The organism is Halorussus salilacus (genome assembly GCF_024138125.1).
In the GTDB taxonomy this organism is placed as follows: Archaea; Halobacteriota; Halobacteria; order Halobacteriales; family Haladaptataceae; genus Halorussus; species Halorussus salilacus.
On record NZ_CP099993.1, the window covers coordinates 1,607,165 to 1,828,903 of the forward strand.

The 221,739-nt window shown below is 66.4% G+C and carries 214 protein-coding genes, 3 tRNA genes, 3 rRNA genes and 2 pseudogenes (2 of these 222 only partly in view); 99 read left to right on the forward strand and 123 right to left on the reverse strand.

All coding sequences use genetic code 11. From position 1 onward, the window contains the following. Nucleotides 1-673, reverse strand: the 5' portion of a protein-coding gene (pdhA, locus tag NGM10_RS08320) for a pyruvate dehydrogenase (acetyl-transferring) E1 component subunit alpha (RefSeq protein WP_253477108.1). The gene continues 437 nt to the left of window position 1, outside the view; 673 of the gene's 1,110 nt are visible here — the first part of the coding sequence; it begins with the start codon at nt 671-673; its stop codon lies off the left edge, out of view. A 329-nt stretch (nt 674-1,002) separates the two neighbouring features. Beyond that, a complete protein-coding gene (lipA, locus tag NGM10_RS08325; RefSeq protein ID WP_253477111.1) occupies nt 1,003-1,941 on the reverse strand; it encodes a lipoyl synthase in 939 nt (312 codons plus the stop codon). Between the two features lie 195 nt (nt 1,942-2,136). On the opposite strand from lipA, the gene NGM10_RS08330 reads away from it, so the two are divergent. Further along, on the forward strand, nt 2,137-2,454 hold the full coding sequence (locus tag NGM10_RS08330; protein ID WP_253477114.1) for a DUF378 domain-containing protein: 318 nt from the start codon (nt 2,137-2,139) through the stop codon (nt 2,452-2,454). 14 nt (nt 2,455-2,468) lie between these two features. Here the strand turns inward: NGM10_RS08330 and NGM10_RS08335 are convergent, their stop codons facing one another. After that, nucleotides 2,469-3,095: a ribulose-1-phosphate aldolase gene (locus tag NGM10_RS08335; protein ID WP_253477117.1), complete on the reverse strand. Its 627-nt coding sequence runs from the start codon at nt 3,093-3,095 to the stop codon at nt 2,469-2,471. A 175-nt stretch (nt 3,096-3,270) separates the two neighbouring features. On the opposite strand from NGM10_RS08335, the gene NGM10_RS08340 reads away from it, so the two are divergent. Continuing rightward, nucleotides 3,271-4,668, forward strand: coding sequence for an MATE family efflux transporter (locus tag NGM10_RS08340; protein WP_253477122.1), 1,398 nt, complete (start codon nt 3,271-3,273; stop codon nt 4,666-4,668). Nucleotides 4,669-4,714: 46 nt separating this feature from the next. Here the strand turns inward: NGM10_RS08340 and NGM10_RS08345 are convergent, their stop codons facing one another. From NGM10_RS08345 to NGM10_RS08355, 3 genes are all read right to left on the reverse strand, one after another. Next, on the reverse strand, nt 4,715-7,069 hold the full coding sequence (locus tag NGM10_RS08345; protein WP_253477126.1) for a DEAD/DEAH box helicase: 2,355 nt from the start codon (nt 7,067-7,069) through the stop codon (nt 4,715-4,717). A gap of 195 nt (nt 7,070-7,264) precedes the next feature. After that, entirely contained in the window at nt 7,265-7,999 is a 735-nt protein-coding gene (fer, locus tag NGM10_RS08350; protein ID WP_253477130.1) for a ferredoxin Fer, read from the reverse strand. Nucleotides 8,000-8,003: 4 nt separating this feature from the next. Beyond that, the gene (locus tag NGM10_RS08355; RefSeq protein WP_253477133.1) at nt 8,004-8,654 is read right to left on the reverse strand and encodes an HAD family hydrolase; all 651 of its coding nucleotides are present in this window, start codon (nt 8,652-8,654) and stop codon (nt 8,004-8,006) included. A gap of 109 nt (nt 8,655-8,763) precedes the next feature. Between NGM10_RS08355 and NGM10_RS08360 the strand changes: the two genes are divergently transcribed. The 4 genes from NGM10_RS08360 to NGM10_RS08375 all read left to right on the forward strand — a co-directional run bounded on the left by NGM10_RS08360 (nt 8,764) and on the right by NGM10_RS08375 (nt 12,912). Further along, nucleotides 8,764-9,606 (forward strand): topoisomerase DNA-binding C4 zinc finger domain-containing protein, encoded by an 843-nt coding sequence (locus NGM10_RS08360; RefSeq protein WP_253477136.1) that lies wholly within the window; start codon nt 8,764-8,766, stop codon nt 9,604-9,606. 23 nt (nt 9,607-9,629) lie between these two features. Beyond that, nucleotides 9,630-10,754 carry a tRNA-intron lyase gene (endA, locus tag NGM10_RS08365; RefSeq protein ID WP_253477140.1) on the forward strand — a complete coding sequence of 375 codons (1,125 nt, stop codon included), beginning with the start codon at nt 9,630-9,632 and terminating at the stop codon, nt 10,752-10,754. A gap of 197 nt (nt 10,755-10,951) precedes the next feature. Then, nucleotides 10,952-12,637 carry a tryptophan--tRNA ligase gene (locus NGM10_RS08370; RefSeq protein ID WP_253477143.1) on the forward strand — a complete coding sequence of 562 codons (1,686 nt, stop codon included), beginning with the start codon at nt 10,952-10,954 and terminating at the stop codon, nt 12,635-12,637. 74 nt (nt 12,638-12,711) lie between these two features. Then, the gene (locus tag NGM10_RS08375; RefSeq protein WP_253477146.1) at nt 12,712-12,912 is read left to right on the forward strand and encodes a DUF8123 family protein; all 201 of its coding nucleotides are present in this window, start codon (nt 12,712-12,714) and stop codon (nt 12,910-12,912) included. Nucleotides 12,913-12,918: 6 nt separating this feature from the next. Here the strand turns inward: NGM10_RS08375 and NGM10_RS08380 are convergent, their stop codons facing one another. After that, nucleotides 12,919-13,734 (reverse strand): DUF8231 family protein, encoded by an 816-nt coding sequence (locus NGM10_RS08380; protein ID WP_253477150.1) that lies wholly within the window; start codon nt 13,732-13,734, stop codon nt 12,919-12,921. A 135-nt stretch (nt 13,735-13,869) separates the two neighbouring features. Between NGM10_RS08380 and NGM10_RS08385 the strand changes: the two genes are divergently transcribed. Further along, nucleotides 13,870-14,583, forward strand: coding sequence for a 5-formyltetrahydrofolate cyclo-ligase (locus tag NGM10_RS08385; RefSeq protein ID WP_253477153.1), 714 nt, complete (start codon nt 13,870-13,872; stop codon nt 14,581-14,583). A 228-nt stretch (nt 14,584-14,811) separates the two neighbouring features. On the opposite strand, the gene NGM10_RS08390 is transcribed toward NGM10_RS08385, so the two are convergent. The 6 genes from NGM10_RS08390 to NGM10_RS08415 all read right to left on the reverse strand — a co-directional run bounded on the left by NGM10_RS08390 (nt 14,812) and on the right by NGM10_RS08415 (nt 21,309). Continuing rightward, nucleotides 14,812-14,887 (reverse strand) — tRNA-Cys (locus tag NGM10_RS08390). A gap of 131 nt (nt 14,888-15,018) precedes the next feature. Continuing rightward, nucleotides 15,019-15,141, reverse strand: a 5S ribosomal RNA gene (gene rrf / locus NGM10_RS08395). Nucleotides 15,142-15,262: 121 nt separating this feature from the next. Next, nucleotides 15,263-18,178, reverse strand: a 23S ribosomal RNA gene (locus NGM10_RS08400). Between the two features lie 216 nt (nt 18,179-18,394). Further along, nucleotides 18,395-18,466 (reverse strand) — tRNA-Ala (locus tag NGM10_RS08405). A 147-nt stretch (nt 18,467-18,613) separates the two neighbouring features. After that, a 16S ribosomal RNA gene (locus tag NGM10_RS08410) occupies nt 18,614-20,085 on the reverse strand. Together the 16S, 23S and 5S rRNA genes with 2 tRNA genes alongside form the textbook arrangement of a ribosomal RNA operon. 915 nt (nt 20,086-21,000) lie before the next feature. Further along, nucleotides 21,001-21,309 carry a non-histone chromosomal MC1 family protein gene (locus NGM10_RS08415; RefSeq protein WP_253483799.1) on the reverse strand — a complete coding sequence of 103 codons (309 nt, stop codon included), beginning with the start codon at nt 21,307-21,309 and terminating at the stop codon, nt 21,001-21,003. A 253-nt stretch (nt 21,310-21,562) separates the two neighbouring features. On the opposite strand from NGM10_RS08415, the gene NGM10_RS08420 reads away from it, so the two are divergent. Then, nucleotides 21,563-21,760 carry a hypothetical protein gene (locus NGM10_RS08420; protein ID WP_115798291.1) on the forward strand — a complete coding sequence of 66 codons (198 nt, stop codon included), beginning with the start codon at nt 21,563-21,565 and terminating at the stop codon, nt 21,758-21,760. Nucleotides 21,761-21,805: 45 nt separating this feature from the next. Beyond that, nucleotides 21,806-22,867: a quinone-dependent dihydroorotate dehydrogenase gene (locus tag NGM10_RS08425; protein WP_253477157.1), complete on the forward strand. Its 1,062-nt coding sequence runs from the start codon at nt 21,806-21,808 to the stop codon at nt 22,865-22,867. 242 nt (nt 22,868-23,109) lie between these two features. On the opposite strand, the gene pheT is transcribed toward NGM10_RS08425, so the two are convergent. From pheT to NGM10_RS08455, 6 genes are all read right to left on the reverse strand, one after another. Beyond that, nucleotides 23,110-24,852, reverse strand: a complete 1,743-nt coding sequence (gene pheT / locus NGM10_RS08430; RefSeq protein ID WP_253477160.1) for a phenylalanine--tRNA ligase subunit beta — start codon at nt 24,850-24,852, stop codon at nt 23,110-23,112. Further along, the gene (pheS, locus tag NGM10_RS08435) at nt 24,852-26,360 is read right to left on the reverse strand and encodes a phenylalanine--tRNA ligase subunit alpha (protein ID WP_253477163.1); all 1,509 of its coding nucleotides are present in this window, start codon (nt 26,358-26,360) and stop codon (nt 24,852-24,854) included. The genes pheT and pheS overlap by 1 nt, the downstream gene beginning before the upstream one ends. Nucleotides 26,361-26,748: 388 nt before the next feature. Beyond that, a complete protein-coding gene (locus NGM10_RS08440; RefSeq protein WP_253477166.1) occupies nt 26,749-27,291 on the reverse strand; it encodes a hypothetical protein in 543 nt (180 codons plus the stop codon). Beyond that, nucleotides 27,284-27,925 carry a SatD family protein gene (locus NGM10_RS08445; protein WP_253477169.1) on the reverse strand — a complete coding sequence of 214 codons (642 nt, stop codon included), beginning with the start codon at nt 27,923-27,925 and terminating at the stop codon, nt 27,284-27,286. Before NGM10_RS08445 ends, NGM10_RS08440 begins: the two co-directional genes overlap by 8 nt. 179 nt (nt 27,926-28,104) lie before the next feature. Continuing rightward, nucleotides 28,105-29,286: an aspartate kinase gene (locus tag NGM10_RS08450; RefSeq protein ID WP_253477172.1), complete on the reverse strand. Its 1,182-nt coding sequence runs from the start codon at nt 29,284-29,286 to the stop codon at nt 28,105-28,107. A gap of 174 nt (nt 29,287-29,460) precedes the next feature. Then, the gene (locus tag NGM10_RS08455; RefSeq protein ID WP_253477175.1) at nt 29,461-30,726 is read right to left on the reverse strand and encodes an RAD55 family ATPase; all 1,266 of its coding nucleotides are present in this window, start codon (nt 30,724-30,726) and stop codon (nt 29,461-29,463) included. 136 nt (nt 30,727-30,862) lie between these two features. Here NGM10_RS08455 and NGM10_RS08460 point away from each other — a divergent pair, with 136 nt between their 5' ends. Further along, nucleotides 30,863-31,345, forward strand: a complete 483-nt coding sequence (locus tag NGM10_RS08460; protein ID WP_253477178.1) for a hypothetical protein — start codon at nt 30,863-30,865, stop codon at nt 31,343-31,345. 104 nt (nt 31,346-31,449) lie between these two features. Here the strand turns inward: NGM10_RS08460 and NGM10_RS08465 are convergent. Then, a pseudogene (locus NGM10_RS08465) lies at nt 31,450-33,023 on the reverse strand (DNA-directed DNA polymerase II small subunit). A gap of 210 nt (nt 33,024-33,233) precedes the next feature. Between NGM10_RS08465 and NGM10_RS08470 the strand changes: the two are divergent. After that, nucleotides 33,234-34,058: a S24/S26 family peptidase gene (locus NGM10_RS08470; protein ID WP_368408618.1), complete on the forward strand. Its 825-nt coding sequence runs from the start codon at nt 33,234-33,236 to the stop codon at nt 34,056-34,058. Between the two features lie 75 nt (nt 34,059-34,133). Here NGM10_RS08470 and NGM10_RS08475 read toward each other — a convergent pair whose 3' ends face one another. After that, nucleotides 34,134-35,624, reverse strand: a complete 1,491-nt coding sequence (locus NGM10_RS08475) for a Cdc6/Cdc18 family protein (RefSeq protein WP_253477181.1) — start codon at nt 35,622-35,624, stop codon at nt 34,134-34,136. Nucleotides 35,625-37,206: 1,582 nt separating this feature from the next. Between NGM10_RS08475 and NGM10_RS08480 the strand changes: the two genes are divergently transcribed. The 6 genes from NGM10_RS08480 to NGM10_RS08500 all read left to right on the forward strand — a co-directional run bounded on the left by NGM10_RS08480 (nt 37,207) and on the right by NGM10_RS08500 (nt 41,675). Beyond that, on the forward strand, nt 37,207-37,848 hold the full coding sequence (locus tag NGM10_RS08480; protein WP_253477184.1) for an Era-like GTP-binding protein: 642 nt from the start codon (nt 37,207-37,209) through the stop codon (nt 37,846-37,848). A 4-nt stretch (nt 37,849-37,852) separates the two neighbouring features. After that, nucleotides 37,853-38,257, forward strand: coding sequence for a DUF2073 domain-containing protein (locus NGM10_RS08485; protein ID WP_253477187.1), 405 nt, complete (start codon nt 37,853-37,855; stop codon nt 38,255-38,257). Further along, nucleotides 38,257-39,150 (forward strand): OapC/ArvC family zinc-ribbon domain-containing protein, encoded by an 894-nt coding sequence (locus NGM10_RS08490; RefSeq protein ID WP_253477190.1) that lies wholly within the window; start codon nt 38,257-38,259, stop codon nt 39,148-39,150. Before NGM10_RS08485 ends, NGM10_RS08490 begins: the two co-directional genes overlap by 1 nt. A gap of 112 nt (nt 39,151-39,262) precedes the next feature. Beyond that, nucleotides 39,263-40,741, forward strand: a complete 1,479-nt coding sequence (locus NGM10_RS08495) for an MATE family efflux transporter (protein ID WP_253477194.1) — start codon at nt 39,263-39,265, stop codon at nt 40,739-40,741. A gap of 71 nt (nt 40,742-40,812) precedes the next feature. Continuing rightward, nucleotides 40,813-40,905, forward strand: a complete 93-nt coding sequence (locus NGM10_RS18355; protein WP_438267135.1) for a hypothetical protein — start codon at nt 40,813-40,815, stop codon at nt 40,903-40,905. Continuing rightward, the gene (locus NGM10_RS08500; protein WP_253477198.1) at nt 40,905-41,675 is read left to right on the forward strand and encodes a DUF7089 family protein; all 771 of its coding nucleotides are present in this window, start codon (nt 40,905-40,907) and stop codon (nt 41,673-41,675) included. The genes NGM10_RS18355 and NGM10_RS08500 overlap by 1 nt, the downstream gene beginning before the upstream one ends. A gap of 455 nt (nt 41,676-42,130) precedes the next feature. Here the strand turns inward: NGM10_RS08500 and NGM10_RS08505 are convergent, their stop codons facing one another. Together NGM10_RS08505 and NGM10_RS08510 are read right to left on the reverse strand one after the other, a co-directional pair. Further along, a complete protein-coding gene (locus NGM10_RS08505) occupies nt 42,131-42,376 on the reverse strand; it encodes a ferredoxin (protein ID WP_253477201.1) in 246 nt (81 codons plus the stop codon). 42 nt (nt 42,377-42,418) lie between these two features. Continuing rightward, nucleotides 42,419-43,171: a nucleoside phosphorylase gene (locus tag NGM10_RS08510; RefSeq protein ID WP_253477204.1), complete on the reverse strand. Its 753-nt coding sequence runs from the start codon at nt 43,169-43,171 to the stop codon at nt 42,419-42,421. Between the two features lie 419 nt (nt 43,172-43,590). Between NGM10_RS08510 and NGM10_RS08515 the strand changes: the two genes are divergently transcribed. From NGM10_RS08515 to NGM10_RS08535, 5 genes are all read left to right on the forward strand, one after another. Beyond that, nucleotides 43,591-45,822, forward strand: a complete 2,232-nt coding sequence (locus NGM10_RS08515; RefSeq protein WP_253483805.1) for an ATP-dependent DNA helicase — start codon at nt 43,591-43,593, stop codon at nt 45,820-45,822. Between the two features lie 22 nt (nt 45,823-45,844). Then, nucleotides 45,845-46,399: a KEOPS complex subunit Cgi121 gene (gene cgi121 / locus NGM10_RS08520; RefSeq protein WP_253477207.1), complete on the forward strand. Its 555-nt coding sequence runs from the start codon at nt 45,845-45,847 to the stop codon at nt 46,397-46,399. A gap of 557 nt (nt 46,400-46,956) precedes the next feature. Beyond that, entirely contained in the window at nt 46,957-47,337 is a 381-nt protein-coding gene (locus NGM10_RS08525) for a DUF5789 family protein (protein WP_253477210.1), read from the forward strand. A 279-nt stretch (nt 47,338-47,616) separates the two neighbouring features. Next, nucleotides 47,617-48,921 carry a sulfatase-like hydrolase/transferase gene (locus NGM10_RS08530; protein WP_253477213.1) on the forward strand — a complete coding sequence of 435 codons (1,305 nt, stop codon included), beginning with the start codon at nt 47,617-47,619 and terminating at the stop codon, nt 48,919-48,921. 80 nt (nt 48,922-49,001) lie between these two features. Beyond that, nucleotides 49,002-49,502 carry an MOSC domain-containing protein gene (locus NGM10_RS08535; protein ID WP_253477216.1) on the forward strand — a complete coding sequence of 167 codons (501 nt, stop codon included), beginning with the start codon at nt 49,002-49,004 and terminating at the stop codon, nt 49,500-49,502. Between the two features lie 378 nt (nt 49,503-49,880). Here the strand turns inward: NGM10_RS08535 and NGM10_RS08540 are convergent, their stop codons facing one another. Both NGM10_RS08540 and NGM10_RS08545 read right to left on the reverse strand, forming a co-directional pair. Next, nucleotides 49,881-50,264 carry a hypothetical protein gene (locus NGM10_RS08540; RefSeq protein ID WP_253477219.1) on the reverse strand — a complete coding sequence of 128 codons (384 nt, stop codon included), beginning with the start codon at nt 50,262-50,264 and terminating at the stop codon, nt 49,881-49,883. Between the two features lie 503 nt (nt 50,265-50,767). Continuing rightward, nucleotides 50,768-50,840: transfer RNA gene (locus tag NGM10_RS08545), tRNA-Gln, on the reverse strand. A 141-nt stretch (nt 50,841-50,981) separates the two neighbouring features. Between NGM10_RS08545 and NGM10_RS08550 the strand changes: the two genes are divergently transcribed. Then, on the forward strand, nt 50,982-51,578 hold the full coding sequence (locus tag NGM10_RS08550; protein WP_253477222.1) for an IMP cyclohydrolase: 597 nt from the start codon (nt 50,982-50,984) through the stop codon (nt 51,576-51,578). A 25-nt stretch (nt 51,579-51,603) separates the two neighbouring features. Continuing rightward, on the forward strand, nt 51,604-52,263 hold the full coding sequence (locus tag NGM10_RS08555) for a metallophosphoesterase family protein (protein WP_253477225.1): 660 nt from the start codon (nt 51,604-51,606) through the stop codon (nt 52,261-52,263). A 35-nt stretch (nt 52,264-52,298) separates the two neighbouring features. Here the strand turns inward: NGM10_RS08555 and mdh are convergent, their stop codons facing one another. Continuing rightward, nucleotides 52,299-53,213, reverse strand: a complete 915-nt coding sequence (gene mdh / locus NGM10_RS08560) for a malate dehydrogenase (RefSeq protein ID WP_253477229.1) — start codon at nt 53,211-53,213, stop codon at nt 52,299-52,301. Nucleotides 53,214-53,379: 166 nt separating this feature from the next. On the opposite strand from mdh, the gene NGM10_RS08565 reads away from it, so the two are divergent. Beyond that, nucleotides 53,380-54,054 carry an Sjogren's syndrome/scleroderma autoantigen 1 family protein gene (locus NGM10_RS08565; protein WP_253477231.1) on the forward strand — a complete coding sequence of 225 codons (675 nt, stop codon included), beginning with the start codon at nt 53,380-53,382 and terminating at the stop codon, nt 54,052-54,054. Nucleotides 54,055-54,091: 37 nt separating this feature from the next. Here NGM10_RS08565 and NGM10_RS08570 read toward each other — a convergent pair whose 3' ends face one another. From NGM10_RS08570 to NGM10_RS08625, 12 genes are all read right to left on the reverse strand, one after another. Then, the gene (locus NGM10_RS08570) at nt 54,092-54,349 is read right to left on the reverse strand and encodes a hypothetical protein (protein WP_253477233.1); all 258 of its coding nucleotides are present in this window, start codon (nt 54,347-54,349) and stop codon (nt 54,092-54,094) included. A 199-nt stretch (nt 54,350-54,548) separates the two neighbouring features. Next, nucleotides 54,549-57,029: a DEAD/DEAH box helicase gene (locus NGM10_RS08575; protein WP_253477235.1), complete on the reverse strand. Its 2,481-nt coding sequence runs from the start codon at nt 57,027-57,029 to the stop codon at nt 54,549-54,551. An 89-nt stretch (nt 57,030-57,118) separates the two neighbouring features. Further along, a complete protein-coding gene (locus NGM10_RS08580) occupies nt 57,119-57,697 on the reverse strand; it encodes a diacylglycerol/polyprenol kinase family protein (protein WP_253483808.1) in 579 nt (192 codons plus the stop codon). A gap of 2 nt (nt 57,698-57,699) precedes the next feature. Then, nucleotides 57,700-59,457: a glycine--tRNA ligase gene (glyS, locus tag NGM10_RS08585; protein ID WP_253477237.1), complete on the reverse strand. Its 1,758-nt coding sequence runs from the start codon at nt 59,455-59,457 to the stop codon at nt 57,700-57,702. Continuing rightward, complete coding sequence (locus NGM10_RS08590; protein WP_253477239.1) at nt 59,454-60,302, reverse strand: CBS domain-containing protein; 849 nt, start codon at nt 60,300-60,302, stop codon at nt 59,454-59,456. The genes glyS and NGM10_RS08590 overlap by 4 nt, the downstream gene beginning before the upstream one ends. A gap of 909 nt (nt 60,303-61,211) precedes the next feature. After that, nucleotides 61,212-61,793, reverse strand: coding sequence for a DUF7529 family protein (locus NGM10_RS08595; protein WP_253477242.1), 582 nt, complete (start codon nt 61,791-61,793; stop codon nt 61,212-61,214). 46 nt (nt 61,794-61,839) lie between these two features. Beyond that, entirely contained in the window at nt 61,840-62,286 is a 447-nt protein-coding gene (locus NGM10_RS08600) for a DUF7555 family protein (protein WP_253477243.1), read from the reverse strand. Beyond that, nucleotides 62,286-63,617 (reverse strand): ABC transporter ATP-binding protein, encoded by a 1,332-nt coding sequence (locus NGM10_RS08605; protein WP_253477245.1) that lies wholly within the window; start codon nt 63,615-63,617, stop codon nt 62,286-62,288. Before NGM10_RS08605 ends, NGM10_RS08600 begins: the two co-directional genes overlap by 1 nt. Further along, nucleotides 63,614-64,696: an ABC transporter ATP-binding protein gene (locus NGM10_RS08610; RefSeq protein ID WP_253477249.1), complete on the reverse strand. Its 1,083-nt coding sequence runs from the start codon at nt 64,694-64,696 to the stop codon at nt 63,614-63,616. Before NGM10_RS08610 ends, NGM10_RS08605 begins: the two co-directional genes overlap by 4 nt. Beyond that, on the reverse strand, nt 64,696-66,090 hold the full coding sequence (locus NGM10_RS08615) for an ABC transporter permease (RefSeq protein ID WP_253477251.1): 1,395 nt from the start codon (nt 66,088-66,090) through the stop codon (nt 64,696-64,698). Before NGM10_RS08615 ends, NGM10_RS08610 begins: the two co-directional genes overlap by 1 nt. Nucleotide 66,091: 1 nt before the next feature. Beyond that, nucleotides 66,092-67,123: an ABC transporter permease gene (locus tag NGM10_RS08620; protein ID WP_253477254.1), complete on the reverse strand. Its 1,032-nt coding sequence runs from the start codon at nt 67,121-67,123 to the stop codon at nt 66,092-66,094. 198 nt (nt 67,124-67,321) lie between these two features. Then, nucleotides 67,322-69,172 (reverse strand): ABC transporter substrate-binding protein, encoded by a 1,851-nt coding sequence (locus NGM10_RS08625; RefSeq protein WP_253477257.1) that lies wholly within the window; start codon nt 69,170-69,172, stop codon nt 67,322-67,324. A gap of 284 nt (nt 69,173-69,456) precedes the next feature. On the opposite strand from NGM10_RS08625, the gene NGM10_RS08630 reads away from it, so the two are divergent. From NGM10_RS08630 to NGM10_RS08665, 8 genes are all read left to right on the forward strand, one after another. Further along, nucleotides 69,457-69,603: a DUF2080 family transposase-associated protein gene (locus tag NGM10_RS08630; RefSeq protein ID WP_007543159.1), complete on the forward strand. Its 147-nt coding sequence runs from the start codon at nt 69,457-69,459 to the stop codon at nt 69,601-69,603. 1 nt (nt 69,604) lies between these two features. Then, nucleotides 69,605-70,834 (forward strand): RNA-guided endonuclease InsQ/TnpB family protein, encoded by a 1,230-nt coding sequence (locus NGM10_RS08635; RefSeq protein ID WP_253477260.1) that lies wholly within the window; start codon nt 69,605-69,607, stop codon nt 70,832-70,834. Nucleotides 70,835-71,018: 184 nt separating this feature from the next. Next, nucleotides 71,019-71,189 carry a DUF7556 family protein gene (locus NGM10_RS08640; RefSeq protein ID WP_253477263.1) on the forward strand — a complete coding sequence of 57 codons (171 nt, stop codon included), beginning with the start codon at nt 71,019-71,021 and terminating at the stop codon, nt 71,187-71,189. A gap of 118 nt (nt 71,190-71,307) precedes the next feature. Beyond that, complete coding sequence (locus NGM10_RS08645; RefSeq protein WP_253477266.1) at nt 71,308-71,727, forward strand: PPC domain-containing DNA-binding protein; 420 nt, start codon at nt 71,308-71,310, stop codon at nt 71,725-71,727. Further along, nucleotides 71,728-76,746: a DNA polymerase II large subunit gene (locus NGM10_RS08650; RefSeq protein WP_253477269.1), complete on the forward strand. Its 5,019-nt coding sequence runs from the start codon at nt 71,728-71,730 to the stop codon at nt 76,744-76,746. It abuts the gene before it with no gap. A gap of 114 nt (nt 76,747-76,860) precedes the next feature. After that, nucleotides 76,861-77,199 (forward strand): DUF7130 family rubredoxin-like protein, encoded by a 339-nt coding sequence (locus NGM10_RS08655; protein WP_368408619.1) that lies wholly within the window; start codon nt 76,861-76,863, stop codon nt 77,197-77,199. Between the two features lie 316 nt (nt 77,200-77,515). Then, a complete protein-coding gene (locus NGM10_RS08660) occupies nt 77,516-78,451 on the forward strand; it encodes a ketopantoate reductase family protein (protein ID WP_253477272.1) in 936 nt (311 codons plus the stop codon). 70 nt (nt 78,452-78,521) lie between these two features. Then, a complete protein-coding gene (locus tag NGM10_RS08665; RefSeq protein ID WP_253477275.1) occupies nt 78,522-79,547 on the forward strand; it encodes a flippase-like domain-containing protein in 1,026 nt (341 codons plus the stop codon). Nucleotides 79,548-79,590: 43 nt separating this feature from the next. On the opposite strand, the gene NGM10_RS08670 is transcribed toward NGM10_RS08665, so the two are convergent. The 8 genes from NGM10_RS08670 to NGM10_RS08705 form a co-directional block, all read right to left on the reverse strand. Beyond that, nucleotides 79,591-81,078, reverse strand: coding sequence for a sulfatase (locus NGM10_RS08670; protein ID WP_253477278.1), 1,488 nt, complete (start codon nt 81,076-81,078; stop codon nt 79,591-79,593). Between the two features lie 94 nt (nt 81,079-81,172). After that, nucleotides 81,173-81,532: a NifU family protein gene (locus tag NGM10_RS08675; RefSeq protein WP_253477281.1), complete on the reverse strand. Its 360-nt coding sequence runs from the start codon at nt 81,530-81,532 to the stop codon at nt 81,173-81,175. A 306-nt stretch (nt 81,533-81,838) separates the two neighbouring features. Beyond that, nucleotides 81,839-82,159 (reverse strand): DUF5783 family protein, encoded by a 321-nt coding sequence (locus tag NGM10_RS08680; RefSeq protein ID WP_253477284.1) that lies wholly within the window; start codon nt 82,157-82,159, stop codon nt 81,839-81,841. A 46-nt stretch (nt 82,160-82,205) separates the two neighbouring features. Then, entirely contained in the window at nt 82,206-83,516 is a 1,311-nt protein-coding gene (gene aspS, locus NGM10_RS08685; RefSeq protein ID WP_253477287.1) for an aspartate--tRNA(Asn) ligase, read from the reverse strand. Between the two features lie 262 nt (nt 83,517-83,778). Continuing rightward, nucleotides 83,779-85,197, reverse strand: coding sequence for a RecJ family nuclease (gene recJ, locus NGM10_RS08690; RefSeq protein ID WP_253477288.1), 1,419 nt, complete (start codon nt 85,195-85,197; stop codon nt 83,779-83,781). Nucleotides 85,198-85,485: 288 nt separating this feature from the next. Then, complete coding sequence (locus tag NGM10_RS08695) at nt 85,486-86,229, reverse strand: uroporphyrinogen-III synthase (protein ID WP_253477290.1); 744 nt, start codon at nt 86,227-86,229, stop codon at nt 85,486-85,488. After that, on the reverse strand, nt 86,226-87,362 hold the full coding sequence (hemC, locus tag NGM10_RS08700; RefSeq protein ID WP_253477292.1) for a hydroxymethylbilane synthase: 1,137 nt from the start codon (nt 87,360-87,362) through the stop codon (nt 86,226-86,228). Before hemC ends, NGM10_RS08695 begins: the two co-directional genes overlap by 4 nt. A 55-nt stretch (nt 87,363-87,417) precedes the next feature. Then, complete coding sequence (locus NGM10_RS08705) at nt 87,418-87,753, reverse strand: DUF7718 family protein (RefSeq protein WP_253477294.1); 336 nt, start codon at nt 87,751-87,753, stop codon at nt 87,418-87,420. 216 nt (nt 87,754-87,969) lie between these two features. Between NGM10_RS08705 and NGM10_RS08710 the strand changes: the two genes are divergently transcribed. Next, nucleotides 87,970-88,257 carry an HVO_A0114 family putative DNA-binding protein gene (locus NGM10_RS08710; RefSeq protein ID WP_253477296.1) on the forward strand — a complete coding sequence of 96 codons (288 nt, stop codon included), beginning with the start codon at nt 87,970-87,972 and terminating at the stop codon, nt 88,255-88,257. Nucleotides 88,258-88,338: 81 nt separating this feature from the next. Then, nucleotides 88,339-89,511, forward strand: a complete 1,173-nt coding sequence (locus tag NGM10_RS08715; RefSeq protein WP_253477298.1) for an MFS transporter — start codon at nt 88,339-88,341, stop codon at nt 89,509-89,511. Here the strand turns inward: NGM10_RS08715 and NGM10_RS08720 are convergent, their stop codons facing one another. From NGM10_RS08720 to hemB, 5 genes are all read right to left on the reverse strand, one after another. Continuing rightward, nucleotides 89,512-89,976: a hypothetical protein gene (locus tag NGM10_RS08720; protein WP_253477300.1), complete on the reverse strand. Its 465-nt coding sequence runs from the start codon at nt 89,974-89,976 to the stop codon at nt 89,512-89,514. It lies immediately after the preceding gene. 83 nt (nt 89,977-90,059) lie between these two features. Further along, nucleotides 90,060-91,400: a glutamate-1-semialdehyde 2,1-aminomutase gene (gene hemL, locus NGM10_RS08725; protein ID WP_253477303.1), complete on the reverse strand. Its 1,341-nt coding sequence runs from the start codon at nt 91,398-91,400 to the stop codon at nt 90,060-90,062. Nucleotides 91,401-91,482: 82 nt separating this feature from the next. Beyond that, complete coding sequence (locus NGM10_RS08730) at nt 91,483-91,896, reverse strand: DUF5518 domain-containing protein (RefSeq protein WP_253477306.1); 414 nt, start codon at nt 91,894-91,896, stop codon at nt 91,483-91,485. A gap of 502 nt (nt 91,897-92,398) precedes the next feature. Continuing rightward, nucleotides 92,399-94,048 carry an ammonium transporter gene (locus NGM10_RS08735; RefSeq protein WP_253477309.1) on the reverse strand — a complete coding sequence of 550 codons (1,650 nt, stop codon included), beginning with the start codon at nt 94,046-94,048 and terminating at the stop codon, nt 92,399-92,401. Between the two features lie 338 nt (nt 94,049-94,386). Then, nucleotides 94,387-95,367, reverse strand: coding sequence for a porphobilinogen synthase (hemB, locus tag NGM10_RS08740; RefSeq protein ID WP_253477312.1), 981 nt, complete (start codon nt 95,365-95,367; stop codon nt 94,387-94,389). Between the two features lie 311 nt (nt 95,368-95,678). On the opposite strand from hemB, the gene NGM10_RS08745 reads away from it, so the two are divergent. The 3 genes from NGM10_RS08745 to NGM10_RS08755 all read left to right on the forward strand — a co-directional run bounded on the left by NGM10_RS08745 (nt 95,679) and on the right by NGM10_RS08755 (nt 97,158). After that, nucleotides 95,679-96,215 (forward strand): DedA family protein, encoded by a 537-nt coding sequence (locus NGM10_RS08745; protein ID WP_253483814.1) that lies wholly within the window; start codon nt 95,679-95,681, stop codon nt 96,213-96,215. Nucleotides 96,216-96,421: 206 nt separating this feature from the next. Next, on the forward strand, nt 96,422-96,724 hold the full coding sequence (locus NGM10_RS08750) for a hypothetical protein (RefSeq protein ID WP_253477315.1): 303 nt from the start codon (nt 96,422-96,424) through the stop codon (nt 96,722-96,724). Further along, entirely contained in the window at nt 96,721-97,158 is a 438-nt protein-coding gene (locus NGM10_RS08755; RefSeq protein ID WP_253477350.1) for a type II toxin-antitoxin system VapC family toxin, read from the forward strand. Before NGM10_RS08750 ends, NGM10_RS08755 begins: the two co-directional genes overlap by 4 nt. Here NGM10_RS08755 and NGM10_RS08760 read toward each other — a convergent pair. The 4 genes from NGM10_RS08760 to NGM10_RS08775 all read right to left on the reverse strand — a co-directional run bounded on the left by NGM10_RS08760 (nt 97,155) and on the right by NGM10_RS08775 (nt 101,362). Further along, the gene (locus NGM10_RS08760; protein ID WP_253477353.1) at nt 97,155-99,281 is read right to left on the reverse strand and encodes a (Fe-S)-binding protein; all 2,127 of its coding nucleotides are present in this window, start codon (nt 99,279-99,281) and stop codon (nt 97,155-97,157) included. The two genes, NGM10_RS08755 and NGM10_RS08760, sit on opposite strands and share 4 nt — an antisense overlap. 83 nt (nt 99,282-99,364) lie before the next feature. Continuing rightward, a complete protein-coding gene (locus NGM10_RS08765) occupies nt 99,365-100,072 on the reverse strand; it encodes an energy-coupling factor transporter transmembrane component T family protein (RefSeq protein ID WP_253477356.1) in 708 nt (235 codons plus the stop codon). Next, on the reverse strand, nt 100,069-100,776 hold the full coding sequence (locus NGM10_RS08770) for an energy-coupling factor ABC transporter ATP-binding protein (RefSeq protein ID WP_253477359.1): 708 nt from the start codon (nt 100,774-100,776) through the stop codon (nt 100,069-100,071). The genes NGM10_RS08765 and NGM10_RS08770 overlap by 4 nt, the downstream gene beginning before the upstream one ends. 4 nt (nt 100,777-100,780) lie before the next feature. Further along, on the reverse strand, nt 100,781-101,362 hold the full coding sequence (locus NGM10_RS08775) for a biotin transporter BioY (RefSeq protein WP_253477362.1): 582 nt from the start codon (nt 101,360-101,362) through the stop codon (nt 100,781-100,783). Nucleotides 101,363-101,506: 144 nt separating this feature from the next. Here NGM10_RS08775 and NGM10_RS08780 point away from each other — a divergent pair, with 144 nt between their 5' ends. Together NGM10_RS08780 and NGM10_RS08785 are read left to right on the forward strand one after the other, a co-directional pair. Further along, complete coding sequence (locus NGM10_RS08780) at nt 101,507-102,109, forward strand: helix-turn-helix domain-containing protein (RefSeq protein WP_253477365.1); 603 nt, start codon at nt 101,507-101,509, stop codon at nt 102,107-102,109. 424 nt (nt 102,110-102,533) lie between these two features. Then, the gene (locus NGM10_RS08785; RefSeq protein ID WP_253477367.1) at nt 102,534-103,199 is read left to right on the forward strand and encodes a CRISPR-associated protein Cas4; all 666 of its coding nucleotides are present in this window, start codon (nt 102,534-102,536) and stop codon (nt 103,197-103,199) included. Here the strand turns inward: NGM10_RS08785 and NGM10_RS08790 are convergent. The 3 genes from NGM10_RS08790 to NGM10_RS08800 form a co-directional block, all read right to left on the reverse strand. Then, on the reverse strand, nt 103,185-103,808 hold the full coding sequence (locus NGM10_RS08790; RefSeq protein WP_253477370.1) for an L-threonylcarbamoyladenylate synthase: 624 nt from the start codon (nt 103,806-103,808) through the stop codon (nt 103,185-103,187). The genes NGM10_RS08785 and NGM10_RS08790 overlap by 15 nt on opposite strands. Nucleotides 103,809-103,882: 74 nt before the next feature. Next, entirely contained in the window at nt 103,883-104,395 is a 513-nt protein-coding gene (locus NGM10_RS08795; protein ID WP_253477373.1) for a redoxin domain-containing protein, read from the reverse strand. Further along, complete coding sequence (locus tag NGM10_RS08800) at nt 104,395-104,712, reverse strand: glutathione S-transferase N-terminal domain-containing protein (RefSeq protein WP_253477376.1); 318 nt, start codon at nt 104,710-104,712, stop codon at nt 104,395-104,397. Before NGM10_RS08800 ends, NGM10_RS08795 begins: the two co-directional genes overlap by 1 nt. A 114-nt stretch (nt 104,713-104,826) precedes the next feature. Here NGM10_RS08800 and NGM10_RS08805 point away from each other — a divergent pair, with 114 nt between their 5' ends. Next, nucleotides 104,827-106,236 (forward strand): hemolysin family protein, encoded by a 1,410-nt coding sequence (locus NGM10_RS08805; protein ID WP_253477380.1) that lies wholly within the window; start codon nt 104,827-104,829, stop codon nt 106,234-106,236. A gap of 161 nt (nt 106,237-106,397) precedes the next feature. Here NGM10_RS08805 and NGM10_RS08810 read toward each other — a convergent pair whose 3' ends face one another. From NGM10_RS08810 to NGM10_RS08825, 4 genes are all read right to left on the reverse strand, one after another. Next, complete coding sequence (locus NGM10_RS08810; RefSeq protein WP_253477383.1) at nt 106,398-106,925, reverse strand: hypothetical protein; 528 nt, start codon at nt 106,923-106,925, stop codon at nt 106,398-106,400. Nucleotides 106,926-106,988: 63 nt separating this feature from the next. After that, nucleotides 106,989-108,176, reverse strand: coding sequence for an inorganic phosphate transporter (locus tag NGM10_RS08815; protein WP_253477386.1), 1,188 nt, complete (start codon nt 108,174-108,176; stop codon nt 106,989-106,991). A gap of 64 nt (nt 108,177-108,240) precedes the next feature. After that, entirely contained in the window at nt 108,241-108,927 is a 687-nt protein-coding gene (locus tag NGM10_RS08820; protein ID WP_253477390.1) for a DUF5828 family protein, read from the reverse strand. A gap of 46 nt (nt 108,928-108,973) precedes the next feature. Further along, nucleotides 108,974-109,195, reverse strand: a complete 222-nt coding sequence (locus tag NGM10_RS08825; protein ID WP_253477393.1) for a DUF8007 family protein — start codon at nt 109,193-109,195, stop codon at nt 108,974-108,976. Nucleotides 109,196-109,402: 207 nt separating this feature from the next. Here NGM10_RS08825 and NGM10_RS08830 point away from each other — a divergent pair, with 207 nt between their 5' ends. After that, entirely contained in the window at nt 109,403-109,684 is a 282-nt protein-coding gene (locus NGM10_RS08830; protein ID WP_253477396.1) for a hypothetical protein, read from the forward strand. Further along, nucleotides 109,681-110,313, forward strand: a complete 633-nt coding sequence (locus tag NGM10_RS08835) for a DUF8052 family protein (RefSeq protein ID WP_253477399.1) — start codon at nt 109,681-109,683, stop codon at nt 110,311-110,313. Before NGM10_RS08830 ends, NGM10_RS08835 begins: the two co-directional genes overlap by 4 nt. Before the next feature lie 30 nt (nt 110,314-110,343). Here the strand turns inward: NGM10_RS08835 and NGM10_RS08840 are convergent, their stop codons facing one another. From NGM10_RS08840 to NGM10_RS08860, 5 genes are all read right to left on the reverse strand, one after another. Then, nucleotides 110,344-112,086: a carbon starvation CstA family protein gene (locus tag NGM10_RS08840; RefSeq protein WP_253477403.1), complete on the reverse strand. Its 1,743-nt coding sequence runs from the start codon at nt 112,084-112,086 to the stop codon at nt 110,344-110,346. Nucleotides 112,087-112,293: 207 nt separating this feature from the next. Then, a complete protein-coding gene (locus tag NGM10_RS08845) occupies nt 112,294-113,259 on the reverse strand; it encodes an ArsA family ATPase (protein WP_253477406.1) in 966 nt (321 codons plus the stop codon). A 20-nt stretch (nt 113,260-113,279) separates the two neighbouring features. Next, nucleotides 113,280-113,576, reverse strand: coding sequence for a DUF7990 family protein (locus NGM10_RS08850; protein WP_253477409.1), 297 nt, complete (start codon nt 113,574-113,576; stop codon nt 113,280-113,282). 62 nt (nt 113,577-113,638) lie between these two features. Further along, on the reverse strand, nt 113,639-114,046 hold the full coding sequence (locus tag NGM10_RS08855; RefSeq protein ID WP_253477412.1) for an SRPBCC family protein: 408 nt from the start codon (nt 114,044-114,046) through the stop codon (nt 113,639-113,641). Between the two features lie 128 nt (nt 114,047-114,174). Beyond that, entirely contained in the window at nt 114,175-114,516 is a 342-nt protein-coding gene (locus NGM10_RS08860) for a hypothetical protein (RefSeq protein WP_253477415.1), read from the reverse strand. An 84-nt stretch (nt 114,517-114,600) separates the two neighbouring features. Here NGM10_RS08860 and NGM10_RS08865 point away from each other — a divergent pair, with 84 nt between their 5' ends. The 5 genes from NGM10_RS08865 to upp all read left to right on the forward strand — a co-directional run bounded on the left by NGM10_RS08865 (nt 114,601) and on the right by upp (nt 119,021). Further along, nucleotides 114,601-114,780 carry a DUF8107 family protein gene (locus tag NGM10_RS08865; protein WP_253477418.1) on the forward strand — a complete coding sequence of 60 codons (180 nt, stop codon included), beginning with the start codon at nt 114,601-114,603 and terminating at the stop codon, nt 114,778-114,780. A gap of 178 nt (nt 114,781-114,958) precedes the next feature. After that, nucleotides 114,959-116,431 carry a CARDB domain-containing protein gene (locus NGM10_RS08870; protein ID WP_253477421.1) on the forward strand — a complete coding sequence of 491 codons (1,473 nt, stop codon included), beginning with the start codon at nt 114,959-114,961 and terminating at the stop codon, nt 116,429-116,431. Further along, nucleotides 116,418-117,080, forward strand: coding sequence for an ABC transporter ATP-binding protein (locus NGM10_RS08875; protein ID WP_253477424.1), 663 nt, complete (start codon nt 116,418-116,420; stop codon nt 117,078-117,080). Before NGM10_RS08870 ends, NGM10_RS08875 begins: the two co-directional genes overlap by 14 nt. Then, on the forward strand, nt 117,077-118,219 hold the full coding sequence (locus NGM10_RS08880) for an ABC transporter permease (protein ID WP_253477427.1): 1,143 nt from the start codon (nt 117,077-117,079) through the stop codon (nt 118,217-118,219). The genes NGM10_RS08875 and NGM10_RS08880 overlap by 4 nt, the downstream gene beginning before the upstream one ends. A gap of 124 nt (nt 118,220-118,343) precedes the next feature. Then, nucleotides 118,344-119,021 (forward strand): uracil phosphoribosyltransferase, encoded by a 678-nt coding sequence (gene upp, locus NGM10_RS08885; RefSeq protein WP_253477430.1) that lies wholly within the window; start codon nt 118,344-118,346, stop codon nt 119,019-119,021. A 20-nt stretch (nt 119,022-119,041) separates the two neighbouring features. On the opposite strand, the gene NGM10_RS08890 is transcribed toward upp, so the two are convergent. Next, nucleotides 119,042-119,905, reverse strand: coding sequence for a universal stress protein (locus NGM10_RS08890; protein ID WP_253477433.1), 864 nt, complete (start codon nt 119,903-119,905; stop codon nt 119,042-119,044). A 353-nt stretch (nt 119,906-120,258) separates the two neighbouring features. Between NGM10_RS08890 and NGM10_RS08895 the strand changes: the two genes are divergently transcribed. Continuing rightward, nucleotides 120,259-120,480 (forward strand): DUF7569 family protein, encoded by a 222-nt coding sequence (locus NGM10_RS08895; RefSeq protein WP_253477436.1) that lies wholly within the window; start codon nt 120,259-120,261, stop codon nt 120,478-120,480. Nucleotides 120,481-120,702: 222 nt separating this feature from the next. On the opposite strand, the gene NGM10_RS08900 is transcribed toward NGM10_RS08895, so the two are convergent. Next, nucleotides 120,703-122,727 carry a S9 family peptidase gene (locus NGM10_RS08900; RefSeq protein ID WP_253477439.1) on the reverse strand — a complete coding sequence of 675 codons (2,025 nt, stop codon included), beginning with the start codon at nt 122,725-122,727 and terminating at the stop codon, nt 120,703-120,705. 290 nt (nt 122,728-123,017) lie between these two features. On the opposite strand from NGM10_RS08900, the gene NGM10_RS08905 reads away from it, so the two are divergent. From NGM10_RS08905 to NGM10_RS08915, 3 genes are all read left to right on the forward strand, one after another. Next, on the forward strand, nt 123,018-124,079 hold the full coding sequence (locus NGM10_RS08905) for a TAXI family TRAP transporter solute-binding subunit (protein WP_253477442.1): 1,062 nt from the start codon (nt 123,018-123,020) through the stop codon (nt 124,077-124,079). Nucleotides 124,080-124,278: 199 nt separating this feature from the next. Further along, entirely contained in the window at nt 124,279-124,680 is a 402-nt protein-coding gene (locus tag NGM10_RS08910) for a DUF1850 domain-containing protein (RefSeq protein ID WP_368408661.1), read from the forward strand. 1 nt (nt 124,681) lies between these two features. Further along, nucleotides 124,682-127,387, forward strand: a complete 2,706-nt coding sequence (locus NGM10_RS08915) for a TRAP transporter permease (protein WP_253477448.1) — start codon at nt 124,682-124,684, stop codon at nt 127,385-127,387. Nucleotides 127,388-127,448: 61 nt separating this feature from the next. On the opposite strand, the gene NGM10_RS08920 is transcribed toward NGM10_RS08915, so the two are convergent. The 4 genes from NGM10_RS08920 to NGM10_RS08935 form a co-directional block, all read right to left on the reverse strand. Beyond that, entirely contained in the window at nt 127,449-128,489 is a 1,041-nt protein-coding gene (locus NGM10_RS08920) for an A24 family peptidase (protein WP_368408620.1), read from the reverse strand. A 165-nt stretch (nt 128,490-128,654) separates the two neighbouring features. Continuing rightward, nucleotides 128,655-129,044, reverse strand: a complete 390-nt coding sequence (fer, locus tag NGM10_RS08925; protein WP_253477451.1) for a ferredoxin Fer — start codon at nt 129,042-129,044, stop codon at nt 128,655-128,657. A 62-nt stretch (nt 129,045-129,106) separates the two neighbouring features. Then, a complete protein-coding gene (locus tag NGM10_RS08930; protein ID WP_253477454.1) occupies nt 129,107-130,339 on the reverse strand; it encodes an inorganic phosphate transporter in 1,233 nt (410 codons plus the stop codon). Between the two features lie 66 nt (nt 130,340-130,405). Beyond that, on the reverse strand, nt 130,406-131,539 hold the full coding sequence (locus NGM10_RS08935) for an inorganic phosphate transporter (RefSeq protein ID WP_253477457.1): 1,134 nt from the start codon (nt 131,537-131,539) through the stop codon (nt 130,406-130,408). Nucleotides 131,540-131,735: 196 nt separating this feature from the next. On the opposite strand from NGM10_RS08935, the gene serA reads away from it, so the two are divergent. After that, nucleotides 131,736-133,322 (forward strand): phosphoglycerate dehydrogenase, encoded by a 1,587-nt coding sequence (gene serA / locus NGM10_RS08940; protein ID WP_253477460.1) that lies wholly within the window; start codon nt 131,736-131,738, stop codon nt 133,320-133,322. 10 nt (nt 133,323-133,332) lie between these two features. Here the strand turns inward: serA and NGM10_RS08945 are convergent, their stop codons facing one another. Next, nucleotides 133,333-133,926: a hypothetical protein gene (locus NGM10_RS08945; RefSeq protein ID WP_253477462.1), complete on the reverse strand. Its 594-nt coding sequence runs from the start codon at nt 133,924-133,926 to the stop codon at nt 133,333-133,335. A gap of 81 nt (nt 133,927-134,007) precedes the next feature. After that, on the reverse strand, nt 134,008-134,145 hold the full coding sequence (locus tag NGM10_RS08950) for a hypothetical protein (protein WP_253477464.1): 138 nt from the start codon (nt 134,143-134,145) through the stop codon (nt 134,008-134,010). A 109-nt stretch (nt 134,146-134,254) separates the two neighbouring features. Here NGM10_RS08950 and NGM10_RS08955 point away from each other — a divergent pair, with 109 nt between their 5' ends. Together NGM10_RS08955 and NGM10_RS08960 are read left to right on the forward strand one after the other, a co-directional pair. Further along, entirely contained in the window at nt 134,255-135,121 is an 867-nt protein-coding gene (locus tag NGM10_RS08955) for a M48 family metallopeptidase (protein WP_253477466.1), read from the forward strand. Then, on the forward strand, nt 135,121-135,351 hold the full coding sequence (locus tag NGM10_RS08960; RefSeq protein ID WP_253477468.1) for a DUF6199 family natural product biosynthesis protein: 231 nt from the start codon (nt 135,121-135,123) through the stop codon (nt 135,349-135,351). Before NGM10_RS08955 ends, NGM10_RS08960 begins: the two co-directional genes overlap by 1 nt. Nucleotides 135,352-135,420: 69 nt before the next feature. Here NGM10_RS08960 and thrC read toward each other — a convergent pair whose 3' ends face one another. The 3 genes from thrC to lipP1 all read right to left on the reverse strand — a co-directional run bounded on the left by thrC (nt 135,421) and on the right by lipP1 (nt 138,109). Beyond that, the gene (thrC, locus tag NGM10_RS08965) at nt 135,421-136,701 is read right to left on the reverse strand and encodes a threonine synthase (RefSeq protein ID WP_253477470.1); all 1,281 of its coding nucleotides are present in this window, start codon (nt 136,699-136,701) and stop codon (nt 135,421-135,423) included. Between the two features lie 179 nt (nt 136,702-136,880). Further along, the gene (locus NGM10_RS08970; RefSeq protein ID WP_253477472.1) at nt 136,881-137,027 is read right to left on the reverse strand and encodes a hypothetical protein; all 147 of its coding nucleotides are present in this window, start codon (nt 137,025-137,027) and stop codon (nt 136,881-136,883) included. A 125-nt stretch (nt 137,028-137,152) separates the two neighbouring features. Beyond that, nucleotides 137,153-138,109: a LipP1 family hormone-sensitive lipase gene (gene lipP1 / locus NGM10_RS08975; protein ID WP_253477476.1), complete on the reverse strand. Its 957-nt coding sequence runs from the start codon at nt 138,107-138,109 to the stop codon at nt 137,153-137,155. Nucleotides 138,110-138,776: 667 nt separating this feature from the next. Here lipP1 and NGM10_RS08980 point away from each other — a divergent pair. Then, on the forward strand, nt 138,777-139,235 hold the full coding sequence (locus NGM10_RS08980; protein ID WP_253477480.1) for a hypothetical protein: 459 nt from the start codon (nt 138,777-138,779) through the stop codon (nt 139,233-139,235). 37 nt (nt 139,236-139,272) lie between these two features. Here NGM10_RS08980 and NGM10_RS08985 read toward each other — a convergent pair whose 3' ends face one another. The 11 genes from NGM10_RS08985 to NGM10_RS09035 form a co-directional block, all read right to left on the reverse strand. Continuing rightward, nucleotides 139,273-139,716 carry a PIN domain-containing protein gene (locus tag NGM10_RS08985; RefSeq protein ID WP_253477483.1) on the reverse strand — a complete coding sequence of 148 codons (444 nt, stop codon included), beginning with the start codon at nt 139,714-139,716 and terminating at the stop codon, nt 139,273-139,275. Further along, a complete protein-coding gene (locus NGM10_RS08990) occupies nt 139,713-140,012 on the reverse strand; it encodes an AbrB/MazE/SpoVT family DNA-binding domain-containing protein (RefSeq protein WP_253477487.1) in 300 nt (99 codons plus the stop codon). Before NGM10_RS08990 ends, NGM10_RS08985 begins: the two co-directional genes overlap by 4 nt. 59 nt (nt 140,013-140,071) lie before the next feature. Further along, nucleotides 140,072-141,094 (reverse strand): ornithine carbamoyltransferase, encoded by a 1,023-nt coding sequence (gene argF, locus NGM10_RS08995; RefSeq protein ID WP_253477490.1) that lies wholly within the window; start codon nt 141,092-141,094, stop codon nt 140,072-140,074. Further along, nucleotides 141,091-142,146 (reverse strand): [LysW]-lysine hydrolase, encoded by a 1,056-nt coding sequence (locus NGM10_RS09000; protein WP_253477493.1) that lies wholly within the window; start codon nt 142,144-142,146, stop codon nt 141,091-141,093. The genes argF and NGM10_RS09000 overlap by 4 nt, the downstream gene beginning before the upstream one ends. Beyond that, on the reverse strand, nt 142,143-143,282 hold the full coding sequence (locus NGM10_RS09005) for an aspartate aminotransferase family protein (protein ID WP_253477496.1): 1,140 nt from the start codon (nt 143,280-143,282) through the stop codon (nt 142,143-142,145). The genes NGM10_RS09000 and NGM10_RS09005 overlap by 4 nt, the downstream gene beginning before the upstream one ends. A 28-nt stretch (nt 143,283-143,310) precedes the next feature. Further along, nucleotides 143,311-144,300, reverse strand: a complete 990-nt coding sequence (locus NGM10_RS09010; protein ID WP_253477501.1) for an acetylglutamate/acetylaminoadipate kinase — start codon at nt 144,298-144,300, stop codon at nt 143,311-143,313. Further along, entirely contained in the window at nt 144,297-145,421 is a 1,125-nt protein-coding gene (gene argC / locus NGM10_RS09015) for an N-acetyl-gamma-glutamyl-phosphate reductase (protein WP_253477504.1), read from the reverse strand. Before argC ends, NGM10_RS09010 begins: the two co-directional genes overlap by 4 nt. After that, nucleotides 145,421-146,287 (reverse strand): lysine biosynthesis protein LysX, encoded by an 867-nt coding sequence (gene lysX / locus NGM10_RS09020; protein WP_253477508.1) that lies wholly within the window; start codon nt 146,285-146,287, stop codon nt 145,421-145,423. The genes argC and lysX overlap by 1 nt, the downstream gene beginning before the upstream one ends. 1 nt (nt 146,288) lies before the next feature. After that, complete coding sequence (gene lysW, locus NGM10_RS09025) at nt 146,289-146,453, reverse strand: lysine biosynthesis protein LysW (protein ID WP_253477511.1); 165 nt, start codon at nt 146,451-146,453, stop codon at nt 146,289-146,291. A 202-nt stretch (nt 146,454-146,655) separates the two neighbouring features. Further along, nucleotides 146,656-148,164, reverse strand: coding sequence for an argininosuccinate lyase (gene argH / locus NGM10_RS09030; RefSeq protein WP_253477513.1), 1,509 nt, complete (start codon nt 148,162-148,164; stop codon nt 146,656-146,658). A 1-nt stretch (nt 148,165) separates the two neighbouring features. Continuing rightward, nucleotides 148,166-149,419, reverse strand: coding sequence for an argininosuccinate synthase (locus tag NGM10_RS09035; RefSeq protein ID WP_253477515.1), 1,254 nt, complete (start codon nt 149,417-149,419; stop codon nt 148,166-148,168). A gap of 500 nt (nt 149,420-149,919) precedes the next feature. Here NGM10_RS09035 and NGM10_RS09040 point away from each other — a divergent pair, with 500 nt between their 5' ends. After that, nucleotides 149,920-150,426 (forward strand): 2'-5' RNA ligase family protein, encoded by a 507-nt coding sequence (locus tag NGM10_RS09040; RefSeq protein WP_253477517.1) that lies wholly within the window; start codon nt 149,920-149,922, stop codon nt 150,424-150,426. 108 nt (nt 150,427-150,534) lie between these two features. On the opposite strand, the gene NGM10_RS09045 is transcribed toward NGM10_RS09040, so the two are convergent. Then, complete coding sequence (locus NGM10_RS09045) at nt 150,535-151,821, reverse strand: tRNA(Ile)(2)-agmatinylcytidine synthase (protein ID WP_253477519.1); 1,287 nt, start codon at nt 151,819-151,821, stop codon at nt 150,535-150,537. 148 nt (nt 151,822-151,969) lie between these two features. On the opposite strand from NGM10_RS09045, the gene NGM10_RS09050 reads away from it, so the two are divergent. Next, nucleotides 151,970-152,929 carry a transcriptional regulator gene (locus NGM10_RS09050; RefSeq protein ID WP_253477521.1) on the forward strand — a complete coding sequence of 320 codons (960 nt, stop codon included), beginning with the start codon at nt 151,970-151,972 and terminating at the stop codon, nt 152,927-152,929. Nucleotides 152,930-153,049: 120 nt separating this feature from the next. On the opposite strand, the gene NGM10_RS09055 is transcribed toward NGM10_RS09050, so the two are convergent. From NGM10_RS09055 to pyrE, 7 genes and pseudogenes are all read right to left on the reverse strand, one after another. After that, on the reverse strand, nt 153,050-153,307 hold the full coding sequence (locus NGM10_RS09055; RefSeq protein WP_253477524.1) for a glutathione S-transferase N-terminal domain-containing protein: 258 nt from the start codon (nt 153,305-153,307) through the stop codon (nt 153,050-153,052). Nucleotides 153,308-153,628: 321 nt separating this feature from the next. After that, nucleotides 153,629-155,065, reverse strand: a complete 1,437-nt coding sequence (locus NGM10_RS09060; RefSeq protein ID WP_253477527.1) for an aryl-sulfate sulfotransferase — start codon at nt 155,063-155,065, stop codon at nt 153,629-153,631. 60 nt (nt 155,066-155,125) lie between these two features. Continuing rightward, entirely contained in the window at nt 155,126-155,530 is a 405-nt protein-coding gene (locus tag NGM10_RS09065; protein WP_253477530.1) for an HVO_A0114 family putative DNA-binding protein, read from the reverse strand. 5 nt (nt 155,531-155,535) lie between these two features. Further along, nucleotides 155,536-155,879: pseudogene (locus tag NGM10_RS09070) on the reverse strand (toxin-antitoxin system TumE family protein). Nucleotides 155,880-155,944: 65 nt separating this feature from the next. After that, on the reverse strand, nt 155,945-157,336 hold the full coding sequence (locus NGM10_RS09075) for an NCS2 family permease (protein WP_438267168.1): 1,392 nt from the start codon (nt 157,334-157,336) through the stop codon (nt 155,945-155,947). Nucleotides 157,337-157,593: 257 nt separating this feature from the next. Next, nucleotides 157,594-158,310 carry a phosphoribosyltransferase family protein gene (locus tag NGM10_RS09080; protein ID WP_253477536.1) on the reverse strand — a complete coding sequence of 239 codons (717 nt, stop codon included), beginning with the start codon at nt 158,308-158,310 and terminating at the stop codon, nt 157,594-157,596. A gap of 83 nt (nt 158,311-158,393) precedes the next feature. Continuing rightward, on the reverse strand, nt 158,394-158,915 hold the full coding sequence (gene pyrE / locus NGM10_RS09085; RefSeq protein ID WP_253477539.1) for an orotate phosphoribosyltransferase: 522 nt from the start codon (nt 158,913-158,915) through the stop codon (nt 158,394-158,396). Nucleotides 158,916-159,152: 237 nt separating this feature from the next. On the opposite strand from pyrE, the gene NGM10_RS09090 reads away from it, so the two are divergent. Both NGM10_RS09090 and NGM10_RS09095 read left to right on the forward strand, forming a co-directional pair. Then, on the forward strand, nt 159,153-159,914 hold the full coding sequence (locus tag NGM10_RS09090) for a hypothetical protein (RefSeq protein WP_253477542.1): 762 nt from the start codon (nt 159,153-159,155) through the stop codon (nt 159,912-159,914). Continuing rightward, a complete protein-coding gene (locus NGM10_RS09095; RefSeq protein WP_253477545.1) occupies nt 159,914-161,092 on the forward strand; it encodes an inorganic phosphate transporter in 1,179 nt (392 codons plus the stop codon). The genes NGM10_RS09090 and NGM10_RS09095 overlap by 1 nt, the downstream gene beginning before the upstream one ends. A 76-nt stretch (nt 161,093-161,168) precedes the next feature. Here NGM10_RS09095 and NGM10_RS09100 read toward each other — a convergent pair whose 3' ends face one another. Then, nucleotides 161,169-161,714 (reverse strand): CDP-2,3-bis-(O-geranylgeranyl)-sn-glycerol synthase, encoded by a 546-nt coding sequence (locus tag NGM10_RS09100; protein ID WP_253477548.1) that lies wholly within the window; start codon nt 161,712-161,714, stop codon nt 161,169-161,171. 122 nt (nt 161,715-161,836) lie between these two features. On the opposite strand from NGM10_RS09100, the gene NGM10_RS09105 reads away from it, so the two are divergent. Together NGM10_RS09105 and NGM10_RS09110 are read left to right on the forward strand one after the other, a co-directional pair. Next, complete coding sequence (locus NGM10_RS09105; RefSeq protein WP_253477553.1) at nt 161,837-162,673, forward strand: proline dehydrogenase family protein; 837 nt, start codon at nt 161,837-161,839, stop codon at nt 162,671-162,673. Nucleotides 162,674-162,745: 72 nt separating this feature from the next. After that, on the forward strand, nt 162,746-163,366 hold the full coding sequence (locus NGM10_RS09110) for a DUF502 domain-containing protein (protein ID WP_253477556.1): 621 nt from the start codon (nt 162,746-162,748) through the stop codon (nt 163,364-163,366). Nucleotides 163,367-163,387: 21 nt separating this feature from the next. Here the strand turns inward: NGM10_RS09110 and NGM10_RS09115 are convergent, their stop codons facing one another. The 4 genes from NGM10_RS09115 to NGM10_RS09130 form a co-directional block, all read right to left on the reverse strand. Beyond that, nucleotides 163,388-164,323, reverse strand: a complete 936-nt coding sequence (locus tag NGM10_RS09115) for a branched-chain amino acid transaminase (RefSeq protein ID WP_253477559.1) — start codon at nt 164,321-164,323, stop codon at nt 163,388-163,390. A 163-nt stretch (nt 164,324-164,486) separates the two neighbouring features. After that, nucleotides 164,487-165,188 (reverse strand): 3,4-dihydroxy-2-butanone-4-phosphate synthase, encoded by a 702-nt coding sequence (gene ribB / locus NGM10_RS09120; protein ID WP_253477563.1) that lies wholly within the window; start codon nt 165,186-165,188, stop codon nt 164,487-164,489. Beyond that, nucleotides 165,185-165,892, reverse strand: a complete 708-nt coding sequence (locus NGM10_RS09125; RefSeq protein ID WP_253477566.1) for a DUF120 domain-containing protein — start codon at nt 165,890-165,892, stop codon at nt 165,185-165,187. The genes ribB and NGM10_RS09125 overlap by 4 nt, the downstream gene beginning before the upstream one ends. A 142-nt stretch (nt 165,893-166,034) precedes the next feature. Further along, the gene (locus NGM10_RS09130; protein WP_497007310.1) at nt 166,035-166,820 is read right to left on the reverse strand and encodes a DUF8170 family protein; all 786 of its coding nucleotides are present in this window, start codon (nt 166,818-166,820) and stop codon (nt 166,035-166,037) included. 115 nt (nt 166,821-166,935) lie between these two features. Between NGM10_RS09130 and NGM10_RS09135 the strand changes: the two genes are divergently transcribed. Continuing rightward, nucleotides 166,936-167,382 carry an ArsR family transcriptional regulator gene (locus tag NGM10_RS09135; protein WP_253477572.1) on the forward strand — a complete coding sequence of 149 codons (447 nt, stop codon included), beginning with the start codon at nt 166,936-166,938 and terminating at the stop codon, nt 167,380-167,382. Nucleotides 167,383-167,397: 15 nt separating this feature from the next. Here the strand turns inward: NGM10_RS09135 and twy1 are convergent, their stop codons facing one another. Next, complete coding sequence (gene twy1 / locus NGM10_RS09140; protein ID WP_253477575.1) at nt 167,398-168,375, reverse strand: 4-demethylwyosine synthase TYW1; 978 nt, start codon at nt 168,373-168,375, stop codon at nt 167,398-167,400. Between the two features lie 120 nt (nt 168,376-168,495). On the opposite strand from twy1, the gene NGM10_RS09145 reads away from it, so the two are divergent. Genes NGM10_RS09145 through NGM10_RS09165 form a run of 5 tightly spaced genes read left to right on the forward strand, consistent with a single transcriptional unit; the run spans nt 168,496 to nt 171,894 of the window. Next, nucleotides 168,496-170,247: an aldehyde ferredoxin oxidoreductase family protein gene (locus NGM10_RS09145; protein ID WP_368408621.1), complete on the forward strand. Its 1,752-nt coding sequence runs from the start codon at nt 168,496-168,498 to the stop codon at nt 170,245-170,247. Continuing rightward, nucleotides 170,244-171,077 (forward strand): DUF7124 domain-containing protein, encoded by an 834-nt coding sequence (locus tag NGM10_RS09150; protein WP_253477581.1) that lies wholly within the window; start codon nt 170,244-170,246, stop codon nt 171,075-171,077. Before NGM10_RS09145 ends, NGM10_RS09150 begins: the two co-directional genes overlap by 4 nt. A gap of 48 nt (nt 171,078-171,125) precedes the next feature. After that, complete coding sequence (locus tag NGM10_RS09155) at nt 171,126-171,404, forward strand: hypothetical protein (RefSeq protein ID WP_253477584.1); 279 nt, start codon at nt 171,126-171,128, stop codon at nt 171,402-171,404. Continuing rightward, on the forward strand, nt 171,401-171,544 hold the full coding sequence (locus tag NGM10_RS09160; RefSeq protein ID WP_253477587.1) for a hypothetical protein: 144 nt from the start codon (nt 171,401-171,403) through the stop codon (nt 171,542-171,544). The genes NGM10_RS09155 and NGM10_RS09160 overlap by 4 nt, the downstream gene beginning before the upstream one ends. Further along, entirely contained in the window at nt 171,541-171,894 is a 354-nt protein-coding gene (locus NGM10_RS09165; RefSeq protein WP_253477590.1) for a hypothetical protein, read from the forward strand. The genes NGM10_RS09160 and NGM10_RS09165 overlap by 4 nt, the downstream gene beginning before the upstream one ends. Nucleotides 171,895-171,897: 3 nt before the next feature. Here NGM10_RS09165 and NGM10_RS09170 read toward each other — a convergent pair whose 3' ends face one another. After that, the gene (locus NGM10_RS09170; protein WP_253477595.1) at nt 171,898-173,127 is read right to left on the reverse strand and encodes a DUF7405 family protein; all 1,230 of its coding nucleotides are present in this window, start codon (nt 173,125-173,127) and stop codon (nt 171,898-171,900) included. Nucleotides 173,128-173,270: 143 nt separating this feature from the next. On the opposite strand from NGM10_RS09170, the gene NGM10_RS09175 reads away from it, so the two are divergent. The 4 genes from NGM10_RS09175 to NGM10_RS09190 all read left to right on the forward strand — a co-directional run bounded on the left by NGM10_RS09175 (nt 173,271) and on the right by NGM10_RS09190 (nt 174,161). Beyond that, nucleotides 173,271-173,444, forward strand: coding sequence for a hypothetical protein (locus NGM10_RS09175; protein WP_253477599.1), 174 nt, complete (start codon nt 173,271-173,273; stop codon nt 173,442-173,444). Then, nucleotides 173,437-173,697, forward strand: coding sequence for a hypothetical protein (locus NGM10_RS09180; protein ID WP_253477603.1), 261 nt, complete (start codon nt 173,437-173,439; stop codon nt 173,695-173,697). Before NGM10_RS09175 ends, NGM10_RS09180 begins: the two co-directional genes overlap by 8 nt. Then, nucleotides 173,690-173,929 (forward strand): hypothetical protein, encoded by a 240-nt coding sequence (locus tag NGM10_RS09185; protein ID WP_253477607.1) that lies wholly within the window; start codon nt 173,690-173,692, stop codon nt 173,927-173,929. The genes NGM10_RS09180 and NGM10_RS09185 overlap by 8 nt, the downstream gene beginning before the upstream one ends. A 94-nt stretch (nt 173,930-174,023) precedes the next feature. Next, nucleotides 174,024-174,161 carry a hypothetical protein gene (locus NGM10_RS09190; protein ID WP_253477609.1) on the forward strand — a complete coding sequence of 46 codons (138 nt, stop codon included), beginning with the start codon at nt 174,024-174,026 and terminating at the stop codon, nt 174,159-174,161. A 145-nt stretch (nt 174,162-174,306) separates the two neighbouring features. Here NGM10_RS09190 and NGM10_RS09195 read toward each other — a convergent pair whose 3' ends face one another. The 6 genes from NGM10_RS09195 to NGM10_RS09220 form a co-directional block, all read right to left on the reverse strand. After that, the gene (locus tag NGM10_RS09195) at nt 174,307-174,939 is read right to left on the reverse strand and encodes a TorD/DmsD family molecular chaperone (protein WP_253477612.1); all 633 of its coding nucleotides are present in this window, start codon (nt 174,937-174,939) and stop codon (nt 174,307-174,309) included. Further along, complete coding sequence (locus NGM10_RS09200; RefSeq protein ID WP_253477615.1) at nt 174,936-177,062, reverse strand: hydrogenase iron-sulfur subunit; 2,127 nt, start codon at nt 177,060-177,062, stop codon at nt 174,936-174,938. The genes NGM10_RS09195 and NGM10_RS09200 overlap by 4 nt, the downstream gene beginning before the upstream one ends. Before the next feature lie 119 nt (nt 177,063-177,181). Continuing rightward, complete coding sequence (locus tag NGM10_RS09205; protein WP_253477620.1) at nt 177,182-177,871, reverse strand: TOBE domain-containing protein; 690 nt, start codon at nt 177,869-177,871, stop codon at nt 177,182-177,184. Nucleotides 177,872-177,942: 71 nt separating this feature from the next. Beyond that, on the reverse strand, nt 177,943-178,707 hold the full coding sequence (locus tag NGM10_RS09210) for an amino acid ABC transporter ATP-binding protein (RefSeq protein ID WP_253477624.1): 765 nt from the start codon (nt 178,705-178,707) through the stop codon (nt 177,943-177,945). Next, the gene (locus tag NGM10_RS09215; RefSeq protein ID WP_253477627.1) at nt 178,707-179,420 is read right to left on the reverse strand and encodes an ABC transporter permease; all 714 of its coding nucleotides are present in this window, start codon (nt 179,418-179,420) and stop codon (nt 178,707-178,709) included. The genes NGM10_RS09210 and NGM10_RS09215 overlap by 1 nt, the downstream gene beginning before the upstream one ends. A 2-nt stretch (nt 179,421-179,422) precedes the next feature. After that, entirely contained in the window at nt 179,423-180,379 is a 957-nt protein-coding gene (locus tag NGM10_RS09220; RefSeq protein ID WP_253477630.1) for an ABC transporter substrate-binding protein, read from the reverse strand. 344 nt (nt 180,380-180,723) lie between these two features. Here NGM10_RS09220 and NGM10_RS09225 point away from each other — a divergent pair, with 344 nt between their 5' ends. The 4 genes from NGM10_RS09225 to NGM10_RS09240 are packed head-to-tail and all read left to right on the forward strand — an operon-like array spanning nt 180,724 to nt 186,190. Further along, entirely contained in the window at nt 180,724-184,110 is a 3,387-nt protein-coding gene (locus NGM10_RS09225; RefSeq protein WP_253477633.1) for a formate dehydrogenase subunit alpha, read from the forward strand. 11 nt (nt 184,111-184,121) lie between these two features. Then, the gene (locus NGM10_RS09230; protein WP_253477637.1) at nt 184,122-184,784 is read left to right on the forward strand and encodes a 4Fe-4S dicluster domain-containing protein; all 663 of its coding nucleotides are present in this window, start codon (nt 184,122-184,124) and stop codon (nt 184,782-184,784) included. Beyond that, a complete protein-coding gene (locus NGM10_RS09235) occupies nt 184,785-185,186 on the forward strand; it encodes a hypothetical protein (protein ID WP_253477640.1) in 402 nt (133 codons plus the stop codon). Then, entirely contained in the window at nt 185,183-186,190 is a 1,008-nt protein-coding gene (locus NGM10_RS09240; RefSeq protein ID WP_253477643.1) for a cytochrome b/b6 domain-containing protein, read from the forward strand. The genes NGM10_RS09235 and NGM10_RS09240 overlap by 4 nt, the downstream gene beginning before the upstream one ends. An 81-nt stretch (nt 186,191-186,271) precedes the next feature. Here NGM10_RS09240 and NGM10_RS09245 read toward each other — a convergent pair whose 3' ends face one another. Beyond that, nucleotides 186,272-186,670: a hypothetical protein gene (locus NGM10_RS09245; RefSeq protein ID WP_253477646.1), complete on the reverse strand. Its 399-nt coding sequence runs from the start codon at nt 186,668-186,670 to the stop codon at nt 186,272-186,274. 123 nt (nt 186,671-186,793) lie between these two features. Between NGM10_RS09245 and NGM10_RS09250 the strand changes: the two genes are divergently transcribed. Further along, the gene (locus NGM10_RS09250; protein ID WP_253477649.1) at nt 186,794-187,399 is read left to right on the forward strand and encodes a molybdenum cofactor guanylyltransferase; all 606 of its coding nucleotides are present in this window, start codon (nt 186,794-186,796) and stop codon (nt 187,397-187,399) included. Nucleotides 187,400-187,444: 45 nt separating this feature from the next. Next, nucleotides 187,445-187,651: a hypothetical protein gene (locus tag NGM10_RS09255; protein ID WP_253477652.1), complete on the forward strand. Its 207-nt coding sequence runs from the start codon at nt 187,445-187,447 to the stop codon at nt 187,649-187,651. A gap of 28 nt (nt 187,652-187,679) precedes the next feature. Here the strand turns inward: NGM10_RS09255 and yqeC are convergent, their stop codons facing one another. After that, nucleotides 187,680-188,405: a selenium cofactor biosynthesis protein YqeC gene (yqeC, locus tag NGM10_RS09260; RefSeq protein ID WP_253477655.1), complete on the reverse strand. Its 726-nt coding sequence runs from the start codon at nt 188,403-188,405 to the stop codon at nt 187,680-187,682. 108 nt (nt 188,406-188,513) lie between these two features. Between yqeC and solA the strand changes: the two genes are divergently transcribed. The 5 genes from solA (at nt 188,514) to argS (ending at nt 196,560) form a co-directional block, all read left to right on the forward strand. Next, nucleotides 188,514-189,644, forward strand: a complete 1,131-nt coding sequence (gene solA, locus NGM10_RS09265) for an N-methyl-L-tryptophan oxidase (protein WP_253477658.1) — start codon at nt 188,514-188,516, stop codon at nt 189,642-189,644. Between the two features lie 182 nt (nt 189,645-189,826). Then, nucleotides 189,827-191,830 (forward strand): outer membrane protein assembly factor BamB family protein, encoded by a 2,004-nt coding sequence (locus tag NGM10_RS09270; RefSeq protein ID WP_253477661.1) that lies wholly within the window; start codon nt 189,827-189,829, stop codon nt 191,828-191,830. A 53-nt stretch (nt 191,831-191,883) separates the two neighbouring features. Then, nucleotides 191,884-192,648 carry a hypothetical protein gene (locus tag NGM10_RS09275; protein WP_253477664.1) on the forward strand — a complete coding sequence of 255 codons (765 nt, stop codon included), beginning with the start codon at nt 191,884-191,886 and terminating at the stop codon, nt 192,646-192,648. A gap of 132 nt (nt 192,649-192,780) precedes the next feature. Continuing rightward, a complete protein-coding gene (locus NGM10_RS09280) occupies nt 192,781-194,703 on the forward strand; it encodes an outer membrane protein assembly factor BamB family protein (protein WP_253477667.1) in 1,923 nt (640 codons plus the stop codon). Between the two features lie 81 nt (nt 194,704-194,784). Next, nucleotides 194,785-196,560, forward strand: coding sequence for an arginine--tRNA ligase (argS, locus tag NGM10_RS09285; protein ID WP_253477671.1), 1,776 nt, complete (start codon nt 194,785-194,787; stop codon nt 196,558-196,560). Between the two features lies 1 nt (nt 196,561). Here the strand turns inward: argS and NGM10_RS18190 are convergent, their stop codons facing one another. Beyond that, nucleotides 196,562-196,696 (reverse strand): hypothetical protein, encoded by a 135-nt coding sequence (locus NGM10_RS18190; protein ID WP_256504135.1) that lies wholly within the window; start codon nt 196,694-196,696, stop codon nt 196,562-196,564. A gap of 41 nt (nt 196,697-196,737) precedes the next feature. Next, nucleotides 196,738-198,387: a cell division ATPase MinD gene (gene minD, locus NGM10_RS09290; RefSeq protein WP_253477674.1), complete on the reverse strand. Its 1,650-nt coding sequence runs from the start codon at nt 198,385-198,387 to the stop codon at nt 196,738-196,740. Between the two features lie 276 nt (nt 198,388-198,663). Between minD and prf1 the strand changes: the two genes are divergently transcribed. Continuing rightward, entirely contained in the window at nt 198,664-199,902 is a 1,239-nt protein-coding gene (gene prf1 / locus NGM10_RS09295; RefSeq protein ID WP_253477677.1) for a peptide chain release factor aRF-1, read from the forward strand. A 4-nt stretch (nt 199,903-199,906) separates the two neighbouring features. Here prf1 and NGM10_RS18195 read toward each other — a convergent pair whose 3' ends face one another. Together NGM10_RS18195 and NGM10_RS09300 are read right to left on the reverse strand one after the other, a co-directional pair. Then, a complete protein-coding gene (locus tag NGM10_RS18195) occupies nt 199,907-200,029 on the reverse strand; it encodes a hypothetical protein (protein WP_256504137.1) in 123 nt (40 codons plus the stop codon). A 114-nt stretch (nt 200,030-200,143) separates the two neighbouring features. Continuing rightward, on the reverse strand, nt 200,144-201,136 hold the full coding sequence (locus NGM10_RS09300) for a radical SAM protein (protein ID WP_253477680.1): 993 nt from the start codon (nt 201,134-201,136) through the stop codon (nt 200,144-200,146). Between the two features lie 140 nt (nt 201,137-201,276). Here NGM10_RS09300 and NGM10_RS09305 point away from each other — a divergent pair, with 140 nt between their 5' ends. Beyond that, nucleotides 201,277-202,368 (forward strand): DUF373 family protein, encoded by a 1,092-nt coding sequence (locus NGM10_RS09305; RefSeq protein WP_253477683.1) that lies wholly within the window; start codon nt 201,277-201,279, stop codon nt 202,366-202,368. A 2-nt stretch (nt 202,369-202,370) separates the two neighbouring features. On the opposite strand, the gene NGM10_RS09310 is transcribed toward NGM10_RS09305, so the two are convergent. From NGM10_RS09310 to NGM10_RS09325, 4 genes are all read right to left on the reverse strand, one after another. Continuing rightward, the gene (locus NGM10_RS09310; RefSeq protein WP_253477686.1) at nt 202,371-203,213 is read right to left on the reverse strand and encodes a polyprenyl synthetase family protein; all 843 of its coding nucleotides are present in this window, start codon (nt 203,211-203,213) and stop codon (nt 202,371-202,373) included. Nucleotides 203,214-203,322: 109 nt separating this feature from the next. Continuing rightward, the gene (locus NGM10_RS09315; protein WP_253477689.1) at nt 203,323-204,273 is read right to left on the reverse strand and encodes an electron transfer flavoprotein subunit alpha/FixB family protein; all 951 of its coding nucleotides are present in this window, start codon (nt 204,271-204,273) and stop codon (nt 203,323-203,325) included. After that, the gene (locus tag NGM10_RS09320; protein WP_253477692.1) at nt 204,270-205,061 is read right to left on the reverse strand and encodes an electron transfer flavoprotein subunit beta/FixA family protein; all 792 of its coding nucleotides are present in this window, start codon (nt 205,059-205,061) and stop codon (nt 204,270-204,272) included. Before NGM10_RS09320 ends, NGM10_RS09315 begins: the two co-directional genes overlap by 4 nt. Nucleotides 205,062-205,130: 69 nt before the next feature. Then, the gene (locus NGM10_RS09325) at nt 205,131-206,297 is read right to left on the reverse strand and encodes a helix-turn-helix transcriptional regulator (protein ID WP_253477695.1); all 1,167 of its coding nucleotides are present in this window, start codon (nt 206,295-206,297) and stop codon (nt 205,131-205,133) included. A 156-nt stretch (nt 206,298-206,453) separates the two neighbouring features. Here NGM10_RS09325 and NGM10_RS09330 point away from each other — a divergent pair, with 156 nt between their 5' ends. Both NGM10_RS09330 and NGM10_RS09335 read left to right on the forward strand, forming a co-directional pair. Then, a complete protein-coding gene (locus NGM10_RS09330) occupies nt 206,454-207,707 on the forward strand; it encodes a DUF7094 domain-containing protein (protein WP_253477698.1) in 1,254 nt (417 codons plus the stop codon). 27 nt (nt 207,708-207,734) lie between these two features. Then, nucleotides 207,735-208,196 (forward strand): type IV pilin domain-containing protein, encoded by a 462-nt coding sequence (locus NGM10_RS09335; RefSeq protein ID WP_253477700.1) that lies wholly within the window; start codon nt 207,735-207,737, stop codon nt 208,194-208,196. 90 nt (nt 208,197-208,286) lie between these two features. Here NGM10_RS09335 and NGM10_RS09340 read toward each other — a convergent pair whose 3' ends face one another. Continuing rightward, complete coding sequence (locus NGM10_RS09340) at nt 208,287-208,913, reverse strand: methyltransferase domain-containing protein (RefSeq protein WP_253477703.1); 627 nt, start codon at nt 208,911-208,913, stop codon at nt 208,287-208,289. Nucleotides 208,914-209,089: 176 nt separating this feature from the next. Here NGM10_RS09340 and ahaH point away from each other — a divergent pair, with 176 nt between their 5' ends. From ahaH to NGM10_RS09385, 9 genes are all read left to right on the forward strand, one after another. After that, the gene (gene ahaH, locus NGM10_RS09345; protein WP_253477707.1) at nt 209,090-209,422 is read left to right on the forward strand and encodes an ATP synthase archaeal subunit H; all 333 of its coding nucleotides are present in this window, start codon (nt 209,090-209,092) and stop codon (nt 209,420-209,422) included. After that, the gene (locus NGM10_RS09350; protein ID WP_253477710.1) at nt 209,409-211,583 is read left to right on the forward strand and encodes a V-type ATP synthase subunit I; all 2,175 of its coding nucleotides are present in this window, start codon (nt 209,409-209,411) and stop codon (nt 211,581-211,583) included. The genes ahaH and NGM10_RS09350 overlap by 14 nt, the downstream gene beginning before the upstream one ends. A 231-nt stretch (nt 211,584-211,814) precedes the next feature. Continuing rightward, a complete protein-coding gene (locus NGM10_RS09355) occupies nt 211,815-212,075 on the forward strand; it encodes an ATP synthase subunit C-like protein (RefSeq protein ID WP_253477715.1) in 261 nt (86 codons plus the stop codon). A 24-nt stretch (nt 212,076-212,099) separates the two neighbouring features. Next, nucleotides 212,100-212,681: a V-type ATP synthase subunit E gene (locus tag NGM10_RS09360; RefSeq protein ID WP_253477718.1), complete on the forward strand. Its 582-nt coding sequence runs from the start codon at nt 212,100-212,102 to the stop codon at nt 212,679-212,681. Next, a complete protein-coding gene (locus NGM10_RS09365; protein WP_253477721.1) occupies nt 212,678-213,739 on the forward strand; it encodes a V-type ATP synthase subunit C in 1,062 nt (353 codons plus the stop codon). Before NGM10_RS09360 ends, NGM10_RS09365 begins: the two co-directional genes overlap by 4 nt. After that, entirely contained in the window at nt 213,736-214,077 is a 342-nt protein-coding gene (locus NGM10_RS09370) for a V-type ATP synthase subunit F (RefSeq protein ID WP_253477723.1), read from the forward strand. Before NGM10_RS09365 ends, NGM10_RS09370 begins: the two co-directional genes overlap by 4 nt. Continuing rightward, nucleotides 214,074-215,834, forward strand: a complete 1,761-nt coding sequence (locus tag NGM10_RS09375) for an ATP synthase subunit A (protein WP_253477726.1) — start codon at nt 214,074-214,076, stop codon at nt 215,832-215,834. The genes NGM10_RS09370 and NGM10_RS09375 overlap by 4 nt, the downstream gene beginning before the upstream one ends. Nucleotides 215,835-215,836: 2 nt before the next feature. Beyond that, on the forward strand, nt 215,837-217,261 hold the full coding sequence (locus NGM10_RS09380; RefSeq protein WP_253477729.1) for an ATP synthase subunit B: 1,425 nt from the start codon (nt 215,837-215,839) through the stop codon (nt 217,259-217,261). A gap of 240 nt (nt 217,262-217,501) precedes the next feature. Next, the gene (locus tag NGM10_RS09385) at nt 217,502-217,729 is read left to right on the forward strand and encodes a hypothetical protein (protein WP_253477732.1); all 228 of its coding nucleotides are present in this window, start codon (nt 217,502-217,504) and stop codon (nt 217,727-217,729) included. Between the two features lie 40 nt (nt 217,730-217,769). On the opposite strand, the gene NGM10_RS09390 is transcribed toward NGM10_RS09385, so the two are convergent. Together NGM10_RS09390 and NGM10_RS09395 are read right to left on the reverse strand one after the other, a co-directional pair. Then, nucleotides 217,770-218,393 carry a Yip1 family protein gene (locus NGM10_RS09390; protein ID WP_253477735.1) on the reverse strand — a complete coding sequence of 208 codons (624 nt, stop codon included), beginning with the start codon at nt 218,391-218,393 and terminating at the stop codon, nt 217,770-217,772. Between the two features lie 177 nt (nt 218,394-218,570). Continuing rightward, the gene (locus tag NGM10_RS09395; RefSeq protein ID WP_253483901.1) at nt 218,571-218,867 is read right to left on the reverse strand and encodes a hypothetical protein; all 297 of its coding nucleotides are present in this window, start codon (nt 218,865-218,867) and stop codon (nt 218,571-218,573) included. Between the two features lie 518 nt (nt 218,868-219,385). Between NGM10_RS09395 and NGM10_RS09400 the strand changes: the two genes are divergently transcribed. The 3 genes from NGM10_RS09400 to NGM10_RS09410 all read left to right on the forward strand — a co-directional run. After that, nucleotides 219,386-219,949, forward strand: a complete 564-nt coding sequence (locus NGM10_RS09400) for a stage II sporulation protein M (RefSeq protein WP_253477739.1) — start codon at nt 219,386-219,388, stop codon at nt 219,947-219,949. A gap of 65 nt (nt 219,950-220,014) precedes the next feature. Continuing rightward, complete coding sequence (locus NGM10_RS09405) at nt 220,015-220,806, forward strand: helix-turn-helix transcriptional regulator (protein ID WP_253477743.1); 792 nt, start codon at nt 220,015-220,017, stop codon at nt 220,804-220,806. Between the two features lie 238 nt (nt 220,807-221,044). Then, on the forward strand, nt 221,045-221,739 hold the 5' portion of the coding sequence (locus tag NGM10_RS09410) for a V-type ATP synthase subunit D (protein ID WP_253477746.1). Its footprint extends 4 nt past the window's final position; the window shows 695 of its 699 coding nt (coding positions 1-695); its start codon is at nt 221,045-221,047; its stop codon lies off the right edge, out of view.

Genomic DNA, 221,739 nt, shown 5'->3' on the forward strand with positions numbered 1-221,739 from the left:
TCCCGTCGACCTGCACGCCCTCGAAGCCGTAGGCGTGGGCCTTCTGGGCGATGGTCTCGGAGGCCGTCTGGCGTTCGCGCGGCACCGAGATGGCCCACTGATTGTTGTTGCAGAAGAACACCGCGGGCGTGTCGAAGACGCCCGCGAAGTTCAGCCCCTCGTGGAAGTCGCCTTCCGACGTGGCTCCGTCGCCGAAGTAACAGAGGAACGCGTTCTCCTCGTCCTTCAGCTTCGAGGCCCACGACGCGCCGGTCGCGTGGGGAATCTGGGTCGCGATGGGCACCGCGACCGTGAAGATGTTGGAGTCGTCGGGGATGGCGTTGCCCTGCTCGTGGCCCATCCAGTAGAGAAGGGTGCGCTTGAGCGACAGCCCGCGGACCAGCGCCGCGCCGTGCTCGCGGTAGCTCGGGAACAGCCAGTCGTCGTCGGCCAGCGCGTGGGCGCTCCCGATCTGGGCACCTTCCTGTCCCGAGAGGGGCGGGTAGGTCCCCATCCGGCCCTGTCGCTGGAGGCTGACCGCCCGCTCGTCGAAGTGGCGGGCCAGCCGCATCTCGCGGTACATGTCCACCATCTCCTCGTCGGAGAGGTCGGGCACGTCCGCGCCCTCTACTACGTTACCGTCCTCGTCCAGCACCTGTACGCGGTCCTGGGGGTCTCGATGTATGACGCTCACGGTCGAACCCATCCTGACATATTCGATAGGTCATCCGCACGCATTATAGGGTTTTCGTAACCAACTTTCCATAGGTATGGTTCTGTTGGCACTTCGCGGCCGGAATACAAACTTTCGACGGACGGAATAGCGGTTTTCCAATCTTTCTCGGATAATAATAGACGTTCGTCCGGTAGAACCCCGCGGAACGCGGGGAAGGGTGGACGAACGGCAAGAATTGCACGAACTTCGACGGAATCGGTCGACTCGACCGGCGGCGTCGCCGCCGGTCGAGTCGGTGGCTAAGACGGAACCCTGCGGGCCTCCCGGTTCGCGGCGTTGCCGCTCGCTCAGACCGAGGCTCTCCGAGCCTCGCGGCGCGCCTGTTCGACCGACTTCCCGTCCCGAATCACGGCATCCACGAACAGTTCGCCCGCTTTGTACGACGACCGGACCATCGGGCCGCTCGCGCAGTAGAGGAAGTCGAGTTCCTCCTCGGCGACCCGCCGCCACGTCTCGAACTTCGCGGGGTGGACGTAGCTCTCCACGTCGAGGTGGGTCCGAGACGGCTGGAGGTACTGCCCGAGGGTCACGATGTCCACGTCGGCCTCACGGAGGTCGCTGAGGGTCTGGTACACCTCGTGGTCGTACTCGCCCACGCCGAGCATGATGGAGGTCTTGGTGTAGATGTCCGACTCGCGTTCGACCTGTTCGAGGACGCGGATGCTCTGCTCGTAGCCCGCGCGAGGGTCCCGGACCGGCCGCTGGAGGCGCTCGACCGTCTCGACGTTGTGGGCGATGACGTCGGGGGCGGCGTCGATTATCTTCCGGATGAGGTCCTCCTCGCCCCGGAAGTCCGGAATCAGGACCTCGACGAGGATGGAGGGGTCGCGCTCTTTGATCTCCCGAATCGTCTGGGCGAAGTGGGCCGCGCCCTGCCCTTCGAGGTCGTCGCGGTCGACCGACGTGAGGACCACGTAGTCGAGACCGATCTCGGCCACCGCGCTCGCCACGTTCGCGGGTTCGTCGGGGTCGAGTGGCTGGCCGCCGCCGGTGTCCACGTCGCAGAACCCGCAGTTCCGAGTACACTGGTCGCCCATCAGCATGAACGTCGCGGTACCGCCCGAATCGGAGTTGCGCCCGCTCCAGCACTCGCCGAGGTTGGGGCAGTTGGCCTCCTCGCAGACGGTGTGGAGGTCGTGGTCCCGAAGCGTCTGCTTGATGCCCGTGAACTCCTGCCCGGCGGGCGGTCGCATCTTCAGCCAGTCGGGTTTCCGGCGGCGGCTCATTGTGGGTGGCTTGGGCGGCGGTCGCCAAAAGGGTGGGGTATTTCGGGTAGCGGTGGGCGTTCGTTGGGTTTCGCGACTCGCCCGGCGAGACCGTTCCGTCCCGAACGGTCCGAAATCCGTCAAAATCCGAGTACGTCGCGCTTCCTCCGCTCCAAGTGGCGAATAACAAAGCACGTCCGATGCCTACCCCCGAGCATGAACACCAACTTCCTCGACTGGCTCGCCATCCTGCTCGCCGCCGTCGGCGCGATAACGTGGGGCGTCCTCGGCCTGACCGGACTCTCCGGGAACGCGGTCAACGTCGTCGAGATGGCGCTCGCTCCCATCTTCCGGGCCGGACCCGCCCAGACGGTCGAGTACCTCGTCTACGTCCTCGTGGGGCTGGCGGGCATCTACCTGCTCTACACCGCCTCGAAGATGGGCCGGGCGAGTCGCCGGGCGACCAAGGCGAAGCGCCGGGCGGCGGCGGCCTCGGGGCGAAACGACCGCGAGACCGACAACGCCGAGTCCTGAGCCCTCGCGCGGTCCTACTGTCCGTACCCCTCGAACTTCTCTGCGACCGCGGTCATCTCCTCGTCGCTCAGTTCGACCGGGTCGCCGAACGCCTTGGCCTGACAGTAGATTCTGGCGGTGTACTCGACGTTGACCGCGGTTTCGAGCGCCGAATCGAGGTCCTCGCCGGTGGTCAGCAGGCCGTGGTTGGCGAGCAGGCAGGCGCTCGCGTCGGCCCCCTCCATCGCGGCGACCGCGTTCTCGGCGAGCGCCTCGGTTCCGTAGGTGGCGTAGTCGGCGACCGGCACCGAGGTTCCCGCCAGCGCGAGCATGTAGTGGACCGGCGGAATCGGTTCGTGGAGTATCGCCAGCGTCGAGGCCCACGGCGAGTGGGTGTGGACGATGGCACCGGGTTCGAACTCCCGATAGATGGCGGTGTGCATCGGCGTCTCGCTCGACGGCGCTGTCTCGCCCGCGACCTGTTCGCCGTCGAGCGACAGCACGGGGACGCCCTCGGCGTCGATTCGGTCGTAGGCGACCCCCGTCGGCGTGACGGCGAAGCGGTCGTCTCGGCGGACGCTCAGGTTCCCGGTCCGGCCGGGGGTGAGCGACGCGAGGTCGGGCGCGTGCATCGCGACGGCGCGTCGTTCTGCTCCGAGCATGTGCGTCTCGACTAGAGGGGGATAAGTATATATTCGGTCCGACCGAGGAACGTGATAAGTACCCTGACATTCGGTGCCATAAGTGAAGGAAGCACACAACATGAGTGAACTATTAACGTATCGAAAACCCTATAAGTACGGACAGGATTTTATCACTACTATCGAAGGATAAACGATGTTCGACCTGTCCCGCGACGAAATCACCGACGGTTCGCTCGTTCGCGCCCTCCTTGTTCTGGCGGCACCGCTCGTGGTGCAGAACCTCGTGCAGGTCGTCCAGAACGTCGTCGACACGTTCTGGGTCGGACGCCTCGGGGAGAACGCGGTCGCCGCGGTCGGCGCGAACTTCCCCATCGTCGCGCTCGCCGCGAGTATCGCCATCGTCATGCTCACCGGAACGCAGGTGCTCGTCTCACAGCGAGTCGGGGCCGAAGACATGTCCGGAGGACGGCGCGCGGCGTTCCACGGCGTCACCCTCGCGCTGGTCGCCGGAGCTGTCGTCGGGGCGGTCATCGTCACGGGCGCGGATACCATCGCGGAACTCATTCTGAACGACCCCGAGGTCGTCCCCCTCGCGGCCACCTACCTGTCGGCCTACATGCTCGCGCTCCCGTTCATGTCGATGAGCGACGCGCTCGAAGGCGGGTTCATCGGCTGGGGCGACTCGCGGGCCGCGATGTACGTCAACGTCACCGCGGTCTTCGTCAACATCGGTCTCGACCCCTTCCTCATCCTCGGAGTCGGGCCGTTCCCGGAGCTGGGGGTGCAGGGCGCTGGTCTCGCCACCGCCATCGGCTACACCGCGGGGTGTGCGCTCGCGGTGGCGATGTACCTGCGGGGCAGGGACGGCTACACCCTCACCCGAGAGGCCGCCGCGTTCGACCCCGCGGAGTACCGCGAGATTCTCGACATCGGCCTCCCGCGGGGCGGCCAGCAGGTCGCGAGCCAGTCGGTCCGCGTGCTCATCATCGGCATCGTCTCGGCGGTCGGCGGACCGGCGGGCGTCGCGGCCTACACTCTCGGCGCGCAGATCGCCTCCGTCGCGTTCATCCCCGCGCAGGGGCTCTCGGGCGCGGCCCAGAGCATCGTCGGCCAGAACCTCGGCGCGGGCAAGCCCGAGCGCGCGCGCCGGACGACGTGGCTCGGCGCGGGCATCGCGGCGGTCGGGCTCAGCCTCATGGGCACCGTCCAGTGGTTCTTCCCGGGGCTACTCGTCGAGATTATCGTGCCCGATATGAGTCCGGAAGGCTTCGCGCTGAGCGTCGATTACCTCCGAATCCTCGTTCTGGGCTACTGGGGTATCGGCGCGATGTACATGTTCAACGCGGGCTTTAACGGCGCGCGCCGGACCAAGACCAGCATGATGGCCGGACTCCTCAAGTACTGGGCGGTCCGGCTCCCCATCGCGGCGGTCGGCGCGTACTGGCTCGACTTCGGCGTTCACGCCGTCTTCTGGGCGGTCACGATATCGAACGTCGTCGCCGCGACCGGTGCCGGACTCTACTACTACTACACCACGAGCAACGGGATGTTGAAGCGGGCGGCGGAGGTCGCCTCAAGTCCCGCCGACTGACGGGCCGGAACTCGGACGCTCGCGGCAGTGCCGCGAGCGTCCGAGTCTATTTGACCCGGACGGTCCGCGAGTCGGCCACGGGGAGCAGGGGGAGCTCCGGGAACGTGACCTCGACGGTGTACTCCATCTCGTCGTCGGTGCCGCCGAACACCCCGACCGGGACCGTCGTCTCGCCGTCGAGGTACGTCGAGCGCGCGGTCATCTCGACGCCGTTGACCGTCACGCGGAGGCCGACCTGCGCGCCACCGCCCGAGTTGCCGACCGTCACCTCGCGCATGTCGTTGTCGCCCTGCGGAATCGAGTCGGGGAACGCCCCCCACTCGACCGCGATTCGGGGGAGGTCGCGCGTGCTTTCGAGGACGCGCTCGGCGACCCCCTCTGAGAGTCCCGAACCGGCGAGGCCGTCGATGCCCGCCTCGCGCACGTCGGCGGGCGTGGCGAGTCCCTCCTTGGCGAGCTTGCTCGCGCGGCCCGACCCCACGCCGTCGATGGCGGTCAGGCCGACCGCGTCGCCGCTGACGCCGTGGTCGATACGCGCCTCGACCCGGCGCGCGAGGTTGGCGGCCGCCGGTCGGTCGAAGCGGTCGAGGAACGCCCGGAGCGCCGCCAGCAGGCGGAGCGCGTTCCGGGTGATGACCCACGCGTCGCTCCGGAGTTCGCCCGGCGTGGTTCCGGTCATGCTCGACCGGAGGATGGCCAGCACCTTGCGCGCGCCGGGGTCCATCTCGGCGGTCTGCTGGCCCACGAGGACCGAACTCACCGCCTCGCGCTCGGACTGGCGAGCGCTCACGCTGTCGAACTCCGCGGCGCTCGCCACGGTCCGGAGCACGTCGGCGGCCTCGATGTCCTCGCGCTGGGCGAGGTCGTGGAACTCCTCGGCGGTGTCGAGCCGGAGGTAGAACTTCGAGGCGAGCCGACCCAGCGGCGTGGCCGACACGCCGAGGTCGTCGCCGATGTCGACGAAGCCGCGGGTGTCGAGGCGGTCGAGCGCCGACCGCACCCGGTCGCGCAGGTCGTCCCGAACGTCGTCGAGGCCGTACTCGTCGGGCTTGGCGCGGGCGCGAACGTAGTAGAACGTGGTTTCGAGCCAGTCCATCACGTCGCCGAGGTCCCGGATGGTCCCCATCGCGATCTCGGCGTTGAGGTGGGCGTCGAGGTCTTCGGCGAGTCGGGACTCGATCTCCTTTCCCTCCCGGAGGAGGCGGCGGTACTTGTCGGCCTCCGAGCGGTCGGCGACGACCCAGCCGTAGCCCACGTCGTCGTACTCGGGTCGGCCCGCGCGCCCGAGCATCTGGAGGACGTCGAGGGGACTCATGTCGACCTCGCCTTCGAGGGGGTCGTGGAGCTTCGTGTCACGCAGGACGACGCACCGCGCGGGGAGGTTGACCCCCCACGCGAGCGTGGAGGTCGAGAACAGGAGCTGTATCTTGTCCTGCTTGAACCACTCCTCGACCCGGTCCTTGTCGTTCTTCGAGAGGCCCGCGTGGTGGAAGGCCACGCCGTCGAGCACCGACTTCCGGAGGGTCTCGTTGTCGAGTTCCTTGGTCTCGGTGTGGAAGTCGTAGTCGCCGCGCGCGCCGACCGGGATGTCGCGCTCGGCGATTTCGTCGCGGGATTTCTTGGCGGCCTGCACGGTGTCCTGTCGCGAGGAGACGAACACGAGCGCCTGCCCGCCGTCGCGGATGTGGGGTTCGGCGAGGTCGAGCGCCCGGTAGAGCCGCCGGTACTTGTCGGCGAAGGAGTTGTCGCCGTGGGTGTAGGTCTCGACCCCCGAGTGGAGGTCGACCGGCCGGTAGTCGTCGCCGAACTCGAAGGTGGTCTCGGGCGGGGCGTCGAGCCACGCCGCCACGTCGCCGACGTTGGGCATCGTCGCCGAGAGCGCGACCACGCGCGGGTCGGTGAGTCGTCGGAGCCGCGAGATGGTGACTTCGAGGACGCTACCGCGCTTCTCGGAGTCGAGCAGGTGGACCTCGTCGATGACACAGCAGTCCACGTCCCGGATGAAGGCGTAGCGGCGCGAGTCGTGCTTGCGGGTGGCCGAGTCGGTCTTCTCGGGGGTCATCACGAGGATGTCGGCGCGCTCGGCGCGCCGGGGGTTCAAATCGCGCTCGCCCGTGACGACGTACACCGAGTAGCCCAGTTCCTCGAAGCGCTCCCACTCGCTCTCCTTCTCGTTGGTGAGCGCGCGCATCGGCGCGACGAACAGCGCGGTGCCGCCCGCCTGCAGGGTGCGACAGATGGCGAGTTCCGCGAGCGCGGTCTTGCCGCTGGCGGTCGGCGCGCTCGCCACCACGTTCTCCTCGGTGTCGAGGAGGGCGGGCAGGACCTCCCGCTGCATCGAGTTGAACTCCTCGAACGGGAACGCCTCGGCGAATTCGGGGACGACCTCCGCGACTTGCATCGTTGGGTTCACGGGGTTGGTGGGAGAAAGGCGTTTCTCTATCGGAACGACGCTTCCGGGAGTCCGGACGGGCGCGACTCCGAGACCCACCGCGAGGTGAACAGGACTCCGAGACCCACCGCGAGGGCGGGCAGGACCCGCGGTGCGGGTCCCGCCCGCCCAATCGGTCGCCCCTCTGTCGGCCCCTCCCCGCGGTCAGTCCTGAGCGTGTTCGAAGGGACCGGGCGGCAACCGGAGTTCGTCGAGGTCGGGCAGGTACTTGACGTTGTAGACGACCTGCATCGTCTCGGCGGTCGGCGTCCCGATGCACGAGAGCCGGATTCCGCGGTCGAGGAGGTCCGGCGGGAGGATGTGGTTCGAGGGCATCGAGAGGTCGCCGTCCAGCACCGCGACCGCGCAGTTCGCGCAGGCCCCGCCCCGGCAGGAGTACGGCCAGGTGAAGCCGCCGTCCTCGGCGGCTTCGAGGAGCGGGTCGTCGGCGTCGACCGTGATGCGGCCGTAGTCCGGCGGTTCGAGGTCGGCGTCGGCCGCCTTCTCGAACAGGTCCTCGTCGTCGAGGCTCCACCCCCGGTCGTCGAGGACCTCGTAGTTCAGGAACTCGACGCGGGACTCGGTCGGCTCCTGTTCGACCCGTGCGTCCGAGCGCTCGCGTCGCTCGCCCACCTCGTCCCGGCGTCGGGTCTCGGCCCGCTCGCGGGCACGTCGTTCCGCTTCGGTCTCGGTCTGAACGCTCTCCTCGGGGTCGTCCTCGCGGGGCGGCGGAACGTCGCCCGACGAGAGTCGGTCGTAGGCCTCCCGGACCGCCTGGAACTCCTCGGCGGTGCCGCCGTGGTCCGGATGGGCCTCCTTCACCCGGCGCTTGTACGCGCGCTTTATGTCCTCGTCGTCGGCGTCGCGGTCGATTCCGAGGACCTCGAACGGCGATTCCATCGGGTCAGGCGTCGCCCAGTAGCGTCTCGCGCAGTCGTCCGGGCGACTCGGCGACCGCGTCGGCGGCCGAGAGGTCGAGGTCGGCGTCCGACCGGTTCGGGAAGCCGACGACCGCCATCCCCGCGGCCGTCGCCGACTCGACTCCGTTCTCGGAGTCCTCGACCGCGACGCACTCGGCGGGGTCGACGCCCACCCGCTCGGCGGCGTACTCGTAGACGCCGGGGTCGGGCTTGCTCGCGCCGTCTCGCTCCTCGGCGCTGACGACCTCGTCGAACGACTCCCGGAGGTCGAACCGGTCGAGCACTCGGTCTATCCAGCCGTGGGGCGACGACGAGACCAGCGCGAGAGCGCGGCCCTCCTCGCGGAGGTCGGCTGTGAGGTCGCGAAAGCCGTCCATCAGTTCGACTCGCTCGCCGTATATCTCGCGGGCGGCCTCCTCGTAGCGCTCGACGAACTCCGCCTTGCTCGCGGTGGTCTCGTATCGGTCGTCGAGGTAGTCGTATATCTCCCGGAAGTTCATCCCGGTGGTCTCCTCGACGGCGGGCGACCCGGCGACGACGGCGGGGAGGATTTCGTCCTCCTCGAGTTCGACCCAGTAGCGTTCCGAATCGACGATGACACCGTCCATGTCGAACAGCACTGCTTGCGGTTGCACGGGTCGAACGTGGGGCGCGACCGAAATAGGCCTTCGGTGAGCGGGCTTCGATGGAGGAGCAGTTGGCTGGTCCGAGGGTTCAAGTACGAGAACGGGACCAACCCGGCCCGTGACCGAATCCGTCAACGTCTACGCCGGAGAGTGCACGATAACCCACCACACCGAGACCGACTCGCGGAGCCAGCGCGGCCGGGTCGTGGTCGTCCACAAGCCCGACGGGACCGTCCTCGTTCACGACGCGGCGGGGTATCAGCCGGTCGAGTGGCTCACCCGCGCCGACGCGGTCCACCGCGAGCAGGGCCCCGACGGGGCGTTCGCGCTCGTCGCCGTCGACGGCGACGAGCGCCTCCGGGTCGAGAGCCACGGCAGGGGGGCACGAGCGAGCCACGACGCCACCGCCGCGGGCACGCCTGCGGGGACGTGCCCCCGTTGCGACGGCGTCCTCGTGCGCGCCCGGAGCGCGGTGACCTGCCTCGACTGCGCGAGCGAGTACGGCATCCCCCGAGACGCCGCCCTTCTGGATTCGACCTGCGACTGCGGCCTGCCCCGGATGGCGGTCGAGCGCGGCGCGCGCTTCGAACTCTGCGTCGACCGGACCTGCGAGGACCTCGACGCCGCGGTCGGCGAGCGGTTCGACCGCGAGTGGTCGTGTCCCGACTGCGGCGGCGACCTCCGGGTCCTGCGCGAGCGAACCCTGTTTCTGGGCTGTGAGAGCTACCCCGACTGCGAGGAGACGTTCGCGCTCCCCGACCGGGAAGTGGTCGGCGACTGCGAATGTGGCCTCCCGACGGTCGAGGCCGAGGGCGAGCAACCGCGGTGTCTCGACGCCGACTGCACCGAATCGGCGTCCGGCGACCCGCGGTCGCCGGACGCCGATTCGGGGGGAGGTCCCGACGCCGATTCGGGGGGAGGTCCCGACGCCGGGTCTGCCGGGACACCGGAGGTCCTTTGACGCCGGGAACCGGAACCACGACCATGGACGGACGCCTGAGAGACGGCGAGGTCGTGGTCGGCGGCGACGCCCGCCAGCGCTACTACGATTCGAGCGGGTACGGCCGCCCGCTCGACGGCAACCGGATCGCACTCTCGCGGGTCGAGGCCGCCTACCTGCTGTTCCGCGGCGACCTCGACGGAGTCGTGCGAAGCGCGACGGAGAGTCGGACGGAGGTCGACGACGAGCGGATGGACTTCCGGGCGTTCCTCGCGACCGCGGGCGACGAGATCGCGACGCGGTTTCTGGTCTACACCGACCTCCGCGACCGGGGGTTCTACCTCTCGCCCGCTCGCGAGGGCTGGGTGAGCGCACCCCGGTCGGACTCGGACTTCGTGGTCTACCCGCGGGGAAAGGGTCCGTGGGACGGCGAGGTGCGCTACCGGATACGAGTGGTCGGCGAGCGCGAGGCGGTCCCGGCCGAGGACCTCGGCGACGTGGTGCTGGCGGTCGTCGACGAGGAGAGCGAGATCACCTACCTCGAAACCGACCGCGCCGACCTCCGGGGCACGTCGGGCACCGACCTCCCGCAGGGCGTGTCGGCCGACCTGCTGGCCGACCGCGTGCTGGTCTGGGACGCCCCCGAGACGCTCCACCACCGGGGGTTCTACGGCCAGCCCCTCGACGGCCGCGACGCGAACCGCGAGACGCCGGGCGCGCTCCAGCTGTCGCTTGTCGAGGCGGCCTACCTCGCGGGCGAGGGCGTCCTCGAACTGGAATTCGGCGACGGGACCGGCGAGAGCGGCCGGAGTATCGAGGCCGAAACCGGAGGCGACGCCGAAGCCGTCGGCCAGCGCGGCCGCGCGGTCGAGGGCGAGCGGTTCGACCGTCGCCTGCGGGTCTACCGGGCGCTACGCGAGCGCGGGGTCGTCCCCAAGACCGGCTTCAAGTTCGGGGCGGATTTCCGGACCTACGCCGACGTGGAATCGGTCGACGACCTCGGCCACTCCGAGTGCCTCGTCCGGGTGCTCCCGGCCGACCACGCGTTCGCCCCGCGGGACCTCGCGCTCGACGTGCGCCTCGCCCACGGGGTGCGAAAGCGGATGGTGTTCGCGCTGGTCGACGGCGACGCCATCTCGTGGCTGTCGGTCGGGCGGTTGACACCCTGAGAGGCCAGCGCCCGCGATTCCGCGCGAATCCGTCGCCCTCCACGGATTCTCGGCCCTCCACGAGTTCCCCCTGCGAGTCGGGACCGGTCGCCGACAGCGTCGGCGACCGGTCCCGACGCCGTCACCGAAGCGAACCCTTTTTGCGCCGACGAGTACCTACAACGGAATAGATTGGCTCGTAGCCAGTCGGTGCCGACATGACCGATGACGAACTCGCCCACGAGACCGAGGTATCGTCCGACGACCACAGCCGCGCGTCGGGCGAGAACTGGCGCGAGCACGACGGTTCGTCGTCGTCGGTCCCGACCGACGGCGTCTCCGAGTCAGGCGACTCGGAGGCTCGTCGGGCACTGCCCGACGGCGGCACGGACGCGGAGGGAGCCGACGGGACGACCCTCGACCCGTGGGGGTCGGCGACCGTCTCTGACTACCGTAAACTGTTCGAGGAGTTCGGGATCGAGGAGTTCGACGAGGTGCTTCCCGAAGTGTCCGACCCCCACTACCTGATGCGCCGGGGAGTCATCTTCGGCCACCGCGACTACCGCAGAGTGGCCGAGGCGATGGCGAACGGCGAGCCGTTCGCCGCGCTCTCGGGGTTCATGCCGACCGGCGACCCTCACATCGGGCACAAGCTGGTGTTCGACGAGATAATCTGGCACCAGCAACAGGGCGGGGACGCCTACGCGCTCATCGCCGACCTCGAAGCCCACAGCGCCCGCGGGATGACGTGGGACGAGATAGACGAGCACGCTCGCGACTACCTCCTGAGCCTGCTGGCGCTCGGGTTCGACCCCGAAGAGGGGACCCTCTACCGCCAGTCGGGCGACCGCGACGTGCAGGATCTCGCGTTCGAACTCGGGTCGCACGCCAACTTCTCCGAACTGGAGAACATCTACGGCTTCTCGGGCGAGACCAACGTCTCGCACATGCAGAGCGTCGTGACACAGATGGCCGACATCCTCTACCCCCAACTGGCGGAACCGAAGCCCACGGTCATCCCGGTCGGTCCCGACCAGGACCCCCACGTCCGGCTCGCGCGCGACCTCGCGGCCCGGACCCGGTTTTTCGGCGTGACGAAGGCGTACGCCAGCTTCGAGGCCGACGCCGAGGAGCGCGAGCTCCTCGCGGCGGCCCACGCCGCGCTCTCGGACGAAGCCGAGGAAGCAGGGAGCGACGTGGTCCGATGCGAGGACGCGGCCGACTGGCTCGAAGACGAGATGGCGGCCGACGACGCGCGCGCGAGTGCAGTCGAGAAGCTCCGGGAAGCGGGCAAGGAGCCCCTCCGTCCCCGGGTCCGGTTCCTCGACCGGAACGCGACCGACGAGGCGTTCGAGGCGCTCATCGACGCGGTCGAGGGCGACAAGCGCGTGTTCGACGAACACGTCGATTCGTTCGACCTCACCCGGGAGGCGGCCGAGGAGCTCGCCCGGGAGGTCGAACTCGACCACGGCGGCTACGGCTTCGTCGCACCCTCCTCGATATACCACCGGTTCATGACCGGGCTGACGGGCGGGAAGATGTCCTCGTCGGTCCCCGCGAGCCACATCAGCCTGCTCGACGACCCCGAGGACGGCTACGACAAGGTGAAGGCCGCGACCACCGGCGGCCGCGAGACCGCCGAGAAGCAACGCGAACTCGGCGGTCGGGCCGACGAGTGTCCCGTCTACGAGCTCTACGCCTACCTGCTGGCGGGCGACGACGACGAGTTCGCCAAGCAGGTCTACGACGAATGCGTCGGCGGCGACCGACTCTGTGGCGACTGCAAGGAGCAGGCCGCCCAACTCATGAAGGGGTTCCTCGCCGACCATCAGGAGAAGCGCGAGGAGGTCGAAGACCTGCTGGAGCGGGCCGACATCGACCTCGACAGCGACCGCAAGCGGTAGCTCCGTCCCGGCTTCTCTCGGTGTCCCGACCCGTCCCGTAAAGAGTTAACCGAGTGGGGCGAAATCACTCCGACATGGCAACCACAGCTACGGACACGCTGGAACCGCTCGGAATCGGCCTCGGCGCGCTCCTCGTTCTCGTCGGAATCGCGACGCTGGTGGGCACGCCGTGGGCGCACAAGTCAGGCGGCCTGTTGCTCGCGGCCGGACAAGTACTCGGGGCAATATCGGCGGTCGCTATCGGTGCCGGACTGGCGTGGATCGCAAGAAAGTGAGGACGGCTACTTGGGCGGCAGGAACGCGAGCGCGATGAGCAACATGACTGTGATGATGCTCAGGATGACGATTCCCCACAGGCCCGCGATGCGCTCGTTGAACTGGTTCTGGGCCTCGATCTGATTCTGGTACTCCTGTGTCTCGGTCGAGAGGAGGAGTTCGGTTCCGCCGTCACCCGCTCGCATATGCGCCACGTACGTCTGGGTGTCGTCCTCGGGACCGAGCGATATCTCGTCACCCGGAGTCATCAGGACCTCCTCCGGCTGGGGTGCGGTCCAAGTGAGTTCGGCGGCTTCGGTCGTGACGTTGTTCACCGTCGTCTCGTTGCCCTCGTACTCGAACGTGTCGCCCTCGGAGAACTCGCGGGTCTCGGGGTCGGGGTACTCGCGGTCCATGTACTCGTCGACCGGCACGAGCGTCCTGTTCTCGCCCTCGCCCTCGACGACGTACTCGGTCTCGTTGACGGTGGTCGTCGAGACGTTGTCGTCGAGTTCGATCTCCTCGCGGAGGGTCACGTCGTCGGGGTCGGACTCGTTCGGGATGAGCACCCGGTAGGTGGTGTTCTCGAGCTCGGTGGTCGAGTTGTTCTCCCACATGGTCGAGTGGCGCGCAGACTCGTTCGTCCACGTCAGCACGCCCTCGGCCTCCGCCAGGGAGTCGACCGTGTACTGGCGGTCGTTGACTGTCAGGTCGTCTCCTTCGGTGTACGTCTCGCCCTCGAGGTCGATCTCGGGCTGTTCGGCCGCGCCGATGAGCGCGTACGACCCAGCAGCGATCACGAGGAAGAGGGCGACGTACACCGTCGCCGAGCGTCGTTGCATATCAGAAGCCGACGGACGCGCGCCGTTTAACGATTACTCTTTGCCCGAGACTCCGCCGGGGAGTTCGATTCCGACCGATGCGAGGCCGACCCGTAGCGCACAACCCTCTTTGGACCCGGTTCCCTATCCCGACGCATGGACAAAGCAGACCTCCGCGAGCGCGTCTGGGACCGACTCGAAGACGAGGGGCTCGCCCGGTTCCCGTTTCCGCCCCACGGCCGAATCCCGAACTTCGCGGGGGCCGAGGACGCCGCCGACCGCCTCGCGGAGACCGACGCGTGGAACGCCGCCGACGCGGTCAAGGCCAACCCCGACGCGCCCCAGTTGCCCGTCCGCCGACGCGCGATTCGAGAGGGCAAGACGGTCTACATGGCCGTGCCGCGTCTGCGCGACGAGGAGCCCTTCTACGAACTCGACCCGGAAGAGATTCCGCCCGAGGAGTACGACCGCGCGCCGACCGTCTCGCACGTCGAGTCGTACGCCCGCCAGGTGGGACCCGAGGAAGTCCCGGCCGTCGACCTCGTCGTCTCCGGGAGCGTCGCTGTCACCGAATCGGGCGCGCGGGTCGGCAAGGGCGAAGGGTACAGCGATCTCGAATACGCGGTCCTCCGAGAGCTGGCGCTGGTCGGTGACGAGACGACCGTCGCGACCACGGTCCACGACGTGCAAGTGGCCGCCGAGGACATCGTCGTCGAAGCTCACGACGTTCCGATGGACCTCGTCGCGACGCCGACTCGGACGATTCGCACGGAAACGGAGTACGAGCGTCCCGAGGGGGTGGACTGGGAGGCGTTGTCCGAAGAGCGAATCGACGAGATGCCGGTGTTACAGAACAAGCGTCTCGACTGAAAGGCAACGAGCGGCCTGCTTCTGCGCAAGCAAAGCAAGCGCAGGGTCGTCGGCGCTCGCGTTCCGACGGTGCGCCCACGAGGAGTAATACCGCAAACGAGGGAGCGAGAGCGAGCGGCGAAGCCGCGAGCGCGCGACCGAGTGAGCGGCTCTTCTTACGAGGAGAGGTGGCCGTAGCGCTCGAACGAAGTGAGAGCGCGAGGACATCCGACGAAGTAAAACGGTGCAAGCCAAGGGCCGGATTTGAACCGGCGGTAGGCGGCTCTGCAGGCCGCTGCGTTCGGCCGGACTCTGCCACCTTGGCGCACGTCGTCCTATTCGCTCGGTGAGTTTAAATATAGCGGTCCTCGGCGGAGACCGCCGGAAGGACCGCAATAAATACGGAAACCCCACGGCCAGCGCGTACGCTGGCCGTGGGGTGAATGAAGTATGAATGGGAGGCGGCGAACCGGCTTTCCCAGAGGGTCGCCCACTCCAGTACTCACTGGAACGCAGGCGGGCTTAACTTCCGTGTTCGGGATGGGTACGGGTGTCAACCCCGCCGCTATGGCCGCCTTAACGCCGACTCGCGGAATCGAACCGCGAACAGTGTCCAACGTCGGTAGTTCGATGTACTGACGACCGTGTGTCCGTGCAATCCAGTTAGCGCCTGGACTCGATTTCTCGAGTACAGTGCATGAGTGTGTGGCGTCGATCGGTTAGTACTCGCGGACTGAACGCCTCGTTGCCTCGGCGCGTACATCCCGAGCCTATCGAACTCGTCTTCTACGAGTGATCTCGGCGGTATCTCTTTTCCAGGTGGGTTTCGAGCTTAGATGCGTTCAGCTCTTACCCCGTGTCACGTGGCTGCCCGGCACGCGCCCTCTCGGACGACCGGTACACCAGTGGTGACCAATCGTAGTTCCTCTCGTACTATACGATCGTTCCCGTCAGATACCATGACACCCCCAATAGATAGCAGCCGACCTGTCTCACGACGGTCTAAACCCAGCTCACGACCTCCTTTAATAGGCGAACAACCTCACCCTTGCCCGCTTCTGCACGGGCAGGATGGAGGGAACCGACATCGAGGTAGCAAGCCACCCGGTCGATATGTGCTCTTGCGGGTGACGACTCTGTTATCCCTAAGGTAGCTTTTCTGTCATCTATCGCCCGCATCAAGCAGGCTGATAGGTTCGCTAGACCACGCTTTCGCGTCAGCGTCCCTTGTTGTGCAGGACACTGTCAGACTCTCTTTTGCTCTTGCGCTCTGTTCCGGGTTCCCGACCCGGATGAGAGAATCTTGGGGCACGCTCGATATCTTTTCGAGCGTGTACCGCCCCAGTCAAACTGCCCGGCTACCGGTGTCCTCCTCCCGGAGTGAGAGTCACAGTCACTGACGGGTAGTATTTCAATGTTGCCTCGGTGGCCCGCTGGCGCGGGTACCTGTGTAGTGGCTCCTACCTATGCTGCACATCAGCGACCGTGTCTCAGCGACAGCCTGCAGTAAAGCTCTATAGGGTCTTCGCTTCCCCTTGGGGGTCTCCAGACTCCGCACTGGAACGTACAGTTCACCGGGCCCAACGTTGGGACAGTGACGCTCTCGTTGATCCATTCATGCAAGCCGCTACTGAAGCGGCAAGGTACTACGCTACCTTAAGAGGGTCATAGTTACCCCCGCCGTTAACGGGTCCTTCGCCCGGTTGTACCCGGTGTTCAGATACCCGCACTGGGCAGGATTCAGTGACCGTACGAGTCCTTACGGATTTGCGGTCACCTATGTTGTTACTAGACAGTCGGAGCGTCCGAGTCACTGCGACCTGCCTCGATCTGAGGCAGGCATCCCTTATCGCGAACTTACGGGACTAACTTGCCGAATTCCCTAACGTCGGTTGCTCCCGACAGACCTTGGCTTTCGCTGCCAGAGCACCTGTGTCGGATCTTGGTACGAGCTCACTACTCCCTTTTCACGGGCCCCAGGTTGGACTGACTTGCGCTGTCCCGCCGTTCGTCCGCTTCGTGCCGTTACGGCTTCCACGGATTTTGACGGTTCGACCGGGCGAGTGCCCGGCTCAGCCTACCCCGAGGCGTCGGTTTCACTGTAGTGAGGTACTGGAATATTAACCAGTTTCCCGTTTGTCTCGCTCGAATTACGACGAGACTTAGGATCGACTAACCCTCAGCTGTTCAACATTGCTGAGGAACCCTTGCTCGTAAGGCCGTCGGGGTCTAACCCGACTAACGCTGCTACTATGGCCAGGATTTTCGTCACCATTCGGTCCACGCGAACTCTCGTTCGAGCTTCCACCCAAATGGAGTGCCAGTCTACTGGATCGCCCTGTGACGGGCGCCGCCAGGTCTCGGTGGCGGACTTGAGCCCCGATCATTTTGGGCGCCCCGAACCTCGGCCGGTAAGCTGTTACGCTTTTCTTAGAGGGTAGCTGCTTCTAAGCTCACCTCCCGGCTGTTTAGGGCTCGGGACCACCTTCGATCGCACTTAGTCCGCACTTGGGGACCTTAACCCAGCTCTGGGTTGTCTCCCTCACGGTGCACAGGCTTACCCCGCACACCGGATTCCCTGCGTCAGCGGCGTCCGTAAGTTTGGAGTTTGACAGCGGGGTCGACTCCTCTCGGAGTCGACGCCCGCAATCGGTCGCTCTACCTCACGGACTACCTTAGCAGAGGTCATGCTTCGACATGTTTCGACTGGAACCAGCTGTTGCCGGATTCGATGGGCCTTTCACCCCTATACGCAGGTCACGAGAGGGTATTGTAGGACACCAACTCTAGCAGGCCTCCACGTGGCTTTCGCCACGCTTCGCCTTGCCCGCGCATAGATCATCCGGTTTCGGGTCGTATCGGTTCGACTCCCCGCGCTTGAACACGGCGGCCCTCGCCTGACGGCTGCGGCCATGTCGGTTTCCCTGTGCCTTCCCCGATGCTCGGGTTAGACTCGCCGAACTGATACACTCCCTGGCTCGTTTTTCAAAACGTACGATGGAACACCGGCTTCCCGTGAGTCCTACTGGAGGCTTGCGCCTCGGTCGTTTGTCACGGGACCTTTTGTGCCCCATCGCTCTATCGCCACCTGATTTCAGGCCCTGTTGCACCTCCCTTTGTGGGGTGCTTTTCAGCGTTCGCTCACGCTACTTGTTCGCTATCGGTCTCGAGACGTGTTTAGTCTTCGCCATCAATGCTGGCGGTATTCACGAGGAAGTTCCAATCCCCGCTACTCTGGAACTGACGCACAGCGTACTTCACTCTCTTACGGGGCTTTCACCCTGTATCGCGCTCCGTTCCAGAAGACTTCAGAGAGTGGTTCGACTGCTGAGGGTCAGTCCGAACACCACATTGCCCGTGTGGGCTTCGGTTTGGACTGTGTCGCGTTCACTCGCGGTTACTGACGACATCCCGTTCGGTTTCTTTTCCTGTCGGTACTGAGATGTTTCAATTCCCGACGTTCCCCATTGCGCGAAGCAATTGCGGTGGGGATTCCCATTCGGAGATCCTGAGTTCTTTGCCTCCGTGCGGCTCCCTCAGGCTTATCGCAGCTTGGCACGTCCGTCGTCGGCGCTCGAGCCGAGCCATCCACCAGGCGGCACAGTAGCCACGTTGTTGTGGATAATGTCACTGTGACCCGATGAAATCGAGTCCAGTGGACGCCTGGATTGCACGTACACACGGTCGTCATCGCCACGTCCCGGTGGTCGTCGGGAGCGTGCATCGAACCCTTCCTACTCGCGCTTTCACGGAGTAGTGCATCGGTCGTTTCGGACTTGAACGTTCCGTTGCACCCCACTTAAGGGGAGCGGTTTCGTTCCGGTCCGATACATGGACCCACTGGGATTCGAACCCAGGGCATCCTCCTTGCAAAGGAGGCACTCTACCACTGAGCTATGGGCCCACCTCCCCGGACGGGGAGGGTGTATCGTCAGCCCTGGCAGTTCGAAGGTGCCCGACCACCGAATCGGTCGAGGTCGTCGAGGACCCTCCGTGTCCGTCGCGAAGACGGACGGGTGTGGGCCACCCGGTGTGGGTGGTCCCGTGCGTTAGGAGGTGATCCAGCCGCAGATTCCCCTACGGCTACCTTGTTACGACTTAAGCCCCCTTGCGAAGCCCAGATTCGACCGGGGTTTCCCGGCCTCATCCGGACCTCACTCGGGTGCTTTGACGGGCGGTGTGTGCAAGGAGCAGGGACGTATTCACCGCGCTCTTCTGAAGCGCGATTACTACCGAATCCAGCTTCATGAGGGCGAATTTCAGCCCTCAATCCGAACTACGACCGGGTTTAGGAGATTAGCGCCTCCTCTCGGAGTGGCTTCCCACTGTCCCGGCCATTGTAGCCCGCGTGTAGCCCAGCTCATTCGGGGCATACTGACCTACCGTTGCCCGTTCCTTCCTCCGCTTTGGCAGCGGCAGTCTCCCTAATGTACCCAGCTACCACAAGGGTACTGCTGGCAATTAGGGATGCGGGTCTCGCTCGTTGCCTGACTTAACAGGACGCCTCACGGTACGAGCTGACGGCGGCCATGCACCTCCTCTCAGTAGGTCTGGTAAGCTCATCACACTGACCTTCACTCCTACTGTCGGAGCTGGTGAGATGTCCGGCGTTGAGTCCAATTAAACCGCAGGCTCCTCCGGTTGTAGTGCTCCCCCGCCAATTCCTTTAAGTTTCATCCTTGCGGACGTACTTCCCAGGCGGCTCGCTTCTCGGCTTCCCTACGGCACAGCGCTGGCTCGTAGCCAGCGCCACACCTAGCGAGCATCGTTTACAGCTAGGACTACCCGGGTATCTAATCCGGTTCGTGACCCTAGCTTTCGTCCCTCACCGTCGGGTCCGTCTTCCTGAGGCGCTTTCGCCACCGGCGGTCCGTCCAGGATTACGGGATTTCACTCCTACCCCGGACGTACCCCTCAGGTCTTCCGGCCCCAAGCCAGCTGGTTTCCGCCGGACGCCCACGCGTTGAGCGCGTGGATTTCCCGACGGACCTGTCTGGCCGGCTACGGACGCTTTAGGCCCAATAATAGCGGCCATCACTCGGACTGCCGGTATTACCGCGGCGGCTGGCACCGGTCTTGCCCAGTCCTTATTCCTGTACCACCTTACGGTACAGAAAAGCGAGGACTATATGCCCTCGCACTCGGAGTCCCCTTATCGCACTGTCGTGCAGTGTAAAGGTTTCGCGCCTGCTGCGCCCCGTAGGGCCCGGAATCTTGTCTCAGATTCCGTCTCCGGGCTCTTGCTCTCACAACCCGTACCGATTATCGGCACGGTGGGCCGTTACCCCACCGTCTACCTAATCGGCCGCAGCCACATCCTCTGGCGCCGTAGCGTTTCGGGCTCTCCTCACTCCAGAGTGAGAGCCGTATTCAAGATTAGCCTCAGTTTCCCGAGGTTATCTTGATCCAGAGGGCAGTTTGGCCACGTGTTACTGAGCTTTCCGCCACGAGTGTGAACTCGTGCGACTAGCATGGCTAAATCGGACTCCGATAGCAATGGCCTCCGGCAGGATCAACCGGAATGGTTGCCGAGTTCCGAAGAACTCGGTGGGTCTCTGGCGGAAGCAACTGAATGCTATATGGTCCGTCAGTTCGACGACCCCGATCCGAATCGTTGGACGGGTGTCACCGAACTGCCAGGGCTAACATCAGATTCCATCGTGTACGGCGTACCGCAGGGGTGGAATCCTCATTTCCTTCGGACCTGAGCGTATGCTTCGACAGGGTTTAAACCCATCGAAGCCCGTCGGCCCGAGATCGCGGAACGAGTTGAACGCTCCGCAAATCACGTCGAGTCTTTCTCCGCATCACGGTTCAAGACGCCCCGATTATTTAAGCGCGTCGGACCGCGTTTGTCCTTCGGCGGGAAGACCCCCGAAGGAACGTTCACATCCAATCCGAGTACCCTGTTACACTTAAGGGCACCGGATTGTGTCCGAGGCGTTCGCCCCGAATCGGGGGACGCCGTCGACATTCCATCCGAGTGCCCCAATACACTTAAGCACATTGGATTGGGCTTATCTCGGGAATCGGCCGAGACGCCTTAAGAAGGCGTCGATTCTCGCCGTCTCCCGGAGGCCCGAACCGCGGGACCTCGTTCGCATTCTGCAGAAAGCCCGGGTTACACTTAAGGTCGTCGGACCGAACCGAGTTCGAGGTGTCATGGCGTGTCAGACTCCGCTGTAAGCGCGGAGTTGGCCGAGGCTCCCGAGTGGTCGAGAGGACGAAGTCGTGTCACGCGGGAGGAGAACGAACCGTTCATCCTGCGCATCGTGCGCGACGTCGCGGCGTGTGTAGCCCGCGCGAATGCACGTACAAACAGAGCGGATAATAATCCTGCTATCCTGCTACAACGGTTTTCGCATGGGTTTCGCGGGCGCACGCGCGAGACTACTGACCGATGTGCGAAAAACGAAGGAAGGTCGAGTACCGACCGGCTTACTCATCGAGGTGTTCGATACCCTGCTTCGAGACGTTAGCCTCGGTGATCTCGTCGGGCATCCAGTCGGGCTTGTCGTCGGGAGCGGTCTCGTTCCACGCCCAGCCCTCGTAGATGTGTACCTTGTCGGTGCCCTTCTCGCGGAGTCGGATCTCGGTTCTGTCGGCCGATTCCTCGGAAGAGGCGGGGTCGAGCCGTCGCGCCGCCTTGAGTGCGGCCTGCCGGGGAGTGTTCCCAGAGAAGACGCTCGATTCGTCGCCCTGACCCTCGCGCAGTGCAAAGTTTCGCTTACCGTCTTCACGTACCATGATTTTCTCCTCCATGCCAACCCAGCACAGGACCCGTTATAAATATATCGCCGATATGAGTCGTTTTCATCGAAACTATTATATGTGGAGTTCCCGCTGTCGGGTGGTTTCTCGGAGATTCGCGCAGACTGCGCGGTTCCAACCGCGAAGCGTAAGTTATCCGAGTTCGTACGGGTCTCAAACGCGGTTCGCAGTGGGCCGGTAGAAAACACTTAAGTATAATCTAGGGCGAAGCTACGCATAGGATACCGCGATGGTACGGAAAAAGAAGCTCAGCCCGAGTGGCGCGAAAGGCGAGGACGGGGAGTATCACAACGTCCATATCAATCTGCACGAGGACGAGCTGGCCGTCGCGGGCATGGACATCGGTGACGAGGTGTTCGTTCGGGTCCGCGAGGACAAGATCATCATCCAGAAGGCCGACAAGGACGAGGTCGAACACGAGTTCTAACCCGAACGTGAGGACTTTTACCGGCTCCGTCGGGGTGAACGTACGATGACCGCCTACGAGCTACTGAAGCCGTTTCTCTTCTCGCTCCCGCCCGAGACGGCTCACAACGCGGTACACACGGGACTTCGAGCCGTCCAGAACACCCCGATAGCCGACGTGCTCGCGGCTCTGTACCGCGTCGAGGACGACCGTCTCCGAGTCGAGGCGTTCGACCAGTCGTTTCCCAACCCGGTCGGCGTCGCCGCGGGGTTCGACAAGAACGCGCAGGTGCCGTCGGCGCTCGCCAGCCTCGGCTTCGGCGCGGTCGAGGTCGGCGGCGTCACCGCCGACCCCCAGTCGGGCAACCCCCGCCCGCGGATGTTCCGCCTGCGCGAGGACCGCGCCATCGTCAACCGCATGGGCCTGAACAACCACGGGGCCGACGCAGTCGGTGACCGGCTCACAGGCGTGGCCCCGAGCGTCCCCGTCCCCGTGGGCGTCAACCTCGCGAAGACCGAGCACGTCGACACCGAGGACGCTCCCGAGGACTACCGCTACACCTACGAGCGGGTCGCCGAGGGCGGCGACTTCTTCGTGGTCAACGTCTCGTGTCCCAACTCCGAGGGGTTCCGCGACCTCCAGAACCGCGACTCGATGGAAGCCATCCTGACCGAACTCCTCGACGCGGGCGCGAGTCCCCTGCTCGTCAAGCTCTCGCCCGACCTCCCGGACCCCGCGGTCGAGGACGCGCTCGACCTCGTGAACGAACTCGGCCTCGACGGCGTCATCGCCACGAACACCACGACCGACCGGCCCGACACCCTTCGAAGTCACAACCGCGCGGAGGACGGCGGCCTCTCTGGCGAGCCCATCGAGTCGCGCGCGACCGAGACGGTCCGGTTCGTCGCCGAGCGGACCGACGTGCCGGTCGTCGGCGTCGGCGGCGTGTTCACGGCCGAGGACGCGTATCGGAAGATTCGCGCGGGCGCGCACGCGGTCCAACTGTACACGGGGCTGGTCTACCGCGGCCCCTCCATCGCCCGCGACATCAACGAGGGACTGCTCGAACTGCTCGACCGCGACGGCTTCGACTCGGTCGAGGACGCGGTCGGCGCGGATTTGGACTGAGAGAAGCGGATTTTCGGCCATCTCGCCTTCCGAGCGGCGCGCGCGAGCAACGCGCGCGAGGGACGAGTAGCGCAGTGAAACGAGCAACGCAGGAGGCTGGGGAGGCCCGAGGTGCGGTCCTTCTCGGTGACGGGAGTAGCTAGCGTCTCCGTGGTGACATCCGAAGCGGAGGTTCGGACACCGAAAAGAGAAGAACTCCGCAAGGAGAACTTAGAGCCCGAAAGGCCAGAATCTCGAAACCGTCACTCCAGCGCGTCGAGGCGGAACTCGAAGGCCGCCACCGGCAGTTCGAGGTCGTGTTCCACGAGCACTTCGGGATGGACCTCTCCGACGACGCCGACCGCCTCGCCGTCCAGCACGACAGCGGCCGCACGGCCGTCGATGAACGACGGGTGGTCGGTCGCGGGCGTCTCCAACTCCACGTCGAAGTTGCGCGCGATGGCTTGCAGGCGGGCCTTCGCGTCCTCGTAGGAGGCGTCGTGGCGCGCGAGCACCCCGGCGACCGACCGGTGTTCGGCGACGCCGGTGTTCTCGCGCTCGTCCACGCGGGCGGCGAGACCGATTTCGGCGAGGTCCTGGGGGTACGCCCGGTGGGTGTTGTTCTCCAGCACCATCATGAGCGAGGGGAGCGCCCACGTCCGGAGCATGGTGTAGTCCTCGCTGTAGGGTTCGAGGATGGTGGCGGGCTCGTCGGCTCCGACCGCGTCGGGGGTCGCGCCGTCCTCGTCCGGCCGCGCGATTCCCATCCGGTCGAAGTTCTCCTCCTCGCTGATCATGTGGAAGTTGAGCAGGTCCTCGAAGCCCAGACCCACCAGCACCTCGCGCGCGGCGTCTTCGAGCTTCGAGCGGTCGTGGCGACCGCCGACCGTCCCCACGTCGGGGTAGCGCGGTTCGAGATCGTTGAAGCCGTAGGCCCGGCCCACGTCGTCGACCACGTCGAGGGGGTGGAGCACGTCCACGCGGTAGGGCGGCACCTCAACCTCGTAGGCTATCTCGTCGTCGCCGACCTCCTCGGTCTCGGCGTCGAGGCCCGACCGCTCCAGCAGGTCGACCACGCGCTCGGCGCTCAGGTCGACCCCGAGCATGCTCTCGATTCGCTCGTGGGTCACTGTCTTCTGTTTCACCTCGAAGTCGGGGCGGACCAACGTTCGGTCCAGATACTCGACCTCGACCTCCTCGACCGTCGCGCCGCGGGCGTCGAGCGCGTAGCAGATGATGTTGCACATGTGGTCGATGGTCCACTGGTCGGTGCCCGTGAGTTCGACGAACAGGTCCCGCGAGTCGGTCGAGACCTCGGTCCGGCGGCCGTTGATGACCGGCGGGAACGAGAACAGTCCGATGTCGTCGTAGATGGCGGGGTAGCGGTCGTACTCGGCGACGAGGTCGGCGTAGGTCTCGCCCGTGGGATGGGCGCGCAGGACCTCGTCGGGCGTCATCTCGGCGTCCGAATCGAGGGGAACGAACCGGTCGCCCTCGGGGTCGATTCCCCGGTAGGTGATGGAGTTACCGGGTTCGGCGCGCTCCTCGGTGACGGCTTCCCCCTTCAGCATCGTCAAATCGTGGATGCCGATGGCTCCCTTCGCGCGCTTGCGCCCCATCGTGGCGTGGAGCTTCTCCTGCAGTTGGATGAGCGAGTCGAGGGCCTCCTCGTCCAGATTCACGCCCCGAATCACCGCACCCGTGACGTAGGGGCGCTCGTCGGGCACCGACTCGTCGACCTCGATGGTCCAGTCGGCGTCGTTGGTGGCGGGGACGTACACGCCCCTGTCGTCGCCGTAGTGGTAGCGAAGCGACCGCGCCACCCCCTCGACCGAGAGGCGGTCGAGGCGGTCGGGCGCGAACTCCAACTGGAGGTCGCCCTCCTCGGTCCGGCCCTCGAACTCCAGTCCGAGACCGAACATGTCGTCTATCAGTTCGTCGTCCGATTTCTCGTCGTGGCCGGTCAGTTCCCGGAGTTCGTCGGGGTTCACGTCTACGACTGGCATCAGTGTAGCACCTCCGTCTCGCGGAGCAGGTCGAGGTCACACAGCGTCCCGTGAACGTCTCGGATGTCCTCGAAGCCGTACATCAGCATCAGCAGGCGTTCCAGCGCAAGCCCCCACGCCATCACGTCGCAGTCGATGCCCAGCGGTTCGAGGACCTCCTCGCGGAACATCCCCGAGTTACCGATCTCGACCATCTCGCCGGTGGTCGGGTGGGTCCCGAACAGCTCGAAGCTCGGCTCGGTGTAGGGGTTGTAGTGGGGCTTGAACTCGATGTCGGTGATGCCGAACTGGGCGTAGAACTCCTCGAAGGTGCCCATCAGGTCGCGGACCGAGAGGTCCTCGGCCATCACCCAGCCCTCGATCTGGAAGAACTCCAGCAGGTGGGTCGGGTCGAGGGTGTCGTTGCGGTAGACCTTCTCGACGCTGAAGAAGCGCTGGGGCGGTTCGAGGTCGCCCTCGGCGTACCCCGAGAGGTACCGCATCGACAGCGAGGTGGTGTGGCCCCGGAGCGCGATTGCTCGCGCGAAGTCCTCGGACCACGGCGAGTGATACCCCTCGCCGTCCTCGCCGACGCCGTTCATGTGGGCGTCGTGGACGCGCTCGACGAGGTCCTCGGGGAGGTCGCCGATTTCGGTCGGGTTCGAGAGGGCGAACCGGTCCCAGTGGGTCCTCGCGGGGTGGTCCTGTGGCATGAACAGGCAGTCGTTTATCCAGAAGTCGGCGTCGGCGTGCGGACCCTCCATCTCCTCGAAGCCCATGCCGACGAGGGTGTCTTTCACGCGGTCGGCGGTCTGACGGAGGATGTGGGTCTTGCCGCCGTCGACGCGCTCGGCGTCGGCCTCGACGTTGTACTCGGCGAACTCCACGTCGCGCCACTCGCCGGAGGTCAGCATCTCGGGGGTGAGTTGGCCCACCGTCTCGGCGACCTCGACGCCCTCCATCAGCGCGGTCACGCCCTCGTCGGTGAGGGTGACCGCCCGCGCCGTGGACTCGGCGCGCTCGACCAGCCCTCTGCTCTCCAGTCGGTCGAGGACCTCCTCGTCGGCGACCGAGTCGCCCGCGTCGAGGTCGGCCAGCGCCGCGGCCTCCGCGTCACTGTCGGGGTCGGCGTCGGGGTCGGCGGTTATCTCGCCGCTCTCGATGGTCCCGTAGCCCTTCCGGGCGTAGTTCGAGAGCGCGATGTCGACCTGCGGGCCTTCGAGTCCGGACCGACCGATGACCTGCCCCATCTGGGCGGGGTCCTCGTCGGCCCCTGCGTCCACGGCGGCCTCGTAGAGCCGGACCTCGGGGAGACCCTCCTCGACGTACTCGCGGGCTTCGTCGGTGAGCGCCACCGTCTCCTCGACCGATTCCTCGACCGACACCAGCCCTTCGTCTTCGAGTTCGAACACCGCGCCCGTGACCGTCTCGGGCTTGCTGTCGGTCTCGTCGGCCAGTCGCTCTATCGTCCGTGCGTCGTTCGCGCTCGCGGCTTCCAACACCGCGGCCTGTGATTCTGGTAGTTTCATCGTGCGCGTATGCTCTTGGTGGCTACATCCCTGTGCGGCGGTTTATCGCTTCTGAAAGCGCGGTCGCGGGCCGCAATTGCGGCCCGCGACCGCGCCCGAGCGGTTTCGTCCCGGTCGGGGTCGCCCCCGGTCGGAAGTTCACCGACTCGCTCAGGCCGCGAAGAAGAAGCCGAACCCCGTGCTGTCGTGGCGTGGCTGACGCGCGCTACCGCCGGTCCGGGGTTCGGATGGCATGTTCGGGACTTGTGCGCAATCGTTCAAAAACGTTGCGGGGTATGGGTGAGTTTCACGTTACCGACTGAAACCGAACAGAGAAGCGACGAATTTGGGGGAGAATCGATCTTACTCGAAGTAGACCGAAGTCGTGTTACCGTCTCACGGATGGCAGTTAGAGAAGCTCAAGGAGTTGTACGGTTCCGATACCGACAACGATTGAGTAGGTGAAGTTGACCAGCGTCCCGGCAAGATAGTACGTGGTGTTTTGAGTCGCGGTATCCTCTCGTCTCACCCACGACTTAGCGGCAAAAATGATACTCAATGCAGTATACTCACCAGCAATAACGAGCGATAGAATCAGGATATTTTCGAGGCGGCCGATCAGCCAGCCGGTGTCCTCTTCGATATCGGAGTCACTTTCGAGAGCCTGTCCAGTAAATATCCGCCATACTTCCTCACGGGAATTGGATGCTTTCTCGTTCTCCGTCCGTGTTTCACCGCCCTCAGCGCGCCCTATCGCTATTCCCGTGAATCGCGTTAGGCAGTACGTCACGACGGCAGTACTCGTTCCGAGCAGTAGGCCATAGACGCCCACGAACAGAGCCGTCCTCGTTCCGAGAAAGACAAATAGAATGAGCGCAACGATTCCGAGGATAGTTGCCAGAATATCGGTAGCGATTCGACGACGTGAGAGGTGCCGCACTTCTTCAGTCATAGATAGCTGTTAACGCTTTTCTGAGTGTACCTCTGATTCTCAGTCGTCGCGTATAATTCGAACGATGTAACGCGTTGGAAACGGCCTGCTGTTGAAGTCCCAGTTCCTCACCTGCCTTAGATTGCGTACCGTGACGTTCGTACGCGAGAATCACCTCTACTTGCCGGTCCGTGAGGTTCTCCCGTTCAAGTAATAAAAGATTGAGAGCGCTTGATACTAATCCATCACATTCGGTGCCCGTATCGACACCCACGTATAATTCGTTTTCCTCTACTTCGTCTAAAAGCGCACTAGCGAGATGGAACGCGGGGCCATCCATCTGGGCGACCGTTTCGCAGTCGGCCCCAATATCAATATCCCCGCCCGCGATAGCAAAGCGGGCAGACGATGGGTGTATTCGGTCAAGTATAGCCGATAAGATATCTGGAAGAGGGGATAGTTCCGTGAGAACACACCCGAACTCATCGATGCCTTTCATCTGTGTAAATGGGGTCGATATACTCTCTCTCTCAGAATCGTTCACGAAATCGAATGCATCGATGAGAGTTGACTCGAATTCTCGTCTGTTTTCGATTTTTCGGGAGTCGATGACGTCGGCCAGAACGACGTACTTCGTATTCTCGGATTCACGCATCGGTTCTCTTCCCCAACTAGGTAACAATCGAATATAGTTGTATTGGAATATTACAATTCTATAGACTTGTTCTAGCGGTCGGCAGAGCTTCGACTACCAGCGATTCAGGACTCGCTGTCTCTACGTATTACAGCCGAGTTTCGGCGAACGTACAGCGACTGGCGCGGCCAAAAGTGGTCTCAACCCAGATTTTCTTGCAGTATCTCCAGCGTCTCCTCGCGGTCGTCCCAGTCCACGAACACCGCGACGCTGGTCGCGCTGGTGATGAGGTCGTGGATGTTGATGTGGGCCTCCGAGATGGGGTTCACGAGCCCCTCGATGACCCCCGGCTGGTTCGGGAACTCGCCGCCGGTCACCCGGACGACCGCGACGTCGTCGTCGACGGTGACGCTCGACAGCGACTCCTCCTCGATGACCTCTCGATGGAGGATGTTCTCGGCGCGCTCCGCGACGTCCTCGTCGACGTAGAAGGTGATGGAGTCCATCCCACTCGCCGCGGCATCGATGTTGATGTCGCTGTCAGCCAGCGCCATCGAGAGGTCGGCGAGGATGCCCGGTCGGTTCCGGATTGCCCGGCCCGCGACCGTGAGGCAGGCCAGCGGCTCCTCGCGCATGTCGATGAGGTTCTCGAACTCGCCGATGATGTCGGTGCCGCCCGCGAGCAGGTCGCCGTGCTGGTAGTGGACCACCCGGACGTCGAGGCCCTCGTCCTTGTACGAGAGCGCGCTGGGCGCGACGACCTCCGCGCCGCGGAACGAGAGGTTCCGAAGCTCGTCGACCGATATCTCGCCGACGTTGCGCGCGCCCTCCACGACGTGGGGGTCGCCGGTCATGACGCCCTCGACGTCGGTGACGATGACGACCTCGTCGGCGTCCACGTAGTTGCCGAGCATCACCGCGGTGGTGTCCGACCCGCCCCGGCCGAGGGTGGTGACGTTGCCCTCGGCGTCCTCGGCGAGGAAGCCGGTCACGATGGGGACCACCTCGTCGAGTTCCGCGGCGAGTTCGGCCGTAGCGGCTCTGGTCCGCTCGGCGTCGACCTCGCCGTGTTCGTCGGTGAAGATGGGCCAGCGGTCGCTCCCGGGTTCGACGAACACCGCGTCGACGCCCCGAGCGGCGAGCGCGGCCTTGAGCATCCGGACGCTGGTCCGCTCGCCCATGCTGACGATCTCGGCGCGGTCTGGGTCGGCCGCGTCGAACTGGATCTCGTCCAGTAGCTCGTCGGTGGTGTTGCCCATCGCGCTGGCGACGACCGCGATCTCGTGGCCCTCCGCGACCGCGTCGGCCACCGAGTCGGCCGCGCGGTTGATTCGGTCGCCGCTTCCGAGGCTCGTGCCGCCGAACTTCGCGACTACGCGCATGCTACCACCTGCGAGCTACCGGTCCCCCACATGCGACTAGTGAACATAGAGGTGGGTAACTCTGGAGCGCAGATAACTGCTTTCATGTTCAGAAAGTTTGCCAGGGGAAACGGGAGTCGCCGGGGGAAACGGGAGTTGGCGGGAGAAACGAGAGCCGACACGGTCCGGTCGGGCTCACCCCTCGTCGGGGCGCGTCTCGGCCTGCTGGCGGGGCGGGCCGGAGTCGGGACCCGTGTCGCCGTCGCCCCCGTTCGGTCCGGGGCGGTCACGAGGTCGCTCGTGGGACTGCCCGCGAGGTCGCTCGCGACCGCCGCCCTCGTAGGTGTCGCGCATCTCCTGTATCGGGTCGAACGTGACCAGTCCCTTCCCCGCGGTGAACTCGTAGGCGACCCACTCGGGAATCGAGAGGACACCGTTCATCTTCCGGATGCGGAGTCGCTTGATGAGCGTGTCGTCGACGATACCGCCGTTCATCTGCATGTCCACGATGCCGTCGACCGCGTAGCCGAGGTCGTGGGGGAACGTCTGGTCCTCGTGGGCGAGGGTCGCGCCCGCGAACACCGGGACGAACCGGCCCTTGCACACGTCGGCGCGGACGTCCTTCACGCAGTCGTAGGCCCGAATCGGCTGGACCAGCGACCCGAACTCGGTCAGCGAGTCGACCGCGACGAACCCGCGGTCGCTCATTCCGAGCGCTTCGAGACAGCTGTCGAGCTTGTTCTGGAGTTCGCTCACGTCGCCGGGGTCCCGAACGGTCTCGGTCACCCCGCGGGTGATGCGGTGGATGTGGCGGTTCCACTCGTTCATCCGCTCGAACATGCGGTCGCGGTCGCTCACCCGGTAGGTGAAGCAGTCGAGGACGTGGAGCTGACCCGATTCGAGGTACGGCAGGACGTTCCAGTCGAGCGAGAGGAACCCCTCGACCACCGAAATCGGCGGCTGGGTGAAGGTGATGACCACCGCGGGTTCGCCGCGTTCGAGGGTCCGCCAGACGAGTTCGGTCAGCAGGGCGTCGTCGCGCGCGCCCTCGTCGTTCGACACCAGGACGAACGAGTTCCGGGGAAACCCCTGCGGGAGGAACCGGTCGAGCCCGGAGACCCCGGTCCGAATCCGGCGGAAGCCGTGGTACTCGGTGAACACCCGGTCGTTCTCGGCCATCGCGTCCCGGCACGCCCCAGAGCAGAACTCGTAGGTCCGGTCGCCGTGGTCCAGCGTCTCCCTGCCCTTCGAGAGCGGGAGGCGACAGAAGTCACAGAGACCGGGGTCGGTCGCGTCCGAGTCGGACGCGTCCGAGTCGGTCGAGTCGCGGGTCTTCGCGTCCGAGTCGCCCGCGGGCGACTCGGACGCGCCGGAATCACTCGGGGGTGACTCGACGGCCTCGGAGTCGTCGGAACCGGGGTCGTCCGGGTGGGGGGCGTCTGAACCATCCGTGCCATTCATACCCACGACATGGGGACGAGAGGTGAAAAGCACCCGTGCGTTCGGGGACCGCCGCCGGGAATCGACGCACTCGCGAGGGCGTCGCCGACCCGACGCCCCCGCGAGCTTTAACTAATCGGTCCTCGAAATGTGAACAATGCGCGTGCGAGATGCGGTCGAAGACGACGGGGAAGCGCTCGGCGACCTCGCCGACGCTCCCGCGGAGGTGATGCGCAACGTGGTCCACGACCGGACGGTCCGCGTGGCCGAGCGCGAACCGGACGACGGGCCCGGAGACGAAACCGAAGCCGAGGCCGACGCCGGGACCGGGACCGGAGCCGACGGGGAGGGAATCGGAGCCGACCGGCCGGAGGTCGTCGGATTCGTCGGGTTCGACGCGATGCCCGGGACGGTCCGAGTGACCTACCTGCGCGGGTCGCGTGCCGCGCGCGAGCGCCTCCTCGAAGAGCCAGTTCGGTTCGCCCGCAAGGAGGGGATGGCTGTCGAGGTGCTGGTCCCCGAGAGCGAGACGGAGACGACCCGAGTGGTCGAAGAGGCCGGATTCGAACCGACGGGGGACGGGCCGCGGTTCGACGGCGGCCGGACGCTGAAGTACCGCCTCGACCCGCCTGCGGGGTGAACCGAGGTTCGGCCGCCCCCGTCGCGTTCCGCCCCGATACCCCTCCGTTTCGGGTGGAATCGCGGTATCGAGGCCCACGGCTGGACCGCCGGAGTAGCGACCCCCTAACTGAACCGCCGGACGGTCATGTCGAGCGTGTCGAGGTCGAGGATGGGCGCGAACCCGGCGTCGGGGTCGATGTTGACCGACTTCTGGAAGTCGGTCTGGGCCTGCCAGCACCCCGAGTTGACCGCGAGGACGTTGTGGTACTTGCCCCACCCGAGCTTGTGGACGTGACCGGTGTGGAACACGTCCGGGACCGACTCCATCACGAGATAATCGCGCTCCTCGGGAGCGAGCCGGGTCTTGCCGCCGAACTGGGGCGCGACGTGGCGCTTCTTCAGGAGCTGGTACATCGCCTTGTGGGGTTGCTCGTAGCTGGCCTTCTCGTCGGGGAGTTCGGCGATGACCTCGTCGAGCGAGACGCCGTGGTACATCAGGATGTCGACCCCCTCGACGGTCACCGTCGAGGGGTTGCCCGTGATCTCGGCGTCGTGGGCCGACATGATGTCCCGAAGTTCCTCGTCGAAGCCGGGTTGGGGTTCGGCGAGTCGCACCGCGTCGTGGTTGCCCGGAATCATCACGATATCGAGGTCGCCGGGCACCTCCTTGAGGTACTCCGAGAACCGCTCGTACTGGTCGTAGAGGTCGACGATGTCGAGTTCCTCGTCCTGATTCGGGTAGACGCCGACGCCCTCGACCATGTCGCCCGCGATGAGCAGGTACTCGACCGCCTCGGCCTCAGGGGTGTGGAGCCAGTCGGCGAACCGCGACCACGCGTCGGCCATGAACTCCTGACTGCCGACGTGAACGTCGCTGACGAGCGCGGCCTGTACGTGGCGGTCGGCGGTCGAGGGCTGGTAGGTCCGGGGCACGTCCGGGAAGTACAGCGAATCGACGAACAGGATGCCGTCGCCGTCGCCGTTGTCGTCCGAGAGCGTGCCCTCGACCGCGATGACCTCGTCGAACAGGAGTTCGTCGACCGCGTCGGCGAACTCCCGGTCTTTCATCACGAGACACGGGAAGGTCCCGCTGGTGTCCTCCAACTCGATGAGCCAGTGGCCGCTCGCGGTCGAGCGGATGTCGCTTATCATCCCGACGATTGCGGTCTCGCCCCCGCCGGGCATCTTCTGGACCGCGGAGGCGGGTCGGGCGTTGACCCGCCCGCGCAACTGCTTCGAGAGGCGCTGGAACCGGTCGCGGAACACGTCGACGAAGTCGTCGTACTCGCCGGTCCCCGTGCTCTCGCCGGTCACGTCGCCAGCAATCGCGAGCGACCGCGCCTCGAAGTCGGGGTCCCGAACCGACTCGTCGGGGCGCGTCACGTCCCGCGGGGCGTCGGTTTCCACCCCCTTCGTTTCTCCTGCACTCCCATCTTCAGTCTCCGATTTCCCCCCATTTTTTGCTCCAGTAGAAACGGAGCTATCGGAGCCGTTCCCGTCCCGCCCCGCCGCGTCGAGGACGCCCCGGACGTGGTCGGCCGAGAGCTTCAGCGCGTCCTCGGGCGCGCGCTCGACCGCGGCGTCGAGCGCGCCCGCGGGGTCGTCGGCCCCGCGAGCAGGGTCACCGCCTCCGGGTCGGCGTTGAAGCCGCGGCTGGTGAGTTCGCGGGCGATGCGGACCCGGGTCTCCATCGGCACGTTCTCCACATTTCGGGGCCGAATCAAAAGCGTGCCGGACCGGCGCGGGCGGGCGGGCGGTGGCGCGCCGACGGCGCGCCACCGCGAGTGCGAAGCGGCGTGAACGTGAAGCGACGCGAGACGAACCGCGAAAACGAACGCACGCGCGGGACCCGGAGATTCGCACGAGACCCGGAAAATTGACATCCACCGAACGGTAACGTGAGTGCGATGAGTTCTCCCCGAGACGACCCCTCGTCGGGCGACGCGGACGAGGACGACGGCGAGCGGGCCGACGACGGCCCCCGCGAACCGTCGGACCGGCGGTCCGACGGTTCGCCTCAGCGTTCCACCGATACGTCGCCCCGTTCGGAGGGTTCACCGCCTCGCTCCGACGGGGGCGAGCGGGCCGACGAACCCACCGGCCCGCTCGCGCCGATTCGTCGGTTCCGCCGGAGCGACAACGGGGCGGTCGTGTTCGTCCGCGAGATGTTGAGTAGCGCGGCCATCGTCCTCGCCATCGGTCTCCTGCTGTTCGCCATCAGCGGCGTCTGGCCGCCGATGGTCGCCATCGAGAGCGGGAGCATGGAGCCCCACATGCAGAAGGGCGACCTCGTGTTCATCATGGACGACGGCCGTCTCGTCCCCGACGCCGCGCAGGGCGACACCGGCGTCGTGACCCACGAGGCCGGAGCCGAGGCGGGCTACGAGCAGTTCGACGAGCCCGGTGACGTGATAATCTACCAGCCGGACGGGCGGAGCTACGAGACGCCCATCATCCATCGCGCGATGTTCTGGGTCGACGAGGGGGAGAACTGGTACGACAGGGCCGACGAGGACCACGTCCCGCAGGGGACCGACAGTTGCGAGGAGCTGTCGAACTGCCCGGCACCCAACTCGGGATTCATCACGAAGGGCGACGCCAACCCCTACTATGACCAGTCGCGCGCGATGGGAATCAGCGCCCCCGTCGAACCGGAGTGGGTTCGCGGCACCGCCGAGGTCCGGGTGCCGTACCTCGGGTGGATTCGACTCTACTTCTCGGGCGCGGCGTAGCGACTCCGCTCCCCCTGCATTTCGCGTGGAGGCGGTCGCAGAACGCGGTCAGTTGTCGGGTGTCAGGGAACGCAGTCAGTTGTCGAACCGGGCCTGAACGAACGGCTGGACGTTCTCGATGTCGCCGAGCCGCGAATCGGACATCAGGACCGCCTCGGTCTCGTCGATGGGGACCGACAGGGAGATTTCTTTGGTCCGGCCGTACCGGCCCTTCGAGACGACCACCGCGTTGACGATGCCGAGCATGTCGAGTTCGCTGATGAGGTCGGTCACCCGCCGCTGGGTCAGCACGTCGGCGTCTATCTCCTCGCAGAGGCGCTTGTAGATGTTGTACACCTCGCCCGTGTTGATGTTGTGGACGCCGTTCTTCTCCAGCGAGATGATGGAAAAGAGGACGAGCTTCGACTGGGTGGGGAGGGTGCGGACCACCTCGACCACCCGGTCGAGTTCGATCTTCTCCTGGGCCTTCCGGACGTGCTTCTCGTTGACGCCCTCGGCCTGGTCGCGCTCGGCGAGTTCGCCCGCAGTCCGGAGCAGGTCGAGCGCGCGCCGGGCGTCGCCGTGTTCCTGGGCGGCGAACGCCGCGCAAAGCGGGATGACGTCGTCGCTGAGCGCGTCGGCCTTGAACGCCACGTCGGCGCGGTGCTGGAGGATGTCCCGGAGCTGGTTGGCGTCGTAGGGCGGGAAGACTATCTCCTCCTCTCCGAGCGAGGACTTCACGCGCGGGTCGAGGAAGTCGGTGAACTTCAGGTCGTTGCTGATGCCGATGATGGACACGCGGGAGTTGTCGAGTTCGGAGTTCATCCGCGAGAGGTTGTACAGGGTGTCGTCGCCCGACTTCTCGACCAGCTTGTCGATCTCGTCGAGCATGATGACGACCACCCGCTCCTCGTAGTCGACCGCGTCGAAGAACGTGCTGTAGACGCGGTCGGTCGGCCACCCGGTCATGGGGACCGACTCCATCTCCTCGCGGTCGGATTCGAGCGTCTCGATTCGCTCGTCGACCCCCTCGGGCGCGTCGAACTCGGTGTCGGCGAGCCGAGTCGGGTCGGCCGCCGCTTCCTCTTGGAGGGTCGCGAGTTCGTCGACGCGGTCGTCGACGAACTCGCGGTTGCTCTCGATGAACTTGTTCGCGAGCTGGGCGAGCACGCGGTACTGGGTGTCGGTCACCTCGCAGTTGATGTACTCGACGTTGCAGGGCACGTCGTACTTCTGGGAGGTCGATTCCAGTTCCTTGCTCACGAACTTCGCGCTGGCGGTCTTGCCCGTCCCGGTCTTGCCGTATATCAGGATGTTCGACGGCGTCTCCCCCCGCAGGGCCGCGACCAGAATCGTCGCCATGTTGTTGATCTGGTCCTTCCGGTGGGGAAGCTCGTGGGGGGTGTACGACGGCCGGAGGACCTCCTTGTTCTCGAATATCGGTTCACCCGACAGCAGGTCGTCGAACAGCCCCTGGTCGTCCTCCTCGTCGTCGAGGATGACGTCGTCCAAATCGACGTTGTCGAAGCTACGGTCGGGGCTGACCTCGACTGCGTCGTCGGCCGGTTGCGTGTTTTCGTCAGACATGCGTTCGTGTCGACCCCTCCGTTTCAGGTGGAAGACGCGCGGCGCGATAGTAGATTCCGACGAAACCGACCGACAGAGCCGGGAAGTCGGAGGCGAGAAGTCGCGAGCGCGTCCAGTTGATGCAGGAGAACCAAAGGTCCAGCAGGGTATTAAACTCTTTCTTCTTTCCTGCAAAGCGAGTGAAAGGGCGTGAAACGGCCGAGAAACGGTCGGAAAGCCGTGATTTCCGCGGCGTTGGGAACGCGAGAGATGGTTCGAGGGGAGTTTGGGGGGTGGTTCGGAGATAGTTTAGGGGGTGGTTCGAGGGGGGTTCTGGGGGTTCTGGGTGGGTTCTGGGGGTTCTGGGGGTTCTGGGTGGGTTCTGGGGGGTTCTGGGTGGGTTCTGGGGGTTCTGGGTGGGTTCTGGGGGGTTCTGGGGGTTCTGGGATGGTTCGGAGTTGTCGAAAGCAATTCGAAGAGCTACGAATCGGTCTCGACTGATATCCAGACGTATCCGGCTTCTGGGTGTCGGATATCCGATGGACGAGGGTGTGATTTCGATTGCGGTGGCGTCGCATCGGCGAACCGCAACGTTTCGAGTGGACTGATCCGGATGGATGGCGCAGACGAGGGACGGTCGGATGAGAACCGGTCGGTCGACCGGGAGCAGGCCGGTCGATGGGATTCTATCAACGACCAAATCGCGATTTGCGAGCGACGGAGTCTCGTCCGGGTAACGGGTCGAGGGGACTGCTTCGCCTCGACCCGTTTCACGAAGCCGTGGTCACGAAGCCGTGGTCACGGAGCCGTGGTCACGAGGTCATGGTCACGAGGTCACATTCCGAATTCGTGCTTTCCGAAGTCGTGGTTGTGTTTCACTCGCAAGGGTGCCCCCCACCCCTTTGTTTCGGGTGGAATGGGAGAGAGGTGGGTCGGGGGAGGTGTCTCTAGTTACACCAAACCTTTATAATAATAGCGCAGAAACAATATCCGCAAACTATTCTTCATACTTAGTTTGGATGGTGTTACCGTTGGAATTAGAACCGTGTCCTCCACCACCCCCCGCCTCCCGACCCGTTCCACCCGAAACAAAGGGGTGGGGGTGTCCCGTTTCCCTTCGTTTCCGATGCCCAGAGAACCCTCCTCCGAATCCTTCCCGAACGTTCGCTAGCTTCTCCGTGGTCCGATTCGAACGGTAACATCATCGTCTCTTCACTTCCGACGAACCCATCCCTTCTCGCACGTTCATCCCTCGACCCCTCCATTTCAACTGGAGCGTGCCAACGTCGCTCGTGGTGTTCCACCACATGCTCCACTGTTCTCCGTCGTCGATTCGAGTCGACTCAAGTCGACTCGAATCGACTCGGATCGACTCGGACTGACTCGCGTTCGCCGACCGACCGTCTCACCGACCGACCGTCTCACCGACCGACCGTCTCACTGACCACTCCAAAAGCGCCACCAACGTTCTTTCCGAACTCCCGGAATCGTCATTTTTCCCGAGAGGTGTCTGACGTAGGTTTAAGTGGGTAGGGTAATGTTGTACGCGCAACAGCCCCCGTGTCGGTAGTCTTAACCGAGCGCAGGGGTCTGGGAGGAAAGGATGGGACTGTTCACGGATCTCAAAGACAGCATATCCCGCGTCACTGATAACTTGTTCTCCGCGCAGGAGCCGAAGCGAATCGGTATCTACGGCCCGCCGAACGCCGGAAAGACGACTCTCGCCAACCGAATCGCCCGCGACTGGACCGGCGACGCGGTCGGCCCCGAGAGTCACATTCCACACGAAACGCGCCGGGCCCGGCGCAAGGAGAACGTCGAAATCGAACGCAACGGCAAGACGGTAACCATCGACATCGTGGACACGCCCGGCGTGACGACGAAGGTCGATTACGAGGAGTTCCTCGACCACGATATGGAGAAAGACGACGCCGTCCGGCGCTCGCGCGAGGCGACCGAGGGCGTCGCGGAGGCGATGCACTGGCTCCGCGAAGACGTGGACGGGGTCATCTACGTGCTCGACAGTAGCACCGACCCGTTCACGCAGGTAAACACCATGCTCATCGGCATCATCGAGAGTCAGGACCTCCCGGTCCTGATTCTCGCCAACAAGACCGACCTCGAGGATTCGAGCGTCCAGCGCATCCGCAACGCCTACCCCCAGCACGAGACGATTCCGCTCTCGGCGCTGGAGGGCGACAACATGGACGAAGTGTACGAGAAGATAGCGGAGTACTTCGGGTGATCTCATGCCGGAAGTGAAAGGGGACGGACCCAACGACGGGGGCGGCGGTGGCGGCGTCCAGATAGACCTCATCGGGGCCGACCGGATGGCCGAGATGGCCTCGATGGAGAAGATCCGGATGATACTCGACGGCGTCCGCGACGGCAACATCGTCATCCTCGAAAAGGGACTGTCGCCCGACGAGGAGAGCAAGCTCATCGAGGTCACGATGACCGAGATCAGTCCCGACGAGTTCAACGGCATCGAGATCGAGACCTACCCGCGCTCGGAGACCGCAGACCAGAGCTTCCTCGACCGGCTGATGGGCAAGGAGTCGACCGCGAAGCTCACCGTCATCGGCCCTGCGAACCAGATAGAGACCCTCCACAAGGACGAGAACCTCATCAGCGCGCTCGTCTCTCGGAAATAATGCCCCACCAGTGCACCGACTGCGGCCGGACGTTCGCCGACGGCTCGAAGGAGATGCTCTCGGGCTGTCCCGACTGCGGCGGGAACAAGTTCCAGTTCCTGCCCGCGAGCGCGGCCGCGACCGACTCCGGGGCCGGTCCCGAAACCGGGGCCGGACCCGAAACCGGGGGGTCGGCGGGAGGCACCGCCCCGAAGAAGGCACCCGAAGAGCCGACTCCCTCGCCGAGTTCGGGGCCGCGCTCGGAGTCGAGCGCCGGTCGCGGCCCGCGGTCGCGGCCCGCGACCGGCGACGCGTCTGCTGGACCCGAAACCGAGGGCGGCGACGCCAGCGCGGTCGACCGCGCGGCCGCGACCGTCCGGGACTGGGTGCGCTCTGGCACGAGCGACGACGACTCCGGCGAACCGCCGACCGATAGCAGCGAGTCGCGCGCCGACCACTCCGAATCACGTCCGTCAACCGACGGCTCGACTCGAAACGACGCGCCCGGGAGCCGACCCGTCGCGCCGGAGGACACCGCGCAGGCCAACGCCCGGAGCGACGTGGTCAGCGAGGCCGAACTCCCGGACAGATCGCACGAGGCCGAACTCCCGGACAGATCGCAGGTGGACTCGCCCGCATCCGGGACTCGGGCCGACTCCACGGGACAGACGACCCCCGCCGACCCACCGGCCGACGGCGAGGTCGTCGACACCCCGAGCGGGGAGTCACCGGGGCTGAAAGAGCTCCGCGAGGAACTCAACAGCCAGTTCGAGAGCATCCGCATCGTCGAACCCGGCCAGTACGAACTCAATCTGATGGAGCTGTACGAGCGCGAGGAGTACATCATCGCGCTCAAGGAGGACGGCAAGTACGTCATCGAGGTTCCGGACGGGTGGGAGACGCCCGACCGGTAGGGTGGGGACGCCCGACCGGGAGAACTCCGACGAGCGCTCACCCCCGGGGACCGGCAAACCGCACGGCGTTGCCAAGATTGTTTACGTTCCGCCTCTCAACCCCACGTAATCGATGTTCGACGACGCGAAGCGCCGGGCGCGAAGCGTCGCGTTCCTCTTTCCGGCCGCGCTGGCGCGCCTCGGCCTGCTCGACCGCGAGAAGGGCGAGGAGGCGTTCGACCTCGCGGTCCCCGTGATGGTCACCGGCGGGATGCGGACCCTGCTCCGGGTCGCCGACTTCTTCATGGTGGGGCGCGCGCTCGGCGACGAGGCGGTCGCGGCGCTCGAACTCGGATTCCAGTACTTCTTCATCCCCTTCGGCCTCTCGCTCGGACTCACCAGCGGCACCATCAGCGTGGTCTCGCGGTTCGAGGGCGCGGGCGAGCGCGCCAGCGCCAACTTCGCGGTCAAGCAGTCGCTGTGGCTCGCGCTCGCGATGGCGATTCCCATCACCGCGGCGACGTGGGTCTACGCCGAACCCATGATCGCGTTCCTGACCGACGACCCCCGGACCATCGAACTCGGCGCGGTCTACCTCCGGATTATCATGCTCTCGGTCTCGTTCCGGTTCTGGAGCATGATTGCCGCCCGCGCGCTCGCGGGCGTGGGCGACACCCGGACGCCGATGTACATCCGGCTACTCACGCTCCCGACGAACATCGGCCTGAACGCGGTCCTCATCTTCGGGTTCGGCCCGTTCCCCGAACTCGGGGTCGCCGGGGCCGCGTGGGGGACCGCGGTCGCCAACACCCTCGCGGCGGTGCTGTTCACCGGGGCCCTCCTCTCGGGAAGGTACGCGATCCGACTCCCGCTGGGCGGCAAGCAGTGGGACTGGTCCATCGCCGCCGAAATCGTCCGCGTGGGGCTCCCGCTCGCGGGCACCCGCCTCGCGCGGACCTTCGGCCGGTTCCCGTTCCTGCTGGTGCTGACGACGCTCGGCACTCCGGTGGTCGCGGCATACGCCATCGGCCGCCGGGTGATGTTGCTCGCGTTGATGCCCGCGTGGGGATACTCGACGGCCTCCAGCACGCTGGTCGGCCAGTCCATCGGTGCCGGGAACGACGAGGCGGCCGACGAGTACGGCTGGCAGACCCTCCGAATCGCGCTCGCCACCCAACTGTGCATCGCGGCCGTGCTGGTCGCGGCGGCCCGACCCCTCGCCGTCTCCTTCGGCACCGAGCACGTCGGCCTGACCGTCGAGTTCATCCGGGTGTTCGGTATCGGGGTCGCGGCGTTCAGCGTCTCGCGCACGATGCGGGGCGGCCTCCGGGGCGCGGGCGACACGCGCTGGCCCTTCTACGGCACCGTCGCGGGGAGCTACCTGTTCAAGCTCCCGGTCGCGTTCCTCGCGGTCGCGCCCGGCGCGGTGCTGTTCTCGGTCGGGGGCTGGAACTTCGCGCCCGGTCTCGGTCTCGGCCTGCTGGCGGTCTACGTCGCCATCGTCGGCGACATGTACATCCGGGCGGTGGTCAACGTCTTCCGGTTCTGGACCGGCGAGTGGAAGCGGGTCGCCCGCGAGTCGGGCGTCGGCGCCGGGACCGGTGCCGACTGAGCGCCAGACTGGAGGGTCAGACCGAGCGCCAAACTGGAGGGTTTTAAGCGCTCGCGCCCGAACGACCGGACATGAGCACGGCAACCAAGATCGTGGTCGGAACGCTGGGAATCACGACGGTCCTCGCGGTCGCTGTACTGGTCAACCTCTGGCTGCTCGCGTGATGTTCGAGGAACGGTCGCTCTCCGGGGAGGTGGCGGGGGTTCGCGAGCGCCACGCACCCGACGCGCTCGTCCTCGACTGCGCGAGCGACTTCGAGACGCTCCCCCCGGCGCAGGCCGAGGACCTCGGCCTGCTCGCCGACTCGCTCGCACCCCTGTCGTACCCCGAGGAGTGGCTCCCCGAGGACGCCCCGGAACTCCTCCGGCGCTTGGCCTCGACCGACTTCACGGTCGGGATGCCCGGCGACGGGAGCGTGGCGTGGACCCGCCAGACCGTCCCGCCGACGGTGTTCGTGAAGGCCCGCGTGCAGGGGTCGCCCGAGGACTTCGTGGACTTCCTCCTCGCGGAGGCGCTCGTCGAGGTCGGCACGGACGAACCCGAGCACTTCTTGGGGTTCTTCGGCGAGCGCTACCGGGACCTCGATTCGGCGCTCCCGTTCGACTCGGGGAGCGTCTACCAGATAGCCGCCGCGCTGTACGACGCCTACCTCGGCCTCCACACCCGCGAGGTCTTCGCCGACTGGGCCGACGACCGCCCCCGCCTGTTCGAGGCGTGGCGGGACGCGGGCGAGCGCATCGAACCCCGACTGGAGGGGCTTCCCTCGGCGATGGCCCGCGACGAGACCGACTTCGCCGACGCCGCGGAGTTCGCGTGTAGCGCGGTCAAGCACGGTCTCGAACTCCCCGCGCCGTTCGCGGCGCTCGACACCGAAGCCTATCGCGACCACGGACCGGCCTACGCGGTCACATGGGCGGAGAAGACGTTCGCGTGAGGCCGTGACTCACACAACAGTTTTGACCCTGAGTAGTGAATCCGTACTCGGTGGGTCCTATGAGCAAGTACTGGGAGCTTCGCGGAGAGGACCGCGGTTGGGAGGAACAGCTCTACCCCGACGCCACCGACGAGGACGGCGTCGAGGCGTGGTCGACCGAGTGACTGCGAATCGACCGAGTGACTGCGAATCGACCGAGTGACCGCGAATCGACCGAGTGACTGCGCGAGCGGTCGGACATCGGATTCTACTGTCGTCGTGACCCGACAGCGACGCGTCTCCGATGGTCTCGGCTCGGCTCGATTCGGCTCGACTCGTGCGCTCCGGTCGGACACGACTCGCGCGTTCCGGTCGAAACGATTCGTTCGCTCCGGTCGAAACGACGGGATTCGACCCGAGCGAACCCCTCCGTTTCGACTGGATGGGACGCCCCTTCGGGCCGGTAGTCTTGTTACTCAGGGAATCAACTGCTCGCCGTCGTCGTCGTAGACCGCGATGGCGTCCACCGGGCAGACCCGCGCGGCCATCTTCGCGTCGAACTCGGCGTCCTCGGGAATCTCGCGGACGAACACGTCCTCGTCTTCCTCCTCGGAATCCCGGAGGTCGGCCTTGCCGTCGTCGCGGTTCTCCTCGAAGGCGTCCCACTCGGCGGTACACTGGAACATCCCGGTGCAGGTGTCGCGGTCGAACTCGATTCGCATGCCTCGACGTTTGCGGGGTACCCTCAAAGCGATGGCGGAGTCTCAGGAGACGTACTCGGAGAGCGCCTCGGCGGTCGGGCCGAGGAACTCCGTCAGTTGTTCCTCGCGCTCGACGCCGGACTCCCACTCGTCGGGGGTCAGGTGATCGCCGATTTCGTGGACCACGGCCGCGTCGGCACCACGGTACTCCGCTACTGCGAGCATCGCGGCGGCCTCCATCCCGAGCGAGAGGACTCCTTCATCGGCGTAGTGCTCGATCTCCGGGACGGTTTCGCGGTAGTAGGCGCTAGTCGTCCACGTCGGACCACGGTGGGTCTCGACGCCCGCGGCCGAGAGCGACTCGTCGAGCGCATCGACCAGTTCGGGCGTCGCCCGCACCTCCTCGTCCGGCGAGAGGTAGTGATACGAGACGCCCTCGTCCCGAATCGCCCGCGTCGGAAGGATGGCGTGGTTAGGCGGGATGGATTTCTGGAGGCAACCACAGCCGCCGAGAATGCAGACGACTTCGGCCCCGGCCGCGATGACGTTCTCCGTAACGGTCGCGGTCATGGGCGACCCGTAGCCAAAGTTTCCGACGAACCCGACGTCGTCGTTCAGCAGGTGGACCTCCTGACTTCTGACGACGTTTATCGACTCGTCTGCTCGGTCCACGACTTCCTCGTGAAGCACGTCTTGGAAGCCGATTATGACGGCTGGCGGAACGTCTGGGAGACCCTCGCCCTGCTCTTCGACCGCCTCCGCGGGCGAGAACAGGGCGTCGGCGTCGTACTTATCGCCGAAATTAGGGATGGGCATGCTCGGACGTGGTCGGTCGCTGGGAAATGTTTTCTGGTGGTGTGACTCCGATTCACGCAGTTCGCTTAGTCCCACCATTCCGCCTGACTTGGAGTCGAGAAGTCGCTAGCTACTCCGTCACCTATGAGACCGCACCGCGACCGCAGGCCACACGCCTCCCCAACCGACTGCGTTTCTCGGGCCTGCCGTGGGCAGGCCCTGCGATACTCATCCCTCGCGCGTGTCGGCGTGGGCCAAACAGCGCCCCACGCCAGCACGCGCCGAGTGGTCGGTCCACTATCGAAACTCCCCGCATCCACCTCACGCCCCGACCCGACAGTTTAAACCACAGGACGCGCCAAAGGCGGGGTAATGAGTACGTTCGTCTCCCTACCGGTCGCCTCTCCGCGAACCTTCCTCCGGGGGCGGTCGGCGTGACCGTGGACATCTCCGACATCCCCGACCTCCCAGAGGGAGTCCCCGAGCACTTCCGCGAGCAGGGAATCGAGGAGCTGTATCCTCCCCAGGGCGAGGCGGTCGAGGCCGGAATCGCCGACGGCGAGAGCGTGGTCGCGAGCGTCCCGACCGCGAGCGGCAAGACCCTCATCGCCGAGTTGGCGATGCTCACCAGCGTCGCCCGCGGCGGGAAGGCCCTCTACATCGTTCCCCTGCGCGCGCTCGCGAGCGAGAAACGGGCCGAGTTCGAGGAGTTCGAGGAGTACGGCGTCTCCGTGGGCGTCTCGACGGGCAACTACGACAGCGACGGCGACTGGCTCGCGAGCAAGGACATCATCGTCGCCACCAGCGAGAAGGTCGACTCGCTGGTCCGCAACGGCGCCCAGTGGGTCGACGACCTGACCTGCGTGGTCGCAGACGAGGTCCACCTCGTCGACGACTCGTCTCGCGGGCCCACGCTGGAGGTCACCCTCGCGAAGCTCCGGAAGCTCAACGAGGACCTCCAGACCGTCGCGCTCTCGGCGACGGTCGGCAACGCCGACGAGATAGCCGAGTGGCTCGACGCCACCCTCGTCGACTCGACGTGGCGACCCATCGACCTCCGGAAGGGCGTTCTCTACGGGCAGGCGCTCCACTTCGACGACGGCTCGAAGACCCAGATATCGCGGGGCAACGAGAAGGCGACCGCGGCGCTCGTGGAGGACACCCTGACCGACGAGGGGTCGAGCCTCGTCTTCGTCAACTCCCGGCGGAACGCCGAGGCCGCCGCCCGGCGGCTCTCGGACGTGACCCGCGATTACCTCACCGACGAGGAGCGCGGGAAACTCCGCGAGGTCGCCGACGAGATTCGAGACGAGAGCGACACCCAGACCAGCGACGACCTCGCCGACGCGGTCGAGAAGGGGGCGGCGTTCCACCACGCGGGCCTCGCGAGCAAGCACCGCGCGCTGGTCGAAGACGCGTTTCGCGACCGACTCGTCAAGGTCATCTCCGCGACCCCGACCCTCGCGGCGGGGGTCAACACGCCCTCACGGCGGGTCATCGTCCGCGACTGGCGACGCTACGACGGCGACGTCGGGGGCATGCAACCGCTCGACGTGCTGGAGGTCCATCAGATGTTCGGCAGGGCGGGCCGACCCGGCCTCGACCCCTACGGCGAGGCGGTTCTCATCGCAAACGGCCACGACGAACTCGACGAGCTGTTCGAGCGCTACGTCTGGGCCGACCCCGAACCGGTGCGCTCGAAGCTCGCGGCCGAGCCCGCGCTCCGGACCCACATCCTCGCGACCGTCGCCTCCGGGTTCGCCGACACCGAGGACGAACTCGTCTCGTTCCTCGAACGCACCCTCTACGCGACCCAGACCGACGAGACCGGGCGGCTCGAAGCCGTGACCGACAACGTCCTCGAATACCTCGAACGAAACGAGTTCCTCGAACGCGAGGACGGTGGGCTCCGAGCGACCGGACTCGGCCACCGCGTCTCACAGCTCTACGTCGACCCCATGAGCGCCGCCGAGATAATCCACGGCCTCCGGGACGCCGACCGCAGGCCGACCGCGCTCGGCCTCTACCACCTCGTCGCGCGCACGCCGGACATGTACGAGCTCTACCTCCGGTCGGGCGACCGCGAGGAGTACACCGAGCTCGCATACGAGCGCGAGACCGAGTTCCTCGGGTCGATGCCCTCGGAGTTCGAGGACCACGCGTTCGAGGACTGGCTGTCGGCGCTCAAGACCGCCCGCCTGCTCGAAGACTGGGCCTCCGAGTTGGACGAGGACGAGATTACGGAACGCTACGGCGTCGGGCCGGGCGACATCCGCGGCAAGGTCGAGACCGCCGAGTGGCTCCTCAACGCGGCCGAGCGACTCGCGGGCGAACTCGACCTCGAATGGGGGCCTGCGATCCGGGAGGCCAGAAAGCGCGTCGAGTACGGCGTCGCCGAGGAACTGCTCGACCTCGCGGGCGTCCGGAACGTCGGCCGCAAGCGCGCCCGGCGGCTCTACGAGGCCGGAGTCGAGTCCCGGGCCGACCTCCGGGAGGCCGACAAGTCGGTCGTCCTCGGGGCCCTCCGGGGCCGTCGGAAGACCGCCGAGACCATCCTCGAAAACGTCGGCCGGAAGGACCCCGACCTGACCGGGGTCGAGGGCGAGGCGAGCGCCGAGACCGCGAGCACCGACGACGGGAGCGGCCAGCAGAGCCTGGGTGACTTCGAATGACGGCGGGAGGCGGTGACCGAGAATGAGGCTGGTCGAGGGCCGCGCCGACATCGACGACCTCGACGCCTTCCTCGCCGACCTCGGCGAGGTCGGCGAGGAGTTCGACTGCGCGGTCCAGGCGTTCGACGCAGACCTCGTGGTCGGCGTCGACCATCTCCGGACCGCGGTCGAGCGCGCCGACCGCGCGCTCGACCGCGGCGAGAACGTCGCCCGCGACCCCGCGGTCGAGATACTGCTGTACGCGGCTGGCCGCCGTCAGATTAACCGCGCCCTCGAAATGGGCGTTGACGAGGGCGAACACGACGTGGTCGTGGTCGCCCACGGCCAAGCGGAGGCGAGCGACGAGGCGGGCGCGGCCGACGCCGTCCGGGGGCTACTCGCGCCCGTGGAGACCGCGCCCGCGTCCTCGGACGCGGGCGCGGTCTCCACGGACCGAGGCCCCGTCTCGGCCGACCGCATCGACCGCGAGGCGGTCCGGGAGTTCTTCGACGTGAGCGAGGCCGAACTCGACGCGACCGACGCGAGCCTCGCGGATCTGGTCCGCGAGCGCGTCGCCCTGCTCGACGTGGAGAAGTGACTCTGAGGAAGGGTAGATGCTGGTTCGCGACGCAACACGAAAGTAGGGTAGCCGACGTTTCTTCGCGCCCGCCGCGACTTGCCCGGGGAGTCAGGGAGCAGGTCTACCCTACTGTGACTCCGTGCGGGTCAACCGTCGATACGCGATGTACAGCCCGATCAGAGCCGTCGCCAGTTCGGCGGCGACTTTCGTCAACTGAAGGGCCGTCATCGCTTCGACTGCGACCACGACGGGGTAAGACGCGGTCATCGCTTCGTCACCGCACTACCACGGTGACATCGAACAGGAACCGAAGGAGAAAGAAAAGTGTTTCTCTTCGACTATTTAGGTAATATCGACTCACTTCATCTGAGTATCGAATCGGATTCGGAAAACCGGCGATGAGTCTCTGTAGCTCGTTTCCGGGAAAAGGGCATCATGTGCGTACGATGACGCAACGATGCCACGTCTTACCCGGTTGGGAGTAGTATCCGGCCGCTAATATGCTTTCCCCTCGTCGCGGCGACGACCCCGGCGTAGCCAGCAGGGTTACGGAACTCAAGGCCCTATCGGAATCCATGGCCGACTACGACCCCGACGCCGAGAGCGAGCAACGCCACGCCCGCGAGCGCCAGCGCGAGCGGACCGAGTCGGTCGAGAGCATGCTCGGGGAGGCCGGGCGGATGCTCGGCGAGCACAAGTACCCCGCCACGAGCGAGGAGCTGGCGACCGAGTACGGCGACCAGCAACTCGACCTGGCGAACGAGACCGAGTCGCTCGGGAGCGTCTTCGACCGACTCGTCGACGAGCGCTTCGAGTCGGCCGACGAGGCCCGCGAGGCGGTCTACAACGAGCTCACCGGCGAGGCCGCAGGTCCCGAGGAGTACAACGACCAGCGCGACCTCGGAGCGTTGGACGAGGAAACCACGGACGACGGGTCGTACGTGAGCGAAAACTGATGGGTCCGAGCGCTACGGAAGTCTCCAGTCGAAACGAAGGGGTTAAATCGGAGGACGGAACCGGATTCTCCGAAGGGGTTTAAATCCCGGTACGTCCACCTCGACTGCGCTCTTCGGCGTTCGAAATCCGACTACTTGATAGTTCCGATTCGCGCCCGAAGTCGCCCGCGCGGAAACGACCCCATACCGCTCGACCCCGCGAGGACGCTCGTCGTTACCGACTCACCGGGCGCGTAAACCGGCGCATAACAAAACTCGGGGGCGCGGAAATCACCGGCGATGACGAGCATCGCCATCGTCGTGCTGGACACCCTCCGGGCCGACGCGTTCGAGGAGGCGTTCGACTGGCTCGACGGCCGCCGGTTCGCGAACGCCTACTCGACCTCCCACTGGACCGTGCCCGCCCACGCGTCGCTGTTCACAGGCCGGTACGCCAGCGAGGTCGGCGTCCACGGCAAGTCGCCGACCCTCGACTGGGAGGGGACGGTGCTGCCCGAGGCCCTCCGCGACGCGGGCTACCGGACCCGCCTGTTCACCGGCAATCCCCAGATATACCGGTACGACGGTTGGGACCGCGGCTTCGACCAGCGCGTCAATCAGGCGAGCCTCGGCCTCGTCGGCGACGTATTCGACTGGGGGACCTTCGGACACGAGTCCGAGCGGTCGGGCCTCGCGCTCTACCTCGAAGGCCTCCTCCGGTGTCTCGTCGGGGACTGCGCGACGCTCCCGTCGCTCCGAGAGGGCTACCGCCTGTTCACCAACTCCTCGGCCTACGGCGGGGCCGAGGGCCTCCGCGAGCGGGTCCGGGCTACCGAGTTCGGCGACGACGAGTTCCTGTTCGCCAACGTCATGGACGCCCACACTCCGTACTACCCGCCCGACGGCGGCGACCCGGTGGTCGTGGTGGCCGCCGACGCGCTCGCGGGCTCGGTCGAAGACCCCGACCGAATCCGGCGGGCGTACCGGACCGGAGTCGAGTACCTCTCGAAGGTCTATCGCGACATCTACCGCGAACTCCGCGAGGACTTCGACTACGTGGTCACGCTCTCGGACCACGGCGAACTCCTCGGCGAACGCGGCATGTGGAACCACTCCATCGGTCTGGACCCGGAACTGGTCCGAGTCCCGCTCGTCGTCAGCGGCGACGACGTGGACGACGGGACCTGCGAGGCAGTCGTGAGCCTGCTCGACGTCCACCGGACGGTCGCCGACCTCGCGGGACTCCCGGACGCCGTGGCCGATTCGCGGGGCCAGAATCTCCTCGACGACCCCGAGGCCGTCCCGCGACTCACCGAGTACCACGGATTGGTCCCGTTCCACGACGACCAGTTCGAGCGCAAGGGAGTCGCCGACCTCGCCGAGCGCTACGACCGGCCCCTAGACGGCTTCGTCGCTCCGAACGGCTTCTACGGCTACGAGACCCACACCGAGGGATTCCGGTCGGTCGGCGACCCGCCGACCGACGACCCCGAGGCGCAGTTGCGCGAGTTGGTGGGCGAAATCGACCGCCGGGAGGTGGACCGCGAGGAGATGTCGGTCCCCGAGGACGTGCAGGACCGACTGGAGGACCTGGGGTACGCCTGAGATCGGCGACAGTTCCCGTGTCGGCTCGGAATACCGACCGTACCGAGAATTTATGCCCTTCCGACGGCGTGGTTGTAGCCATGAGCGACGCCGACGAAGCATCCGCGCCGGGGAACCGTATCGGTGCGGTCGAGCGAATCCACGTCGCGCCGGGCATGGGCGGCGACCCCGAATCTCGGGAGTCGGTCGAGGCGGTGGCCGACCGCGGTCTCGAAGGGGACCGCTACTTCGAGGGCGAGGGCATCTACAACGAGCGCGACGACCTCGACCCCAGCGACGTCACGCTCATCGAGGCCGAGGCGCTGGACGCCGCCGCGCGGGACTACGACGTCGACCTCGCTCCCGGCGCGCACCGACGAAACCTCACGACGCGAGGCGTCGCGCTCAACCACCTCGTCGGCGAGCGCTTCCGGGTCGGCGAGGCGGTCCTCGAAGGCACCGGCCTCTGTGAGCCCTGTTCCTACATGGAGCGGGTCGCCGACCAGCCCGACGCGATGACGGCGCTCGAACACCGGGGCGGACTCGACGCCCGAATCGTCGAGTCCGGGCGTATCGCCGTCGGCGACGACGTGGTCTGGTGAGCAGGGAGAGGAGATCGAAAGAGCGTCGTCGTGACTCTCGGTTCGGATTACGGAGAAACGTCGAGTAGTCCCATCAGAAATGATTAGCTTGAGATTTGAATCCTTATCTCTGCTAAGCTAGTGAAAACCAATCTTCTACGTCTTCATAGAACGACTGCAGTTTGTCTGTGTGGAATTGGCCAATGAAGCACAACGGATACTTTTGCTCGTTATCGTTCGTGTGCTGGAGGAATCGCTGTGGGTCAGTGAGTCCACTTTCCCGGATAAACGCGCTGTTATCAAACTCGATATGATACCCTGCAAATTCTCCTAATTCACCTACCTTCTCGAAGGTCAGACAAGAGAACCCTCCGTGTTGAAAATCAGTTCTTAGTCCTCTTAGAAACTCAGTTTCCGACCGTAGTACGATTCTCCGGTTCCACCACTAGCCGGAGTAAATGAACCACTAGTGAGTTCTATTCCGTCTTCAGTATGTTGGTTGAAGAGAACCTTTACGGTCTCGTTGAATGAATAGAGCGAAGAGAGATAGTTGTGAAGTAAGCGGAGAACTTCAAAACCAGCATCCTGCTTCGAATCTTCGGGGCAGATATATAGGGGATTAGTCTTGAGTTCGCCGTCAATGTACTGGTCGACCTGGTAATAATTTTGGTCGAGTACCCGCTTTGCGGCTTTGAGACGAGTAGTAGCTGGCTGAGATAGGGAGCTACTTGGCGTTAATGCACTTCCGTAGAGTGCCTGTAGTTCATACTCATATCCGCCCATACTGAGAAGCTAGTAGTCGCGACTGAACCGAAAGTAGTGCCTATTCATCGTTGAAACGGACCGCACACAACGCGTCCTCAGCGGTATCAACATCACCCTCGGCCGCGAAAGCAACATCCTCGGCTGTCGGGATGTCGTTGGATTGCTTCATACGTCAAAAGTTTATCTACCTTTCACCATAAACTTTCGTGTTGGCTTTCTCGACACGTTCCAGTACTTTCTATGGCAGGACGACCACCGCTTCCAAATGTAAATTCCTGCCCTCTAATTTTATTTCTATTACATAAATTGTGGATTATCGAGCTAACCGGACGAGAGAGCCGACATCGCTGAGAGTTCCGGCTCCCGCCGAATTGGAGAACAGTAGCGTTCCAGTTCGGGGTGACAGCTGTGACGAGAAGGCATCGTCTCGCCTCTCCGTCTACAACAAGACTACATATATTCTTGGTTGGATAGGTAGTAGAGTGACGACATTTGAGAGAAGATTCGAACCGTTTGGGTCATAGTCCCACCAGGATTCGAACCTGGGTCGAAGCCCCCAGAAGGCTTCAGGATTGGCCACTACCCCATGGGACTGCGCACCCTACCGTACTTTCCGGGTGCATGTAAGCGTTGCGCGTTCGCCCGACTTTGCGAGTCGTTCGCACTCGAACCGCCGGGTCAGACGACCGTGCATAAAACAACACCTACTTTAGCACGAACTACGCACATTCGTGTATGTACATCGGACGGTTCCTCATCGTCGCCCCTGACGTGGCGGCCTACCGCGTCTCCTCGCGGTCGTTCCCGAACCGGCAGGTAATCGAGCGCGACGGCGCGCTCACGGTCGCGCCGACCGACGATGCACCCGAGACCGACAACCCCTACATCTCGTACAACTGCGTCCGGCGCGCCGCGAGCGGCGCGCCGGACGCGGCAGTCGTCGGGAACGGCTCGCACGTCGACCCCATCACCGAGAAGCTCGAACTCGGCTACCCCGCCCGTGACGCCCTCGCAGAGAGCCTGCTCGCGCTGGACTACGAGAAGGACGACTACGACACGCCCCGCATCGCGGGCGTGCTCGAAGGCGGCCCGGACGAAACGGCCTCTATCGGCATCGTCCGGAAGGACGCCCTGCTGGTCCGCGAGGTCGCGGAACCGACCCTCGTGGCGACCTACGAGAAGGACGCGCCCGAGGCCGTCGCGTTCGACGCCGAGACGGCCGCCGAGGCCGCCCGCGAGGCGTACGACCTCGACTTCGAACACGCGGTCTGTGCGGCGGGCGTCGCCCGGACCGACGAGGGCTTCTCGTTCGCGGTCGAGAACGGGAACTAAGTCGCGGGCGTCCGAACGTCCGGCCATGAAGGTCGGGGTCCTGTCTGACATCCACTCGAACGAGGTCGCGCTGGAAGCGGTGCTCGCCGACGCGGACGACGCGGAGGCGTTCGTCTGCGCGGGCGACGTGGTCGGATACAATCCGTGGCCCGCCGAGTGCGTCGCGGTAGTTCGCGAACGCGGGATTCCGACGGTGATGGGCAACCACGACCGGGCGGTCGCCACCGGGACGGCGTTCCGGTTCAATTCGATGGCGAAGGCCGGGGTCGAACACGCCCGGCAGCGACTGTCCGAGGACCAGCGCGGGTGGCTCGCCGCCCTCCCCGACGAGCGCCGCGAGTTCGACGGCCGGGTGAAGGTCGTCCACGGCCACCCGAACGACCCCGATCACTACACCCACCCCGAGGAGTTCTCGGCCGACCTCCTCGGCGACGAGGACGTGCTGATACTGGGCCACACTCACGTCCAGCACCACGAGGTGTACGACGAGGGAATCGTGATGAACCCCGGGAGCGTCGGCCAACCCCGCGACGGCGACCCGCGCGCGGCCTACGCAGTCCTCGACTTGGACGACCTCACGGTCGAGCAACGGCGGGTCGAGTACGACGTGGAGGAAGTCCAAGAGGCCGTCGAGGAGGTGGGGCTTCCGAGTCGGATCGCCAGCAGGCTCTCGGACGGCCGGTAGTCGCGAAAAATCGGAGTCGGACGCCGCGGCGGCGACTACGCTATCTTCTCGTACTGCTCGGAGAGCTTGTCTGCGGCCTCGCCGAGCTGTTCGCGCTCGAACTCGGTGAGGTCCCACTCGACGACCTCCTCGACGCCGTCGCTCCCGAGCTTCAGGGGGACGCCCAGCGCCACGTCGTCGTGGCCGTACTCGCCGTCGAGCTTGATGGAACCCGGGATGACCTCGCCGGTGTCGCGGACCACGGCCTCGACCATGTGGCCGACGCCGGTCGCGGGACCCCACTCGGTCGCGCCCTTCTTCTCGATGACGTTCATCGCGCTCTCCTGCAATTCGCCCAGAATCTCCTCCTTCTCGTCGTCGTCGAACTCGGGGTCGTTGCCGTTGACGCGGACCTTCGAGAAGACCGGTACCTGCGCGTCGCCGTGTTCGCCGAGGATGGTCGCCTCGACGTTCCGGACCGGTTCGTCGAAGCGCTGGCCGAGGACGTAGCGGAACCGCGCGGAGTCGAGTCGGCCGCCGAAACCGATGACTTGCTCGCGCGAGCGCTCGCCGACCTCGTAGAGGTGGCGGTTCAGCAAGTCGACCGGGTTCGAGGTCGTGACGGTCACGAAGTCGTCGTTGTACTCCGCGAGCGACGAGCCGATGTCCTCCATGATCGGCGCGTTGTCGCCCGCGAGGTCGATGCGGGTCTGGCCGGGCTGGCGGGGGATTCCGGCGGTGATGACCACCACGTCCGAGCCCTCGGTCGCCGAGTAATCGCCCTGCCGGACCGTGGTGTTCGCGTCGTAGGCCGCCCCGTGGTTCACGTCGGCGGCCTGCCCGACGGTGTCTTCCTCCTTGTCCGGGATGTCGACGAGCACCAGTTCGTCGGCCACGTCCCGAAGCGCGATGTTGTACGCCGCCGCGGCCCCGACGGTTCCGGCCGCGCCGACCACGCTGATCTTGGTCATGCCACGTAGAACCCCGCCCGCAAATCGGTTAAGCGCTTCGAAACGTCCGAAAAATGACGGATGAGCGATGTTCGACGGCGGTTCACCGCCTCGCGGTCACGTCACCCACTCGCCTCGGCTCGCGACGAACACGACATTTTTCGGCCGTCGGCCCCAAACGGGGCGTATGAGCAGTGACGACTCGGGATTCGACAAGGAGGCCGAGCGAGAGAAGCTCCGCGAGAAGTACGAGAAGGACAAGAAGGACCGCGAGAGCACCCAGCGGATGAGCGAACTCCTCCTCCAAGGTGCGACCATGACCGGCAAGCACTGCGGCGACTGCGGCGACCCCATCTTCCGATACGACGGCCAGGAGTTCTGCCCGACCTGCCAGCGCGAGGTCGAGCGTGACGCGGCCGCCGAATCTGACGACGACATCGACGCCGACGCGACCACGGCGGCCGACTCCGGGGCCGAGGTCGAATCCGGCGCGGTCGACTCCGACGCCGACGGACCCCGCGTGGAGATAAACGACGTTCGGGTCGCCGACCGACACGCCGACAGGTCGGACCTGCGCGACCCACCGTCTCGGACCGGCCGCCGGACCGACGACTCGCGTGGTTCGGGCGGCTCGCCCGGCGCTGACCGCCCCGGTGGGGCCCACGACGACCCGACTCGCGCCCGCGGGCGCGAGTCGGGCGAGGCCGACCTCGCGACCGCCCGCGCGTCGCTGGTCCGGACGCTGACCGACCTCGCCCGCCGCGCCGAGGAGACCGACGACGTGGCCCGAACCCGCGACCTGCTCGCGGCGAGTCGGGAGGCCGCCGAGGCGCTCGCTGCGCTCGACCGAGCGAACCGCTGAGCGGTTCGCTCGGTCCCGGAGAGGGGTGGAATCTCGGCTATCGCTCGGTCGTTTCGCCCGGTGGCGAGCGCGCCCGCGACGAGAACGCGTCGGGGGTGACCGGTGCCGCCTGCATTCGCGCGAACAGGAGTTCGATGTCCCGCGTCTGGTCGGTGTCGCCGGTGTCGTGCTGTGGTTCGCCGTACATCGACTGCTCGTCGAACCTCGCTCCGCGTTCGTGGCAGGGCTCGCCGTACAGCCGTTTCTCGTCGGCGGTACCCGAAGCGTCGTCCGTGGAGGGGTATTCGAGCGTCATTTACTCGGTACCTGAACGACGATGCCACCGCCCTTAACTCGTGAGCGCCGTTCGGCACCGTTTTGCCCGAAAACGGGAGATTAAACGGTAGCTAACGCGTAGTAAGGTATCATTTCTCATGCCGATGGTGGTCGGGAAACCCAGTGGTAACGACCGAATTGGCCGACGGTTCAGAACGGTTCATCCGCCGCGAGCGCGGTTACTCGTCGTAATCGCTCCCGACGACCTCGCGGATGCGCTCGGCGGTGATCTCGCCGACGCCCTCGGCCTCCATCAGGTCGTCCTTCCGAGCGGTCATCACGGCCTCGACCGTCTTGAACTCCGTCAGCAGGGAACGGGCGGTCACCGGTCCGATGTCGGCGATGGAGGCGACCACGTACTCCTGTTGCTCGGCCAGCGTCTTGCTCTGCTTCTCGCCGTGGACCGACACCTCGCGGTCGTCGACCTCCTGCTCGCGGGTGGCGACCACCTCCAGCAGGTCGGCGGTGTCGTCCTCGTCGCGGGTCCGGAGGACGCTCGCGCCGAAGTCGACCGCCAGCGACGACAGCGCCCCGCGGATGGCGTTGGGGTGGACGTTGCGCTCCTCGTAGAGGCCCTCGCCCTCCAGAATCAGGATGGGCCGGGCGTAGTGGCGGGTCGCGTCACCCAACTGCTCGAACAGCGAGCGGTCGCCGCCGGTCAGGGTGTCGAGGAAGTCGCTGACCGACTTTCGCTCGACGACGACCCGGTCGCTGAGGACGTAGTCGCCGACAGCCAGCGTTTCGAGGCGGGTCTCGATTCCCTCGCGGGTCGAGAGGTCCCGGGCGATGGTCGAGTCGAGTTCCCGCTGGTCGGCAACGATCTCGACCGTCCCCTCGTCGGGGCGGGCGGTGGCGACGACGCCGTCGTCGCCACCGCCCGTTTCGGTCGCGTCGGCCGTTCGAGTGGCGTCGGCCGTTTCGCTCCCCGCGCTTGCCCCGTCGTCCGAGTCGCTCGCGGCGAACGACTCCAGACCGGGTTCCACGTCGGAATCGGGACCACTCTCTGAGTCGCCACCGGCGGGTCCGGCGGGACCGTCGGTCCCGCCGGACCCACCCGACCCACCGGGACCGCCGTCGAAGTCGGCCAGTCGTCGCTGGGAGTCGTCGAGTTCCTCCTCGACCTCGTCGGCGACCCCCTTCAGCTTCCGGAGTTCGTCCTCCATCTCGTCCTCGCGGCGCTTGGATATCCAGAAGTACGCCTCGTCGCGGGTGTCCTCCGCGAGCAGGACCGCGACCTTCCCCTCGGCCTGTCGGCCTGTCCGGCCCTTGCGCTGGATCGACCGGATGGCCGTGGGGACGGGTTCGTAGAACAGCACGAGGTCGACCTCGGGCACGTCGAGTCCCTCCTCGGCGACCGAGGTCGAGACCAGCACCTCGAACTCCCCGCCCCGGAACCGGTCGAGGGTCTCCTGTTGCTGTTTCTGGGTCATCCCGTCGCTTCCCTCCTTGTCCCCCTGACCGACGAACCGCTGGGTGTCGAAGTGCTGGCCGAGGAACTCGGTCAGCGCCTCGGCGGTGTCCCGGGACTCGGTGAACACGATGACGCGCTCGCCGCCCTCGATGCCGAGCGTTTCGGCGATGCGGATGCGCGCCCGGGAGTACTTCGGGTGGAGGCCGTCGTACTCCTCGGCCCGGCGCATCGCCTCCTTGACCTTGGGTTCGCTCACGAACCGCTGGCTCGCCTTCGACGCGCCCGAACTCCGGGCGGCGTTGCGCTGGCGCTCGAAGTACCGCCGCAGCGCCTCGACGCTCTGGGTCTCGACGTAGGTCACCGCGGTCCGGAGCTTCCGAATCTCCGCGAGCGCCGACATCCCCTTGAAGCCCTCCGACTGGTCGTTGTCGATGAGCTGTTGGAGCTGGGCGCGCATCTTCTTGATGTCGGTCTCCGAGAGGTCGGCGCTGGTCTTGCGCGTGACCCCGAGTTGCTTGAGCTTCCCGAGTCGGTCCTCGACGACCTCGTTGAGGGCGTCGCGAATCTCCAGAATCTCGTCGGGCAGTTCGACCCGCTCCCACTCCACCTCGGTGTCGTGGGTGAACTCCGACACGTCGCTGTCGTCCTCGGTCATCACCTCGACGTTCTGGATGCCGAGGTTCTCGCACACGTCCAGAATCTCCTCCTCGTCGCCGCCCGGCGAGGCGCTCATCCCGGTCACGAGTGGGTCGGCGGCGTCCTGATGGTACCGTTCGGCGATGTAGTTGTAGGCGTAGTCGCCGGTCGCGCGGTGGCACTCGTCGAAGGTGAGGTGAGTCACGTCGCGGAGGTCGACCCGGCTTCCCACGAGGTCGTTCTCGACGACCTGCGGGGTCGCGATGACGACCTGCGCGCGCTTCCACAGTTCTGCGCGGTCGTCGGGACTCACCTCCCCGGTGAACATCGCGATGTCGTCGTCGGGAACGTCGAGGGCCTCCCGATAGAAGTCGGTGTGTTGCTGGACGAGGGGCTTCGTCGGCGCGAGGAACAGGCTCTTGCCTCCTGCGTCGGCGAGTCGCTCGGCGGTCACCAGCAGGCTCACGGTCGTCTTCCCCAACCCCGTGGGGAGACAGACGAGGGTGTGGGCGTCCTTGGCCGACCCTGCCAACTGTAGCTGGTACATCCGCCGCTCGATGAACTCCGGAACCAGGAGTTCGTGGTCCACGTACTGCTCGCCGGTCGTCGCCATTCGGGAATGTGTTCGTCGTCAAGTGGTTAAAGGGTTCGCCTATCGGGGTGAAAGTGAAATCCGGCGGCGTACCGACGCCGTTCCGGCGCTCAGAACGTCACCTCGGGGGCGTACTGCAACCCGAAGTACATCACGACCGCCGCGCCCACCGGAATCGTGAGATTGTCGTCGATGACGTAGCCCGCGATGACCGGCTTCGCGCCGTCGGCCAGCGTCGCCGCGAGCGCGCCGAGCGCGGCGGTCACCAGCGGGAGCCCCGAGAGGCTGGCGATGAGCAGACACACCCCGAATGTGAGCGCGAGGGTGTGGGCGGCCTTCACGCCCAACTCGCCGGACCCGACGTAGCCGCTGATGGGGTCGGCGATGGTCAGCATCAGCATCGCGGGAATCGCCACCCGCGGCTCGAACAGGAGGGCGGCCGCGGTCATCCCGAACATGTAGAGCGCGTAGCCCGCGATGTTGTCCTGCTCGTACTCGCGGGTGAGCTCGTCGAAGATGCGCCAGTCGAGACCGACGAGGAGCCGGACCCCTTCCAGCGCGAGCGCGGCGACCGAACTCACCACGAGCAGGAGCTGTAACTGCTCGTAGCTCGCCAGGTCGAGCAGGTACAGCGCAGGGTAGCCGGTGCCGCTGGCGTGGACGAGTCGGCGCTTGATCTCGCTGCCCACGGTCACTGCTCGGGCGCGGCGGCCTCGAGGTCCGCGAAGGTGGTCTCGCCGGTCCGGAGGTCGCCGAGCAGGTCGGGCAAGTCCTCGACGGGAACCCTGACCTGCTCGGTCGAATCGCGCTCGCGGAGCGTGACGGTGTCGTCATCGAGGCTGTCGTAGTCCACCGTGACGCAGAACGGCGTGCCGACCTCGTCCTGCCTGCGGTAGCGCCGACCGATGTTGCCCGAGTCGTCGTAGCTCACGTCGAGGCCCTCCGCGCGGAGGTCGGCGGTGATCTCGCGGGCGAGTTCGCCCATGCCGTCCTTGTCCATCAGCGGGAAGACGCCGACGAAGGTGGGTGCGACCTCGGGTTCGAGGGCGAGACGCGTCCGCGTCTCGCCCTCGACCTCGTCGACCTCGTAGGAGTGGACCAGCACCGTGTAGACCGCCCGGTCGATACCGATGGAGGGTTCGACCACATGAGGCATGAGGTGTTCGCCGGTCTCCTTGACCTCCTCGACCGAGAAGCCGGTCTTCTCGGTCGGAATCGTGTACTCTTCACCGCCGACTTCGACGGTGACTTCCTCGCCCTCGAACGCCGAGCGCTCGCGCTCGGCGAGCGTTTCGAGCGTGTCGGCGATGTCTCCGGCCTTCCCGCCGAACTCGGGGCCGAGGTAGCTCATGTCGGGGTCGACCGTGGCGCGCTCGACCACCTTCGGTTCGTCGTACTGCTTGAAGACGGTGAAGTCGTCGTCGGAGTATTCGTCGTGCTTGCTGAGGTCGTAGTCGCTGCGGTAGGCGAACCCCGCGAGCTCGTACCAGTCGCCGTCGATCTCGCCCTCGGCGTCCCAGCAGTCGGCGGCGTAGTGGGCCAGTTCGCCAGCGAGGTGCTGGCGGAACCGGAACCGGTCCATGTCGACGCCGATGGACTCGTACCACTGCTTGCCGACGCCGAGGTAGTACGCGACCCACTCGTGGACGAGGCCCTCCGCGACCGCCTCGCCGACGGTCGTCTCGACGTACTCGCCGCTCTCGCCGTCCTCGCCGCCCTGTTCGTCGGCGGGGTACAGCGTGAGTTCCACGTCCTCGACCCGCTCCAGCGGGGGTTCGTCTTCGGTCGGGTCGATGAAGTGTTCGACCTCGGCCTGCGTGAACTCCCGGGTCCGGATGAGCGAGTTCCGCGGCGAAATCTCGTTCCGGTAGGCCTTGCCGATCTGGGTGATGCCGAACGGGAGCTGGTTCCGGGCGTATTCGGCGAGCTGGGGGAACTCCACGAAGATGCCCTGTGCGGTCTCGGGCCGGAGGTAGCCCGGCGAGGAGCTACCCGGGCCGATGTTGGTCTCGAACATCAGATTGAAGTCCTCGACCGGCTCGCCCGCCAGTTCGGCGTCGCAGGTGGGACACCGGAGGTCGTGCTCCCGGATGAGCTCCTCGACCTCCTCGATTGGGTAGCTCTCGGCCTCCTCGATGTCGGTCGCGTCCTCGATGAGGTGGTCGGCGCGGTGGCTCTCGCCGCACTCGGGGCACTCCACGAGCATGTCGTCGAAGGTGTCGAGGTGGCCCGACGCCTCGAAGACGGCCTCGGGCATCACGGTCGGGGCGTCGATCTCGCGGTGGCCCTCCCGGACGCCGAACCGCTCGCGCCACGCGTCCTCGACGTTCTGCTTGAGGGTCGCGCCTTCCGGACCGTAGGTGTAGAAGCCCGAGACGCCGCCGTACGCCCGCGCCGACTGGAAGAAGTAGCCCCGCCGCTTGGCGAGTTCCACGAGGTCCCGGCTCATCGGAGCGCCTCCAGCAGATTGATGTCCCGGACGATGCCGGTGAGCTGGTCGCCGCTGACCAGCGGAATCTGCTCGATGTCGTGGCGCAGCATCATCCGGGCGGCCTCCTTCGCGGTCTTGGTCCGCGAGACGGTCACAACGTCCTCGGTCATGAACTCGCCGACCGGCGCGGCCGGAATCTCGACGTTCCGGGTGGGGAGGTAGCGCTTCCCGACCGCCTTGATCGACTCCCACTTCCAGTCGGAGTCCTCGTCGGCGATGGAGTCGCCGGTGTCGTCCTCGCCCTCGACCACCCTGGCGACCTCGATGATGTCGACCTCGGTGAGGACGCCGTCCATCTCTCCCTCCTCGCCGAGGACGACCGCGTAGGGGAGGTTCGCGTAGTAGAGTTCGCGCTCGGCGACCGTCAGCGGCACCTCGACGTAGGTGGTGTTCACGTCGCGGGACGCCAGCTCCCCGAGTTCGGTGTCCCCATCGGCGTCGCCGTCGGCGATTGCCCGGACCACGTCGGTCACGGTGACGATGCCTTCGAGTTCGCCGTCCACCACAGGAACCCGCCGAGTCCCCTCCTCGACCATCAGGTCGGCGACCTCCTCGATGGTCGCGTCCTGAGTCGTGGTCGGGACCTCGCGCATCAGAATCGCGAGCTGGTCCTCGTCGGGGTTCTCGATGAGGTCGTCTCGGGAGATGAGCCCGCGGAACTGTTCGCCCTCGTCGGTCTCCTTGACCACGGGGACCGAGGAGAACGACCGTTCCTGCAGGTATTCGAGCACGTCGTCGCGGGTGCCCGGAAGTCCCACGGTGACGACCTCCGAGCGTGGCGTCATGGCTTCGCCGACGTTCATGTTCGGCGCGTACGTGTTGGGCCTTCTTGTAGTCTACGAAGCGAACACTCGTAGTGACGGGAAATTTGGACCGGGAGTACGCGGTGGTCGTCGGTCATTGAAATCGGTTTAGAGCGAACCAAACCACGACGCGCTCGGTGGGACACCAATCCCGGCGCGCGCTGGCGCGGCCCGTCAGTGGCCGCGCCGAACCGCGCGAGGGCCGAGTAGCACAGCGAAGCGAGCAACGCAGGCGGTTGGGGAGGACGAGGTGCGGTCGCGGTGCTGTGCGGTTTCTCATTGGTGGAAGCAACAGCTAGCTTCGTATTATTTTCCGATAGGTGCGCGCGTCGTTGTGAAGTCGAATCTCAGTGAGTTACTCGTCGTCTCTATATTGGTCTAGTAGCAATTCAGGCTCAAAATTCGAACTCAATAGAAGAATAAGAATAGGCACAACATCGGCATCAATGTTTACGACGAAGTCTACACTCATTCACTGGTCACCCATTTTTTTGAGTTGTATCGACCGTCTTCGTTTTCTCTCGCACTCATAGCTTACATTAAGACTGAAAAACGCATTATATCTGGGTGGAAAATAAGGGTGGAACAATAAAGCAGATGTACTTCGAACCACTTAAACTCCGTTTCTCCGGGTCAGAGAGGCTCAAAGCGCAAAGTACTGTTAGACCACTACGGTCCACACGACTAACGCATGAACACAACGTGAAATCCCGCCAAATCCGGCGAGATTCTCAAAAGGCCCTACACCCCGGTTTTAGAACTTCACAAGCCAGAAATCACGTTACGATACTGGAAGTAGTATTTATATCCATCCGCCAAATACCGGCGGAACACTCGACTTGGAAAAGTACCTAAAGTGAGGGAAGACCTGCCCGAAACGTCCCTGAAACAATAGCTTTCGCGCAGTGACTACTCCGAGTCGTCCCCGTCCGAATCGACCTCGAACTCCACGCCGTAGCCCGTGTACTTCTCCGGATTCGGGAAGAACTTCTCCACGTCCTCGTGGCGGAACGACCCCAAATGCGTCTTGTCGAGCTTCTGGACGTGGGTGTACATCTCGTCTTCCTTAATCGCGTTCTTCACGAGCCCGGCCGCGTGGCGCACCTCGAAGTTACCCGCGATGAGGATCGCCTGCTCGCTCTCGGGGTCGAGCAGCTGGGTCACGATGAAGACCCGGCCCTGCATCTCGTTGCGGAACACCCGGTACTTCGGGAACTCCCCGCGCTCGAACGCGCGCTCGAACTCCTCGGCCTCGTTGCCCGGGACGACGTAGACCAGACCGAACCGGTCGCTGTCGCCCACGTCCGGGTTCGTCGGCGCGGTGTGTCCTGCGCCGATGGTGACGACGTCCCAGCCCTCGTCGGCGAGGTCGTCGGCCATCGCCTTCATGTCGTCGAGCGTTCGTTGCCACGCGTTCTTGTGAACGCTGGCGCTGGCCGATATCTGCTCGGCGTAGTCCGGTTCGTCGTCCCCGGCCCCAGTTTCTGGCATGTGTACGGCTGTCTATCTACTCGCGGTAAAACTTGTCGTTCGGCGGTCAGACGCCTACGCCGAACACCGTCTCCATCACGAACGACCACGCCAGCACCGCGATACTCGCGATGAACAGCTTCGCGGCCACCGACAGCCGCTCGTCGGGCGGGAGCGAGTACCGCGACACCGGCGGAATCCGCTGGACGACCGACTGGAATCGGGTCTCGCCTCGTCCGCCGACGACCGTCCCCGACTGCTCGTTGCGGGTCACCTTTATCTCGCCGTCCTCGGTGCTTTCGGTTCCCCACGGCGGGTCGGGCCGCATCTGGAACGTCCCGTAGCCGAACAGCAGGAGGCCGACCACGAACATCACGAACTTCGCGGTCACAAGCCCGCCGCCGACCGCGAAGCCGACCGCCGCGCCGCCGACGAACACGACCGCCGCGACCGCGATGGCGTACGTCACGGCGTCGAGGGCCTGCCGGGCGCGGTGCGAGGCGGTCGAGGACATCACCGTTCGGTGTAGGGCGTGAACTCGTCGGGCTCCTCGTACTCCGAGCGGTGCCGGTGACAGTAGCTCGTCCGGCCCGTGTCGCTCACCGCGTGGAGTTCGGGTTTCTCGGCGTCACAGATGCTGTCGAACTCGTCGGCGAGGTACTCGCGCGCGCGCTTCTCGTCGTTGTTCTCGACGTACGTCGCCGCGGTGTCGATGTGTTCGCGGATCTCGGTCGGCACGTCGATGTCGGTGAACAGCTCCTCGCGGATTTCGCCGATGTCCGAGAACCGGGTCTCCATTCCGAGCTTCTCCTTGGCGATCTCCGTGAGCGTCTTCTCGGCGCGATTGCGCTCGCGCAGCACTTCCCGGAACACCTCGATAGCGATCCAGACGTCGGCGTCGAGGTCCTGGTACTTCTCGGGCCGAATTTTCATCGGACACCGGGTCGTGAACGGACACCCCTTCGGCGGGTCGCGCGGGCTCGGCGGCGTCCCGCGCAGGGTGATGCGCTCTTTCTTGGCGGTCGGGTCGGGCTCCGGAATCGCCGACAGCAACGAGTGGGTGTAGGGGTTCTTGGGGTTCTGGAACAGCTCTTCGGTCTCGCCCAGTTCCATGACGTTGCCCAGATACATCACCGCGACACGGTCGCAGATGTGCCGGACCACCGAGAGGTCGTGGGCGATGAACAGGTAGGTCAGCCCGAACTCGTCCTGCAGGTCTTCGAGCAGGTTCAGGATCTGGGCCTGCACGCTCACGTCCAGCGCCGACACCGGCTCGTCGAGCACCACGAACTCGGGTTCGAGCGCCAGCGCTCGGGCGATGCCGATGCGCTGGCGCTGGCCGCCCGAGAACTGGTGGGGGTACCGGTAGTAGTGTTCGGGCCGGAGGCCGACCACGTCGAGCAGTTCCCGGACCCGGTCGCGACGCTCCTGGGGCGTGTTCCAGTCGTGAACGTCCAGCGGTTCCCGGACGATTTCGCCGACGGTCATCCGGTCGTTGAGGCTGGAGTCGGGGTCTTGGAACACCATCTGGCTGTTGCGCCGCCAGTCCTTGAGGTCCCGGCCCGACAGCTCGGTCACGTCGGTGCCGTCGAACAGCACCTCGCCCGACGTGGCGTCCTCGAGCTGGATGAGCGTCCGGCCGAGCGTGGTCTTCCCACAGCCCGACTCGCCGACCAGCCCGAGGGTCTCGCCGCGCTTGATCTCGAAGTTGACGCCGTCGACCGCCTTCACCGGGTTCGAGTCGATGATGCCGCCCTCGTCGTAGTAGGTCTTGAGGTCGTTGACGTCGACGAGGGTCTCGCCGGTCGAGACGCTGACGGACTCCTGTTGTACTTGCTCGCTCATCGTTCGCTCACCTCGTCCGTGTCACCGCGTCGCTCGTGTAACTCGACCGCTTCCTCCCCGGAGACGTCTTCGGGGTACAGCAGGCAAGCGGCGGTGTGGTCCTCGGCCTCGGCGTTGACGTCGAGGAGTTCGGGATGGACCCGGGTGCAGTCGTCGAACGCCTTCGGACACCGGGGTTCGAACCGGCAGTAGGTCGCGGGTTCGTTGGGGGTCGGCACGTCGCCCTCGATGGTTTCGAGCCGCTCGGCCCCGGGCTGGTTGCCCGGAATCGAGTTCAGTAGCCCCTCGGTGTAGGGGTGACGGGGGTTCTCGAACAGCTCCTCGACCGGCGCGCTCTCGATGATTTCGCCCGCGTACATCACGTTCACGCGGTCGGAGACCTCCGCGATGACGCCCATGTCGTGGGTGATGAACATGATGGCCAGATCGCGCTCCTCTTGGAGTTCGTCGAGGAGTTCGAGGATCTGGGCTTGGATGGTCACGTCGAGCGCGGTGGTCGGCTCGTCGCAGATGAGCAGTTCGGGGTCACACGCCAGCGCCATCGCGATGACGGCCCGCTGGCGCATCCCGCCCGAGAACTCGTGGGGGTACTCCTTGACCCGCCGCGAGGCGTCCGGGATGCCGACCGCTTCGAGGAGGTCGATGGCCTCCTCGGTGGCCTCCGCGCCCTGCAGGTCCTGATGGAGCCGCAGGGCCTCCTTGATCTGGTTGCCGACCGAGTAGACCGGATTGAGGCTCGTCAGCGGGTCCTGGAACACCATCGCGATGTCCCCGCCCCGAATCTGGCGGTACTGCTTCTCGGTCTTCTCGGTGAGTTCCTCGCCGTCGAACCGGATGGAACTGCCCTCCAGCACGCGGCCGGGCGTGTCGACCAGCCCCATGATGGAGCGGGCGGTGACGCTCTTTCCCGACCCCGACTCGCCGACGATACCGACCGTCTCGCCCCGCCGGATGTCGAAGCTGATGCCGTCGACCGCCCGGATGGTCTCCTTGTCGGTGAAGAACGCGGTCTGGAGGTCCTCGACCGAGAGCAGAGCCTCGCTCTCGGGTCGGGTCTCGGTCGCTTCGCTCTGGGACATCAGGCACCACCTCCGGTACCCGCGGCGGCCTCAGTGCCGCTGTCGCTGGCCCCTTCGCTCTGCGGGTCGATGGCGTCGCGGATGCCGTCGCCCAGCGCGTTGAACGCGGTCACGACCAGCACGATCATCACGCCGGGGATGAACGAGATGTGCCACGACGCGGTGGTGACGTACGACTGGCCCATGTCGATGGCGCGGCCCCACTCGGGCGTCGGCGGGCTGATGCCGAGTCCGAGGAACGACAGGCCCGCGACGCCGACGATGATGCCGCCCAGACTCATCGACGCGTACACCAGCAGGTAGCCGACGATGTACGGTGCCATGTGCTTCTGCATGGTCACCCGCGGCTTCTGACCGAAGCTCTTGGCGGCGTCGATCCACTCCTGTTCGGCCACCTGGAACGCCGGACCACGCACCGCGCGCCACAGGATTGGCCACCCGGTCCCCGCGAAGATGAGGGCCAACAGGAAGCCGCCGTTGTATATCTTCGATATCCACGACCCCCCGAGCACCACGGATAGGAGCATCACGAACAGCAACCGCGGGAGCGACATTATCGAGTCGCCCGTGATGACGACCGCGAGGTCGACCAGCCCCTTGTAGTAGGCGGTCAACAGCGCGAACGACGCGGCGATGAAGCCGCTGAGGCCGATGGACACCAGACCGATGAACAGCGATACCCGCGCTCCGGCCGCCATGAAGGTAAATAAGTCCTTCCCGCTCGGTATGGTGCCGAACGGATGGAACCGGCCGAAATCGTCGTACTCCATGGGTCCGACGTTCCGGTCGGAGGTCCCCTGCGAGCGGGCTCCGAGGTTCGCCTGACCGACGGTCACGTTCTCCAGCTCGCCGTCCTCGTAGTACTCGACGTGGTAGGAGTACGGGTCCGAGATGGTCCGCTCGACCGTCGTGGGACCGAGCGCCGGTGCGAACACCGCCATCACCACGAACATGAAGACGATTATCGCGCCGAACTGGCCCCAGCGGTGGCCCCGAAGCCGGTCGATCATGTCGTCGCGCGGCGTCCAGTCGGCGTACCGGTAGTGCTTCCGGAAGACGAAGTATCCCCGCCAGCACCACCAGACGACGATGAACGCGTACAGGTAGACGAGGAAGACCCGGACGCCCCACGCCTGACCGGCCGAGAGGCCCATGAACGTCTCCTCCCACACTCCGGAGGGAGTCTGGTAGCCGTTGTTCGGAATGACGTCGCGTGAGAGCAACGTCGGGATGTCGACCGGCGAACCGAACAGCCCCGTCACGAAGTTGACGACGGCACCGGCCTCCAGCGCGAACAGCGCCAGCGCACCGGCCAACCACCGAGTCGCGGGTCCGGGATTCTCCTGGATGCGTTCGATGATCGTTGCGTCCTCATCGTCGTTGACTCGGCTCATATCAGGCACCTCCGTCGTAACCGACTCGCGGGTCGATTATCGTGTACAGCAGGTCTTGGATGATGTTGATGATCACGACCAGCAGGATGAAGATGAACATCAGCGACCCGACCAGTGGCATGTCGCCGTTCTTGATGCCCTGGAAGAACAGGAAGCCGAGCCCGCTGATGTCGAACACCGTCTCGACGAGGACCGACCCGCCGATCAGGAGGAACGCCTCCCCGGTGATGATGGGCACCAGCGGGATGAGGGCGTTCCGGAAGATGTGCTTCCACACCAGCGAGCGCGGCGGCACGCCCTTCGCCTTCGCCGTCTCGACGTAGTTGGAGTTGACGGTCTCCAGCACGGCCGTGCGGCCGATACGCATCTCGTTGCCCATCGACGCCGACCCCAGCACGATGGCCGCGGGCGCGATCTTCTTGAGCGCCGGAACGAACGCGTCGGGACTCGTCAGTAGCGTCCAGAGGTTGTCGGGCAACGGCGGTGGTCCCGTCACGTTGGTCGCGACGAGCCAGTTCTCCCAGTCGAACCCGAACAGAATCTTCTCGGACTGCGAGAGGACGCTCATCAGGATGACCGCCAGCCAGAAGTTCGGCATCGCGCGCCAGACGATACCACCGAACGACGCGACGTAGTCGCTGAACGTGTTCGGGTTCAGTCCGGCGTAGAAGCCGAGCGGAATCCCGATGAAGATGGCGATGAGCACCGACCAGAAGCCCAGCCAGATGGTTCTGGGGGCGTATCCGAGCACGAGTTCGTACACGCTCGTGTTCGGCTGGACGACCCACGACTGACCGAGGTCGAAGGTGAACAGCCGAACCATGTAGTCGATGTACTGTTGCCACAGCGGTTGGTTCAGCCCGAGTCGGTTCTCGATGGCCTCGTACGCCTGCGGGTCACCCTGTGGTCCGAGAATCGCCGACACCGGGTCGAGCGGCCCGGCACGGATGACCAGGAAGGTGATCGAGGCCCCGAACACGAGTATCGGGATGGACAGTAGGACTCGCTTCGCGAAGTACCGCCACCTGCTCACGGCGAACCACCGCCGCGGTCGCGGCTACGCGCGTCGGATTGTACGTGTTTCCCAAACTGGACCGCGCACATGCGTGATGAATTTGGGGGACCTCTCATTATGTCTTGCGCTTTGTCGCGTGAACACTCGTCTCACTCTACCGAGCACCGTCGCTTCCCAACCCGTCGAACGCACCGATAAAAGGAACTCAGTCGGTCGTCAGTTGTCGCGCTCGCCGAGCTCGACGTTGTTGTACATCTGGCGGCTGTATCCGCCACCGCCGAACTTGGGCACGTCGACCCAGTCGTAGCTGAACCGCTCGTCGAGCTGGTGGTAGGTCGGGAGCATCGCGACGTCCTCCCAGTTGGCCTCCTCCATCTGGACGTAGGCCTCGGCGCGTGCCTGCTCGTCCTCGTCGGTCGGCGCGAGGTTGTCCTGAACCGTCGCCCACGCCTCCTCGGCGGAGCTGGCCGCGTCGGTGTCGGCCCAGTTGACGTAGGAGATGGGAGCGTCCTTCGACGTGTCGGTCTGTGGCGGGTTGAGCAGCTGCAGGAAGTTGTCGGGTGCGGGCCAGTCCATCACCCAGCCGAGCGAGTAGGCTTCGAGGTTGCCGCTGCGACCGCGCTCCAGCAGGGTCGAGAACGGCGCGCTCTCGACTTCCATGTCGATGTACGCGCTCGTGAGCTGGTCACGCAGGAGGACGGCGACGTCCTCCCAAGTGTCCGAGGACTCGTAGACCGTCATGGTGAACTCGTAGCGCTCGCTGTCGCTGTAGCCAGCCTCCTCCATGACCTGGCGGGCCTTGTCGAGTTGGGTCTCGTTGTAGCCGTAGGGGTAGTTCTCCTCGGCGTGAGCGTCGTACTCGGGCGCACCGCCGGGGTAGGCGTTCGGCGGCGTCAGGTGGAACGCGGGCGTCCCGCGGTTCTTGAAGATTTCCTCGACGACCTGTTGCTGATTCATCGCGTACGCGGCGGCCTGCCGCGCGGGCTTCTCGACCGAGTCGGTGTTGAAGCCGACGTAGAAGGAGTTGATGGTCGAGACGGCCTCGTAGTTCAGCGTGGCGTCGCTGTCGGTCGGACCGTACGTCCCGGTCTCGCGGCCGAGGTCGTCGGTCTCCTCGACGCTGACCTTGTCGGGGTCGTACTGGGACGTCTGAAATTCACTGAACAGGTCGGCGTTCTGGTTGACGACAGAGTAGGTGTACTTCGCGTTGCCGTCCGAGGAGATGTTCCAGTGGACGCCGTCGATGCTGGCGGCGTCGCCGTGGTAGTCGTCGTACGCGGTGACGATGCACTCGGTGTCGGACTCCCATGTGTCGAACTCGAAGGGACCGGCACCGACCGGGCTCTCGGTGGCGAACTCGCTGTGTTCCATCTCACCGTCGTAGCCGTCGATGTCGCCGAGGATGCCCTCGGGAATCGCGGCGAACGACGTGTACGCCAGCATCGGGAGCGTGGCGTGGAACGGTCCGTCGAGTTCCATCTCGAGGGTGTAGTCGTCGGTCGCCTCGACCGCTATCGACTCGGGCTCGTAGTTGCCGTCGCCGTCGGTCTCGTGGACGACGCCGATGGAGTCGAGGATGAAGTACGCACGGCTGGAGTTCTCGGAGGCCGCGAGGCGCTCCCAGGAGTAGACGAAGTCATCTGCGGTGACCTCGTCGCCGTTGTGGTAGGTCACACCTTCCTTCAGCGTGAAGGTGTAGGTCGTGTAGTCGTCGGAGACCTCGTAGTCGTCGGCGATCTGGGTCTCGGGCTCGACCTCGCCGTTCGGGTAGTTCATCAGCCCGTCGAAGAGCTGCTGGATGACCTCACCGGAGGCGGTGTCGGTCGCCTCGATGGGGTCGAGCGTGGTCATCGTCGAGTTCATCCGGCGGAGGTAGTTGTCACCGACTTCGGACTCCTCGGTCTCCGTCTCGGTCTCCTCGGTCTCGGTCTCCCCGGCCTCGGTCTCTTCGGTCTCGTTCCCGCCATCGCCCTCGTCGCCGGTACAGCCAGCGAGGGCAACGGCCGATGCCGCACCGCCGGTCGCCTGCAGGAAGCGACGGCGGCTCAGGTTGTCAGTATCTGTCATCCAACCGCTCATTGTAAACCGGACCGGATAAACTTACCGCTTATTACCCGGGGAAAGCCCGCCATAACGCCGTAATACATATATTCCTAGACGAATTTACTCTCTTGCTCTTTAACTGGAATTAGGCGCTAAGTCCCCTTCCTCAAGGAGCAACGCAGGGAGCGAAGCGACCGAGTAGCGCAGTAGGGAGGGGATACAGCGCCGCACGATTCTCAAACACGTTCACCGCCCAGCCCACAGGCCCACCGCTACCTTTATGTCTATCCAAAGTATATACATAGGTGATGGATAGGTTTGAAATCGAAGGCGAAGAAGTCCTCGACGGGACGGCAAAACCGTCGGGGAATAGTGCGCACGTCATCGTTCCCAAACGCTGGCGCGGAGCCGACGTGAAAGTCGTCCGCGTCTCCGAACCCGATTCAGACGAGTAAGATGCAGTACAACTACAAGTATCGACTCAACCCGACAGAAGCCCTCACCGAGACGCTTCTACACCACGTCGATACTTGTAGGCAACTGTACAATCACGTCCTCTACAAACTCAACGAGGCAGACGACATTCCTGCTCGCTACGAGGTTCAGGGGCGACTTCCCGACCTCAAATCGTGGTGGGACGACCTCGGAAATGTTCACTCGAAAGTTCTCCAGATGGTAGTCAAGCGCGTCTACGACAACCTCTCCACGCTCAAAGCGCAGAAGGAGAACGGGCGTGCTGTGGGGATGCTCAACTGGAAGCCCCCTCGGGAGTATCGGTCTCTCACCTACAACCAGTCCGGCTTCAAACTCAAGAATACGAGTGGTCGGCCTGTCTTGTGGTTAAGCAAAATCGGTGAGATTCCGATTCACCTCCACCGAGACATTCCCGAGAACGCGACCATCAAACAGGTCACGGTCAAGCAAGAACCCACGGGCGAGTGGTATGCCACGTTCGGTATCGACGTGGACGAAGCAACGCCGGAGAAACCTGAGAAACCAGAACAAGTCGTTGGTATCGACGTGGGGATTCTCAAGTACGCCCACGATACTGACGGGTACGCCATTGAGAGTCCCGACTTCAGCGAGGAACGTGAGCGACTCGAACGCGCACAACGCGACCTCTCGCGGAAGGAACATGGCTCTGCGAACTGGGAAAAACAACGGCAGGTCGTGGCCGAACGACACGCCGACCTGAAGCGCAAGCGGCGAGACTTCTTGCACAAACTCTCGAACTACTACGCGACCGAGTACGACTTGGTGGCCGTTGAGGATTTGGACGCGAAGGGACTGGTCGAACTCCCGGGCAACTCTCGTAATCGAGCGGGAGCGGCGTGGGGGACGTTCCTGCGGATGCTCGAATACAAGTGCGAGCGCGAAGGAACGCACTTCGTCGCGGTTGACCCGAAAGATACGACGAAGGAGTGTGCGTCCTGCGGTGTCAAGACGGACAAACCGCTGTGGGTTCGTGAACACTCGTGTCCTTCGTGTGGGTTCGAGGCGGATAGGGACGCGAATGCGGCGTGGAATATTCTTTCTCGCGGTCTGGAAAAGGTAGGAGTGGTTCACTCCGAATCAACGCCTGTGGAGACTGCGCTCCCTGTGGATACGTCCGTATCTGCAAAGCGCGTCGTGGAAACAGGAAGCCCCACCCTCAAGGAGCGAACCGCGTCAGCGGTGAGCGAGTAGGGTGGGGTAGTTCACTTCTCTCTCATATTTGACCGACGATACGGGTCCGAGACCACGGTCCGAATTATAACAGAAAAGTTATAACAATGCGGCATGGTATTTCGTACCGCTCTACGAATGCCCCCATTCCGCCAGCGGCCTGTCGTTCCGGAGCGTTTATAAGCCGTGATACCAATTCACACATATGGCCCACAACACGGCCACTACGTCGGACCCCGTCGCAGAGCGCGAGGTCATGGCCTCGCTGGACGATGATGGTCGCACGGAGCGACTCATCATCGCTGACACGACGGCCGACGGAGCGTGGCTCTCGGTCCCCGTATCCGGTAGCGCTTCCCTCCGCGAGTGGCAGTAACGGTTCGCTTTCGCCCGTCCGTCCTTTTCGCGCCGACCGCATCCCCGTATCGGCGCCTGCCATCTCGATAACGACCCAATACTGAACCTTTTTGCCGGTGGTGTCCGTTCCCGTGAGTATGAACTACCGGGAGGTCTCAGGGGACCGCGAGTTCGTCGCGCGACTCGGACACGGCGAGGACTGGCGCGCCGAGATCGAGGACTTGGCCGACGAGGAGGGCGTCGACGCCGGGTGGTTCGTCGCCATGGGCGCGGTTCAGAACGCCACCGTCTGGTTCTACGACCAGACCGAGATGGAGTACCGCGAGGTCGAGTTCGACGAACCGCTCGAAGTCGCCGCCTGCGTCGGCAACGTCTCGTGGCTGGACGGCGACCGGTTCGCCCACACTCACGCGGTCCTGTCCCGGCGGAGCGGCCAGACCCTCGCGGGTCACCTCGATTCGGCGACGGTGTTCGCCGGGGAACTGTACATGCGGACCTTCGAGGACGAGCTCACCCGCGAACACGACGAACCCACCGACCTCGACCTCTGGCTATAGATGCGGCCGGAAGACGAGCGCTACTTCGAGCGCCTCGAATCCGACCTCGACGACGCCTTCGAGGTCGCCCGCGCGGCCCGCGCAGACAGCGGCGACCCCAAGCCCGAGGTCGAGATTCCGGTCGCGAAGGACATGGCAGACCGGGTCGAGAACATCCTCGGCATCGACGGGGTCGCCGAGCGCGTCCGCGAGTTGGAGGGCGAGATGTCTCGGGAGGAGGCCGCCCTCGTACTCGCAGAGGACTTCGCGGAGGGCCGGGTCGGCGACTACGAGACCCGCGAGGGGAAGGTCGAGGGCGCGGTCCGGACCGCGGTCGCCCTGCTCACCGAGGGCGTGGTCGCCGCGCCCATCGAGGGCATCGACCGGGTCGAACTCCTCGAAAACGACGACGGCACCGAGTTCGTCAACGTCTACTACGCGGGTCCCATCCGGTCGGCGGGCGGGACCGCACAGGCCCTCTCGGTGCTGGTCGCCGACTACACACGCGCGCTCATCGGCGTCGAGGAGTACGAGGCCCGTGACGAGGAGATCGAGCGCTACGCCGAGGAGATAAACCTCTACGACAAGGAGACCGGCCTCCAGTACTCGCCCAAGGACAAGGAGTCGAAGTTCATCGCCGAGCACATGCCCATCATGCTCGACGGCGAGGCCACGGGCGACGAGGAGGTCTCGGGCTTTCGCGACCTCGAACGCGTGGACACCAACAACGCCCGCGGGGGCATGTGCCTCGTCCTCGCGGAGGGAATCGCGCTCAAGGCCCCGAAGATACAGCGCTACACCCGCAACCTCGACGAGGTCGACTGGCCGTGGTTGCAGGACCTCATCGACGGCACCATCGGCAAGGACGCTGGCGACGACGCGGAGGACGACGAGGGCGACGAAGACGCCAAGGGGGGCACGGAGGACGGCGACGAGGCCGACGAGGGCGACCCAGAGGAGACCGGCCCGCCCCGAGCCGAACCCGCCACGAAGTTCCTCCGGGACCTCATCGCTGGCAGACCCGTCTTCGGCCACCCGAGCGAGGCCGGGGGCTTCCGCCTGCGCTACGGCCGGGCGCGCAACCACGGGTTCGCGACCGCGGGCGTCCACCCCGCGACGATGCACCTCGTGGACGACTTCCTCGCCACGGGAACCCAGATTAAGACCGAGCGCCCCGGCAAGGCCGCGGGCGTCGTGCCCGTCGACTCCATCGAGGGACCGACGGTCAAACTCGCGAACGGCGACGTGCGGCGAATCGACGACCCCGCGGAGGCGCTCGAAATCCGCAACGGCGTCGAGGCGATACTCGACCTCGGGGAGTACCTGGTCAACTACGGCGAGTTCGTCGAGAACAACCACCCCTTGGTACCCGCCTCCTACACCTTCGAGTGGTGGATACAGGACTTCGAGGCCGCCGGGGCCGACGTGCGCGCGCTCCGGGACTCCCCGCGCGTGGACCTCGAAGACCCGGGCGTCGAGGAGACAATCGAGTGGGCGACCGAGTACGACTGCCCGCTCCACCCGAAGTACACCTACCTCTGGCACGACATCCCGGTCGAGGGGTTCGAGGCGCTCGCCGACGCGGTCGCGGCGGGCGAAACCGAGGACGGCGACCTCCTCGTCGAGAACGCCGACGCGGTTCGCGACCCCCTGGAAAAACTGCTCGTCCGCCACTCGCAGAGTGACGACCGCATCCGGATTCCCGAGTGGCGACCCCTCGCGCTGTCGCTCGGCCTGACCGAGGACCGCGAGAAGACGTGGGACGACCTCTTGGAGTCGGCTCGCGAGTGGGGCGAGGACGAACCCGGCGACAACGCCGTGAAGGCGGTCAACGAGGTCGCGCCCTTCGAGGTACGCGAGCGCGCGCCGACCCGAATCGGCAACCGGATGGGCCGACCCGAGAAGTCCGAGTCCCGCGACCTCTCGCCCGCGGTCCACACCCTCTTTCCCATCGGCGAGGCGGGCGGGAGCCAGCGCGACGTGGTCGCCGCGGCCTCCCACGCCGACGACATGGAAAGCACCCCCGGAGAGGTCGAGATGCAGGTCGGCCGCCGGGAGTGCGAGGAGTGTGGCGAACACACCTACAAGACCGATTGCCCCGAGTGCGGGGGGGACACGTTCCCGCACTTCAAATGTCCGAGTTGCGACTCGGTGGTCGAACTCGACGAGTCGGGACGTGCGGTCTGTGACCGCTGTGAGGTCGAGGCGAGTTCGGTCGAGTGGCGCACCATCGACGTGAACGACGAACTCCGGTCGGCGCTCGAATCGGTCGGCGAGCGCGAGAACGCCTTCGACACGCTCAAAGGCGTCAAGGGGCTGTCGTCGTCGTACAAGACGCCCGAGCCCATCGAGAAGGGTATCCTCCGGGCGAAACACGACGTCTCCTCGTTCAAGGACGGCACGGTCCGGTACGACATGACCGACCTCCCGGTGACCGCGGTCCGACCCTCCGAACTCGACGTGACCGCCGACCACTTCCGGTCGCTGGGCTACGAGACCGACATCCACGGCGACGAACTCCGCCACGACGACCAGCTGGTCGAGCTCAAAGTCCAGGACATCGTGCTCTCGGACGGCGCGGCCGAGCACATGCTCCAGACCGCCGACTTCGTCGACGACCTGCTCGAACAGTACTACGGGCTGGAGCCCTTCTACGAGATGGACGACCGCGACGAACTCGTCGGCGAACTCGTCTTCGGGATGGCTCCCCACACCTCCGCCGCCGTGGTGGGCCGAGTCGTGGGGTTCACGAGCGCGGCCGTGGGATACGCACATCCGTACTTTCACGCGGCGAAACGCCGGAACTGCTTCCACCCCGAGACAAAGGTGTGGTACGAGGACGAGTCCGGCGACTGGCACTACGACGAGATTCGGACGGTAGTCGAAGAGCGATTGGAGGACCCGCGGGAGGACGACTTCGGCGCGCTGGTCGAGGAGCTGGATGGGAACGTGTGGGTCCCCTCGGTAGACGAAGACGGCGAAATCGTTCAGAAACCGCTCGAAGCGGTCTCGAAACATCCCGCCCCGGACCACCTCGTCGAAATCGAGACGCGGAGTGGACGGGAGATTGCGGTGACTCCGGACCATTCGATGCGTCGGTGGACTCCTGATGGAATCGAGGAAGTCGAAGCTAATGCACTATCTGCTGGTGACGAAATACCGTCTCCGAAAGAGATTGGATTCGAAGGGGAACACGCCTCTATCGATCTTCTCCGAGAGTTCCTGCATCTCGACTCGATTCCGAACGACGAATTGATGGTACGGGGTCTTGGTGGAGAGCGAATTAAGGAACTCCTCGATTCTGCAACCGAGGATAGTGGATACCTCAAGCCAGTCGCAAAAAAACTAGGCAAAAGCGATTCATCCGTCTACAATTGGGTGAACCGAGATAGCATTCCGGCATCTGTCCTCATCGCTCTCTTCGGCATTGAGGAAACCATCGAAAAGCTTCCTCAGGACGTCCAACTCGGTGTGAGACGTGATACTGCGTCGGTAAGCCGAACGTTCACTATTACAGAGGATATTGCGAAGGTTCTCGGATACTACACTGCTGAGGGATTCACTCGATTCGAAGATGGGAACTTCTACCAGACGACCATCTGCACGCCGGATGACGAACCTCGGAACCACATCATCGAGACTCTCGAAGATGAACTCTCGGTAACGCCTTACGAGGAGAACGAGTGGAAGATCACGACTTCGAGTCGTCTAGTCGCTCTACTCTTCACTCAAATCCTTAACGCTGGGAGCGTTGCCGACGACAAGCGGGCACCGGACTACATCCTGAACTCACCGAAGCCCGTCGTTCGGGAGTTCCTCCGGGCCTACTTCAGTGGAGATGGAAGTGTAGCAAGCGACCGTGTCGAACTCCGGGCGCATACGGTTAGCGATGAATTGAAAAACGATCTCGTTGGATTGCTGAAGCGGTTCGGTATCGCCAGCAAGGTCTACACGGAAACTCGCTGTCCTTCGACAGGGGCAATCGCCGAGTTCTACGGCGACGAACCAGTTCCGGAATTCGAGTCGTGGGTTCTCAAGGTGACATCCGAGAACGCCGAACAGTTCGCTTCCGAAATCGGATTCGACCTCGAAAGGAAGTCCGAGACGTTCGAAGATGCTCTCGATTCTATCCCCGTGCGGTCCCAGCGCATTTTCGGTGATGGTGGTGAACTCTGGCTCGACGAAGTGGAATCCGTCGAGATTGTAGAGAGTGATATCGAGAGCACGTATTCGCTGACGGTTGAAGACACTCACACGCTCGTTGCGAATGATCTCTTCGTCGGCCAGTGCGACGGAGACGAGGACTGTGTTATGCTTCTCATGGACGGTCTTTTAAACTTCAGCAAAGAATTCTTACCCGACAAACGCGGCGGGCGGATGGACGCGCCTCTGGTCATGTCCTCGCGCATCGACCCCTCCGAGATCGACGACGAGGCCCACAACATGGACATCGTGCGGGAGTACCCCCGGGAGTTCTACGAGGCGACCCGCGAGATGGCCGACCCCGGCGCGGTCGAGGACGTGATGACCATCGCCGAGGAGAACCTCGGCACAGACCGGGAGTACACCGACTTCCACCACAGCCACGACACCTCGAACATCGCGCTCGGGCCGGACCTCTCGGCGTACAAGACGCTGGGGTCGATGATGGACAAGATGGACGCCCAGCTCGAACTCGCCCGGAAGCTCTACGCGGTCGACGAGACCGACGTGGCCGAGCGCGTCATCGAGTACCACTTCCTGCCCGACCTCATCGGCAACCTCCGGGCGTTCTCCCGACAGGAGACCCGGTGTCTCGACTGCGGCGAGAAGTACCGCCGGATGCCCCTGACCCGGGAGTGTCGGGAGTGCGGCGGCGACGTGAACCTCACCGTCCATCAGGGGTCGGTCAACAAGTACATGGAGACCGCCATTCAGGTGGCCGAGACCTACGACTGCCGGGAGTACACCAAACAGCGACTGGAGCTTCTGGACCGGAAACTGGAGAGCATCTTCGAGAACGACAAGAACAAACAGGGCAGTATTGCCGACTTCATGTAGCCCCAATCACGACTCACTCTCCTCGGAGATTCACTCTCCTCGAAACGACCGCTGGCCGAACGTGATTTCGAATCGGGAAGGAAGCTTATCACGGATGCCGTCGTATCCCTCGACATGAGTGGGAAAGGCGAGACACCCGCCGAAGAGGGGGACGAGGAGGCCGAGGAAGCCATCATGCAACTCGACCTCGGCCAGACAGTCTACGACGTGGACGACAACGAACTCGGGGAGATACGGGGATTCGAGTCGGGCGGCTTCTTCGTGACGACCCGCGAGGGCGTCGAGAGCCTGAGCATCGAACACGCCCGCTCGGGCCACGACTTCGGGGAAGCCGAGTTGATGTGGCGATGCACCGACTGCGGGGAGATGGGCGAGATCGGCGACGGGCTTCCCGACGAGTGCCCCAACTGCGGCGAGCCCAAGGAAGCGCTGATGTACTGGACCGAGGACTAGACGCTTTTCCTTTGGTTCGGAATCGGAGTGGTGGGACGTGTTTTTGGTTCTCCGTTATTTGAAGAGCAGTTAGCGCGAAGCTAGCTAGCTACCTCCGGTACCTATGAGAACCGCACCGCGACCGCAGGCCACACCCTCCCCAACCGACTGCGCTTCTCGCTCCTTGCAGTCGCTCCGATGCTCATCCCTCGCGCGCTGATGGCGCGGCGCAAAACAGCCGCGCCGCGCCAGCGCGCGCCGAGGTGGTGTGGGTCACCTCGCGCTCTCCCGACCAGAGACGGCCCGACTTTTCTACCCCCGGTCCCAATGGGTCGACATGAACGTCGTCGTGTTCGGCGCGGGAAGCCTCGGGAGCCTCGTGGGCGGCCTGCTCGCGCGCGAACACGCGGTCACGCTCGTCGGGCGCGACCCCCACGTCGCCGCAGTCGGTGAGTCGGGCCTGCGCGTCGGCGGGCGATTCGACTTCGCGGTCGCGCCCGAGGCCACCACCGACGGCGAGGGTCTCGCGGCCGACCTCGTCGTCGTGACGGTCAAGGCCTTCGACACCGAGTCGGCCGCCGAGACTCTCGCCACGGGCGAGTTCCGGGCGGCCCTCTCGCTCCAGAACGGGATGGGAAACGAGGAGGCACTCGCGCAATTCCTCGACTGTCCCGTCCTCGCGGGCACCGCCTCCTACGGCGCGGTCCTGCGCGACCCCGGATTCGTCGAGTGCACCGGCGAGGGCGAGGTCGTCCTCGGCCCGCGCGAGGGGGCCACCGCCCCGATTGCCGACGAGGTCGGCCGGGCGTTCCGCGCGGCGGGTATCGAGACCGCCGTCGCCGACGACATGCCCCGCCGCCTCTGGGAGAAACTCGCGGTCAACGCGGGCATCAACGCCACCACCGCGCTCGCCCGCGTCGAGAACGCCGCGGTGCTCGACGGCCCCGCCCGCGAGGTCGCGACCGCGGCCGCCCGCGAGACCGCCCGCGTCGCCCGCGCGGAGGGCGTCGACCTCCCGGAGGACGAGGCGGTCGCCGCGCTCGAACGGGTCGCCGACGACACCGCCGACAACGCCTCGTCGATGCTTCAGGACGTGCTGGCGGGTCGTCGCACCGAGGTCGGAGCCATCACTGGACACGTCTGTGCGCGCGCACGGGAGCGAGGCGTCTCGGTCCCGGTCAACCGAACGCTGACGGACCTCCTCCGAGCGTGGGAGTCGGGACGAAACGAGGACCGCTCCGGTTCCCGCGGCTCCGACGGACCGGAACCGTGACTCCCCCGGTCTCTCGACCGGGTTTCGAGGACTTCGACATACTGATTAGTGAAGGAAGCAACCATCAGCCATGAACGCTGCGCAGTTGCGAACGACCGCTCTCGGATTCCTCGGGACGTTCGCAATTCTCGGCGTGCTCCTGTACTTCGTCGGCGTCGAGGAGGTCGTCCGGGAGCTCCGGAAGGCCGACCCGCAGGTCGTCGCCCTCGTCGTGGTCGCGACGCTCGGCTGGCTCGCCGCGTGGGGGTTCGGTCTCCGCACCGTCCTCCACGTCCTCGGCTCCGACATCTCGCTCGCGAAGTCGTTTTTCGTCCTCAACGGCGCGATGTTCTCGAACAACGTCACCCCGTTCGGACAGGCCGGTGGCGAACCCGTCACGGCGCTTCTCATCTCGAAGGTGGCCGACACCGAGTACGAGCGCGGGCTGGCGGCCATCGCGAGCGTCGACTCGCTCAACTTCGTCCCCTCCATCGTCCTCTCGCTGTCGGGCGCGGCGTTCTACGCCACCCAGACCCCGTTCACCCGCCAGCTCCGGGTCGCGACCACGGCCATCCTCGTCCTCTCGGTCGCGGTTCCGATTCTGGGTTTCTTCGGGTGGCGGAATCGCGCTGTCGTCCGTCGAACGGTCGCGCGACTGCTCGCGCCCGTCCTTCGACGACTCTCGAAGTTCGTCCCCGCCGATATCGGGCTCAGCCGGGCCAAGATCGACGCGCGAATCCGTGAGTTCTTCACCTCGATAGAGCGCGTCGCGGCCGACCGAAAGGCGCTGGGACTCACGCTCGCGGCGTCGACCGCGGGCTGGGTCCTGCAGATGGTCGCCCTCTGGCTAGCGTTCGTCGCCATCGGGTCGTCGGTACCGTTCTCCGTCCTGCTGTTCGTCGTCCCGGTCGGCGCTATCGCCGGGGTGACGCCGCTTCCCGGCGGCGCGGGCGGCATCGAGGCGGTCCTCGTCGGCCTGCTGTCGAGCCTCCCCGCTGCGGGCGTCAGTTGGGGAACGGCGTTTACCGCCGTGGTCCTCTTCCGGGCCGCCATCTACTGGGTCCCGGTCGTCATCGGCGGGAGCGTCGTCAGCATCGTCGGCATCGATTCGGTGTGAAAACAGTCGGTAGTCCGAACGCCGTCCGTCGAAACGGACTCCGTCAGTCGATGTAGCCGAGGTCCTGCAACCGATCTTTCGCGTCGTCGCTCATGTCGCCGAGGACGTTCTCGTCCTCGACTTCCTTCCACTCGCCGCCGACCTGCTCCTCGAACGACGAGAGGGTGGCTTCGAGTTCGACCTCTTCGTCGCTCCCCTCGCCCCGGGCGTCGTCGCGCTCTCCCGGGTCCGAATCGAGATGGTAGAATTCGTCGGAGATGCGCTCGTTGCGGATGTACTTGGCGTCGGGTCGGCGCACGGCGCGCATCCGCGAGTAGAACCGCGAGTCCCGCTCCAACTCGATGCCCGCGTCGCTGGCCTTCTGTTCGAGCTGTTTCAGCTCCACGACCGGCCGGAAGTACTCCACGAAGGCGAACTCCCCCTCTGCAAAGTCCCGGTAATCCGCCGAGAGCAGCGACCGCGTTCGGTCGAGCGGAACCGTCGAACGCTCCGCGCCGACGCCCGCGTGGTCGAGGACGGTGTGGTAGAGGTCGAGGAGTTCGACCTGTTGGTCCTCCCGGACGCCCTGTTCCATCTCGGGATGTTTGACCATCAGCGGGACGTTGACCAGCGGGTCGTAGATGCAGAACTCGTGGCCGTAGAGGCCGTGTTCGCCGTGGAGTTCGCCGTGGTCGGCGCAGACCACGACCATCGTGTCCTCCCACTCATCGTTGTCCTGGAGCCAGCCGAACAGCCGCTGGAGCTGGGCGTCGATGTGGCGAATCTCGGCGTCGTACAGCCCCTCGATTGCCTCCCACTCGTCGTCGTCGATGTCGCGCGCGCCGCAGTTGTACTCCTTGGAGTTCTGACAGACTTCCGTCGAGTCGACGCCGGGCGCGAACTCCTCCTTGTACTCCTCGGGCGGGTGGTACGGCAGGTGGGCGTCCATCAGATTGATGAACGCGAAGTACTCGTCGTCGGCGTCGTCGATGAACTCGATGGTGCGGTCGATGACCTGCGGGGTCTTCGAGTCGGCCCCCTCGCCCGAGGCGGTGTACTCGTGTATCTTGTTGCCGACGCTCACGAGGTAGTCGGCGACCTTCCGGAGCGAGTCGCTGTCGTTCATCGCCTTCCACGCCCTCGCGAGCGGGCCCGACAGGAAGTCGCCGGGCATCACCTCGAAGAAGTTGTCTTGGTCGTCGAAGCCGTCGGTGAGGTGGGTGTACGGCGTGATCCACGCGTTCGAGGAGTAGCAGGCAGTGTCGTAGCCCGCCGCGGAGAGCGTCTCGGCGAGCGTGGTCGCGCCTTCGAGATAGGGGTTCTCTTGGCTCGCGCCGTGCTCGCTCGGGTACATCCCGGTGAACAGCGAGGCGTGGACGGGCAGGGTCCACGGCGCGGGGGCGACCGCCTGCTCGAAGACTGCCGCCTCCTCGGCGAACCGTTCGAGTCCGGGCGTCGTCGGGCGGTCGTAGCCATAGACTGAGAGGTGGCTCTTTCGAACCGTGTCCATGACGACGAACACGACGTTCCCGGGAGTGTCGTCGGTAGTCATACCCGTTCATCCAACTCCCGGGGGGATAAATATCCTGATGTTAGCCGGGTCACCGCGGAGAAATTCCGGGATTTCGCGGCCGGAAAAACCGAGATTAGAAGGGGGCCTGCGGGCCTTCGTCGTCGTCGCCGTCGTCGTCGGTCGTCTCGCCCGGGAACGACGGGCTCATGCCGCCGCCGTGACCGCCGCCGTCCATGCCGGTGTCGGCGTGGACCTGCTCGATCTCGGGGATCTCCTTGACCATCCGGCTCTTGATGGCCTGAATCGTCATCGGCGAGATGCCACAGCCGCTACACGCGCCGCCGAGCTGGATGTGGACTTCGCCGGTCTCGCGGTCGATGTTCTGGATGGCCGCGCTCCCGCCGTGCATCTGAATCTGAGGGAAGTTCCGCCGCAGGAAGTTACTGACCCGCTCTTCGAGGTCGTCCCCGTCGTCCTGAGTCTCGGTGCTCATACGCCCGGGTAGGGTTCGTGCGGTCTTAGGCCTTTGGTTCAACATATTCGGTAACTCGGTCGCTTTGCTTCTTCGCGCACTTCGTGCGCTCGGGGGAGACGGCCTCGCCCGGTGTGAGACGTCGGGCGTCACATCGCTCGCCACGCGCCGGGAATTCGATATAGCGATATTTGATTTACCTCGCGTTCCGGATTGGTCCCCCATTTCCCGCGCTGGCACCTCGAACCCCTCAGCGACGGCTCTACAATACGAATAGAGCGTTCGTGACGCAGAAAACGCCCGAAACGGGCCGCCGGTTCCTTCGACCTACTCCTCGAACCCGAACACCCGACGCAACTCGGTCTCTATCTCCGCGACGTAGATGTCGAGCATCTCTTCGACCTTCTCGTCCTCGACGAGGATGCCCTGCACGCGGTCGACGGGGTCCTCGGGCAGTTCGACCCGAAATTCCCCCTCGCCCTCGTAGAAGGGTTCGCTCTCGTTGAGCACCTGCTGGTCGATTGCGTGGATGAGTTCGGAGTCGTACCGCTCGTTCAGGCGGTTGAACGCGTTCTTGTACGCCTTCTGGAGCTCGTTGAAGTAGTGGACGTACTTGTCCTCGAACTTCTCGGGGTCGAAGTCGGCCATACCCCCGACTACGGGGAGGACGCCAAAAAACGGACTGATTACGGTCTCAGGGCGTCACGCGGTCGGGGTCGCGCGGGAACAGGATGGCCTCCTTGATGTTGTCGAGGTCGGCCACCTTCTGAACGAGGCGGTCGATACCGAGGCCGTATCCGCCGTGGGGCGGGATGCCGAACCGGAACGCCTCCAGATAGAAGTGGAAGTTCTCGGGGTCTGCGCCCTGCTCGTCCATGTACGCCTCCATGGTCTCGATGTCGTGCTCGCGCTGGCCGCCCGAGGAGAGCTCTTGGCCCCGGTAGATGAGGTCGAACTTCCGGGAGGCGATGTCGTCGCCCTCGACGTCCTGCTTGTAGTAGAACTTCTCGTCCGGGTAGCCGACCACGAAGAACGCGGGGTGGCCCTGCTCCTCGAAGTACTCGCCCAGCAGTTTCTCGCCCTTCGTGTCGAGGTCGTCGTCGTCCTCGGGGACGTGATCGAACTCGGTCAGGAGGAGGTCACGGGCCTCCTCGAACGTGATGCGGGGGAACGGCTCGGTCGGGACGGTGAGGTCCACGTCGAGCGTCTCCAGTTCGTCGGCGGCCTCCTCGGCGGCGCGCTCCAGCGCGTACCGAAGCGACTCCTCTTGAACGTCCATCACGTCGTGGTGGTCCTCGATGTACGCGAGCTCCACGTCGAACATCGCGATCTCGGAGACGTGGCGGGACGTGGCGAACTCCTCGGCCCGGAACGCGGTGCCGGTCTCGTAGATCTTGTCGAACCCGGCGGCCATCAGCATCTGCTTGTAGAGCTGGGGGCTCTGGGACAGGAAGACCTCGTCGCCGTAGTAGACGACCGGGAACAGCTCCGCGCCGCCCTCCGCGCCCTCTTGGGAGATGAGCGGCGTGTCGACGTCGACGTACCCCTCGCGGTCGAACCACTCCTCCATCGCCGACATCAGCTTCGAGCGAAGGGAGAACACCGCGTAAACCTCGGGCTTCCGGAGGTCGATGGCCCGGTTGTCGAGGCGGGTCGAGAGGTCCGATTCGATGTCCTTGGCGACCTCCATCGGGAGCGGCGAGTCGGCCTCGCTGATGACCTCCAGCGACTCGGGGACCATCTCCACCCCGCCGGGAGCCTGGTCGCTGGCCTTCACGCGGCCGGTGATCCGGACCACGTCCTCCTTGCCGAGGTCCTGTGCCGCCTCGAAGAGGTCCTCGTCGTTCTCCTCCTTGAAGACCGTCTGCATCTGTCCCTCGCGGTCCCGTACGATGACGAAGGTCAGCCCGCCGAGGTCACGGATATCGTGGACGTGCCCCGCGACGGAGACCGTCTCGCCGTCCTGTTCTGCGGTGATGTCACCAGAATACGTTCTCTCTATCATTGTCGAGTGGTGGGTTACAGTACGTACACGGTCTCTCGCGCACGTATTTATTATCACCGACACGGGTCGGGTCCGGCCGGTCTCCGACCGCTCTTCGGTGGGTCCGTGGGCAGTCGACCACGCACGCCATAAATCACATACCGCAATACGAAATGTCTGCCCATCGGCCAGCGACTCGCCCGACCCGACCGGGACGACCCGCTCGGCGGCGCTCCGGCTGTTCGCCCCGCTCGGCGTCGAGAAATCGACTTCGATTCGCTCGCTATCCGAGCTGTTCGCCGACCAATTTGTCGGCGCGCGCCACGAACTCCTCTTCTGTCCCCTTCGGGACGGTCGCGCCCGCGGCCACGTCGTGGCCGCCGCCGTCGCCGCCGACCGCCTGAGACGCCTCGCGCATCACCGCAGAGAGGTCGAGTCCCCGGCGGGTCAGCGAGGGCGTCCCGCGCGCCGACACCTTCACCTCCTCGTCGTTCTTCTCGGCGAAGGCGACGATGGGCGTCCCGCGCTCGACGCCGTCGGCTCCGACCGCCATCCCGGCGATGATGCCGACGATGGTCTCCCGGATGCGGCCTCCGGCGTGGAACCACTGGAGGTTCTCCTCGCGGGTGACGCCCTCTGATTTGACCCACTGGAGGCCCTCCGAGAGGTTCCGGCGGTGTTCGGAGAGCAGGGTCCGGGCGCGTTCGAGCGCGTCGCCGCGGTCGCCCAGACAGACCGCCAGCCCCACGTCGGCGCGCTCGTAGCGGGCGGTCGCGTTCAGGAGGGTCGAGAACTCGCTCACGTCCCGGAGTTCGGTCCCCTCGGGCTCGTCGACGAGGGTGTAGGTCGTGCCCACCAGCCCGTCGATGCGGTCGGCGCTGACCCCCTTCGAGACCGCCCGCTGGACGAGTCCGCTCGCGACGGTCTGGCGCTCGTCGTCGGTCAGGTCGACCCAGCGCCGCCAGTCGCCGCCCTCCTTGAGGTCGATGCCGAGCCCGTCGAGGAACCGAATCGCGCCGTTCTGGTCGTTCGAGACGCCCGGGATGTACACGTCGCTGGCGTACTCCAGCAGTTTGGGGAGGGGTCGGGTCTGCTTGCCGTAGAGCGTCAGGTCGGTGCCAGTTTCGAGGACGCCCGCGGCCCGCCCCTCCTCGACGATGGCGGTGTTCGCGCCCACGAGTTCGCCGTCGGTGGTCTGCATGTCGCCGACCGCGCCGACCACCGCGAGGGCGGCGAGGTCGCGGTTGTCCCCGTCCTCGGGTTCGAGCGCCCGCGCGAGGACGTAGCTCGCACCCGCGCCCGACAGCTCCGAGGAGCCGTCGATGTCGAACAGGAGGGGGTTGAGGTGGAACTCGGTGGTCGCGTCGGCTGGCTGGTGGTGGTCGGCGACGACCGGCGTGAAGTCCCCATCGGCCTCGTGGTCGCCGATGATGTCCAACTGGCCGCTCCCGAAGTCGGTGAACAGCACGGTGTCGTAGTCGGTCGCCGCGATTGCGGCGACCTCCTCGGCGTCCAACTGCTTGCTGAAGACGGTCTCGAACGGGATGCCCGCGCGTTCGAGCGCCGACGACGCGACTGCGGCGCTCGTCAGCCCGTCGGCGTCGATGTGGGACGCGAGCAACACCTCGTCGGCCTCGCGGAGGCGGTCGGCGCACGACGCGGCGCGCTCGGCGAGAGCGGGGACTGGACCGGCGGTAGCCATTCGAGAGAGGGTAAGTCGGTATCGCTTAAAAAGGTCCGCTATCGGTCGAAATCGGGTCGGCCCTCGAATCGCCCGTTGGACTTTCGTCTGCGGTCGGCGCGCGCTGGCGCGGGTCGTGGTTTGACCCGCGCCAAGTCGCGCGAGGGAGGAACGAGTGAGCGAAGCGAACGAGTGAGTCGGGTGGGGAGGGTGTGGTTGCGGTCTCATCGGTGACGTGCGAGCGGGACGCTCCGAAACGACCGTGCAGAACGAAGAACGACCGAATCTCACGCTCGCTATTTTCACCACTCACCCGTGATACGTCGGCGCGGCGGCCTCCACGACCGCGCACGCCAGTTTCTCGAAGTCGGCGACCTCCGGAACCACGTCCACGTCGATGCCCTCCGATTCGGCGGTCTCGCGTGTCGGCGGGCCGATGGCCCCGACCACCGCCTCGTTCAGTCCCGCAATCGCTTCCTCCCGCACCCCGCGTTCGTCGGCCGCCTCAAGGAAGTGCGCCACGGTCAGCGACGACGTAAAGAGGGCGGCGTCGAGGTCGCCGTCGGCCGCGAGCGCGGCCGACTCGCCGGACCCCTCGGGCCTGACCAGCCGGTACAGAATCGTCTCGCGTACGTCCGCGCCCGCGTCGGCGAGCCCCTCGGTGAGGACCGGGCTCCCGTGGTCGCTCCGGGCGACCTCGACGCGTCTCCCCTCGACCTCCGATTCGAGGGCCGCGACGAGTCCCGCGGAGGTGTACTCCTCGGGCACGAGGTCGACCTCGTAGCCGTGCTCGCGCAGGGCGTCGGCGGTGCTCGACCCGATTGCGCAGACGGTCGCGTCGCCGGGGTCCCAGCCCGATTCGGCGGCCAACTCCACGCCCGTCTTGCTCGTCAGCACGACGTACTCGCCCGACTCGGGCGCGTTCCCGGTCGGCCGGACTTCGAGCATCGGGTCGGCGACGGGGTCGGCCCCGAGCGAGTCGAGCAGTTGCTCGGCCTCGGCGAGGCGCTCGTCGTCCGGGCGGAAGACCGCGACCCGAACGTCTCGGCTCATTCGCGCTTGCCCTCCTCCTCGGGCTCGTCGCGCCGGGCGGCCTCGACGAGCTCGGCCGCGCCCCGCTCGCGGAGTTCGGCGGCCAGTTCCTTGGCGGCCGCGACGTGGTTCTCGACCGGCAGGTCGCGGGTCGCCGCTATCTTCTCGGTGCCGTCCTGAGAGAACACCTGCACGTCGACGTGGACGTTCTCGCCCTGAATCAGGGCGTGGACGCCGATGGGCGCGACGCATCCGCCGCCGAGTTCCGCGAGGACGGTCCGCTCGACCGTGGTCTCGACCCGCGTCCGGGGGTGGTCGAGGACGGTGTTGAGGTCTCCGGCGAGGTCGTCGTCGAGGGAGGTCACCGCCAGCGCGCCCTGCCCCGGCGCGGGGACGAACTCCCCGGGCGGGAGTTCGACGTATTCGAGGTGGTGGGCCAGACCGCTGCGTTCGAGTCCGGCCTGCGCGAGGACGATGGCGTCGTACTCGGTCTCGACCTCCCGCTCCATCGCGCGTCGTTCGATTTCGGCGAGGTCGTCGAACCACTCCTCGACGGTCCGGTCGAACTCGCCCTCGTACTCCTTCTTGTGGCCCTTCCGAGCTATCTGTTCGTTCGCTTTCTTCTCCTTCTCGGCCTCGGTGCGCGCCTCGTGCTCGCGCTGGAGCGCGGGCGCGAGGAGTTTCTCGGCGCGCGTGTCGACGTTCCCCCGGAGCGGCTCGACCGTCAGGTCGGGCCGCGAGTTCAGCAACTGGGCCTTCCGGCGGAGGCTCGACGTTCCCACGGTCGCGCCCTCCGGCAGGTCCTCCAGCGCCTTCCCGTCGGGCGTCACCAGCACGTCGTTGGCGCTGGCGCGCTCGGGAATCGCGGCGACGATGAGTTCGTCGGGGTGTTCGGTCGGCATGTCCTTCATCGAGTGGATCGCGCCGTCCAGCTCGCCCGACAGCACCTTCTCGTCGAGGCTCCGGACGAACGCACCGGTCTTGCCGAGCCGATGGATGAGTTCGTCGCGAATCTCGTCGCCGGTCGTCTCGACCTCGACCAGTTCGACCTCGAACCGCCGGTCCTCCAGCGCGGCCTTCACCTCTCCGGCCTGCCGGAGCGCGAGGTCCGACCCCCGCGTGGCGAGCCGGACCTTCGTCCCTCGTGTGGTCATACTCGGGAGTCGGCGTCCGAGGTTGAAACACTTGTCCGTTTTTGCGGGATACGTCTCATTCGGCTCCGTGGTTCTCCTCGTGTAGGCGGGCGTAGCGCCGCCAGTTCTCCGCGAGGCGTTCCTCGGCTTCGAAAACGGACGAGACGTCGACGTCGAAATCCTTCTGATTCGCACCCGCCGAACGATAGTATCTGTCGAAGTGGACCGATCCCGATTCGTGTTCGCTGTCGTCTATCTTCGCAACTTCGACCGATTCCCCATTGCTCTTCTCGTAGAACAAGACGACTGCAAATGACCGGACGACGTCTAAATTTGGGGTAGCGCGAACGCCGAGATAGTACGTTCGCCCGTGATACGTCCCGATGTCGTAGATGTACGTGAAGTCGGACACTGTTGTCACCGAGTTGGGTTTCGCCCGTACCGCGCCGGTCGAGCGGTGGCAGTGGATGACTCGTTATCGCATTTGAACCCTCGCTGACCGAACGTTTATACCGTTGTGGGAAGTACTCAACCATAAGGAAGAAGTCACATGTCTGAATCCATCGACAGAAAACGCGACGAATCCGTTCCAGCGTCCGATTCCGAACGTGTCGAACGTCGAGCGCAGATGGCCCGTGCGCTTGCCCGAGGCGGGATGGACGGCGTTCACGTCCTCAGTCACGAGAGCGCGGAGCGAATCCTCACCGAGAAGCGCCGCGAACTAATCGACGTACTACGCCGCGAGGAGGTCGAATCGGTCCGTGACCTCGCCCGCCGCGTCGAACGCGACAAGGGGCAGGTCAGCCGAGACCTCGGAATCCTTGCGGAACACGGCGTGGTCGATTTCGAGGAGACGGGACGAGCGAAGCGCCCGTATCTCGGGAGCGACCATCTGGTCGTCGAACCGATACACTGACTCCCACCGCCGACCGAATCCTCCCGCACGCCGATTGCCGGACCCGAAAGCCACTTCGCCCGACCCCGTCAATCCCCACGAGTGAAGTGGCGATACCGCAACACAGTCCTCGCGCTCGCCACCCTCGCCTTCTTCGCCACGATGGCCGCCCGGCTCGCCATCAGCCCGGTCGTCCCCGACATCACCGAGTCGTTCGACGTCACGACCGGGACCGTCGGCGTCGCGCTCTCGGGGATGTGGGCGGCCTACGCGCTCGCGCAGTTCCCCAGCGGCGTGCTGGGCGACCGGTACGGTGAGCGGCGGGTCATCCTGACCGCGGTGGGGCTGACGGCGGTCGCCAGCCTCCTGCTCGCGCTCTCGCCGAGCTACGCGACGTTCGCGGTCTTCGCGGTGGCGCTCGGGGCCGGGGCGGGCCTCCACTACAGCGTGGCGACCACGTTCATCTCGAAGCACTTCGAGAACATCGGCCGGGCCATCGGCGTCCACGTCGCGGGCGGCCCGCTCGCCGGACTGCTGGTGCCGGTCGCCGTGGCCGCGGTCGCCGCCCGGTACGGCTGGCGGCCCGCCCTCTCGCTCGGGGCGGTCGTCGCGGTGCCGACGTTCGTCGCGTTCGCGGCCCGGGTCGAACCGACCGAGCCCGTCCGGCCCGACCAGCGCATGCGCGACCGGTTCGCGCTCGGACCGGTCGGAGAACTCCTCTCCCGGCCCGAGATCGCCTACACCACGGTGCTGGCGGTCGCGGGGGCGTTCACCTGGCAGGCGACCGCCTCGTTCCTCCCGACGTTGCTCTCGGAGGGCCGGGGGCTCGACACCACGACCGCGAGCGCGCTGTTCTCGCTGTACTTCGTGGTCCACGGCGCGACCCAGCCAGTGATGGGGTGGCTCTCGGACCGGTTCGACAGGGACGCCGCGGCGTCCCTGTCGATGGGCCTCGGCATCGCTGGCTACGGGACGCTCGCGTGGGGCTCGACCCTCCCGGCGTTCGCCGCGGGCGTCGTCCTCGCGGGGGTGGCGATGAGCTGGGGCGCGCCCCTCCAGTCCAGATTCATCGACAAGCTCTCGGCCGAGGAGCGTGGCGCTGGCTTCGGGCTGGTCCGGACCGTCTACATGCTGTTGGGCGCGACCGGGAGCGTCGTCGTCGGCGTGGTGGCCGACGCCGCCGGGTGGACTCCGGCGTTCGGACTGCTGGCCGCGATCATGGCCGTCGGGTTCGCGGTGCTGGTCGCCAACCGCGCGCTGGGGCTGGGCCTCTGATTACCGCCACGGGAGTCCGGGCACCCCGACGTACTTCCGGCGCTTGCGGAGGTAGTGGACCGCGAACGGGACGCTGGCGACGAACCCCGCGATGATGGGGACGACCGGGCTGAACGAGAGGACGACGGTGACGACGCCGACGACGGCGAAGACGACCGCCCCGATGAGCGCGAGGAGCGCCTGTCGCATCGGTTCGGGTGCCCACTTTCCGCTGGTCCGGTTGACGTAGTTGGCGTCGCGGTAGACCGCAATCGGGAAGTAGACCGTCAGGAAGGCGAACGGAATCCCGAGCGCGACCATCGAGAGTTCGACCACGCGGTCTGCGAACGAGAAGGCGTTGAACTGGGCGGCGAGCGCGAGCCACGCGAGCGCGGCCACCCAGAGGACGAACGCCGCCGGGATGGCTGCCACCCAGTACCAGTGGTGTGAGCCCTTCCTGACGCGCCTGTAACCGGAACTGCTCATGGGGGTGCCTTCGGAGCGCGGGACTAAACGCGTGTCGCAAGAGAGCGAGGAGGCCGACTCCGTCGGCCTCCTCGCTCTCGAACCTACAGCGCCTCCTTGTACGCCTCCAGCGTCTCCTCTACGTCCTCCTCGGTGTGGGCGTAGCTGAGGAACTGCGACTCGTACTGGTTCGCGGTCAGGAACACGCCCTGTTCGCGCATCGCGGGCCAGAAGAGTCGCTCCCAGCGTTCGGTCTCGGCGGCGTCCACGTCGGACTTGTTCTTCGGACAGTAGTCGTAGCGCGGGCACTCGGGGTCCTGGCGACACCCCGCCTCGCACTGGCCCGACAGGTCGCGCGGGCCGTCGCGGGTGAACACGACCTTGAACATGCTGTCGTAGCCGGTGACGGTGTACTCGGGCGCGTGGTCTTCGAGGATGTCGGTCAGCCCCGAGCGGAGTTTCTCGCCGAGGTCGTTGACGTGGTCGTACACGTCGTTCTCGGCGGCGAACCGGAGCATCTCCAGCCCCGCGGTCAGCGAGAGGGGGTGGCCCGAGTAGGTCCCGGCCTGGAACACGTCGCCCACGGGCGTGAACCCCTCCATGATTTCGGCGGGACCGCCGACCGCGCCGACCGGGAAACCCCCGCCGATGACCTTCGCGAAGGTGGTCAGGTCGGGCGTGACGCCGAACTTGCCCTGCGCGCACTGGAGGCCGCCGACTCGGAAGCCGGTCATCACCTCGTCGAAGACGAGGAGCGCGCCGTGGTCGTCGGTCAGCTCGCGGAGGGTTTCGAGATAGCCCTCGACCGGTCCGACCGAGGCGCAGTTGCCCAGAATCGGCTCGACGAGCACGCCCGCGATTTCGTCACCGCGCTCCTCGAACACCTCTCGGACCGCGGCCTCGTCGTTGAACGGGACGGTGATGGTCTCCTCGGCGAACGCCGGGGGGATGCCGTCGGAACTCGGCGACCCCACGCCGCCCGATTTCCCCTCCACGAGCGTCGATTCCTGTGCGCCGTGGTAGCCGCCCTGCATCACGACCAGCTTGTCGCGGCCGGTGTACCCGCGGGCGAGTCGGACCGCGGAGGTGGTCGCCTCGGTCCCGCTGTTGACGAACCGGACCATCTCGACGCTCTGGACGTGGCGCGCGATGAACTCCGCGAGTTCGACCTCGACCTCGGCGGGCGCGCCGTACATCGGGCCGTCCGAGAGCTGGGACTGGATTCGGGACTCGACCTCTTGGGGCAGGTCGTGGCCCAGCAGGAGCGGGCCGTACCCCATCACGTAGTCGACGTACTTGTTGCCGTCGGCGTCGACGACGTGCGCGCCGTCGCCGCGCTCGACGAAGAACGGGTAGGGGCGGGTCGCCCGCACGGGGGAGTTGACGCCGCCGGGGAGGACCGAGAGCGCCCGGTCGTACAGTTCGCGGGAGTTCGCGTCGTGCATATCCTGGACTTTCGGTTCCTGCGTGAAGTGGATTTCTGTCCGCGCGACTGGGTCCCCTCCACGAGAGGACTCGAAGCGCCGCTCACAGCTCCCGCCGGAGGTACGCCCCGAGCGCCCCGCCGAGCGCGCCAGCGCCGACGAGGTAGCTCGCGACGAAGAAGAAGACGACCAGCGCGATGACGACCGAGAACCCGAACAGCGGGTCGGCCCCGATGAGGAAGAACCCGAAGACGAGCCACACCAACAGCACCGCCGGAACGGCCGCGATGGCACCCGAGATGGCACCGATCTTCGCGCCCTCGGCGAAGTCCCCGCGCTGGAGGTAGCCCGCGGCCGCGCCGCCGAAGATGGCGGCGAACGGGAGCAGGGGCGCGGTTATCACGGTCACGACCGCGCCGATGAGGGCGTTCAGTAGGGTGTTCGGGTCGTCGTCGCGCCTCTCGTCGGCGCGGGGCGGGCGTCCCTCGGTACGGGTGGTCGTCGTCTCTCTGTCCATACTACGTCTTTTCGTCGTAGCGACATATATCTGGCTCGCTCAGAATCGAAGTAACCGAGGGTGACGTTGACTCGGAAGTCTCCATCCGATTGCGACGACCCCGACCAACAGAGAATGGCATCTCGAAAGCCCCTTCGCGCTCGCCATTGGAGGGAAAACGTCCGCCGAGGTCTCGTTCGCACCGTCGGAACACGCTCCGACGAGCCTGTCCTCGCTTCGCTCGCACAGACTTCGCTCGCGAGACGGTCGCGCAGACGACCACGGCCTCCGGCCGCGAGCGCGAAGGCCCTCTCAGTCCGACCAACCGCACCGCGGCCGCAGGCCTCGAACCTCCCCAACCTCTTGCGCTTCTCGGCCTCCGGCCTGCGATGCTCGTCCCTCGCGCGATGATGGCGCGGGCCAAACTGCGGCCCGCGCCAGCACGCGCCGGGTGGTTGATCTGGGAGTCGTTTCGCGGCCATCTCCTCGATTCATCACGACGACCCGAAAAAGTCCGGTTCGCTCAGACCGCCTCTGGCCCCCGAACCCCGGTCCGGACCTGACAGGCGTCCTCGACCGGAATCACGAATATCTTCCCGTCTCCCGGTTCGCCGGTGTCGGCGGCCTCGCGGACGGCCTCGACGACCTCGTCGGCCGGAACGTCGGCGACCGCGCACTCGACTTTCACCTTCTGGTGGAGGTCGACGGTGTACTCCTCGCCGCGCCACTGGCCGGTCTTGGCGGGCTGGCTCCCCCGCCCCGAGACGTTCGTGACCGTGAGGCTCGGCGCGCCGATCTGCGCGAGCGCGGTCTTGACCTTCGGGAGGCGGTCGGGCCGCACGACGGCGGTCACGAGCTTGATCTCCCCGCCGTTGGGGAGTTCGCCGCCGTCCGTCCGAATCGCGGTCCCCTCGCCCACCTCGGGGCCGAACTCGGGGTAGGTGTCGACGCCGTGTTCGGCGCTGTCGAGACCGTCGCGCTCGTGGTCGGCGCTGACGCGGGCCTGTCCGACCGCCTTGAACGCGCCGAACACCGCGCCGGTCGCCGCGACGGTCCAGAGGGTGATGACGCCGACGCCGAGGACCTGAACCGCGAACTGGCTCGCGGAGAAGCCCCCGACCGCGAAGAACGGCATCACGACCGCGCCGAGTATCCCCGCCGAGCCGTGGACCGGGAACACCGCGCACACGTCGTCTATCTTGAGGCGCTTCTCGACGAACTCGAAGACGAGGGGCAACTGCGCGCCAGCGAGCAGGCCCGAAATTATGCCGCCGTACCAGACGACGGCGTCGGCGCTGGCGGTCACGCCGACCAGTCCGGCGAGCAGGCCGTTGGCGACGTAGAGGGTGTCGACCTTCCGGGTCTTGTACAGCGAGACCGCGCCCGCGCCGATGGCCCCCGCGGCCATCCCGAGCGTGGTGTTGAGCGCGACCCGGCCGACGTACGCGAAGTCGCCGAGCGCGATGGAACCCTCCTCGACGACGAACACCGTCGCGGCGGTACCGACGTTGAAACCGTACCAGCCGAACGCGAGCACGAGCGTCCCCAGCACCGCGAACGTCAGCGAGTGGCCGGGGATGACGTTGGCCGAGCCGTCGTCGTCGTACCGGTCCAGCCGCGGGCCGATGACGTACGCGGCGGTGAGCCCGGCGACGCCGCCCATCCCGTGGACGATCATGCCGCCAGCGAAGTCGGCGAAGCCGAGTTCGAAGAGGAAGCCCTCTCCCCACGTAAAACCGGTCACGACCGGGTAGACGACCGCCGCGAGCAGGAACGTGTACGAGACGTACGCCCGGAGCTTCGCGCGGCCCGCCACCGCGCCCGAGACGATGGTCGCGGCGGTCATCGCGAACACCGCGCCGAACAGCCAGTCGACCCACGCGTTCGGGTCCGAGCCGTCGAGCGTCCCGAACAGCGCGTACTCGCCGCCCCCGCTGGTGAGTGCGCCGACCGCCGACGAGACTCCCGCGCCGACGAAGAAGAACGCGATCACGCCCACGCTCCACGTCAGCAGGTTCTTCGTGAGCTGATTGGCGACGTTCTTCGACCGGACCTGCCCGGCCTCCAGCATCGCGAACCCCGCGTGCATGAAGAAGATGAGGAAGGTCACCAACAGCACCCACATCGTGTTGACGCCCTCCGCGAGCACCGCGAGTTCCTCGGGCGACTGCATCACGACCGCTCGACCTCCCCTCCGTCCGCGGTCGCGGGAATCTCGACCAGATCGTCTGGACGACTGTTCAGGAAAATCTCGGATTCTTCTGAGTTCGTATTGCGTTTCACGATATACCGTGACGGCAAAGCACTACATAAGGGTAATCGTTGAAATATTCGAAAATTCTGCGTCGGGCGTGGACGCTCGGTCGGTTTACAATCGAATACTACGGATATAAGGTTGTATTCCGTCCAGAAATCGGACGCTCGGCGGGCCGGTTTCCGGACGTTCGTCGACCCTGCTCGCGGTCGCGGTGCGACCGCGAGCAGGTGGCCGTGCGCGCGAGAATCGACCGATTAGAGACGCTCTGCCACGTCCTCCGCGAAGTACGTCAGAATCAGGTCCGCGCCCGCTCGCTTTATCGACACCAGCGACTCCAGCGCGACCGACTCCAAGTCCAGCCACCCCTTCTCGGCGGCGGCGTGGAGCATCGCGTACTCCCCGGAGACGTTGTAGGCCGCGACCGGGTGGTCGAACTCCTCGCGGATGTCGGACACCACGTCCAGATAGGGGAGCGCGGGCTTGACCATCAGCACGTCGGCGCCCTGTTCCACGTCGAGGGCGACTTCCCGTAGGGCCTCGCGTCGGTTCGCGGGGTCCATCTGGTAGTGCCGCCGGTCGCCGAACGCGGGCGCGCCGTCGGCGGCGTCGCGGAAGGGGCCGTAGAACGCCGACTCGTACTTTGCGGCGTAGCTCATGATGGGAACGTCCGAAAAGCCCTCGTCGTCCAGCGCCTCCCGGATCGCGCCCACCGTCCCGTCCATCATCCCGGAGGGCGCGACCATGTCGGCCCCGGCCTCGGCGTGGGAGACCGCTATCTTCCCGAGCAGGTCGAGCGTCTCGTCGTTCTCCACGGTCAGTCGGGCGGCCGACTGGGCGTGGTCCTCCAAGATTCCGCAGTGGCCGTGGCTGGTGTACTCGCAGAGGCACACGTCCGTGATCACGTAGGCGTCTGTCTCGCGCTTGACCCGCCGGGTCGCCTCCTGCACCACCCCGTCGTCGGCCCACGCGCGGGTGCCTCGCTCGTCCTTCGACTCGGGAATCCCGAAGAGCACGACCGACTCGACGCCGGTTTCGAGGACCTCCTCGACGCGGGCGACCGATTCGTCGACCGGCACGCGCTCGTGGCCGGGCATCGACTCGATTTCGACGCGCTCGTCTGCCGTCGCGTCCACGAAGACGGGGGCGATGAGGTCCTCGGGGCACACGTCGGTCTCGCTCACCATCCCGCGGATGCCGTCCCGCCGGAGTCGGCGGGGCCGGTCGGTGATGTCCATGTCCGACACTTGCGGGCGGGGTCCCAAAACCGCGTCGCTCGTCTCCGCGGCGGGTCACGGCCTGCTCCATCGCGGGCCGCGAGTCGCTCCGTCCCGGGTCACAACGCATTTAATCCGCCCCGCTGATGTGGTACTCGATGGAGGCCCTTTCGCTCGTTTCGCTCCCCGAGGTGCCGCTCGCTTCCGGACTCGTCCTGTTGCTCGCTGGCGTCCTGCTGTCGAACGCGGCCGGGACCAGAGCCCGCCAGTTCGTCTCCGAGAACGGCGTGCTGTTGCTCACGGTCGGCATCGTGGCGCTCGCGGTCGTCGGTATCGGCCTGTTCTTCATCGGCAACGAGCGACTCGCGCGCCAGTGGCTCGACCAGTACGGCCTGCTCGCGCTGTTCTGCATCCTCGTGCTGGAGGGGGCGATGCTCCTCTACTTCGCACCGAGCGAGAGCCTCGTCCCGCTCGGGGTGACCCTGCTCGCGGAGGGTCCCGGCGACCTCGACAACATCGCGGGAGTCATCCTCGTCGCGGTGGTCGGCGCGACCATCGGCCAGTACGCCCTCTTCCTGCTCGCCAAGCGCGGCGGCCGGGAGTACCTCCTCGGCAAGCGGTGGTTCCGAATCGACGAGGACCAGCTCGACCGCTTCGACGGGTGGTTCCAGAAGTGGGGCCGAATCGTCGTCCCGGTGAGCAACGCCCTCCTCTTCACTCGGGGCATGCTGACCGTCCCGGCCGGGTTCGCGGAGATGCGCGACTGGGAGTTCGTCGTTCTCTCGGCGCTGGGCACGCTGATATTCCAGTCGTGGCTCGCGGCAGCCGCGCTGTACGCGGTCGAACTCGGCTTCCTCGGATTCCTCTGAACCGAGGACCTCTCCGAACCCCGAGGCGTCAGACCTAACACGTTGGGGACCGTAGGCCCATCTGCGCTCGCGTGCCCACTTCATCGCGTGCCATGCCATGAACTTCACGCGAGCGCACTTCCGCGCGCCGGGACGCGCGGTCGTTTTTGCATACTCGACTCGCCGTACCAAGGTTCAAATACGAAAACGGCCAACGGTTTGATATCATGAGTTCCTCGGTAGAGCTATCCGACCGGGCGAAACGCCGATTGGAGCAGTTGCAGGCCAAAATCGAGGTCGCGACCGACCGCGAGGTGAGCCAACGCGAGGTCCTCGACCGAATCGTCAGCAGAGGGTACGAGTCGAAGAGGGCGGTCGTCGCTTCGTTCCGGGACGAGGCCGGGACGCGCTCGGACGACGACTGGGAGGGCCTCTCGGAGGACGAGATAGACGCGTTCCTCTCGGAAACGTTCGCCTCCGGGGCGGAAACCGACGAAGACGATATCGACAAAATACTCTACGGAGAATGAGTCTGTTCATCGATACGGGCGTCTTCTACGCCCAGTCCGACCGCGATGCACACCGACACCCGACCGCGAACGAAGCTCTCGAATCCGTTCTGTCGAGCGAATACGGCCGATTGTACACGAGCGATTACGTCTTCGCCGAGACGGTGACGCTCACGAGAAAGCGTACCGGACGTTTCGAGTACGCCAATCGAATCGGTGACCGCATTCTCGGAAAGGGGGACTTCCCCCACGTTATCGAAACGATAACCACCTCCGAGGAACTGTTTCAGCGCTCCATAGAGACGTTCGAACGCTACGACGACCACGACCTGAGCTTCACCGACGCCTCGACCGTCGCGCTCGTTCGGAGTCTCGACATCGACGCCGTTCTCGCGTTCGACGACGACTTCGACGGGCTCGTCTCGCGTCTCGACCCGAGAGAAGTCGCGTCCTAGTCGGCCGCGACCTCGGCGCGCTCGGTCGCACCGATGGCCTCGACCAGCAGTTCCGAGACGTCGACGATTTCGATGTCGTCCTCGTAGTCGCCGGTCTTGCGGCCGTCCTCGTACATCGTCATGCACATCGGGCACGCGACGACGAACTTCTCGACGGCCCCGCCAGCCTCGGTGTCTTCGAGGGCCTCGCGGAGGCGCTCCTCGCTGGGCTTGGGGTCCTCCTCGAAGTCCATCCAGAGGCCGCCCCCGCCGCCGCCACAGCAGAAGCTGTCCTCGCGGTTGCGGGGCATCTCGGCGAGGTCGCAGCCGGTCCCGGCCACGATTTCGCGCGGGGCCTCGAACTCGCCGTTGTACCGCCCGAGGTGACACGGGTCGTGGTAGGTGACGGTGTAGTCGAGTTCGGTGCCCGAGAGGCCGAGCGCGCCGTCGCGGAACAGGTCCTCGACGACCTGCGTGTAGTGGAACACGTCCTCGGCGGTCCACGCGCACTCCTCGAACTCGGGGTACTCGTTCTGGAAGGTGTTGTAGCTGTGGGGGTCGGTGCAGACGATCTTGTCGTACTCGCAGTCCTGTATCGCGGCGGCGTTGTCCTCGACGAGCATCTCGTAGAGGCCCTCCTCGCCGACCCGGCGCACGTCGTTGCCCGCGGTCTGTTCGTCGTCGTAGAGGATTCCGTAGCTGACGCCCGCCTCCTCGAAGATGGTCGCCAGCGACCGCGCTATCTTGCGGTTTCGCTCGTCGTAGCTCGGGTAGTCGCCGACGTACCAGAGGTACTCGACGGGTTCGTCGCGGGCGTCGGGCACCTCGAAGTCGAGGTCGTCGACCCAGTCGGGGCGCTTGCGGTCGGGTTCGCCGAACGTGTTGCCGTTCTGGAACACGTTCATCATCGCGTCCTGGACGTTGGCGTCCATCTGGCCCGACTCGGTGAGCCGTCGGTTCATCTGGGTGAACTGCTCGACGTGCTCGATTTCGACGGGGCAGGCGTCCATGCACGCCATGCAGGACATGCACGACTCCATCGTCTCCGCGGCGATGACCGAGTCGCCCCCGTCGGCGACGATGGGCTTCTCCTCGGTCCGGCCCGCGTCCAAGTCCTCGCGGTACTGCTTGAGGTCGAGAATCACGTCGCGGGGGTCGAGCGGCCGGTCGGAGGCCTTCGCGGGGCAGACCGACGAACACCGGCCGCACTTGGTGCAGGCGTCGTGGTCGAGCAGTTCCTTCCACGAGAAGTCCTCGATGGAGCCGTGGCCGATCTCCTCGGGCCCGGCGTCGTCGGGGACGCCCGGCAGGCGCTTGCCCGCCATCTCGTCGCGTGTGACGACGTTGGCGAACGACGAGATCATGTGGAACGGCTTGGCGTACGGCACCGCGGCGACGAACGCCAGCGCGAGCAGGGCGTGGGACCACCACACCGCGGGGTACGCGGCGGTCGCCATCTCGGGGGTGACGCCCGCGACCTGCAACACGTCGTAGACGAACCACCCGACGAAGCTCACGGTCTCGAACGAGACGTCGCGGGTCGCGCTCGTGCCCAGAATGCGGACGCCCTCGGTGAGGTAGCCCCCGACCCCGAGCAGGAACAGCGTCCAGACGAACAGGTCGTCCTCGGTGGAGGTGTGCTTGCCCCAGAGCCGAGCGTTCCGGACCCAGTAGCGCCGGTAGATTGCCATCCCGACGCCGACCACGAACAGCAGGCCCATCGCGTCCATCACCAGCGAGTACGAGAGGTAGAAGTCGCCGACGAAAAAGGAATCCCGACCGAGTCCCTTCGTCCAGATGTCCATGTCGATGGCGAGGATGGTGGTGCCGATGAACAGGGTCAGAAAGCCCCAGAGGATGAACGCGTGCATCACGCCAGCGTAGAGGTCCCGGTCGAACTGCTTCTCGTTGGTGAACACGATCTTCGCCGCGGAGAGGACCCGGCCCGGCAGGTCGTCGAGTCGGTCGAACCACGACTCGGTCCCCCGCGAGTAGGTCGCGAACCGGTCGTAGACGCCGTACAGGAAGATGGCTATCGCCACCGCCGAGAGGTAGTAGAAGAGGGCTTCCCCGAGGTGCCCGATCTGCCAGAACGTCGGACGGGTCACCTCGTCACCCGCCTGCGCCAGCGCGAATGTTGCCATATCTTACAGGCGGGACACGACGCGCATAAGTTTTACCGACTCGCACGGCTCCATCCGCCGAAAACGCACAAAGAGTTTATCGTTCAAACGAGCGCCCACGCCACCAGTCCCGCGCTCGCCGCCATCACCGGCGCGTCGGCGCGAGAGAACGACAGGCGGGGAAGCGTGGGGTTCCACGCGAAACACCGCGCCCGGAGCGCGAGCGCGAACCGGTCGGCCCGGGCGAGCGCCCGGGCCAGACCCGCGACGCCGACCAGTCGCATCCGCGCGACGAGCGACCGCTGGTCGCCGAGTCGCGCGGCCGAGGCGTCCCGAATCCGGCCGAGGTCGGCCCGCAGGACCGGCAGGAACCGGAAGACGAACCCCACGCCGGTCCCGAGCAGTCGGCCGGTCTTCCCCGGCACGAGGCGCTGAATCGCGGCCCGCGAGTCCCGTACCGGGGTCGTTCGGAGGTAGGCCGCGCTCACGAGCAGGACGAGGACGACCCGATAGCTCGCGAGCGCGACCTCGACGCCCTCCTCGGGTCGAATCCACGGCGGGCCGAGGGTCGCGGCCGCCACCACCGGCCCCGCGAGGAGGAAGGGGAACACGTACCGGTAGGCCGCGAGCGCGTTCCCGAGCGACACGCCCGACGCCCGGAGCGCGACGGCGACGACCCCGGTCAGCGCGAGCAGTCCCCGGGGGTCGGTGTGGGCGAACGCCGCGACCGCGAACCCGGCCTGAAACGCCAGCTTGCTCCGGGGGTCGAGTCGATGGGCGAACGACTCGCCCGGTCGGTACGAGAACGTCACGGCGCGCGCACTCCGAGGTCGCCGAGTCGCTCGCGGGCGCTCGCTGGCGGGGCGTCGACCGCGACTCGCCCGTCCCGGAGCGCGACCACGCGGTCGGCGAGGTCCCACACGTCTCGGAGGTCGTGGGTGACGACCACGACGCCCGTCCCCGCCTCGCGTAGCGCGCGGAGTCGCCCGACCACCGACTCGCGCGCCGGGGCGTCGAGCCCGGTGAAGGGTTCGTCCAGCACGAGGTGGTCGGGCTCCATCGCGAGCGCCCCGGCGATGGCGACGCGCTCGCGCTCGCCGCCCGAGAGCTCGTCGATGCGGTCGTCGCCCCGCCCCGTCATGTCGACGGCCGCCAGCGACTCCTCGACCCGGCGGTCGATCTCGTCGCGGGCGAGACCGAGGTTCTCCGGGCCGAAGGCCACGTCGGCCCCGACCGTCGCGGAGACGAAGGCGTCGCGGGGCTGTTGGAACACCATTCCCACGCGCGTCCGGGCGGCCACGAGGTCCTCCGCGACGGGGGTGCCGTCGACCAGCACCTCGCCCGAATCGGGTTCGAGCAGGCCGTTGAAGTGTCGGACCAGCGTCGACTTGCCGCTCCCGTTGGGTCCGGCCACCACGACGAACTCCCCGTCCGGAATCGAGAGGCTCACGCCGTCGACCGCGGCCGGACCCGCCTCGTCGCCGTACCGGTGGACCAGATTCCGGGTCTCTATCATCCGGTCACTCCGCGGCTATCTGGTCGCTCCGGACGACCCCGACCGCGGCCGCGATCTTGAACGCCTCGGCGGGGATGAACGCCAGCGCGCCCGCGACGAACGCCTCCTGCAGACTGAGTCCGAGGACGAGCGCCATCCCGACCACGCCGAAGGCGTAGATGACGGCCGTGCCCGCGACCATCGCGCCGACCAGTCGCGCGAGGTGTCGCTCCGCCGGGTCGCGGAGGGTGAGACCGCCGTGGGCTATCGCGCCGACCACGAACGCCGCGACGGGGTACGACCAGAGGTAGCCCGCGCTCTCGCCGACCAGCGACCCAAGCCCGCTCGCACCGCCCGCGAACACGGGCGCGCCGACCGCGCCCGTCGCGAGGTACAGCACCATCGAGACGCCGCCCCAGACGGGCCCGAGCAGGAGTCCCGCCAGAAAGACTCCGAGTACCTGCAGACTGATGGGCGCGGGCGAGGCGGGATTCGGGAACGTTACGTACGCGAACGCGCCCGTGAGCGCCGCGAGCAGGGCCGCCCGCGCCACGTTCTCGACCGCTTCGTCGCCGACCAACTCGACCGATGCAGTGTCGGTGCTCATGGTTCCCCGTGGCTCGTCAACCGGAATGAAAACTTCGGTTGACGACGCTCGCGCTCGGTCCCCGCCGACCGCCCCCGGACCCGGTTTCGGACCGCCGCCGACAGGTTTTTAACCCGCGGTCACGTCGCGCCAAAATCATAGGACATGGACGAGAAGACCGAAGAACTCCGGGACATCTTCATGGATGTCACCGACGAATCCACCGTCACCGAACGACAGGAGGAGACCCACGGTTCGCTGAGTTCGGAGACGGAGGTCGAGGAGCGTCTCGAAGCCGTCGTCGCCGAGATGCGCGAGCGCTACGACTTCGCGACGACCCTCTCCGACGAGGAACTCGTCACCGTGGTCCGGGGCTACTACGCGGGCGACTCCGACGCCGAGATCGCCCGCGAACTCGGCGACGCCTCCCTCGGGAAGACGGTCTCGCGCGCCCGCATCGACCTCCACCTCATCCGGGAGAGCGACACCGACGCGCCGTTCGACCTCGACGCCCTGCGGGACCTGCTCGACGACGGGGCGTCGACGACCGACGCCGCAGACGCCCTCGACGTGAGCGAATCGACCGTCCGGCGCTACCGGCGAATCATCGAGACCCGACAGGAGAAACAGACCGCGAACGACCGCTTCACCGACGAGTTCGAGAACGTCCTCCGGGACCGCGAACTCTCCGACCGGATGACCGATGACATCCAGAAGGACGGCCTCGACGACGCCACCGAGGGGATGGAAACGAACGTTTCCTTCTAAACGACCTTTTTTCTTCGTCGGGTGCGCGCAGAGCAGACCGCGGAGCGGTCTGCTCTGCTGGCGCACCCTCTCTGCTCGCGGCTTCGCCGCTCGCACGGGCCGAGGGACCGTGTCCCTCGCGGCTCGAAAAAATCTGGACCAAAAAAGGCCTGCGTGTGACCTCGAACTCGGCGGCGTCACCGACGCCGCCGAGTTCGGGCCACACGCAGGAACGGTGACTCGTGCGCGCGCCTGCGGCGCGCTGCGTCGTGGATGTCGGGGCCGGTGCGCTACTTCGTAGAATGGTCGCACTGGCGCGAACTGAATGGTCGGTTGGCCGTCCTGCGATATCCCGTAGTGCGCTCGGGCGCTCGCTGTCGAATCCCCTGCTGAAATCGCTTCGCCGTGCGAGGGTTCAAATACGAGGACGGGCCCAACTCCCGGCGTGTCGAAGATTCCGTTCAGCGAGCTCTCGACCGCGGCCTACTGCCCCCGGAAGCTCTACTACCAGCGCCGCGGCGAGGTCGAGGTCCCCGACGAGGTCGCGGCCCGGCGCGACCTCGCGTTCGCGTACGACGACCTGCTCGGGGCCGCCGATTCGGACCTGCGCGCGGCTCCGATTTCGGTCCCGCCGGGGGAGTTCCGCGCGAACCTCGACCGCGCGCGGTCGAGGTTCGCCGACGAGTGGGACGCGATTCGGGACCCGACCGACCGCGACCGACTCGTCGAGGGCCGGGAGTGTCGCGGCGTCGTCCACAAGGTGGTGGCCCTCGACGCGCCAACGCCCTCGATGGTCTTCACCGGCGCTCCGCCCGAGCAGGGCGTCTGGGAGCCCCAGACCGTTCGGACGGTCGCCGCGGCGAAGGCCCTCTCGTGGGAGCACGAGGAGGCGGTCGAGCGCGCCTTCGTGGAGTACCCCGCACACGGAACCGTGCGGGAGGTCGAACTCACGACCCGCCGGAAGGCGGCCTATCGGACCGCCGTCGAGGCGGTCCGGTCGCTCGACGGGCCCCCGCCCAGACTTCGAAACGACGCAAAGTGCGAGTCCTGCGAGTACCGCGCGGAGTGCGGCGTGAAGACGCGGTCGCTCCGGTCGCTACTGGGGTTGTGAGTCGTCGGTCTCGTCAGCGAGCCAGTCTGCCACCGCGTCGGCGTTCGACCCCCGGCGATGAATCTCACCGGTCTCGACGTTCACGACCGTGCTTCCGGTTCCGCCGGTCCCCTGACCGGTCTCGCCCCCGTCGAGGACGACCGCCGCGGCGTCCCGTATCTCGGGGTCGAGGTCGGCGGTGGCGGTCGCGCTCGGGCGACCGCTGACGTTCGCGCTCGTGCTCGTTATCGGCGCGACCTCCCGGAGGAGCACCAGCGCGACTTCGTTGTCGGGCACGCGGACTCCGACGCGGTCGCGCCCGCCGGTCAGCGCGTCGGGGACCTCGTCGGTCTTCGCACAGAGGACCGTCACGGGCCCCGGGAGGAACTCGCGCATGAACCGCTCCTCGCGGTCGGTCGCCCGGACGAGTTCGAGCGCGGCGTCCACGTCGGGAACCGCGAGCGAGACGGGCTTGTCTCGCGCGCGCCGCTTGGCGTCGAAGACGCGCTTGACCGCGTCCTCGCTCAGGGCGTCGGCAGCGAGACCGTACACCGTCTCGGTCGGGTAGACCACGAGGTCGCCGTTTCGGATGGCGGTCGCCGCGCGTCGGATGTCCTCGTCGTCGGTCATCGGCCGGGAGTTGGCGGTCGCCGGAAAAATGCTCGTCGGTCGCTACCGCCGCGGGAAACCGCTCGCCAGGGGGACTACGCCCCGTTCTCGATGGCGTCCTCCACCTCGTCGTAGTCCGGGAAGTCGGGCCACTCCTCGGCGACCCACGCGTACTCGACGGTCCGGTCGGTATCGAGCAGGAAGACCGCGGGTCGGGGTTCGGTCACGCCAGCCATCCCGTCGAGGTCGTGGACGACGCCGTACTCCTCGGCCACGCCGTTCTGGGGGTCCGAGAAGAGCCGGTAGTCCATCCCGCGCTCCTCGATAAGTCGCTTGTGGGCGTAGGGGTCCGAAATGGAGACGCCGACGACCGTGAGGTCGTCGCTCCCCCACTCGCGGTCCCGAATCTCGTTCCAGACGTAGGTCGCGGGGAACGCCCCGTTCATCGGGAAGAACACCAGCAGGACACGCCCGTCGTCGGTGAGGTCCGAGAGGCTGGCGTCCTCCCAGTACTCGCCGCTGACCAGCGGCCGGGTGAAGTCGGGCGCGGTGTCTCCCTCCGCGACGTGGTCGGTCTCGGGCAGTTCGACGACCTCGAAGTCTACCATCAGTCGTCACCTCTGTCCCCGCCCGCCCGTCGCTCGCCGCCGTCGGCTCGCACCCCGTCGCCGTACGTCCGGTCGAGGTACGCCACGATGTTTCCGCTCTCGCTCATCGTGACGCCCGTGTTCTCGTCGACGATGGCCGGGACGCTCCGCTTGCCGCTGATTCGCTTGACGACGTCGCGGTCGCTGTGCATCGGCTCGACGAACCGCGAGCGGTAGTCGATGTCGTACTCGTCGAGCTTGCGAACGACTCGCTCGCAGTACGGACACGCCTGTAGCCGATAGAGTGTGATCGACGGCTCGTCGGTCGTCTGACTCATGTTCACGCGTTGGTTCGAAGCGGCCGTAAGGTCTTCGCTCGCGGCAGGTCCACGTCCTGCCGAGGGGAAAAGAATAAAGAGTTAATCCCGCTGACCCTCAAGATGGGTTGTTGAATGGTGCTCTCGATGCTCGCTGTCGTGCTCGCGCAGGCGGCCCCGGTCGCCGAAGTCCTCGGTATCGCCCTCTCGCGGAGTGCTATCACCTGGCTCGGTGTCGTGGCCATCGTGGTTCTGATCGGACTCTCGGCGTTCTTCTCCTCGTCGGAGATCGCGATGTTCTCGCTCGCGAAGCATCGCGTCGACGCGCTCGTCGAGGACGGCGTTCCCGGAGCCGACACCGTCGCCGCGCTCAAGAGCGACCCCCACCGACTGCTGGTCACGATTCTGGTCGGTAACAACATCGTCAACATCGCGATGTCCTCCATCGCGACCGGGGTCCTCGCGCTCCACCTCACGCAGGGACAGGCCGTCGCGGTCGCCACCTTCGGTATCACCGCGCTCGTCCTCCTGTTCGGCGAGAGCGCGCCCAAGTCCTACGCGGTCGAGAACACCGAGTCGTGGTCGCTGCGCATCGCCAGACCGCTGAAGCTCTCGGAGTACGCCCTGCTTCCGCTGGTGGTCACGTTCGACTACCTGACCCGGCTGGTCAACAAGGTCACCGGCGGCCGGTCGGCCATCGAGACCTCCTACGTCACCCGCGACGAGATTCAGGACATGATAGAGACGGGCGAGCGCGAGGGCGTCATCGAGGAGGACGAGCGCGAGATGCTCCAGCGAATCTTCCGGTTCAACAACACCATCGCCAAGGAGGTGATGACCCCTCGGCTCGACATGACCGCGGTCCCGAAGACCGCGACCCTCGAAGAGGCCATCGAGACGCTGGTCCACAGCGGTCACGAGCGCGTCCCCGTCTACGAGGGCAGTCTCGACAACGTCATCGGCATCATCCACATCCGCGACCTCGTCCGCGAGAACACCTACGGCGAGAGCGCCGAGGTCGAACTCGACGACGTCATCCAGCCGACCCTCCACGTCCCCGAGAGCAAGAACGTCGACGAACTCCTGACCGAGATGCGCGAGAACCGGATGCAGATGGTCATCGTCATCGACGAGTTCGGCACCACCGAGGGCCTCATCACCATGGAGGACATGGTCGAGGAGATCGTCGGCGACATCCTCGAAGGCGAGGAGGAAGAACCTATCGAGTTCGTCGACGACGACACCATCATCGTGCAGGGCGAACTCAACATCGACGAGGTCAACGAGGCCCTCGACATCGAACTCCCCGAGGGCGAGGAGTTCGAGACCATCGCGGGGTTCATCTTCAACCGCGCGGGCCGCCTCGTCGAGGAGGGCGAGTCCATCACCTACGACGGCGTGCGCCTCGACGTCGAACAGGTCGAGAACACCCGAATCATGAAGGCCCGCGTCTCGAAGCTCGACGAGGCCGAGCGCTCCGAGGCCGAGAGCGAGACCGAGGGCGACGGACCCGAGCTAGAAGAGGGCGTCGAGACAGAGGGCTGACTACGTGTTTTCGGTATCCGTCTTGGATTCCAGTCGCTTCCGGACGAACTTCACGAACCACCTCGGCCCCGTGTAGAACCGTGTCCCTTCGAGTTCTCGCCCCGATTTTGGCGATTTTACCATATTTACTGATGGGTCTGCTTCATACAAAAACTCCGGGGTCACAGGACGTTCAACCCATTTACGAATCCGACTACCAGAAGTACGATGCCGACTCCGAGAAAGAGTTGCGTCGTAGTGAGTGCGACGATTGTACTGTCGTTCAGTCGCTCCATGTCGGCTATCCATTCACTGTAGCCACTCAGTAGCAGGTCGAGCCATTCCGACTCGCGGTACGACATCGTTCGTGCGTCGAGGAGATAATTCGGCCCGACGCCGAGTTGCGAGTTCGAGACGCTGTACGTGACGAGCCCGAAGAGAATAGACATTGCGAGCGACCCGACTCCGGCGACGGTAAACGCGTTGAGATACTGTTCGCTACGTGGAAATGCGGTAGCCGAAAGAACGAGTCCGAAGACAAGAATCGTGATTCGGACGGTTCGGAGTGCCTTGGTGTGTATCTCGGAGAGAAACCGGAGTTGATGGTCGAGCACGATTCTCGCCTCCTCTCGCCCGGACTGCAGAACTTCTACGTCGCCTTCTCGCTCCTCGGATTTTCTGTCGCAGTGTCCGCTCTCGCTGTCGGCCATTACGAAGCGTTCGCCTCGCCTTCGTACAAAAGCCTACGCGCTCGAACGCCGGTCCGTCGTCGGTCAGACCATCCGAATCCCGGCATACACCCCGTACGCGACGCCGATAGCCAGCACCAGCGACCCGAGCCACGCCAGCACCGTGTAGCCCATCTTTCGGCGGCTCACGCCGCCGCCCTCGGCGGCGTAGCCGCTCCCGACGATGGCGCTGACGATTATCTCGTTGAACGACACCGGGATGCCGTACAGCACCGCGACCTGCGCGATGGCGAACGAGGGGATGAGCGCCGCGATGGACCGGCGGGGGCCGAGCGCTGAGTAGTCCTGTGCGATGGCCTTTATCATCCGGGGCGCGCCCGTCCACGACCCCGCGAGCAGGCCGATGCCGCCGCCCACCAGTACCGGGACGAGCGGTATTCCGAACGGGTCGAGCAGGGGGACGAGGGGTCCGATGGCGAGACCGACCTGCGACCCGCCCGCCGAGAACGCGACGAGGCTCCCGAGCGCGAGCAGGAGGTGTCGCTGTCCGGTTTCGAGGTCCTCGCGCACCTCCCAGTAGAGGAACCCGGTGACAGCTCCCGCGAACGCGAGCGAGGCGACGACCAGTCCGGAATCGACGCCCGCAACGGTCGGAAGAGCCAGCGACACGGCAGCGGTCTCTGCGAGCGACTGGCCCGTGCCCGATGGACCCAGCACCGCGAACTCGATGTTGGCGACGATGAGACCGACCACGCCGCCCAGTAGCGGGATAGTGACCCGTTCGGTCGTGCGTTCCGACCGGAGGAGCCTAGCGGTGCAGTAGGAGATGAAACTGCCGACGAAGGGGGTGAGAAGCCACAGCGCCCCGATCTGGCGGTACTTCGCCCACGCGGGGTCGCCGCCCATCGCCAGCCCCACGCCCACGATGGCACCGGTGACCGTGAACGCGGTCGCTATCGGGTACCCCGTGAACACGCCGATGGCGACCAGCGCGGCCGCAACGAGCAGTCCCGTGGTCGCGGCTATCGCGGTCAGCTCGACGCCCCCGATGAGTTCGGTCCCGACGGCCTCCGAGACGTTCGCCCCCTGCAGGACGGCCCCGCCGAATCCGAGCAGGCCGACCAGAAACCCCGCGCGCATCACCGAGATGGCGTTCGCGCCGACCGCGGGGGCGAACGGCGTCGACCCCGACGACCCCGCGCCGATAGCCCACGCCATGAAGAGACTCGCGACGGCCGCGATCACCAACGTAACGACGCCGCTACCGACCATATCCGAACGTGTTGCCGACGATAGAATAGTGTACCGGCTCCGGTCCGTCGGTCGCCCGCTCCGGTCAGGTGGTCTTCGAGGTGGGCTCCTCGGGTTCGCTGGGCGGCTCGACACCCTCCGCGGCCTCGACGGTGTCGGTGCGCTTCTCGGTGTCGACGTGCCAGCGGTCGATCTCGTCCTCGTACGCCGACAGCTTCTCGCTGACGTGTTGCTTGAGGTCGTCGTCGTTGACGTTGACCTCGAAGACGAACTCGGGTTCGCCGTCGCCCCGGCCGACGCGCTGGAGGTTGGCGCTGACGAGGTCGTTGTCGAAGTAGTAGGGCGCGAGCCGGGTCATCACCTTCTGGTAGACGGTGTCCTCGACCTTGCGGATGGCCTTCCGACTCGCGGAGTCGGCCGCCCGAGCGACGTAGCTCACCGAGTCCTGCCACTTGTCGACCGCCTCGTCGGTCTGCTCGTCGTTGAGCTTCTCGTAGGACTCGGTTATCTTCTCGCCCGCGGTCTTGAGGTCCTCGTCGGGGCCCTTGCCCTTCTTCTCGCCCTTCCCCTCGTTGACCGACGCCTGCTCGGCGGTCTTCTCCGAGACGTCCTCGCCGAGTCGCTCGTGGGACTTGGGTCGCCACTCCTCCCACTCCTCGTAGGCGTCGCCGGACACGTCGGCCTCTCGAAGCGCCTCTGTGATGCGCTCGCCGTGTTCGACGATGTCGCCCCAACTGCCCCGGAGCTTGAATCCGGAAACGCTCTCTTCCATTGGTACGCCTCCTAGTTCGGGTCCGATATACAGTTGTCGCCCGCGGTCAGCGACCGTAGGTGAGTCGAGTCGCGAACTGGTCGAGCCGACGCTTGACTCGCCCGAGCCAGACGTGGTGTCTGTTCACCGCCCGAATCTCGGACTCGTCGACCTCGATTCGCGGCCCGTCGAAGGGGTTGCGCCCGCCAGCGTCGCCGTCCTCGGTCGTCATCGAGACGACGCTGGTCATCGAACACCGGCCGCACGCTTCGGTCCGTTTGTCGTCCATGCGTACTACTCCCGCGGTGGTTGGGCGGCTCGACGCTTAAGCTTTTGGCGGCGCGGGTCACGGAATGCCTCGGTCGGCGGCGCGGGTCACGGAATGCCTCGGTCGGCGGCGCGGGTCACGGAATGCCTCGGTCGGCGGCGCGGCGCGCAGAATGCGCGCCGCGCCGCCGACCGAGGGTATTTACCCCACCGCGCTCTGGGGTCCCACATGGGACACCGCGTCATCGACCCCGCGTCGGTCGAACCCCGCGAGCAGATTCCGCTGGCGTACCACTCCCGCGAGGAGACCGAGGCGCGGAGCGCCTCGGAAACGCGAGTAGCGCGGAGCGACGCTCCGCGGGCAGTCGAGCGGCGAAGTCGCGAGACGACGGTGACGCCGCTCCTGTTGGGCGCACCGCCGGTCGATGCCTACGCGGGCGCACCGCCGGTCGATGCCCACGCGGGCGCACCGCCGGTCGACGACGTTCACGCTTACGACCCGGCCGCATGAGCGACGGAAGTTCCGACGCGCAGGGACCGACCGCGCCCGATGACCGCCCCGACGCGACCCTCCCCGAGGACGTCCCCGACTGGGACGACGAGTACCTCGACCGCGTCAGCGACAGGCTGATGTACAGCTTCGATATGGAGAACGGCTACCGCGTCCGGGGCGAGCGGTTCGACCTCTACGGCGAACTCCGCGTCGAGAACCAGAAGCAACTGCTCCACCCCGCGCTCAACTACGCCAACCACGAGGCCCGCGAGCACCTCTTCGCGCGCCGGGCCGACCGGGTGACGGTCGCCGACCTCGAACGCCTCGTCGAACTGGGTCACGACCTCGCCGACGAGTGGATCGAGGCCGACGAGGAGCACTTCGAGACGGAGTTCACGTTCGCCGTCGTCGTCCCCGAGGTCCCCGAGTCGGTCCGGGAGTTCGTCGAGGGGTTCCGCGACCGGACGCTCATCAAGTACGGCTTCTACGGTCGATACGAGGTGAACCTCGTCGTGGTCGCCCCCGACGACGAGCGACTCGTTGCCAGCCGGAACGCCGAGACGGCGACCGCATTCCGCCTCTGGGACGACATCGACCGAACCGAACCGGGACTCGTCGAACGGTTCGTCCGCTCGCTGTGGCGCTGACGGCGTCGCAAAAAGGAGTTCGGGTCGCTCTCAGTCGTCGTCCGGGGGACGGCCGCCGTCGGTCGCTGGTGCGCCCGTGCGTCCCCCCCTGGCCTTCTGGATGTTGCCGTACCCCATCCGGAGGAGCGACAGCGCCAGCACGATGAGTACCGTTCCGATGGCGATCTGCAGGCCCAGCGACCAGACCGCCTCGGACGACTCGCCCAAGATGATGCCCTGATAGAGGTTCTGGTAGTACTGGAGGTACACCAGCGCGAGGATGGTGATCGTCGACATGATCGCCATCGGCACGCCGGTACTGATGAGCTGTTTGTTCGCGCTCCAGTTGGCCAGCCACACCGTCGCGGTCAGTAGCGCGAGCGCCGCGAGCAACTGGTTCGCGCTCCCGAACAGTTGCCAGAGCGGCGTCCACGTTCCCGACGCGATGAGGCCGAACGCCACGACCGACTGGAAGCCAGCGTTCGCGTAGCGGTTGGTTGCGACCTCCTCGACCTGCGACTCGGGCGTGCCGATGATCTCTTCGAGCATGTACCGACCCAGTCGGAGCGCCGTGTCGGTGGACGTGAGCAGGAAGCTCACCATCACCAGCGCCATGAACGGCGCGCCGAACGACTCGGGGATGCCGAAGCTGGTGAGCAGGATGCCGCCCCCTGCCGCGAAGTTCGGGAGCGCCAGTCCGACGCCGCTGGTCGCGCCTTCGGGGGTGATGCCGACGACGGCGACCGCCGACAGCGCGACGACGGCCAGCAGTCCCTCGCCGAGCATCCCGCCGTATCCGATGAGTCGGGCGTCGGTCTCCTTGTTGAGCTGTTTAGCGGTCGTCCCCGATGAGACCAGCGAGTGGAACCCGCTGATGGTCCCGCACGCGATGGTGACGAACAACATCGGGAACAGCGGACTCACGACGCCGAAGGAGTCGCTCCCCCAGAACCCGCTGTAGGCGGGGATGTTGGTCTGGAGCGGCTCGGCTGGCGTCGTGACGAGCGTTCCGACGATGATGGCCAGGAGTGCGCCCCCGACGCCCGCGTACAGCAGGAACGACGAGAGGTAGTCGCGCGGTTGCAACAGCACCCACACCGGCAGGACGCTGGCGACGAACGCGTAGGCCAAGATGATGGGAATCCAGGTCTCCTGAGTCAGCGCGAGGGGGTACTGGATTCCGACCCAGACGCTCGCGAACACGCCCGACACGAACACGACGGTACCGGGGATGAACGGCCCGTTGAACTGGTAGAGGTACACTCCGAACACGAGCGCGAGCCCGATGTAGAGGATGCTCGCGGTCGCAGCGCTGGGATACTTCTGGAACACCAGCGCCGTGACGTACGCGAACACGGCCACGACGAGGATGATTGTCAGGAACGCGAACCACAGGAGCATGTTCTTGCCCTCCTCGCCGACGTACTCGCCGATGATGTACCCTATCGACTTGCCCTCGTGTCGCAGACTGCCCGACAGCGACACGAAGTCGTGGACCGCGCCCATCAGCGGATTGCCGATGGCGATCCACAGTATCGCTGGCACCCAGCCCCAGATGAGTCCCGCCGTGATGGGCCCGACGATGGGTGCGCCGCCCGCGATGCTCGAATAGTGATGCCCCAACAGCACCGGCTTTTTGGCCGGTACGTACTCCTGGCCGTCCTCGTACTTGTGCGCTGGCGTCTCGTTGCTCGCGTTCAGTTCGACGAACTGGGCGAGGTATCGCGAGTACCCGAAGTACCCCACCGTGAACAGCGCGAGCACCGAGACCACCAACCAGATTACTTGTACCATGTCACGTCGCCTCATCCCGAGACACGCAAAATAGGAACTTAAAGATTGTCGTAATTTTTGGCGGCGGATGTCATCTCGAAACCGCAGTTCTCCGAGGAAACGAAGGCTTATCCCCCCACCTCGATAGCAGAAAAGTTCTTTCCCGAGGATATTCGAACGTTGAATACCTTTCGGCCGGGGGTCGCGGTCGAAACTCCGGTCGGAGGTTCAGGCCGGAACCGTTGCCACGTCGATGTCGAGTTCGGCGGCGACCTCCGCGAGCAGGTCCCCCTTGACCTCCTCGACGCGTTGCTCGATTCGCGCGACGACCGGCGGCTCGAAGGTCGTCCGAATCCGCTCGATGCGGTCGCGCTCGTTCTCGTAGCGCTCCCGGAGGTAGCGCGCGCCCGTCCCGTCCTCGTCGGCGTCGGGTTCGGGCGCGACCTTGTTGACGACCAGTCCCTCGACGCCGAGGTCGTACTCGGTCAGGTCCTCGATGGCCCGGCTCGTCTCCCGAATCGAGAGTTCGTCGGGGTTCAACACGAGGAAGAAGGAGGCGTCGTTCCGTAGGGTGTCACCGGCGAACTCGAACAGCTCCTTTCGCTCGGTGAGTCGCGCGATGATGGGGTCTTCTCTGGCAGTCTTGCGCGCTTCCCGGTCGCCGATGGCGGCCCGCTCGAACAGGTCGATGCTCTTCGAGCGCTTCTCGACCAGCCGCTCTATCCAGTCTTGGAGGAAGTCGGGGAGTCCCAGTAGCCGGAGGGTGCCCCCGGTGGGTGCGGTGTCGAACACCACGCGGTCGAACTCCTCGGACTCGCCCATCACGTCGATGAAGCGGTCGAACAGCGCGGCCTCGTACGCACCGGGGGTCCGGTGAGCGAGTTCTATCTGGCGGTCGATCTCGTTGACGATGCCCGGACTCACTTGGTCGGTCATCGTCCGCTTGATGTCCATCATGTGGCGCTCGACCTCCTCCTCGGGGTCTATCTCCATCGCCCAGAGGTTCTCTCGGCCCGCGACCGCTTCGGGGTCGTCGCCGAACTGCTGGTCGAACACGTCGGAGGTACTGTGGGCCGGGTCGGTCGAGACGACCAGCGTCTTGAGTCCCGCCTCCGCGCACTTCAGGCCGTAGGCGCACGACACCGTGGTCTTGCCGACGCCGCCCTTGCCCCCGAAGAAGACGAATTTCTCCATGTTAGACGTGGCTCTCCATGTCAGAAGTGGTACTGCTGGCCCTTGCGCTCGATGAGCGATTCGCGGTCCCACATCCGCCGCTCCCACTGCTGGAACTCCTCGCCGAGGTACGGCAGAAGTTCGGCCGTGTAGTAGGAGACGGGACTCGGGATGCCGAACGCGTCGGCGAAGCATGCGAACATGAACGCGTCCTCGCTGTCCTCGGCCTCCTTCTCGATGAGTTCGTACGCGGGATGCTCTATCATCCCGTGGTAAAGCCCGTGGAGCCACTCTTCTACGAGGTCGCGGTACTCCGCGATCCGGTCGGCGAGCGTCATCGTGTCTCATACAGCCACCGAGGCGACAAAAGGTTGCCGCCCCGGGACCCGTCCACGGGATTTCAGGTCCCGTCGGCCAGTTCGTCGAGCAACTGCCGGAGTTCGCTCCGGCGCTTCCACGCCGCCACGCGGTCGGTGAGTTGCGAAACCGGGAGGCCGAGGCTCACCGACGACCGCGCGGTGACGCGACTCCCTTCGTCTCTCGGCGCGACCGAAATCTCCGTCTCCATCGCGTCGAACGGTCCCGCTTCGCCTCGCTGGCTGTACGCGATGCCGTTCTCGCGCTCCTCGAAGTCGAGTCGCATCGCGAATCCTCTCGCGCCCGCGGTCACCGTCCAGCCCTCGCTGGTCTCCTCGATTTCGCGCACCTCGAAACTGCCCTCGTACTCGACGACCGACTCGGGTGTCAGCGAGCGCTCGACGACCGCGGGCGGTGCGGGGACGAACGCCGAGACTTCGACTTCGCGCATCGTCGACCCTACGAACGCCACACAGAAAGCCTTACGGTCGGGTTTCGGCGGCGCGACGCTCGCCGTTGCGAGCGTCGCGCTCGGAACGGGGACGCCCCGTGCCCGAAACGAGGACCCCGGGTGACGCTTCACGCCCGTAACAGCGGAAGCGAGAAGAGCGCGAACACGCCTACGACGACCAGCGCGCCGAGGAGAAGCCGCCGCACGCGCAGCGTTGCCGGAACCTCGCTCGGTAGGTCGGGGCGGGCCGACCAGACGAATCGGTAGTAGGCGAACGCGACCGTCCCGAGGAACCCGGCCGTCGAGAGCGCGAGTGCGCCCCGCAGTCCGACCCCGAGCGCCAGCAGGTAGCCCGGCCCGAGGCTGTAACAGGCGAGGAACCCGAGCGCCCCGACCACCAGAAACGGCACGGGGTCGACCGGCACGCCGCGCCTGTTCTCCGGCCGTATGTCGGTCGTCCTCGGTCGCATATCGGCACTTCGCGAGGCTCGGACTTCGGTCTGGTGGCCCCTCTCGGAAAAGAGGTAAGTCGGTGGGCGAACCACGTCCCGCCGATGACGAACTCGAAGGGCGACCCGCGTGTCCTTTTCGTGATGAACCTCGTGCTGTCGACCGTCTTCGCTGCGGCCGTCGTCTGGGGACTGGCGTTCATCGGTGCCGTGGAATTCGGATGGCGAAACGTCGGAATCGTGGCGATAGCACTGATGGTCGTGACCTCTCTCATCGTTCGGTGAACTCCGGTCGGTACCGCTCGACTGGAACGACCCGGGTCTCACGCCACTGTTCCATATGTCGTATAGAAGATTTTAAGTACAAAAATGATATATTAATGACTATGGGTGATAGCGGTTCTATCGAAGCGGAAGCGTCGTCACGCGAGTGGTGCCCTCATTTGAGGCAACCGGAATACCTATGAACAGATCGATTTGCCTTCTCATCGCCGCGACGATAGTGCTGTCGGGGGTCTCGACCGGCGTATTCGCTACTTCCTCTTCTCCAGACGCGTATCTCGGGATTACTGAGGTGACGGTTTCGCCGGACCCACCCGAACCCGAAGAAGAATTCACGGTGACCGCCGCGGTCGAGAACCTCGACAACAGTTCGAGCTTCTACGATATCGACAGGGTAGAGCTCCGCCGTGGGGACGAGGAGAACTTCTCTGTTCACGACACCACGTCACCGCCCGGTCTGATTCGTTCGGGGGAGAAACGGTACGTTCGCGTGAACGGAACCATCGACGACCCCGGGACCCACTCGCTCCGACTCCACGTCTACGGCGAGAACGAGGACGGTGAGCGGATTCACGTTCAGCACGAAACCGAGGTCCGAGTGGGAGCCGAACGCCCCCAACTCGAAATCGACGCGGACGAACCGGTAGCGAAGGCCGACTCTCCGGTCAACGTCACGCTCGCGAACGGATTGCCCTCGGACGTGCGGAACGTCGACGTGACGCTCGAAACCGAGGACGCCTCCCTCGAGAACTCCCACCGGACAAAATCGACCGTCGGAAGCGGTGAAGAGGCGAATTTCGAGTTCACCGCGAATGCGAACGAGTCGGGCGAACACCGATTCACGGCGACGGTTCGGTACACGACCGAGAACGGCTCGACGAAGTCGATCACGCAACATGCGACCCCGAACTTCGAACCGTTGTCGGACCAGGTCAGCCTCAACGCCGAGTCGACGGGTGACGGTTCGCAGGTAACGGCGACGGTTACGAATTACGGCGACGTCTCCGTCGAGGACATCGTCGTTCGGGGACGCTCGGCGAACGCCACGCTGTCGGACGCCCCGGTCGATGAACTCGACCCGGGTGAGTCCGAGACGGTCGACCTCAACATCACCGAGTTCGACGCCGACGGCAAGATTCCGGTCGAAGTACTCGCAGATTACAACGCGGGGACGACCGATGCTCGCGTGAACACGTCCCTCGACATCACGTCGAACCCCGGGTCGATCGAGTTGACCGGCCTCGAAACCGAACTCGAAGACGGGAAGGTACACCTCTCGGGTAGCGCCAGTAACGTCGGTCTGACCGAAGCCAACAGCGTAATCGTTCGCGTGAAGTCGGCAGACGGCGTCGAGCCCGCTCACCCCAACAAGGAGTACTTCGTCGGAGAGGTCCCGGAAAGCGACTTCGTCTCGTTCGACGTGTATGCACGGGTCGACGACGGGGTCTCTGAGGTACCGCTGGAAGTGACGTATCTCGTGGACGGCGAACGCCAGACGTACACCGAGGCGGTCGAATATCGAACCGACACCGTCGAGACCGCGACCAGTGACGAGCGCGACCTGCTACTTCCGGCCGCTATTGGCGGCGGTATCACGCTCATCGCCGGAGGAATCATGACAATCGCTTGGAGGAATCGCCGTGGCGGTGCTTGAGACGGCGAACGTCTCGAAGCGATACGAGACGGGGGGCGAGGTAGTGACCGCGCTTCGGGACGTGACGTTCGGTATCGATTCGGGCGAGTTCGTCTCCATCGTCGGACCGAGTGGTAGCGGCAAGACGACGCTACTCAACATCTTGGGACTGCTCGACGCGCCGACGACCGGAGTCGTCCGGATCGACGACGAGGACGTGACCGAACTCTCCGACCGCGAACGAACCCTCGCCCGGAAACGCACCATCGGATTCGTGTTCCAGAACTTCTATCTCATCCCGACGTTGACAGCGAAGGAGAACGTCGAGGTTCCACGGCTGTTCGACCGGGACTCGACGCTCGCCGACCGAGCGACCGAACTGCTCGAACGGGTGGGGCTCGGGGACCGATGCAACCACAAACCGAACGAGCTATCTGGCGGACAGAAACAGCGAGTCGCCATCGCGCGGGCGCTCATCAATCGGCCTCGGGTGGTTCTGGCCGACGAACCGACCGGAAACCTCGACAGGGACACGGGGCGCCAAATCCTTCGAGAGTTCGTCGACATCTGTGATAACGGCGTCGCCGTAATCGCCGTCACGCACGACCCGCTGTTGAACGAGTACGTCGACCGGACGGTCGAACTGGTAGACGGAGACCTTCGGAGATGATCGTCGACCGACTCGCGCGACGGTTCCCGTCTCTGCTCATCGCACGTCGTAACCTCTCGCGGACGAAGTTACGGTCGGCGCTCGCTGCACTCGGGATAATCATCGGAGTAGTCGCAATCGCGTCGCTCGGGATGTTCGGTGCTTCGCTTCGTCAGTCGGCGACCGGTTCACTCGGCGACATCGGGAGCGAAGTCATCGTCTCTCCCGCGTTCGAATCCGGCGTCGAGGAACTCACCGAGCGCGACGTTCGCCGAATAGACCGAGCCGCCAGCCGAGAAACGGTCGTGCCGGTGAAGTCGAAGCAAGAACCCGTCTCATACGGCCAAGACGAGCGGGTGGTGACGGTGTACGGGATGGAGAACCCGGGGGCCGTCTTCGGGACTCAGTCCGGACGGCTCCCGGATAGATTCCGGAGCGGCGTGGTCGTGGGTTCCGACCTGGCCGACGACCTCGAACTGCGCACCGGTAACTCGGTCGAGATCGGTGGGGATACGTACCGAGTCGTGGCCATTCTCGAACGCGAAGGTGGGTTCTCCCCGCTCAACCCGAATCGGGCGGTCGTCCTTCCAGAGAGCGAGTTCGAGTCCGACGGCTACAGCCAGGTCGTCGTCTCCGCCGCCACCGGCTCCTCGGCCAACGAGACCGCAATCGCGATACGGGAAACACTCAACGACCGCGAAAAGACGGTGGACGTTCTCGAACTCGCGAGTATCACCGACCAGATCGGATCGTTCTTCGACGTACTCAACGTGTTCCTGCTGGGAATCGGGTCCATCTCGCTTCTCGTCGCTGGCGTGAGCATTCTCAACGTGATGTTGATGAGTACGGTCGAACGCAGACAGGAGATCGGTGTCCTCCGCGCGGTCGGATTCCGAAAGCGTGACATCCTCAAGATACTGCTGGCCGAGGCGCTGTTGCTCGGAATCGCCGGTGGGGTGATCGGTGTCGCGTTGAGTGTCGGAGTTGGTCTGGTGATCAACTACATCACTATCGAGAGCGCGCTCGCCGCATTCCGGTTGGAGAACCTCTTCTATCTGCTCGCCGCGTTCGTCTTCGGGGTGACGACCAGCGTCATCAGTGGTCTCTATCCCGCCTGGAAGGCCGCGAACGAGCGACCCGTCGAAGCGCTCCGGAACTAACGTCTCCCGGTTCTCCCAACGGTGCGGCTGGACGACTGGCGTTCCTCGGCGGTTCCCCGCATCGAGAGCCACTCGATGGGTTCATTAAGAGATAAGCCCCCGCGACCCGCGCATACGCATAGGCATGACCATCGAAGACCGCGGGGACGCCAAACTCATCACGCACGCGCTGGCACAGGACACGCTCTCGCAGATTCGGGACGTCGAGACCGAGCAGGTCAGCTTCCGGAAGGGACTGGTCAAACTCGGCCGCATCTGTGGCTACGAGATAATCGACGGCGCGATGGAGACCGAGTACGTCGAGATAGAGACGCCGCTGACCGCCACCACCGGCGAGCGCGTCAAGGGACTCGACGACGTGGTCATCATCAATGTCCTCCGGGCCGCGACGCCGTTCGTCGAGGGCCTGCTGAAGGCGTTCCCGCGCGCCAAGCAGGGGGTCATCTCCGCCGGACGCGACGAGGAAGCCGGGATGGACGAGGCGGGCGAGTTCCCCATCACCATCGACTACGTGAAGCTCCCCGAGATAACCGAAGACGACACCGTCATCGTGGCCGACCCGATGCTCGCGACCGGTTCGACCATGTGCGCGGTCCTCGACCGCATCACCGACGAACAGCCCGACCCCGAACACCTGTTCGTCCTCTCGGCGGTCAGCGCGCCCGACGGCCTGCTTCGGGTCGGCGAGCAGTTCCCCGAGGCCGACCTGCTGACGGTGTCCATCGACGACCACCTCGACGACGACGGCTTCATCGTGCCCGGACTGGGCGACGCCGGGGACCGCGCGTTCCGGACGACGTGAGGGTCCGACCTACGTCCGTCCTACGGTCTCAGTAGCCGACCGACCAACGACCCCTCTCCCTTCTTCGCGATGATGACCGTCCCTCCGGCGCGCCGTCCGACCTCCTGAGGGGTCGCGCCGACGATTCGACGCCGGAGGCGTCCGCTCCGGGTCGACCCGAGGACGGTCACGTCGCGGTCGCTCGACTCGGCGACGATGGCGTCGGCGACGCCATCGTCGCCGACCCGGACCGCGGTCCGGACCTCGATGCCCTCGAAGCGCTCGGCGGTCTCGGCCAGCAGGCCGCGGGCCGCCCCCTCGTCTTCGTCCGGCCCGACGACCCGGAGGAGGTCGATTCGGGCGTCGTTGGCGACCGCGATGGCCCGCGCGACCGACCCCGCCAGCTCGGCGTGGGGGCTCTCTGCCACCGGCAACAGCACCGCCTCGACGCCGTCGGCGAGCGCGCCTATCTTCTCGACCAGCACGTCGCAGTTCGCTCGCCGGACGGTCCGGTCGACGTTCGCCCCGAGGACCGAGGTCTCGCGGGCGCGGTCCTGCCAGCCCACGAGCAGGCAGTCGCAGTCGAACTCCGAGACGGCGTGGAGGACGCCCCGAGACACCGACGAGGCGACGAACAGTTGGCCGGTCACGGGCACCCCCGTTCCCGAGGCGACCTCGACCGCGCGGTCGAGGACCGCCCGCCGGTCACCGCCGAACTCGCGGGCGATGACCTCGTCGGTGAACATCGCGAACGGCGACTCTCGGGGGGTGACGACAACGCTCACCACGAACACCTCGCCGTTCCGTTCGCGGGCCACGTCCACCGCGGTCCGGACCAGCTGTTCGGCGTGGTCCGGATTGCCGACCGCGACCGCGACCCGGTAGTCGCTCGGCTCCCCTCCCATCACCGATACGTCACCGGCCGCGAACAAAAGCGTTGGCGTGGTTCGCGGGAACTCGCGGTCTCGCGCTCCGATGAACGTTCCACCCGGCGCGCGCTGGCGTCATCGCGCCGACGGCGCGATTGCTCGGAAGACGCGGTTCGTCTTCCGGTGGATGACCGAGCGAGCGAAGCGAGTGACGGAATCGGCTGGGGAGGCGTGTGGCCTGCGGTCGCGGTGCGGTCTCATGGGTACCGGGAGTAGCTAGCGTCGCGTCGTCTGCGGTGCGGTCGGTCGTGTTCATCCGCAGTCTTCGTTACGACACTCGCACGCGCGGGACGCCAACATCTATATGCCAGCCCTACACATTCCGACTCATGACCGACGACGAGGCCGAACCGTGCGACGACTGCCGAGACCCCATCTCCGATGCGCTGGCGCGCACGATTCGGCTCACCGTGGACCGCTCGCAGATAGACAGCCAGCGGCTCTGTCCCGAGTGCTTCGCCGACTGGATAGACCGCTACGAGGACGAGATGCAACCCGACCCCGGCCACTCGGTCATCGAGGACGGCGACACCGACATCATCGTGGACTGACCGCGTCGCGCCGCTGACCGCCGAGTCCGTCCCGCGAATCGCACACCGCGAGCGATTTCTCGACGACCGTCGAACCCCTCCGTTTCGACTAGAGAACGCTCGACTGCGACGGGGTCGGGGGCGCTCGTCGCGTTCCCGAAACGGACCCCAATAGGTCACCGGAGGCGGTCGTATCGCTCCGGACCGCTCGATACACTCGGCCCGTCACTCGCACTCTACCCGTCACTTGCCGTCCTCGCCCGCCGACAGTCCCTCCTCGCCGCGCTCCAGGGCCTTCGGCGCGTCGTGGTGGTCGGAGTAGCCGTCGAACCACCGGACGATGCGTTCGAGGCGGTCGACGACGTGGCCGGGTTCGCCGCTCCGGGAGAGCTCGTGGCCCTCCCGGGGGTAGCGCACGAGTCGCGTCTCGACGCCGTTCTTCCGGTAGAGTAGATACAGCATCTCGGCGTTGTTGACGGGGACGCGGAAGTCGTCGTCGCTGTGGACGAGCAGCGTGGGCGTCTCCACTCGGTCGGCGTAGGCCGCGGGCGAGCGCTCCCAGAGGAAGTCGTGGTCGTCCCACGGGGTGGCGTCGAAGTCCCACTCGATCAGTTTGAACGCGTCCGTGGAACCGTAGAAGCTGTTGAGTTCGTAGACGCCGCGCTGGCTGACCGCGCCCGCGAACCGGTCGGTGTGTCCGACGACCCACGTCGTCATGTAGCCGCCGTAGCTCCCGCCCGTGACGAACATGTTCTCCTCGTCGACGTACTCGCGGCTCGCCACCTCGTCGACGCCCGCCATGATGTCGTCGTAGGCGACTTGCCCCCACTCGCCGCCGCCGATTGCGGCCATGAACTCCTCGCCGTATCCCGACGACCCGCGGGGATTCGACCAGAAGACCACGTAGCCCCGAGCGGCCAGAAGCTGGAACTCGTGCCACATCGTCCCGCTGGTGGTCCACATCGAGTGGGGGCCGCCGTGTATCTCGACCGCGAGGGGATACTCCTCGCTTTCCTCGAAATCCGGCGGCGTCAACACCCAGCCCTGAATCTCGCGTCCGTCCCCGCCCTCGAATCGAATCTCCTCGGGCTGGCAAATCGCGCGCTCGTCGAGGTACTCGCGGTTGACCCGGGTGAGCCGCCGGGTCTCCGCACCCCGGAGCGTCGAGACGAACACGTCGCCGGGGTGGTCCCACTCCGAGCGGACGAACGCGACGGCGTCCTCGCCGACCGACGCGCCCGAGACCGTCCCCTCGGCGACTACGCGCTCGGGGTCGGCGCTGGCGTCGCCCGGCGCTCGCCAGACGGCGACGTCGCCCTCGTCGGGCGTCGCGAAGTAGAGCGCCTCCTCGTCGGGGCCCCACTGGGGTTCCATCCCACCGCCGACCGTCCGGTCGAGCGACGCGGTCGGAGTCGTGACCTCGCCGGTCTCGCGGTCGAGGACCTTCAGTTCGGTCTGGCGGAGCGTCGCGTTCTCCTCGGGCGTGTGGGCGTACGCGAGGCGGCCGTCGCTGGTCGCCGCGAGGGTCGCGCCCCACGCGGTCGTCTGGACCACGGTTTCGGTCTCCTCGCCCGCGTCGAGGTCGTACTCCGCGATGTCCACCGCGATGTTTTGGTCGGGGTCGCCGGTCCGTTCCACGCCGTAGTACAGCGTCGTCTCGTCGGCCCACTCGGGACCGGAGTGGTCGCGGTCGCCGTCGGTGAGCCGCGTCACCTCCTCCGCCTCCACGTCCGCGACGTAGACGTGCGAGCGCCGTCCGTCGAAGTAGCGCTCGCCCGCCCGGTAGACCGTCCGGTCGATGACGCGGGGGTCCGGGTCCTCGGGTTCGTACTCCTCGCCGCCGATGTCGGTGTCTCGGCCCTCCTCGCGGTCCTCGCCGGTGACCTGCTGGACGAACGCGATTCGGCTTCCGTCGGGCGACCACGCGATGTCGGAGACGCCGCCGACCACGTCGGTCACCCGCCGGGCCTCCCCGCCGTCGGTCGGCATCACCCACAGCTGGGGTCGGTCGTCGTCGGCCCCCCGCGTGCTGACGAACGCGAGTCGGTCGCCGCTCGGACTCCACCGGGGCTGACCGTCGACCCCCTCGCTCACGGTGAACTGGCGCGGTTCGTCGCCCCCGACCGGGACGACGTACACCGTGGCCTCGTACTCCTCGCCGCTCTCGGGCACCGTCCTGACGAACGCCACCCGCTCGCCGTCGGGCGAGACGCGGGGCTCGCCGACCTGTACGATTTCGTGATAGTCTTTTGCACGCACAGTCTCCATACTACCCGAATGCTAGTCGCCCGATAATACGATTTCGAATCGAAATACGACCCTCCGGTACCGACTCGGCCCGGTCGCCTCCGCGCGTAATTCGGGTTTCGACCGACCGGACCCTGACCGAACCGGTCGCGACACGCCCGGTTTCTCGACGCGCTCGCCGTCAAGCCCGGATTGTCGGCCGCGAATCAGATTGGATAACCGGAATTCCCTCGTTTCCGGGTCGGAAACGCGCGATTTCGGGTTCGAAGCGTCAATAACTATTTGACGCCTGCCGAATACGTACGCCTGTCATGGTGGGGGAAACCAACAGACGCGACGTACTGAAAGCGACCGGAGCGGCCGGACTCGCTGGACTGGTCGGATTCACCGGGACCGGACTCGGACAGGACCAGCGGCTCTCGTGGCACGCTGGCGGCACCGGCGGGACGTACTTCCCGCTGTCGAACGAGTTCAAGACGGTCATCGAGGAGGACACCGACTTCACGATACAGGTCCAGTCGACCGGCGCGAGCGTCGAGAACGTCGGGAGCCTCGCGCAGGGCGACGCCGACTTCGCGCTCATCCAGAACGACGTGGCCTTCTTCGCGTACAACGGCACGGGCATCGAGGACTTCGAGGGCAACGCCATCGAGAGCCTGCGCGGAGTCGCCACGCTCTATCCCGAGACGATACACATCGTGACGCGCCCCGACGCCGAAATCGAGTCCATCGAGGACCTCGACGGCGCGACCATCAACACGGGCGACCTCGGGAGCGGAACGCAGGTCAACGCGCTCCAGATACTCCAGTCGGTCGGCATCGAGGAGGGCGACTTCGACGAGCAGAACACCGGCTTCTCGCAGGCGGCCGACCAGCTCCGGGACGGCGACATCGACGCCGCGTTCGTCGTCGGCGGGTGGCCCCTCGGTGCCATCGAGGAGCTGGCGACCACCGCCGACATCTCCATCGTCGAGGTGTCGGGCGACTCCCGGGAGTCGATACTCGACGGCTCGGAGTGGTTCGCCGAGGACACGATTCCCGGCGGCACCTACGAGGGAATCGACGATGACGTGCCGACCGTCTCGGTCCAGGCGATGATCGCGACCCGCGAGGACCTCGACGAAGGCACGGTCGAGCAGGTCACGCAGGCCATCTTCGACAACCTCGACCAGCTCACCATCAAGACCGACTTCATCAGCGAGGACACCGCGTACGACGGGATGTCCATCCCGGTCCACCCCGGCGCGGAGGCCGTGTTCGGGCCGCTCGAAACCGAGACCGAGACGGAGACCGGGACCGCGACCGAGACGGCCACCGGAAACGAGACGGAGACGAACGAGACCGAGATGCCCGAGACGACCACCGAAGACTGACGTGATTCGACTCCCCCTCGTCGTCGGTGCCTGCCTGCTGGTCGCTTCAGCGACCGGTCCGCTGGCGGCGTCGGCGGTCGGCGTCGGCGCGCTCGGAGCCGAGGACGAGCCCTTCGAGACCGGCCCCGAATCGGGGTCGTGCGACGACCCCGATTCGGGAGCGTCCGGCGACCCCGATTCGGAAGCGTCCGGCGACCGACTGCTGGTGGTCGCCGACGCCGAGACCGACGAGCAGCTCCTCTCGGTCCCGGTCTCGGATGGGGCGACGGTCGCGCTGAACTACACCCACAGCGTCGAGAAGACGCCGGTTCTCGACGTGTACGAGGTCGACGGCACCGAACTGGAGATGGTGCGCATGGAGTTCGAGTCGTTCGGCGCGGGGCTGCCGTCGCGGGCCGACGTGAACCGCACCGACGAGGGACGCTACGCCTTCGACCCCGGAGGGAGCTACGAGAGCCTGACGGTCAAACCGGGCGAGGTCGCGGGCCACGAACTGATCGTCGCCGACCGGACCTGCGATCTGGTCGCGCTGTCGGACGCCCGCTCGGTGACCATCCGCGTCACGGACCGGTCGGCCACTACCAGCGAACCATCGAACTGATATGAGCGACGACGAACGAGCCGACGAGGCGGTCGTACCGGACGCCGACCAACAGGAACTCATCGAGCAGTTGGAACGAAGGCGGTCGCTACGGGGGACGTTCGCGGTCGCCGTCTCGATAGTCGCCATCGCGTTCTCGGCGTTCCAGATGTGGATCGCCGCCCGGGGGTTCGAGTTCGCGGCGACCGTCCCGCTGGTCGGCGAGGTCGAAATCGTGTCGCTCCAACTGCTTCAGGTCAACGCCATCCACGTCTCGTTCGCGCTCGTGCTGACGTTCCTGCTGTTTCCGCCGTCGACCGGCGACGGCTTCGTCTCCCGGCGACTCGCCCGCGTGGTCCCCGCGATGCGCGACCGGTTCGGTGGCGATAGCCCGGTGACCCGGGTCGGCGAGCGCGCTCGCGGCGCGGTCCGGTGGCTCGTCGTGGACCCCGACCGTCGGCGCGTGACTCCGATAGACTGGGTGTTCGTGCTGTTCGCCCTCCTCTCGGCGTCGTACATGATCACCGGGTTCGAGGAGATACGCCGGATGCGGGCGCTCGGGCTGAGCTTCGGTCGGAGCCTCCGCGAGGTGGTCCCGTTCCTGTGGCCGGTGTTCGACGCGCTCGCCGCGGTCGGAATCGGCATCGGCGACACCTCCTACGCGTTCGTCCTCGGGGCGGTCGGCGTCCTGCTCGTGCTGGAGGCGACCCGGCGCGCGCTCGGGGTCTACCTGATGGTCATCGTCGCGTCGTTCATCGTCTACGCGCGGTGGGGCTACCTCATCCCGTTGAACGCGCCGTACGTCGGCGTCCTCTCGATTCCGCCGCTGAGCTGGAACTCGGTCGTCCAGAACCTCTGGTACAACACCGAGAACGGCGTGTTCGGGATTCCCGTAACGGTGAGCGTCCGGTTCATCTACATCTTCATCCTGTTCGGCGCGTTCCTCGAGATGAGCGGGGCGGGCAAGTGGTTCATCGACCTCGCGTACTCCGCGACCGGCCAGCGAAAGGGCGGGCCCGCGAAGGCGAGCATCATCGCCAGCGGCTTCATGGGAACCATCAGCGGGTCGTCCATCGCCAACACCGTGACCACGGGGGCGTTCACGATTCCGCTGATGAAGCGGTCGGGGTACAGCCCCGAGTTCTCGGGCGCGGTCGAGGCCTCGGCGTCGTCGGGCGGTCAGATACTTCCGCCGGTGATGGGCGCGGCGGCGTTCCTCATCGTCGAGTACACGCTGACGCCGTTCCGGGACGTCATCATGGCCGCGGCCATCCCCGCCATCGTGTTCTTCTTCGGCGTCTGGGTGATGGTCCACCTCGAAGCCTCGAAGCGCAACATCGGGGGGCTCACGACCGAGGACATCGTGTCGTGGCGGCCCCACCTCATGCGCGGGTGGTTCTACCTCGTCCCGCTCGTCCTCCTGCTGTACTACCTCATCGTCGCCCGACTGTCGGTCGCTCGGTCGGCGTGGTTCACGCTGGTCGCCATCGCGGCGCTCATCGCGCTCGTCGCGGCCTACAACGACGAGACGCGCGTCCCGCTACTCGCGACCATCGTCGCCGTCTTCGCGGTCGAAACCGCGGCCTTCGCGGTGACCGGCGCGGGCATCGTGGACACGCTCACGGGCGGCGCGCCCGGGACCGGTCTCGCTCCGGCCGCGGCGGCGACCGCCGCGGCCGGAAAGCTCGGCTGGCTCACGCTCGCGGTCAGCATCGTGACGATGCTGGTTCGGCCCCGCGGCGACGCCCCGCTTCTGGACTTCGACTCGAAGGTCGACGACGCGGTGTCGGCCGCCGCCGACGCGGTTCGGCGGCCGCGACTCGCCGAGAACAAACCGTTCCAGTTCGGCGGGTTCGTCCTCAAGTCGATGGACTCGGGGGCCCGCACCGCGACCGCGGTCGTCATCGCGGTCGCGGCGGCGGGCATCATCCCGGGGGTCATCAGCGTGAGCGGTCTCGGGCCGAACCTGACCTCGCTCATCCGGACCGTGGCGGGCGGGTCCATCGTCGCCCTGCTCGTGCTGACCGCCGTCTCCTCTATCATCCTCGGGATGGGGATGCCGACCACAGTGACCTACATCATCCTCGTCTCGATGCTGGGTCCGGCAATCAGCGAGTTCGGCATCCCCATCCTCGCGGCCCACCTGTTCATCCTCTACTTCGGCGTCATCGCCGACATCACGCCGCCGGTCGCGGTCGCGGCCTACGCGGCGTCGGGTATCGCCCAGTCAGACCAGTTCGAGACGGGGGTGAAGGCGTTCTCGCTGTCGCTCAACAAGGCCATCGTTCCGTTCGCCTTCGTGCTGACACCGGGTATCCTCCTGCTCCGGGGCGTGGGCACGGGTCAGGAGGTCCGCGTCATCGGCCTCTCGGACGTGGCCGACCTCGGGTACTTCATCCCGGAAGTGCTGATTCCGGTCGTCGGCGTGTTCGTCGGGGTCGTGGCGCTCGGTGGGACGATAATCGGGTACTTCTACACCGACGTGAACGACCTCGGGCGAGCGGGGTTCGCGCTCGCCGCGCTCTTGCTGATGGCCCCGTTACTGGTGTTCAACGCGACCGTGACGGTCCTCTCGTTCGCTGGAATCACCCTGAACGTCCAACCCCTCGTCTTCGACCTCCTGCTTCGGGGGGTCGGTATCGTGCTGTTCGGCGCGCTCGTGTTCTGGAATCGGCGGCGCGGGGAGACCGAACGTGCCGCCGAGTCCGGCGCGACCGAGGCGGCCTGAGTCGGCCGCCTCGGTCGCTTGAATCCCGTCGACTTCGGGGGTTCGGATTCGCGACGGTCCCTCAGAACGCCCCGATTCCGACCCAACCCAGCCCCGCGAACAGCAGGTCGCCGTAGACCAGCGCGACCACCGTGCCGACGAACAGCGGAATGATGAACGGGATGCCCGGCGACACCCAGACCTCCTCCTCGTCGGCGAGCACGTCCAGTCCGTCACGGAGTTGCTCGGGGGTCGTTCCGTACGCGCCGTGGTCGATGTCGGCGAGGAACGCCGCCGCGCCCCACGGGTCGTCGAGGGGGTCGTCGGCGGATTCGGGGGGCGCGTCGGTCGGAGTGGTCTCCTCGCCGACCGCCGACGGCGCTCCCGCGCCGTCGGCTCGAACGTCGTCGACCGCACCGTCGCCCGGCGGATTCGGGTTCTCGGGGAGGCTGGCGGGGTCGCGCAGGCGGTCGGTCCGCTCGCGGAGGTCGGCCAGCGTCAGGCCGCGCCACCGGAGGTACATCCGGACCGCGTCGAGGTCCACGCCGTTTCGGGTCGTCCCCTCGGGCGTCTCCAGCAGGCGGCCGTGCTCGGTCGGAATCGCGTCCCACGGGACGGGCTTGCCGACGAACATCACCGACGAGAACCGCCCGGTCGCGGCGTTCCGAACGAGGACGGCGAGTGGGTACAGCGCGCCGACGAGGACGGTGTTCGTGAGGACGGTGAGCGAGAACACGCCGACGAGGGTCTGGTGGAGCGGGAACTCCCATCCGGCCACGACGTAACTCGGGAACGTCGGGAACAGGGCGGCCACCACGAGGAACGCCTTGGCGTCGGCTCCGCCGAACGCCCGGAACCACCAGAACGCGAGGACCAAGGGCGCGACGAAGCCGAGGCTGATGGCGGCCCGGAGAGCGAACGCGCGGGTCTCGAACGGGGTTCCGGTCCACGCCTGCCAGCCCTCCCACGCCAGCAGGACGACTGCGAGCGCCGCGAGCGGGTACCACGTCCGGTTGGGAATCCGGCGGGTCTTCGCGTCGCGCCACGCGGCCCACCCGAAGACCGGGACGACGAGCAGTCGAAGCAGGTCGGGGACGGTGGCGTCGATGGGGAGTGGGGACATCGGGACTTCGTTTCTCCGTGTGCGAGGTTAGTTTCGGCTTCCTATATAAATGTACGAGGAGGGGGGTACGCGGCGGGCGGATGTCGCGGAGTCCGAACGGACCGGCCGGGAAAGAGCCTCGGCTATCCGAGAGCGCTGGCGCAAAAAACCGGGGCGCAGATCGGTCTATATGACGCGGTTCTGGAGGTAGTCGAGGTGCTTGGCGTTGTAGACGATCTTGACCTCGTCGGTCGCCGCGCTACCGATGCAGGTCAGGCGGACGTTCTTCTCCTCGACCTCCTCGTCGCTGAGGATCTGCTGCATGTCCATGTCGATGTCGCCCTCCTTGACGATGGCGGCGCAGTTCGCACACGCACCGGCGCGGCACGAGAAGGGCCAGTCGTAGCCCTGCGCCTCGGCGGCCTCGAGGATGTACTCGCCCTCGGCCACTTCGAGCGTGCCGTAGTCCTCGTCGCCGAGGTCCGCGTCGGCGGCCTGCTCGAAGAGGTCGTCGTCGTCCATGTCCCAGCCCTGGTCGTCCAGCACTTCGTAGTTGAGGTATTCTACGGTTGGCATCACGCGGAGTTTCGACCGCGACATGGTTAGTAGTTATTGTTTCCAGTCGATACGCCGCGACGCTACTGATAAATCGGGAAGAACCGGAACAGCAGGAACGACGCGACCGCCGAGATGGAGGGCGTCAGAATCCAGAGCATGACCACTCGCGCGGTCGCCTCCGGGTCGAACAGGTCGGCGGCCTGGAGGTCCGCGGGGTCCTCCTCGCCGATCTTCCGGACCTCGTCGGCGGGTTCGGCGGCGAGCGCGTTCACGCTCACCTTCGGCTTCCCGGCGTCTGGCGTGTCCTCGTCTCCGTCTGCGGCGTCACCGGTGTCCGCCGTCTCGCTTCCCCGGACCGCGGCGGTCGCGGCGTCCGAGAGCCGGACCGTCCGGGTCGCCCGGCCCCAGCCGAGACCGACGATACACATCGTGGCGCTGACCGCGAGGCTGGCCGGAATCCCGAGGTACGATAGCAGTGTGATGAGCGACGCCGACACCACCTCGACGATGAGCGCCGCCAGCAGGGGGAGGTCGGTGAGGTCGTTGCCGACGGTGTCGAGGGTCCGCCGAGCGATGGTAAAGGCCCCGAGCGCGATGGCCCCGCCAGCGAGGAAGACGCCCTGATTCATCGTGATGGCGTCGCTCCCCACGAGGGGCGCGACCGCGTTGGCGACGTTGCTCGCGCCCGCCGAGAACGCCATGTAACAGCCGATCACCACCACGAGGACGCTACTCACGAGCTCGCGCCGGGAGGTGTCGGCCGCGGGGACCGGATAGGGAATCGACGCCACCCGGCCGTACTCGAACAGGGGACCCTCCGACCGGTCGATGCGGAACCACACGTCGAGGTACGGGTAGACGTACCGGCCGACGACCGCACACACCCAGAACGCGACGATGGGCGCGACGAGCCACCACGAGACGATGCGGCCCATCACGCCCCAGTCGATGTTCCCGGCCGCGACGCCCAACCCGGCGATTGCCCCGACGGCGGTCATCGAGGTGGAGGCGGGCACGCCGAACAGGTTCGAGACGAGCAGGGCGAGTCCCACGAAGAAGAGGACCCCGACGCTCGCGGGCAGGGTGAAAAGCGACGAGGGGACGATCTGCCCTCCCATCGTGGCGACGACGTTCCGACCGACGGTCCATCCGCCGAGCAACGCGAACGCGGCCATCAGTGCGCCCGCACCCGTTTTCGAGACGACGCGACTGCCGACCGCGGGGCCGAAGGCGACGCCGGTAGAGGACCCGCCGATGTTGAACCCGACGAAGACCGCGACGCCGAGACCGACGAGTAGCAGGAGGCTGATCACGGGTACACGATTACGAGGAGGCGGCTAAGTCGTGTCGGTTCCCGTACTCGCGAGGTCGGCAGTGGCCTACACCGGAACGTACCGGAAGACGAGGTACGCCACGACGGTCGCGACCGCGGGAACGACGTTCTGGAGGACGACGACCCGCGCGGTCGTGGCTGGCTGGTAGAGTTCGGCCGCGGAGGGCGACCCGTCGGTGGCGACGGGCGCGTCGGCGCTCTCGGCCGGGACGCCCACACTGGAGGCCGGGACTCGCGGGGTGTCCGGGACGCTCGCGGCGACGGTCGCCCGACCCCAGCCGAGACCGACCACGCTCATCGTGGCGATGACGACGAAGCTCGCGGGAACGCCCAGCGCCGACAGCACCGTGACGATGGACGCGCTCACGACCGCGACCACGAGCGCGGCCACCAGCGGAAGGTCGGTGAGGTCGTTGCCGACGGTGTCGAGGGTCCGCCGGGCGATGGTGAACGCTCCGAGCGCGGTGGCCCCGGCCGCCAGCAGGATGCCCTGATTCATCGTGAGCGCACCGTTCCCGACGAGGGGCGCGACCGCGTTGGCGACGTTGCTCGCGCCCGCCGAGAACGCCATGTAACACCCGATGAGTATCACGAGGAGGGTGCCCACGAACTCCCGGGGCGTGGTGTTCTCGCCGAGTCGGGGTCGCGGAATCCCGCCCGACGAGTCGAGGGTCACCAGCGCGCCCTCGCTGCGATGGATGGCCATCTTCTCGACCAGCGCGTCGTACCAGTACCGGCCGACGACCGCGCTGACCCAGAAGCCGATGACCGGCGCGACGAGCCACCAGCCGACGATTTCGACGACCGCGTCCACCCGAAGCCGCCCGATGGCGAGGCCCAGCCCCACGATTGCCCCGACGGCGGTCATCGAGGTGGAGGCGGGCACGCCGAAGACGTTCCCGGCGAACAGCGCGAGACCGATGAACAGCAGGACGACGATGCTCACCCGCATGGTGAACGGGTCGCCCTGAATGAGTCCGCCCCCGAGGGTGTCGACCACGCGCCGACCGAGGGTCCACCCGCCCAGCAGGAACGAGACGCTCATGAGTCCGGCCGCGCCGACCTTCGAGACCGCTCCGCTCCCCACTGCCGGGCCGAAGGCGACGCCGGTGTTCGACCCGCCGATGTTGAATCCGACGAAGACCGCGACGAGGAGACCGACGACTAACAGGAGACTCACGGTTCGTACATGGCGCGTGAGGATTTAAATTGTGGCGATTCGCCGAGGTCACGTCGCGCGATTCCCCTCGCGGAACCGCGTTCGTCGCGGGGCCGACGGCCCGAGGCCGTCGGCCCCGCGATGGCCCCGAAACCGAGTGCTGGCAAATGGCGCAGGCGAAGAAAGGGTTATCCGGACCGCGAGAGTCTGGGTACTCATGAAGGTCCTCGTAACGGACCCCATCGCCGACGCGGGATTGGACCGGCTTCGAGACGCGGGTCACGAGGTCGAAACCGCCTACGACGTGGAGGGCGACGCGCTCCTCTCGGCGGTCTCCGACGCGAACGCGCTGGTGGTCCGGTCCGGAACCGAAGTCACCGAGGCGGTCTTCGAGGCCGCCCCGGAGCTCGTCATCGTGGGTCGCGCCGGTATCGGCGTCGACAACATCGACATCGAATCGGCGACCGAACACGGCGTCATCGTCGCCAACGCGCCCGAGGGCAACGTCCGCGCCGCCGCCGAACACACCGTCGCGATGGCGTTCGCCAGCGCGCGCTCGATTCCGCAGGCTCACGCCCGACTCCGCGACGGCGAGTGGGCCAAGGGCGAATACCTCGGGACCGAGGTCAACGGCAAGACGCTCGTCGTCGTCGGTCTCGGTCGCGTGGGCCAAGAGGTCGCCAAGAAGCTCGACTCGCTCGGGATGGACCTCGTCGCCTACGACCCCTACATCAGCGAGGACCGCGCCGCCCAGTTGGGCGCGGAACTGGTCGAACTCGACGAGTGTCTCGACCGCGCCGACTTCCTGACGGTCCACACGCCGCTGACCCCCGAGACCGAGGGCCTCATCTCCGAGGAGGAGCTCGCCCAGATGGAGGGCGGCTACCTCGTCAACTGCGCCCGCGGCGGCGTCGTGGACGAGGCCGCCCTCGCTGAAGCAGTCGAGGACGGCGTGCTTGCCGGGGCGGCGGTGGACGTGTTCGCCGACGAACCCGTCTCGCCCGACAACCCCCTGCTCGACGTCGAGGACGTGGTGGTCACGCCCCACCTCGGCGCGAGCACCGAGGCGGCACAGGAGAACGTCGCCACCAGCACCGCCGACCAGATCGTGGCGGCGTTCGCCGAGGAGCCGGTGGTCAACGCCCTGAACGCGCCCTCCATCGACGAGAGCGCGTTCCCCCGCGTCGAACCCTACATCGGTCTCGCCGAGACCGCCGGGAAGATCGCCACGCAACTGCTCGACCAGCGCATCGAGTCCATCGAGGTCCACTACGAGGGCGACATCGCCGAGGAGGACGTGGACCTCGTGACCGCGAGCGCCCAGAAGGGGGTGTTCCAGCCGCTCGAATGGCAGGTCAACGCGGTCAACGCCCCCCAGATCGCCGACGAGCGCGGCGTCGAAGTGACCGAATCGAAGACCCGACAGACCGAGGACTTCCAGAGCCTCGTCCGGGTGACGGTCGCTGGCGACGACGAGTCGGTCAGCGTCGAGGGCACGCTGTTCACGGGCGGCGAGCCCAGAATCGTCCGGGTGGACGATTACCGCGTCGACGCCATCCCCCGCGGTCACATGCTCGTGGCCCGCAACGAGGACGCGCCCGGCGTCATCGGCTTCATCGGCACCGTGCTCGGGGACCACGACATTAACATCGCGGGGATGTTCAACGCCCGCGAGGCTCACGGCGGCGAGGCGCTGACCGTCTACACGCTCGACGAGCAGGTGCCCGACGAGGCCAAGGAGGCGCTGGAGGCCGACGGGCGAATCATCGAAGTGCGGTACATCGAACTGAACGGGACGGAGTAGACGGACGGTTTCACGCCCTGTTTCTCGCGCACCACGATTCGAAACTCTGCTCGAACTCGGTGAACAGGTTCCGGTGGAAATCGCCGATGTACGGAAGCGGATACCGCTGGTCCTCGTCGGGGGCGTGTGCCAAGTAGTCGCCCGCCTCGTCGAGACTTCCTTCCGGAGTCGCTTCGAAGTCCCGCTTTTCGAAATACAGGTGATAGTAACGGAACCCGTCTCGTGTCGATTCGGACTCTACCGACAGACACCAGTAGTCCCCGTGTTGGAAGTCGTTTCGAAGCCCCCAGAGGAACGCGAGTCTGCGGGCGTACTCCGGCACTCCGACCTCGCTTCGGTCGGGTAAGAACGAACGTTTGGTGACCTCGCGGTCGAGCCGTTTCGTCAAGATATCTCGTATCTGCTCGTTGTACGAGTAGAGCGACGAGACGTAATTGTGGACGAGACGATACACTTCGTTTGCGACGTCGGATTCATCCGCGTCCGCATCGACCTTTACGAGGCCAGTCGTCGTAATATCATCGCAAGCCCGTGCGAGAGCGTCGAAATTACCGTGCACGATGTACGCGGACGACCGTGCCCGCTTGATGTCGCGGTCCGTCACTGGGTACGTCGGCCCACTCCGGTCCCGAAGTAACTGATCGACTGTGTTCGTCGAACCGTCGGTCCCCATGAAATGCGACAGCTACCCGTTGGTTCTTCCGACTCTCTCGGCGGCCGCTTCCCGGTCCTTCCGGAGTTGCTCTTCCGTCTGCCCCGTCGTCTCGGCGAGGTCTTCGACCGTCGGTACGTGGTCCAATGCCATCTCCGTTCGGTTCAACATTGCAACAGACTGCAGTTATAGCTTTCGTCCCGGTCGACGCTTCGAATCGGAGAGTCGCCGCCCGCCACAACCGCCGCTTATTAGTGCGACCGCTCTCCAACCCTCGCACATGAGACACCTCGGCCTGAAGGCACGAATGGCGGTCGTCGGGTCGATACTGTTCGCGTTCTACGCCGTCGCGGCGGTCGTCGCGATGGGCGCGTTCGGATTCCCGCTCCCGCTCGTCGCACTCGGGAGCGTCGCGTTCGTCGGCGTCCAGTACAAGGTCGGCAAGTGGGCCGCGCTCCGGAGCGTCGGCGCGCAGGACATGCCCGAGGACCGATACCCGGAGGTCCATCGGCGCGTCGAATCGCTCTCGGAGTCGATGGGCATCGACAAGCCCCGGCTGATGGTCGCCAGCATGGGCGTGCCCAACGCCTTCGCGGTCGGTCGCAAGGGCGCGGGCACCGTGGTCGTCTCGGAGGAACTCCTCCGACTGCTCGACCCCGACGAGGTCGAGGGCGTCCTCGCCCACGAACTCGCCCATATCCGCAACCGCGACGTGGTGATGATGGTGCTCGGACAGGGGGTCGCCTCCATCGTCGCCATCGTCGCCCAGTGGGCGGTCCTGCTGACCGGCGACAACGACCTCGCCGACTTCTTCCTCGCTCTCGTCGTCGGCCAGATAACCCAGATGCTCGTGATGGTGTTCGTGTTCGCCATCTCGCGGTACCGCGAGTACGTCGCCGACCGCGACGCCGCCGAGCAGGTCGGCGGCGAACCCCTCGCCCACGCCCTCGAAAAGATAAGCCGGGGGAGTGAACGCGCGGCGCGAAGCGCCGCGACCAACGAGCGGCGGAGCCGCGAGCGCGCCCGCGACTCCGAGATCGACTCGGAGGTCAGCGCGCTGTGCATCTTCGGCGAGGGCGGCGGCCTCGCGCGACTGTTCGCCAGCCACCCGCCGGTCGAGAAGCGCATCGAGCGCCTCCGTAACTGATGGACCTCCGAACCCTGCTGGCGGCCGTCCTCGGCGTGGGCCTCGGCCTGTTCTTCGTGGCGTATCCCGGCGTCGTGATTCGAGTCCACTCCGCGGGTCGGACGCCGACCGGCCGCGACGGCGAGTACGGCGACGAGGCGACGCCAGCGCGCTGGCGTCGCCTCGTCCGTCTCGTCGGGGTCGGACTCGCACTCGCGGGTCTCTACTTCGCGTCGACCCTGCTCGGATAGCGACTCGGATAGCGATTCGCCTCGCGGGTAGGCCGGTCGCCGGACGCCCGCGGGCGTCCGGCGACCGGCCTACTCGCCGAGGTGTTCCAGCACGCCGTCGGTGTCGGCCGGGACCGGCTCGGGCTCCGCTCCCGCGGCGGCCGCGGCGTCGGGGTCCTTCAGCAGGTGGCCGGTCGTCAGGCAGACGACCTGCTCGTCGGCCGATATCTCGCCTGACTCGCGGAGCTTCCGGAGTCCCGCGACCGAGGCGGCGCTCGCGGGCTCGACGCCGACGCCGTCGCGCGCCAGCGCGCGCTGGGCGTCGGTTATCTCCTCGTCCGACACCGCGACCGCGGTGCCGTCGGTCTCCCGGATACCGGGCAGGGCCTTCGGCGCGTTGACGGGGTTGCCGATGCGGATGGCGGTCGCGCGGGTCTCGACCGACTCCCAGCGTCGGACCTCGTCCCACCCGTTCTCGACGGCCTCGACCATCGGGGCCGCGCCCTCGGCCTGCACGCCGGTCAGGGCTGGCACCTCTTCGGGTGCGAGTTCCCCGGCGGCGACCAGTTCGCGGAACGCCTTGAACAGCGCCGCGGTGTTGCCCGCGTTGCCGACCGGCAGGACGATGCGGTCGGGGAGGTCGCCGGTCTGGTCGCGGAACTGCTCGACGATTTCGAGGCCGATGGTCTTCTGGCCCTCCAGTCGGAAGGGGTTGAGGGAGTTGAGGAGGTAGGCCTCCCCGCGGTCGGCGAGGTCCGAGACGATGTCGAGGCAGGCGTCGAAGTTGCCGTCGACTTCGAGGATGCGCGCGCCGTGGAGGCTGGCCTGCGCGACCTTGCCCGCCGCGACCTTCCCGGCGGGCAGGAGGACGAGGACCTCGGTGTCGGCCCGCGCGCCGTAGCACGCCAGCGCGGCGCTGGTGTTGCCCGTCGAGGCGCACGCGAGTCGGTCGACGCCGAGTCGCTCGGCGACCTTCACCCCGACCGTCATCCCGCGGTCCTTGAAGCTCCCCGTGGGGTTCATCCCCTCGTGTTTGACCCGGAGGTCGGCGACGCCCGTCTCGTCCTCGATGGTCGGCACCTCGTAGAGGGGAGTGTCGCCCTCGTCGATGCTCACGCCCGAGTCGAACGGGAGCGCGTCGGCGTATCGCCAGACCCCTCGGCGTCCCTGCTCACCCCGCGCCTCGAAGTCCTCGAAGGTCGGGAGGTCTCCGTACCGGACTTCGAGGAGGCCGCCGCACGACTCGCAGGTGTAGCGGACCGCCTCGAACGGCGGATACCGGTCTCCGCACTCGATGCAGGTCAGCCAGACGCCGTCGTCTGCTCGGTCGGGCGGCGACTCGGCTCCGGCGTCGGCCAGCGTTAGCGTCATTGGGGGAACCCAGGGGATAGAGTGGCAAAAAGGGGCGGGTCGCCGACGGATTTGCCACTGCTCGGTCGTCGCTCTCACCGACCGGTCGACGACACCGATGCAACTGGTCCCGGGACTTCTCGGCCGTTTCGTTCGAAAGAATAGCGAGTCGGCGGTCGTCTCTCACTTGTTCGGCGACGTTAGAAGCACATGTCGTCGCAAACACACTGCGTGCTGACGTCACCGATGCTCATGCACTCGCCAGCGAGCGCACCGGTGCTACCGGCGACGAGCAGGAATGCTGACAGTACGACTAGGAGCAGACCGATCCTGACACTTCGTTTCATGTCCAGTAGTAACAAATAACGCATACTATTTAAGATTAATTATTGGCGAGTGGAGAGTATATTGTCTCGGGCGCAGCTACGGCTCTCCCGGCGATTCGGTCGGGCGGGGAACCCCGACCCGGGATTCAGGCCGCGAGCAACCGTTCGACCTCGGTCTCGCGGTCGAACGCGTCCCGGAGGTGGGCGTCGATCTCCGAAACGGCCTCCCACGCGCGTTCGACTCTCGGCTCGGCGACGTTCGTGAAGAACGAGTGGATCATGTCGTCGTAGTTGGTGTGTTCGACCGCCACCCCGTGGTCGGCGAGTCGCTCGGCGTACGCGATTCCCTCCTCCTGTAGCGGATCGAAGGTGGCCGTGAGGACCGTCGCGGGCGGAAGCCCGCTGAGGTCTCTGGCACGCAACGGCGAGGCGTACGGGCTCATTCCGTCGATGTCCCGCTCCAGATAGTGTTCCCACGACCACCGCAGGTCGGGCTCGGTGATGAAGTATCCCGCGTCGTCGTCGCCCCCGTCGGCGAACTCGTAGGAGAAGGTGGTCGTCGGATACACCAGCACCTGATAGTCGATGTCGGGCCCGCCCTTGTCGCGCGCGAGCAGCGACACCGCCGCCGCGAGGTTGCCCCCGGCGCTGTCCCCGCCGACGATGAGTCTGTCCGAGTCGGCACCGAGTATCTCGGTCCGAGTCGCCGCCCACTCGACGGTGGCGTAGCAGTCGCGGAGACCCGCCGGGAACGGGTGTTCGGGCGCGAGCCGGTAGTCGGGCGAGACGACGATGCAGTCCAGTTCGTCGGCGAGGACCCGGCAGACGGGGTCGTAGGACTCGACGTCGCCGAGGAGGAACCCGCCGCCGTGCATCCAGACCAGCACCGGAAACGGCCCGGGTCCGTCCGGGGTGTAGACCCGTATCGGAACGCTACCGTCCGGCCCGGGAACCACGCTGTCCTGCACGTCGGCCAGCGACGCGGGCGGTCGCTCGACCGAGAGGTAGTCGGCGTACCCCGCGCGGGCCTCCTCGACCGAGAGGGTGTGTAGCGGGGGTACGTCCGAAACTATCGCTTCCATGTCGGGGTGTGGCTCTGACATATTCTGCGGGATGGAAATATATTATATAAAAGTATCTTTATGGTTTTAGGACTGAAACTCGGAAAATTAGGGATTAGAGCTGTCTAGCGGCGTCCCCATGATAAACAATACCTCAGCTGAAAACACAGCTCGAACAAAATACGTTGTAACTGGTCTGTGATAAATGGTACCTCGACTGAAAACGGCATTCGGGTTCGATTTCGGTCGGCGCGCGCGGTCGAACGACCGCGCGCGCCGGTCGCTCTCGGCTGTCGGCCGCGCCCCATCGCGTCGGGGAACCGGTCCCGGACTCGACCGTTCGCATCCGCGGCCTGCCCCACTCGGCGGCCTCGGCGCTCGCCCGCGTCGAGTCTTCGGGTCGGTCGGGGAGGTCGCCCCGGACCGCGGTCGCGGCGCGCTCGCCCGGGGTCGCGTTCGTCCACCGTCCGGCCGAGCATCGTCACCGGCGAGCCCGAATCGTGCCAGACCGTGTCACCCCTGCGTTTCGCTTGGAGATGGCTATCAAAAGCGCCCGGTCGGTCCTGTCGGAGCGCCGTCCCGTTTCTCCCGTGCCCGGAATCGGCGTCCCCTCGGCGTTCGGTTACGCCCCCGAAAAAGACACTAACAGCGCCTGTCCTGTCTGTTTTCGACGGGAGAGTATATCTCCTCTGGCGGCGTCTCGGACCGTATGGCTCAAACGACCGCCGAGACGATAGTCGGTGAAGAGACCGTACGAAACACCTGGACGAGCGCCGTCCTCGGGGGCGTCTCCGGGGGATTGGCTTTCGGCGTCCTGCTCCAGACCATGGGGATGATGCCAGCCATCGCGTCGCTCTACGGCGCGGAGAGCGCGGCGGTCGGCTGGGTCGCCCACCTGTTCCACAGTGTCATGTTCGGACTGGTGTTCGCGGCCGTCGTGGTTCGAACCGACTACCGCGACGCCGACCTGCGAACGACCGCGGTCCTCGGGGCGGGGTACGGCGTCGCCCTCTGGGCCGTCGCCGCCGCGGTCGTGATGCCCCTCTGGATGGGCGCGATGGGTCTCGACGCGCCCGCGATTCCGAACCTCGACGTCGCCAGTCTCGCGGGCCACCTCGTCTACGGACTCGTCCTCGGCGCGGTGTTCGTGACGCTCCGACGCCGATGAAGCCTTTTTCCGGAGGAACACATCGACGGCGCGACCGCTACGTCGCTGGCTCGGTTCTGATTCCCTCGATTTCCACCGAGACGGGGACATCCTCGAAGTCGTCGTCGGCCCCCACGAGAAGCGTTGCACCACGTTCGGCCGCGAGTGCGACTGCGAACGCGTCACCGAGCGCGATTCCGCCCTGCATCTTCACTGCCGCCGCAGTTTCCCACGAGTCGGTCGGGGAGACGAGTTCGATTCCGCCGTCGACGAAGTTGCGAACCTGACGGCGACCGAGTTCGAGGTCGTCGTCGCTCGGCCGGTCCTCGGCGTGTATCCACGCCGTCTTGTACGCGATTTCGGTCGCGGTCACTTCGCTCATCATCGCGTCGGTCTCCCCGTCGTACACCTCCCCGAGGATGCGTTCCACGCGGTCTGACCCCGGTTCGTCGTAGAGATAGGCGACGAGCGGTTCGGCGTCGAACGCGAACGACTCGCTCATCGATCCTCGTCCACGAGGGCGTCGAGGTCGTTTCGCTCGCCTTCCTTCTCCCTCGCTCGAAGTCGGTCTAACTCCGACCAGACGGCCCCCGACTCGTCGGTCTCGTCGGCGAGCGACCCCCGGAGGTCGGTCGGATGCGGTACCGGTTCGACGACGATTTCCCCGTCATTGGTCTCGCGGAACCGGACGCGACCGGGCGCGTCGATGTCGAACTTCTCCCGGAGGAACTTCGGGATGGTCGTCTGTCCCTTCTTCGAGACTCGAACGACCGCCCCGCCGTCGGTCTTACTTCTCATAGAGTAATACTATTTCTCTCGTAATACAAAAACCCTAGCTCGAACCCTCTCGAAATTCCCTACTTCGCCCCGAGAAGGTGCGCCAACAGCGCCTTCTGGGTGTGCATCCGGTTCTCGGCCTGGTCCCAGACCGCGGCCCGCTCGCTCTCCAGCACCTCGCCCGTTATCTCCTCGCCGCGGTGGGCGGGCAGACAGTGCATCACCGTCGCGTCGGGCGCGTTCGCGAGCAGGTCGGCGTTGACCTGGAACCCCTCGAAGTCGGCGAGTTTCTCTGTGCGGGCGTCCTCCTCGCCCATGCTGACCCACACGTCGGTGTACACCACGTCGGCACCCTCGACGGCCGCCTCGGGGTCGTGGGTGAGTTCGGGGGCCTCGCCGCGCTCGCTCGCCCGCGCCAGCACCTCGTCGTCGGGTTCGTACCCCTCCGGGGTCGCCATCGCGAGGTCGACCCCGGCCATCGCACACCCGACCGCGAACGACCGGGCGACGTTGTTGCCGTCGCCGACCCACGCCGCGGTCACGTCCTCGAAGCCGCCGAATTCCTCGTAGATGGTGAACAGGTCGGCCAGCGTCTGGCACGGGTGGGCATCGTCCGAGAGGCCGTTGACCACCGGCACCGAGGAGTGGGCCGCCATGGCTTCGAGCGCGTCGTGGTCGAACACCCGGGCCATCACGGCGTCGACGTACCGCGAGAGGACGCGGGCGGTGTCCGAGACGGGTTCCCCGCGGTCGAGGTGGGTGTTCTCCGGCCCGAGGAAGACGGCGTGACCGCCCAGTTGGGTCATCCCGGTCTCGAAGGAGACCCGGGTCCGCGTGCTGGGCTTCTCGAACAGCATGGCGAGCGTCCTGTTGGGCAGGACCGCGTGGGACTCGCCCGCGTAGTGGGCTTCCTTGAACTCCGCGGCGGTCGAGAACACCTCTGCGAGGTCGTCCTCGGAGAGGTCGTCCACGTCGAGGAGGTGGCCGACCGACTCGCCGTCCGGCGAGTCGGTCGGCCGTTCGGCTGACGAGTCGGTCGGCTGTTCGGCTGGCGGTTCGTCGGCGTTCGGTTCGGTCGCGGCGCGGGTCGCGTAGTCGCTCATGATTGCAGGGTCTCGCAGACGTCTTCGAGGACCGCGACCGCGCGGTCGAGGTCCCCGAGGTCGAGGCGTTCGTTCGGCGCGTGGTCCAACTCGGAGTCGCCGGGGCCGTAGGTCGCCATCGGGCGGTCCCACGCCCCGGCGTAGAGGTTCATGTCGCTGGTTCCGGTCTTGCGAAGTAATCGGGGGTCGCCCCCCGCTCGTCGAATCGCCGCTCGGAACGCCCGCGCGACCTCGGTCCGGGGACTCTCCATCACGGGGGGAATCGGATCGCCCCACGCGATTTTGCCAGCGTCCAGCTCTGCCTCGACAGTCTCGCGAATCCCGGCGGCCGACTCGCCGGGCGGAATCCGGAACTGAACCTCGGCGCTGGCCTCGACCGAGAGACCGTCGTCGGCGGTCCCGCCGGAGAACACGACCGGCTTGGCGGTGACTCGCTCGAAGACGGGCGTGTCGTCTTCCTCCTCGAACGCCTCCTCGACCCGCGACCACCACGCCATCGCCTCCTGAATCGCGTTCGGCTCGGGCCGGGAGGTGTGAGCCGAGTCGGTGGCGACCGCGTACTCTCCCGACAGGAAGCCCCGGTAGCCGAGGGTCACGCCGTCCCAGCCCGAGGGTTCGCCGTTGATTACGGCGTCGGGCGCGTCGCGGTCCTCGACCAGAAATCGGGCCCCGCGCGAATCGGTCTCCTCGCCGACGACGCCGACGAAGCTGACGCCCGTCCGGACGGCGACGACCGCCATCGCGGCGAGCGGCCCCGTGGCGTCGACGCTCCCCCGGCCCCAGAGTTCCTTCGCCCCGTCCCCGCTTTCCTCGACGCCGACCGGAATCTCGCCCGGCACGGTGTCGACGTGGGAGGTCAGCAGGACCGAGTCGTCGGCGGGCGCGCGGACGTTGCCGACCTCGTCGAGCCACACCTCGCGGTCGCGCTCCTCGAAGAAGGCCGCGAGTCGCTCGGCGGCCTCGCGCTCCTCGCCCGAGGGTGAGGGAATCGACACGAGGGCTTCGAGCAGGTCGCGGGCCGTCTCGTCGGCCTCGGCGGCGCTCGCGCTCACGCCGTCACCTCCGCGAGGGTCGATTCGAGCGCTTCGACCACTTCGTCGGCGTGGGACTCCTCGACCACGAGCGGCGGGAGCAGACGCACCACGGTCCGACCCGCCGGGAGCGCCAGAATCCCGTGGTCCATCGCGAGGCGCTTCAGCGCGGCGTTCGCCCCCCTGCCGACTTCGACGCCGAGCAACAGGCCCTCGCCGCGGACCGTGCGAATCGGTAGCTCGGAACCCCTCAGTTTCGACTGGAGATGTTCGCCGACCGACGCGGCGTTCTCGGGCAGGTCCTCCTCGACGATGACTGAGAGCGTGGCTTCGGCCGCCGCGCTCACGACCGGCCCGCCCGAGAAGGTCGAGCCGTGGGGTCCCGAATCCTCGGCGACCCAGTCGGCACAGAGGGTCGCGCCGACCGGGAGGCCGCCGCCGAGGCCCTTCGCGGAGGTCAGGATATCGGGGACGACCCCGCGCTTCTCGCAGGCCCACAGCGCCCCGGTACGGCCGAGGCCGGTCTGAATCTCGTCGAGTATCAGGGCCGACCCGGTCTCCTCGGTGGCCTCGCGTGCGAACTGGAGGTAGCCCTCCGGGGCCGGATTCACGCCGCCCTCGCCCTGAATCGGTTCGAGCAGGACCGCCGCGGTCTCGTCGTCGACGGCCTCTGCAAGCGCGTCCTCGTCGCCGTAGGGGACGAACTCGAAGCCCCCGGCGAGGGGTTCGAACGGTTTCTTGTACTTGGGCTTCCACGTCGCCGCGAGCGACCCCATCGTCCGGCCGTGGAACCCCTGCATCGCGGCGACCACCTTCGAGTTCCCGGTGGCGCTCCGCGCGAACTTGATGGCGGCCTCGTTGGCCTCCGTCCCGGAGTTACAGAGCCAGACGTTCTCCAGTCCCGCGGGCGCGACCGCCGCGAGCTTCTCGTAGAGGCCGTCGCGTGCGGAGTTCGGATAGCTGGCCTGCACGAAGGTCAGTTCCTCGACCTGCGATTGGACGGCCGAGACGACCGCGGGGTGGCAGTGACCCACCGCGGCGACCCCGTAGCTCGCGCCGAAGTCGAGGAACTGCGCGCCGTTCGCGTCGTAGAGGTGCGGTCCCTCGCCGCGCTCGACGGCGATGGGCTTTTCCGAGTAGACGAAGCCGCCCGTCATCCGGCCACCTCCGAGGCGATTCCGCCCGTCACCTGACCGCCCCCGGTTCGAACGTCGTCCCGTGGCCGGTCCGCGCGGCGGTGATGGGGTCGCGGTTGTTCGCGTCGGCGACCGTGACCGAGGCCGCGCCGCTCTCCAGCGCCTCCACGGCGGCCATGACCTTCTTCGTCATGAACCCCTCGGCGGCGTCCTCGGCGGCCTCCAACTCGGCGGGCGTCCCGACCGACTCGACCAGCGTGTCCGAGTCGTCGGGGTCCTCGTAGACGCCCGCCACGTCGGTCAGCACCACGAGTTCGCCGCCGAGCGCGGCCGCGACTGCGGCGGCCGCGCGGTCGGCGTCGGCGTTGACTGGCGTGAAGGCTTCGGCGGTTCCACCGCCTCCGCCGCGGCCCGTCGAAGACGCGCCGCGCTCCTCCCCCAGCGCGGGCACGGTCACGACCGGTACGTAGTTCCCCGCGAGCAGGGTCTCCAGCAGGTCGGCGTTGACCGACTCGATCTTGCCCGAGTGGTCGCCGCGCTTTATCTTCTTGCGGCCGTCTTCGAGCACCTTGACCGCCGACTTGCGCGGGCCGGTTAGGAGCTTGCCGTCCACGCCCGACAGCCCCACGGCGTTGACGCCCTCGTTCTGGAGTCCGGCGACGAGGTCGGTGTTGAGCTTGCCGGGCAGGACCATCTCGAACACCTCCATCGCGGTCTCGTCGGTGAACCGACCCACCACGCCGCCCGGGGTCTCGACGTACTCGGGTTGCTCGCCCATTCGCTCTAAGGTGTCGTCCACGGCGGTCGAACCGCCGTGGACGACCACCACGTCCTCGCCGTTCGCAACGAGGTGGGCGACGTCGGCGAGCGCGCCCGCCGGGTCGACGGCCCGCGCGCCGCCGACTTTCACCACGACGGGGGCGCTCTCGTCTTCCACTTTTCCGCCGTCGGTCCGGAGTCCGTCGTCGCCGAGGTCGTTGTCGATGAGTTCGGCGTGGGCCGCTTCCAGCTCCTCCTCGGTGTACTCGGTGTCGGTCATGGACTTCCCACCGGGTGGAGTCCCTGAAATTCGAGTCCCGCGGTCTCCTCGAAGCCGAGCGCGATATTGGCGGCGTGGACCGCCTGCCCGGCCGTGCCTTTCACCAGATTGTCGATGGCGCTGAACACGACCACCCTGCCGTTCCGGGGGTCCACCTCGAACCCAACTTCGGCCATATTCGTCCCCGCGACCGCCTTGGGTTCGGGGTAGCGATAGACCCCGCTCCCGCCCGACTGGAGCCGGACGAACGGTTCGTCCTCGTAGGCCTCGCGGAAGGCGGTCCAGAGGTCGCCGGTCGAGACGGGTGAGGTCGGGAACGTGTGGCAGGTCGCGGCCGCGCCCCGGACCATGTCCACGGCGTGGGCCGTGAACGAGACCGACGCGCCGAGTTCCTGCTCGATTTCGGCCTCGTGGCGGTGGCCGGTCGGCGCGTAGGGCCGGACCACGCCCGAGCGCTCGGGGTGGCTCCCGGCCTCGCTCGCGCCCGCGCCGCCCTCCGAGGAGCCGACCTTCACGTCGGCGACGACGCTCGAACCGCCGTCCAGAATCCCCGCCTCGAACAGGGGGGAGAGGCCGAGGATGGTCGCGGTGGCGTTGCATCCCCCCGCGGCGATAAGGTCCGCGCCCGGCAGGTCCTCGCGGTGGAGTTCCGGCAGGGCGTAGACCGATTTATCGAGGAGTTCTGGCGCGTCGTGGCCGTCGTACCACTCCTCGTACTGCGCCTCTGTGTTCAGCCGGAAGTCGGCGCTCAAATCGACCACGGTGTCGGCGGCGTCGAAGAAATCGTCTATCTGGCTCATCGAGACGCCGTGGGGCGTCGCCGCGAACAGCACGTCCACCGCGTCGAGGTCGGCGGGGTCCGAAAAGCGGAGGTCGGTCCCCCGGAGGTTCGGGTGGACCGACCCGACCGACTTCCCGGCGTACCCGCGGCTGGTCGCGTCCGCGAGGTCGAAGTTCGGGTGGCCAGCGAGGAGGCGGAGGAGTTCGCCGCCAGCGAACCCCGACCCGCCGACCACGGTGGCGGTCAGGGTTTCGGCGTCCCCGGCTGTCTCTCCCGACGCGGCCGACGCTTCGGCGTCGGCCGCGTCGGTCGCGCCGCTCGTTTCGTCCGTGACGGGCATCAGACCACCACCTCCTGCTTCGCGCCCGCCTTCGCTTCCAGCCAGTCGACCACTTCCGCGGGCACGTCGGTCTCGACCGCGTCGTTCAGCGCCTTGAACTCGACCGTGTGGTTGACCTCGTGGACCGTGTACGAGTCCCCGGTCTCCATCAAATCGACGCCGAGCAGACCGCCGCCGACCGCGTCGCTCGCTTGCTTCACCAGCGTCTCGGCCTCGGCGTCGAGTTCGAACGCCTCCGTCTCGGCACCCTTCGCGGCGTTCGTGAGCCAGTGGTCCGACGACCGCACCATCGCGGCGACGGGTTCGCCGTCGGTCGCAACGACCCTGATGTCGCGGCCGGGCTTGTCCACGAACTCCTGAACGTAGAACACCTTGTGCTCGTAGTGGCCGAGCGTGGCCTTGTGCTCCAGAATCGCCTCCGCGGCGCTCTTCGAGTCGATCTTCGCCATCAGGCGACCCCACGACCCGACCACGGGCTTGAGGACGCAGGGGTAGCCGAACGTCTCGATGCTCTCCATCGCCGACTCCTTGGTGAACGCCACGTCGGTCGCGGGCGTGGGCACGCCAGCCTGCGAGAGCGCGAGGCTGTTCTTCACCTTGTCGGCGCAGGTCTCGGCGGTCTCGGCCGAGTTGACGACCGGGACGCCGTACGCCTCGCAGAACTTCGTCGCGTAGAGGCTCCTGCTCGTGGCGAGACACCGGTCGACCACCACGTCGCAGTCGGCGAGGTCCTCGGGGGCGTCGTCCAGCCCGAACTGCTGGTCGCGCACGTCCACCTTGAGGACCTCGTGGCCGCGGTCGCGTAGCTCCGAGAGGAGGAGCTTCTCGTCCCTCCGAATCCGGGAGTAGAGTAATCCGACGCGCAATTTACTCCCCCCAGTCCTCTTCGAGCTCGGGGGCTCGGTCGAGGACTGGCGGGGCTCGCTCGACGATCTCCAGTTCCGCGCCGCAGGTGGTGCAGTCGACTATCTCTCCGACTTCCGCGTCGTCGTGCAGGGTCACGTCGGCCCCGCACTGTACGCATTCTGCCATGGTACCCCTCTCTACCCCCCAGTCATACTTAAACCCGTCGAAAATGTAGCTTTGATTACATAGGATAAAGTTGGCTCTAAAGGCGCGAAACGGGCAAATTCTGCGTCAGTCGAAGTCGTTTCGAGGACTTCGAGAGTATATAAATGTGGTCCCGGACGGGACCGGTCGCGGCGGTCGCGGCCGCCCCGGAATCGGTCGCGGCTCAGACATAGCTCGCCACCTCCGCGCGGAGTCTCTCGTCGGCCTCGGCCAGCGCCTCGCGCTCGCGAGCGAGCGCGTCGGCGTCCGTTTCGATAGCGTCATCTGCGTCAGCGAGACTCTCGGCGACCGCCTCGGGGGCGGGGCCGCCCGCCGAATCGCGGGCCGCCACGCTCGCCTCGGGGTCGAGCGCGGCCTCGACCGCCTCGCGCTCGACGTAGGCGTCGAGCGAGTCGCCGAGGACCGCCTCGGCGGCGGCGTCGAGCGCGGCGTAGTCCGCACCCGACTCGGACGCGCCGCTCGCGGTTTCACCGCTCGCGCTTTCCGCGGCGCGTTGCGCCGCGCTGGCGACCATCTCGTGGGCCTTCCGGAAGGGAACTCCCTGCATCGCCAGCAGGTCGGCGACCCCGGTCGCGGTCGCGAAGCCCTCGCCCGCCGACTCGGCGAGCGCGTCCTCGTCCCACGTCGCGGTCGCCGCCGCACCGGCGGCGACCGCGACCGCCTCGGTCACCTCGTCCACGGCGTCCCACGCGTGGGGGGTCGCCTTCTGGAGGTCGCGGTTGTACGCGCGAGGCAGGCCCTTCAGCGTCGTCAGCAGACCGTTCAGCCCCGCGGCGGCGTCCCCGGCGGTCCCGCGAACGAGTTCGAGCGTGTCGGGGTTCTTCTTCTGGGGCATGATGGAGGAAGTCGAGGCGTAGTCGTCCGAGAGTTCGACGAGGCCCTTGTTCGAGAAGAGTATGAGGTCCTCCGCGAACCCCGAGACGGTCGCCGCGAGGTTCGCCAGCGCGGCGACGACCTCCACGAGGAAGTCGCGGGTCGAGACCGCGTCCGTGGAGTTGTCGAGGACCGACTCGAATCCCAACAGCTCGGCGGTGCGCTCCCGACTCACGTCGAAGGGCGTCCCCGCGAACGCGGCCGAGCCGAGGGGCGAGCGGTTCACCCGGCCGTAGGCGTCGAGCAGGCGCTCGGTGTCGCGGGCCACCGCCCGCTCGTACGAGAGCAGGTAGTGGCCCACGGTGGTCGGCTGTGCGGGCTGGAGATGGGTGTAGCCAGCCATTACGGTCTCGGCGTGGTCGCTCGCGGCGTCGGCGAGCGACTCGCGGAGCGCGAGCGTGGTCTCGACCGCCCCGAGAACGTCCTCGCGCAGGCGATACCGGATGCAGGTCGCCACCTCGTCGTTCCTGCTCCGGGCGGTGTGCATCTTCCCGCCCACGTCGCCGACGCGGTCGATGACCGCGGTCTCGATGGCGGCGTGAACGTCCTCGCCGTCGGGGAGCGTGTCGAAGCCCGCCGATTCCACGCCGTCCAGCGCGGCGAGGATCGTCGCGGCCTCGTCGTCGCCGACGACGCCCTGCTCGGCGAGCATCACCACATGCGCGCGGTCGACCGCGAGGTCGGCCGCGAAGATGCGCGCGTCGTCGTCCATCGAGGAGAGGAACCCGCGGGCGGGGCCGCCGCTGAAGCGCTCGCGACGGACCACGTCGGACGCGGTGTCGGGTTCCTCCTCGGCCATCTTACTGCTCCTCCTCGCCCTCGTCGCCGCTCCCGTCGGCGAGCAGTTCCGCCTTCTTCGCCTCGGCGTCGGCCGCGACCTCGTTGGCGAGCCGCGACTGGAAGCCGTGGTACTTCGCGACGCCGGTGGCGTCCTCCTGTGCGATGCCGTCGACGGATTCGGTGTTGAACGAGGCGGCCGACTCGGAGTAGACCGCGTAGTCGCTCTCGCGGCCGACCGGGCGGGCCTGCCCGCCCTCGAACTTCACGGTCACGGTGCCCGTGACCTTCCCCTGTGTGGCGTCGACGAATCCGTCGAGGGCGTCCACGAGCGGGGCGGAGAGCAGTCCCTCGTAGGCCTTCTGGGCCCACTGGTCGTCGACCTGCGCCTTGAAGTCGCGCTCTTCCTTCGTGAGGACGAGGCCTTCGAGGGCCTCGTGGGCGTTGAGGAGGGTCGTCGCGGCGGGATGCTCGTAGTTCTCGCGGACCTTCAGGCCGAGCATGCGGTCTTCCATCATGTCGGTGCGACCGACTCCGTGGCTTCCCGCGAGGTCGTTGAGGTACTCGATGAGCTGGACGGGAGGCAGTTCTTCCCCGTCGACTGCGACGGGCTTGCCCTCCTCGAAGGCGATCTCGACGGTCTCGACGCCCTTCCCCCCGGGCGTCTCGGTCCACTCGTAGATGTCCTCCGGCGGGACGTAGCCGGGGTCTTCGAGCTTCGCGCCCTCGACCGAGCGACTCCAGAGGTTGGTGTCGATGCTCCAGTCGCCCTCGTTGCCGCCCTCGACGGGCAGGTCTTTCTCGGCGGCGTACTCCATCTCCCACTCGCGGGTGAGTCCGAGTTCGCGGACGGGCGCGATGACTTCGAGGTCCGAGTCGCGCCAGACCGCCTCGAAGCGCAACTGGTCGTTACCCTTGCCGGTGCAACCGTGGGCGATTCCCCCGCAGTCCTCGTCCTCGGCGACTTCCAGAATCGCGTCGGCGATGACCGGGCGCGCGAGCGCGGTGCCGAGTGGGTAGCCCTGATAGGTCGCGTTGGCCGCCACCGAGTCGAGACACTGCTCGGCGAACTCGGCCTTCGCGTCGACGACGTAGTGGTCTAAATCGAGCGCCTCGGCGGTCTCCTCGGCCTCGGCGAACTCTTCGGCTGGCTGGCCGACGTCCACGGTGACGCCGATCACTTCGTCGTAATCGTACTCCTCTTCGAGCAACGGGACGCAGACGGTGGTGTCGAGCCCGCCCGAGAAGGCGAGCGCGACTTTGGATGTTCCTGTCATGTGTGGTGTGCTGTGGGTGCTGTGGGTGCTGTGGGCGCTGTGGTGTGGTCGCTGTCGTCTGAAACTGGTTCGCGGACGATACGGGTGACCTCGTTGACGAGGAAACCGGCCGAATCAGGGGATGAAAGTAGTAGTGGGGCTAGAAACGCCCCGGTCGTCGTCGCGGCGCGAAGACGGAGACGGACTCGTGGCTCTCGGCGGGAGCGAGCGCGCCCGAACCGCGAGTCCGCGTCATTGGAACTCGATTGTCCCCGAGAGGTTTAAACTCTTTCGGGGTGGGTTCGTTAGCCATCTACGACTGACACGTCGAAACGGGACCGAATCGTCGGTTCGGTCGTCGGGAAGCCGGAACCTCCCGGCCCTCGGAGGCTCGTCGGCCGACATCCGCGCCGACCGACATCCGCGCCGACCGACATCCGCGCCGACCGACATCCGCGCCGACACCCACACCGCTCGCCGAACCGCTACCCTCTTGTGCGGTCCGGCCCGACCTCTCGGTCGTGTACAGCGTCGGCGTTCCGATTCCGGGCGCGGTCGAGCGACTCGCGGAGGACCTCCGCCCCCTCCTGCTCGACTTCGACTCGATTCGCGACCGCCACACCCTCGTCTGCAAGCGCCTCGGCGAGGCCCCGCCGGGCGGGGTGGCGCGACTCCGCGAGCAGGTCCGGACCGCGCTCGTCGGCGCGCCCGCGTTCGAGGCCCGAATCTCGGGCATCGACTACTTCGAGTACCCGACCCGCGGCGAGGGGCCGGTGGTCTACCTCGACGTCGAGAGTCCCGGACTCCTCGGCGTCCACGACCGACTGATCCGGGCGTTCTCGGTCGTGGACGAACTGGAGGGCGACGACTACACGCCCCACGTCACGCTGGCGCGGGGCGGGTCGGTCGAGGCGGCCGAGCGACTCGCCGACCGCGAGATAGCGCCCGTGACGTGGACCGTCTCACAGCTACTGCTCTGGGACGCGACCTACGAGGAGGCGGTCACGAGGTTCTCGCTTCCGGCCTGAGGTCGGCGACTCGGCTCGCGAGTCTCCGGCGACCTCGGTCGCCGGAGACTCGATTCGACCGACCGCTCTCTGAGTCGCCCCGACTCGCTCGCCCTCCCACCGCGACGGTCACTTCTCGGGGTGAGTCGGCGCGTCGAACCCGCCCCGGACCAGCGGCTTGGCGACGTGCCTGCGCGCTTCCGGCGGCACCTCGTACCACCCTGGTTCGAGTTCCCGGGGGACCTCGCGCTCGACCTTCCCCGGCGCGGTCGTCGCGCAGTCCCGACACCGGTAGCCCTGTCCGGCCCCCGCGCTCTCCATCGACCGGCCGCACTCCGGGCAGTCGGGGGTGACGAGTTCGGTCCGGTTCGGGTCCCGGAGTGCGAACTTCTCGAGCTTCAGGGTCCCCGCCGCGACCTCCCCGCAGGCGGTGATGCGGTCGCCGGGGCGGAGGTCCCGCACGCGGTCGCGGAACCGCTTGGTGGGTTCGAAGGCGGCGCACCCGATTTCGGCACCCGATTCGGGGTCGGCGAGGTCGAAGAAGACGTGGCCGCCCCGGCGGGTCTCGGGCGCGGTCGCGACCGCGCCCGAGACCCGATAGCTCCGGCCGTCCTCGACCGCTCCGACGCTCTCGGCGTCCCGGATGTGGGCGTCGGTGCCCTGATTCGTCACGAACAGCGCGCGGCGCTCGACCGGTTCGCTCTCGATGGCCGCCGCGACCCGGCCGACGGCGTCGGGGTCGTCGCCCCGGATGCCGTGGAGGATGGGTCCCGGCGTGTGGGGGACACAGACCAGTTCGCCCGTCTCGCGGTCCACGGTGTCCCACACCACGGGGTAGGCGTCGTTCGCGGCCGCGAAGACCGAGTCGGCGTCCACCTCCCGCGGGGTCCCCCACCGGTCGCGCTCGCGGTACGTGATGCACTCGTAGGTCCACTCGCCCCGGTCGCCGCCGAACGCTCGCCACGCGCCGACCGCCGCCAGGGCCCCGATCTTCCCGCGGCCCTCTTTCCATCCGTCGGCGCGGTAGCCCGCGTTCGCGAGCAGTTCCTCGGCGTCGGCGATTGCGTGGTGGTCCCGGACCGCCTCGCGGGCGAAGTCGGCGACCGCTTCCGGAACCGCATCCGGGTCGCCCGGCGCGACGACCAGCCCCGGACTCGTCCGGGGGTCGTCGGTCTCGGCCGCCCGCGCCACCTCCTCGCGGGCGAGTTCGAAGGCGACCTCGGGGTCGGCGTCGGTGTGGACCGCGAGCGCGGCGTTCCCGCGGGTCTTGTGCTCGACCGCGGGGTTGAGTCGGACGAGGAGCAGTCGCTCGACGCTCGCCGACTCGCGAACGCGCTCGGCGATTCGGGCCGCGAGGTAGGTCGTGCACATCCCGCGTTCGCGGGAATCGGTGTCGTCCACGCCGATGACGGTCACTACTCGCGCTTGGGACGCGGGCGATTAACGACTTTCGGACGACCGGCCGCCCGCTCCGTCTAGGTGTCGAAGCCTGAGACGCCAATCGCAAGCCGCGACCGGGACGCTCGACACAACGCATATATAGGGGAATCACTTACATGCGGATATGTCCCGGTCCGCACTGGTCGGGAACGTGACCGCGATGCTGGAGGACGCGGGGTTCTCCGTGAGCGACCGGTGTGCGATCCGGCCCAAGAGCTTCGACGTGGCGGCGCGACGCGGTCGGGACCTGTTGCTGTTGAAGGTGCTGGCGAACGTCGACGCGTTCGACGGCGCGACCGGACTGGAGATGCGGCGGCTCGGCGAGTACCTCGACGCCACGCCGCTGGTCGTCGGCCTCCGGACCCGCGACGAGGACCTCGAACCGGGCGTCGTCTACTTCCGCCACGGCGTCCCCGTCTTCAGCCCCGACACGGCGATGGAGCTGTTCGTCGAGGACATGGCACCGCTGGTCTACGCCGCGCCGGGCGGCCTCTACGTCAACATCGACGGCGACATCCTCCGCGACGAGCGCGAGGAGCGCGGCTGGAGCCTCGGCCAACTCGCCTCGGAACTCGGCGTCTCGCGGCGCACCGTCTCGAAGTACGAGGACGGCATGAACGCCAGCGTCGAGGTGGCGCTCGAACTCGAAGAGATGTTCGAGGACGACCTCACCAGTCCCGTCGACGTGCTCGACGGGGCCGAGGAGGTCCGAGAGGGCGACCCCACCCCGGAGGACCCCGAACCCGAGAGCGACGACGAGCGCATCGTCACCGTGCTGACCCGCGCGGGCTTCGAGGTCCACCCCACGATTCGGGCACCCTTCAAGACGGTCAGCGAGGACGAGGACAGCCACGAGAACGTCCTGACCGGCCACTCGGCGTTCACCAAGGCCGCCGAGAAGCGCGCCCGCATCATGAGCTCTATCGGCCGCGTCGCTCACACCCGGTCGGTCTACTTCGTCGACGAGGCCAAGCGCGAGAACGTCGACGGGACCGGACTGGTCGAACGCGAGGAACTGGAGGACATCGACGACCCCGACGAGCTACGGGATCTGATTCGCGAACGGGCCGAGGGACCGGCCTGAACTTCGGTCGGACGTTCGCGGCGGTTTCTGGACTCGTGGGGCTTGCGCACTCGTCGCCGTCTCTACACAGCCGCTAGCCATCGACGCCGTTCGACCGAAAAATCCGAGACCGTCGCCCGTCTACGCCGCGCCGTCGCCGTACGTCTCTTCGAGATACGCCACGATGTCGTCGCTCTCGGCCATCCCCTCGACGCCATTCTCCTCGTCGACCAGCACCGGCACGCCGGTCTGACCGCTGACCGCCTCTACCTCGTCGCGCTCGGCGTGCGAGGAGGCGACCTCGTGGGACTCGTAGTCGAGGCCGAGTTCGTCGAGCTTGTTCACGACCTTCGCGCAGTAGGGACAGCCGTCGAGTTCGTACAGTTCGAGGTTCGCCATGTCCGTGGGTAGTGGCCTCGTCGGTAAGAGCGTGATGGTGGCGGAAGCGCGTGACGCGACTTTCGGGAGTCGATGTTTCAGTGTCGTTTTTCGGTCTTTATCGGTAACACCGCTTTCTGTCCGAACGGCGAGAAGCTAGCTACTCCCGGTACCTAGGAGAGACCGCAACCACACCCTCCCCAACCGACTGCGGTCCTCACGCCTCACTCCGTTCGGCGTTGCGGTCCTCGTCCCTCGCACGAGAATCGCGGCCCAAACCGCGGGCCGCGATTCCGCGCGCCGAGGTGAACACGAGAATACACGAAATCCGCCGTCTCCCGCTCACTCCGCGCCGCGCCGGTCGTTCCACTCGGTCACCTTCCCGGTGAGCGACGAGACCCCGCGTCGAATCCGGCGGCGCTGGTACACGACTTCGCCGAGGCCCCAGCCGACCACCGCGACGCTACCGACCATGAGCGCGAGGAACTCCCAGCCGGTCATCCACACGGGCCGAATCCACGGCGTGACGTGGGCCCACGTCCGGGCGAACTCGGTGGCCTGCGCCTCGACCGGCGTGTCCTCGAACGTCTCGACCGTCCAGAACGAGACGCCCTCGCCGTCTCGGACCGACAGGCTACTCCCGGTCAGGTCGTGGTCGCCGGACGCGTTCATGTCGGTGGCGGTCGGGCCGCCGGGTTCGTCGCCCAGCTGCATCCGCTCGACGTCGTAGGGTGCCCACGGTGCGCGGAACTCCCAGACGACCTCGCCCTCGGGCGTGGTCTCGAACACGCGCTGGTTCATCGTGTCCACGACGAGGGTGTCGCCGTCGGGCAGTCGGTCGGCGTCGCGGGGCCAGCTGAGGCCCTCGGTTCCGATGCTCCACGTCCGAGTCCACTCGCCGTCGGTCCCCGTCTCGCCGTCCCCGCCGCCCTCGCGCTCGTACTCGACGATGCGGTCGTTCTCGCTGTCGGCGACGAGGACGGTCGGGTCGCCGTCCTCGCTTTCGAGGTACATCGGGTTGTGTTGCTCGTAGAGGGTGTCGTGGTCGTCGTCTTCGCCGAGTCGCATCTCTATCTCGTCGGTCGAGCGATTCACGACGATGACCTGGTCGAAGTTCCGGGGCGAGGCGAGGTACTCGCCCTCGTCTATCTTGTCCACGTCGTTGACGTGGGTCCAGTCGTTCGAGGGGCCGCCCACGTCCTCGGGGTAGTGGTCGTCGAAGCGCCACTCCCAGACGATTTCGCCCCGCGTCCGGTTGTAGACGAACAGCCGGTCGTCCTTGCCGTCCTCGCGCATGTTGGCGACCAGCAGTTCGTCGTCGTTGATGAGGTCCACGTCGTGGGTGTCGGCGATTGGGAGCCGCTCGGTCCAGACGCGCTCCTGGGTGTCGGGGTCGAGTTCGTACACCAGCGTCTCGCCCTCCGCGGTGGCGGTCACGAGCAGGTGTCCGTTGTCGAGGGGGTCCACGTCGTAGAACCACGTCGCGTCGAACCCGGAGCCGTCGTGGACCCACTCGACCTCGCCGCGGGGGCCGACCGCGACGAGGCGCGCGGGCTTGTTCTCGTTGGCCATCCCCTGGAAGTGAAAGCCCTGAATCGAGATGATGGTCGTTCCGTTCGCGGGCTCGTCGACCGACGCCCGGAGGTTCCCGGGGTCCTCGTCGGTGAGGACGTAGGTCACGCCCGAGATGGTCGCGGGCGCGACGAGGAGAACGACGACCAGCGCGACGACCCCGCGGACCAGCCATCGCCGCGAGAGCGGGCGACTCGGGAGGTTCATGTCAGTTATCTCGCGCGGGGGTCGGTTAAAGGTACGGTCGCGGGCGAGACCGCCGTTCACCTACGGGGCCGCGGCCGTGGTCCCGCCGTTATCGTTCGCGAACGGGCTGATGACGAGGTCGTCGTAGGGGAATACGGGGCGCTTGGACTGCCCGTCGTCGTCGAAGCGAACGATTCCCAGCGCTTCGAGAGCCGTCAGTTCCTGGTGGACGTTCTTCACGTCACGACCGACGAGCCGTGCGGTCTCGCGGATACTCCCGGGCCGTTCGTCCCGGATGACCTGCAGGAGCGTGTAGGTGCGCTCGTTGAACACGTCACCCAACTGCTCGGCGTTCGAGAACGTTATCGTCGCTAACTGCTCGACGGGTTCGCCGTCGCTGAGTTTTCGAACCGCCTCGCGGCCCTCCTCGTAGAGACCGTCACCGTCTCCGATGGTGACCAGAAGTACGCTCTTGTCGTTAGCCATGAATATCACCCGTTCGTGTTCGATGGTCCGAATCGCGGCTTCGGAATCTCGTCCCAGAACCGCTCGTAGAGTTCCGCCATCCCGGGAAACTCGACGTGATTGGGTTCCGGGTCCGGTGCGACGTGGAGTTCGTGACCCTTCGTGTCTTCGTGGGCGTTATCGTAGCGACGGACCGTTCCGTCGTCCAGCGTCTTCGGGCCGGGTGTGAGCGAACCGTAGTGGAGCGTGTACCGCCACCCGACGGATACGCGTCGTCCTCTGTCCGGCGAATCGACAGCCGTACCACCGTCCCGTCGTCGTAGACGTGCGACCGGTCGAACCCGTCGAGGTCGTCTGCCGTCGGTGCCATCTCACGTATGTTGGTTCGCCAGCCAACGGCAAAAAAGTGCTGGTCGTTCCGCCAACGCGAGCGTCCTACACGCTCCCCGCGAGAACGCCGCTCGTGCGCACGAAGAAGTAGACCACGAACGCGCCCGCGAGCAGCCAGTGGCCGAGTCGGGTGTCGTCGAGTTCGCCCGCGGCGAGCTTGACCACGGGGTACGAGACGATGCCCGCGGCGATGCCGTACGCGATGGAGAACGTGAACGGCATCACGAAGATGGTGAGCGCGGCCGGGATGGCGTAGGTGATGTCGTCCCACGCGATTTCGGCGACGTTCGAGAGCATGATGATGCCCACGACCACGAGGACAAGGTGGGAGGCGTAGGTGGGAATCGCGACCGCCAGCGGGACGACCGCCAGCGACGCCAGAAACAGGAGCGCGACCACGAGCGCGGTCATCCCGGTCCGACCGCCCTCCTCGACGCCCGTCGCGGATTCGATGTAGGTCGTGACCGTCGAAGTGCCGAGCATCCCGCCGACCGTGGTCCCGACCGCGTCGGCCATCAGGGGCTTTTCTATCTCGGGGAGGTTGCCGTCCTCGTCGAGGAAGCCCGCGGCCTGCGAGACGCCCGTCAGCGTTCCCGCGGTGTCGAAGAAGTCCACGAAGAAGAAGGTGAACACGACGAGCGCGAACGAGAACGCCTCGATGTTCCCGAGCCCCTCGATGAACGCGCCCGCCAGCGGCGCGATGTTGTAGCTCGCGGCGTCGTAGGTGATGGGCGCGTCGGGCACGAGCGCGACGTCGAGGAGGCTGACGCCCATCTCTTCGAGCGCAGAGTCGTCGGTCGGGTAGGCCGAGTAGCCCAGCGCGCTGGCGGCGTAGCCCAGAATCGACGTGAGGACGATGCCCGAGATGATGGACCCGCGGACGCCCCGAGCGTAGAGCGCGAGCGTCAGGAAGAGTCCGACCACCGAGACGACCGCGACGGGGTCGGAGGCGAACACGGGGTTGAAGGTGACGAAGGTCGAGCCGTCGCCCGCGACGACCCGCATCTCTTCGAGACCGATGATGGCGAGGAAGAGCCCGATACCCGCGCCGACCGAGAGCTTGACGGGTTCGGGAAAGAGCCGGATGATGTACTTGCGCGCGCCGACCGCGGTGAGCGCCACGAAGACGATTCCCTCGACCACGACCGCGGCGAGCGCGACCTGCCAGTCGATGCCGAGACCGAGGACCACGGTGAACGCGAAGAAGGCGTTCAGTCCGAGCCCCGGCGCTTGCGCGAACGGTCGCTTGGCGTACAGCGCCATCACCAGCGTCGCGGTCGCGGCGGCGATGATGGTGACCACCGCGAGCATCTGGAAGGTCCGGTCGGGACCGATACCTTCGGGCTGGATGGCCGCCGAGAGGATGGCCGGGTTGACCACGACGATGTAGCTCATCGTCAGGAACGTGGTCAGCCCCGCGAGCACCTCCGTCCGCATGTTCGTGCCGTGCTCCTCGAAGTCGAAGAACTCCGCGAGCGCGCCCGACGACCCCGAGGACGGGTCGTCGGCGCTGGATTCGTTAGCTCCCATGATGCACGAATGAGCATACTCGCGAAAGCCTACTTAACGGTTCCCATAGAAACGCCACAATTATGCACAAATTTGTATCAAAACTCCGGAATTGGGGGCGATATTCCGACAAACGACGCACGTCTGTGGATACGAACGCCGCCGGATCGACGACTCCGCCGTCGTCACTCCTCGAAGGTGGTCAGCGCGCCGACCGGCGCGTCGGTCCGTCCCTCCGCGCGCTTCATGCCCTCCTCGCCCGCCGCGATGAGCGCGAACACGCCGCCGACGCGGCCGTCGGCCCGGTCGACGATGTCCAGAAGCAACTCCTGGGTCTCGCCCGACCGGATGAGGTCGTCGACGACCAGCACCGTCTCGCCCTCGCCGATGGCGGAGGCGGGCAGGTAGTACGTCAACTCGATGCCCGACTGGAGGCGCTGGCGCGACTCGATGAACTCCTCGACCGCGGTCTCCTTGGACTTCTTGGCGTACGCGATGCGGGCGTCGAAGTACTCCGCCATCGCCGCGCCGAGGGTGATGCCGTCGGTGGCGGCGGTCAACACCACGTCCGGCCGGTCGAATCCGAACGTCTCGGCGGCGACCGGCGCGACGAGGTCGAGGAAGGCCTGGTCGAAGACGACCTCGGAGTTGTCGACGTATCCCTCCTCGTCCACCCGAATCCGGGCTTCGAGTTCGGCCGCGAGTTCCTCGCGGCCGACGCCGCCGACGACCGCCTTCGCGCGGTCGACGCTCGGCAGGACGTGGCCGTTGACGTACCGGTTCAGGTCGCCCGCGGGAAGGCCCGTCACCTCGGCGAGTTCGTCGTAGGTTCGCGTCTCCTTCAGCATCCGGAGGACGGCGACCGCCTGCAGTTGCAGGGTCGCCTTCTCTGCGCGGTTCATACCCGCGCACAGTCATTCCACGAACTTGAATACCCCGAAGTAACTCGAACGGAGAGTTCGCAACCCTACACAATCGGCCAACCCTACTCGGCGTCCAGCAGGTCCGAGGCGGTCAGTAGCGATTCGAGTTCCACGTCGTACTTCGCGAGGTTCTCGGTCGCGCCCTCCTCGCGGTCCACGACCACGAGAACGCGGTTCACGGTCGCGCCCGCCTCGCGCAGGGCCTCCACCGCATCCGCAGCGCTCTGGCCGGTCGTGGCGATGTCTTCGAGGACGACGACCTCCTCGCCCTCGTCGAGTCGTCCCTCGACGAGGTTGGCGGTGCCGTACTCCTTCTTCTGCTTGCGCGCGACGACGTAGGGGTTGCCGGTCTCGACGCTCGTGACCGCGACGAGGGGGACGCCGCCGAGCGCGACGCCCGCCAACTTCGTCTCGCCGACGCGTTCTGCGAACGCCTCGGCGATCAACTGGAGGCAGTCGGGGTCGGTCTCGAAGAGGTACTTGTCGACGTAGTAGTCGCTGGTGCCGCCGTGCGAGAGCTCGAAATCGCCGTACCTGACCGCGTCGGCGTCCTGAAGCGCCGCGATGAGTTCCTCGTTCGCCATTGTGGGAAGACGGGGGTGCTTGCGTGATAAACTGTGTCCTTTGCTGTAGCTCCTCTCCGGGACCCGACCCGTCGGTACTTTCGAATTGGTACCGAGACCCCACTCAGCGTTTTAGCGTCTTTGATAAAGTACTTCAGCGGAGAGCCATTTTATACGGATACACATGCGTTTTCTACTATTTCATGGACGGCGGAACGGACGCGCGACTGAATGCTCCGGAGACCTCCTGGAAGGGCTATGAACCCGACTCGCGTCGACTCGATTATCGACCTCGTGTACGGTCTGTTGATCGCTGTCTCGGTCGGCTTGATCGTCGTCACCGACTACGCCGTCGGAATCGCGTTCGGTTTCGGCGTCCTTCTCTCGTATCTCACCCACGTCGTCTGGAAGATGGCCCGGTTCGACCCCGACTGGATGACGACGGTGGTCAGAGAGACGGTCGAAGAGACGGTCGGCGACACGGTCGAGAAGACCGTCGATGAAACCGTGAAGCAGTCCGTCGACGAGACGGTCGGCGACACGGTCGCGAAGACCGTCGACGAAACTGTGGAGAAATCCGTCGGCGACACGGTCGCGAAGACCGTCGATGAAACTGTGAAGAAGTCCGTCGACGAGACGGCCGACGAGACGGTCGGTCTCGCCGTCGAGGAGAAAGTCAGCGCGACCGTCGAGGAGACCGTGGAGGAGACGGTCGGCGACACGGTCGAACAGACGGTCGAGGAGACGGTCGGCGACACGGTCGAACAGACGGTCGGGGAAACCGTCGAACAGACGGTCGAGGAGACGGTCGGCGACACGGTCGAAGAGACGGTCGGCGAGACCGTCGAGAAGAAAGTCAGCGAAACGGTCGAAGAGACGGTCGGCGAAACGGTCGAGAAGAGAGTCGATGAGACCGTCGAGAAGAAAGTGAGCGAGACCGTCGAGCAGACGTTGGAGGAGCAACTCGAGTCCGCAGAGGACGACCCCGAGAGCGACGAAAGCGAGGGCGAGAGTAACTGATGGTCGAGTTCCTGCTCGTCCTCGGCGTCCTCGTCGCGATGTTCGTCGCGTACAACATCGGTGGTGCGACGACTGGTCCGGCGTTCGGCCCGGCCGTCGGCGCGGACGCGGTCTCGAAGACCAGCGCCGCGGCGTTGATGGGTCTGTTCTTCTTCCTCGGTGCTTGGACCATCGGCCGGAACGTCGTGACGAAACTCGGAACCGAACTCGTCATCGACCCCGGCGTGTTCACGCTCGAATCGTCTATCGCGGTGCTGTTCTTTATCGGAATCGCGCTGTTCGTGGGCAACGTCTTCGGCGTGCCCGCCTCGACTTCGATGACGGCCGTCGGGGCCATCGCGGGTCTCGGACTCGCTGGCGGTGCTCTGGACCTCGCCGTCATGGGCGAAATCGTCACTTGGTGGGTCGTCTCGCCGATTATCGGCTTCTGGGTTTCGCTGATCATCGGCCGGTACTTCTACGCGCGACTCAACCGCATGGTCGCCATCGAGCGCAGTCCCGGCCCGTTGCTCGCCGTCGACCGTTCGGGTGCGCTACCGGTCCCGCGCCTCCACCGGACGACCAACCGCCGGGAACTGGTCGGGACGATAACCGTCGTCGGAATCGGCTGTCTGATGGCGTTCAGCTCCGGGACTTCCAACATCGCCAACGCGGTCGCGCCCCTGGTCGGAAGCGGGAATCTGGCGATGAACCCGGCGATTCTCCTCGGGTGTGTCGCCGTCGCAATCGGCGCGTTCACCATCGCCCGCCGGACCCTAGAAACGATGGGGAGCGATATCACGGAACTGCCGCTGACGGCCGCGATAGTCGTGGCCACGGTGAGTTCCACTCTCGTCGTCTTCCTCTCGCTCCTCGGCATTCCCGCGAGTTTCGTCATCATCGCGACGACCTCCATCATCGGACTCGGATGGGGTCGGGCGACCCGGCCGATGACCCTCCCCGAGGCCGTCTCCTCCGAGGATGCTTCGTCGGTCTCGGTCAACGCGCTCGCCTCCGACGAGGAGGGCGAAGAACTCCCGCCCATCGGCGAGGAGGACCCCGAAGACCTCCCGCAGGCGGGGGCGCTGTTCGACCCCGCGACGACCGCCAGGGTCGTCCTCATGCAGAACGTCGTTCCGGCGATAGCGACGCTCGGAGCCTATCTCACCTTCAGATTCGTCCCGATATTCGGATTCTGAGCGCCGTCTTCCGCGCGGCGCTCTTTTCGATGCGCCCCCGCGACGGAGACGGTTTCATCAGGTTCGTCATTCAGTTTCACCACGGCTCGTCCTTCAGCCCCAGCGCGTACGCGATGGCGTTCGTCCCGACGTGCAGAAGCGGCGTCACCACGACCACGACTGCCAGCACCTCCAGCGTGAACACCGACCCGAACCACTCGGGCGCTGACAGAAACGTCAGCAGGAGCGCGAAGACCACGAAGTCGAGCTGGTCGAGGCCGGGGAACGCCGCGCCGCGCTCGCGCCCCGTCCGGCGCTTGAGGAACGAGGCGGCGATGTCGCCCAGCATGGCCCCCGCCGCGAGCGCGAACCCGGCGGCGAGGGGGAAGGTCGGCAGGTCGACGCCCAGCGCCGACGAAACTGCGGGACCGACCGCGTTCAGGACGCCCGCCAGCGCCGCGCCAGCGAGGACGCCGACCGCGGTACCGCGCCACGTCTTGCCGTCGCCAAGGAGCCGCCGACCACGCCACGTCCGGCCGCCGTCTATCGGGCGACCGCCGCCCGCCAGCACCGCGGCGTTGTTCGGCACGTAGGCCGGGAGCATCGCCCACAGCGCAACCGCGACCGTCTCGAAGAGGCTCATGTCGGAGTACGCGCACGCCGGGGTCTTAAGCGCCGGTCCTTCGCCGCGTCGGCGTCTCGAAACCCGGTCGCCCACCGGCGAATAACGCAGTTTAAAGGGGTGGGAACGAAAACCGTCGCCCGATGATACCGCCCATCGCCAGTCGGTTCGTGGCCGGGGAGTCGCCAGCCGAGGCGCTCGACCACGTTCGCGAACTCAACGACCGGGACGTCAAGGCCATCCTGAACCTGCTCGGCGAGCACTACGACGACCGCGGCCCCGCCGACGAGGACGCCGAGGCGTACCTCCGGCTCGTCGACGACATCGAGGGCGCCGACCTCGACGCCTGCATCTCGGTGAAGCCCTCCCAGATCGGCCTCGACGCGGGGACCGAGGTGTTCCGCGAGAACGTCGAGCGCATCGCCGACTACGCCGCCGCCCGCGACGTGTTCGTCTGGATCGACATGGAGGACCACACGACCACCGACGCGACCCTCGACGCCTACGAGGAACTCGCGCGCAGACACGAGGGCGGGGTCGGCGTCTGCGTGCAGGCGAACCTCCGGCGGACCGCCGACGACCTGGAGCGACTCGCCGACGTGCCGGGGAAGGTGCGGCTCGTGAAGGGCGCGTACGACGAACCCGAGTCGGTCGCCATCACGGAGAAGGCGGCGGTCGACGACGCCTACGAGGAGTACCTCGAATACATGTTCGAGCACTTCGAGGGGGGAATCGCGGTCGGGAGCCACGACCCGAAGATGATTTCGCGCGCGAAGGAACTCCACGACGAGTACGGCACCGACTTCGAGGTCCAGATGCTGATGGGCGTCCGAGAGGACGCCCAGTTCGACCTCGCCGACGAGTACGAGGTGTGGCAGTACGTCCCCTACGGCGGCAAGTGGCTGTCGTACTTCTACCGGCGGGTGATGGAGCGCAAGGAGAACCTCCTGTTCGCGCTGCGGGCCGTGCTGGGTCGGTAGACCAGCGTGTCGCGCCTCGCTCTCGCCGCATAGCATCTAGTTTATGTTCCTGCGGTCGGTTGTTCTCCACAAATGTCCTCCTGGAAACGGGACGCGGCGAGCGGCCTCATCGTCCTCCTCCCGATAATCGTCACGCTCTACATCGTCCACTGGCTGTACAGGCTCATCGCGCAGGTCCCGCTGCCCGGCGTCGAGACCGAAGCCTATCAGGTCATGCTCACCATCGTCGTGTTCGGGATGCTGGTGCTCAGCGTCGGCTACATGATGCGGACCGCGGTCGGGTCGCTGTTCGAGGGTGCCATCGACGGCATGATGAACCGGGTCCCGGGCCTGCGGGTGATCTACAACGCCTCGAAGATGGCGGCCGAGACCGCCCTGTCGGACACCACCGACCTCCAGGCCCCGGTCAAGGTCGAGGCCTGGAACGGCATGCGGATGACCGCGTTCAAGACCGGCAAGCGGACCGACGACGGCAAGGAACTGCTCTTCCTGCCGACCGCACCCAACATCACGACCGGCTTCGTCGTCGAGATGGACCCGGCCGACTTCGAGGAGACCGACGAGACCGTCGAGGACGCGCTGACGCGCGTCCTGAGCGCCGGATTCGGCGAGAACAGCGAGTCGGGCATCCCCATCGACGTGCAGGACGAACGGGAGTCGGGGACCGGAACGGAGTCGCCGCCGCCGCAGTAATCGGCGTCTCCTCGCGAGGAGCTACTCCTCGACGTAGGTGAACCACTCGTCGTGGTCGTCGGTGCGCCGTTCCACGAGGTCGAAGAACGCCGACTGTATCTCCTCGGTGACGGGACCGCGCCCGCCGTTTCCGATCTCGACGTTGTCGACCTGCCGGATGGGCGTGACCTCCGCGGCCGACCCGCTGAAGAACAGCTCGTCGGCGGTGTTGAGTTCGCCCCGCGAGATGGTCGCGTTCTCGTGGACCGTGTAGCCCAGTTCCTCCGCGAGCGTGATGACGGTGTCGCGGGTGATGCCGTCGAGGATGCTCTCGGCGAGCCCGGGGGTGTAGATCTCGTCGTCGCGGACGAGGAAGATGTTCTCGCCCGGTCCCTCGGCGACGTTGCCCTCCTTGTTGAGGACGATGGCCTCGGCGTAGCCGTTCCGGCGGGCCTCCTCGCCCGCGAGCATGCTGTTGACGTACAGGCCAGTCGTCTTGGCGTTGGTCGGAATCTGGCTGGAGGCGTGCTTGCGCCACGACGACACCATCACTTCGACGCCGTTTTCGAGCGCGTCGTCGCCCAGATACGCGCCCCACGGCCACGCCGCGATGGCGGTTCGAGTGGGGTTGTCGCCCGGGCTGACCCCGAGGCTGTCGTAGCCGTAGAAGACGATGGGCCGGATGTAACACGACGCGAGGTCCTGCTCGGCGATGAGCCGCTTGGTCGCCGCGGTGAGTTCCTCGGGGTCGTGGTCGATTTCGAGGTCGTAGGGCTTGCACGAGTCGTACAGCCGTTCGAGGTGCTCCTCCCACCGGAAGATAGCCGGTCCGTTCTCGGTGTCGTAGGCGCGCACGCCCTCGAAGACGCCCGTCCCGTAGTGCAGTCCGTGCGTGAGGACGTGGATCTGGGCCTCGTCCCAGTCGACGAACTCGCCGTCCATCCAGATCGTGTCCACGTCCATCTCGTCGAAGCTCATACGTCCGGACAGACGGAGGCCTCCCTTATCAGTATTGACGGTTCCGTCGCGGTCGATGATTCGGGTCTTCGAGTCCGACGGTTCCGGTCTTCGAGTCCGGCGATTTCGGTCGGCGCGCCGTCTCGGTACCGAGACGGCGCGCCGACCGCGTAGAACCGACCGACTACCCCAGCGCCTCCACCACGTCCGACCCCTCCAGATACGCCAGCCCGTAGCGCTCGGCGTAGGCCTGCGCGTCCTCGGGCGCGAGCGCCTCGCCGGTCTCGTCGTCGAGCATCTCGCAGACCACGACCGCGGGCTCGCGGTCCGCGGCCGCCGCGAGCGCGATTCCGAGTTCGGTGTGGCCCTCGCGGTCGGCCAGCAGATTCGGGGCGGCCCGCAGGAGGTGGACGTGGCCCGGCGACCGGAACTCCGCGGCGAACTCGACGGACTCGGGGTCGCTCGCGGTTTCACCGCTCGCTCCTTCCGAGGCGCGTTGGGCCTCGCGCGCGGCCTCGGCCAACTTCGTGATGGTCAGCGCGCGGTCCTCGTCGGTGATTCCGGTGTAGGTATCGCGGTGGTTGACCGGGAGCGAGAACGACGAGCGCTCGTCGTAGCCCAGTTCGTGGGCCTCGCTCGCGGGGTGGTCGAGCGCGTCGCCGAGGAACGGCAGGTCGAACGCGTCTGCGACCGCGTCCGAGAGCGCGACGCAGACGAGCCCGCCTGCGTCGTTGCGCAGGCGCGAGACGGCTTCCGGCGTCACCGCGCTCGCGGGATAGACGAGGTCGGTCTCGCCCTCGCGGTCGGCGGCGTCGTGGACGAGGACCGGTTCGCCCTCGCGGAACGCCTCGATGGCGGCCTCGACGCCCGCGGCGGCCTGACTCATGGTCCCTCCTCGACGTGGACGGTGACGTGGTCGCCGTCGGCCAGCCCCAGCTCCTCGCGGAGCTTGTCGGGCGCGATGACCTCCAGCTGGTCGTCGTCGTGGTGGGTCCGTTCGGGCGCGATGGTGTGGGCTCGCTCGTACACCTCGCCGTCCTGCGTCTCCACGACTGCGGGGTAGCACACCGCGGGCCCGTAGGTCCGGTCGTCGTCCTCCCACCCGTCGATGGGCACGGGGTCGAGCGCCTCCATCGCCGACCGGGCGCGGACGCTCTCGGCGGTGAGTTCGACGTTGAGCGTGCCGGGGAACGGCTCGTAGCCGAGCCGGTCCTCGAACTGCGCCATGTACCCCGGCAGGGAGATGTAGTGGCGGCCCTCGCCCATCCCGCTGGTGACGGTGCCCGTCAGGTCCACCCCGGCGGGCGTCTCGAAGATGCGCCGGTAGTCCTCGTACTCGCGTTTGAGGGCCCACTCGCCGTCGTCGGTGACCGAGATCCACTGGCCGTCGCTGACCATCTCGCGCTCGACGAGCCCCGCGTCGTCGAGCCGCTGGAGCCGACGCGAGGCGGTCTGATTCGAGGCGTCGAGGTTCTCCGCGAGGGCCGAACACGAGACCTTGACCTCCCCCTCCAGCCCCCCGTCGAGCGCGAGAAGCTTCAGCGCCGCGAGTTCGTCGTACCCCACCGCGCGCGGCCGTGTTGCTGACATAGGTGAGTGTCCGACCGCCCGGGCTTTAAGGATAACGGATGCGGTACGGTTCTCAGAATTGGAACGGTGTGGGTCGGGGACGCACAGTTGTAGATGCCGAACTCGGAGGCCCAGACACCTATTTTTTGCCCTCCTCCTCCGGTCATTCGGTTTCCCAATCGGGGCGACTGGTCGGTGTCGGAACTACCGCTACGGAGTCCCGCAGCTCGGACTCCTGCACCCACGGTCGGCACCGGTCGTGTAACTCGAAGAGGCGAAATTCGTTGAGGTGAACCCAGCTATACGACGCTGTATCATCGTTTTCCCGCTCACGCACTGCGTCGATGAGGTCCTCTTTCGAAACCCCTACTCCGTTCTTTCGCGCGGTTGCAGACAGCGATTCGAGTTCGTCGTCTTTCTCGTCGTCCGTGAGCTCGTCGCTGTAGTAAACCGACATCGCGGCGGCGACGACGTCGGCTTTCCCGTCGAAGTTCTCGCCGGTCATCCAGCAGTAGTCGCGGGGAAGTACGTACGACTTGTCGAAGTACGGCGTTTCGCTGATCTTCCCGAGTTCGGTCACCTCACCCCCTGCGTCCTGCTCGTAGACGCCGACGACGTAGTCGGCGTACGCGGCCAAGAGGTGGAACCGTATCCGGAACTCGGGAAGTCGGTCGAGTCCGATTTCCCGGAGGTCACCCATGACGAACGCGTACGCGCCGAGTCGCCTGTTGAGTTCGTTCTCGACGGTTCTGAGTCGGCGGACGTACGGGTCTCGATAGCTTCCGAGGACGAAGTACGTCGTTTCCGGCGTCTGGAGATGGGATAGCTCTTCGTTTGCGAACCCGAGAATCGCGGCGGTCTCGTGAGGTTCGAGTTCGAGACCGTGGAGTGTTTCGTCTACGGCGGTCTCGATTTCATCCGCGTTCGGGGGTGTCGATGGACCCGCCATCGGGTCTCGACTCGCACCGGACCGATTTATATTTTTCCGACTAATTCGGGTATTTCATAGAAAACCAGATTGGTTGTCCCAAAGTATTATCTCCCGTCTGCCCGAAGTGTCTCGCATGAGCGATAGCTCGTCGGCCAGTAACACCGGGCCGTTCGAGGAGCAACGGCGAATCTTCGACCTGCTCTCGCAGGAGACGCGCCACCTCATCATCCAGTTCGTGCTCGGACACCCGGAACACCTCGTGTCGCTCGACGAGCTGGACTACATGATTCCGAAGAGCAAAGCCGCAATCGGCGACCAGCTCGACAATCTCATCGAGGCGGGAATTTTGGACCTGTATCGCTACGAGCCGAGCGAGGACAAGCGGGACCTGCCTTCGAAGTTCTACGGACTCACCGAGCGCGGTGTCGAGATTCTCTACGAATACAAGTACCTTCGCGGCGTGCCAGTCGCGCGAGGACTGTACGAGAACACCCGCAAGTCGGAGCAAATCGAGCGACACGAGAACGCACCACGGCCCGAACTCCCCGACGCGGTTCGAGAGGCCCTCTCGATGGAATAGAACACCGAACCCCGATTAGTCTCCCGTCACGGGGTCCCGCGCCCAGAACTCGCTTCCCTTCTTCAGCTTCGGCACCCACGTATCGTCCGTTTTCGACAGCAACGCCACCCGCGAGACGGGCACCTCCTTCAGGTACTCGTGGTCGGGCATGTGTTCCCGGACGCGCTCGGCGAACGCCACCACGTCCTCGTGGTCGAGCATCGAGGACCGTTCGACTCTGTCGCGCGACTCGCCGACGTGCATGTAGGACTTGAGTTCCACGAAGTCGGGGTCGGCGCGCTCGTAGAACCCCGCGTACCAGTCGGGGTTCTCGACGTTCTGACCGCCGACGAGCGTGGTTCGGAGGACGGTTCGCGTCTCGTCTTTCTCGGCGAGCACGTCCATCGTTTCGACCAGTTTCTCCCACGCGTCGTCCTCCATCGCCTTGACCACCTCGTCGAAGGTGTGGCGTTCGGGGGCGTCGACGCTGACGTAGAGCTGGGTCGGGTCACACTCCCGAATCACGTCGGGCCGGGTGCCGTTGCTCACGAGGAAGGTGGTGATGTCGCGGTCGTGGAACGCCTCGATGAGCTCGGGGAGATAGGGGTAGAGGGTCGGCTCGCCGTCGAGGCTGATGGCGACGTGGCGGGGTTCCATGCTCTCTTCGAACGCCTCGCGGGGCACCTCGTCGTTGCCTCCGAACCCCGAGAGGAGCTTCTTCTGGAGGCGGATCGAGGCGTCGACGACCGCCTCGGGGTCGTCCCACTCGACGTCCCCGAGTTCGTAGGCGTGACCCGCGTGGTCGCGCCAGCAGAACACACAGCGCTCGTTGCACTTGACCACGGGCGTCATCTGGATACAGCGGTGGGACTCGATGCCGTAGAAGATATTCTTGTAGCATTTCCCCTCCCCGCGAAGGGCGTTGGCGGTCCACCCGCAGGTCTGGGCGGCGGTGTGGTTCTCGCTGTGGTACTCCGGGGAGTCCACCTGTTTGGGCCCGTCCGATTCGCTCATTACCGGTTGGATGTCGTCCAACCCTAAAACGTTCTTTCTTCTCCGACCGTCCGGCCGCCCGCTCGCGCCTCCTCGGTGTGGAGCAACGCTTTTGTACGCCACCACGTCTACTGAGACGTGATGGCACTTCACACGCGAGGTCGGATTCTCCGGGTCGACCTCACCGAGGAGTCCGTCGAGAGCGTCGCGGTGCCCGAAGCGTGGTTGCACCGCTACGTCGGTGGCAAGGGGTTGGGTGCCCGCTACCTCTACGAGGAACTCGACGCGGGGACCGACCCGCTGGGACCCGACAACGTCCTCATGTTCCTCCTCGGCCCGGTCTCGGGACTGCTCCCGGGCGAGTCGCGCTACGCCGCGGTCACGAAGTCGCCGCTGACCGGCGGCTTCCTCGACTCGTACGCTGGCGGGCGGTTCCCCGAGACGCTGGCGGGCGCGCTGTCGGACCACGTCGGCGTCCTCGTCACGGGGGCGGCGTCCTCGCCGGTCAGGCTGGTCGTCGCCGACGACGACGCGACCCTCGAACCGGCGACGACGTGGGGCGAGGACGCCGCGGCGACCGCGGAGGCGTTCCCGGACGCGGCGACCGCGTGCATCGGCCCGGCGGGCGAACACCGGGTGGCGTACGCGACCATCGCCTCGGACGGCGGCGAGCACCACGCGGGTCGCGGCGGGGCGGGCGCGGTCATGGGCGCGAAGCGACTGAAGGCGGTCGTCGCCCGCGGCGACCCGCCGACCGGACTCGACGAACTCCGCGAGGAGTACGCCGACCGCTACCGCGACGGCGACACGGGCCAGTGGTTGCGGTCGAGCGGGACGGTCGAGACGGTCGACTTCGCCGACGCGGTCGGCGCGCTCTCGACCCGCGGGTGGCAGGAGACGACGTTCGAGGGGGCCGGAGACGTGGGCATCGACGCGGTCCGGTCCAGTAGCCTCGAACGCGACTACGAGGGCGACGACGAGCGCGGCTTCCGGGTCGAGACCGACGCGGGCGAGACGATTCCGCGCGGCGCGACCGCCATGTCGCTGGGCGCTGGCCTCGGAATCGACGAGTTCGACGCGGTCGCCGCCATCGGCGAGACCTGCAACCGACTGGGGCTCGACCTCATCAGCGCCGGGAACGCGGTCGCGTGGGCCATCCGCGCCAACGAGGAGGGCCTGATAGACCGGGCGTTCGACTTCGGCGACCCGGCGGGCGCACGCGAACTGCTCACGGAGATCGCGCGCCGCGAGACCGACCTCGGCGACGCGCTGGCCGACGGCGTCGACGCCGTCGGCCAGCGCTACGACGGCGACGACCTCGTCCCGACGGTCAAGGCGATGGAGTTGCCCGCCTACGACCCCCGAGGGGCCCAGAGCATGGCGCTGGCGTACGCGACGAGCGACCGGGGGGCGTGTCACCGCCGGGCCCGGACCGTCGAGCGCGAGGTGTTCGACGGCGGCTGGACGCCCCGTCGGGCGGCCCGGGCGGTCGCCGACGAGCAGGACCAGCGGTCGGTGCTGTGGTGTCTCGTCGTCGACGACTTCGTCGGCGACGTGTTCGAGGACCTCGGCGCGGCGTGGCTGGACGCGGTCGGTCTCGAGACCGCAGGCGACCTCGAAACGGTCGGCGAACGCATCTGGACGCTGACCCGGCTCTTCAACGTCCGGGAGGGGGTCTCGCGCGCCGACGACGAGCTCCCCCCCGCGCTCGCGGAAGCGCCGGACGGGCCGGGGTCGGGCATCGACCCCGACCGCTTCGACGCGATGCTCGACGCCTACTACGCCGAGCGCGGGTGGGGTCCCGACGGGCGACCGCTGCGCGAGACGGTCGAACGGCTCGGCCTCGACGAGGCCGTCGACGACGAGACGCGACTCGCGACCACACAGCCATGACAGACAGCATCGACTTGGACGAGATGGACGTCGAGTCCGAGGAGGTATCGAGCGCGAACAGGGGCGACTGGCTCTGGCGCGGCGAGGGCGACCCCGACGACGAACCCGACGACGGCTGGTTCGACCGCGGCGGCGACGCCGCCGCGGTCGACCACGATACCGGGACGGGAGACGACGCCGACGCCGACCTCGACGCCGACCTCGACGCCGAAACCCGAGATAGCGACCCCCTTCCGGGCGTCCCGCGGGAGAACGCAGACCGACCGGTCGGGATTCCAATCGAGAGCGGCGGGGCTGGCGGCGCGCCAGCCGCCGAGCGCGGGGGCGAGGCCGACCCGGCCGAGTCCGGGCCGGACGCGGAGTCCGGCCCGAACTCAGCCGCGGAGTCCGGCGTGGACCCCGATTCGGGTCCCGACGCGGCTCCCGGCCGGGAAGGCTCGGCCGCGAGCGGGCCCCACGGCGGCGGCGTCGACGACATGACGATGGCGCTTTCGTTCGCCGCCGCCCGCCGACTCGACGACCCCCGGTTCGCGGTGGTCGACGCGAGGGCGTGGACCGACTGGATCGGCATCGTCGGCGACGTTCCGGCCCACCGCATCAACGCCTTTCAGCGCGAGCACGGCATCGACGCCGACTTCTTCAGTGGTGCCGGACAGGGACCGGCCGACCGGCTCGCCGACATCGACGAACACTCGATGTTCTACGCCGAGCGGATGGTCCTCGTGGGCGTCGACGGCGAGCAGCCCATCGCCGAGGCGGCCGACTGGGAGTTCGTTCGCGTCGAGGACGCCGCGGAGAAGGCCGACTGGGAGCTGTCGGACGGAGCGTGAGGGCCATCGTCCCAAACCTTTAGATACGTGTTATCTAATACCATATCCATGGGACTCAAATCGGCCCTCGACCAGGCGTGGTACGTGACCCTGCCGGTGCTCGTCTTCCTGGGATGGACCGTCTTGCAGATGTTCGCGGTGTACGACTGGATATCGGTGTCCGAAGCGTTCTCGGCGGGCGCGAGGGGAACGTTCGTCGGGCCGTCGGTCGCGTCGGGCGTCGCCGGTCTCCTCGTCATGGGGGCCGTCGGGCTCCTGTTCGTGTTGCTGTACACCGAACTCGGGGAGACGACGCCCGGACCGTCGGCCTGGCCCCCCGAAGAATGACGCAGTTCGAGTGCGAGGAATGCGGGCAGTTGACCCGGCTCCCGCCGGGGGACCGCCCGTCGGTCAGGATGGCGTGTCCGGTCTGTGGCGAGGAGACGACGTGGTCGCGCGCCTTCGAGGGCGAGGGGGTGTCGTTTTGACCGACGAACTGACGTTCGAGGTCGACGACCGACTCCGGGCGGCCGCCGAGGAGTGGAGCGAGGCCCGCCTCACCGACTTCGAGACCGCGCTGGAGACCAAGGTCGAACAGGCGCTGCTGGAGATCGAACATCTCGTCTCGGACGCCACCGACGTGTCGTTCGAGGTCGAGGACGCGACCGTCCGCCACCGGCCGAGCGACGGCCTCGCGGCGTTCCTCGCCGACCAGTCGGCGGCGACCGGCCTCGACGAGAGCGAGATACTGAAGCTCCACGTCGGCCTGTTCGCGCGGGTGTTCCTGGAGGACGACGCGAAGCGCCCGCCGAACGCGCCGCCGACCGACGACGGCTGACCGTCACAGCAACGGGAACGCCCGCCCCTTCCGTGGCGGGACGTAGAAGTTCGCGCGCGACTGCACCGTGATGAACTCGAGCAGTCCGTTGTTCTTCCGGTCGGTGACCTGCGAGTTCTCGTCGCGGAGATACCAGCCGTTCATCGCCCGCCGAGTCCGCCGGAAGTCGGCGATGTCGCGCTGTAGCGACAGGAAGTGGACGCCAGCCTGCCCGCCGTCGACCGTGTTGAAGTCCCGCCGCAGCACCAGCGGTTCGCCGTCCTTCCGGGCGCGGGCGACCTTCTCGTGGTGGCCGACCACGCCGTGTTCCTGGGCGTGTTCGCGGGCCGCGTCGGCGAACGGCACGTCGGTCCCGAACGACTCGACGTCTTCGGGGGTCACGTCGGGCGAGAACATGTGGGTGACCCTGTCGGCGGCGTCGAAGTCGGTCCACCACCGGTCGAGGTCCTCGGTCAGGTGGCTCAGGTGCATGGTGGTCCCCCCGTCGAAGGTGCCCCCGTCGATTCGCACGCGCTGTTCGCTGGCCTGTGTCCGCTTCCTGCCGGAGAAGAAGCCGGTGAACATCGGGTCGTCGGCCGAGAGCGCGTCGGCGGGGACTCCCTCCACGTCGGCGTGTTCCCGGGGGAGGCCCGCACCCATGAACCCGGTCCGGCGTCCCGCGACGGAGAACACCGCCCCGAGGCGGTGTTCGACCGACGCGTCGCCGAGTCGCTCGCTCGACCCGAACATCGCGTTCTCGACCCTCGTGAGGTTCGAGGCGGTGTCGCTCGACAGGACGAGCGCCGCGTCGTAGGACTGGAGGTCGGGGTCGTCGGTCCGCGAGAGGACGGTCGGGCGCTCTATCGGCGACTTCTCGATGGCGTCGATGCGCTCGAAGTAGTCGGTCCCCCACGCCAGCGCGTGAAAGAGGCCGTCGGGTGCCCACTCGAAGGCGGCTTCGAGCGTGCGCATGGCGCGCTCGACCGTGCGCGCGGCGTCGTTCGACGGCTCGGCGTCGAGCGACAGCAGGAGCACCCGCCGATACTGCGGTTGGATGTCGTTCCCGTCGCCGTCGGTTCTGAGCGCGTCGGTCTGGCCGAACTGCGTCTCCGGTAGCGAGTCGGCGTGCGGGTTGGCCGCCAGACCCCGAACGCCCTCCCCGGCCGACGGGTCGAGGAGGCGACTGCAGCCCGCGAGTCCGACCGTCCCGGACAGCACCGCCAGCCGTTCGAGCACCGCCCGCCGGGTGGTCATGGCTACGCACTAACGCACCGACGACCAAAAACACATCCCCCGTCGTTCGGGCCGTCGGCGGCGAACTATCCCGATTCAGATAGTTCCCGCGTCGGGGATAGCGGGGAGAGGTTTCTTGATGATTGGCGTGCAAACGGTGTGCAATGGCGCTCGGCGGGATTCCACCGGTCGCGCACGCGGGACCGAACCTGCCGCTACCCACGGCGCTCGCCGTCCCGATACTCGCGGTGGGACTGGTGGTGGTCCTCGCGGTGGCGTACGACGCCTACCGGGTGTACGGCGAGCGCACGACGGAGTCCGACACCGACCATGTCTGAACGAACCATCGCGACGGCACCGACGCTGCTCGGGTATCTCCGGAGGGCCGTCTACGCCCTCGCCTCGCTGCTCGCGCTCGCCCTGCTGGTCGTTGGGACCATCGCGGTCATCGCCGAACTCAAGGGGACCTGGCACTGGTCCATCCACCTCGAATCCACCATCAGTTACGTCGGCGTGTTCGTCGGCTGGCTCCTGGTGGTGCTGGTCCCGCTGACGGGCGCGCTCTTCGCGGGGAGGGTCCTGTATGAGTAGGCGGGCCCGCGTGCTCTCGTTGCTCGGGGTCGTCCCGCTCGTCGGCCTCCTCGCGCTCGTCGTCGGCGTGGGAACCGTCGCCCTCTACGCCGAATCGCGGAAGAACTGGACGGCGTACTTCCTGATGGAGCGGGCCATGGTCGTGGGTGCCGAGGTCGTCGTCCCGCTCGTCGCGGTCGCGCTCGTGGGTTCGCTCGTCCTCGTGTTCGTCGCACCCCGGTTCGACCGGTGAGCGACGCCTCGGGCGGAGCGAGTCGGCAGGACGCCCGGCGGGCGTCCTGCCACCGAAGCTTTATCACATCGGTCTCCGTACTCGATGTTAGCTCATGTCACACCAAGACAGCGGCTGGCGACCGAAAGGCGTCGAGACCTACGACGGGTTCGACGTGTACGACCACGGGGTCTGGCCGAACGAACTCAACAAGGGCGAGGTAGACGGCGAGCTGACACTCCGCAAGGAGTGACGGTGCCGTCGCGTCCCGAGCGACGCGCCGCGTCGCTCGGGACGCGCGATAGCGGTTCTTCTCGGCGATAGCGGTTCTTCTCGCCGATAGCCGTTCTCCCTGCAACTGGGCGCTCGCCCGCGAGAGCGCGGCGTGGGCGATTCGGTCACCCCGGGACCATCTGTGCGACCAGTTCGTCCTCGAAGGTGACGAGTCCCCCGAACGCGAGGCTGGCCGCGAGGAACAGCCCCGGGTCGGCCTTCTCGCGCACGTCGTCGACGAACGCGTCGGCCCACTCCAGCAGGTGCTCGTCGAGGAACACCCGCTCGAAGCCGAACGCCTCCTCCTCGCCGCGTCGCTGTCGGTCGACGAGGTGTCGCAGGAACGCGAGTTCCACCGCGACGAAGTCGGCCTCCTCGGGGTACTCCTCCGGGGGCTCCCAGCCGACCGCGGCGTAGCTCTCCTCGACGGCCACCAGTCCGTCGCCGATGAAGTCGGTGTCCTCGCGGTAGTACGTCTCGTGGGGGAGCACCGGGGGTCGCGGGCCGACGAACAGCCGGGTGTACTCGCGTTCGAGTTCGTCGCGGACGTCGGCCACGTCCTCGCCCCGGTTGCGCTCGATCCACGACTCCAGCATCGCGAACCCCTCGTCCATCTCGGGGGTCACCGACTCCTCCGGGAGTTCGACCTCCCCCTCGATCAGGTCGGCGACGAACGCCTCGGTGGGCGCGTCCCAGAACGCTTCGATGAGGAAGTCGATCAGTTCGAGCCGTGCCGTGTAGATTGCTTCGTCGTTCATCGTGCCCGCCCTCCTTCGAACAGCAGTGCCGTGCGACAGTCGCCGCAGTACTCGAAGATGCTGTGGTCCGAGGCCGGTGCGATTCCCTCCACGAGGTCGCCGACCTCCGCCTCGATCTTGGTCGCGGTCCCGGCGCTCGCGAACGGCTTGCCACAGCGGACGCATTCGAGCATCTCGCCGTCGTGGACGCGCGACCACGCCGGGTCCTCGCCCGCCCGGTTCTCGGGGAGCAACGAGAGGTCGAGGCCGTCGCGCATCGTTATCGCGGTCTCGGGACACCCCTCCTCGCAGAGGCCGCAGTTGACACAGCGCTCGTGGTTGAATTCGAGGTCTGCGTCGTCGGTCCGCCGGATGGCGTCGGTCGGACACAGCGTCGAACAGGTCGGCGTGAGGTTGCAGGCGTCTGCGACCTCCATCCTGCCGAAGTCCTTCAGGCCGCGGACGACCTCCCGCTCGGGGTCGACGTGGTCGAGGATGCGACGGACGCTTTCGAGCGTCCAGTCGTGACTGTTGAACGCCCGAGCGTCGTCGTCGCGAGCGCCGCCCTCGGCCTCGTACCCGTCGCTCGGGACCGGCGACTCCGCGACGGTCTCGACCGCGAACCGGGAGAGGTCCTCGACGAACGCGCCGGGGTCGTCGGCCTCGGGGGCGAAGAAGCCGACGCGCTCGCCCAGCCCAAGGTCCCGCGTCGCCCTGCCGAGTCGGTCGACGAGTTCGGCCTTCGGCTCGGGCCCCGAGTGGACGCAGTCGCCGCCACAGCCGACGATGGCGACCCCGTCGGCACCGGCGGCGAGCGCGTGCATTACGTGGGCCTCGCCGACCGTGTCGGTGCAGTTCACGCCGACCGGGAGTATCGGGGGGTACGCCAGTTCCTCCTCGCGCGCGCGTCGCCCGTACGCGCGGAGTCGTTCGCGGGCGCGCTCCGAGCAGACGAACGCGACGATCTCGGTGTCGAGCGCGGTGTCCGACCGCCACGGGAGCCATCCGCCGTCGTCGTCTTCGGCGGTCAGAAGCGCCTCGACCTCCCGGGCTATCCGCTCGTTCGACGGTTCGCGCAGCTTCGTCGCGCCGGTCGGACACGCGCTCGTGCACGCACCGCAGTTCTGACACGAGACCGGGTCGAACGAGACCTCGTCGACGGCCGGGCGGTCGACGGCTCCGTGGGGGCAGGCGTCGACGCAGGCGGTACAGCCCTGCTGGCTCGACGCTCCGGCGGCACACACCTCCATCTCGAGGTCGAGGAAGTCGGGCTTCTCGATGCCGCCGAGGTTCGACACCACCGCCGAGACGGTGGCGGCGTCGACCGGGCCCGTGTAGAACCCCAGCTGGCCGCCGCGGGCGGGCGCGGTTCCGTCGGGGTGGACTACCTGGTCGAACTCGAGGGCCCTCGTGACGCCGTCGAGGTCGATGGCGTCTGTCGGGCAGACCTCGACCCACTCGCCGTCGGGCGCGTCGGGGTCGATATCGACGGGCTCGGCCGTCACCATCCCCTCGGGCCCCTCGGCGACGCAGTCCATGCAGGAGATGCACTCGTCGGTGACGCGGGCCTCGACGGTCACCTCGAACTCGCCGTACTCGCCCGACACGTCCACGACGCGGCCGCGTTCGACGGTCACGTCGCCGAGGTCCTCCGCGCCCTCGAAGTCCCGGCCGTCGGCCAGCAGCGTCACGTCGGCCGACTCGGCGAGCGAGCTCGCGACCGCCGGGTCGCCGACGACCGCGACGGTCTCGCCCGCCTCGCGCGAGACGGTTCGGGAGACCGCCTCCTCCCGGCGACCGGCCGCCGTCGCGTTTATCATTCGCGCGGTCTTCTCGGTCGCGGCGTCGGCGTCGTGGACCCACGCGCACTCCTCGCGGTGGTTGACGAACTCCGCGGCCTCCGGGTGGAGACCCGTCTCCCCGACGAAGTCCCGAATCCGGTCGCGACACGACCTGTCGGGCGCGGTGACTATCAGCTCGTCGAGTTCGTACTCGTCGACCACCGCCGACATCGCGTCGAGGCCGTCCTGACAGAGCAGTTCCGAACTCGCCACCACGTCGACGTCGCGGACGCCGTCTCTGACGCCGTCGAGGTCCACCTCACACGACCCGCCACAGGAGCAGACGAAGGCACCGACGTTCATCGGTCGTGCTTGGTGTTATCACCCCTAAAACGTTTGCCCCGATTCGAGGCCCGGGCGACCCCTTCGGCGGGTCACCGAGGCCCCTCCGGTCGGCGCACCCCTCCGGTGGGTCGCGTCGGCTACGTGTCCACCGGGGTGGCTCGCGCGGCCGTGGTCTTGAACGCCGCGATGAGTTCGCGGCCCTCCTCGATGTCGAGTCGGTCGACGCTTTCGGTCGTCACGACCGCCCGAATCGTCACGCCGTCTGCGACCTCGACGGTCACGGTGGCTATCGTGTCGTCGACCGCGAGGTCGCTGACGACACCCGGAATCCGGTTCCGGAGGCTGGTGTGGTCGGCCCACGGTGACCGCGGGCTCATCAGCACGACGGCGTCGGCTCGGACGGCGATTTCGACCTCCTCGGCGGTCGTGGAGAGGCGGGCCGACACGTCCCCGGCGGCCGTCCGAACGGTCGCCAGTTGGCCGTCCCGGTCGGTGACGGTCCCGGAGATGACCGACTCGGGGACCGTCGTCACGCCCGAGAGTTCGATCCGCAATCGCTCGAAGCGCTGGATGAGGTCGCGGGCGTCGTCGGTCAGTTGCGTCCCGCCCCCGTCCTTGCCGCCTCGGACGCGCCTCGTCAGCGGGCCGACGGCCGCTTCGAGTTCGACCACGCGTCGCTGCAGATGCGGATACGAGCGGCCGAGTTCGTTCGCGGCTCCGTACATCGAGCCGTGCTCGTCGATACCGCGCAGCATCTCGACGTCGCGGCTGGTGACGGTCGTCTCACCGATGGCGAGGCGGGGTTCGAAGTCTTTCGTGAGGGTCATCGATGGTCTGAGTGGGTCGAGTGATTCGAGTGGGTCGAGCGGTTCGAGGTGGTCGGACGGTACGTCCTCGGTCAGTACACTAACTCCCCGGAGATAAACGTTCGAGTTCGTTCGTCCGACGGGTCCTCGAAGACGACCTCCGCCGGGCCGACCTCCGTGATGCCCTCGTCGAGCAACACCGCGACGCGGTCGGCGACGCGCTCGGCCTGATGCATGTCGTGGGTCGCGACGACCACGCCGATTCCCCGGTTCCGGGCCTCCTCGATGGCCTCCTCGATGACCGCGGTGTTCCGCGGGTCGAGGTCCGACGTGGGCTCGTCGAGTAGCAGGACGTCCGGGTCGTAGGCGACCGCGCGCGCGAACGAGACTCGCTGGGCTTCGCCCCCCGACAGCGAGTCGGCGTGCTGGTCCGCCTTGTCGGTCAACCCCACGATGTCGAGGGACTCGCGGACGGCGTCGGCGGTGCCGTTCGACCGACCGAGCGACCGGAGTCGGCTCCGGACCCGGTCGGACCACGACCGCCGGACCCGCAGCCCGTATTCGACGTTCCGGGCGACCGAGCCGTCGAAGAGGCTCGCCTCCTGAAAGACCATCCCCACGCGTCGCCGCAGCGAGAGGCGGTCGGCTCCGTCGACGGCCCAAGCGTCGGTGCCGTCGAGCGCGACGGTCCCCTCGTCGGGTTCGAGCGAGAGCGCGAGGATGCCCAAGAGCGTCGATTTCCCGACGCCCGACGGGCCGATGACCGCGACGACCTCGCCAGCGTCGACTTCGATGGACAGGTCGCGGAACACCGGCTCGGTTCCGTAGGACTGTGAGACGCCGGTCGCTCGGAGCATCAGGGTTGCACCCCCCGGTCCCCGAGGCGGACGACGACGGCGTTGACCGTCAGCACCAGCACGACTAGGAGCGCTCCGAGCAGCATCGCGGTGTCGTACTGGCCCTGCCGGGCTTCGAGCTGGATGGCGGTCGTCAGCGTCCGCGTCTTCGAGATTCCGTCGGCGCTCGTGATGTTGCCGCCCACGATGAGGACGGAGCCGACCTCGCTGATGGCGCGCCCGAACCCCGCCAGAATCGCCGTCGCGATTCCGTACCGGGCCTCCTTGACGACGACCAGCGCCACGTCGAGGCGCGTGCCCCCGAGGGCGCGCGCCGCGTCGCGGACGTTCTCGGTCACGCCGGTGACCGAGGCGAGGGTGATGGCCGTAATCGGCGGCGTCGCGAGCACGAACTGGGACATGATCATCGCCTCTCTGGTGAACACCAGGTCCAGCGGTCCGAGCGGCCCCTGATTCGAGACGGCGAACAGCACGAGGAGGCCGACGACCACGCTGGGAAACCCCATCCCCGTGTTGATGACCGACTTCACGAACTGCTTGCCGGGGAAGTCGGCGAACCCCATCACGAGCGCGACGGGGACGCTGAACAGCGTGCTCAGCGTGACGGCGACGAGGCTCACGTACAGCGAGACGTAGACGATACTCGAAACGTACCCGTCCCTGAACGGGAGGTCGACGAGGCCCGCCAGCAGGTGTGATAGCTCGGGGTGCATGCTCACTCGTCCGAGGAGTCGCTACTCCATCCCTTCGGGACGTACTGTTGGAAGTCGGGGTCTTCGGAGACGGCCTCGGGGAAGAACAGTTGTTCCCCGTTCATCTCGTAGTCCGAGATGGCGTCTTGGGCCCCGGGGCTGGTGATCCACCCGATGTAGGCCATCGCGAGGTCGTAGTTGGCGTCCTCGTGGACTCCGGGGTTGACCGCCATGATGCCGTACGGGTTCGAGAGCATCTCGGGGCCGTCCTCGATGGGGCCCTGCACTAGAATGGTGAGGTCGAGGTCCGAGCGCTGGGAGATGAACGTCCCGCGGTCCGAGAGGGTGTAGGCGTCCTGTTGGGTGGCGTTGTTCAGCGCCTCGCCCATCCCGGTGCCGGTCTCCTGATACCAGTCGCCGCCCGGTTCGGTCTCGGCGGCCTCCCAGATGTCGAGCTCCTTGGTGTGGGTTCCGGACTCGTCGCCCCGCGAGACGAACGTTGCCTCCGCGTCGGCGATGGTCTGGAACGCCTCGGTCGCAGAATCCATCCCCTCGATTCCCGCCGGGTCGCTCTCGGGGCCGACCACGACGAAGTCGTTGAACATGAGGTCCCTGCGGTTGATTCCGTAGCCGTTCCGCATGAACTCGTCTTCGAGTCCGCGGGCGTGGACCATCACCACGTCGGCGTCGCCGTTGCGAGCCGATTCGAGGGCCGCACCCGTCCCCTGTGCGACCGCGTCGACGGTCACGTCGTACATCTCCTCGAAGTCGCCGTGAATCTCGCCGAGCAGTCCCGTGTCGTAGGTGCTCGTGGTCGTCGTGAGCGTGAGCTCCTCGCCAGCCACGCCCGCCCCCTCGTCCTCGCCCGTTCCCTCGTCCTCGCTCCCCCCGACGATCCCCTGTGTCCGGGCACATCCGGCCGTGGTCGCCAGCGCTCCCGCGCCGATAGCAGTGAGGAACCGCCGCCGTTGTATCGACATGTGAATACCGTCGGACTGACACCAAATATACCTTCCGCCGCCCGAGTAACCGGTCTCAGTTACCCTATCGCTCGTCGAAACGGATGGTGTCTACGTTCGGAATGACCTCATAGTGTCTCGGAGTAGTGACTTCTCCGGACGCGTGGTCCGTAGAGATACTTAGATAAAACCGGTTACATCATCTCGGACCCAGCCGCTCTGTGTCCCCCGATTCGCATATAATTTCTCTCCAAGCGAGCTTGAACATTACCGGGCCTTTGATAAGGACTCCCCAGAATTATTATGGCAGTTGGTATCGCGTAACACGATACGATAGGCGGAATGGACGGAAAACTGATAACACCATGAGTACGGAACCGGTATCACTCGACCTCGACCGGCGCTCGTTCCTCAAGGCGAGTGCGTTAGCAGGTAGCATAGCTCTCGGTGGAAGCGGAGCCGGACAGGTGCTGGCCCAGAGCGACGACGACGTAGACGGGACCGACACCGACGCCGAACTCACCAAGACCATCTGTAACTACTGTTCGGTCGGCTGTGGCTTCCACGGCGAACGGAAGGGCGACTCCTTCGTCGGGATGGAGCCCTGGGAGGACCACCCCATAAACGCCGGATCGCTCTGCTCGAAGGGCGCGGGCATATACGAGACCGAACACTCCGAGAAACGACTCAAGCACCCGATGATCCAGGAGAACGGCGAGTGGAGCAAGCTCTCCTGGTCGGAGGCGTACGACCGACTCGCGACCGACATCCAGGCGCTGTGGCCCGACCACGACACGAGTCCGTCGGAGGCGGTCGACGTCGACGCCGAACACAGCCGCGAGAGCGTCATGTTGCTCGGCAGCGCCCACCACTCCAACGAGGAGGCCTACGCCATCCGGAAGCTGGCGGCGTTCATGGGCACGAACAACATCGACCACCAGGCCCGCATCTGTCACTCCACCACGGTGACCGGACTGGCCAACACCTGGGGATACGGCGCGATGACGAACACCGTCCAGGACTACCGCAACTTCGACCTGGACATCATCATCGGCCAGAACCCCGCCGAAGCCCACCCCATCGCGATGCAACACATCCTAGAGGGTCAGGCCCGCGGCGGGGACATCCTCGTCCTCGACCCCCGGTTCACCAAGACCGCGGCCCACGCCGACGAGTTCATCCGGTTCAGACCCGGCACCGACGTGGCCCTGATGATGGGCGTGGTCAAGGACCTCCGGGACCGTCACGGCCTCGCGCTCGACTCCGACGCAGACGACACCGGCCAGAACATGCTCGCCGACCGCGTCCAAGGCTGGGAGGACGTAGACGCCGAACTCGACCAGTACGACAAGGAGACGGTCTCGGACATCACCTGGGTGTCGGTCGAGGACATCGAACGCATCGCCGACATGATCGCCGACGCTCGCCCGCACGTACAGATCGAGTGGGCGATGGGCGGCACCCAGCACAACAACGGCACCCAGAACATCCGCTCGTACGCGATTGCGAGCCTCGCCTCGGGGAGCGCGGCCCGGAGCGGCGGCGGCCTCCAGGTGATGCGGGGCCACGCCAACGTTCAGGGCGCGACCGACCTCGCGGTCGCCAGTCACATCCTGCCGGGCTACTACGGGCTGACTCCCGGCGGCTGGTCGTGGTGGGCAGACATCTGGGACATGAACCCCTACACCAGCGGCTCTACGTCCTTCGCCGACCTCTACGAGAAGTTCGAGCTGATGCCCCCCGAGAAGTACGCCCGACAGAGCGCGTCGTACGGGGACGGCGATGCGGCCGACCTGCCGCCCAACGCCGACCACGGCCCCGAGAACCCGGCCGAGAACTCGATGATGTTCCAGAACGGGCTCACGGTCGCCCGCTGGTTCGAGGCCGCGCTCGACCAGGAGGACCGCTATCAGGAGACGCCGATCTACCAGCCCGACCCGGTGAAGATCGCCTTCTTCTGGGGCCACTCGGCCAACTCCATCAGCGAGATGGAGCAGATGAAAGAGGGGATGGAGAACCTCGACCTGCTCGTGGTCATCGACCTGTTCCCGGGGGTCGCGACGGTCCTGCCCGACTACGAGGAGGGGCCGCCGGTGCTGTTGCTCCCGGCGTCGAGCCAGTACGAGCACTATCGGTCGCTCACGAACACCAATCGGTCGGTCCAGTGGTCCGAGCCGGTCGCCCCGCCGAAGCACAACTCCAAGCCCGACCTCCAGATCATGCAGGAGCTCGCCGACCACCTCGGGTTCGGCGAGCATTTCGACTGGGGGTCCGGTTCGGAGATGTACAACGGCAAGTCGTCCTACGAGGACGTCATCCGGGAGTTCAACCTCGGGACCAACACCATCGGCTACCGCCAGACGCCCGAACGCCTCCAGCAACATCTGGAGTACGACTACGCGTTCTCCAACGAGGACCTCAAGGGCGCGGAGGGGACGCCCGTCGCGGGCGAGTACTGGATGCTCCCGTGGCCGTGCTGGGGCGAGGACCACCCCGGGACGCCCATCATCTGGAACGACGACCTCGACCCCAACGACGGGGGTCAGGACTTCCGGACCCGGTGGGGCGTCAGCGCGCCGACCCCCGAGGAGTGGGAGGAGATGTCCACCGACGAACCGTACCCGTTCGAGGAGACGCTGAACGCGGTCGGCGACCGCTACGAGAGCGAGGAGGAGGCGCTCGACCTGACGCGAGCGCCGTACGTGCCCGACTGGGCCGACGACGACGACCTCGCCGAGGACGGCCAAATCCACGGCGTGCCCGAGTACCCCGGTTGGAAGACGACGCCACCGAGGAGCCTCCTCGACCCGAACCAGCGGGTCCAGCCCGACGAGCTGACGATTCCCCAGCAACACGCGCTGGACAACAGTAGCTCGGTCTACACCGCCGCGGAGGCGCTGGCAGACCCCGACACGGGGAGCGCGGCGTTCGACGAGTACCTGAACCAGAAGATCGCCCCCGGCATCGACCCGTCGTTCTACGAGGAGTACGACTACAGCCAGCCCGACGCGCCGACCGGACGCGGGCGGGCGCGGGCGGTGGTCTGGAGCTTCCTCGACAAGGTGCCGATTCACCGCGAACCCATAGAGAGCCCGCGGCCGGACCTGGTCGAGGAGTGGCCCGCGAACGGCCAACAGCACAACTTCTACCGGCTCGACCAGAACAACGGAACCGAGCAACAGCGGGCCAACGACATCATCCACAACAGCGACGAGGGGCCGACCCTCGACACCATCATGACGACCGGCCGTCAGGTCGAACACCAGGGCGGCGGTTCGGAGACGCGGTCGAACGTTCACACCGCCGACCTCCAGCCCCACATGTACGCCGAGATCACGCCCGCGAAGGCGGAGGAACTCGGCGTCGACGGCGGTGACCTCGTCGTCGTCTCCTCGACCGACCGCGGGTCGGTGCTGGTGAAGGCGCGGGTGACCGACCGTCCGAACGACGAGGAGGTGTTCCTGCCGTTCCACTGGGGCGGCGTCTTCAAGGGCAAGAGCCAGGAGGACCAGTACCCCGAGGGGACGGTTCCCTACGCCATCGGCGACTCGGTGAACGCGATCACGTCGCGCGGATACGACGTCGAGACCCAGATGCAGGAGACGAAGGTGTCGATGGTCGCGGTCCGACCCGCGACCGACGACCTGCTGGAGGAACTCAACATGGACGTCGACCTGGAGTTCCCCCAGGACCGAGACGGCGTCGGCACGCAGAAGAGCTTCGACGTCCGCGACGGGTCGACGGTCCAATGAGGTGATCAAGAATGTCAAAATCAAATCAGGAAGTGATGGGCGACGGTGTGATGGGCGTCGGCGAGAACACCCGGATATTCCCGGACGTGGAGGCCTGCATCGACTGCGGCGGATGCGTCGTCGCCTGCAAGCGAACGTGGGACGTTCCGCGAGACGAACAACGAATCAGCATCTCCACGATGCTGGAGGGCCAAGAGGGCGAGGGCGGCCTCAACGCCTCCAGCGGTCGAGCGATGGAGCAGGGGACGAGTCCGGGCGAGACCTCGATTCCGATGCAGTGTTACCACTGCGACAACGCCCCCTGCGTGTCGGTCTGTCCGACCGACTCGCTGGTGAGCATGGAAGACGGGTTCGTGAACGTCCGCGACAGCCTGTGCATCGGCTGTCAGTACTGCCTGTCGGCGTGTCCGTTCGGCGCGCCCCAGTTCCCCGACTCCGACGAGGGCGTCGCCGACATCGTCGGTAGCGGCGGGACGATGGACAAGTGCACGATGTGCGACGAGCGCCAGGAGGTCGGGAAGGGGCCCGCCTGCGCCGAGGAGTGTTCGACCGACGCCATCCTGGTCGGCGACGCCACCCAGATCGCAGACGAACTCGAACGGCGCGACAGCGGCGTGTTCTTCAACGACGTCGCCATGGAGATAATCTTCGGAGACGACGCGGAGGCGTTCTGAATGACGGGATACGACCTCCCCGAGGACGACGTCGACACGTACAGTCGGTCGGCGATAGTCGTGGCCGCGGCGGTCAGCCTCGCGGTCACCGCGTTGCTGGCCTGGGTCGCGGCCGGGTTCGACGTCTTCTACGAGGGACTGTTCCGGGTCGGTCCGACCGTCGAGGGCGGCGGCGTCGGGGCCGACTGGGTCGCCGGGAACACGATGCCCGCGCTCGACCTCCTCATCGCGCTGGTCCACGCCGCCGACGTGATACTCGGCGTGTTCATCCTGTTCCTGCTGTTGCTCCACTGGGCGGCCTTCCGTCGACTGGCCGCCCGGATGCGGTCGCCCGAGGAGGCCCGCGAGGGCGTCGCCGCCGACGGGGGCACCGAGCGCCCGGAGGGAGGTGAGCCCGAATGACGAACCTCGACCACGGGAAGTTCACGCGGATGACGACGACGTTCCACTCGTTGCTGGCGCTCGACGTGTTCGCGCTCTTCTTCACGGGGTACGCCATCATGTTCAACGACCACCTCTGGTGGCTCCTCGTGCTGATGGGCGGCAACGTCGGGGTCGTGGCGCTCCACCGCATCGCCGGGCTCGGGCTCGTGGCGCTGGTGACCTTCTGGGTCGTGATGATGCTCATCACCGACACCGGCCGTAGCAACTTCCGGAAGGTCGTCCCCACGGGCGACGACATCGCCGCGTTCGTTCAGGACGTGAAGTTCATGCTGGGTCGGGCCGACGAGCGCCACCCCAACGCCCGGCAGTTCGCGGGCTACGATTCCGACGAGGTCCCCCTGCTGTCGTACGTCGGCAAGGGCGTCGTCTTCATCTTCGCCATCGAGCTGACCCTGCTGGTGATCTCCGGGCTGCTCATCTGGAGCAAGACCGGGTTGATGCAATACTTCGCGACCAAGACCGCCGCGATGGCCTTCGTCGTCTTCCACGGCCTGCTGGGCATCATCATGCTGATGGGCGTCATGTTCCACATCTTCGAACACGGCTTCCACCCGGCGTTCTACCCGCTGGAGACCAAGGCGTTCATCCCGCGGCGGATGATTCCCGAGAGCCACGACGACGAGGATGTCGAGGGCACCGGAATCGAACGGCTGTCGCTCGCGCCGAGCTGGAATCTGGTCGCGAACCTGATGGGGGTGCTCGTCACCGTCGGCATCGTGAGCGTCATGACCGCGAGCATCGTCGACGAGGGCTATCCCGTCCCGCGGGAGCTCGCGGTCGAGGGCGGGGTGATAGAGCTCCTGCTCACTATCGGAATCAACATCGGCATCTTCGTGCTGTTCGTGGGACTCGTGCTGTCGCTGTACGGCAACGTCATCCGACGGCGGTGGGAGCGCCAGCTCCAGGAGCAACGCGAGCGACCGACCGCGGGCGACGGCGAGGTCGCCTCGGCCGAGGACTGAGGTCCCGTCCCGGTCGCTGAGCCCCCATCACGGCTGTTTCGAGGCCGCTCCGGCACGGCCGGAGCGGCCTCGAAACGGCGGTTACGTGATGAGGGTCGCGCCCTCCGAGGAGAGTTCGACGGTCACGTCCTGTCGGGTCTGTTCCTGAATCTGGTCGATGTTGCGGGTCAGCACCCGGAGGATGTCCTCGGGCTCCGGATAGACGAGCATGTTCCCGTCGTCGTCCTCCATCACCAGTTGGGTGTCCGAGAGCGCGACCTGATCGCCCTCGATGCTCGCGACGATGGCCTGTAGCTCCTCGGCACCCCCAGGGTCGCCCTCCTCGACCATCGTGACGTAGAGGGCGTCGAGGCCGATGAGGTCCTTGTACTCGCGCACCCGTCTGGCGCACTCGACCATGTCTCGCGTGACCGCGGTCTTCGGTTCGTTTCCGTGGTCGCCCTCGTAGCAGTGCTTGCAGACCCGGAGTTCGATTCGCATGGCCGCCACTACGTAGCCCCCCGTATTAGGATTGTGGCACACGGTAACGCCCGACCCCACTCTCCCGGCCCCGCGACGCCACACCGGCCAAGACTCTTTACGGCGTGTCCCGAACCGACGCGTATGCGAAGCGGTGTCATCCTCGCTGGCGGTCGCTCGACCCGATTCGGCGACGCCGACAAGGCGGTCGCCGACCTCGCGGGGACCCCGATGGTCCGACGGGTCGCCGAGCGAATCGCCCCGGCGGTCGACGAGGTAATCGTCAACTGCCGCGACGACCAGCGCGCGGCCGTCGCCGACGCGCTCGACGGACTCTCCCGCCCGGTGTCGTTCGCGCTCGACCCCGACCCCGACCTCGGTCCGACCGCCGGAATCGCGGTCGGCCTCGACGCGGCGGCCGGGGAGTACGCGCTCGTGGTCGCCTGCGACATGCCGTTCGTCGACCCGGCGTTCGTCGAGTACCTCTTCGACCGGGCCGCGGGCCGCGACGCGGCCGTCCCGCGCCCCGACGAGTGGTTCCAGCCCACGCAGGCCGTCTACCGTACCGCCGCGATGGCGTCGGCCTGCGAGCGAGTGCTCGACGCCGAGGACCGGCGGGTCATCGCCGCGCTCTCGGACCTCGATTCCGTCGTCGTCGACCGGGCCGAGATCGAGCGTCACGCGTCGATGGAGACGTTCGAGAACCTCAACACCCGGGAGGAGTTCGATGCCGCGCACGACCGGTTCTGAGGGGCGGTCGAGGGGGGTCGCCGCCCACGTCGGGAGGGGGTGGACGTGACGCCCAATACCGTCTCGCGGGACCGCCTCCGGGCGAACGCCGCCGACTGTCCGCTCTGTGGCCGCCAGATTCCGGAGCCGACCGAGCGACTCGTCGCCTTCGGCCCCGTGGAATCGGTGACCGCCGACACCGCCGACGCCGTCGAATGCACGGCGTGCGGCGGCGTCTCCTTCTTCCGACCCCCGCCCGAGGAGACCGGGTGAGGGCCGGGACCTCCTCGCGGTCGGCGGGTCACCCCTCGACGACGCCGACCAGCGGCTCGTCGGCGCGCATCTCGGCCAGCACCACGCGCGGAACGTCGGCGCGCGCGAGGAGCTCCGCGGCGATGTCGCGCGCGGTCGCTTCGAGGGCGTCGTCGTCGACCATGTTTATCAGCGGGACGACCGTCGCGTCCTCGGGGACGCCCTTCCGGCCGCCGTCCCGGCTCGCGAGCACGGCCGCGACGTCGGCGGGTCCGAGCGTCTCGCCCGGCTCCCGGCCCGTGAGGGCGGCCACGCGGTCGACGCGGTGGACGCGCTCGTCGCCGAGCGGTTCGCCGACGACGTGGGCGCTCGCGATGGGGACCACCGTGTCGGCGGCCGCCGGTATCCGCGGTTCCCGGTCGTCCGGGGCCTTGAACTCGCGCATCCGCGCGCCGTCGGCCTTCACGAGAAGGGAGTCGGCGTGGCGCGCGAGCTCGTCGACGGTCTCCCGGTCGTACCCGCGGTAGCGGTCCGACCGCTCGCGTTCCGGGACGACGCCGAGCGGCCGCTCGTCTGCCGATTCGACCGCAGACACCGGGTCGTCGGTGACGACGACCCGCTCGACCCACGAGTCGAAAATCGGGATTCGAACGGTGGCTGTGACGACCGCGCTGTCGAGGCGTCCGGCGAGCGTCGCCATGGTGGTCTTCTTGCCGCCCGCTCCGACGACGCAGGTCGTGCCCCGGCGGGCTTCGAGGGCGTCGACGATGTCCATATCCGGGAGACGGAGCCGCGGGGTTTAAGCGTGTCTCCGGTCCCGCGGTCGTGGCGCGAGAGACGCCCGACCAAAGGTCTTTGCCGACCCCTCTCCTCTCGCGAGACGATGACACGCAGTGAGTACGACGCCGTCGTCCTCGGCGTCGGCGGCGTCGGGAGCGCGGCGGTCTACCACCTCGCGAAGCGCGGCGTCGAGGTCCTCGGCATCGAGCGCTACGACGTTCCCCACGCGAGGGGGTCGTCGCACGGCGACACGCGCATCTTCCGGCTGACCCAGCACGAGCACCCCGACTACGTCCCGCTCGCCGAGCGGGCGGGCGAACTCTGGTGCGAACTCGAAGCCGAGTCGGGCGCGGCGCTGCTGACCCGGACGGGGTCGGTCCACGCGGGCCCCGCCGACGGGGCGAAGGTCGCCGACGCGGTGGCGTCCTGCGAGCAACACGACCTCCCCTACGAACTCCTGACCGCCCGGGAACTCCGCGAGCGGTTCCCGGGCTACCGACTTCCCGAGGGCCACCGCGGCGTCTACCAGCCCGACGGCGGCTTTCTGGCCTGCGAGCGAGCGATAGCGACCCATGTGAATCGGGCCCACGCCCACGGCGGCACGGTCCGCGCCCGCGAGCGCGTCCTCGACTGGGAGCCCCGCGAGGACGGCGTCCGGGTCGAGACCGACCGCGACACCTACGAGGCCGACCGCCTCGTCGTGGCGACCGGCGCGTGGGCCGCCGAACACCTCGATGTCCTCTCGGGCGCGCTGACCCCCCAACGCCGGGTGATGGCGTGGTTGCACCCCGAGGACCCCGACCTGTTCACCCCCGAGGCGTTCCCCGTGTTCAGCGTCGACGTGCCCGAGGGGAGCTTCTACGGCTTCCCGGTGTACCAGCGCCCGGGGTTCAAGTTCGGGCGAGCGCCCGAGGACCCCGAGACCGTCGACCCCGACGACCTGCGCGAACCGACGCTCGCCGACGAAGAGCGCCTGCGTCCCCTCCCCGAGACGTACTTCCCCGACGCCGCCGGACCCACGATGAAACTCGCCTCCTGCGTCCTGACGAACTCCGAGGACGGCCACTTCTATCTCGACACCCACCCCGAGTACCCCCACGTCTCGTTCGCAGTCGGGCTGACCGGCCACGGCTTCAAGTTCGCCAGCGCGCTCGGCGAGGTGCTGGCCGACTTCGCGACCGAGGGCGACACCGACCTCCCCATCGACCCCCACCGAATCGACGGTCGGCTCTGAGCCGTCGGTGGCTCGTGGGTGACCCGCGACCAGCGCGCGATTCCCGCTAGCGCGCGACCTCGCGGCCAGCCGCCAGCGTACCGCTCCGCCACTTGCGGCCAGCGCGCCCCCGCGACCCGCGGGTCGCGGGGGCGCGCGCCCGAGAGCAAGATACATGTGGGGCGGATGAGACGAACGACGTGATGCGGCGGTCCCCGACGAGACGTGAGTTCCTCGGCACCCTCGGAGCGGGAAGCCTCGCGCCCGCGAGCGTCGGGAACGTCTCGCTGGACAATGCGACCGACCCGCTCCGGTCCCACCCCTTCGCTCCCGAACCCTCGGTCGAGTGGTCGCGCGAACTCACCGACGGACGGGTCCAGCCCCTCGAACTGGCCGACGGACGGCTCTACGTCCGGACGCTGCGCTCGATTCGGGCGCTCTCGCCCGACGGCTCCGAGCGCTGGCGGGTCGAGACCGGCGACGGCCAACCCGACGTGGTGGTCGGTCCCGACTCGGCGTATCCGGAACTCGACTCGACGCTGTACGTGACCGGAGACGAGACGGTCCGCTCGCTCGACCCCGACGACGGCGACACCGGATGGCGGTACGACACCGAGGAGTGGACCTCGATATGGGGCGTGACCCCCGAACTCGTCCTCGTGCGCGACGGGGGAGTCACCGCCCTCTCGCGGGCCGACGGAGCGGTCCGGTGGCGGTACGACTTCGACGGACACGCGTGGCTCCGGCCGCAGTACCGCGACGGACGGCTCTACGTCGGGACGTCCGAGGCCGAACTCCACGCGCTCGACGCCCGCGACGGGTCGGTCCGGTGGCGGGTCGACCGCTCGACCGGGGAGGGTATCGAGACGGAGACGCCGAGCCTGCTCGTCGCGGCGGTCGCCGACGGCCGCGTGCTCGCGTGGAACGAAGACGACGGCACGGCGACGGCGTTCGACACCGCCGACGGGACCGAACGCTGGCAGTTCCGAACGGACGAGGCCCCGACGGGGTTCCCCGGGACTGCCGCCGACGGGACCGTCTACCTCAACGACTCGGGCACGATTCGCGCGCTCGACGCCGGAGACGGTCGCGAGCGCTGGTATGCAGACCTCGGGGCGGAGTCGGAGTGGAAACCCACGCTACTCGGCAAGGGCGTCTACGTCGGGACCGAAGACGGACTCGTGGCGTTCGACCCGGACGGTCGCGAGCGCTGGCGGGTCGACGACGGAACGCTGGCTCCCCTCGAACTCGTCGACGGCGCGCTCGTCACGGCGACCCCGGACGGAACGATGTACGGTCTCGGCGTCGACGACGGAGCGGTCCGGTGGCGCTTCGAGTTGCCCGGCGACCTCGGGTGGATACCGGTCGCGTCCGAGGGGCGCGTCTACGTCGGCACCGATTCGGGGCGGATGGTCGCGCTCTCGGACCCCGGTCCGACGCCCGTCTACGACGCCTACCGGGCCGCCACCTCGACCGCGGGCCTCGCGGTCGGCGGCCTGCTCGGCGGCGCGCTGGCGGTCGGCGCGTATCGCTACCGAAATCGCGACGACGCCGACTCCGCCTCCGACCCCGCCCTTCCGTCCGAACCGCCCGTCTTCGAGGACTACGAACTCCTCGGAACGCTCGCCGAGACCGAGGTCGCGGAGGTCCACCGGGCCCGCGCGCCGGGCGGGACCGAGGTCGCGGTCGAGCGCGTCGCCGACGCGCTCGACCGCGACGCCTTCGCCGAGGCGCTCGTAACGTGGGCCGACCTCGACCACGAGGGCGTCCTCGACGTTCGGGCGTGGGACGCCGACCCGGTGCCGTGGGTCGCGACCGAACTCCCGGACGCGACGCTCGCCGACCGCGCGGGCGACCTGACTCCGCGCGAACTCGCCCGCGCGGTCGCCGACGCCGCCGAGACGGTCCACCGCGCCCACCGCGAGGGCGTGGTCCACGGCCGACTCGCGCCCGAGAGCGTCTGGCTCGCGGGCGGCGAGGTCCGAGTCGGCGACTGGGAACTGGCGGCCGAACTCCGCGGGGAGTTCGACGAGTCGGACACCGACCGGCTCGCCGCGATGGTCCGCGACCTGCTCGCCGACGAGCATGTGACCGAGAACGTGGATGAGGTCCTCTCGCGCGCGCTCGCCGACGACCCCGCCGACCGCTACGACTCGGCGCTCAAGTTCGCCGACGCGCTCCGGTGGGTAGCGAGGACGGAGAAATAATAATGCCTAAAGTATAGGAAAGTATACGTGATTGCTGATGAGAGGTTATTCCAATGACGGAGGACTCGATTACAAGAGAGGACCTGTTGAACAGTGTCGACAGTAACCCAGACTCGAGTTTTAGGGACATTACTACAGAACGACGTCGTACACTCAAGTCCATACTCGGTGTCGTTACTGGAAGCGCCGTCGGCTCTTTTGGACTTTCCCAGCGGTCGGCCGCAATGAGTGCGGAGGAACTCGAAACTGCACGGACCGTTGCACAAGAGTACTACTCCCCACAGAAGATTCAGCAAGTGTTCCGGACCCACGCTTCGGAATTGGTGCAACGGTTGGCACGAGATGGATATCTCGAACGTGACACCGTTTCCGTTCTTCCAACCGATCAACTACACGACTCGGTTAAATCCTATTCCCAAGCCTCTGAGGGTGTACTTATCAACGCGACTGCATCCGGCGGGAATCCCACTGTGAAAATCCAACTAAAATACCCGCTTTCCGAGGAAAGCGAAATCGTGTTCGTCGTCGATCCACAACGCGAACGCGGTCAAGCTTTCTTTGAGGGCAACTCCGTGGAGGAGGGAGTGAGTCACTACACCGCGAACAGGACCGGGAGTGACGACGTCATCATTCGAAGTTGCGACGAAGCGTGTGAAGACACCCCCGAATATAAATGTGCTTACACCTGCAATAAATACGATGAGTGTGGTTGTGCGAACGTGAAAATATATGATAGCTGTACCGATCACGACTGCCGCGGTTGCCATCTTATTGATTACGATTGCTCTAGTTGCGGGAATTACTCCTGTGATTTCTAGCAACAGGAATTACTCCGTGAGTTATTCATCCAATCAATAAATATGTCTGATGTATCCCTCCCGAGACGAGAATTCGTAACTGCTTTTCTTACACCACTATTATTTCATTCAGATGTAACTGACGTCACGTCGATGCGGCCGTTCGTCTCCCGTCCTAAAACAGACTGGTCGGTGGAAACCGGCGGTACGACACATCTCCGCACAGTTGTCGACGGCGAGTTGTACGTCGCCGGAGAACAATCCCTTTCGGCCCTCTCGGCGTCTGATGGGACGAGACGATGGGAACTCGAAACTCGGATAGAAAACCCGTTCGTGACCGAACAGATGATCGGCGAATCTGTCCTTTCCGTATCCGACGCACAGAGCGTCTCCGTGTATCAACGGGGGAACACAGAGCAGAAGTTCGAAATCTCACTGGATGGCGAACATAGTGCGTCCAATCCCGTCGTTCGAGATGGTCGCCTATACATCGTCAATGGTGATTTGTCCACGACGTCGGCCGAGAGTGGAGAGACACTTTGGTCATTTGACCCATCTCTCTCACTCACGGAGAACTTGCTCGTGCGGTCCAAATCGGTCTACGTTGGCGGATCGGAGGGAACAGTTCACGCAGTGTCAGTCGCCGATGGAAACGAACGATGGCGGGTCAGAGTCCCCGGAGACGACGTCGAGAGCTCCTATTCTCGAATCCGACCTCTCGAACGCCTCTCACGAGACGACGCGTCTTCTGACAGTCGAAGAGAAAGGATGGTTTATCTTTGGGCCCAAAGAGAGGGCGTTCTGCACGCCGTTTCGGAATCGGCGGCGACTGCTGCGTGGAGCTTCTCCTTCGATCACGACTACTTTTCGTTCCCCGGCGTCGTTTCGGAACAGGGAATATATGCAGTCGATGGGACAGACGTACTCGCCCTCTCTCCCGAGGATGGCTCCGAGCGATGGCGATTCTCGGCGAACGAACCGCTCCGATGGTACTTCTGGGTTTCTCAGGACACGGCATACGTTCACACAGAAGACACCCTACACGCTATCGATATTTCGGACGGCCAGCGTCGGTGGCACTCGAAAATCGAGAAAGAGACCGTGATGACCGTTCCCGAACATGGCGTGTCTACGACTAGACGAGACGATTCTCCAACTCGAGTAACCGCGCTTTCACCTCGAACGGGGGACGTTCGATGGGCATTCGACAATGACCGTACGTTAACCTCGCGTCTCGTTTCCGGGGGTACGGTGTACGTCGCCGATCAGGCTGGCACGGTGTGGTCACTCTCGCATCCACCGTCGTACGGGACGATGGCGAAACGAACCGCTCGGCGTTTTGGGCCGCCACTCGTTGTGAGCGGCCTGCTCGGAATCGGACTGCTATTCGGAGCGAACCAGTACCTCCGCTCCGACGACTCGGACGTTCGAACAATCGACGAGTTTGAGCGCGTTGAGACACTCGACTACTCCGGGCCTGCAACGGTTGAGATGGCTCGGGACTCGGAGAACGAAATCATCATGCTTCGACGGTATCCGGACGACCCTGAAATCGCTACGGTCATCGAACGGTGGGCGAACCTCGATATCGATGGCGTCCATCCGGTTCTCGATTACGGCTTCGAACCGGTTCCGTGGGTGGTAACGCCCGTAGCCGAGACCATCCTTGATTTCTCCGAGCATCAGTCAGTTGAAGAAACGACGAAGCACATAGCTTCAGGTGCCGAGATCGTCCACCGAGCACACAGACGCGGTCTCGTACACGGACACCTCGTGGGTGAAAACGTACTCTTTGCCGACGGAGACGTCAAAATCAGTGAGTGGGGTACGTACGCTACCGTTACGGGGACCGAACGGACCGCGTCCGACGACGTTTACGACCTCGCTGTGCTCGCGTATCGGCTCCTCTGCGGACGCGCTCCATCCGAAGATGCTGTGGCTCCCTCGAAAGTGAACGAGCATGTGACCGAGAACGTGGATGAGGTCCTCTCGCGCGCGCTCGCCGACGACCCCGCCGACCGCTACGACTCGGCGCTCAAGTTCGCCGACGCGCTCCGGTGGGCGGTCCGCGAGTAGGGACCGACCCCGAACGTCCCGCGGAACCGCTACCACGGTTCAGAAACCCATTTACCCGCCGGTCGAAAACCAACGGGTAACATGTATCTCCAGTTCCGGGACGAGGTGGAGGCCGCCGTCGCCTCCGCGCTCGAATCGCTCGACCTCCCGACCGACGACCTCGGCATCGAGGACCCGCCCGAGGGCGTTGACGCCGTCCTCGCGTCCAGCGCGGCGTTCCGACTCGCGGGCGAGGTCGGCGCGGCCCCGCCGGAGGTCGCGGGCCAAATCGCAGACGAGATAGACGCGGGCGAGTACGACCTCCTCGCGGCCGCCCTCGCGCAGGGGCCGTACGTCAACTTCCTGCCGAGCGAGGCCTACTACGAGGCGACGGTCGAGTCGGCCCAGTCGCCCGAGTTCGGTCGCCTCGAACCCACCGGCGAGTCGGTCGTGGTCGAACACACCTCCGCGAACCCGACGGGCCCGGTCCACGTCGGCCGGGCGCGCAACCCCATCGTCGGCGACGCGGTGGCGCGCGTCCTCGACTTCGCCGGAAACGAGGTCGAGCGCCACTACTACGTCAACGACGCGGGCCGCCAGATGGCGGTGTTCACGTGGGCCTACGAGACGTTCGACGAGGACGACCTCCCCGACCCCGAGCGCGACAAGCCCGACTACGACCTCGTGCGCTACTACCGGAAAGGCAACGAGGTGCTGGAGGAGGGCGACCCCGACGAAGTGGAGGACGCCGAGGCCGAGATACAGGCCATCATGCAGGGGCTGGAGGAGGGCGACGAGGAGACCTACGACCGTGTGCAGGAGGTCGTCGACACCGTGCTGGGCGGGATGCGCGAGACGCTCTCGCGCCTGCCCGCCGAGTTCGACGAGTTCGTCAAGGAGACCCGATTTCTGCGCGACGGGTCGGCCGACGACGTGGTCGAGCGCCTCAAGGCGCTCGATCAGGCCGTCTACGAGGAGGAGGCGTGGCAACTCGAACTCGACGAGTTCGACATCGAGAACAACTTCGTGTTCCTGCGCTCGGACGGGACCACCCTCTACACGACCCGCGACATCGCCCACCACGAGTGGAAGTTCGAGAACTTCGACCGCGCGATAACGGTCATCGGCGAAGACCACCAACTCACCTTCGAACAGCTACGCCGGACGCTCGAACTGCTGGGCCACGACACCGACCGGCTCGACCAGCTGTTCTACTCCTGGGTCAACCTCCCGGGCGGGGAGGGCATGAGCACCCGCGCGGGCACCGGCATCGATCTCGACGACCTGCTCGACGAGGCCATCGACCGCGCCCGCGAGGAGGTCGAGACCCGCATGGACGACCGCATCCGGGACGACGACCTGACCGACGACGACGTAGAGCGCATCGCCCGGCAGGTCGGCATCGGCGCTGTCCGGTACGACATCGTCGCCAAACAGCCGACCAAGGCCATCACCTTCGAGTGGGACCGCGCGCTCGACTTCGAGGCCCAGAGCGCGCCCTACGTCCAGTACGTCCACGCGCGCTGTTGCGGCATCCTCGAAGAGGCCGGAATCGACCCGAGCGAGGCCTCGGCCTCGCTCGGGGAGTTCGACGCCTCCCTGCTCGAAACCGACGCCGAGCGCGAACTGGTCGAGGTCGTCGCGCGGTTCCCCGCGGTCATCGAGGAGGCCGCCGCCGACCTCGAACCCCACGTCGTCGCGACCTACACCCGGGAGTTCGCCGAGACGTTCAACGCCTTCTACCGGGAGTGTCCCGTCCTCGCCGACGACGTGGACGACGACCTGCGCGAGGCGCGCCTCGCGCTGGTCGCGGCCTCGAAGCACGCGGTCGGCAACGCGCTCGGCGTGCTCGGCGTGGCCGCGCCCCGGTCGATGTGACTCAGACCGGGACCACGAATCCGGACGTGTCGACGAGGTCGCCGCCGACGAACAGGACCGCACCGGCGGCGACCGCGAGGGTCAACGCGACGAACAGCGCTATCCACCAGAACGACACTGACGTATCCTCGGCCATGGAGACGGTGTTCGCGACCCAGGGACTTAGTGATTGGTCGCTTACCTGAATAGCGACCCGAGACGACCGAGGACCCCGCCGCTGTCCTCGTCGTCCTCCAGACCGGCGTCACCGTCCCACTCCTCGTCATCGGTGACGGCGTCGCCGTCGGCGTCGGGGATATCGCCGCCCGGAACGTCGGCACCTGTCGGCTCGGGAGTTCCGCCCGGACCGTCGTCGCGGTCGGGACGGTCGCCCTCGAACGGCACCGGACCGACGCCCGACTCGTCGCTCTCCGGTCGGCCGTCCGATTCCTCCCGCCGGGCCTCCGCTTCCCAGTCGCCGATCTCGTCCTCCAGCGAATCGCCGCCCGCGTCGGGGGCGTCGGCCCCTTCGGTGTCCCCGGACACCTCCCCCGCCAGCGGGTCGTCACCGCCCGTCAGGGAGTCACCTCCGCCGGTGAGGGGGTCGTCGTCGGCGACGCCCGCCAGCGGGTCGTCCGTCTCCGAGTCGGGCGAGTCGGAGTCGTCCCGGAGTCGGTCGTCGCTGATGTGTTCGTCGATGAGGTCGTCGACGCTTCTTGCCTCGCTCGCGGTCGACCCCTCGTCTCGGTCCTCGGCCCCGGACGTGCCTCGGTCCTCGATTTCGGCCGTCCCCTCCGCTCCTCTGCGCTCTTCGCGCTCGTACCCGCCGAACTCGCGTGCCTCCGACTCGTGTGCCTCGCGGTCGTCGCCTCGCGCTTCTGGCCCGTCTCCGGAGCCGGTGCTGGCTCCGCCCGCCGACGACTCCCGTCGGAGCTCCTCGGCGGCGCTCGCCAACTCGCCGCCGAGCAGTCCCTCCGAGTCGCCGCCCTCGATGGCGTCGCGGACGTTCTCGGCGACCTCCGCGCCGGTCAGCGGGTCCTCGCCGGGTCGGGGTCCGGTCTCCGCCGAGAGCTGTTCGGGGTCGACGCGCTCGTCGTCGCCCGCGTCGCTTCCCTCGTCGAGTTCGAGTTCGGGGTCGGGTTCGGCGTCGCCGGTCACGACCGCGGCGAGGTCCCGGTAGGCCTGTCCGGCGGGCGCGTTCGGGGCGAACGCCGCCAGCGGTCGCCCGGCGTCGATGCCCATCGGGACCGCCTCGTCGGAGGGGACCACCGCGAGCACCTCGGTGCCGAGGGTGTCCTCGACGTCGTCGGCGTTGAGGATGTCGCTGCCGCGCTGGGCCAGCACCGCGCCCGCGACCTCGGTCCCGACGCGCTCGGCCAGTTCGCCGGTCTTGGCGGTGTCACGGACCGACGCCACGTCGGGCGTCGCGACCAGCAGGACGGCGTCGGCCAGCGCCAGCGGGACGAGGCTGTCGTAGCTGACGCCCGCGCCCGTGTCGAGCAGGACGTAGTCGTACTCCTCGCGGAGGTCGGCGACGACGCCCCGGAGGTTCGCGGGATTCGACTTGGCGAACGCCTCGATGTCGGTCGCGCTCGGGAGCACGTCGATGTCGCCCGGCGCTGCGTAGACGGCCTCCTCGGCTGTCGCCTCGTCGGCCAGCACCTCGTGGAGGGTCGGCGACTCGACCTCGAAGTCGAGGAACCCCGCGAGGTTCGCCATCCCGAGGTCGGTGTCGACCACGACGACCGAGTGGTCCCGGTCGGCCAGCATCGCGCCGAGGTTGATGGCGGTCGTCGTCTTTCCGACACCTCCCTTGCCGCTCGCTATCGCGTAAACCGTGTCGGACATGGTACTCGTTGTCCCAACCGAACCGTGATACGCATATAAATTTACTCCGTGCGAGGCGACAGATTCGGGCGGGTTCGACGCCGACGCACGGCGTGCGGCAGACGCGCGCATGACGTTCACGGATGGCCTCGCCGTTCGCCGGGCCGCCGCGCGCTCGTGAGCGCGCGGCGGCCCGTGATCGGGTCGAGCGAGCGGGAGTGGTTCCCGGGCGTCGAGGGCCCCCGACGAGTCGTAGGTCAAAGGTTACTTACCCTCTGGAGCGGCTAGAACGTACTAATGAGTGAGGAGGACGAGCAGTCCGACAGGAAGAAATACGAGTTCCGGAAGGTCATCGAGGACCTAAAGGACTACGAAGGCTCCGGGACTCAGCTCGTGACCATCTACATCCCGCCGGACAAGCAGATCAGCGACGTGGTCGCCCACGTCACTCAGGAGCACAGCGAGGCGAGCAACATCAAGTCCAAGCAGACCCGGACCAACGTCCAGGACGCGCTCACGTCCATCAAGGACCGCCTGCGCTACTACGACACCTACCCGCCGGACAACGGCATCGTCATCTTCAGCGGCGCAATCGACTCGGGCGGCGGCCGGACCGACATGGTCACCAAGGTGTTAGAGGACCCGCCCCAGCCCATCCAGTCGTTCCGGTATCACTGCGACTCGGAGTTCCTGACCGAACCCCTCGAAAGCATGCTGGCCGACAAGGGGCTGTACGGCCTCGTCGTCCTCGACCGCCGGGAGGCCAACGTCGGGTGGCTCAAGGGCAAGCGCGTCGAACCCGTCAAGTCCGCCTCCTCGCTGGTGCCGGGCAAACAGCGGAAAGGTGGGCAGTCGGCCCAGCGGTTCGCCCGCCTCCGACTCGAAGCCATCGACAACTTCTATCAGGAGGTCGCCGAGATGGCAAACGACCTGTTCGTCCCCGAGCGCGAGAACCTCGACGGCGTGCTCGTCGGCGGCCCCTCCCCGACCAAGGACGAGTTCCTCGACGGCGACTACCTCCACCACGAGATACAGCAGAAGGTCCTCGGAAAGTTCGACGTGGCCTATACCGACGAGTCGGGCCTCTACGACCTCGTGGACAGCGCCGAGGACGCGCTGGCCGACGCCGAGGTGATGAAGGACAAAAAGGAGATGGAGGAGTTCTTCAAGCAACTCCACGAGGGCGACAAGGCGACCTACGGGTTCGAGCCGACCCGACAGAACCTCGTGATGGGGTCGGTCGACCGCCTGCTCCTCAGCGAGGACCTCCGCAAGGACGTGGTGGTCTACGACTGCGGCGACAAAGAGGAGTTCGAGTTCGTCGACCGCCGGAAGGCGACGCCCGACCACACCTGCGAGAACGGCAGCGACGCCGAGGTCGAGGAGCGCGAGGACGCCATCGAGTACCTGATGAACATCGCCGACCAGCGCGGCACCGAGACCAAGTTCATCTCCACCGACTTCGAGAAGGGCGAACAGCTCAAGTCGGCGTTCGGCGGCGTCGCTGGCATCCTTCGATACTCGACGGGCGTCTAAGCTCTTAGTCCGGGACCTCGATTCCGGTCCCGCAGACCGGACAGGCGTACCCGTCCTCGTCCTCGTTCGACTTCGACTGGGCTCCCGACCAACCACACTCCGGACAGAGGCTCGTCTGGGCGTCCATGTCGGGGCCGTGATACTCCTGACTGAAAAATCCACGGTCCGTCGAGGGGCTCTCGGCCCGGGCTCCCCGCGTTCGCTCGCGGCGGCTACGCCAGCGGTATCCGCTCGCGGAAATTCAGGCCAGCGGCGTCCGCTCGACCACTTGGCCGTCGTAGGTCGGGTACTGCTCGACGATCTCGCCCTTCTCGACGTCGCCCTCCTCGACCATCTCTTCGAGCAGCCACCACGCGAGTTCGACGTGCTCGGACTTGACCGTGTAGAACTCCTCGGGGACGCCGAGTTCCCGCAGGCGCTGTTCGGTCGCCCACGTCTTGCCGTAGACGAGAGTGCCGTCGTCGGTCACGTCGTCGAACTCCCGGCGGATGTTCCGAGCCATCCGCTTCATGCGGTTGCGGTGCTGGGCGGCGTCCTTGAACACCGAGGTGCAGAAGTAGACCCGGTCGTGGTCGCCCATCTCGTCGAGAATCCCCTTCGAGCCCTCGACCGCGCTCATGTGGCCGTCCTGTAGCTCGAAGCCCTTCTCCTGCATCCGGCGGTAGTTGCCCTGGCTCATCTCGAACTCGTTGACGTTGCAGAACTCCGCCGCGCCCTCGTCCAAGAATTCGAGGAACTCCTCCTCGGCGCGGATGCCCGGAATCTCGAAGGCGGGGGTCAGCCCCTCCTCGCGGGCGACGTAGAGGATGTCCTCCCACTCGGTGCCGTGCATCTCGCCCCAGAGTTCCAGCGGCGGGTGGAACCGAATCTCGTCGAGTCCGGCCTCCGAGAGCCTGCGCATGTTCTCCCGACCGCCCGTGATGCCGGTGTAGAGGTGGGTGTGGTGGTCCTCGCCGAACTCCTCCTTCAGAAGCGAGAGGTACCGACACGTCTTCTCCATGGCCTCCTGGGGCTCGCCGCCCGTGATGGAGGTCCCGAGCGCGTCCATGCGCTTGGCCTCGGCGATGACGTCCTCGTCGGACTCGACCTTCCGCTCGTTGGCGTACACGTCGGTGACGTTCTTGCGGTTCTCGCCGAGGGGACAGTAGAAGCAGTCCCGCTGGTCGCAGTAGCCGTAGACGAACAGGACCATCTTGCCCCCCTCGGCGCACTGTTCGCAGCCCTTCGAGATCATTCAGTTGTCCCCGTCTACAGGGCCGACGCTGAAAAACCGTGCGCATTCGGCTTCGAGAATCGAGCGAGTCCGGAACCCCGATTCCGACCTCTCTGGGGCGTCCCGAAAGAAGTTAAACCCCGGACGCATAGCCCCGGGTAATGTTGCTGGTCCTGTGCGTGGACCTCGACGACGACCTCGGCCGGAAGACCGACTTCGACACCCCCGTCGTCGGCCGCGACGAGGTCGAGGACGCCGCGGTAGCGCTGGCGACCGCCGACCCCGAGGACAGCGACGTGAACGTCCTGTTCGAGGGCGTCCACCTCGCCGACCGCATCGACGACGAGAACGTGGAGGTCGCGGTCGTCACGGGCGAGGAGGGGAGCGACGTCGCCGCGAACCGGGCGGTCGGCGACGAGGTCGACGAGGTGCTGGCGGGTCTCTCGACCAGCGAAGAGGTCCGGGCGGTCATCGTCACCGACGGCGCGCAGGACGAGAGCGTCATCCCGGTCATCCGCTCGCGGGTGCCCGTCGACGCGGTCCGCCGGGTGGTCGTCCGGCAGGCTCAGGACCTCGAATCGATGTACTACACCATGAAACAGGTCCTCGACGACCCCGAGACGCGGGGCACCATCCTCGTCCCCCTCGGTATCCTGTTGCTCATCTACCCGCTCGCGGTCGTCTCCGACTGGGTCGGCCTGCCCGGCGCGGCCGTCTTCGGGTTCACCTCCGGACTGCTCGGCCTCTACGTCCTCGGGCGGGGACTGGGAGTCGAGCGACTCCTCGACAGCGCGGCCGAGAAGGCCAGAAACGGCCTCTACGCCGGTCGGGTCACGCTCATCACCTACGTCGTCGCGGCCGCCCTGCTGGTCATCGGCGGCGTTCGGGGCGTCGAGATGCTCGAGACCGTCCAGGCCGACGCGACCGACCCCGTCGGCCCCCTCCGGGTACTCGCGGCGCTCGTCTACGGCGCGGTAACGTGGTTCACCGCGGCGGGCATCACCACCAGCCTCGGCCAGATAACCGACGAGTACCTGGCCGACCGCTTCCGGTGGCGCTACCTCAACGCGCCGTTCTACGTCGTCGCCATCGCGGTCGTCCTCCACGCCGTCAGCGCCTACTTCCTCGGGCGGGTCCCCCTGACCTACCTCGCGGTGATGCTCACCGTCGGCACCCTGCTGGGGCTGTCGAGCACGCTCGCGTTCGCCATCGCGGAGTCACGGCGGTCCCGGCGGGCCGAGCAGGTCAGCTAGAATCAGTGCTCGCGAGTCACGACGAACGCCGCCAAGTCACGGAGGTAGCCCGTCGCGGTCGAATCGGGCGTCTCCGCCCGGTCGAGCGCCGCCAGCGCCGCCTCGGAGTACTCGTGTGCGAGGTCGTCGGCCTCCTCGGCGTCGAGGTCGGTCACCCGCACGATTGACGGTCGGCCCATCTCGGCGTCGTGACCCGTCGGCTTGCCGAGGTCGTCGGCGTCGGCGGTCGCGTCGAGCACGTCGTCGCGTATCTGGAAGGCGATTCCGACCTTCTCGGCGTACTCGCCGAACGCCTCGACCGTCGCGGGGTCGGCGTCGGCCGCCAGCGCCCCCAGCTCGGCGGCCGCCCGGAACAGCGCGCCGGTCTTGCGGCGGGCCAGTTCCATGTACTCCTCGCGGTCGGTGGGGCGGGCGACGAGTTCGGTGGCCTCGCCCTCGCCGAGTTCGACCATCGCGTCGGCGACCGCCTCCATCGCCCGCGGGTCGGGCGAGAACAGCTCGAACGCCTCCCCGAGCAGGCCGTCGCTGGCGATGATGGCCGGGCCGTGGCCGAACTCCGCCCACGCGCTCGCGTTCCCCCGGCGCACGCTCGACCGGTCGATGATGTCGTCGACGACCAGCGAGGCGTCGTGGACGAGTTCCACCCCCACCGCGAAGTCGACGGCGTCTTCGGCTTTCCCACCGGCCGCCTCGCAGGAGAGGACCGTCACGGTGGGCCGGACGCGCTTGCCCCCCGACAGCGCGACGTGGCGGACCTCCGCCGCGAGCTCCGTCGGCTCGACGCGGTCGAGGACGGTTTCGAGGCGCTCCTCGACCAAAGCGCGGCGGGACTCGGGATACTCCATCGACCGGGACTGAGGGCCGGGCAGAAAAGTAGGTGACGATAGCGCGTCGATTCGACGTCGACGAAAAACGCACTCGCGGTCTCGCGGGACCCGCCGAGTCGGCCCGGAGTTACTCGAACTCCTCGATGAGCTCCGGCACGACCTCGAACAGGTCGCCGACGATGCCGTAGTCGGCGATGTCGAAGATGGGCGCGTTCGGGTCGGTGTTGATGGCGATGATGGTATCCGCGCCCTTCATGCCAGCGACGTGCTGGACCGCGCCCGAGATGCCGATGGCGAGGTAGACGTCAGGTGTGACGACCTTGCCCGACTGGCCGACCTGCCGGTTCTTCGGGAGCCAGCCGTTGTCCACGATGGGCCGCGAGGACGCGAGCGTCGCGTCGGTCGCCTCCACGAGGTCGCGGATGAGGTCGAGGTTCTCCTCCTCCTCGATGCCGCGTCCGATGGAGACGATGAAGTCGGCCTCGCTGATGTCGACGTCGCCGCCGCCGACCTCCTCGAAGCCGGTGACGGTCGACCCCGAATCGGCGTCGATGTCGGCCTCGAACGCCGAGACCTCGGCGTCACCGACGCCCTCCGCGGCGGGCCACTCGGCGTCGCGGATGGTGACCGCCTGCCGGTCGCCGCCGACCTTGACGGTGGTCTCGACCTTCGAACCGTACATCTCGCGGGTGACGGTGAGGCCGTCGTCGTAGTCGAGTCCCACGGCGTCGGTCGCCAGCGGGAGGTCGAGCCGGTTCGCCACCGCGGGCGCGTAGTCGAGTCCGTTGACGCTGTTTGGCATCAGCAGGACCTGCGGGTCGAGGTCGGCGTGGAGCGCCTCGACGGCCTGCACGTACACGTCGTGGTTGAACTCCTCGCCCTCGTCGACGGTGTGGATGACGTCGACGCCCTCGCGGTCGAGGTCCTCGGCGAACCGCTCCGTGTCGCCGCCGATGACGGCGAGGTGGAGGTCGCCGCCGGTCTCGTCGGCGAGGTCCCGCCCGGCGGAGATGACCTCGTAGCTCACGTCCCGGAGTTCCCCGCGGCGGTGTTCGGTGACGGCCAGCACGTCGCTCATTCTGCCACCCCCTTCTCGCGGAGGACGGTAGCGAGTTTCCCGGCGGTGTCGCTCGCGTCGCCCTCGAATAGCTCGGCGTCGCTCTCGCTCTCGGGTTCGTACATCGAGGTCAGCGTGAGGTCGCTCTCGACCGCCCCGGCGTCGAGCCCGAGGTCGGCGAGGCTCTTGGGCGCGATCTCCTTGCTCTGGGCCTGTCGGATGCCCCGGAGGCTGGCGTACCGCGGCTCGTTGATGCCCGTCTGGATGGTCAGCACCGCGGGGAGCTCGATGTCGGTCAGCTCCTCGACGCCGCCCTCCAGTTCGCGGTGGACGTGCGCGACGCCCGCGTCGTGGTCGTAGTCGAGCGCGTTGACGACCGCGCCCCACTGGAAGCCAATCTGGTCGGCCAGCGAGACGCCGGTCGCGCCGAGCGCGTCGTCGCCCGACTGGACGCCGGTCAACACGAGGTCGGGCGCTTCCTCCTCGACGACCGCAGACAGGAGATTGGTCTTCGTCTCCACGTCGAGCATGTCGGGTTCTTCGAGCGCGTCGTCCCAGATTCTGACCGCGCGGTCGGCCCCCTTCGCGAGCGCCATCCGGATGGTCTCCTCGGCGCGCTCGGGACCGATGGTGACGGTCACGACCTCCTCGGCCGGGCCGTCTTCTTTCAGTTGGACGGCCTCCTCGACCGCGTAGTCGTCCCACTCGTTCAGGTCGTACTCGAGGTAGCGCTCGCCTACCTCGGTCCCCTCTATCTCGAAGTCGTCGGCGACTTCGGCGACCTCCTTCACAGTCACCAGGACCTTCATAATAAATGCGTCTCGGGCGCGGGGGTAAACGTTTTCGAAACGCGCGACGCGATGCCGACCGTTTCCGTGCTAGTCGGTGTCGGTCACGTCCTCGTCGGGGAGGGTGATGAGGTTCTCGCGCCCGATCCGGAGTTTGTCGACCTGCTCGTCGTCGTCCATCTTCGAGAGCAGTTGGGAGACCTTCGCGTTCGACCACTTGGTCTCCGAGACGATCTTGGCCTGCTTCATCCGCCCGTCGTTCTGCCGGAGCAGTCGAAGCACGCGCTCCTCGTCGCTCAACAGTTCGACGTCGTCCTCTTCGCCCTCGTCGTTCCCTTCGACTTCGCTCGCGGCTGACCGGTCGGATTCGTCCGGCGATTCCGGCCCCGTCGCGGTCGCTCGGGCCCGGGCCGTCTCGGCCACCCCCGGGTCGTCGCGGCGCTGGGTCCAGGCGTAGGCCCCGAGCCCGCCGACCACGAACAGCAGTAGCGCGACTCCGGGTAGCCCCCCGAATTCGGAGAGACCGCCGGAAGGCGTTTCGGTTTGGGTTTCGGTTTGGGTTTCGGTGTTCGACCGCGGCGCGTACACGACGGTTATATCGCCGGGTTCGAACGCCTGTGGCCCCTCGTAGTGGAGTTCGTTGAAGTTGGTCACGCCCTTGGGCGTGTCCTGAACGACGTACCCGTCGGGGCCCTCGATGATGAGCCGCTGGTCCTCGCTCAACACCGGTAGCCACGTCCCGGACTCGGTCGTGAACGCGTCGTCGAGGAGTATCTGGCCGTCATCCATTCGGGTGAAGTTCGTCCAAGTGAACGACAGCGTCAGGACGCCGAGCGTGCTGTTGTCCCGGAGCTCCGCCGACCGGTCGACCGACGCAACGGTCATCTCTCGGTCGGTGGTCGTCCGGTCTGCGATGCGTTCGAAGGTGTCCGGGGCGAAGCCGACGTCGGCTCCCCCGTTCTCGTACTCGGTCGCGAGCTCTCGAAACGCCTCGGTCTCGTTCTCGTCCCGGAGGACGAACCGGGTCGTGACGTTCCAGCGGGCGTCGCCGTCGTCTCGGAGGGCGATTCGCATCGTCGTCCCGGCGTGCGAAGTGTTGTTATCGTCGATGGTCGTGGTGTTTTTGGTCCCTTCTTGGGTGACCGTGTCCGACAGCTCCGCGGTGCGGACTCGGTCGTCCGGTGGTTGACCGACGCCGACACCGGCGGCGGAACCGAGGAGGAGGAGAGCGATCAGGAGGGCGGCGAACAACCGCATACAGTCGCGTGAACACGCCGACAAGAAAATACTTTCCATCCCCCGCGATAAAACGTCAGCGCGCTCTTTGAAAGGTTTCGGGCGCTCTGGTCGGTTCCTGATCGGCTTCACACTTCCGCATGTATTTTAATGATGGGCCGTAGAGATGGGGACGAAATGCGACTCGCCCCCGTTATGCTGGCGTTACTGCTCGCCCTCTCCCCCGGTGCAGTTGCGATGCAGGCGTCGGCACCCACGCCCTCGACCGCGACGCAGTCTGCCACCGCCAGCGTCGGTCCGTCGCTGAACGAGAACACGACGGCCGTCCTGACGCTCGGGACCGAACCGGAGCGCACGTCGTTCGACTCGCCGTCGACTTCGTTGGGAAGTTCGCTCGCGGCCGACCGCGAGGCGTTCGAGACGGAACTCAGCGTTCGGTCGCTCGACGCGGAGCTGGAATCGGCCGACAGCGAATCCCAGAAAAAGCAGGTCCTCACTCGGTACCGTTATCGGATAGAGAACCGCGTTATCTCGCTGGAATCCGAGGAGAAGCACGCGACGGACGCCTTCTCGAACGGGTCGATATCGTCGTCGGAGTACGTCCGGACGCTGGCCCGCATCGACAGCGAGGCCGAACACGTCCTCCACACCACTCGGGCGGTACAGAGACGCGCGGCGCAGGTCCCCGACTTCGGGATGCCGAACATCTACGCGTCGGTGCAGGTGCGACTCCTCCCGCTCGAAGGTCCTATCCGGGACCGAGTCGCGAAGGCGCTCGATGGGACCGCTGATCCGGTCGAAGTTCACGTTTCCGCTGCCGAGACTGGCGTCGTGCTCTCGATGATTCGCGACGACGAGTACGTCCGAGAGGTGGTTCGACCCGACCGCCGCGACTCCAGTAAGACCGAGTCGTTGACCCCCAGCGAGGCGCTGGATTTGGTCTCGGAACAGTACCCCTGGACCCGAAACAACTCCGCCGGTGGCAGTAGCTCTCGGTACAGCTCTACCGACGTGTACGACGTGACGATAAGCCACAGCCACGGGAACCTCACAGCGTCCCTCGACGCTGGCACTGGGGAGATATTCAAGGAAGTCCAGTACAAGCGTCTGTCCGGTCAAGGGACTCTCCCGCCGGGTCCCGGCGTTCGGAACACCACCGAGGGGCAGTTCGGCTCCGAGAACGTCACCCTCACGGTGAACCGGACGTACGCGGGCGGACCGCTCCGCGCGCAACTCACGAACGAGACGGGCGAGCCCCTTGACGGTGAGATCTCTGTGGACGGCGAATCCGTCGGAACGACGGGTGAGGACGGCGTCGTCTGGACGCTCGGTCCGGACGAGGCCTTCCGCGTGACCGGAACCTACGACGGGACGACCGTCGAGGTGACCACCACGCCGGTCGACCTCGACGACGAGTCGTCCGAAGGTTGAAATCCGAAGCCGGGCCCAACCCTCGGCGTGTCCGGTCGCGCACTCTCCCCGGTCCTCGCCGTCGTCTGTCTCCTCGTCGTCACCGTGGTCCTCGCGGGCGTCGTCGGCATCGTCGCGTTCGGTACGTCGGTCCCTGACCCACCGCCCGCCGCCGCTATCGACGTGCGGGCCGACGCTGACGCCGACAGGCTCACCTTCGTCCACCGCGGTGGCGACCCGCTCGACGCCCGCGACCTCTCGCTGCGCGTTCGCGTCGACGGGACCGCGCTCGACACCCAACCGCCGGTCCCGTTCTTCTCGGCGGAGGGCTTTCACCCCGGACCGACCGGCCCGTTCAACAGCGCGACCGACCCGCGCTGGGAGCCGGGCGAGCGCGCGAGCGTCCGGCTCGCCGGGACGAACGACCCGACGCTCGCGCCGGGCGCGAGCGTCGAGGTGACGATAACGGTCCAGGAATCCGTCGTCGCGGAGGTGGAGACGACCGCGTAGCGACCGCTCGGGTGCGCGGGCTCGCTGGCGGGCGGCGGCGCGCCGTGCGCGCCGCCGCCCGCCTCGAAGATGCCGAGACTGCGTGCGACGCTACTCCCCGTCGGGGTCGCGCGCGACGGTCGTAATCGCGATGTCGGGGTCGTAGGAGGGACCCATCTCTCGATGTTCGATGTCCACGTACCCCGCCTCGCGGAACATCCGGTCGGCCTCCTCGCGGTCGTAAAAGAGCATGATGGCGTCGGCGAGCTTCTGCATCACGGTCGACTTAGGATAGTTGGGCCCGACCACGAGCACCTGCCCGCCCGGTTTGACGACCCGGCGCATGTCCCGGAGGGTCGCGACCGGGTCGGGCCAGTACTCGATGGAGCCCGACGACCAGACCACGTCGAAGGTGTCGTCCCCGAAGGGGAGGCGCTCGGCGTCGCCGCGGTAGAAGCTCACGGGGTCGCGCTTGCCCAGCTTGTCCCACGCCTTCTCCAGCTGGTGGACGCTCTGGTCGAGGCCGTGGACGTTCTCGGTGTGTTCGAGTAGCCCCTCGGTGGCGAACCCCGTCCCGCACCCCACGTCGAGCACCCGGTCGTCCTCGTCGATGTCGAGCATCGCCAGCGCCTCGGCGCGCATCTCCTCGTTCCAGATGAAGGGGTTGACCGTGTCGTACACCTTCGAGAGGTACTTGTAGAACAGCCGCGCCCGGCTCTTGTCTTCGAGGATACCCATTGGTCGCACTTCGGGCGCGCTCGCCAAATAATCCTGCCATTTCTCGCGGTGGCCGCCGGACGCGCTATCGGTCCGACCGGAGTCGCGTGGTGTGTGAACCCGTGGCGCGGGTTGGGCGCGAACGAGAAAGTTCGCAAGTAGTATATACGCGCTTCTGCAACCTTCGCGTGATTAGTATGCCGAGGCCAGAGGTTCTCGAACGAATCAAGGAGGCCGAAAACGAGGCCGACGAAATCGTCGCCGAGGCCGAGGAGGCCCGCGACGACCGCATCTCCGAGGCTCGCGAAGAGGCCGACCGTATCCGCCGCGAAGCCGAGGAGGAGGCGAGCGAACTCCACGAGGAGCGACTCGCCGAGGCTCGCGAGGAAATCGAGGCCGAACGCGAGGAGCTTCTCGCCGAAGGCGAGGAGGAGCGCGAGGCCCTCGAAGCGCGCGCCAGAGAGAACGAGGAGGAAGTGACCGAGTACGTCGTGGACCTGTTCGAGGAGGCGGTGCATGCTCAGACCTGAACGAATGAGCAAGGTGTCCGTGACGGGCTCGCGGGCCGTCATGGACGACGTCATCGAGACCATCCACGAGCTGAATCTGGTTCACCTCTCCGACTACGACGGCTCGTGGGAGGGCTTCGAACCCGGCGACCCCGTCGAGGGTGCCGAGACCGCGTCCGACAGGCTCGTCACCGTCCGGTCGCTCGAAAGCATCCTCGACCTCGAGGACGAGGACGCCGGACCGAGCCGCATCGTCACCGACGAGGCCCTCGAAGACGAGCTCGAATCCGTCCGGACCGAGGTCAACGACCTCGACGACCGGCGTAGCGAGCTCGAAACCGAACTCCGGGACGTCGAGGAGCGACTCGACTCCATGGCGCCGTTCGCCGACCTCGGAATCGACCTCGACCTGCTCTCGGGCTACGACACCCTGCAGGTCGCGGTCGGCGAAGGCGACGCCGACGAGGTCCGGAGCGCGCTCTCGGCCGACGACGACATCCGGGAGTTCGAGGTCTTCTCGGGTGACGACACCGTGGCGGCCTTCGCGTTCCCCACCGCCGATGCCGACGAGGACGCGCTCGACGAGGCGCTGGTCGGCGTCGACTTCGCACTACTCGGGGTCCCCGACGCGTCCGGAAGCCCCGAGGGGTACGTCGAGGAGCTCGAACACGAGCGACAGAAGCTCGAGTCCAAGCTCGACGGCGTCGAGAACGAGCTCCACGAGCTCAAGCTCGACACCGCTGGCTTCCTGCTGGCGGCCGAGGAGAAGCTCACCATCGACGTTCAGAAGGCCGAAGCGCCGCTCAACTTCGCGACGACCGAGAACGCCTTCGTCGCCGAGGGCTGGATTCCGACCGACCGGTACACCGAACTCGCGAGCGCGCTCGGCGACGCGGTCGGCGACCGCGTCGAGGTCGACGAACTCGAACGCGCGGAGTACTCCGACAGCGGTCACGCTCACGCCAGCGAGAACGTCACCGAGGAGGAGGTCGCCACGGACGGCGGCCACGCGACCACGATGGGCGACGACGAGCCCCCGGTCGTGCAGGACAACCCCGGCGCGTTCAAGCCGTTCGAGCTCCTGGTCGAGACCATCAACCGGCCGAAGTACTCCGAGCTCGACCCGACGGTCGTGCTGTTCCTGACGTTCCCGGCGTTCTTCGGGTTCATGATCGGCGACCTCGGCTACGGTATCCTCTACATGGGCGTCGGTTACTGGCTGTACAGTAGCTTCGACAGCGACGCCATCAAGAGCCTCGGCGGCATCGCGCTCTGGGCTGGCGGCTTCACCGCGCTGTTCGGCGTGCTGTACGGCGAGATATTCGGCCTGCACCAGCTCGGCGAGTGGGTCTGGGGCGGTCACCCGCCCATCAAGAAGGGGCTCCAGCCCGTCGGCGAGAGCTTCGCGCTGACGTGGATGGTCGTCTCGATACTGCTGGGCCTGCTCCACATGACCATCGGGTACGTCTTCGGGTTCGTCGAGGAGGTCGGCCACGACCCGGTCGACGCGGTCCTCGAAAGCGGCTCGTGGGTCCTGCTGTTCGCCGGGGTCTGGACGTGGATCTTCAGCACGCAGGCGGCCGGACAGAAGCCCGACTTCCTGTTCACCGTCTTCGACGGCGACCCGTTCGCGCTCGGGTTCGGGGGCTTCTCGCCCGAAATCGGGACGCTCGGGCTCGCCATCGGGGCGGTCGGCTTCGTCCTCTACCTCGCGGGTGAGGTCAAGCACCTGGGCGGTCCGGGCCTGCTCATCGGCGCCCTAGAGAGCCTGAGCGTCCTCTCGGACGCGCTCTCGTACACGCGGATCGCCGCGGTGTTGCTCGCCAAGGCGGGGATGGCCTTCGTGGTCAATCTCCTGTTCTTCGGCGTGTACACCATCGACACCCCCGAGGGAGCCGAGTGGCACTTCATGATCAACTACGGTCCGCAGTACGCGCTCGAACACTACGAGAGCGCGTCGATCATGTTCCCCGGCCTGATGCACTCGGGCATCGGCGGCGTCATCGGCGGGCTCCTCGTGCTCGTGCTGGGTCACCTGCTCGTGCTCGCGCTCGGTATCACGAGCGCCGGACTGCAGGCGGTCCGTCTCGAGTACGTCGAGTTCTTCGGGAAGTTCTACGAGGGCGGCGGCGAGGAGTACGAGCCGTTCGGCTACGAGCGCCAGCACACGACGCAGGACTGACCCGCCGCTCCTTTCGTCGTCGATTCCCCTCTCGTTTCGAACGTTCGGGAACCCGGAGTCCGACGTTACCGACCTTTGGTATTCGGTAGCATAAATCGGTTTTGCGGCCGCAGAACCCGCTTCTGGCCAACTCTTTTGGGAAGCTTTATGATGGCAGTAACGGGAAATACGACTGTCCGGTTACGAGAGCAATAGGAGACCCCAAAAACTATGTTCGAAGCTATATTCGCGATGATCGAGTTCGGTGTACTGTTCGCACAGGGCGGAATCGACGCGTTCACGCCGCTTCAGGCGATCTCGGAGAACGGCATGGCGGCCCTCGCCGTCGGCCTCGCCGCGCTCGGCGCGGGATACGCGGAACGCGGTATCGGTAGCGCGGCCATCGGTGCCATCGCCGAGGACGAGAGCCTCTTCGGTACGGGCCTCATCATGACGGTCCTGCCCGAGACGCTCGTCATCCTGGCGCTGGTCGTCGTGTTCCTCGTCGGATAAACGCACCCTTTCCCCTCTTCATCAATGAGTCTGGACACGGTAGTTGAGGATATTCGAAACGAGGCCCGCGAGCGCGCGAAGGAAATTCGTTCGGAGGGCGACGAGCGCGCCGACGAAATCGTCTCCGAGGCCGAGGCCGACGCCGAGGAGATACTCGCGGAGCAGGAACGGGAGACCGAGCAGGCAATCTCCCAGGAGCGCGAACAGAAGCTCTCCAGCGCCAAGCTGGAGGCCAAGCAGAAGCGACTCGAAGCGCGTCGGGACGTCCTGCAGGACGTCCGCGAGAGCGTCGAGGAGCGCATCGCGACCCTCGAAGGCGACGACCGCGTGGAGCTGACGCGCGAGCTCCTCGACGCGGCGGCCGAGGAGTTCGACGACGGCGACACGGTTCGGGTCTACGGCAAGCCCGACGACGACGAGCTGTTGACCGACCTCGTCTCGGAGTACGACGGCTACGAGTACGCCGGGGAGTACGACTGCCTCGGCGGCGTCGTCGTCGAGTCCAGCGAGTCGCGTCTCCGGGTGAACAACACGTTCGACTCGGTGCTGGAGGACGTCTGGGACGACAACCTGCAGGACATCAGCACCCGCCTCTTCGAGCAATGAGCATCAAAGAGACGGAAGGCACCTCGAACTACGAGTACGTCACGGCCCGAGTCCGGACGCGGCGGGCGAAGCTGTTCGACGAGGAGGACTACCGCAAGCTCCTCCGGATGGGTCCGGGCGAGATCTCGCGGTACATGGAAGAGACCGAGTACGAGACCGAGGTCAACGCGCTCGGCGCGCGCTACTCGGGCGTCGACCTCATCGAGTACTCGCTCAACCGCAACCTCGCCAAGCACTTCGAGGACCTGCTCCGGTGGGCCGACGGCCGACTCTACACGCTCGTCGCGCGGTACCTCCGGAAGTTCGACGCGTGGAACGTCAAGACGGTCATCCGGGGCATCTACTCCGGGGCCGACGCCGAGACCATCGCGGAGGACTTCATCTACGCGGGCGAGTTCGACCGCCAGTTCCTCGACCGGCTCGCCGAGACCGGCTCCATCGAGGAGGTCATCGAACTCCTCGACCGCACCCGCTACGGCGAACCGCTCGCCGACGCCTCTGCCGACTACGAGGAGTCGGGCGTGCTGGTGCCCCTGGAGAACGCCGTCGACCGCACCTACTACGAGGGGCTCATCGGCGGCGTCGACGCGACGGAGAACCGCGCGAACCAGCTGTACGCCGAGTTCCTGCGGGCCGAGATCGACTTCCGCAACGTCCGTAACGTCCTCCGTATCGCTCGAAGCGGTGCGGACATCGACCCCGAGGAGTACTTCATCGAGGGCGGGGACCTGTTTCGGGCCTCCGACCTAGCACAGCTGTCGGGAAGCATCGACGAACTCGCGGCGTTCATCCGCGACAGCACGTACGGCGACGACCTGTCGGACGCGCTCGACGAACTCGAACGCGCCGACAGCCTCATCGGCTTCGAACACGCACTAGACGTTGCATTGCTGGAGTACGCCGACCGCCTCTCGCACGTGTTCCCCCTGTCGATCTGTCCCGTGCTGTCGTACATCCTCGCCAAGGAGCGCGAGGTCGAGAACATCCGCGCCATCGCCCGCGGCCGCGAAGCGGGCCTGAGCCAGGACGAGATCGAGAACGAACTGGTGGTACTATGAGTCAGGAGATCGCGGTCGTCGGCAGTCCCGAGTTCACGACCGGGTTCCGCCTCGCGGGCGTCCGGAAGTTCGAGAACGTTCCGGACGACCGCAAGGACGAGGAACTCGACGACGCGGTGACCCGCGTCCTCGACGACGAGGAAATCGGCATCGTCGTGATGCACGACGACGACCTCGACCACCTCTCGCGAGGGGTGCGAAACGAGGTCGAGACCAGCGTCGAGCCGACGATGGTCTCCATCGGCGGCGGCGCGGGTAGCGGCGGACTGCGCGAGAAGATCAAGCGTGCAATCGGTATCGACCTTATGGACGAAGACGAACAAGGTGACAACGAATGAGCCAAGCAACCGAAGGCGACGCGGTCCGTGAGGACGGCGTCATCGAGAGCGTAAGTGGACCGGTCGTGACCGCCACCGACCTCGACGCCCGGATGAACGACGTGGTGTACGTCGGCGACGAAGGGCTGATGGGCGAGGTCATCGAGATCGAAGGCAACCTGACGACGATTCAGGTGTACGAGGAGACCTCGAACGTGGCACCGGGCGAACCGGTCGAGAACACGGGCGAACCCCTGTCGGTCGACCTCGGGCCGGGCATGCTGGACTCCATCTACGACGGCGTCCAGCGCCCGCTGGCGGTCCTGGAAGACAAGATGGGCGCGTTCCTCGACCGCGGCGTCGACGCACCCGGTATCGACCTCGAGAAGACGTGGGAGTTCGTCCCCGAGGTCGCCGAGGGCGACGCGGTCGAACCCGGCGACATCCTCGGCACGGTCCCCGAGACCGAGAGCATCGAGCACAAGGTGATGGTCCCGCCGGACTACGAGGGCGGCGAGGTCGTCGCCATCGAGAGCGGCAACTACACCGTCGAGGAGACGGTCGCCGAACTCGACAACGGCGAGGAGATCCAGATGCACCAGGAGTGGCCGGTCCGGGAGGCCCGCCCCGCCAAGGAGAAGGAGACCCCGACCACGCCGCTGGTCTCGGGTCAGCGCATCCTCGACGGCCTGTTCCCCATCGCGAAGGGCGGGACGGCGGCGATTCCGGGGCCGTTCGGCTCCGGGAAGACCGTCACCCAGCACCAGCTCGCGAAGTGGGCCGACGCCGACATCGTCGTCTACGTCGGCTGTGGCGAGCGCGGCAACGAGATGACGGAAGTCATCGACGACTTCCCCGAGCTGGAGGACCCCAAGACCGGCAAGCCGCTGATGAGCCGGACCTGCCTCATCGCGAACACGTCGAACATGCCGGTGGCGGCCCGGGAATCCTGCGTGTACACCGGAATCACCATCGCGGAGTACTACCGCGACATGGGGTACGACGTGGCGCTGATGGCCGACTCCACCTCGCGGTGGGCCGAGGCGATGCGCGAAATCTCCTCGCGACTGGAGGAGATGCCCGGTGAGGAGGGCTACCCCGCGTATCTGGCCGCGCGCCTCTCGGAGTTCTACGAGCGCGCCGGGAAGTTCCAGAACATCAACGACACCGAGGGTTCGGTGTCGGTCATCGGCGCGGTGTCGCCGCCGGGCGGCGACTTCTCCGAGCCGGTCACCCAGAACACCCTGCGCATCGTGAAGTGCTTCTGGGCGCTCGACGCCGACCTCGCCGAGCGTCGCCACTTCCCCTCTATCAACTGGGACGAGTCCTACTCGCTCTACAAGGACCAGCTCGACCCGTGGTACGAGCAGAACGTCGCCGAGGACTTCCCCGAGCGACGCCAGTGGGCGGTCGACGTGCTCGACGAGGAGGGCGAACTCCAGGAGATCGTCCAGCTCGTCGGTAAGGACGCCCTGCCGGAGGACCAGCAGCTCACGCTCGAAGTCGCGCGGTACCTCCGCGAGTCGTGGCTCCAGCAGAACGCGTTCCACGACGTGGACACCTTCTGCTCCCCGGAGAAGACCTACGCGATGCTCGGCGCGATCAAGACGTTCAACGACGAGGCGTTCGACGCGCTCGACGCTGGCGTACCGGTCGAAGAGATACAGGACATCGACGCCGCCCCGCGGCTCAACCGCATGGGCGTGCAGGACGACTGGGAGGAGTACATCGACGACCTCGAAGACTCCATCGCAGAACAACTTCGGGAGAAATACTAACAATGAAAGAATACCAGACAATCACCGAAATCAGCGGCCCGCTGGTGTTCGCCGAGGTAGACGAACCCATCGGATACGACGAGATCGTCGAGATCGAGACGCCGAACGGCGAGACACTGCGCGGTCAGGTGCTCGAATCCAGTAGCGGTCTCGTCGCGATTCAGGTGTTCGAGGGGACCGAAGGCATCGACCGCAAGTCGTCGGTGCGGTTCCTCGGCGAGACCATGAAGATGCCCGTCACCGAGGACCTGCTCGGTCGCGTCCTCGACGGGTCCGGCCAGCCCATCGACGGCGGCCCCGAGATCGTCCCGGACGAACGCCACGACATCGTGGGCGAGGCAATCAACCCCTACGCCCGCGAGTACCCCGAGGAGTTCATCCAGACCGGCGTGTCGGCCATCGACGGCATGAACACGCTGGTCCGGGGACAGAAGCTCCCCATCTTCTCGGCCTCGGGTCTGCCCCACAACGAACTCGCGCTCCAGATCGCGCGACAGGCGACCGTGCCCGAGGAAGCCGACGAGGACGGCGAGGGCGGCTCGGAGTTCGCCGTCGTGTTCGGTGCGATGGGTATCACTCAGGAGGAGGCAAACGAGTTCATGGACGACTTCGAGCGCACGGGCGCGCTCGAACGCTCGGTGGTCTTCATGAACCTCGCCGACGACCCCGCGGTCGAACGCCAGGTCACGCCGCGGCTCGCGCTGACCACCGCCGAGTACCTCGCGTTCGAGAAGGACTACCACGTACTGGTCATCCTGACGGACATGACCAACTACTGTGAGGCACTGCGCGAGATCGGCGCGGCCCGCGAGGAGGTTCCGGGCCGACGGGGCTACCCCGGGTATATGTACACCGACCTCGCCCAGCTCTATGAGCGCGCGGGCCGCATCGAGGGCCGCGAGGGGTCGGTCACCCAGATTCCCATCCTCACGATGCCCGGCGACGACGACACCCACCCGATTCCGGACCTGACCGGCTACATCACCGAGGGCCAGATCTACATCGACCGCGACCTCAACAGTCAGGGCATCGTCCCGCCCATCAACGTGCTTCCGAGCCTCTCGCGGCTGATGGACGACGGTATCGGCGAGGGCCTCACCCGCGAGGACCACGCCGACGTCTCCGACCAGATGTACGCGGCGTACGCGGAAGGCGAGGACCTGCGGGACCTCGTGAACATCGTCGGTCGCGAGGCGCTCTCCGAGCGTGACAACAAGTACCTCGACTTCGCCGACCGGTTCGAGGAGGAGTTCGTCGACCAAGGCTACGACACGAACCGCTCCATCGAGGAGACGCTCGACATCGGCTGGGACCTCCTCGGGATGTTCCCCAAGGAGGAACTCAACCGCATCGACGAGGACCTCATCGAGAAGTACTACCCCGGGGACGCGGAAGAAGAGACGGCCGAGGAAGTCGCGGCCGACTGAGACGGACCTGTCTCGGATTTTTTGGGCTCCATATTCTTGCCAGCGCGGCGTATCGCTGTTCAGGGAGTCAATACAGTCGACCACCAACGATTGGGTTGTGGGTGTCTAAGAACTTCGTTATCTGATAACGGCGTTTCATCGAACAGCTTCTCTTGTCTTCCGCTTCTCCCGTAAATATATTATCTCCGTGCCTGTACACTCGATGTGAGTATCATGAGTACTGTTACCGCCGATGGAACGATGGAACGGGTGTTCTCGGCCGTCGCAAAGGTCACACAACTACTCGGAGTGGTAACCATCCTCGTCGGCCCCCTTCTGACCGCCGATTCGGTGTATCCGGTTCTGCCCACCGACCTCGCTACGTTGTTGGCGGGCGGTGCTGCGATTCTGGCAGGAAGCAATTACTTCCGCGTGGAAGCGCTGAAGGCCCGGATGGACCGGAACTCTCAGACCTCACGCGACCGATAATCGGAAAACGCACTGTTTCTGCGTAGGGGGTCGCTCTTCTTCACAGAAGCTGGAACGCGTTCCAAGCGATGTTGGCCGCCGTCGGGATCGCGACGACCAGCCCGGCCTCCCGAAGTGTGATGTTGCGAGCGTGGTGGACCGCGAACACCCAGATCAGCGCTTGCCAGGCGAGAATGACGACTCCCACGATGCTCGCGATCTCCAGTGCTGGGTGCGACTGGTACTCCTGTATGAACGCCTGTAATTCTAATCCTGCGGGTACCGATTGAATCGCGTACCATGTGAGAACGAGACTGGCAATCGCACTGAACCCCGCGGGAAAGTATCCCCACCCGACGAAGCGGAAGAGTTGCCGAAACGTTCCCGACCCGTCGAACGCGATCGAGAGCGCGTAAAATACAGCGGTGAACAAGAGCCAAAGGATGAAGATACCCACGACTCCGAATATTGAACCGAATATCCCGGATACGGCGAGGAAGGTGTTAGCCAGCGACTGTCCTTCGACTCGGACGTGTGAAATCAACAGTACCGAACTGAAGATGTTGAGGAGGGCTACCCCGAATACGATAAGTACCGGCTTTCTCAGTGACGGGTCGTCGCCCCGCGTCCGATAGAACTCGTCCGGATTCACGCAGAGTTCTCGGATATCTCGTATGAAACTCATACGTTTCAGTATTTATAATTCTTACTTGAATCTAACTATCTAGTTGATATCCTTCTCCTCGTCAGATTCAATTACGCTGGTAACCCGAATTCGTTTTAACTCTCGACAAACCGCTGGTTCGTATTCAATTTGGAGACCGAGTGACGAACGAGTACGACTAAGTTCTACTCACGCCCACTAGCGTATGGAATGAAATCGAACCGTACCCTGGTTACGATCGGTCTCGCACTGATGTTGATCACTGCCGGTGCAGGCGTCGCCGTTGGTGCGCAGGCAGAGGCGAACGTCATGGGAGGTATCGGTGTTGCGTCCGGTCAGTGGGGCGCCGGAACCGCTGCCGGAATGGCCGGTGTCGGTGCCGGTGGTGGTGCAGTCGCTGGCGCAGGCGTCGGGACGGCCATCTTCCCGGGCGTCGGAACCGGTACCGGTGCCGCCGTGGGTGGTGCCGCTGGTGGCATCGCAGGCGCGTAACACGCTCGTTCACCGCTTCTATCACGTATTTATCACGTTGCCTCGGTTTCCTTTGCCGCTCGTTCCGCCTTTTCGACCTAAATACACTAACGGTGTTAACCTAGTTCAACGGGAATGATTCCTGACGATGATATAATTCCTCGACGAGTAAGTAGATAAAATACTCGGTGGATACGAGAAGAAGACGCACCATGATGCGAAAAACCATCGCGGTCGGATTGGCTATAGTGCTGATTACCGGATTGGCGGGCGCCGCGGCAGGTGCAGGAACGTCGGGTAACGTCGCCGCTGGCGCTGCTGCTGCATACACGGGTGACGGTGTCGTCGCAACCGCTGCTGGCGGCGCAGCCGCAGGTGGTGTGCTCGCGGGTGCCGCGGCAGTCGGCTTCATGGGCGGCGGTCCGGTCGGTGCTGGCTACGCTGCTGGTCAGTCCACCGGTATCGCTGGTGCAGCGGGCGTCTAACGACCGGACGCCGTCTCGACGTTTTCGTACTGTAAATCAGAGACTGTAATCGAATTCATGAAAGATAGACTTCCCGACGAGTTCGAAGCGTTAGTGCTTCCGTTCGGTCTGAGTACGCTTCTTTTTGCTCTTTCGATGACTCTCGGATTCCTCACTGCTCGAACGGCTTCCGACGAATCCCTGGGTTCGTTTGGTCCATCGGCAAAAGCGAGTCATCTGGACTTCGTTGGTATCGTGTTGAACAATACCTTCGTGCTCGTCGCCATCGTACTTGGTTCGGTAACGTTCGGTCTCACGGCCATGTTCCTGTTGTACACTACCGGGGCCGCACTCGGGTCGGCCGTTCGGATCGCACTCGAACAGGGGTTCGACCCCCTGACGGTCGGTCTTCTGGTCGTTCCCCACGGTGTTCTCGAACTCCCGGCGTTCTTTCTCGCTTCCGCCATCGGATTCGATACCGCGTGGGGGATTATCGCCTATTTGCGTGGGAGTCGTGACCGGCCCTTGACGGCTGAACGTGCGTGGCGATATGCCGAACTGATACTCGTTGCATTTGGATTGATAATCGTAGCCGCGTGGGTCGAGGCGGCCGTCACCATCCCTTACGCCAGAGGATTGTAACACGGACTTTATAACAAAAATATTCTTTCAACAGATTTATGACGTATAGAAAATCCAGTATTTTTATGGAAAGAGAGGCACGAAAAAGAGAGCAGACGGCTACGTCGATTCTGTCCTGTATCGGTGGGAGCGAACACCGCTGGCAGATCCTCTCGCTCCTCGGCGAGGGCGAGTACGAGGTCCGACAAATCGAATCGGAGCTCGACGTTCCGAGAACGACGCTTCGTCACAACATCAAAAAGATGGAGGAACGGGGACTCGTAGAGGAGACTCCGAAACGAAAGTATCGGCTCACGCCACTGGGACGGGCGACGCAGGAAGGTCTAGAAACCTATCACTCGTACGTTAGTACCACTCTTCATCTCGACCCGCTGTTTTCCTGTATCTCGTACGAATCGTTCGAGGGGAATATCGGTTCGCTCAGGGATGCGAATCTCACAGTCGCTAGTTCCGTGCGACCTCACGCACCCAGTCAACGCTTCTTCGAACTGATCTCGGAGGCCACTCGAACTATCGGGCTCCTCACCTCACTCCCGCTGACAGAAGACCAGTTCCGAACGGTTCTGTCGGACGAGCAGTCTCGTCTTGAACTTCTGTTCACCGAAGAGATCGCCCGCGTGTTCGAGGAGGAGTTCTCCTTCCTCGACGAAAACGGCGGCGAATCGCCCGAGACGTCATTCTGGACGGTGGACCGTGACGCGGAGTTCACACTTGCGGTGGTGGACGAAACCGTCGTGATACTCGCGCTCGACGGTCGGGACAAACCTCACGTCCTCGTCGAAACGGACAACGACGCCTGTCGGTCGTGGGCAATGCAGGAGTTCGAGACGTACCGTGAGAGCGCCACACCATACTAGCAACGAGTCGCGTCTGGGGAATGAGGGAGTGACGGCCGAGTGAACGCCGCGACGGAGTCCGGTCGCCGGAGCCATCACTCGGCGGTCGTTCCACGACGGTGGCGGGTCGACGAGACGACGTTGATTACTACTCCCGGGACGGTCACGGCGAGGAGTTCTCGAGCCCTGCGTAGGCGACACCGGCGGGCGACACGAACAGTAAAAGGTTAACCCCCTAGAGACACAAACTTCCCCCAAGATGGCCAACGACGTCAAGCCCACTCGGAAGAACTTGATGCAGATCGAGGACCGCATCGAGCTGTCCGAGCGGGGTCACGACACGCTGGAGCAGAAGCGCGACGGCCTCATCATGGAGTTCATGGACATCCTCGATCAGGCTCAGGACGTCCGCTCGGGCCTCGAAGACGACTACGAACTCGCCCAGCAGAAGATCAACATGGCCCGCGCCATGGAGGGCGACGTGGCGGTCCGGGGCGCGGCCGCCGCGCTCAAGGAACACCCCGAGATCACCACCGAGTCGAAGAACATCATGGGCGTGGTCGTCCCCCAGATCGAGTCGAGCAAGGTCAAAAAGAGCCTCGACGAGCGCGGGTACGGCGTGCTGGGCACGAGCGGCCGCATCGACGAGGCCGCCGAGGCCTACGAGGAACTCCTCGAAAGCATCATCCTCGCCGCGGAGGTCGAGACCGCGATGAAGAAGATGCTCACCGAGATCGAGACCACCAAGCGCCGGGTCAACGCCCTGGAGTTCAAGCTCCTGCCCGAACTCAACGAGAACAAGGAGTACATCGAGCAGAAGCTCGAAGAGCAGGAGCGCGAGGAGACCTTCCGCCTCAAGAAGATCAAGGCCAAGAAAGAAGAAGAAGAGCGCGAAGAGCGCGAGGCGGCCGAGGTCGAAGCCGCCGGGGAAGCCGAGACGGTCACCGCCGACGA

What these genes read in the sequence shown, in the direction of transcription:
- lipA (WP_253477111.1), bottom strand. Translation starts at nt 1,941, where the DNA reads ATGAGCCGCCGCCGGAAACCCGACTGGCTGAAGATGCGACCGCCCGCC.
- NGM10_RS08330 (WP_253477114.1), top strand. Translation starts at nt 2,137, where the DNA reads ATGAACACCAACTTCCTCGACTGGCTCGCCATCCTGCTCGCCGCCGTC.
- NGM10_RS08335 (WP_253477117.1), bottom strand. Translation starts at nt 3,095, where the DNA reads ATGCTCGGAGCAGAACGACGCGCCGTCGCGATGCACGCGCCCGACCTC.
- NGM10_RS08340 (WP_253477122.1), top strand. Translation starts at nt 3,271, where the DNA reads ATGTTCGACCTGTCCCGCGACGAAATCACCGACGGTTCGCTCGTTCGC.
- NGM10_RS08345 (WP_253477126.1), bottom strand. Translation starts at nt 7,069, where the DNA reads ATGCAAGTCGCGGAGGTCGTCCCCGAATTCGCCGAGGCGTTCCCGTTC.
- fer (WP_253477130.1), bottom strand. Translation starts at nt 7,999, where the DNA reads ATGGAATCGCCGTTCGAGGTCCTCGGAATCGACCGCGACGCCGACGAC.
- endA (WP_253477140.1), top strand. Translation starts at nt 9,630, where the DNA reads ATGGACGGACGCCTGAGAGACGGCGAGGTCGTGGTCGGCGGCGACGCC.
- NGM10_RS08370 (WP_253477143.1), top strand. Translation starts at nt 10,952, where the DNA reads ATGACCGATGACGAACTCGCCCACGAGACCGAGGTATCGTCCGACGAC.
- NGM10_RS08375 (WP_253477146.1), top strand. Translation starts at nt 12,712, where the DNA reads ATGGCAACCACAGCTACGGACACGCTGGAACCGCTCGGAATCGGCCTC.
- NGM10_RS08380 (WP_253477150.1), bottom strand. Translation starts at nt 13,734, where the DNA reads ATGCAACGACGCTCGGCGACGGTGTACGTCGCCCTCTTCCTCGTGATC.
- NGM10_RS08385 (WP_253477153.1), top strand. Translation starts at nt 13,870, where the DNA reads ATGGACAAAGCAGACCTCCGCGAGCGCGTCTGGGACCGACTCGAAGAC.
- NGM10_RS08415 (WP_253483799.1), bottom strand. Translation starts at nt 21,309, where the DNA reads ATGGTACGTGAAGACGGTAAGCGAAACTTTGCACTGCGCGAGGGTCAG.
- NGM10_RS08420 (WP_115798291.1), top strand. Translation starts at nt 21,563, where the DNA reads ATGGTACGGAAAAAGAAGCTCAGCCCGAGTGGCGCGAAAGGCGAGGAC.
- NGM10_RS08425 (WP_253477157.1), top strand. Translation starts at nt 21,806, where the DNA reads ATGACCGCCTACGAGCTACTGAAGCCGTTTCTCTTCTCGCTCCCGCCC.
- pheT (WP_253477160.1), bottom strand. Translation starts at nt 24,852, where the DNA reads ATGCCAGTCGTAGACGTGAACCCCGACGAACTCCGGGAACTGACCGGC.
- pheS (WP_253477163.1), bottom strand. Translation starts at nt 26,360, where the DNA reads ATGAAACTACCAGAATCACAGGCCGCGGTGTTGGAAGCCGCGAGCGCG.
- NGM10_RS08440 (WP_253477166.1), bottom strand. Translation starts at nt 27,291, where the DNA reads ATGACTGAAGAAGTGCGGCACCTCTCACGTCGTCGAATCGCTACCGAT.
- NGM10_RS08445 (WP_253477169.1), bottom strand. Translation starts at nt 27,925, where the DNA reads ATGCGTGAATCCGAGAATACGAAGTACGTCGTTCTGGCCGACGTCATC.
- NGM10_RS08450 (WP_253477172.1), bottom strand. Translation starts at nt 29,286, where the DNA reads ATGCGCGTAGTCGCGAAGTTCGGCGGCACGAGCCTCGGAAGCGGCGAC.
- NGM10_RS08455 (WP_253477175.1), bottom strand. Translation starts at nt 30,726, where the DNA reads ATGAATGGCACGGATGGTTCAGACGCCCCCCACCCGGACGACCCCGGT.
- NGM10_RS08460 (WP_253477178.1), top strand. Translation starts at nt 30,863, where the DNA reads ATGCGCGTGCGAGATGCGGTCGAAGACGACGGGGAAGCGCTCGGCGAC.
- NGM10_RS08470 (WP_368408618.1), top strand. Translation starts at nt 33,234, where the DNA reads ATGAGTTCTCCCCGAGACGACCCCTCGTCGGGCGACGCGGACGAGGAC.
- NGM10_RS08475 (WP_253477181.1), bottom strand. Translation starts at nt 35,624, where the DNA reads ATGTCTGACGAAAACACGCAACCGGCCGACGACGCAGTCGAGGTCAGC.
- NGM10_RS08480 (WP_253477184.1), top strand. Translation starts at nt 37,207, where the DNA reads ATGGGACTGTTCACGGATCTCAAAGACAGCATATCCCGCGTCACTGAT.
- NGM10_RS08485 (WP_253477187.1), top strand. Translation starts at nt 37,853, where the DNA reads ATGCCGGAAGTGAAAGGGGACGGACCCAACGACGGGGGCGGCGGTGGC.
- NGM10_RS08490 (WP_253477190.1), top strand. Translation starts at nt 38,257, where the DNA reads ATGCCCCACCAGTGCACCGACTGCGGCCGGACGTTCGCCGACGGCTCG.
- NGM10_RS08495 (WP_253477194.1), top strand. Translation starts at nt 39,263, where the DNA reads ATGTTCGACGACGCGAAGCGCCGGGCGCGAAGCGTCGCGTTCCTCTTT.
- NGM10_RS18355 (WP_438267135.1), top strand. Translation starts at nt 40,813, where the DNA reads ATGAGCACGGCAACCAAGATCGTGGTCGGAACGCTGGGAATCACGACG.
- NGM10_RS08500 (WP_253477198.1), top strand. Translation starts at nt 40,905, where the DNA reads ATGTTCGAGGAACGGTCGCTCTCCGGGGAGGTGGCGGGGGTTCGCGAG.
- NGM10_RS08505 (WP_253477201.1), bottom strand. Translation starts at nt 42,376, where the DNA reads ATGCGAATCGAGTTCGACCGCGACACCTGCACCGGGATGTTCCAGTGT.
- NGM10_RS08510 (WP_253477204.1), bottom strand. Translation starts at nt 43,171, where the DNA reads ATGCCCATCCCTAATTTCGGCGATAAGTACGACGCCGACGCCCTGTTC.
- cgi121 (WP_253477207.1), top strand. Translation starts at nt 45,845, where the DNA reads ATGAGGCTGGTCGAGGGCCGCGCCGACATCGACGACCTCGACGCCTTC.
- NGM10_RS08525 (WP_253477210.1), top strand. Translation starts at nt 46,957, where the DNA reads ATGGCCGACTACGACCCCGACGCCGAGAGCGAGCAACGCCACGCCCGC.
- NGM10_RS08530 (WP_253477213.1), top strand. Translation starts at nt 47,617, where the DNA reads ATGACGAGCATCGCCATCGTCGTGCTGGACACCCTCCGGGCCGACGCG.
- NGM10_RS08535 (WP_253477216.1), top strand. Translation starts at nt 49,002, where the DNA reads ATGAGCGACGCCGACGAAGCATCCGCGCCGGGGAACCGTATCGGTGCG.
- NGM10_RS08540 (WP_253477219.1), bottom strand. Translation starts at nt 50,264, where the DNA reads ATGGGCGGATATGAGTATGAACTACAGGCACTCTACGGAAGTGCATTA.
- NGM10_RS08550 (WP_253477222.1), top strand. Translation starts at nt 50,982, where the DNA reads ATGTACATCGGACGGTTCCTCATCGTCGCCCCTGACGTGGCGGCCTAC.
- NGM10_RS08555 (WP_253477225.1), top strand. Translation starts at nt 51,604, where the DNA reads ATGAAGGTCGGGGTCCTGTCTGACATCCACTCGAACGAGGTCGCGCTG.
- mdh (WP_253477229.1), bottom strand. Translation starts at nt 53,213, where the DNA reads ATGACCAAGATCAGCGTGGTCGGCGCGGCCGGAACCGTCGGGGCCGCG.
- NGM10_RS08565 (WP_253477231.1), top strand. Translation starts at nt 53,380, where the DNA reads ATGAGCAGTGACGACTCGGGATTCGACAAGGAGGCCGAGCGAGAGAAG.
- NGM10_RS08570 (WP_253477233.1), bottom strand. Translation starts at nt 54,349, where the DNA reads ATGACGCTCGAATACCCCTCCACGGACGACGCTTCGGGTACCGCCGAC.
- NGM10_RS08575 (WP_253477235.1), bottom strand. Translation starts at nt 57,029, where the DNA reads ATGGCGACGACCGGCGAGCAGTACGTGGACCACGAACTCCTGGTTCCG.
- glyS (WP_253477237.1), bottom strand. Translation starts at nt 59,457, where the DNA reads ATGAGCCGGGACCTCGTGGAACTCGCCAAGCGGCGGGGCTACTTCTTC.
- NGM10_RS08590 (WP_253477239.1), bottom strand. Translation starts at nt 60,302, where the DNA reads ATGAACGTCGGCGAAGCCATGACGCCACGCTCGGAGGTCGTCACCGTG.
- NGM10_RS08595 (WP_253477242.1), bottom strand. Translation starts at nt 61,793, where the DNA reads ATGCCAGAAACTGGGGCCGGGGACGACGAACCGGACTACGCCGAGCAG.
- NGM10_RS08600 (WP_253477243.1), bottom strand. Translation starts at nt 62,286, where the DNA reads ATGTCCTCGACCGCCTCGCACCGCGCCCGGCAGGCCCTCGACGCCGTG.
- NGM10_RS08605 (WP_253477245.1), bottom strand. Translation starts at nt 63,617, where the DNA reads ATGAGCGAGCAAGTACAACAGGAGTCCGTCAGCGTCTCGACCGGCGAG.
- NGM10_RS08610 (WP_253477249.1), bottom strand. Translation starts at nt 64,696, where the DNA reads ATGTCCCAGAGCGAAGCGACCGAGACCCGACCCGAGAGCGAGGCTCTG.
- NGM10_RS08615 (WP_253477251.1), bottom strand. Translation starts at nt 66,090, where the DNA reads ATGAGCCGAGTCAACGACGATGAGGACGCAACGATCATCGAACGCATC.
- NGM10_RS08625 (WP_253477257.1), bottom strand. Translation starts at nt 69,172, where the DNA reads ATGACAGATACTGACAACCTGAGCCGCCGTCGCTTCCTGCAGGCGACC.
- NGM10_RS08630 (WP_007543159.1), top strand. Translation starts at nt 69,457, where the DNA reads ATGGATAGGTTTGAAATCGAAGGCGAAGAAGTCCTCGACGGGACGGCA.
- NGM10_RS08635 (WP_253477260.1), top strand. Translation starts at nt 69,605, where the DNA reads ATGCAGTACAACTACAAGTATCGACTCAACCCGACAGAAGCCCTCACC.
- NGM10_RS08640 (WP_253477263.1), top strand. Translation starts at nt 71,019, where the DNA reads ATGGCCCACAACACGGCCACTACGTCGGACCCCGTCGCAGAGCGCGAG.
- NGM10_RS08645 (WP_253477266.1), top strand. Translation starts at nt 71,308, where the DNA reads ATGAACTACCGGGAGGTCTCAGGGGACCGCGAGTTCGTCGCGCGACTC.
- NGM10_RS08650 (WP_253477269.1), top strand. Translation starts at nt 71,728, where the DNA reads ATGCGGCCGGAAGACGAGCGCTACTTCGAGCGCCTCGAATCCGACCTC.
- NGM10_RS08655 (WP_368408619.1), top strand. Translation starts at nt 76,861, where the DNA reads ATGAGTGGGAAAGGCGAGACACCCGCCGAAGAGGGGGACGAGGAGGCC.
- NGM10_RS08660 (WP_253477272.1), top strand. Translation starts at nt 77,516, where the DNA reads ATGAACGTCGTCGTGTTCGGCGCGGGAAGCCTCGGGAGCCTCGTGGGC.
- NGM10_RS08665 (WP_253477275.1), top strand. Translation starts at nt 78,522, where the DNA reads ATGAACGCTGCGCAGTTGCGAACGACCGCTCTCGGATTCCTCGGGACG.
- NGM10_RS08670 (WP_253477278.1), bottom strand. Translation starts at nt 81,078, where the DNA reads ATGACTACCGACGACACTCCCGGGAACGTCGTGTTCGTCGTCATGGAC.
- NGM10_RS08675 (WP_253477281.1), bottom strand. Translation starts at nt 81,532, where the DNA reads ATGAGCACCGAGACTCAGGACGACGGGGACGACCTCGAAGAGCGGGTC.
- NGM10_RS08680 (WP_253477284.1), bottom strand. Translation starts at nt 82,159, where the DNA reads ATGGCCGACTTCGACCCCGAGAAGTTCGAGGACAAGTACGTCCACTAC.
- aspS (WP_253477287.1), bottom strand. Translation starts at nt 83,516, where the DNA reads ATGATAGAGAGAACGTATTCTGGTGACATCACCGCAGAACAGGACGGC.
- recJ (WP_253477288.1), bottom strand. Translation starts at nt 85,197, where the DNA reads ATGGCTACCGCCGGTCCAGTCCCCGCTCTCGCCGAGCGCGCCGCGTCG.
- NGM10_RS08695 (WP_253477290.1), bottom strand. Translation starts at nt 86,229, where the DNA reads ATGAGCCGAGACGTTCGGGTCGCGGTCTTCCGCCCGGACGACGAGCGC.
- hemC (WP_253477292.1), bottom strand. Translation starts at nt 87,362, where the DNA reads ATGACCACACGAGGGACGAAGGTCCGGCTCGCCACGCGGGGGTCGGAC.
- NGM10_RS08710 (WP_253477296.1), top strand. Translation starts at nt 87,970, where the DNA reads ATGGCCCGTGCGCTTGCCCGAGGCGGGATGGACGGCGTTCACGTCCTC.
- NGM10_RS08720 (WP_253477300.1), bottom strand. Translation starts at nt 89,976, where the DNA reads ATGAGCAGTTCCGGTTACAGGCGCGTCAGGAAGGGCTCACACCACTGG.
- hemL (WP_253477303.1), bottom strand. Translation starts at nt 91,400, where the DNA reads ATGCACGACGCGAACTCCCGCGAACTGTACGACCGGGCGCTCTCGGTC.
- NGM10_RS08730 (WP_253477306.1), bottom strand. Translation starts at nt 91,896, where the DNA reads ATGGACAGAGAGACGACGACCACCCGTACCGAGGGACGCCCGCCCCGC.
- NGM10_RS08735 (WP_253477309.1), bottom strand. Translation starts at nt 94,048, where the DNA reads ATGCAGTCGCCCGAGGAACTCGCGGTGCTCGCGGAGGGCGTCAACACG.
- hemB (WP_253477312.1), bottom strand. Translation starts at nt 95,367, where the DNA reads ATGGACATCACCGACCGGCCCCGCCGACTCCGGCGGGACGGCATCCGC.
- NGM10_RS08750 (WP_253477315.1), top strand. Translation starts at nt 96,422, where the DNA reads ATGAGTTCCTCGGTAGAGCTATCCGACCGGGCGAAACGCCGATTGGAG.
- NGM10_RS08755 (WP_253477350.1), top strand. Translation starts at nt 96,721, where the DNA reads ATGAGTCTGTTCATCGATACGGGCGTCTTCTACGCCCAGTCCGACCGC.
- NGM10_RS08760 (WP_253477353.1), bottom strand. Translation starts at nt 99,281, where the DNA reads ATGGCAACATTCGCGCTGGCGCAGGCGGGTGACGAGGTGACCCGTCCG.
- NGM10_RS08770 (WP_253477359.1), bottom strand. Translation starts at nt 100,776, where the DNA reads ATGATAGAGACCCGGAATCTGGTCCACCGGTACGGCGACGAGGCGGGT.
- NGM10_RS08775 (WP_253477362.1), bottom strand. Translation starts at nt 101,362, where the DNA reads ATGAGCACCGACACTGCATCGGTCGAGTTGGTCGGCGACGAAGCGGTC.
- NGM10_RS08780 (WP_253477365.1), top strand. Translation starts at nt 101,507, where the DNA reads ATGGACGAGAAGACCGAAGAACTCCGGGACATCTTCATGGATGTCACC.
- NGM10_RS08790 (WP_253477370.1), bottom strand. Translation starts at nt 103,808, where the DNA reads ATGACCGACGACGAGGACATCCGACGCGCGGCGACCGCCATCCGAAAC.
- NGM10_RS08795 (WP_253477373.1), bottom strand. Translation starts at nt 104,395, where the DNA reads ATGGTAGACTTCGAGGTCGTCGAACTGCCCGAGACCGACCACGTCGCG.
- NGM10_RS08800 (WP_253477376.1), bottom strand. Translation starts at nt 104,712, where the DNA reads ATGAGTCAGACGACCGACGAGCCGTCGATCACACTCTATCGGCTACAG.
- NGM10_RS08805 (WP_253477380.1), top strand. Translation starts at nt 104,827, where the DNA reads ATGGTGCTCTCGATGCTCGCTGTCGTGCTCGCGCAGGCGGCCCCGGTC.
- NGM10_RS08810 (WP_253477383.1), bottom strand. Translation starts at nt 106,925, where the DNA reads ATGGCCGACAGCGAGAGCGGACACTGCGACAGAAAATCCGAGGAGCGA.
- NGM10_RS08815 (WP_253477386.1), bottom strand. Translation starts at nt 108,176, where the DNA reads ATGGTCGGTAGCGGCGTCGTTACGTTGGTGATCGCGGCCGTCGCGAGT.
- NGM10_RS08820 (WP_253477390.1), bottom strand. Translation starts at nt 108,927, where the DNA reads ATGGAAGAGAGCGTTTCCGGATTCAAGCTCCGGGGCAGTTGGGGCGAC.
- NGM10_RS08825 (WP_253477393.1), bottom strand. Translation starts at nt 109,195, where the DNA reads ATGGACGACAAACGGACCGAAGCGTGCGGCCGGTGTTCGATGACCAGC.
- NGM10_RS08830 (WP_253477396.1), top strand. Translation starts at nt 109,403, where the DNA reads ATGGGACACCGCGTCATCGACCCCGCGTCGGTCGAACCCCGCGAGCAG.
- NGM10_RS08835 (WP_253477399.1), top strand. Translation starts at nt 109,681, where the DNA reads ATGAGCGACGGAAGTTCCGACGCGCAGGGACCGACCGCGCCCGATGAC.
- NGM10_RS08840 (WP_253477403.1), bottom strand. Translation starts at nt 112,086, where the DNA reads ATGGTACAAGTAATCTGGTTGGTGGTCTCGGTGCTCGCGCTGTTCACG.
- NGM10_RS08845 (WP_253477406.1), bottom strand. Translation starts at nt 113,259, where the DNA reads ATGGAGAAATTCGTCTTCTTCGGGGGCAAGGGCGGCGTCGGCAAGACC.
- NGM10_RS08850 (WP_253477409.1), bottom strand. Translation starts at nt 113,576, where the DNA reads ATGACGCTCGCCGACCGGATCGCGGAGTACCGCGACCTCGTAGAAGAG.
- NGM10_RS08855 (WP_253477412.1), bottom strand. Translation starts at nt 114,046, where the DNA reads ATGCGCGAAGTCGAAGTCTCGGCGTTCGTCCCCGCACCGCCCGCGGTC.
- NGM10_RS08860 (WP_253477415.1), bottom strand. Translation starts at nt 114,516, where the DNA reads ATGCGACCGAGGACGACCGACATACGGCCGGAGAACAGGCGCGGCGTG.
- NGM10_RS08865 (WP_253477418.1), top strand. Translation starts at nt 114,601, where the DNA reads ATGACGAACTCGAAGGGCGACCCGCGTGTCCTTTTCGTGATGAACCTC.
- NGM10_RS08870 (WP_253477421.1), top strand. Translation starts at nt 114,959, where the DNA reads ATGAACAGATCGATTTGCCTTCTCATCGCCGCGACGATAGTGCTGTCG.
- NGM10_RS08880 (WP_253477427.1), top strand. Translation starts at nt 117,077, where the DNA reads ATGATCGTCGACCGACTCGCGCGACGGTTCCCGTCTCTGCTCATCGCA.
- upp (WP_253477430.1), top strand. Translation starts at nt 118,344, where the DNA reads ATGACCATCGAAGACCGCGGGGACGCCAAACTCATCACGCACGCGCTG.
- NGM10_RS08890 (WP_253477433.1), bottom strand. Translation starts at nt 119,905, where the DNA reads ATGGGAGGGGAGCCGAGCGACTACCGGGTCGCGGTCGCGGTCGGCAAT.
- NGM10_RS08895 (WP_253477436.1), top strand. Translation starts at nt 120,259, where the DNA reads ATGACCGACGACGAGGCCGAACCGTGCGACGACTGCCGAGACCCCATC.
- NGM10_RS08900 (WP_253477439.1), bottom strand. Translation starts at nt 122,727, where the DNA reads ATGGAGACTGTGCGTGCAAAAGACTATCACGAAATCGTACAGGTCGGC.
- NGM10_RS08905 (WP_253477442.1), top strand. Translation starts at nt 123,018, where the DNA reads ATGGTGGGGGAAACCAACAGACGCGACGTACTGAAAGCGACCGGAGCG.
- NGM10_RS08915 (WP_253477448.1), top strand. Translation starts at nt 124,682, where the DNA reads ATGAGCGACGACGAACGAGCCGACGAGGCGGTCGTACCGGACGCCGAC.
- NGM10_RS08920 (WP_368408620.1), bottom strand. Translation starts at nt 128,489, where the DNA reads ATGTCCCCACTCCCCATCGACGCCACCGTCCCCGACCTGCTTCGACTG.
- fer (WP_253477451.1), bottom strand. Translation starts at nt 129,044, where the DNA reads ATGCCAACCGTAGAATACCTCAACTACGAAGTGCTGGACGACCAGGGC.
- serA (WP_253477460.1), top strand. Translation starts at nt 131,736, where the DNA reads ATGAAGGTCCTCGTAACGGACCCCATCGCCGACGCGGGATTGGACCGG.
- NGM10_RS08950 (WP_253477464.1), bottom strand. Translation starts at nt 134,145, where the DNA reads ATGTTGAACCGAACGGAGATGGCATTGGACCACGTACCGACGGTCGAA.
- NGM10_RS08955 (WP_253477466.1), top strand. Translation starts at nt 134,255, where the DNA reads ATGAGACACCTCGGCCTGAAGGCACGAATGGCGGTCGTCGGGTCGATA.
- NGM10_RS08960 (WP_253477468.1), top strand. Translation starts at nt 135,121, where the DNA reads ATGGACCTCCGAACCCTGCTGGCGGCCGTCCTCGGCGTGGGCCTCGGC.
- thrC (WP_253477470.1), bottom strand. Translation starts at nt 136,701, where the DNA reads ATGACGCTAACGCTGGCCGACGCCGGAGCCGAGTCGCCGCCCGACCGA.
- NGM10_RS08970 (WP_253477472.1), bottom strand. Translation starts at nt 137,027, where the DNA reads ATGAAACGAAGTGTCAGGATCGGTCTGCTCCTAGTCGTACTGTCAGCA.
- lipP1 (WP_253477476.1), bottom strand. Translation starts at nt 138,109, where the DNA reads ATGTCAGAGCCACACCCCGACATGGAAGCGATAGTTTCGGACGTACCC.
- NGM10_RS08980 (WP_253477480.1), top strand. Translation starts at nt 138,777, where the DNA reads ATGGCTCAAACGACCGCCGAGACGATAGTCGGTGAAGAGACCGTACGA.
- NGM10_RS08985 (WP_253477483.1), bottom strand. Translation starts at nt 139,716, where the DNA reads ATGAGCGAGTCGTTCGCGTTCGACGCCGAACCGCTCGTCGCCTATCTC.
- NGM10_RS08990 (WP_253477487.1), bottom strand. Translation starts at nt 140,012, where the DNA reads ATGAGAAGTAAGACCGACGGCGGGGCGGTCGTTCGAGTCTCGAAGAAG.
- argF (WP_253477490.1), bottom strand. Translation starts at nt 141,094, where the DNA reads ATGAGCGACTACGCGACCCGCGCCGCGACCGAACCGAACGCCGACGAA.
- NGM10_RS09005 (WP_253477496.1), bottom strand. Translation starts at nt 143,282, where the DNA reads ATGACGGGCGGCTTCGTCTACTCGGAAAAGCCCATCGCCGTCGAGCGC.
- NGM10_RS09010 (WP_253477501.1), bottom strand. Translation starts at nt 144,300, where the DNA reads ATGACCGACACCGAGTACACCGAGGAGGAGCTGGAAGCGGCCCACGCC.
- argC (WP_253477504.1), bottom strand. Translation starts at nt 145,421, where the DNA reads ATGCCCGTCACGGACGAAACGAGCGGCGCGACCGACGCGGCCGACGCC.
- lysW (WP_253477511.1), bottom strand. Translation starts at nt 146,453, where the DNA reads ATGGCAGAATGCGTACAGTGCGGGGCCGACGTGACCCTGCACGACGAC.
- argH (WP_253477513.1), bottom strand. Translation starts at nt 148,164, where the DNA reads ATGGCCGAGGAGGAACCCGACACCGCGTCCGACGTGGTCCGTCGCGAG.
- NGM10_RS09035 (WP_253477515.1), bottom strand. Translation starts at nt 149,419, where the DNA reads ATGACAGGAACATCCAAAGTCGCGCTCGCCTTCTCGGGCGGGCTCGAC.
- NGM10_RS09050 (WP_253477521.1), top strand. Translation starts at nt 151,970, where the DNA reads ATGTCCCGGTCCGCACTGGTCGGGAACGTGACCGCGATGCTGGAGGAC.
- NGM10_RS09055 (WP_253477524.1), bottom strand. Translation starts at nt 153,307, where the DNA reads ATGGCGAACCTCGAACTGTACGAACTCGACGGCTGTCCCTACTGCGCG.
- NGM10_RS09060 (WP_253477527.1), bottom strand. Translation starts at nt 155,065, where the DNA reads ATGAACCTCCCGAGTCGCCCGCTCTCGCGGCGATGGCTGGTCCGCGGG.
- NGM10_RS09065 (WP_253477530.1), bottom strand. Translation starts at nt 155,530, where the DNA reads ATGGCTAACGACAAGAGCGTACTTCTGGTCACCATCGGAGACGGTGAC.
- NGM10_RS09075 (WP_438267168.1), bottom strand. Translation starts at nt 157,336, where the DNA reads ATGCGGACGGAGGTGCTCGCGGGGCTGACCACGTTCCTGACGATGAGC.
- NGM10_RS09080 (WP_253477536.1), bottom strand. Translation starts at nt 158,310, where the DNA reads ATGAACCGCGCAGAGAAGGCGACCCTGCAACTGCAGGCGGTCGCCGTC.
- pyrE (WP_253477539.1), bottom strand. Translation starts at nt 158,915, where the DNA reads ATGGCGAACGAGGAACTCATCGCGGCGCTTCAGGACGCCGACGCGGTC.
- NGM10_RS09090 (WP_253477542.1), top strand. Translation starts at nt 159,153, where the DNA reads ATGAACCCGACTCGCGTCGACTCGATTATCGACCTCGTGTACGGTCTG.
- NGM10_RS09095 (WP_253477545.1), top strand. Translation starts at nt 159,914, where the DNA reads ATGGTCGAGTTCCTGCTCGTCCTCGGCGTCCTCGTCGCGATGTTCGTC.
- NGM10_RS09100 (WP_253477548.1), bottom strand. Translation starts at nt 161,714, where the DNA reads ATGAGCCTCTTCGAGACGGTCGCGGTTGCGCTGTGGGCGATGCTCCCG.
- NGM10_RS09105 (WP_253477553.1), top strand. Translation starts at nt 161,837, where the DNA reads ATGATACCGCCCATCGCCAGTCGGTTCGTGGCCGGGGAGTCGCCAGCC.
- NGM10_RS09110 (WP_253477556.1), top strand. Translation starts at nt 162,746, where the DNA reads ATGTCCTCCTGGAAACGGGACGCGGCGAGCGGCCTCATCGTCCTCCTC.
- NGM10_RS09115 (WP_253477559.1), bottom strand. Translation starts at nt 164,323, where the DNA reads ATGAGCTTCGACGAGATGGACGTGGACACGATCTGGATGGACGGCGAG.
- ribB (WP_253477563.1), bottom strand. Translation starts at nt 165,188, where the DNA reads ATGAGTCAGGCCGCCGCGGGCGTCGAGGCCGCCATCGAGGCGTTCCGC.
- NGM10_RS09125 (WP_253477566.1), bottom strand. Translation starts at nt 165,892, where the DNA reads ATGTCAGCAACACGGCCGCGCGCGGTGGGGTACGACGAACTCGCGGCG.
- NGM10_RS09130 (WP_497007310.1), bottom strand. Translation starts at nt 166,820, where the DNA reads ATGGCGGGTCCATCGACACCCCCGAACGCGGATGAAATCGAGACCGCC.
- NGM10_RS09135 (WP_253477572.1), top strand. Translation starts at nt 166,936, where the DNA reads ATGAGCGATAGCTCGTCGGCCAGTAACACCGGGCCGTTCGAGGAGCAA.
- twy1 (WP_253477575.1), bottom strand. Translation starts at nt 168,375, where the DNA reads ATGAGCGAATCGGACGGGCCCAAACAGGTGGACTCCCCGGAGTACCAC.
- NGM10_RS09145 (WP_368408621.1), top strand. Translation starts at nt 168,496, where the DNA reads ATGGCACTTCACACGCGAGGTCGGATTCTCCGGGTCGACCTCACCGAG.
- NGM10_RS09150 (WP_253477581.1), top strand. Translation starts at nt 170,244, where the DNA reads ATGACAGACAGCATCGACTTGGACGAGATGGACGTCGAGTCCGAGGAG.
- NGM10_RS09155 (WP_253477584.1), top strand. Translation starts at nt 171,126, where the DNA reads ATGGGACTCAAATCGGCCCTCGACCAGGCGTGGTACGTGACCCTGCCG.
- NGM10_RS09160 (WP_253477587.1), top strand. Translation starts at nt 171,401, where the DNA reads ATGACGCAGTTCGAGTGCGAGGAATGCGGGCAGTTGACCCGGCTCCCG.
- NGM10_RS09170 (WP_253477595.1), bottom strand. Translation starts at nt 173,127, where the DNA reads ATGACCACCCGGCGGGCGGTGCTCGAACGGCTGGCGGTGCTGTCCGGG.
- NGM10_RS09175 (WP_253477599.1), top strand. Translation starts at nt 173,271, where the DNA reads ATGGCGCTCGGCGGGATTCCACCGGTCGCGCACGCGGGACCGAACCTG.
- NGM10_RS09180 (WP_253477603.1), top strand. Translation starts at nt 173,437, where the DNA reads ATGTCTGAACGAACCATCGCGACGGCACCGACGCTGCTCGGGTATCTC.
- NGM10_RS09185 (WP_253477607.1), top strand. Translation starts at nt 173,690, where the DNA reads ATGAGTAGGCGGGCCCGCGTGCTCTCGTTGCTCGGGGTCGTCCCGCTC.
- NGM10_RS09190 (WP_253477609.1), top strand. Translation starts at nt 174,024, where the DNA reads ATGTCACACCAAGACAGCGGCTGGCGACCGAAAGGCGTCGAGACCTAC.
- NGM10_RS09195 (WP_253477612.1), bottom strand. Translation starts at nt 174,939, where the DNA reads ATGAACGACGAAGCAATCTACACGGCACGGCTCGAACTGATCGACTTC.
- NGM10_RS09200 (WP_253477615.1), bottom strand. Translation starts at nt 177,062, where the DNA reads ATGAACGTCGGTGCCTTCGTCTGCTCCTGTGGCGGGTCGTGTGAGGTG.
- NGM10_RS09205 (WP_253477620.1), bottom strand. Translation starts at nt 177,871, where the DNA reads ATGACCCTCACGAAAGACTTCGAACCCCGCCTCGCCATCGGTGAGACG.
- NGM10_RS09210 (WP_253477624.1), bottom strand. Translation starts at nt 178,707, where the DNA reads ATGCTCCGAGCGACCGGCGTCTCACAGTCCTACGGAACCGAGCCGGTG.
- NGM10_RS09215 (WP_253477627.1), bottom strand. Translation starts at nt 179,420, where the DNA reads ATGCACCCCGAGCTATCACACCTGCTGGCGGGCCTCGTCGACCTCCCG.
- NGM10_RS09220 (WP_253477630.1), bottom strand. Translation starts at nt 180,379, where the DNA reads ATGTCGATACAACGGCGGCGGTTCCTCACTGCTATCGGCGCGGGAGCG.
- NGM10_RS09225 (WP_253477633.1), top strand. Translation starts at nt 180,724, where the DNA reads ATGAGTACGGAACCGGTATCACTCGACCTCGACCGGCGCTCGTTCCTC.
- NGM10_RS09230 (WP_253477637.1), top strand. Translation starts at nt 184,122, where the DNA reads ATGTCAAAATCAAATCAGGAAGTGATGGGCGACGGTGTGATGGGCGTC.
- NGM10_RS09235 (WP_253477640.1), top strand. Translation starts at nt 184,785, where the DNA reads ATGACGGGATACGACCTCCCCGAGGACGACGTCGACACGTACAGTCGG.
- NGM10_RS09240 (WP_253477643.1), top strand. Translation starts at nt 185,183, where the DNA reads ATGACGAACCTCGACCACGGGAAGTTCACGCGGATGACGACGACGTTC.
- NGM10_RS09245 (WP_253477646.1), bottom strand. Translation starts at nt 186,670, where the DNA reads ATGCGAATCGAACTCCGGGTCTGCAAGCACTGCTACGAGGGCGACCAC.
- NGM10_RS09250 (WP_253477649.1), top strand. Translation starts at nt 186,794, where the DNA reads ATGCGAAGCGGTGTCATCCTCGCTGGCGGTCGCTCGACCCGATTCGGC.
- yqeC (WP_253477655.1), bottom strand. Translation starts at nt 188,405, where the DNA reads ATGGACATCGTCGACGCCCTCGAAGCCCGCCGGGGCACGACCTGCGTC.
- solA (WP_253477658.1), top strand. Translation starts at nt 188,514, where the DNA reads ATGACACGCAGTGAGTACGACGCCGTCGTCCTCGGCGTCGGCGGCGTC.
- NGM10_RS09270 (WP_253477661.1), top strand. Translation starts at nt 189,827, where the DNA reads ATGCGGCGGTCCCCGACGAGACGTGAGTTCCTCGGCACCCTCGGAGCG.
- NGM10_RS09275 (WP_253477664.1), top strand. Translation starts at nt 191,884, where the DNA reads ATGACGGAGGACTCGATTACAAGAGAGGACCTGTTGAACAGTGTCGAC.
- NGM10_RS09280 (WP_253477667.1), top strand. Translation starts at nt 192,781, where the DNA reads ATGCGGCCGTTCGTCTCCCGTCCTAAAACAGACTGGTCGGTGGAAACC.
- argS (WP_253477671.1), top strand. Translation starts at nt 194,785, where the DNA reads ATGTATCTCCAGTTCCGGGACGAGGTGGAGGCCGCCGTCGCCTCCGCG.
- NGM10_RS18190 (WP_256504135.1), bottom strand. Translation starts at nt 196,696, where the DNA reads ATGGCCGAGGATACGTCAGTGTCGTTCTGGTGGATAGCGCTGTTCGTC.
- minD (WP_253477674.1), bottom strand. Translation starts at nt 198,387, where the DNA reads ATGTCCGACACGGTTTACGCGATAGCGAGCGGCAAGGGAGGTGTCGGA.
- prf1 (WP_253477677.1), top strand. Translation starts at nt 198,664, where the DNA reads ATGAGTGAGGAGGACGAGCAGTCCGACAGGAAGAAATACGAGTTCCGG.
- NGM10_RS18195 (WP_256504137.1), bottom strand. Translation starts at nt 200,029, where the DNA reads ATGGACGCCCAGACGAGCCTCTGTCCGGAGTGTGGTTGGTCGGGAGCC.
- NGM10_RS09300 (WP_253477680.1), bottom strand. Translation starts at nt 201,136, where the DNA reads ATGATCTCGAAGGGCTGCGAACAGTGCGCCGAGGGGGGCAAGATGGTC.
- NGM10_RS09305 (WP_253477683.1), top strand. Translation starts at nt 201,277, where the DNA reads ATGTTGCTGGTCCTGTGCGTGGACCTCGACGACGACCTCGGCCGGAAG.
- NGM10_RS09310 (WP_253477686.1), bottom strand. Translation starts at nt 203,213, where the DNA reads ATGGAGTATCCCGAGTCCCGCCGCGCTTTGGTCGAGGAGCGCCTCGAA.
- NGM10_RS09315 (WP_253477689.1), bottom strand. Translation starts at nt 204,273, where the DNA reads ATGAGCGACGTGCTGGCCGTCACCGAACACCGCCGCGGGGAACTCCGG.
- NGM10_RS09320 (WP_253477692.1), bottom strand. Translation starts at nt 205,061, where the DNA reads ATGAAGGTCCTGGTGACTGTGAAGGAGGTCGCCGAAGTCGCCGACGAC.
- NGM10_RS09325 (WP_253477695.1), bottom strand. Translation starts at nt 206,297, where the DNA reads ATGCGGTTGTTCGCCGCCCTCCTGATCGCTCTCCTCCTCCTCGGTTCC.
- NGM10_RS09330 (WP_253477698.1), top strand. Translation starts at nt 206,454, where the DNA reads ATGCGACTCGCCCCCGTTATGCTGGCGTTACTGCTCGCCCTCTCCCCC.
- NGM10_RS09340 (WP_253477703.1), bottom strand. Translation starts at nt 208,913, where the DNA reads ATGGGTATCCTCGAAGACAAGAGCCGGGCGCGGCTGTTCTACAAGTAC.
- ahaH (WP_253477707.1), top strand. Translation starts at nt 209,090, where the DNA reads ATGCCGAGGCCAGAGGTTCTCGAACGAATCAAGGAGGCCGAAAACGAG.
- NGM10_RS09350 (WP_253477710.1), top strand. Translation starts at nt 209,409, where the DNA reads ATGCTCAGACCTGAACGAATGAGCAAGGTGTCCGTGACGGGCTCGCGG.
- NGM10_RS09355 (WP_253477715.1), top strand. Translation starts at nt 211,815, where the DNA reads ATGATCGAGTTCGGTGTACTGTTCGCACAGGGCGGAATCGACGCGTTC.
- NGM10_RS09360 (WP_253477718.1), top strand. Translation starts at nt 212,100, where the DNA reads ATGAGTCTGGACACGGTAGTTGAGGATATTCGAAACGAGGCCCGCGAG.
- NGM10_RS09365 (WP_253477721.1), top strand. Translation starts at nt 212,678, where the DNA reads ATGAGCATCAAAGAGACGGAAGGCACCTCGAACTACGAGTACGTCACG.
- NGM10_RS09370 (WP_253477723.1), top strand. Translation starts at nt 213,736, where the DNA reads ATGAGTCAGGAGATCGCGGTCGTCGGCAGTCCCGAGTTCACGACCGGG.
- NGM10_RS09375 (WP_253477726.1), top strand. Translation starts at nt 214,074, where the DNA reads ATGAGCCAAGCAACCGAAGGCGACGCGGTCCGTGAGGACGGCGTCATC.
- NGM10_RS09380 (WP_253477729.1), top strand. Translation starts at nt 215,837, where the DNA reads ATGAAAGAATACCAGACAATCACCGAAATCAGCGGCCCGCTGGTGTTC.
- NGM10_RS09385 (WP_253477732.1), top strand. Translation starts at nt 217,502, where the DNA reads ATGGAACGGGTGTTCTCGGCCGTCGCAAAGGTCACACAACTACTCGGA.
- NGM10_RS09390 (WP_253477735.1), bottom strand. Translation starts at nt 218,393, where the DNA reads ATGAGTTTCATACGAGATATCCGAGAACTCTGCGTGAATCCGGACGAG.
- NGM10_RS09400 (WP_253477739.1), top strand. Translation starts at nt 219,386, where the DNA reads ATGAAAGATAGACTTCCCGACGAGTTCGAAGCGTTAGTGCTTCCGTTC.
- NGM10_RS09405 (WP_253477743.1), top strand. Translation starts at nt 220,015, where the DNA reads ATGGAAAGAGAGGCACGAAAAAGAGAGCAGACGGCTACGTCGATTCTG.